The 227,981-nt window shown below is 53.0% G+C and carries 228 protein-coding genes, 2 tRNA genes, 1 other RNA gene, 3 pseudogenes and 1 other annotated feature (2 of these 235 cut by a window edge); of the genes and pseudogenes, 121 read left to right on the top strand and 113 right to left on the bottom strand.

The genetic code is table 11. The annotated features are described in order from the left end of the window. Both AC07RN_RS00565 and AC07RN_RS00570 read right to left on the bottom strand, forming a co-directional pair. Positions 1–749 carry the 5' portion of a sensor histidine kinase gene (locus tag AC07RN_RS00565; protein WP_478335309.1) on the bottom strand. 640 nt of this gene lie to the left of the window's left edge, so the window shows 749 of its 1,389 coding nt (coding positions 1–749); the start codon lies at positions 747–749; its stop codon lies beyond the left edge, outside the window. Further along, on the bottom strand, positions 749–1,426 hold the full coding sequence (locus tag AC07RN_RS00570; protein ID WP_012017253.1) for a response regulator: 678 nt from the start codon (positions 1,424–1,426) through the stop codon (positions 749–751). The genes AC07RN_RS00565 and AC07RN_RS00570 overlap by 1 nt, the downstream gene beginning before the upstream one ends. A 204-nt stretch (positions 1,427–1,630) precedes the next feature. On the opposite strand from AC07RN_RS00570, the gene AC07RN_RS00575 reads away from it, so the two are divergent. After that, on the top strand, positions 1,631–2,467 hold the full coding sequence (locus AC07RN_RS00575) for a MipA/OmpV family protein (RefSeq protein WP_478335310.1): 837 nt from the start codon (positions 1,631–1,633) through the stop codon (positions 2,465–2,467). Between the two features lie 335 nt (positions 2,468–2,802). On the opposite strand, the gene AC07RN_RS00580 is transcribed toward AC07RN_RS00575, so the two are convergent. Continuing rightward, the gene (locus tag AC07RN_RS00580; RefSeq protein ID WP_478335311.1) at positions 2,803–3,696 is read right to left on the bottom strand and encodes an aldo/keto reductase family oxidoreductase; all 894 of its coding nucleotides are present in this window, start codon (positions 3,694–3,696) and stop codon (positions 2,803–2,805) included. 172 nt (positions 3,697–3,868) lie between these two features. Between AC07RN_RS00580 and tcp the strand changes: the two genes are divergently transcribed. Beyond that, on the top strand, positions 3,869–5,527 hold the full coding sequence (tcp, locus tag AC07RN_RS00585; protein ID WP_407434813.1) for a methyl-accepting chemotaxis citrate transducer: 1,659 nt from the start codon (positions 3,869–3,871) through the stop codon (positions 5,525–5,527). A 69-nt stretch (positions 5,528–5,596) separates the two neighbouring features. On the opposite strand, the gene smrA is transcribed toward tcp, so the two are convergent. Both smrA and AC07RN_RS00595 read right to left on the bottom strand, forming a co-directional pair. Beyond that, positions 5,597–6,160 carry a DNA endonuclease SmrA gene (gene smrA / locus AC07RN_RS00590; protein ID WP_478335312.1) on the bottom strand — a complete coding sequence of 188 codons (564 nt, stop codon included), beginning with the start codon at positions 6,158–6,160 and terminating at the stop codon, positions 5,597–5,599. A gap of 357 nt (positions 6,161–6,517) precedes the next feature. Continuing rightward, positions 6,518–7,256: pseudogene (locus AC07RN_RS00595) on the bottom strand (LysR family transcriptional regulator); the annotation flags it as partial. A gap of 3 nt (positions 7,257–7,259) precedes the next feature. Between AC07RN_RS00595 and AC07RN_RS00600 the strand changes: the two are divergent. The 3 genes and pseudogenes from AC07RN_RS00600 to fnr all read left to right on the top strand — a co-directional run. Further along, positions 7,260–7,414: pseudogene (locus tag AC07RN_RS00600) on the top strand (AbgT family transporter); the annotation flags it as partial. Positions 7,415–7,424: 10 nt separating this feature from the next. Continuing rightward, a complete protein-coding gene (ogt, locus tag AC07RN_RS00605; RefSeq protein WP_012017247.1) occupies positions 7,425–7,937 on the top strand; it encodes a methylated-DNA--[protein]-cysteine S-methyltransferase in 513 nt (170 codons plus the stop codon). Positions 7,938–8,120: 183 nt separating this feature from the next. Further along, positions 8,121–8,873 carry a fumarate/nitrate reduction transcriptional regulator Fnr gene (fnr, locus tag AC07RN_RS00610; RefSeq protein WP_012017246.1) on the top strand — a complete coding sequence of 251 codons (753 nt, stop codon included), beginning with the start codon at positions 8,121–8,123 and terminating at the stop codon, positions 8,871–8,873. Positions 8,874–8,993: 120 nt separating this feature from the next. On the opposite strand, the gene AC07RN_RS00615 is transcribed toward fnr, so the two are convergent. After that, the gene (locus tag AC07RN_RS00615) at positions 8,994–9,296 is read right to left on the bottom strand and encodes a hypothetical protein (RefSeq protein ID WP_012017245.1); all 303 of its coding nucleotides are present in this window, start codon (positions 9,294–9,296) and stop codon (positions 8,994–8,996) included. Positions 9,297–9,432: 136 nt separating this feature from the next. Then, complete coding sequence (locus tag AC07RN_RS00620) at positions 9,433–9,630, bottom strand: hypothetical protein (RefSeq protein ID WP_041689389.1); 198 nt, start codon at positions 9,628–9,630, stop codon at positions 9,433–9,435. A gap of 288 nt (positions 9,631–9,918) precedes the next feature. Here AC07RN_RS00620 and uspE point away from each other — a divergent pair, with 288 nt between their 5' ends. Continuing rightward, on the top strand, positions 9,919–10,869 hold the full coding sequence (uspE, locus tag AC07RN_RS00625) for a universal stress protein UspE (RefSeq protein WP_012017244.1): 951 nt from the start codon (positions 9,919–9,921) through the stop codon (positions 10,867–10,869). Between the two features lie 61 nt (positions 10,870–10,930). Here the strand turns inward: uspE and pntB are convergent, their stop codons facing one another. Together pntB and pntA are read right to left on the bottom strand one after the other, a co-directional pair. Further along, positions 10,931–12,319, bottom strand: coding sequence for a Re/Si-specific NAD(P)(+) transhydrogenase subunit beta (gene pntB, locus AC07RN_RS00630; RefSeq protein WP_012017243.1), 1,389 nt, complete (start codon positions 12,317–12,319; stop codon positions 10,931–10,933). 10 nt (positions 12,320–12,329) lie between these two features. Beyond that, positions 12,330–13,859 (bottom strand): Re/Si-specific NAD(P)(+) transhydrogenase subunit alpha, encoded by a 1,530-nt coding sequence (pntA, locus tag AC07RN_RS00635; protein WP_478335313.1) that lies wholly within the window; start codon positions 13,857–13,859, stop codon positions 12,330–12,332. 534 nt (positions 13,860–14,393) lie between these two features. Between pntA and ydgH the strand changes: the two genes are divergently transcribed. The 3 genes from ydgH to folM all read left to right on the top strand — a co-directional run bounded on the left by ydgH (position 14,394) and on the right by folM (position 17,668). Continuing rightward, positions 14,394–15,338 (top strand): DUF1471 family protein YdgH, encoded by a 945-nt coding sequence (ydgH, locus tag AC07RN_RS00640; protein ID WP_478335314.1) that lies wholly within the window; start codon positions 14,394–14,396, stop codon positions 15,336–15,338. Between the two features lie 184 nt (positions 15,339–15,522). After that, positions 15,523–16,905 carry an amino acid permease gene (locus tag AC07RN_RS00645; protein ID WP_012017240.1) on the top strand — a complete coding sequence of 461 codons (1,383 nt, stop codon included), beginning with the start codon at positions 15,523–15,525 and terminating at the stop codon, positions 16,903–16,905. A gap of 40 nt (positions 16,906–16,945) precedes the next feature. Next, the gene (folM, locus tag AC07RN_RS00650) at positions 16,946–17,668 is read left to right on the top strand and encodes a dihydromonapterin reductase (protein WP_478335315.1); all 723 of its coding nucleotides are present in this window, start codon (positions 16,946–16,948) and stop codon (positions 17,666–17,668) included. Here folM and AC07RN_RS00655 read toward each other — a convergent pair. After that, the gene (locus AC07RN_RS00655; RefSeq protein WP_478335316.1) at positions 17,665–18,000 is read right to left on the bottom strand and encodes a GlpM family protein; all 336 of its coding nucleotides are present in this window, start codon (positions 17,998–18,000) and stop codon (positions 17,665–17,667) included. The genes folM and AC07RN_RS00655 overlap by 4 nt on opposite strands. Positions 18,001–18,126: 126 nt before the next feature. Here AC07RN_RS00655 and rstA point away from each other — a divergent pair, with 126 nt between their 5' ends. Continuing rightward, a complete protein-coding gene (gene rstA / locus AC07RN_RS00660) occupies positions 18,127–18,843 on the top strand; it encodes a two-component system response regulator RstA (protein ID WP_478335317.1) in 717 nt (238 codons plus the stop codon). 72 nt (positions 18,844–18,915) lie between these two features. Here rstA and AC07RN_RS00665 read toward each other — a convergent pair whose 3' ends face one another. Beyond that, complete coding sequence (locus AC07RN_RS00665; RefSeq protein ID WP_478335318.1) at positions 18,916–19,320, bottom strand: hypothetical protein; 405 nt, start codon at positions 19,318–19,320, stop codon at positions 18,916–18,918. A gap of 424 nt (positions 19,321–19,744) precedes the next feature. Here AC07RN_RS00665 and AC07RN_RS00670 point away from each other — a divergent pair, with 424 nt between their 5' ends. Further along, a complete protein-coding gene (locus tag AC07RN_RS00670; protein ID WP_478335319.1) occupies positions 19,745–20,230 on the top strand; it encodes a GNAT family N-acetyltransferase in 486 nt (161 codons plus the stop codon). Between the two features lie 164 nt (positions 20,231–20,394). On the opposite strand, the gene AC07RN_RS00675 is transcribed toward AC07RN_RS00670, so the two are convergent. Then, a complete protein-coding gene (locus AC07RN_RS00675; RefSeq protein ID WP_478335320.1) occupies positions 20,395–21,402 on the bottom strand; it encodes an NAD(P)-dependent oxidoreductase in 1,008 nt (335 codons plus the stop codon). Positions 21,403–21,503: 101 nt separating this feature from the next. Between AC07RN_RS00675 and AC07RN_RS00680 the strand changes: the two genes are divergently transcribed. Beyond that, positions 21,504–22,112, top strand: a complete 609-nt coding sequence (locus tag AC07RN_RS00680; RefSeq protein WP_478335321.1) for a TetR/AcrR family transcriptional regulator — start codon at positions 21,504–21,506, stop codon at positions 22,110–22,112. An 814-nt stretch (positions 22,113–22,926) separates the two neighbouring features. Here AC07RN_RS00680 and AC07RN_RS00685 read toward each other — a convergent pair. After that, on the bottom strand, positions 22,927–23,313 hold the full coding sequence (locus AC07RN_RS00685; RefSeq protein WP_478335322.1) for a SecDF P1 head subdomain-containing protein: 387 nt from the start codon (positions 23,311–23,313) through the stop codon (positions 22,927–22,929). Positions 23,314–23,840: 527 nt separating this feature from the next. Here AC07RN_RS00685 and rstB point away from each other — a divergent pair. Next, the gene (gene rstB, locus AC07RN_RS00690) at positions 23,841–25,139 is read left to right on the top strand and encodes a two-component system sensor histidine kinase RstB (RefSeq protein WP_478335323.1); all 1,299 of its coding nucleotides are present in this window, start codon (positions 23,841–23,843) and stop codon (positions 25,137–25,139) included. A gap of 6 nt (positions 25,140–25,145) precedes the next feature. Here the strand turns inward: rstB and nikR are convergent, their stop codons facing one another. The 6 genes from nikR to nikA are packed head-to-tail and all read right to left on the bottom strand — an operon-like array spanning position 25,146 to position 30,441. Next, a complete protein-coding gene (gene nikR / locus AC07RN_RS00695) occupies positions 25,146–25,547 on the bottom strand; it encodes a nickel-responsive transcriptional regulator NikR (protein WP_012017233.1) in 402 nt (133 codons plus the stop codon). After that, positions 25,529–26,335, bottom strand: coding sequence for a nickel import ATP-binding protein NikE (gene nikE, locus AC07RN_RS00700; RefSeq protein ID WP_478335324.1), 807 nt, complete (start codon positions 26,333–26,335; stop codon positions 25,529–25,531). Before nikE ends, nikR begins: the two co-directional genes overlap by 19 nt. Next, positions 26,332–27,096, bottom strand: a complete 765-nt coding sequence (gene nikD / locus AC07RN_RS00705; RefSeq protein WP_478335325.1) for a nickel import ATP-binding protein NikD — start codon at positions 27,094–27,096, stop codon at positions 26,332–26,334. The genes nikE and nikD overlap by 4 nt, the downstream gene beginning before the upstream one ends. After that, entirely contained in the window at positions 27,096–27,887 is a 792-nt protein-coding gene (gene nikC, locus AC07RN_RS00710; protein ID WP_478335784.1) for a nickel ABC transporter permease subunit NikC, read from the bottom strand. The genes nikD and nikC overlap by 1 nt, the downstream gene beginning before the upstream one ends. Before the next feature lie 38 nt (positions 27,888–27,925). Further along, the gene (nikB, locus tag AC07RN_RS00715) at positions 27,926–28,870 is read right to left on the bottom strand and encodes a nickel ABC transporter permease subunit NikB (RefSeq protein WP_012017229.1); all 945 of its coding nucleotides are present in this window, start codon (positions 28,868–28,870) and stop codon (positions 27,926–27,928) included. Beyond that, on the bottom strand, positions 28,870–30,441 hold the full coding sequence (gene nikA / locus AC07RN_RS00720) for a nickel ABC transporter substrate-binding protein (RefSeq protein ID WP_478335326.1): 1,572 nt from the start codon (positions 30,439–30,441) through the stop codon (positions 28,870–28,872). Before nikA ends, nikB begins: the two co-directional genes overlap by 1 nt. A gap of 240 nt (positions 30,442–30,681) precedes the next feature. On the opposite strand from nikA, the gene tus reads away from it, so the two are divergent. Beyond that, positions 30,682–31,611, top strand: a complete 930-nt coding sequence (tus, locus tag AC07RN_RS00725; RefSeq protein ID WP_478335327.1) for a DNA replication terminus site-binding protein — start codon at positions 30,682–30,684, stop codon at positions 31,609–31,611. Here the strand turns inward: tus and fumC are convergent, their stop codons facing one another. Continuing rightward, positions 31,612–33,006, bottom strand: coding sequence for a class II fumarate hydratase (gene fumC / locus AC07RN_RS00730; protein ID WP_235135456.1), 1,395 nt, complete (start codon positions 33,004–33,006; stop codon positions 31,612–31,614). A gap of 138 nt (positions 33,007–33,144) precedes the next feature. After that, a complete protein-coding gene (fumA, locus tag AC07RN_RS00735; protein WP_478335328.1) occupies positions 33,145–34,791 on the bottom strand; it encodes a class I fumarate hydratase FumA in 1,647 nt (548 codons plus the stop codon). A gap of 199 nt (positions 34,792–34,990) precedes the next feature. On the opposite strand from fumA, the gene manA reads away from it, so the two are divergent. Further along, a complete protein-coding gene (manA, locus tag AC07RN_RS00740; RefSeq protein WP_478335329.1) occupies positions 34,991–36,166 on the top strand; it encodes a mannose-6-phosphate isomerase in 1,176 nt (391 codons plus the stop codon). A 101-nt stretch (positions 36,167–36,267) separates the two neighbouring features. Continuing rightward, a complete protein-coding gene (locus tag AC07RN_RS00745) occupies positions 36,268–37,812 on the top strand; it encodes a YdgA family protein (protein WP_478335330.1) in 1,545 nt (514 codons plus the stop codon). A gap of 66 nt (positions 37,813–37,878) precedes the next feature. Here the strand turns inward: AC07RN_RS00745 and AC07RN_RS00750 are convergent, their stop codons facing one another. After that, a complete protein-coding gene (locus tag AC07RN_RS00750) occupies positions 37,879–38,907 on the bottom strand; it encodes a Mal regulon transcriptional regulator MalI (protein WP_012017222.1) in 1,029 nt (342 codons plus the stop codon). Positions 38,908–39,084: 177 nt separating this feature from the next. Here AC07RN_RS00750 and malX point away from each other — a divergent pair, with 177 nt between their 5' ends. From malX to add, 3 genes are all read left to right on the top strand, one after another. Next, positions 39,085–40,677: a maltose/glucose-specific PTS transporter subunit IIBC gene (gene malX / locus AC07RN_RS00755; RefSeq protein WP_478335331.1), complete on the top strand. Its 1,593-nt coding sequence runs from the start codon at positions 39,085–39,087 to the stop codon at positions 40,675–40,677. A gap of 49 nt (positions 40,678–40,726) precedes the next feature. Further along, positions 40,727–41,899, top strand: a complete 1,173-nt coding sequence (locus tag AC07RN_RS00760) for a MalY/PatB family protein (RefSeq protein WP_478335332.1) — start codon at positions 40,727–40,729, stop codon at positions 41,897–41,899. A 97-nt stretch (positions 41,900–41,996) separates the two neighbouring features. Then, a complete protein-coding gene (gene add, locus AC07RN_RS00765; RefSeq protein ID WP_235135450.1) occupies positions 41,997–42,995 on the top strand; it encodes an adenosine deaminase in 999 nt (332 codons plus the stop codon). A gap of 34 nt (positions 42,996–43,029) precedes the next feature. On the opposite strand, the gene AC07RN_RS00770 is transcribed toward add, so the two are convergent. Continuing rightward, positions 43,030–44,070, bottom strand: a complete 1,041-nt coding sequence (locus tag AC07RN_RS00770) for an oxidoreductase (RefSeq protein ID WP_235135449.1) — start codon at positions 44,068–44,070, stop codon at positions 43,030–43,032. Between the two features lie 246 nt (positions 44,071–44,316). Here AC07RN_RS00770 and blr point away from each other — a divergent pair, with 246 nt between their 5' ends. The 12 genes from blr (at position 44,317) to gstA (ending at position 54,805) form a co-directional block, all read left to right on the top strand. After that, positions 44,317–44,442 carry a division septum protein Blr gene (gene blr, locus AC07RN_RS00775; protein WP_169794899.1) on the top strand — a complete coding sequence of 42 codons (126 nt, stop codon included), beginning with the start codon at positions 44,317–44,319 and terminating at the stop codon, positions 44,440–44,442. Positions 44,443–44,676: 234 nt separating this feature from the next. After that, positions 44,677–44,892 carry a transcription modulator YdgT gene (gene ydgT, locus AC07RN_RS00780; protein ID WP_041689386.1) on the top strand — a complete coding sequence of 72 codons (216 nt, stop codon included), beginning with the start codon at positions 44,677–44,679 and terminating at the stop codon, positions 44,890–44,892. Between the two features lie 87 nt (positions 44,893–44,979). Beyond that, complete coding sequence (locus tag AC07RN_RS00785) at positions 44,980–45,420, top strand: DUF2569 domain-containing protein (protein ID WP_012017216.1); 441 nt, start codon at positions 44,980–44,982, stop codon at positions 45,418–45,420. A 76-nt stretch (positions 45,421–45,496) separates the two neighbouring features. Then, the gene (gene rsxA / locus AC07RN_RS00790) at positions 45,497–46,078 is read left to right on the top strand and encodes an electron transport complex subunit RsxA (protein WP_012017215.1); all 582 of its coding nucleotides are present in this window, start codon (positions 45,497–45,499) and stop codon (positions 46,076–46,078) included. Continuing rightward, positions 46,078–46,656, top strand: coding sequence for an electron transport complex subunit RsxB (gene rsxB, locus AC07RN_RS00795; protein ID WP_478335333.1), 579 nt, complete (start codon positions 46,078–46,080; stop codon positions 46,654–46,656). The genes rsxA and rsxB overlap by 1 nt, the downstream gene beginning before the upstream one ends. Further along, positions 46,649–48,958 carry an electron transport complex subunit RsxC gene (gene rsxC / locus AC07RN_RS00800; protein WP_478335334.1) on the top strand — a complete coding sequence of 770 codons (2,310 nt, stop codon included), beginning with the start codon at positions 46,649–46,651 and terminating at the stop codon, positions 48,956–48,958. Before rsxB ends, rsxC begins: the two co-directional genes overlap by 8 nt. Next, a complete protein-coding gene (gene rsxD / locus AC07RN_RS00805) occupies positions 48,959–50,011 on the top strand; it encodes an electron transport complex subunit RsxD (protein ID WP_235135447.1) in 1,053 nt (350 codons plus the stop codon). Positions 50,012–50,020: 9 nt separating this feature from the next. After that, positions 50,021–50,641 (top strand): electron transport complex subunit RsxG, encoded by a 621-nt coding sequence (gene rsxG / locus AC07RN_RS00810; RefSeq protein ID WP_478335335.1) that lies wholly within the window; start codon positions 50,021–50,023, stop codon positions 50,639–50,641. Positions 50,642–50,643: 2 nt separating this feature from the next. Beyond that, positions 50,644–51,330 (top strand): electron transport complex subunit E, encoded by a 687-nt coding sequence (locus tag AC07RN_RS00815; protein WP_478335336.1) that lies wholly within the window; start codon positions 50,644–50,646, stop codon positions 51,328–51,330. Next, positions 51,327–51,962, top strand: a complete 636-nt coding sequence (gene nth / locus AC07RN_RS00820) for an endonuclease III (protein WP_235135445.1) — start codon at positions 51,327–51,329, stop codon at positions 51,960–51,962. The genes AC07RN_RS00815 and nth overlap by 4 nt, the downstream gene beginning before the upstream one ends. A gap of 619 nt (positions 51,963–52,581) precedes the next feature. Continuing rightward, on the top strand, positions 52,582–54,090 hold the full coding sequence (gene dtpA / locus AC07RN_RS00825; RefSeq protein WP_235135444.1) for a dipeptide/tripeptide permease DtpA: 1,509 nt from the start codon (positions 52,582–52,584) through the stop codon (positions 54,088–54,090). 109 nt (positions 54,091–54,199) lie between these two features. Beyond that, entirely contained in the window at positions 54,200–54,805 is a 606-nt protein-coding gene (gene gstA / locus AC07RN_RS00830; protein ID WP_235135443.1) for a glutathione transferase GstA, read from the top strand. Positions 54,806–54,861: 56 nt separating this feature from the next. Here the strand turns inward: gstA and pdxY are convergent, their stop codons facing one another. The 5 genes from pdxY to anmK all read right to left on the bottom strand — a co-directional run bounded on the left by pdxY (position 54,862) and on the right by anmK (position 59,444). After that, the gene (gene pdxY / locus AC07RN_RS00835; RefSeq protein ID WP_478335337.1) at positions 54,862–55,722 is read right to left on the bottom strand and encodes a pyridoxal kinase PdxY; all 861 of its coding nucleotides are present in this window, start codon (positions 55,720–55,722) and stop codon (positions 54,862–54,864) included. Positions 55,723–55,785: 63 nt separating this feature from the next. Further along, positions 55,786–57,060 (bottom strand): tyrosine--tRNA ligase, encoded by a 1,275-nt coding sequence (gene tyrS / locus AC07RN_RS00840; RefSeq protein ID WP_478335338.1) that lies wholly within the window; start codon positions 57,058–57,060, stop codon positions 55,786–55,788. Positions 57,061–57,185: 125 nt separating this feature from the next. Continuing rightward, positions 57,186–57,842, bottom strand: a complete 657-nt coding sequence (gene pdxH / locus AC07RN_RS00845; protein WP_407434918.1) for a pyridoxamine 5'-phosphate oxidase — start codon at positions 57,840–57,842, stop codon at positions 57,186–57,188. A 57-nt stretch (positions 57,843–57,899) separates the two neighbouring features. After that, positions 57,900–58,223, bottom strand: coding sequence for a C-type lysozyme inhibitor (mliC, locus tag AC07RN_RS00850; RefSeq protein WP_478335339.1), 324 nt, complete (start codon positions 58,221–58,223; stop codon positions 57,900–57,902). A 96-nt stretch (positions 58,224–58,319) separates the two neighbouring features. Beyond that, the gene (gene anmK, locus AC07RN_RS00855; RefSeq protein WP_478335340.1) at positions 58,320–59,444 is read right to left on the bottom strand and encodes an anhydro-N-acetylmuramic acid kinase; all 1,125 of its coding nucleotides are present in this window, start codon (positions 59,442–59,444) and stop codon (positions 58,320–58,322) included. Positions 59,445–59,698: 254 nt separating this feature from the next. Here anmK and slyB point away from each other — a divergent pair, with 254 nt between their 5' ends. Together slyB and AC07RN_RS00865 are read left to right on the top strand one after the other, a co-directional pair. Then, the gene (slyB, locus tag AC07RN_RS00860; protein ID WP_012017201.1) at positions 59,699–60,166 is read left to right on the top strand and encodes an outer membrane lipoprotein SlyB; all 468 of its coding nucleotides are present in this window, start codon (positions 59,699–59,701) and stop codon (positions 60,164–60,166) included. A 198-nt stretch (positions 60,167–60,364) separates the two neighbouring features. After that, on the top strand, positions 60,365–61,786 hold the full coding sequence (locus AC07RN_RS00865; protein WP_478335341.1) for a sensor domain-containing diguanylate cyclase: 1,422 nt from the start codon (positions 60,365–60,367) through the stop codon (positions 61,784–61,786). Here the strand turns inward: AC07RN_RS00865 and slyA are convergent. Further along, positions 61,761–62,201, bottom strand: a complete 441-nt coding sequence (gene slyA / locus AC07RN_RS00870; protein WP_012017199.1) for a transcriptional regulator SlyA — start codon at positions 62,199–62,201, stop codon at positions 61,761–61,763. The genes AC07RN_RS00865 and slyA overlap by 26 nt on opposite strands. Positions 62,202–62,381: 180 nt before the next feature. Between slyA and AC07RN_RS00875 the strand changes: the two genes are divergently transcribed. The 3 genes from AC07RN_RS00875 to AC07RN_RS00885 are packed head-to-tail and all read left to right on the top strand — an operon-like array spanning position 62,382 to position 65,514. Continuing rightward, positions 62,382–62,618, top strand: a complete 237-nt coding sequence (locus AC07RN_RS00875; protein ID WP_449554278.1) for a DUF1656 domain-containing protein — start codon at positions 62,382–62,384, stop codon at positions 62,616–62,618. Positions 62,619–62,620: 2 nt separating this feature from the next. Beyond that, complete coding sequence (locus AC07RN_RS00880) at positions 62,621–63,481, top strand: efflux RND transporter periplasmic adaptor subunit (RefSeq protein ID WP_478335342.1); 861 nt, start codon at positions 62,621–62,623, stop codon at positions 63,479–63,481. Next, positions 63,481–65,514, top strand: coding sequence for an FUSC family protein (locus AC07RN_RS00885; protein ID WP_478335343.1), 2,034 nt, complete (start codon positions 63,481–63,483; stop codon positions 65,512–65,514). The genes AC07RN_RS00880 and AC07RN_RS00885 overlap by 1 nt, the downstream gene beginning before the upstream one ends. On the opposite strand, the gene sodC is transcribed toward AC07RN_RS00885, so the two are convergent. From sodC to AC07RN_RS00900, 3 genes are all read right to left on the bottom strand, one after another. After that, on the bottom strand, positions 65,493–66,011 hold the full coding sequence (gene sodC / locus AC07RN_RS00890; protein WP_478335344.1) for a superoxide dismutase [Cu-Zn] SodC: 519 nt from the start codon (positions 66,009–66,011) through the stop codon (positions 65,493–65,495). The two genes, AC07RN_RS00885 and sodC, sit on opposite strands and share 22 nt — an antisense overlap. Positions 66,012–66,092: 81 nt before the next feature. Further along, entirely contained in the window at positions 66,093–66,989 is an 897-nt protein-coding gene (locus AC07RN_RS00895; protein WP_478335345.1) for an aldo/keto reductase, read from the bottom strand. Positions 66,990–67,037: 48 nt separating this feature from the next. Then, complete coding sequence (locus AC07RN_RS00900; protein WP_041689384.1) at positions 67,038–67,277, bottom strand: DUF1289 domain-containing protein; 240 nt, start codon at positions 67,275–67,277, stop codon at positions 67,038–67,040. A 146-nt stretch (positions 67,278–67,423) separates the two neighbouring features. On the opposite strand from AC07RN_RS00900, the gene eptA reads away from it, so the two are divergent. From eptA to rnt, 5 genes are all read left to right on the top strand, one after another. Continuing rightward, positions 67,424–69,052 (top strand): phosphoethanolamine transferase EptA, encoded by a 1,629-nt coding sequence (gene eptA, locus AC07RN_RS00905; protein WP_478335785.1) that lies wholly within the window; start codon positions 67,424–67,426, stop codon positions 69,050–69,052. Positions 69,053–69,090: 38 nt separating this feature from the next. Beyond that, entirely contained in the window at positions 69,091–69,690 is a 600-nt protein-coding gene (locus AC07RN_RS00910) for a TetR/AcrR family transcriptional regulator (protein WP_012017191.1), read from the top strand. A 53-nt stretch (positions 69,691–69,743) separates the two neighbouring features. Continuing rightward, positions 69,744–70,841 (top strand): N-ethylmaleimide reductase, encoded by a 1,098-nt coding sequence (gene nemA / locus AC07RN_RS00915; RefSeq protein WP_478335346.1) that lies wholly within the window; start codon positions 69,744–69,746, stop codon positions 70,839–70,841. Between the two features lie 99 nt (positions 70,842–70,940). Then, on the top strand, positions 70,941–71,348 hold the full coding sequence (gene gloA / locus AC07RN_RS00920; protein WP_012017189.1) for a lactoylglutathione lyase: 408 nt from the start codon (positions 70,941–70,943) through the stop codon (positions 71,346–71,348). Between the two features lie 97 nt (positions 71,349–71,445). Then, the gene (gene rnt, locus AC07RN_RS00925; RefSeq protein ID WP_478335347.1) at positions 71,446–72,108 is read left to right on the top strand and encodes a ribonuclease T; all 663 of its coding nucleotides are present in this window, start codon (positions 71,446–71,448) and stop codon (positions 72,106–72,108) included. Positions 72,109–72,152: 44 nt separating this feature from the next. Here rnt and grxD read toward each other — a convergent pair whose 3' ends face one another. Continuing rightward, the gene (grxD, locus tag AC07RN_RS00930) at positions 72,153–72,500 is read right to left on the bottom strand and encodes a monothiol glutaredoxin 4 (protein WP_012017187.1); all 348 of its coding nucleotides are present in this window, start codon (positions 72,498–72,500) and stop codon (positions 72,153–72,155) included. Between the two features lie 338 nt (positions 72,501–72,838). On the opposite strand from grxD, the gene AC07RN_RS00935 reads away from it, so the two are divergent. Together AC07RN_RS00935 and sodB are read left to right on the top strand one after the other, a co-directional pair. Next, positions 72,839–73,609: a C40 family peptidase gene (locus AC07RN_RS00935; protein ID WP_012017186.1), complete on the top strand. Its 771-nt coding sequence runs from the start codon at positions 72,839–72,841 to the stop codon at positions 73,607–73,609. A gap of 122 nt (positions 73,610–73,731) precedes the next feature. Further along, positions 73,732–74,313, top strand: a complete 582-nt coding sequence (sodB, locus tag AC07RN_RS00940; protein WP_478335348.1) for a superoxide dismutase [Fe] — start codon at positions 73,732–73,734, stop codon at positions 74,311–74,313. Positions 74,314–74,349: 36 nt separating this feature from the next. Here the strand turns inward: sodB and AC07RN_RS00945 are convergent, their stop codons facing one another. Then, positions 74,350–75,516, bottom strand: coding sequence for an MFS transporter (locus AC07RN_RS00945; RefSeq protein ID WP_478335349.1), 1,167 nt, complete (start codon positions 75,514–75,516; stop codon positions 74,350–74,352). Between the two features lie 164 nt (positions 75,517–75,680). Further along, positions 75,681–75,770 (bottom strand): cytochrome bd-I oxidase subunit CydH, encoded by a 90-nt coding sequence (cydH, locus tag AC07RN_RS00950; RefSeq protein ID WP_040075924.1) that lies wholly within the window; start codon positions 75,768–75,770, stop codon positions 75,681–75,683. A 296-nt stretch (positions 75,771–76,066) separates the two neighbouring features. On the opposite strand from cydH, the gene purR reads away from it, so the two are divergent. After that, the gene (gene purR, locus AC07RN_RS00955) at positions 76,067–77,092 is read left to right on the top strand and encodes an HTH-type transcriptional repressor PurR (RefSeq protein ID WP_133632371.1); all 1,026 of its coding nucleotides are present in this window, start codon (positions 76,067–76,069) and stop codon (positions 77,090–77,092) included. 18 nt (positions 77,093–77,110) lie between these two features. Here purR and punR read toward each other — a convergent pair whose 3' ends face one another. Further along, positions 77,111–78,022 carry a DNA-binding transcriptional activator PunR gene (gene punR / locus AC07RN_RS00960; protein WP_478335350.1) on the bottom strand — a complete coding sequence of 304 codons (912 nt, stop codon included), beginning with the start codon at positions 78,020–78,022 and terminating at the stop codon, positions 77,111–77,113. 112 nt (positions 78,023–78,134) lie between these two features. On the opposite strand from punR, the gene punC reads away from it, so the two are divergent. Next, positions 78,135–79,334 carry a purine nucleoside transporter PunC gene (gene punC / locus AC07RN_RS00965; RefSeq protein ID WP_478335351.1) on the top strand — a complete coding sequence of 400 codons (1,200 nt, stop codon included), beginning with the start codon at positions 78,135–78,137 and terminating at the stop codon, positions 79,332–79,334. Positions 79,335–79,631: 297 nt separating this feature from the next. Beyond that, complete coding sequence (gene cfa / locus AC07RN_RS00970) at positions 79,632–80,780, top strand: cyclopropane fatty acyl phospholipid synthase (RefSeq protein WP_478335352.1); 1,149 nt, start codon at positions 79,632–79,634, stop codon at positions 80,778–80,780. Positions 80,781–80,923: 143 nt separating this feature from the next. Here cfa and AC07RN_RS00975 read toward each other — a convergent pair whose 3' ends face one another. Together AC07RN_RS00975 and AC07RN_RS00980 are read right to left on the bottom strand one after the other, a co-directional pair. After that, the gene (locus tag AC07RN_RS00975; RefSeq protein WP_012017179.1) at positions 80,924–82,201 is read right to left on the bottom strand and encodes a PTS ascorbate transporter subunit IIC; all 1,278 of its coding nucleotides are present in this window, start codon (positions 82,199–82,201) and stop codon (positions 80,924–80,926) included. 459 nt (positions 82,202–82,660) lie between these two features. Then, complete coding sequence (locus tag AC07RN_RS00980; protein ID WP_235135422.1) at positions 82,661–83,299, bottom strand: riboflavin synthase subunit alpha; 639 nt, start codon at positions 83,297–83,299, stop codon at positions 82,661–82,663. A 227-nt stretch (positions 83,300–83,526) separates the two neighbouring features. On the opposite strand from AC07RN_RS00980, the gene mdtK reads away from it, so the two are divergent. From mdtK to AC07RN_RS01000, 4 genes are all read left to right on the top strand, one after another. Next, positions 83,527–84,900, top strand: a complete 1,374-nt coding sequence (gene mdtK / locus AC07RN_RS00985; RefSeq protein ID WP_012017177.1) for an MdtK family multidrug efflux MATE transporter — start codon at positions 83,527–83,529, stop codon at positions 84,898–84,900. Between the two features lie 153 nt (positions 84,901–85,053). Further along, positions 85,054–85,130: transfer RNA gene (locus AC07RN_RS00990), tRNA-Val, on the top strand. A gap of 4 nt (positions 85,131–85,134) precedes the next feature. Continuing rightward, a tRNA-Val gene (locus tag AC07RN_RS00995) sits at positions 85,135–85,211 on the top strand. Positions 85,212–85,374: 163 nt separating this feature from the next. After that, a complete protein-coding gene (locus tag AC07RN_RS01000) occupies positions 85,375–86,985 on the top strand; it encodes an FAD-NAD(P)-binding protein (RefSeq protein ID WP_478335353.1) in 1,611 nt (536 codons plus the stop codon). Between the two features lie 135 nt (positions 86,986–87,120). Here the strand turns inward: AC07RN_RS01000 and AC07RN_RS01005 are convergent, their stop codons facing one another. Then, a complete protein-coding gene (locus tag AC07RN_RS01005; protein WP_012017175.1) occupies positions 87,121–87,756 on the bottom strand; it encodes a carbonic anhydrase in 636 nt (211 codons plus the stop codon). A 72-nt stretch (positions 87,757–87,828) separates the two neighbouring features. Then, on the bottom strand, positions 87,829–88,620 hold the full coding sequence (locus AC07RN_RS01010) for an MBL fold metallo-hydrolase (RefSeq protein ID WP_478335354.1): 792 nt from the start codon (positions 88,618–88,620) through the stop codon (positions 87,829–87,831). Between the two features lie 127 nt (positions 88,621–88,747). On the opposite strand from AC07RN_RS01010, the gene AC07RN_RS01015 reads away from it, so the two are divergent. The 5 genes from AC07RN_RS01015 (at position 88,748) to AC07RN_RS01035 (ending at position 92,628) form a co-directional block, all read left to right on the top strand. Next, complete coding sequence (locus tag AC07RN_RS01015) at positions 88,748–88,888, top strand: hypothetical protein (protein ID WP_072241814.1); 141 nt, start codon at positions 88,748–88,750, stop codon at positions 88,886–88,888. A gap of 633 nt (positions 88,889–89,521) precedes the next feature. After that, positions 89,522–90,352, top strand: a complete 831-nt coding sequence (locus AC07RN_RS01020) for an ABC transporter substrate-binding protein (RefSeq protein ID WP_478335355.1) — start codon at positions 89,522–89,524, stop codon at positions 90,350–90,352. Position 90,353: 1 nt separating this feature from the next. After that, the gene (locus AC07RN_RS01025) at positions 90,354–91,169 is read left to right on the top strand and encodes an amino acid ABC transporter ATP-binding protein (RefSeq protein WP_012017172.1); all 816 of its coding nucleotides are present in this window, start codon (positions 90,354–90,356) and stop codon (positions 91,167–91,169) included. Next, a complete protein-coding gene (locus AC07RN_RS01030) occupies positions 91,169–91,945 on the top strand; it encodes an amino acid ABC transporter permease (protein ID WP_478335356.1) in 777 nt (258 codons plus the stop codon). Before AC07RN_RS01025 ends, AC07RN_RS01030 begins: the two co-directional genes overlap by 1 nt. Continuing rightward, positions 91,942–92,628, top strand: coding sequence for an amino acid ABC transporter permease (locus tag AC07RN_RS01035; RefSeq protein ID WP_478335357.1), 687 nt, complete (start codon positions 91,942–91,944; stop codon positions 92,626–92,628). Before AC07RN_RS01030 ends, AC07RN_RS01035 begins: the two co-directional genes overlap by 4 nt. A gap of 12 nt (positions 92,629–92,640) precedes the next feature. On the opposite strand, the gene AC07RN_RS01040 is transcribed toward AC07RN_RS01035, so the two are convergent. From AC07RN_RS01040 to AC07RN_RS01060, 5 genes are all read right to left on the bottom strand, one after another. Next, positions 92,641–95,193: an autotransporter outer membrane beta-barrel domain-containing protein gene (locus AC07RN_RS01040; protein ID WP_478335358.1), complete on the bottom strand. Its 2,553-nt coding sequence runs from the start codon at positions 95,191–95,193 to the stop codon at positions 92,641–92,643. A gap of 260 nt (positions 95,194–95,453) precedes the next feature. Continuing rightward, the gene (gene fumD, locus AC07RN_RS01045) at positions 95,454–95,663 is read right to left on the bottom strand and encodes a fumarate hydratase FumD (RefSeq protein ID WP_012017168.1); all 210 of its coding nucleotides are present in this window, start codon (positions 95,661–95,663) and stop codon (positions 95,454–95,456) included. Positions 95,664–95,767: 104 nt separating this feature from the next. Next, a complete protein-coding gene (locus tag AC07RN_RS01050; protein ID WP_133632384.1) occupies positions 95,768–96,580 on the bottom strand; it encodes a MetQ/NlpA family ABC transporter substrate-binding protein in 813 nt (270 codons plus the stop codon). Between the two features lie 36 nt (positions 96,581–96,616). Then, positions 96,617–97,285: a methionine ABC transporter permease gene (locus AC07RN_RS01055; RefSeq protein ID WP_012017166.1), complete on the bottom strand. Its 669-nt coding sequence runs from the start codon at positions 97,283–97,285 to the stop codon at positions 96,617–96,619. Further along, complete coding sequence (locus tag AC07RN_RS01060; RefSeq protein WP_012017165.1) at positions 97,278–98,300, bottom strand: methionine ABC transporter ATP-binding protein; 1,023 nt, start codon at positions 98,298–98,300, stop codon at positions 97,278–97,280. The genes AC07RN_RS01055 and AC07RN_RS01060 overlap by 8 nt, the downstream gene beginning before the upstream one ends. A gap of 398 nt (positions 98,301–98,698) precedes the next feature. Between AC07RN_RS01060 and AC07RN_RS01065 the strand changes: the two genes are divergently transcribed. The 5 genes from AC07RN_RS01065 to AC07RN_RS01085 all read left to right on the top strand — a co-directional run bounded on the left by AC07RN_RS01065 (position 98,699) and on the right by AC07RN_RS01085 (position 103,569). Next, positions 98,699–100,069 (top strand): pyridoxal-phosphate dependent enzyme, encoded by a 1,371-nt coding sequence (locus AC07RN_RS01065; protein ID WP_449553375.1) that lies wholly within the window; start codon positions 98,699–98,701, stop codon positions 100,067–100,069. Positions 100,070–100,079: 10 nt separating this feature from the next. Beyond that, the gene (locus AC07RN_RS01070; RefSeq protein ID WP_478335359.1) at positions 100,080–101,225 is read left to right on the top strand and encodes a trans-sulfuration enzyme family protein; all 1,146 of its coding nucleotides are present in this window, start codon (positions 100,080–100,082) and stop codon (positions 101,223–101,225) included. 175 nt (positions 101,226–101,400) lie between these two features. Next, a complete protein-coding gene (gene ynhH / locus AC07RN_RS01075; protein ID WP_419720718.1) occupies positions 101,401–101,607 on the top strand; it encodes a protein YnhH in 207 nt (68 codons plus the stop codon). Continuing rightward, positions 101,604–103,025 carry a pyruvate kinase PykF gene (pykF, locus tag AC07RN_RS01080; RefSeq protein ID WP_012017162.1) on the top strand — a complete coding sequence of 474 codons (1,422 nt, stop codon included), beginning with the start codon at positions 101,604–101,606 and terminating at the stop codon, positions 103,023–103,025. Before ynhH ends, pykF begins: the two co-directional genes overlap by 4 nt. Positions 103,026–103,332: 307 nt before the next feature. Continuing rightward, positions 103,333–103,569, top strand: coding sequence for a major outer membrane lipoprotein (locus AC07RN_RS01085; protein WP_012017161.1), 237 nt, complete (start codon positions 103,333–103,335; stop codon positions 103,567–103,569). Positions 103,570–103,633: 64 nt separating this feature from the next. On the opposite strand, the gene ldtE is transcribed toward AC07RN_RS01085, so the two are convergent. The 7 genes from ldtE to sufA form a co-directional block, all read right to left on the bottom strand. Next, on the bottom strand, positions 103,634–104,647 hold the full coding sequence (ldtE, locus tag AC07RN_RS01090; protein ID WP_478335360.1) for a L,D-transpeptidase LdtE: 1,014 nt from the start codon (positions 104,645–104,647) through the stop codon (positions 103,634–103,636). A gap of 98 nt (positions 104,648–104,745) precedes the next feature. Continuing rightward, positions 104,746–105,162 carry a cysteine desulfuration protein SufE gene (gene sufE / locus AC07RN_RS01095; protein ID WP_478335361.1) on the bottom strand — a complete coding sequence of 139 codons (417 nt, stop codon included), beginning with the start codon at positions 105,160–105,162 and terminating at the stop codon, positions 104,746–104,748. Positions 105,163–105,176: 14 nt separating this feature from the next. Beyond that, positions 105,177–106,397, bottom strand: a complete 1,221-nt coding sequence (gene sufS / locus AC07RN_RS01100; RefSeq protein ID WP_478335362.1) for a cysteine desulfurase SufS — start codon at positions 106,395–106,397, stop codon at positions 105,177–105,179. Further along, positions 106,394–107,665, bottom strand: coding sequence for a Fe-S cluster assembly protein SufD (sufD, locus tag AC07RN_RS01105; protein ID WP_478335363.1), 1,272 nt, complete (start codon positions 107,663–107,665; stop codon positions 106,394–106,396). Before sufD ends, sufS begins: the two co-directional genes overlap by 4 nt. Next, entirely contained in the window at positions 107,640–108,386 is a 747-nt protein-coding gene (gene sufC / locus AC07RN_RS01110) for a Fe-S cluster assembly ATPase SufC (protein ID WP_449553381.1), read from the bottom strand. The genes sufD and sufC overlap by 26 nt, the downstream gene beginning before the upstream one ends. Positions 108,387–108,402: 16 nt before the next feature. Further along, entirely contained in the window at positions 108,403–109,890 is a 1,488-nt protein-coding gene (gene sufB, locus AC07RN_RS01115; RefSeq protein WP_478335364.1) for a Fe-S cluster assembly protein SufB, read from the bottom strand. Between the two features lie 8 nt (positions 109,891–109,898). After that, entirely contained in the window at positions 109,899–110,267 is a 369-nt protein-coding gene (gene sufA, locus AC07RN_RS01120) for a Fe-S cluster assembly scaffold SufA (RefSeq protein ID WP_478335365.1), read from the bottom strand. 371 nt (positions 110,268–110,638) lie between these two features. Here sufA and AC07RN_RS01125 point away from each other — a divergent pair, with 371 nt between their 5' ends. Next, positions 110,639–110,911, top strand: a complete 273-nt coding sequence (locus AC07RN_RS01125) for an ElaB/YgaM/YqjD family protein (RefSeq protein ID WP_449553383.1) — start codon at positions 110,639–110,641, stop codon at positions 110,909–110,911. Positions 110,912–110,941: 30 nt separating this feature from the next. Here the strand turns inward: AC07RN_RS01125 and AC07RN_RS01130 are convergent, their stop codons facing one another. Continuing rightward, complete coding sequence (locus AC07RN_RS01130) at positions 110,942–111,679, bottom strand: MerR family transcriptional regulator (protein ID WP_478335366.1); 738 nt, start codon at positions 111,677–111,679, stop codon at positions 110,942–110,944. 186 nt (positions 111,680–111,865) lie between these two features. Further along, entirely contained in the window at positions 111,866–113,086 is a 1,221-nt protein-coding gene (locus AC07RN_RS01135; RefSeq protein ID WP_478335367.1) for a diguanylate phosphodiesterase, read from the bottom strand. Between the two features lie 343 nt (positions 113,087–113,429). On the opposite strand from AC07RN_RS01135, the gene ycgZ reads away from it, so the two are divergent. From ycgZ to fdhF, 4 genes are all read left to right on the top strand, one after another. Next, positions 113,430–113,669: a regulatory protein YcgZ gene (ycgZ, locus tag AC07RN_RS01140; protein WP_059178158.1), complete on the top strand. Its 240-nt coding sequence runs from the start codon at positions 113,430–113,432 to the stop codon at positions 113,667–113,669. A 96-nt stretch (positions 113,670–113,765) separates the two neighbouring features. Beyond that, positions 113,766–114,086, top strand: coding sequence for a hypothetical protein (locus AC07RN_RS01145; RefSeq protein ID WP_478335368.1), 321 nt, complete (start codon positions 113,766–113,768; stop codon positions 114,084–114,086). Between the two features lie 35 nt (positions 114,087–114,121). Beyond that, complete coding sequence (locus AC07RN_RS01150; protein ID WP_133630429.1) at positions 114,122–114,400, top strand: biofilm/acid-resistance regulator YmgB/AriR; 279 nt, start codon at positions 114,122–114,124, stop codon at positions 114,398–114,400. A 203-nt stretch (positions 114,401–114,603) separates the two neighbouring features. Then, entirely contained in the window at positions 114,604–116,754 is a 2,151-nt protein-coding gene (fdhF, locus tag AC07RN_RS01155; protein WP_478335369.1) for a formate dehydrogenase subunit alpha, read from the top strand. Between the two features lie 61 nt (positions 116,755–116,815). On the opposite strand, the gene fdnI is transcribed toward fdhF, so the two are convergent. The 6 genes from fdnI to ydiJ all read right to left on the bottom strand — a co-directional run bounded on the left by fdnI (position 116,816) and on the right by ydiJ (position 125,312). Next, entirely contained in the window at positions 116,816–117,454 is a 639-nt protein-coding gene (gene fdnI / locus AC07RN_RS01160; RefSeq protein WP_059178162.1) for a formate dehydrogenase-N subunit gamma, read from the bottom strand. Continuing rightward, a complete protein-coding gene (gene fdxH / locus AC07RN_RS01165) occupies positions 117,447–118,334 on the bottom strand; it encodes a formate dehydrogenase subunit beta (RefSeq protein WP_478335370.1) in 888 nt (295 codons plus the stop codon). Before fdxH ends, fdnI begins: the two co-directional genes overlap by 8 nt. Before the next feature lie 12 nt (positions 118,335–118,346). Continuing rightward, positions 118,347–121,397, bottom strand: a complete 3,051-nt coding sequence (gene fdnG, locus AC07RN_RS01170; protein ID WP_478335371.1) for a formate dehydrogenase-N subunit alpha — start codon at positions 121,395–121,397, stop codon at positions 118,347–118,349. Between the two features lie 161 nt (positions 121,398–121,558). Next, the gene (locus AC07RN_RS01175; protein ID WP_012017143.1) at positions 121,559–121,753 is read right to left on the bottom strand and encodes a YdiH family protein; all 195 of its coding nucleotides are present in this window, start codon (positions 121,751–121,753) and stop codon (positions 121,559–121,561) included. A gap of 95 nt (positions 121,754–121,848) precedes the next feature. Beyond that, the gene (gene menI, locus AC07RN_RS01180) at positions 121,849–122,259 is read right to left on the bottom strand and encodes a 1,4-dihydroxy-2-naphthoyl-CoA hydrolase (protein WP_012017142.1); all 411 of its coding nucleotides are present in this window, start codon (positions 122,257–122,259) and stop codon (positions 121,849–121,851) included. Beyond that, entirely contained in the window at positions 122,256–125,312 is a 3,057-nt protein-coding gene (ydiJ, locus tag AC07RN_RS01185) for a D-2-hydroxyglutarate dehydrogenase YdiJ (protein WP_478335372.1), read from the bottom strand. The genes menI and ydiJ overlap by 4 nt, the downstream gene beginning before the upstream one ends. A gap of 323 nt (positions 125,313–125,635) precedes the next feature. Between ydiJ and ydiK the strand changes: the two genes are divergently transcribed. Beyond that, positions 125,636–126,751, top strand: a complete 1,116-nt coding sequence (ydiK, locus tag AC07RN_RS01190) for an AI-2E family transporter YdiK (RefSeq protein WP_478335373.1) — start codon at positions 125,636–125,638, stop codon at positions 126,749–126,751. Between the two features lie 184 nt (positions 126,752–126,935). After that, an RNA gene (rprA, locus tag AC07RN_RS01195) (antisense sRNA RprA) lies at positions 126,936–127,043 on the top strand. Positions 127,044–127,121: 78 nt separating this feature from the next. Here the strand turns inward: rprA and ppsA are convergent. Then, positions 127,122–129,500: a phosphoenolpyruvate synthase gene (gene ppsA, locus AC07RN_RS01200; protein ID WP_012017139.1), complete on the bottom strand. Its 2,379-nt coding sequence runs from the start codon at positions 129,498–129,500 to the stop codon at positions 127,122–127,124. A gap of 335 nt (positions 129,501–129,835) precedes the next feature. On the opposite strand from ppsA, the gene ppsR reads away from it, so the two are divergent. From ppsR to AC07RN_RS01240, 8 genes are all read left to right on the top strand, one after another. Then, positions 129,836–130,669: a posphoenolpyruvate synthetase regulatory kinase/phosphorylase PpsR gene (ppsR, locus tag AC07RN_RS01205; protein WP_012017138.1), complete on the top strand. Its 834-nt coding sequence runs from the start codon at positions 129,836–129,838 to the stop codon at positions 130,667–130,669. A 151-nt stretch (positions 130,670–130,820) separates the two neighbouring features. Continuing rightward, positions 130,821–131,867: a 3-deoxy-7-phosphoheptulonate synthase AroH gene (gene aroH, locus AC07RN_RS01210; RefSeq protein ID WP_478335374.1), complete on the top strand. Its 1,047-nt coding sequence runs from the start codon at positions 130,821–130,823 to the stop codon at positions 131,865–131,867. A gap of 170 nt (positions 131,868–132,037) precedes the next feature. Next, the gene (hemP, locus tag AC07RN_RS01215) at positions 132,038–132,226 is read left to right on the top strand and encodes a hemin uptake protein HemP (protein ID WP_012017136.1); all 189 of its coding nucleotides are present in this window, start codon (positions 132,038–132,040) and stop codon (positions 132,224–132,226) included. A gap of 78 nt (positions 132,227–132,304) precedes the next feature. Then, positions 132,305–134,290 (top strand): TonB-dependent hemoglobin/transferrin/lactoferrin family receptor, encoded by a 1,986-nt coding sequence (locus AC07RN_RS01220; RefSeq protein ID WP_478335375.1) that lies wholly within the window; start codon positions 132,305–132,307, stop codon positions 134,288–134,290. Positions 134,291–134,337: 47 nt separating this feature from the next. Further along, the gene (gene chuS / locus AC07RN_RS01225; protein ID WP_478335376.1) at positions 134,338–135,366 is read left to right on the top strand and encodes a hematinate-forming heme oxygenase ChuS; all 1,029 of its coding nucleotides are present in this window, start codon (positions 134,338–134,340) and stop codon (positions 135,364–135,366) included. Beyond that, positions 135,363–136,184 (top strand): heme/hemin ABC transporter substrate-binding protein, encoded by an 822-nt coding sequence (locus tag AC07RN_RS01230; protein WP_478335377.1) that lies wholly within the window; start codon positions 135,363–135,365, stop codon positions 136,182–136,184. The genes chuS and AC07RN_RS01230 overlap by 4 nt, the downstream gene beginning before the upstream one ends. Beyond that, positions 136,184–137,176, top strand: coding sequence for a FecCD family ABC transporter permease (locus tag AC07RN_RS01235; RefSeq protein WP_478335378.1), 993 nt, complete (start codon positions 136,184–136,186; stop codon positions 137,174–137,176). The genes AC07RN_RS01230 and AC07RN_RS01235 overlap by 1 nt, the downstream gene beginning before the upstream one ends. After that, the gene (locus AC07RN_RS01240; RefSeq protein ID WP_478335379.1) at positions 137,169–137,948 is read left to right on the top strand and encodes a heme ABC transporter ATP-binding protein; all 780 of its coding nucleotides are present in this window, start codon (positions 137,169–137,171) and stop codon (positions 137,946–137,948) included. Before AC07RN_RS01235 ends, AC07RN_RS01240 begins: the two co-directional genes overlap by 8 nt. Here AC07RN_RS01240 and selO read toward each other — a convergent pair. From selO to thrS, 14 genes are all read right to left on the bottom strand, one after another. Next, positions 137,945–139,387, bottom strand: coding sequence for a protein adenylyltransferase SelO (selO, locus tag AC07RN_RS01245; RefSeq protein ID WP_478335380.1), 1,443 nt, complete (start codon positions 139,385–139,387; stop codon positions 137,945–137,947). The two genes, AC07RN_RS01240 and selO, sit on opposite strands and share 4 nt — an antisense overlap. Positions 139,388–139,448: 61 nt before the next feature. Continuing rightward, positions 139,449–140,162 (bottom strand): EAL domain-containing protein, encoded by a 714-nt coding sequence (locus AC07RN_RS01250; RefSeq protein WP_478335381.1) that lies wholly within the window; start codon positions 140,160–140,162, stop codon positions 139,449–139,451. 285 nt (positions 140,163–140,447) lie between these two features. Further along, positions 140,448–140,912, bottom strand: a complete 465-nt coding sequence (locus tag AC07RN_RS01255) for a C40 family peptidase (RefSeq protein ID WP_012017128.1) — start codon at positions 140,910–140,912, stop codon at positions 140,448–140,450. A 72-nt stretch (positions 140,913–140,984) separates the two neighbouring features. Next, positions 140,985–141,740, bottom strand: coding sequence for a vitamin B12 ABC transporter ATP-binding protein BtuD (gene btuD, locus AC07RN_RS01260; protein WP_478335382.1), 756 nt, complete (start codon positions 141,738–141,740; stop codon positions 140,985–140,987). Beyond that, positions 141,740–142,291: a glutathione peroxidase gene (locus AC07RN_RS01265; protein WP_449553397.1), complete on the bottom strand. Its 552-nt coding sequence runs from the start codon at positions 142,289–142,291 to the stop codon at positions 141,740–141,742. The genes btuD and AC07RN_RS01265 overlap by 1 nt, the downstream gene beginning before the upstream one ends. Positions 142,292–142,323: 32 nt before the next feature. Next, positions 142,324–143,304, bottom strand: a complete 981-nt coding sequence (gene btuC / locus AC07RN_RS01270; RefSeq protein ID WP_478335786.1) for a vitamin B12 ABC transporter permease BtuC — start codon at positions 143,302–143,304, stop codon at positions 142,324–142,326. Between the two features lie 99 nt (positions 143,305–143,403). Further along, positions 143,404–143,703, bottom strand: a complete 300-nt coding sequence (gene ihfA / locus AC07RN_RS01275; RefSeq protein WP_003857805.1) for an integration host factor subunit alpha — start codon at positions 143,701–143,703, stop codon at positions 143,404–143,406. A gap of 4 nt (positions 143,704–143,707) precedes the next feature. After that, positions 143,708–146,095: a phenylalanine--tRNA ligase subunit beta gene (gene pheT / locus AC07RN_RS01280; RefSeq protein WP_478335383.1), complete on the bottom strand. Its 2,388-nt coding sequence runs from the start codon at positions 146,093–146,095 to the stop codon at positions 143,708–143,710. 14 nt (positions 146,096–146,109) lie between these two features. Further along, a complete protein-coding gene (pheS, locus tag AC07RN_RS01285; RefSeq protein WP_012017123.1) occupies positions 146,110–147,093 on the bottom strand; it encodes a phenylalanine--tRNA ligase subunit alpha in 984 nt (327 codons plus the stop codon). A 40-nt stretch (positions 147,094–147,133) separates the two neighbouring features. Next, positions 147,134–147,257 (bottom strand) — a sequence feature (Phe leader region). Then, entirely contained in the window at positions 147,208–147,252 is a 45-nt protein-coding gene (gene pheM, locus AC07RN_RS01290) for a pheST operon leader peptide PheM (RefSeq protein WP_001386830.1), read from the bottom strand. (Overlaps the previous feature by 45 nt.) A gap of 118 nt (positions 147,258–147,375) precedes the next feature. After that, positions 147,376–147,732, bottom strand: coding sequence for a 50S ribosomal protein L20 (gene rplT, locus AC07RN_RS01295; RefSeq protein WP_012017122.1), 357 nt, complete (start codon positions 147,730–147,732; stop codon positions 147,376–147,378). Positions 147,733–147,784: 52 nt separating this feature from the next. After that, entirely contained in the window at positions 147,785–147,982 is a 198-nt protein-coding gene (gene rpmI, locus AC07RN_RS01300) for a 50S ribosomal protein L35 (RefSeq protein WP_012017121.1), read from the bottom strand. A gap of 96 nt (positions 147,983–148,078) precedes the next feature. Next, the gene (gene infC, locus AC07RN_RS01305) at positions 148,079–148,621 is read right to left on the bottom strand and encodes a translation initiation factor IF-3 (protein ID WP_071818735.1); all 543 of its coding nucleotides are present in this window, start codon (positions 148,619–148,621) and stop codon (positions 148,079–148,081) included. Between the two features lie 3 nt (positions 148,622–148,624). After that, the gene (gene thrS, locus AC07RN_RS01310; protein ID WP_478335384.1) at positions 148,625–150,553 is read right to left on the bottom strand and encodes a threonine--tRNA ligase; all 1,929 of its coding nucleotides are present in this window, start codon (positions 150,551–150,553) and stop codon (positions 148,625–148,627) included. 326 nt (positions 150,554–150,879) lie between these two features. Here thrS and yncL point away from each other — a divergent pair, with 326 nt between their 5' ends. Further along, the gene (yncL, locus tag AC07RN_RS01315; protein ID WP_071818734.1) at positions 150,880–150,972 is read left to right on the top strand and encodes a stress response membrane protein YncL; all 93 of its coding nucleotides are present in this window, start codon (positions 150,880–150,882) and stop codon (positions 150,970–150,972) included. 66 nt (positions 150,973–151,038) lie between these two features. Then, on the top strand, positions 151,039–151,146 hold the full coding sequence (gene yniD / locus AC07RN_RS01320) for a small membrane protein YniD (protein WP_096759519.1): 108 nt from the start codon (positions 151,039–151,041) through the stop codon (positions 151,144–151,146). 210 nt (positions 151,147–151,356) lie between these two features. On the opposite strand, the gene AC07RN_RS01325 is transcribed toward yniD, so the two are convergent. Together AC07RN_RS01325 and AC07RN_RS01330 are read right to left on the bottom strand one after the other, a co-directional pair. Next, on the bottom strand, positions 151,357–151,590 hold the full coding sequence (locus AC07RN_RS01325) for a YdgH/BhsA/McbA family protein (protein ID WP_041689382.1): 234 nt from the start codon (positions 151,588–151,590) through the stop codon (positions 151,357–151,359). 262 nt (positions 151,591–151,852) lie between these two features. After that, on the bottom strand, positions 151,853–152,611 hold the full coding sequence (locus AC07RN_RS01330; protein WP_041689381.1) for a DUF481 domain-containing protein: 759 nt from the start codon (positions 152,609–152,611) through the stop codon (positions 151,853–151,855). A 294-nt stretch (positions 152,612–152,905) separates the two neighbouring features. Here AC07RN_RS01330 and pfkB point away from each other — a divergent pair, with 294 nt between their 5' ends. From pfkB to AC07RN_RS01345, 3 genes are all read left to right on the top strand, one after another. Next, a complete protein-coding gene (gene pfkB, locus AC07RN_RS01335; RefSeq protein WP_478335385.1) occupies positions 152,906–153,838 on the top strand; it encodes a 6-phosphofructokinase II in 933 nt (310 codons plus the stop codon). Positions 153,839–153,941: 103 nt separating this feature from the next. Further along, positions 153,942–154,232: a type V toxin-antitoxin system endoribonuclease antitoxin GhoS gene (gene ghoS, locus AC07RN_RS01340; protein ID WP_012017115.1), complete on the top strand. Its 291-nt coding sequence runs from the start codon at positions 153,942–153,944 to the stop codon at positions 154,230–154,232. Positions 154,233–154,337: 105 nt separating this feature from the next. Beyond that, entirely contained in the window at positions 154,338–155,198 is an 861-nt protein-coding gene (locus tag AC07RN_RS01345; RefSeq protein WP_478335386.1) for a fructosamine kinase family protein, read from the top strand. A 50-nt stretch (positions 155,199–155,248) separates the two neighbouring features. On the opposite strand, the gene AC07RN_RS01350 is transcribed toward AC07RN_RS01345, so the two are convergent. Continuing rightward, entirely contained in the window at positions 155,249–155,785 is a 537-nt protein-coding gene (locus AC07RN_RS01350) for a YniB family protein (RefSeq protein WP_478335387.1), read from the bottom strand. Positions 155,786–155,931: 146 nt separating this feature from the next. On the opposite strand from AC07RN_RS01350, the gene hxpB reads away from it, so the two are divergent. The 4 genes from hxpB (at position 155,932) to AC07RN_RS01370 (ending at position 159,714) form a co-directional block, all read left to right on the top strand. Then, complete coding sequence (hxpB, locus tag AC07RN_RS01355; protein WP_478335388.1) at positions 155,932–156,603, top strand: hexitol phosphatase HxpB; 672 nt, start codon at positions 155,932–155,934, stop codon at positions 156,601–156,603. A 145-nt stretch (positions 156,604–156,748) separates the two neighbouring features. Next, entirely contained in the window at positions 156,749–157,510 is a 762-nt protein-coding gene (kduD, locus tag AC07RN_RS01360; protein WP_478335389.1) for a 2-dehydro-3-deoxy-D-gluconate 5-dehydrogenase KduD, read from the top strand. Between the two features lie 94 nt (positions 157,511–157,604). Beyond that, the gene (locus AC07RN_RS01365; protein WP_012017110.1) at positions 157,605–158,195 is read left to right on the top strand and encodes a metal-dependent hydrolase; all 591 of its coding nucleotides are present in this window, start codon (positions 157,605–157,607) and stop codon (positions 158,193–158,195) included. 127 nt (positions 158,196–158,322) lie between these two features. Next, positions 158,323–159,714: an L-cystine transporter gene (locus tag AC07RN_RS01370; protein ID WP_012017109.1), complete on the top strand. Its 1,392-nt coding sequence runs from the start codon at positions 158,323–158,325 to the stop codon at positions 159,712–159,714. A 46-nt stretch (positions 159,715–159,760) separates the two neighbouring features. Here the strand turns inward: AC07RN_RS01370 and cedA are convergent, their stop codons facing one another. Further along, complete coding sequence (gene cedA / locus AC07RN_RS01375; protein ID WP_449553751.1) at positions 159,761–160,015, bottom strand: cell division activator CedA; 255 nt, start codon at positions 160,013–160,015, stop codon at positions 159,761–159,763. A 206-nt stretch (positions 160,016–160,221) separates the two neighbouring features. Between cedA and katE the strand changes: the two genes are divergently transcribed. After that, on the top strand, positions 160,222–162,480 hold the full coding sequence (gene katE, locus AC07RN_RS01380) for a catalase HPII (RefSeq protein ID WP_478335390.1): 2,259 nt from the start codon (positions 160,222–160,224) through the stop codon (positions 162,478–162,480). A gap of 39 nt (positions 162,481–162,519) precedes the next feature. On the opposite strand, the gene chbG is transcribed toward katE, so the two are convergent. The 7 genes from chbG to osmE form a co-directional block, all read right to left on the bottom strand. Then, positions 162,520–163,278, bottom strand: coding sequence for a chitin disaccharide deacetylase (chbG, locus tag AC07RN_RS01385; protein WP_478335391.1), 759 nt, complete (start codon positions 163,276–163,278; stop codon positions 162,520–162,522). Positions 163,279–163,288: 10 nt separating this feature from the next. Then, a complete protein-coding gene (locus tag AC07RN_RS01390; RefSeq protein ID WP_478335392.1) occupies positions 163,289–164,644 on the bottom strand; it encodes a 6-phospho-beta-glucosidase in 1,356 nt (451 codons plus the stop codon). A gap of 113 nt (positions 164,645–164,757) precedes the next feature. After that, positions 164,758–165,576, bottom strand: coding sequence for a transcriptional regulator ChbR (gene chbR, locus AC07RN_RS01395; protein ID WP_449553408.1), 819 nt, complete (start codon positions 165,574–165,576; stop codon positions 164,758–164,760). Positions 165,577–165,600: 24 nt separating this feature from the next. Beyond that, on the bottom strand, positions 165,601–165,948 hold the full coding sequence (gene chbA, locus AC07RN_RS01400) for a PTS N,N'-diacetylchitobiose transporter subunit IIA (RefSeq protein WP_478335393.1): 348 nt from the start codon (positions 165,946–165,948) through the stop codon (positions 165,601–165,603). Between the two features lie 46 nt (positions 165,949–165,994). Next, positions 165,995–167,353 (bottom strand): PTS N,N'-diacetylchitobiose transporter subunit IIC, encoded by a 1,359-nt coding sequence (gene chbC, locus AC07RN_RS01405; protein WP_012017102.1) that lies wholly within the window; start codon positions 167,351–167,353, stop codon positions 165,995–165,997. Positions 167,354–167,434: 81 nt separating this feature from the next. Continuing rightward, on the bottom strand, positions 167,435–167,755 hold the full coding sequence (locus AC07RN_RS01410) for a PTS sugar transporter subunit IIB (RefSeq protein ID WP_012017101.1): 321 nt from the start codon (positions 167,753–167,755) through the stop codon (positions 167,435–167,437). A gap of 260 nt (positions 167,756–168,015) precedes the next feature. Beyond that, positions 168,016–168,360 carry an osmotically-inducible lipoprotein OsmE gene (gene osmE, locus AC07RN_RS01415; RefSeq protein ID WP_012017100.1) on the bottom strand — a complete coding sequence of 115 codons (345 nt, stop codon included), beginning with the start codon at positions 168,358–168,360 and terminating at the stop codon, positions 168,016–168,018. Positions 168,361–168,606: 246 nt separating this feature from the next. Here osmE and nadE point away from each other — a divergent pair, with 246 nt between their 5' ends. Next, positions 168,607–169,434 (top strand): ammonia-dependent NAD(+) synthetase, encoded by an 828-nt coding sequence (gene nadE, locus AC07RN_RS01420; protein ID WP_478335394.1) that lies wholly within the window; start codon positions 168,607–168,609, stop codon positions 169,432–169,434. Positions 169,435–169,520: 86 nt separating this feature from the next. Continuing rightward, the gene (gene cho, locus AC07RN_RS01425; protein ID WP_012017098.1) at positions 169,521–170,399 is read left to right on the top strand and encodes an excinuclease Cho; all 879 of its coding nucleotides are present in this window, start codon (positions 169,521–169,523) and stop codon (positions 170,397–170,399) included. On the opposite strand, the gene ves is transcribed toward cho, so the two are convergent. From ves to astC, 7 genes are all read right to left on the bottom strand, one after another. Beyond that, positions 170,377–170,934 carry an environmental stress-induced protein Ves gene (ves, locus tag AC07RN_RS01430; RefSeq protein ID WP_012017097.1) on the bottom strand — a complete coding sequence of 186 codons (558 nt, stop codon included), beginning with the start codon at positions 170,932–170,934 and terminating at the stop codon, positions 170,377–170,379. The genes cho and ves overlap by 23 nt on opposite strands. Positions 170,935–171,232: 298 nt before the next feature. Then, positions 171,233–171,721 carry an ATP-independent periplasmic protein-refolding chaperone Spy gene (spy, locus tag AC07RN_RS01435; protein WP_059178221.1) on the bottom strand — a complete coding sequence of 163 codons (489 nt, stop codon included), beginning with the start codon at positions 171,719–171,721 and terminating at the stop codon, positions 171,233–171,235. Positions 171,722–172,058: 337 nt separating this feature from the next. Beyond that, complete coding sequence (gene astE, locus AC07RN_RS01440) at positions 172,059–173,024, bottom strand: succinylglutamate desuccinylase (protein WP_478335395.1); 966 nt, start codon at positions 173,022–173,024, stop codon at positions 172,059–172,061. A gap of 9 nt (positions 173,025–173,033) precedes the next feature. Further along, positions 173,034–174,359, bottom strand: a complete 1,326-nt coding sequence (gene astB / locus AC07RN_RS01445; RefSeq protein ID WP_478335396.1) for an N-succinylarginine dihydrolase — start codon at positions 174,357–174,359, stop codon at positions 173,034–173,036. Further along, positions 174,346–175,833 (bottom strand): succinylglutamate-semialdehyde dehydrogenase, encoded by a 1,488-nt coding sequence (gene astD / locus AC07RN_RS01450; protein ID WP_478335397.1) that lies wholly within the window; start codon positions 175,831–175,833, stop codon positions 174,346–174,348. Before astD ends, astB begins: the two co-directional genes overlap by 14 nt. Further along, complete coding sequence (gene astA / locus AC07RN_RS01455; protein WP_478335398.1) at positions 175,830–176,864, bottom strand: arginine N-succinyltransferase; 1,035 nt, start codon at positions 176,862–176,864, stop codon at positions 175,830–175,832. Before astA ends, astD begins: the two co-directional genes overlap by 4 nt. Further along, entirely contained in the window at positions 176,861–178,081 is a 1,221-nt protein-coding gene (gene astC / locus AC07RN_RS01460; protein WP_478335399.1) for a succinylornithine/acetylornithine transaminase, read from the bottom strand. The genes astA and astC overlap by 4 nt, the downstream gene beginning before the upstream one ends. Positions 178,082–178,514: 433 nt before the next feature. On the opposite strand from astC, the gene xthA reads away from it, so the two are divergent. The 6 genes from xthA to AC07RN_RS01490 all read left to right on the top strand — a co-directional run bounded on the left by xthA (position 178,515) and on the right by AC07RN_RS01490 (position 184,706). Beyond that, the gene (xthA, locus tag AC07RN_RS01465; protein WP_059178229.1) at positions 178,515–179,321 is read left to right on the top strand and encodes an exodeoxyribonuclease III; all 807 of its coding nucleotides are present in this window, start codon (positions 178,515–178,517) and stop codon (positions 179,319–179,321) included. Positions 179,322–179,363: 42 nt separating this feature from the next. Then, positions 179,364–180,008: a TVP38/TMEM64 family protein gene (locus tag AC07RN_RS01470; protein WP_478335400.1), complete on the top strand. Its 645-nt coding sequence runs from the start codon at positions 179,364–179,366 to the stop codon at positions 180,006–180,008. A gap of 12 nt (positions 180,009–180,020) precedes the next feature. Beyond that, entirely contained in the window at positions 180,021–181,193 is a 1,173-nt protein-coding gene (locus tag AC07RN_RS01475) for an ABC transporter substrate-binding protein (protein ID WP_478335401.1), read from the top strand. After that, the gene (locus AC07RN_RS01480) at positions 181,166–182,701 is read left to right on the top strand and encodes an ABC transporter permease family protein (protein ID WP_478335402.1); all 1,536 of its coding nucleotides are present in this window, start codon (positions 181,166–181,168) and stop codon (positions 182,699–182,701) included. Before AC07RN_RS01475 ends, AC07RN_RS01480 begins: the two co-directional genes overlap by 28 nt. Next, positions 182,701–183,321: an ATP-binding cassette domain-containing protein gene (locus tag AC07RN_RS01485; RefSeq protein WP_478335403.1), complete on the top strand. Its 621-nt coding sequence runs from the start codon at positions 182,701–182,703 to the stop codon at positions 183,319–183,321. The genes AC07RN_RS01480 and AC07RN_RS01485 overlap by 1 nt, the downstream gene beginning before the upstream one ends. Positions 183,322–183,398: 77 nt before the next feature. Next, the gene (locus tag AC07RN_RS01490) at positions 183,399–184,706 is read left to right on the top strand and encodes a sulfurtransferase (RefSeq protein ID WP_478335404.1); all 1,308 of its coding nucleotides are present in this window, start codon (positions 183,399–183,401) and stop codon (positions 184,704–184,706) included. Here AC07RN_RS01490 and AC07RN_RS01495 read toward each other — a convergent pair. Together AC07RN_RS01495 and AC07RN_RS01500 are read right to left on the bottom strand one after the other, a co-directional pair. Further along, entirely contained in the window at positions 184,703–185,320 is a 618-nt protein-coding gene (locus AC07RN_RS01495; protein WP_478335405.1) for a CDP-alcohol phosphatidyltransferase family protein, read from the bottom strand. The two genes, AC07RN_RS01490 and AC07RN_RS01495, sit on opposite strands and share 4 nt — an antisense overlap. Next, positions 185,313–185,882 (bottom strand): carboxymuconolactone decarboxylase family protein, encoded by a 570-nt coding sequence (locus AC07RN_RS01500; protein WP_478335406.1) that lies wholly within the window; start codon positions 185,880–185,882, stop codon positions 185,313–185,315. The genes AC07RN_RS01495 and AC07RN_RS01500 overlap by 8 nt, the downstream gene beginning before the upstream one ends. 75 nt (positions 185,883–185,957) lie before the next feature. On the opposite strand from AC07RN_RS01500, the pseudogene AC07RN_RS01505 reads away from it, so the two are divergent. Further along, positions 185,958–186,374, top strand: a pseudogene (locus AC07RN_RS01505) (pyrimidine (deoxy)nucleoside triphosphate diphosphatase). On the opposite strand, the gene AC07RN_RS01510 reads toward AC07RN_RS01505, so the two are convergent. Beyond that, positions 186,334–186,606, bottom strand: a complete 273-nt coding sequence (locus AC07RN_RS01510) for a YnjH family protein (protein WP_012017081.1) — start codon at positions 186,604–186,606, stop codon at positions 186,334–186,336. The pseudogene AC07RN_RS01505 and the gene AC07RN_RS01510 overlap by 41 nt on opposite strands. Before the next feature lie 234 nt (positions 186,607–186,840). On the opposite strand from AC07RN_RS01510, the gene gdhA reads away from it, so the two are divergent. Next, positions 186,841–188,184 (top strand): NADP-specific glutamate dehydrogenase, encoded by a 1,344-nt coding sequence (gene gdhA / locus AC07RN_RS01515; RefSeq protein ID WP_478335407.1) that lies wholly within the window; start codon positions 186,841–186,843, stop codon positions 188,182–188,184. Positions 188,185–188,619: 435 nt separating this feature from the next. On the opposite strand, the gene AC07RN_RS01520 is transcribed toward gdhA, so the two are convergent. The 3 genes from AC07RN_RS01520 to AC07RN_RS01530 all read right to left on the bottom strand — a co-directional run bounded on the left by AC07RN_RS01520 (position 188,620) and on the right by AC07RN_RS01530 (position 192,239). After that, positions 188,620–190,524 (bottom strand): DNA topoisomerase III, encoded by a 1,905-nt coding sequence (locus AC07RN_RS01520; RefSeq protein WP_449553423.1) that lies wholly within the window; start codon positions 190,522–190,524, stop codon positions 188,620–188,622. Positions 190,525–190,528: 4 nt separating this feature from the next. Continuing rightward, positions 190,529–191,572 (bottom strand): selenide, water dikinase SelD, encoded by a 1,044-nt coding sequence (selD, locus tag AC07RN_RS01525; RefSeq protein WP_478335408.1) that lies wholly within the window; start codon positions 191,570–191,572, stop codon positions 190,529–190,531. 115 nt (positions 191,573–191,687) lie between these two features. After that, positions 191,688–192,239 (bottom strand): NAD(P)H nitroreductase, encoded by a 552-nt coding sequence (locus tag AC07RN_RS01530; protein ID WP_012017077.1) that lies wholly within the window; start codon positions 192,237–192,239, stop codon positions 191,688–191,690. A 166-nt stretch (positions 192,240–192,405) separates the two neighbouring features. Between AC07RN_RS01530 and sppA the strand changes: the two genes are divergently transcribed. From sppA to yajD, 4 genes are all read left to right on the top strand, one after another. Then, entirely contained in the window at positions 192,406–194,262 is a 1,857-nt protein-coding gene (gene sppA / locus AC07RN_RS01535; protein ID WP_478335409.1) for a signal peptide peptidase SppA, read from the top strand. A gap of 59 nt (positions 194,263–194,321) precedes the next feature. After that, positions 194,322–195,338, top strand: coding sequence for an asparaginase (gene ansA / locus AC07RN_RS01540; protein ID WP_041689643.1), 1,017 nt, complete (start codon positions 194,322–194,324; stop codon positions 195,336–195,338). Between the two features lie 10 nt (positions 195,339–195,348). Further along, positions 195,349–195,990, top strand: a complete 642-nt coding sequence (gene pncA, locus AC07RN_RS01545) for a bifunctional nicotinamidase/pyrazinamidase (protein ID WP_478335410.1) — start codon at positions 195,349–195,351, stop codon at positions 195,988–195,990. Positions 195,991–196,051: 61 nt separating this feature from the next. Continuing rightward, entirely contained in the window at positions 196,052–196,396 is a 345-nt protein-coding gene (yajD, locus tag AC07RN_RS01550) for an HNH nuclease YajD (protein ID WP_012017073.1), read from the top strand. 71 nt (positions 196,397–196,467) lie between these two features. Here yajD and AC07RN_RS01555 read toward each other — a convergent pair whose 3' ends face one another. Together AC07RN_RS01555 and msrB are read right to left on the bottom strand one after the other, a co-directional pair. After that, complete coding sequence (locus tag AC07RN_RS01555; RefSeq protein WP_478335411.1) at positions 196,468–196,743, bottom strand: YeaC family protein; 276 nt, start codon at positions 196,741–196,743, stop codon at positions 196,468–196,470. Positions 196,744–196,784: 41 nt separating this feature from the next. Further along, entirely contained in the window at positions 196,785–197,198 is a 414-nt protein-coding gene (gene msrB, locus AC07RN_RS01560) for a peptide-methionine (R)-S-oxide reductase MsrB (RefSeq protein ID WP_012017071.1), read from the bottom strand. Between the two features lie 340 nt (positions 197,199–197,538). Between msrB and gapA the strand changes: the two genes are divergently transcribed. Together gapA and AC07RN_RS01570 are read left to right on the top strand one after the other, a co-directional pair. Further along, a complete protein-coding gene (gene gapA / locus AC07RN_RS01565; protein ID WP_012017070.1) occupies positions 197,539–198,534 on the top strand; it encodes a glyceraldehyde-3-phosphate dehydrogenase in 996 nt (331 codons plus the stop codon). Positions 198,535–198,613: 79 nt separating this feature from the next. Beyond that, positions 198,614–199,498: a D-hexose-6-phosphate mutarotase gene (locus AC07RN_RS01570; RefSeq protein ID WP_478335412.1), complete on the top strand. Its 885-nt coding sequence runs from the start codon at positions 198,614–198,616 to the stop codon at positions 199,496–199,498. A 41-nt stretch (positions 199,499–199,539) separates the two neighbouring features. Here AC07RN_RS01570 and AC07RN_RS01575 read toward each other — a convergent pair whose 3' ends face one another. Both AC07RN_RS01575 and AC07RN_RS01580 read right to left on the bottom strand, forming a co-directional pair. Beyond that, a complete protein-coding gene (locus tag AC07RN_RS01575; RefSeq protein WP_478335413.1) occupies positions 199,540–200,394 on the bottom strand; it encodes an aldo/keto reductase in 855 nt (284 codons plus the stop codon). Positions 200,395–200,484: 90 nt separating this feature from the next. Beyond that, positions 200,485–201,231 carry a MipA/OmpV family protein gene (locus AC07RN_RS01580; protein WP_012017067.1) on the bottom strand — a complete coding sequence of 249 codons (747 nt, stop codon included), beginning with the start codon at positions 201,229–201,231 and terminating at the stop codon, positions 200,485–200,487. Positions 201,232–201,662: 431 nt separating this feature from the next. Here AC07RN_RS01580 and yeaG point away from each other — a divergent pair, with 431 nt between their 5' ends. Both yeaG and AC07RN_RS01590 read left to right on the top strand, forming a co-directional pair. Next, positions 201,663–203,597, top strand: coding sequence for a protein kinase YeaG (yeaG, locus tag AC07RN_RS01585; RefSeq protein ID WP_012017066.1), 1,935 nt, complete (start codon positions 201,663–201,665; stop codon positions 203,595–203,597). 129 nt (positions 203,598–203,726) lie between these two features. Continuing rightward, positions 203,727–205,010 carry a YeaH/YhbH family protein gene (locus AC07RN_RS01590; protein ID WP_012017065.1) on the top strand — a complete coding sequence of 428 codons (1,284 nt, stop codon included), beginning with the start codon at positions 203,727–203,729 and terminating at the stop codon, positions 205,008–205,010. A gap of 33 nt (positions 205,011–205,043) precedes the next feature. Here the strand turns inward: AC07RN_RS01590 and AC07RN_RS01595 are convergent, their stop codons facing one another. Then, positions 205,044–205,940 (bottom strand): diguanylate cyclase, encoded by an 897-nt coding sequence (locus AC07RN_RS01595; RefSeq protein WP_478335414.1) that lies wholly within the window; start codon positions 205,938–205,940, stop codon positions 205,044–205,046. A 151-nt stretch (positions 205,941–206,091) separates the two neighbouring features. Here AC07RN_RS01595 and AC07RN_RS01600 point away from each other — a divergent pair, with 151 nt between their 5' ends. After that, on the top strand, positions 206,092–206,589 hold the full coding sequence (locus AC07RN_RS01600; protein ID WP_478335415.1) for a YbaK/prolyl-tRNA synthetase associated domain-containing protein: 498 nt from the start codon (positions 206,092–206,094) through the stop codon (positions 206,587–206,589). A 23-nt stretch (positions 206,590–206,612) separates the two neighbouring features. On the opposite strand, the gene yoaI is transcribed toward AC07RN_RS01600, so the two are convergent. Then, positions 206,613–206,717 (bottom strand): small membrane protein YoaI, encoded by a 105-nt coding sequence (yoaI, locus tag AC07RN_RS01605; protein ID WP_223297189.1) that lies wholly within the window; start codon positions 206,715–206,717, stop codon positions 206,613–206,615. A gap of 377 nt (positions 206,718–207,094) precedes the next feature. Here yoaI and AC07RN_RS01610 point away from each other — a divergent pair, with 377 nt between their 5' ends. Beyond that, the gene (locus AC07RN_RS01610) at positions 207,095–207,541 is read left to right on the top strand and encodes a DUF441 domain-containing protein (RefSeq protein ID WP_012017062.1); all 447 of its coding nucleotides are present in this window, start codon (positions 207,095–207,097) and stop codon (positions 207,539–207,541) included. On the opposite strand, the gene AC07RN_RS01615 is transcribed toward AC07RN_RS01610, so the two are convergent. After that, on the bottom strand, positions 207,525–208,316 hold the full coding sequence (locus AC07RN_RS01615) for an AraC family transcriptional regulator (protein ID WP_478335416.1): 792 nt from the start codon (positions 208,314–208,316) through the stop codon (positions 207,525–207,527). The two genes, AC07RN_RS01610 and AC07RN_RS01615, sit on opposite strands and share 17 nt — an antisense overlap. 99 nt (positions 208,317–208,415) lie before the next feature. Here AC07RN_RS01615 and AC07RN_RS01620 point away from each other — a divergent pair, with 99 nt between their 5' ends. Beyond that, positions 208,416–209,603, top strand: a complete 1,188-nt coding sequence (locus AC07RN_RS01620) for a CynX/NimT family MFS transporter (RefSeq protein WP_478335417.1) — start codon at positions 208,416–208,418, stop codon at positions 209,601–209,603. Between the two features lie 32 nt (positions 209,604–209,635). On the opposite strand, the gene AC07RN_RS01625 is transcribed toward AC07RN_RS01620, so the two are convergent. After that, complete coding sequence (locus tag AC07RN_RS01625) at positions 209,636–210,343, bottom strand: CTP synthase C-terminal region-related (seleno)protein (protein WP_186754040.1); 708 nt, start codon at positions 210,341–210,343, stop codon at positions 209,636–209,638. Positions 210,344–210,502: 159 nt separating this feature from the next. Between AC07RN_RS01625 and AC07RN_RS01630 the strand changes: the two genes are divergently transcribed. Both AC07RN_RS01630 and AC07RN_RS01635 read left to right on the top strand, forming a co-directional pair. After that, on the top strand, positions 210,503–211,006 hold the full coding sequence (locus AC07RN_RS01630; RefSeq protein WP_478335418.1) for a 2-thiouracil desulfurase family protein: 504 nt from the start codon (positions 210,503–210,505) through the stop codon (positions 211,004–211,006). Next, positions 210,993–211,337 carry a DUF488 domain-containing protein gene (locus AC07RN_RS01635; RefSeq protein WP_478335419.1) on the top strand — a complete coding sequence of 115 codons (345 nt, stop codon included), beginning with the start codon at positions 210,993–210,995 and terminating at the stop codon, positions 211,335–211,337. Before AC07RN_RS01630 ends, AC07RN_RS01635 begins: the two co-directional genes overlap by 14 nt. Before the next feature lies 1 nt (position 211,338). Here the strand turns inward: AC07RN_RS01635 and AC07RN_RS01640 are convergent, their stop codons facing one another. Together AC07RN_RS01640 and AC07RN_RS01645 are read right to left on the bottom strand one after the other, a co-directional pair. Next, positions 211,339–211,644: a hypothetical protein gene (locus tag AC07RN_RS01640; protein ID WP_478335420.1), complete on the bottom strand. Its 306-nt coding sequence runs from the start codon at positions 211,642–211,644 to the stop codon at positions 211,339–211,341. A gap of 76 nt (positions 211,645–211,720) precedes the next feature. Continuing rightward, positions 211,721–211,963, bottom strand: coding sequence for a putative hemolysin (locus AC07RN_RS01645; protein ID WP_478335421.1), 243 nt, complete (start codon positions 211,961–211,963; stop codon positions 211,721–211,723). 309 nt (positions 211,964–212,272) lie between these two features. Between AC07RN_RS01645 and AC07RN_RS01650 the strand changes: the two genes are divergently transcribed. Together AC07RN_RS01650 and AC07RN_RS01655 are read left to right on the top strand one after the other, a co-directional pair. Then, positions 212,273–213,301: a sensor domain-containing diguanylate cyclase gene (locus AC07RN_RS01650; protein WP_478335787.1), complete on the top strand. Its 1,029-nt coding sequence runs from the start codon at positions 212,273–212,275 to the stop codon at positions 213,299–213,301. 42 nt (positions 213,302–213,343) lie between these two features. Then, positions 213,344–213,442: a YoaK family small membrane protein gene (locus tag AC07RN_RS01655; RefSeq protein WP_041689378.1), complete on the top strand. Its 99-nt coding sequence runs from the start codon at positions 213,344–213,346 to the stop codon at positions 213,440–213,442. Between the two features lie 127 nt (positions 213,443–213,569). Here the strand turns inward: AC07RN_RS01655 and AC07RN_RS01660 are convergent, their stop codons facing one another. Continuing rightward, positions 213,570–213,818: a GlsB/YeaQ/YmgE family stress response membrane protein gene (locus tag AC07RN_RS01660; protein WP_012017053.1), complete on the bottom strand. Its 249-nt coding sequence runs from the start codon at positions 213,816–213,818 to the stop codon at positions 213,570–213,572. Positions 213,819–214,486: 668 nt separating this feature from the next. Between AC07RN_RS01660 and AC07RN_RS01665 the strand changes: the two genes are divergently transcribed. Beyond that, on the top strand, positions 214,487–216,055 hold the full coding sequence (locus AC07RN_RS01665) for a methyl-accepting chemotaxis protein (protein WP_235135350.1): 1,569 nt from the start codon (positions 214,487–214,489) through the stop codon (positions 216,053–216,055). Between the two features lie 83 nt (positions 216,056–216,138). Here the strand turns inward: AC07RN_RS01665 and AC07RN_RS01670 are convergent, their stop codons facing one another. Further along, entirely contained in the window at positions 216,139–216,351 is a 213-nt protein-coding gene (locus AC07RN_RS01670) for a hypothetical protein (RefSeq protein ID WP_041689377.1), read from the bottom strand. A 280-nt stretch (positions 216,352–216,631) separates the two neighbouring features. Here AC07RN_RS01670 and AC07RN_RS01675 point away from each other — a divergent pair, with 280 nt between their 5' ends. Next, positions 216,632–216,871, top strand: coding sequence for a DinI family protein (locus tag AC07RN_RS01675; protein WP_012017051.1), 240 nt, complete (start codon positions 216,632–216,634; stop codon positions 216,869–216,871). A 78-nt stretch (positions 216,872–216,949) separates the two neighbouring features. Here the strand turns inward: AC07RN_RS01675 and icd are convergent, their stop codons facing one another. Next, positions 216,950–218,200, bottom strand: coding sequence for an NADP-dependent isocitrate dehydrogenase (gene icd / locus AC07RN_RS01680; protein ID WP_012017044.1), 1,251 nt, complete (start codon positions 218,198–218,200; stop codon positions 216,950–216,952). A 117-nt stretch (positions 218,201–218,317) separates the two neighbouring features. Here icd and rluE point away from each other — a divergent pair, with 117 nt between their 5' ends. The 8 genes from rluE (at position 218,318) to AC07RN_RS01720 (ending at position 226,121) form a co-directional block, all read left to right on the top strand. After that, positions 218,318–218,971 (top strand): 23S rRNA pseudouridine(2457) synthase RluE, encoded by a 654-nt coding sequence (gene rluE, locus AC07RN_RS01685; protein WP_235135347.1) that lies wholly within the window; start codon positions 218,318–218,320, stop codon positions 218,969–218,971. A gap of 9 nt (positions 218,972–218,980) precedes the next feature. Beyond that, positions 218,981–219,454, top strand: coding sequence for an NUDIX hydrolase (locus AC07RN_RS01690; RefSeq protein ID WP_449553471.1), 474 nt, complete (start codon positions 218,981–218,983; stop codon positions 219,452–219,454). Positions 219,455–219,495: 41 nt separating this feature from the next. Beyond that, entirely contained in the window at positions 219,496–220,605 is a 1,110-nt protein-coding gene (gene mnmA / locus AC07RN_RS01695) for a tRNA 2-thiouridine(34) synthase MnmA (protein ID WP_166638638.1), read from the top strand. A gap of 24 nt (positions 220,606–220,629) precedes the next feature. Next, the gene (gene hflD, locus AC07RN_RS01700; RefSeq protein WP_012017040.1) at positions 220,630–221,259 is read left to right on the top strand and encodes a high frequency lysogenization protein HflD; all 630 of its coding nucleotides are present in this window, start codon (positions 220,630–220,632) and stop codon (positions 221,257–221,259) included. A gap of 19 nt (positions 221,260–221,278) precedes the next feature. Then, a complete protein-coding gene (gene purB, locus AC07RN_RS01705; RefSeq protein ID WP_407436740.1) occupies positions 221,279–222,649 on the top strand; it encodes an adenylosuccinate lyase in 1,371 nt (456 codons plus the stop codon). 123 nt (positions 222,650–222,772) lie between these two features. Then, complete coding sequence (phoP, locus tag AC07RN_RS01710; protein ID WP_041689375.1) at positions 222,773–223,444, top strand: two-component system response regulator PhoP; 672 nt, start codon at positions 222,773–222,775, stop codon at positions 223,442–223,444. Then, positions 223,445–224,908 carry a two-component system sensor histidine kinase PhoQ gene (gene phoQ, locus AC07RN_RS01715; RefSeq protein WP_478335422.1) on the top strand — a complete coding sequence of 488 codons (1,464 nt, stop codon included), beginning with the start codon at positions 223,445–223,447 and terminating at the stop codon, positions 224,906–224,908. 91 nt (positions 224,909–224,999) lie between these two features. After that, positions 225,000–226,121, top strand: a complete 1,122-nt coding sequence (locus AC07RN_RS01720; protein WP_012017036.1) for a ribosomal protein uL16 3-hydroxylase — start codon at positions 225,000–225,002, stop codon at positions 226,119–226,121. A gap of 43 nt (positions 226,122–226,164) precedes the next feature. On the opposite strand, the gene pepT is transcribed toward AC07RN_RS01720, so the two are convergent. After that, the gene (gene pepT, locus AC07RN_RS01725) at positions 226,165–227,391 is read right to left on the bottom strand and encodes a peptidase T (protein WP_041689374.1); all 1,227 of its coding nucleotides are present in this window, start codon (positions 227,389–227,391) and stop codon (positions 226,165–226,167) included. 286 nt (positions 227,392–227,677) lie between these two features. On the opposite strand from pepT, the gene potA reads away from it, so the two are divergent. After that, positions 227,678–227,981 carry the start of a spermidine/putrescine ABC transporter ATP-binding protein PotA gene (gene potA, locus AC07RN_RS01730; protein ID WP_478335788.1) on the top strand. The gene runs 797 nt beyond the window's last position, so only the first 304 of its 1,101 coding nucleotides appear in the window; it begins with the start codon at positions 227,678–227,680; its stop codon lies beyond the right edge, outside the window.

The raw sequence follows: 227,981 nt of genomic DNA on the forward strand, positions 1-227,981 counted from the left end.
GCATCGGCAATGAAAATCCTTTCCCTTTCAGTGCTTTCTCGCAGCCTCGCAAGAAATGCATTAATCGCGTCCACCATTTGGTGAAGCTCCATATGCTTTGGCACTGATTTTAAGGGAGACAAATCTTCCGGCGTGCGTAAGGCAATCTCATTGACCACTTTGTTCCAGGGCCGCATCGCAATGCGGATTGACAGCCACGCGGGAAACAATAGAAAAGGAATACAGACCAGTAACGGTAATATGTAGTAGCCACGCGAGTTCAGATAGATAAAGAAGTTCCAGCCTGCGGCAGGGGTAATCAGTGTGACCTCCACGTCGGAGTTCCCTGATTGCAGAGTACGGCTAGTCCAGGAGCGGCCTTCACTCTCTATTGTCTGGAGGCTCCCATATCGAGTGTTTGTCACCCCGGTCGGTGCGCCATCCGATGAATAAATTATGTGTTTATTTTTGCGAACAATTAAGCTGATCGACAGCGCAGGATCCTCACCTCCGCCATAACCTTCCCGCAACGCCTGGCTGAACGCGTCCAGTACCTCGGTTAGCGCCTGCGGACGATCATCCAAACGATCGACCAATTTTTGAATGGTTTCGTAAGTCTTACTGCCCGTTAGCATTGGAGGGCTTCGCAAGTCCTCCGACAAAATATAGGTCAGAAAAAAACACCAAAGCAGCGTAAGCAAGAGCATTTGGGCGATGATAATTCGCCGTACGAGCGAAGGGGTTCTCAGGTGCAACCAAAAATTTCGCATTAACCCGCTCCTTTCTGAACGGGGACGGTATCGATCACAAACCCGACTCCCCTCACCGTTCGCACATAGCCATCGCCGATTTTGCGACGCAAATTCCCCATATGCACATCCAGAGAATTACTCATATTCTCTTTTGCCCCGAATATTCTCTCTTCCAGAAACCGACGAGTAATGACGCGATCGGTGCGCAACAGTAAAGTCTCAAGCAGCGCGTATTCGCTCGCCGTCAACTCAATATTCCGCGTGCTCACTGTGACGCGACGAGTCGGAACGTGGAGAGATAACCCGCGAATTTCTATCATCTCATTCTCGAAACCGTAGCTGCGCCGCGCAAGGGCCCTCACTCTGGCCAACAGCTCGGCAAGCACAAAAGGTTTGACGAGATAGTCATCAGCGCCAGCATCCAGCCCACAAAGGCGGTCCTGCAGCGTGCCTCGTGCGGTCAGAATGATGACGGGGATCCCCTTCATCTGCTGGCGTAAATATGCCATCAGGCTCATGCCATCGCCGTCGGGCAGCCCGAGGTCGAGCAACACCAGTTCTGGCACGCAGGCATCAAGTTGATGCAGCGCATCCTCTTTGCGGCGAACCCATATGACATCTAATCCTTGATCTGCAAGGGCAATACGCACGCCGTTGCCGAGATCCAGGTCGTCTTCGATCAGGAGAATTTTCACAATAGTTACGTTATCAACAGTGAATGAAGAAAGTCTGAAGAAAAAAACGGTATCAGGAAATCTATCAGGTTTGCATCACCGGGACGTACTTCAGTATTTCTTCATTTTGAGCTCATAAGAACTTTAGGGTGTGTATTCACACTGAGCGTTCTGGCGTTTAAGCCGCTTGTATCGTAATCAGTTGAATCCCTAAGGACTTCTTTAATGAGAAATTTCGAACTGCGTCATCAGTTCCTCCCTTCACTTTCGGGGCGCACGCTAAAAAAAATATTGCCGGGCGCGCTGCTGGCGTTACTGGTCTCTCCAGTGCTGGCGGCAGAACCGCAGCAAGGTAGCGGCTTAACGTTGGGAGGCGGCGTGGATGTTACACCACGCTATTCTGGTTCGAATGAAAACCGTGTCACGACGGCCCTTGTGTTTGATTACTCGATGCGTAATGGATTCTTCGTGAGTACCACGCAGGGTATCGGTTACGGCAACAGTATCGGCAACCTGGATTACAGTACTGCGCTGAGTTATCGCGCAGGCCGTAAAGATCACGATGTTGACAGCGACTCATTGAACGACGGCAGTGACAACCTGCGCGGTATGGGCAATGTCAAAGGGTCGGCTCTGGGTGTGGTGGGTCTTGGCTATAAGGTGACCGACTGGCTTCATTTGCAATTCCAGGCCGAGGTGCCGTTTACTGAACGAGACAATGGTGCGGCCCTGCATTTCGGCATTCTTAGCCCACTGTATAGCGGCTCGAAAGATACGTTAACGATGGCGCTGACCAGCAGCTGGGGGACGAGTGACTATATGCAGACGTACTACGGGGTCAGTTCATCACAGTCAGCCGCATCAGGGTTTGCTCCCTATGATGTCGGAACGGGGATTTATGCCTGGTCAATGAATGTGGACTGGACGCACAAGTTCAACCAAGACTGGAGCGTGGTAGCCGCAACGGGTTTTACACAGTTGGTGGGTGATGCACGCAACAGCCCGATTGTGCAACGGAAAGCATCGCCCACCGGGAGCTTGAAAGTGACATACAGTTTCTGATTGTTGTCCGACATTTGCCTCTCGGCAGATTGTGGCTATCCACCGTCAATGCATACACATTCGATCCGCCCCGATTCAGATTATGGGGCGGTATTCGACTTGCAGAATGACTCGGAGCCTCTGGCGCACATCAGCGTTCCCGATCTCTGAACCATTCATCTTTTGATCGGGTCATCTTTTGATCGGTATTAGTGGTCCACGCACTTGAGGCCTTTCACCGCCATCGGCGTGACAGGAAAAAATCTGTATCGCCAAAGAGATTGAAAACGCCTCCACGCCGCGCAGAATTTTGTCCGACTTAGCCTGAGGGCGCGTCCTGTTTTGCTTTTAGTCGCTTAATGCTGCGCAGTATTCCTCTCTTCAGAAGACGCGAGCGCATTGAGCGTATCCATCGCCTCGTCGGACAGCACAAGCTCTGCGGCGGCAAGATTTTCATGCAGATGCGTAACCGACGAAGTGCCAGGAATAAGCAAAATATTAGGTGAACGCTTCAGCAACCATGCCAACGCCACCTGCATTGGCGTCGCCTTTACTGCCTCCGCGACGGCCTGGAGGCCGGAAGACTGCAAGGGAGTAAACCCACCGAGCGGGAAAAACGGCACATAAGCGATGCCCTGCTCCGCCAGAGAATCGATCAGCGCATCGTCGCCACGGTTAACAATGTTGTAAAGGTTTTGCACGCAAACTATCGAGGCGATGCTCTGCGCTTCGGCGACTTGCGCGGCGGTCACATTGCTCAAACCTATATGTCTCACCAGCCCCTGACGCTGCAATTCGACAAGCGTGGTCAACGGCTCAGCAATGGATCCTTCTGCGGGTCCGTGAGCACTGAACATAATGCGTAAATTCACCACATCCAGCGTATCCAGCTGCAGATTTCGCAGATTATCGTGTACCGCCTGAGTCAATTCCTGAGCAGAAAATGCAGGGAGCCACGACGCATCAGCGCCACGCCGCGCACCAATTTTGGTCACAATCGTCAGGTCGTCCTGGTACGGATGTAACGCCTCACGTATCAGTTGGTTGGTAACGTGAGGGCCATAAAAATCACTGGTATCAATATGATTAACCCCAGTTGACACTGCTTCCCGCAGCACATCCAGCGCCGCGTCCCGGTTTTTCGGCGAGCCAAACACGCCCGGGCCGGCGAGCTGCATCGCCCCATAACCCACTCTTTTCACGCTACGCGTGCCTAACGTAAACGTGCCGCTTTTCTCGATATTGATCATTTTTTGATTCCTGTTCGACGAACTGAAAGAAAATTAAATTTGATAAATAGTATTCAGGGGAACAATAGGTTACATGAAGAAAAAGTTAGTTTAGTCACTGTTAAGTTAAAGTTTAGAGATACTACGTCGATAGTAATGGTGCAACTTCTGCACAACAATCGGGCGTCTTTTTATGCTGAAAAATCTGCACGTAATTACTGGGATCATTTTTGCACTTACGCTGTTCTGCCTGCTCCAGGTCGTCACGGGTGGCTTGTTCTACTCCGCAGTCAGCAATGATCGTCAAAACTTCCAAAATTCAGGAAATCTCAACGCGCAACAAGAGAGCCTGAGCGACAGCGTGAACACGCTGGTTAAAACGCGCGTTACCGTCACTCGCGTTGCGATCCGTTACCTTAAAAATCAGCGCGATCCCGCTTCTCTGGCGGCGATCAACAAGCTGCTCGGTAACGCCAGCACGTCTCTGGGCAAAGCTGAAGCCTATTACAGCGCATGGCATGAGATGCCGCCGGTGAACGGGCAGAGCCAGGAATTAACTGCCGAGATGCAGAAAGCATACACCCAGATGCACGAAGTCATGCGACTGTCGATCGAATATCTGAGCGCTGATAACTATCAGGCGTACGGCGATCTGGATGCCCAAGAGGCTCAGGACAAGATGGAAGCCGTCTACACGCGCTGGCGTGCAGAAAACAACACCCTGCTGAAGGCGGCTGCTCTGGAAAACCAAAACAGCTTTACCAGCATGCAGTGGACGTTGGGCACCATTTTGCTGGTGGTCATCGGCGTACTGATTGTGTTCTGGATGGGTTTGCAGCATCTCCTGCTGAGACCACTGCGCAGCGTGATGAACCATATTCGCACCATCGCCAGCGGCGACCTGACGCACACCATTTCTATCGACAGTCGTAATGAAATGGGTCAACTGGCTGCGGGTCTGCATGAAATGCAGCAATCGCTGGTGACAACCGTCAGCGCGGTACGTGGCAGCACCGATTCCATCTACACCGGCGCGGGCGAAATCGCGACGGGCAGCAACGATTTGTCTGCACGTACTGAACAGCAAGCCTCTTCCCTGGAAGAGACCGCTGCAAGCATGGAAGAGCTGACCGCCACGGTCAAACAAAACTCCGACAACGCCCGCCAGGCGACTCTGCTGGCAAAAAATGCCTCAGAAACCGCCGATCGGGGTGGAATGGTGGTCGATAACGTCATTCGTACCATGACCGAGATTGCCGACAGTTCACAGCAAATTGCCCACATCACCAGCGTTATCGACAGCATCGCTTTCCAGACCAATATTCTGGCGCTGAACGCCGCTGTGGAAGCGGCTCGTGCCGGTGAGCAAGGCCGTGGATTTGCCGTCGTTGCCGGTGAAGTCCGCACGCTGGCAAGCCGCAGCGCGCAGGCCGCGAAAGAGATCAAAGGATTGATTGAAAACTCCGTCAGCCGCGTGAATACCGGCTCCGGGCAGGTCAGCGAAGCAGGCAAAACCATGAAAGAGATTGTTGCGGCGGTGACGCGCGTGACCGATATCATGGGCGAAATCGCGTCGGCATCCGATGAGCAGAGCCGCGGGATTGAGCAGGTCAGTCTGGCCGTTTCTCAGATGGACAGCGTGACGCAGCAGAACGCCGCGCTGGTGCAGGAATCCGCCACGGCGGCGGCGGCGCTGGAAGATCAGGCCGAGCAGTTGCGCCAGGCCGTTGCCGCGTTCCGCTTGAATGCACAAGCGCAAAACAGCGCGCCGCGACCGTCGAATCTTAAAACACCGCAGGTATTGCGTCCGGCTGCGGCCTCTGCCTCAGACGGAAACTGGGAAACCTTCTGACAGTCATCTTTTGAAATGCGGGTGAATTATCGCCCGCATTGCTTTTCTGGCACTAAAAGCAAAACCTGCTTATCGACTCCGTTTTGCGTGTCGTTCCCAGTTTTCCAGTTTAGCGGCTTCGGATTTTTGCAGCGCAACATAGCATGCGCCATCACCACCGTGATGCGGCAGCGCTACGCAGAAGGCCTGCACTTCATCAAATTGTGTTAACCAGCGAGCCAGATAACTGCGCACAATATTCGGATGCGAATTATCTTCCCGGCCCTTTCCGTGAACGATGATCAGGTTGCGCAAACCATCGTGATGCGCCTGCCGAATAAAGCTAAACAGCATCTGGCGACACGGCTCAATCGGCTGGCGTAAAAGATTCAGACTGGCCTGTCGGGGATATTTTCCGTGACGTAATTTTTCAATTACGCCCTGCTGGACACCCTCACGCTGAAACGCCAGCGGTTCGGCGAGAGGCACTACGTCGAGAAACCCCAGCGTCAAAAAGTTATCAAGCTGAGTAACATCAACATTCTGACGGGTGCGCGAGTTACGATTAGGCTGCCAGTTGACATCCGTGGCACGTTTCAGGGGCTGGACATCTTCCATGGCGTCAAGAAAAATTGATTTGTCGTCTGGCTTCATGGAAATTCTCCGGCTACATCTGAAGGGGTACTATACCCGCGCCGGACGGGGGTCTCAATGCTCCAGCCACATCACTTCAGAAGCGATGACGACACAATCAAAAGTAATAACCACATGAAAAGAATTAACATGGCTAATATGAATGATTAAATCAACCTTAACCACAATTTAACTGTTAATTAATTTACCAATTTGAGTTAAAAATATGTGAATTTCGAGGTGCCATCACTTTATTTTTAAGTGAAACCTGTTATAACTAAATAAACCTGCAGAACGGAATAATGAAGCGGGATTTGCAATAGGATGAACTGCTGTGTGTACTGTAGGGTCTGTCCGATGTCGGCAGACTCTATTTTTTTATTGTTCGTCGCCGCTTAATATTCCGCGGGTATGTCTTCTGAATTGCGTAATTAACGACAACGTCAGCGGCGTTTGTAGGGAATCACGTCTTTGAATTAAATCATAAGCGGCTTTGGGTAAGGTTTCTTCGATCGGCAACATCGCCAGATGGTGCATCAGGAGCGGATCACAGCCCAGTTCTTGCGGTAAGGTACTCAAGAAATCGCTTTGCGCAACAAGGCTGATACAGGATGAGAATGTTTCGCATACAACGTCAATGCGCGGTATTTTTGAGCGATATTTAAACATGTCCTCCAGCTGCTTATAATAACTCTCACGAGGCGTCAGCATGCTCCAGTTATAATGCAGAAGCGCATTGATGGATTTAGCCCCTACCCCGGATGCCCTTTCCGACAAAATACCGCAAACGGTTTTTCGAAGCGTTTTTCAACGGTAAATTCGTGGTCGAATGGTCCCTGCTAATAGGTATTTATCGTAAAATCAAGTTCGCCCTGACGTAATTCGTTAATCATCGATACCCGTTGCCCTTCCATAATTCGTACTTTCACCAGCGGGTGCTGTTCATGAAAGCGCGTAATCACCGCAGGCATTAACTTACGGGCGATACTTCCCCCGTGCCAATGTTAATTTGACCGCCCAGCAGACCTTGACGCTGATGGATATCGTCCTGCTCCGCACGCCGTTCTTCGAGAATCAAATTTGCATGTTGATAAAAGCTCTCGCCGCATTCTGTGAGCGCCTTCAGCGCTATAAACCGGATGCCAAACTGGGTACCTACTATTCGCTGGTCTTACGTATCCGCTTATCTTTTTAGGGGTATGGCTGGTGATGTTAGTGGCGTGGTATCTTGTCGGACTGCCAATTGGACCGGGGATTTACCCACGGCTGAATTAAGGGAAAAAGGATGCTGAGATTACTCGAAGATAAGATTGCCACGCCGCTGGGGCCCCTATGGGTGATCGCCGACGAGCAGTTCAATCTGCGCGCGGTGGAGTGGGAAGAATACAGCAATCGCATGGTTGAACTGCTGGATATTCATTACCGCACCGGTTATGAACGCATCGGTGCTACCAATCCGGGCGGTCTGAGCGAGAAGCTGGCAAACTACTTTGAAGGCGATCTCAGCATTATTGATACATTGCCTACCGCAACAGCGGGCACGCCCTTCCAGCGCGAGGTGTGGCAGGCATTGCGCGCCATTCCCTGCGGGCAAGTGATGCACTACGGTCAGCTTGCCGAACAGCTCGGACGCGCCGGAGCGGCTCGCGCGGTAGGTGCAGCGAACGGTTCCAATCCGGTGAGTATTGTGGTGCCCTGCCATCGCGTGATTGGTCGCAATGGAACGATGACGGGTTACGCGGGTGGTGTGCAACGAAAAGAGTGGCTTTTGCGTCATGAAGGCTATTTGTTGCTGTAGAAACCAGGCTTTTAGTGCTTAATTTTCTTCCAGTTAGCACCAAATCCCACAGTCAAGCTGTGGAATTTCAAGAAGATGGCGACACAATGTCGCCACTTGTCTGTATTGATGGTTTACCAGGCTTACGTCTCCACTAAAAAGATGTTAAAATTGACCAATATCAATTAAAGCTTGAGCAGACCTATGATCCCGGAAAAGCGAATTATACGACGCATTCAGTCTGGCGGTTGTGCTATCCATTGTCAGGATTGCAGCATTAGCCAGCTCTGTATCCCGTTTACCCTGAACGAGCATGAACTTGATCAGCTTGATAACATCATCGAGCGCAAGAAGCCTATTCAGAAAGGGCAGACGCTGTTCAAAGCGGGGGACGAACTGAAATCGCTCTATGCAATCCGTTCTGGCACCATCAAGAGCTATACCATCACCGAGCAAGGCGACGAGCAGATCACTGGCTTCCATCTTGCTGGCGATTTGGTCGGTTTTGACGCCATCGGGACAGCTCATCACCCGAGCTTTGCTCAGGCGCTTGAAACCTCAATGGTGTGCGAAATCCCATTCGAAACGCTGGATGATCTGTCAGGCAAAATGCCTAATCTGCGTCAGCAGATGATGCGTCTGATGAGCGGTGAGATCAAAGGCGATCAAGACATGATCCTGCTGCTTTCCAAAAAGAATGCTGAAGAGCGTCTGGCAGCCTTTATCTACAATCTGTCACGCCGTTTCGCGGAACGGGGCTTCTCTCCTCGCGAATTCCGTCTGACCATGACGCGTGGGGATATCGGTAACTATCTGGGTCTGACCGTTGAAACCATCAGTCGTCTGCTGGGTCGTTTCCAGAAAAGCGGCATGCTGGCGGTAAAAGGCAAATACATCACCATCGAGAATGGTGAAGCGCTGGCGGTTCTTGCGGGTCACTCGCGCAACGTCGCATAACGCACTTTTCTCTTTACCGGGTCAACGATTTTTTGGCCCGGTATTAAAACTCCCCCTTCTTCAACGCGTTAAATACTCATCCCACTCTTATTCGGCTTGCATGTGACTCCAGCACTTCAATTATTTAAAGAGTAATGAAGAAAGCCCGACAAACATAACCATGCCCATAATCACCTGGATTAAGGCAACAAAAAAAGCAAGAACACCAAGCACGGTGATTTTTCTACGAAGAATGAACGTGATACCTGACAGTACAGCACTAAACAGAATTGTTTTAACGATGTAACTCAGCGGCACTAGCATCGCATAACCTGTATGTATGCCAGCTAGCCCCATCAGACCGATCAATAACCCCCCGCAAAATCCCCATCCCCAGAACGTCATCGGCAAGCTTAACTGCCCTGTCACCAATTTTTTTACCACAATCGCCTTCTTTTATAATCCATGACTGCCAGGGTTGTGCGCATGTCTCTCGTCGCTGGCAAATATCAAATGAGCCATTCACGTTTCAGAACTCATTGCGTGTCTATGGCGTTAACCCGGTCACCGTGTCAGTTTCTCATACGCCTTTGCGCACAAGCGCCGCAGCCTGTAGAAAAACCTCATCCTCCACGCCATCACCCTTCTGCCTACCGAGTCTAACCAGTTCACCGACAACACTGTCCCGATTGATGGGTTTCTGCGCGGAGACCAGGCCAATCACTGCCGCGCCGATTGCCAGCCCCACCAACCCCGTCTGTTCATCTTTATTCTTCATCGATTTGCTCCTTTAAACCCTCAAAAAGAGTAGCACCACCCGGCAAACACTCAACATGTTCCGCCAGCAGACACTACGCTTCAGCGTCTCAAGCTGACAGGTGGCTTCCTGTGATGGCCAAAAGATCGGCTTAATCCTGGAAAAATTTACGGGAATCAACATATAAAGGCGTTCATCAATAAATTCTCACGATTTATTGATCTGGTAAAACTTCTCCCCTGTTTCATTCAACATATATAGGTTACTCTTTTAATTACAGACTGTGGTGACAGTAGTAAGGAGACCTGTATGGCAAAGTATCAAAACATGCTGGTGGCCATCGATCCTAATCAGGACGATCAACCCGCATTACGTCGAGCTGTCTATTTACATCAACGGATTGGTGGCAAAATCAAAGCGTTTTTGCCCATCTATGACTTCTCATACGAAATGACCACCCTTCTGTCGCCTGACGAACGCACGGCGATGCGTCAGGGAGTGATCAGCCAGCGTACCGCGTGGATCCGCGAGCAGGCAAAATATTACATCGATGCGGGCATTCCCATTGATATCAAAGTGGTGTGGCATAACCGTCCCTTTGAGGCCATCATCCAGGAAGTGATTGCCGAGAAACACGACCTGCTGCTCAAAATGGCCCATCAGCACGACAAACTGGAGTCGGTGATTTTCACCCCGACCGACTGGCACTTGCTGCGTAAATGTCCGTGTCCGGTGTGGATGGTCAAAGACCAGCCATGGCCAGAAGGCGGAAAAGCACTGGTCGCCGTGAACCTCGCCAGTGAAGAGGATTATCATAATTCTCTGAATGAAAAACTGGTCAAAGAGACGATACATCTCGCCGAGCAGGTCAATCATACCGAAGTGCATTTAATTGGTGCTTATCCGGTCACGCCGATTAATATTGCCATCGAACTGCCTGAATTTGATCCAAGCGTGTATAACGATGCGATTCGCGGTCAGCATCTGCTGGCAATGAAAGCCCTCCGCCAGAAATTTGGCATCGACGAGAAAATGACCCACGTTGAAAAAGGTCTGCCTGAAGAGGTGATTCCTGATTTATCGGAGCATTTGCAGGCAGGTATTGTGGTGCTGGGAACCGTCGGGCGAACCGGTATTTCCGCAGCCTTCCTGGGCAACACGGCTGAACAGGTCATTGACCATTTACGCTGCGACCTGTTGGTGATTAAACCGGATCAGTATCAAACGCCTGTGGAACTGGACGACGAAGAAGACGATTAAAACCGGCTTCACCGCCATAAAAAAAGCCGCCATCTCTGGCGGCTTTTTCACATTTTACGTCTTAAAGCGATTTCAGAATTGCATCCACGCTGGCTTTAGCATCGCCAAACAGCATGTGGGTGTTCTCTTTGAAGAACAGCGGGTTCTGTACGCCTGCATAGCCAGTGTTCATTGAGCGTTTGAAGACGATAACGTTCTGCGCCTTCCACACTTCCAGAACAGGCATACCGGCAATTGGGCTACCCGGATCGTCCTGCGCCGCAGGGTTAACCGTGTCGTTCGCGCCGATGACCAGAACCGTATCGGTGTCGGTGAAATCATCATTGATCTCATCCATCTCCAGCACGATATCGTATGGCACTTTCGCTTCTGCCAGCAGAACGTTCATGTGCCCCGGCAGACGACCCGCAACAGGGTGAATACCAAAACGCACTTTGATGCCGCGAGCACGCAATCTCTCGGTAATTTCTGCCACCGGATACTGCGCCTGCGCCACCGCCATGCCATAGCCTGGGGTGATGATTACCGTATGCGAGTTTTTCAGCATATCAGCGGTGTCTTCAGCAGTAATTTCGCGGTGCTCACCCACCTCTTCATCGCCCGTAGACGTGGCACCGTCGGTACCAAATCCACCTGCAATCACGCTAAAGAAGGAGCGGTTCATCGCCTTACACATAATGTAAGACAGGATTGCACCCGAAGAACCCACCAGCGCACCGGTGACGATCAGCAGGTCGTTGCTGAGCATAAAGCCCGCCGCCGCTGCCGCCCAGCCTGAGTAGGAGTTCAGCATCGACACCACAACCGGCATATCCGCACCGCCGATAGACGCCACCAGATGCCAGCCAAATGCCAGCGCGATAATGGTCATCACCAGCAGCGCCAGCACTTGCATGCCCACGCTTTCGGTACGCACAAACACGACCAGCAGCAGGAAAGAGACCACCAGCGCCGCAAGGTTCATCTTGTGGCGGTTTGGCAACATCAGCGGCTTAGAGGAGATCTTGCCGCGCAATTTTCCAAACGCAACGATAGAACCTGTGAATGTCACCGCACCGATGAAGATGCCAAGGAAGACTTCGGTCAGATGAATATTGACCAAAATCGGCTCCATACCCGGTTCGTGATACAGGTAGCTGTTAAAGCCAACCAGCACCGCCGCCAGACCCACAAAGCTGTGCAGAATCGCCACCAGCTCTGGCATCTCGGTCATTTCAACGCGTTTTGCCAGACGAATACCAATCGCGCCACCGATGATCATCGCCACCAGAATCCATGCCACGTTGCCGGTATCCGGCCCGAAGATCGTCGCGATCAGCGCGATCGCCATCCCGGCGATACCAAAGTTGTTACCCCGTTGCGACGTTTCGTGCTTGGAAAGTCCCGCCAGACTGCAAATAAACAGGATCGCAGCAACAATGTATGCAGCTGTAACTAATCCTCCAGACATATGCTACCCCTTAGCCTTTACGAAACATTTTCAGCATGCGCTGAGTCACGGTGAAACCACCGAAAATATTGATACTGGCGATAAGCACCGCGATAAAGCTCAGGAAGCTGATCCAGCCGCCATGCCCAATTTGCAGCAACGCCCCGACCACGATGATCCCGGAAATAGCGTTTGTCACCGACATCAGCGGCGTATGCAGTGCGTGAGAAACGTTCCACACCACGTAGTAACCGACGACACAGGAGAGCGCAAAGACGGTGAAGTGACCGAGGAACTCTTTCGGCGCGACGTCTGCCAGCCAACCGAACAGAATAATCACCAGCGCCATCAGCGCATATTTACGCCAAGGGGAAACCGGTTCAGCCGGTTCTTTCGGCGCAGGAGCCGCTTTTGGCGCGGCCTTAGGCTGAGCAGAAACCTGAATTGGCGGAGCGGGCCAGGTGACTTCGCCATCGCGAACCACGGTCACACCGCGTACGACGACATCATCAAAATCAACGGTCACGTTGCCGTCTTTTTCTTTGCACAGCAGCTTCAGCAAGTTGACGAGGTTCGTACCATACAGCTGAGAGGACTGTGTCGGCAGACGTCCCGGCAGGTCGGTATAACCAATGATCTTCACGCCGTTCGCCGTGGTGAAGATTTCGTTCGGAACGGTGTATTCGCAGTTACCGCCGTTTTGCGAAGCCAGGTCGACAACTACACTACCCGCTTTCATGGAATCAACCATTTCACGCGTGATCAGCTTCGGCGCCGGTTTGCCTGGGATCAGGGCGGTGGTCACGATGATGTCGACGTCTTTTGCCTGCGCGGCAAAGAGCGCCATCTCGGCCTTAATAAACGCCTCAGACATCACTTTCGCGTAACCGTCGCCGCTACCCGCTTCCTCTTCGAAATCCAGCTCAAGGAACTCGGCACCCATACTCTGCACCTGTTCTTTCACTTCCGGACGGGTATCAAATGCGCGAACAATTGCGCCGAGGCTGTTCGCCGCACCAATCGCTGCCAGACCGGCCACACCCGCACCGATCACCATCACCTTCGCAGGGGGCACTTTACCTGCAGCGGTAATCTGCCCGGTGAAGAAACGCCCAAATTCATGCGCCGCTTCAACAATGGCACGATAGCCCGCAATGTTAGCCATTGAACTCAACGCATCCAGCGACTGCGCGCGAGAAATACGTGGCACAGAATCCATTGCCATTACCGTGACACCGCGTGCGGCCAGCTTCTCGATGAGTTCTGGATTTTGCGCCGGCCAGATAAAGCTCACCAGCGTCGTGCCTGGATTCAGTAAAGAAATTTCGTTCTCTTCAGGTGCGTTCACCTTCAGAATCACCGGCGATTGCCAAATCTCAGCGCCGTCGACGATTTCGGCGCCAGCCTGAATAAATGCCTCGTCATCGAAGCTCGCCAGTTTGCCCGCGCCGCTTTCGACCGCGACGGTAAAACCCAGTTTAAGCAGCTGCTCGACCGTTTTCGGCGTTGCAGCTACGCGGGTTTCATTGGCAAACCGTTCTTTTGGTACCCCAATACGCATAGTTTTCCCTTCCATCGGTTCTTGATGATGGTTTGTCGATAAATGACCGCGGTTCGCATTTGCTGTCGCCCGATCACGACCTGACGAATGTATAACCACGGAAAATAAAACAGTAACAAACTTTCTATAACCTACTGAAAATAACGCTTGTGATCCACCGCAAGAAAACACTATTTCTGACTTTATCTGTGAAAAATAAGTGATCACGGTCTCTGACCGACATATTTACCTTATTTTCAGCGCCAGGCCCGATAAATAGGTCAAGCGAAGCGGTAAAAACATGATATAGCCCCACATTAGAACAACCCATTAACATTAAATTAACTCGTGAAAGTCATATGCCTAATCAGTTTTACTGTTCAAACGCCTGTTTATTCAACATATCACTAAATGTTATCGAACTTAATCCTGACCTCAGCACCGGCTGCGAAAAATGGCGCAGACAGCGACAGGTTTTAAATGCCATAATCGGCGACGATTTCAAATTAACAACAACACCAGCACCTGGTTTGCGCATGGCGAAGGATTATTTTTATGAAGCTTAAGAACACTCTCCTGGCGTCCGTACTTCTTTCTGCGACCGCCTTGTCCGCTAACGCGGCGACAGAATTAACGCCGGAGCAAGCATCAGCGTTAAAACCTTTCGATCAGACTTCCATTGTGGGTCGTTATAACACTATTAGCGAAGCCGTAGCTGCCGCATCAAAACTGGCCGATAAAGTCGGTGCAGACTCATTCTACGTGATTGATTCTTCCGATCATGGCAACAGCGGTAACCAACGCGTTACGGTCGCTCTTTATAAAAACGATGCACCCAAAGCTGACGCGCCAAAAAATCGTGTGATCAACGGCGTAACGGAACTGCCAAAAGACCAGGCGATTGCGCTTGAGCCTTTTGACACCGTCACCGTTCAGGGTTTCTATCGCAGCCAGCCAGAAGTGAACGACGCCATCACCAAAGCCGCGAAAGCGAAAGGGGCAGCCTCTTTCTATATCGTGCGCCAGGTGGATGCTAACCAGGGCGGCAATCAGCGTATCACTGCTTACATTTATAAAGCTGATGCGAAAAAACGTGTTCTGCAGAGCCCGGATGCGATTCCAGCGGATTCAGAAGCTGGACGTGCAGCGCTGGCGACCGGCGGCGCAGCGGCTAAGGCCGTTGAGATTCCAGGCGTGGCAACCTCTGCTGCACCAAGTTCTGATGTGGGCCGTTTCTTTGAAACGCAATCCTCTAAAGGGGGTCGCTATACCGTAACCCTGCCGGACGGCACTAAGATTGAAGAGCTGAACAAAACTGCCGCAGCGCAGATGGTTCCGTTCGACAGCGTGAAGTTCACCGGCAACTACGGCAACATGACGGAAATTTCGTACCAGGTCGCTAAACGCGCGCAGAAGAAAGGGGCTAAGTATTATCACATCACCCGCCAGTGGCAGGAACGTGGTAATAACATCACCATCAGCGCCGACCTGTACAAGTAACACCACGGGTCTAAAAAGGCGGCGCAATGCCGCCTTTTTTCTTAATTTGATCGAAATTCTGCCTCACATCATTGCATGCCAGCAAGACACTCCGTAAAATCCCGCGCCTTAGTGTGATCCACCATTTTTATGCGCCTGTGCGAAATAATTATTCTGGATTTGGACCTTTCATAACAGGAAGCCAATGGAAAAGAAACTTGGCCTGAGCGCATTAACTGCGCTTGTTTTAAGCTCCATGCTGGGCGCAGGCGTCTTCAGTTTGCCGCAGAATATGGCCGAAGTCGCCAGCCCGGCGGCATTGCTCATCGGTTGGGCCATCACCGGCGTGGGGATCCTCCTGCTGGCGTTTGCCATGTTATTGCTAACGCGTATCCGCCCGGATTTAGATGGCGGGATATTCACTTATGCGCGTGCAGGATTTGGCGAGTTAATCGGCTTCTGTTCCGCCTGGGGTTACTGGTTGTGCGCGGTGATCGCCAACGTCTCCTATCTGGTAATTGTGTTCTCCGCCTTGAGTTTCTTTACTGATACCCCTGAACTGCGCTTCTTCGGTGATGGCAACACCTGGCAATCTATTGTCGGCGCGTCGGTTCTGCTGTGGCTCGTCCATTTTCTGGTCCTGCGCGGCGTGCAGACGGCGGCAAGCATCAATCTGGTGGCGACGCTGGCAAAACTGGTCCCGCTGGGCCTGTTTATCGTCCTGGCATTTGTCGCGTTTCGTCTCGACGTCTTCACCCTTGATTTCAGCGGCGTGGCGCTGGGCGTCCCCGTCTGGGAACAAGTCAAAAACACCATGCTCATCACGCTGTGGGTGTTTATTGGGGTAGAAGGCGCAGTGGTGGTTTCGGCAAGGGCACGCAACAAACGCGATGTCGGCCGTGCCACGCTGCTGGCCGTTTTGGCTGCGTTAAGCGTCTATCTGCTGGTCACGTTGCTGTCTATTGGTGTGGTTGCCCGTCCAGAACTGGCGCAAATGCGTAACCCTTCTATGGCCGGCCTGATGGTCAAAATGATGGGTTCCTGGGGCGATGTGGTGATTGCTGCGGGGCTGATTGTTTCGGTTTGCGGTGCCTACCTGAGCTGGACGATTATGGCGGCAGAAGTACCCTTCCTTGCAGCCACGCACAAGGCGTTCCCGCGCTTGTTTGCGCGTCAGAATCAGAACAGCGCGCCCTCTGCGTCTCTGTGGCTGACCAACATCAGCGTGCAGGTATGTCTGGTGCTGATCTGGCTCACAGGTTCGGACTATAACACTCTGCTCACCATTGCCTCAGAGATGATTCTGGTACCCTATTTCCTTGTTGGCGCCTATTTGCTAAAAATAGCCACCCGTCCCGTGCATTACGTGGTGGGTGTCGGTGCTTGTCTCTATGGGTTATGGTTATTGTATGCTTCCGGCCCGATGCATCTCCTGCTTTCCGTGGTACTTTACGCGCCGGGTCTGCTGGTGTTTATTTATGCCCGCCGCACGCATCAGCTTAGCCATGCTCTGAAACGGCGCGAACTGGCATTGATTGGTCTGTTACTGGTTGCATCCGTACCGGCAACGTGGATGTTAATGGGATAAGCGCACACTTTCCCATTGTCGAACTGAAAAGGAGAAAACGATGGGAAACGCGCCACAACGCCCCATTCTGATTACGGGTGGAGGCCGACGTATCGGCCTCGCCCTTGCCCACCACTTTCTCACTCTCCGCCAGCCGGTTATCGTGAGCTATCGCAACGAATATCCCTCGATAGAAGGATTACGCCAGGCAGGTGCCACCTGCATTCAGGCCGATTTTTCTACTGACGAAGGGATTCTGAGATTTGCCGAAACGGTGAAGTCCAACACCCGCGGATTGCGCGCCATCATTCATAATGCCAGCGCATGGCAGGCTGAAAAACCTTGCACACCGCTCAGCGAAACGCTCGCCTGCATGATGCAGATCCACGTTCATGCGCCTTATCTGTTGAATCATGCGCTCGAAGAGTTGCTTCGCGGCCACGGCCATGCCGCTGGCGACATTATTCATTTTACCGATTACGTCGTCGAACGCGGCAGCGATAAGCACATTGCCTATGCGGCAAGCAAAGCGGCGCTGGACAACATGACTCGCTCTTTTGCGCGCAAGTTAGCGCCGGAGGTAAAGGTCAACGCCATCGCACCTTCGTTAATTCTGTTTAACGAAGAAGACGATGCGGAATACCGCCAGAAAGCGCTGAATAAATCGCTGATGAAAATTGTGCCGGGCGAAAAAGAAGTGATCGACCTGATCGATTATTTACTGACAAGTTGCTACGTCACGGGGCGTTCGTTTGGCGTCGACGGCGGTCGTCCACTGAATTAGTGAAAACGGCTCCAGAAGAAGATTAACACCCAGGCGCTGAGGCTCCAGCACACCACGGCCCCGCACAGCGCCAGCGGTAAACGCATCATCGCCGTGAAATACCACAGCGACAGCAGATAAATAAAATAGGGAATTATGGACCACATGCCAAACACGATGGTGGTCCGCAACGCTTCAATTCCACGCTCAGACGCCACAATGTAGTGAGCGATCAGCGCAAACGTCGGAAATAATGGAATCAGGCCCGCAATATAATAATTCTTCGTTTTCGCCAGCAGGCCAATCAATACCGCCACCAGCGCACCCAGCGCCGCCTTCAACAAAAGCGCCATCCTTTTCCCTTAACAATCAAATAACAATAACGGCCAGAATAGCGGAACTGATGATAATTATGAAAGATTAATGGAAGGTTAAGGTTACGCGGTGTATGTTGACATTTTTCGCGATACAGACGTTTTATGAATAAGATCGTTTTTGTTGAGGATGAACCCGAAGTTGGCCAGCTTATCGCCGCCTACCTCGGAAAACACGATATGGACGTTGTCGTTGAGCCTCGCGGTGACCGCGCTGAAGAGGTCGTGCTGCGTGAAAAACCCGATTTGGTCCTGCTGGATATCATGCTACCAGGCAAAGACGGTATGACCGTGTGTCGCGATTTGCGCGCGCATTGGGACGGCCCTATCGTTTTGCTCACCTCGCTTGATAGCGATATGAACCACATACTGTCACTGGAAATGGGGGCGAACGATTACATTCTTAAAACTACGCCGCCTGCTGTTCTGCTGGCACGTCTGCGTCTTCATTTACGCCAGCGTGTCGCCGCTGAAAACCAGACGCCGTCCCCGGCTCTTACGCCGTACAAAGCCATGCGCTTCGGCACGCTATCGATTGACCCGGTGAATCGACAGGTTCTACTGTCGGGCACGGATGTCGCCCTTTCGACTGCCGATTTCGACCTGCTGTGGGAACTGGCCACGCATGCCGGTCAGATTATGGATCGCGACGCGCTGCTGAAAAACCTGCGCGGCGTAAGCTACGATGGGATGGATCGCAGCGTTGACGTCGCTATTTCGCGGCTGCGTAAAAAATTGCTGGATAACGCCACCGAACCCTACCGCATCAAAACCGTGCGCAACAAAGGTTATCTGTTCGCTCCGCACGCCTGGGAAACCTGATACCTTCATCATGATATCCAAGCCTCAGACGGGGCTTGGACTTTTTTAGAGTGCTATCAACAACACCTTTATTTATCGAGCCGCCGCCAGCGTGACATTTGGTGCTTTAGGTTTGAGTGTGTACATGCCGCCGTTGAAAGGGTCCACAAGCAGGTAACCAATCAGTCCGCCAAATACTAGATTCCCACCAATGTACCAGCCATTCGCAGAGTGCCTCACAGGCAACGTATTCGGCGCGTATCCCTCTTTGGTGAAGGTAATCTGGTAATCTTTACCCCCAAAATAACTGCCGTCAGATTTATCCAGAACGACGCTCTGCGGCGTGGTACCGGAAGTCACGATCATGCCTTGTTCATCTTTAATTTCAAACTTAGCGCCCTGCGGATTACTATTAACCTGCACCGTTTGCGTACTGTCGCCCACAATGGTGGCACATCCGGTTAGCCCAAACGCCGCCAACATAACGCATAAAACCATCAACTTTTTCACAAACACCTACTGCCTTTATGATCCTTAGCCGAAATTGGCGGGTAGACATTATTTTTCGTTAATGTATACAGCAATGCGCGAGATCAAGGAAAGTTTGCGAAAGTGCTTTTCAGCGTGTTTTTTAGCACTATTTCAGAGCCGTTTTGCATCTTTTAGAGGGTGTGAGGCTAAAAAGGAGAGTTTTGTGGATAGGCAAAAAACGTTTATGCCGATCCCCTGAATGCATAACGGTGCACTTGCTGACGAATTTAACGTTCATTTTGTGCAGGAGCGGACATTTCTGAAAAAATGCTTGCTCTGCTACATCAATATTCGATTTGCATTCATGTTGAAATAATGACAATACATGTTCTTCATGTCGATAAATAACGTACCCCTTGCGTTGGTCGCTAATAGTTTTATGAGGTAATAAATGGATTTGTTATTAGAAAAGTTTTCTGAAATACATTTTTCGGACTATTTAAAACTCGTCAGCAATAGAGACGTTATGGCGATGATCACAGAGCGCACCATCCCCTGTGATGAGGCTGCCCGTGATTTCAAGCTCATACTCGACGACAATGCTCGCTATTCTGATTTGGGCTATTACAGAATCACGGGTGATAAGCAGGATAATTTTATCGGCCTCGCCAAGCTAGCCTCTGTGGCTGACCAACCAAACACCGCCGAAGTTGGCTATATGCTGCTGCCGGAGTATTGGGGGCTGGGTATTGCAAGCCAGGTTACCGCAATACTGATTGAGCAGGCCCGTACAAATCCTGAAATATCTTCGCTGATTGCGATTATCGATCCTGCCAATCTGCCATCAAAAAAGATCCTGACGAATAATAGTTTTATCACGCGGGAGTTTAGGGATTTTGAGGGTCTGCCCGGCGAAATCCTGCACCGGGCAGTATAAAGCCTCTCTAAGATTGTTGGCACCTTGAGAGACTTGCTCATTCTTAAGGTGAGATTTTCCTCTCTACTTTTGGGCAGAATGACACTGCGTTGTCAGCCCGCGGGTCAGTATCAAAGAAACTCGTACGCACTGGACGTTTGCCGGTTTTGATTTTCTGCGGATATTTACGACAGCGGGAGTGGCAGAAGTTGCCCTTCCTCCTCCGCAAGTCGCGTCAGGTAATGGTCCGCATCCAGAATCTGATAAGGAAAATAAAGTCCCGGTGCAACCGGTGGCTTTCCATCCAGCCCGATCAGTCGTTCAAGAAGCAGGGCAATTCCCATGCCCGTCAGGGGCGCTGTTCCACCGGGATGAACGACTCCGCTTCGGGTACGAAGAGTCTGTCCAGACTGGTCGAGACCCGAAATATCGATAATGATTTCGGTCGAGAACGTTTCGCCTGCACGTCGACTCGAACTAACACCCATACCCAGATCAAACTGCACGCTCTGCGCGCCTGTCGCAGTTGCCAGTCCAGCCACGTCGATCGACGAGAAGCCTGTGGCCTCGATTTCGGTACCGTCGAGCGCCTGGAATGTGGCCTTCGCGTCATTTCCTTCGCGCCATAGATAAACGCCATCGCGACGGGTGAGCGCTGCGGGCATCAGGTGATGCAGATACTCGAAATCAGCAGCGACCGCAGGACCGCCAACATCCTGCTCATCAACCAGAGCACCGATACGGATTTCATGTACCTCGCTAAATGACTTGCTAAGATGAAGCGCAGGCACTGTCGTGGCACCGACCAACCACTCATAGCCCAGTAGCACTGCCGACGCACCCGGGGCATTCATAAAGCTTGCGATTTCTTGAGCAATCTCGAATACACCGGAAGATATACTCAGATGGGGTACGCCTCGTGACTGAGCAAAGCGCAGTGCGGCAAGCGTATGGTCTTTATAGAGAACGACCACCGCACTGACTTTTCGATCGCCAAGCCCCAGGTCTGCGCAGGTAGTGTCGATCTCTACACCCTCCGCAATTCCCATTTTTGCCGCCGCGCTCTGCGCCCTGGATAAGTTACGCCCCCCTATCAGCAAAGGGAGATTGGGATACGTTGCACGAATTGCCCGGGCAGTCTGGCGACCAATAGCGCCGGTGCCACCCAGCAGTAAAACAGGATCAAATGACATAAGCATGATTCCTTATTAACGTGATAAGCTACCAAAAGTAGGAACAGTAGCATCGTATTTGACCGAAAGCTACTTTTAGTAGGTTTCGTAGGAAGGATATAATGAAAGAACACAATCCCCCGGCAGCCAGGTCGCCTGCCCGAAGACTGTCGAAAGCGGAAAGACGACAACAACTTCTCGACACTGCACTTCTGATCGTACGGGAGGAAAATGCGGATAAGCTGACCCTTGGACATCTGGCTGTACGTGCAGGCGTCTCAAAACCTGTGGTTTACGATCACTTCGAAACTCGTTCAGCGTTGCTGATTCAGCTGTATCGGTGGATCGATATGGAACGGGTCAGGACGTTTACTGATGCCATGAGCGCGGCCCCCCGAAGCCAACAGGAAACTGTACAGGTGCTGGCGAGCGCCTATATCCACTGCGCTGCGGATAAAACTGATGAATTTCACGCAGTAGGTGCGGCGCTGGCAGGCAGTGAAGAGAAGGCGATGGTTTTCCAGGAACTTCTGGATAATTGCGTCGCCATGTTTGTGTCCGTCTTAACGCCGCATGTAAATATGTCAGCACAGGCGTTACAGCAGTGCTGCATTGGCCTGGTCGGTGCAGGAGAAGCATTATCCGTGGCGCTTACTCGTGGGCGGCTGGAAGAAACAGAAGCCGTTACAGCCTTCGCCTCGCTGATCACAGGGCTGATGCAAACAAAATAAAGCAGAACGTTGGGCCTGAGTGCGGAGTGGTATCATTTCAGGCGCAGTAGCAGCGCGTTGCTACTGCGCCGAATGCTCTAAAGATTCTCGTCCACTTTAAAATGCATTGCTCTGCCCCCTTAGTTCCCCGATAACGGTGAGATACAGAACAGGATGCAGAAAGTTATTCATGGCGGTCAGCAGGACCATTAATGAAAATAAGCGGTTGTTAGATAGCCATCGCAGAGCATGACCGACATCTTTTTTGATAACGACAGGTTCTGCAACTTCCGTAAAAACCGTAAAAATACCAAACAGAAAAGAGAAAAGAGAAAAGAGAAAAGAGAAAAGAGATCGCCAGTATCGCGAGCAACCCGTAGTTATGAAGCAGATTCACTGAAAAAAATAAATAATACTGTGCAAATTATCCTACCAAACTCACTGACTTTAAGTGTCTGAATTTTGTTTCTTTTCTCGATAAAAGTTGAAGAAACAATTTTGATTAAAACAACCGGGCAGTAAAAGGCAAAAACGCACCAACTTATCTGTACAGGGTTCAACGCCTGGCTTAGTGCAATCAGAGGTAATGCAATATGATATATTTCGATCCCTAGCAGAGAAAACGCTGAGCTGGCGACAAAGAAATTGAAATTTTTATTCATAACCCCTCTATTCAGAAAGGAAAATCAGTTCTTTTCTTTCCTGTTAACTGTTTCCTCAGAGTGCATTACCATCAATAAGATGGCACTCACAATCTACATCCCGTATTAATCCCATAAGATGTAACAGTAAGAATATTATAAATACAAACGGCAACACCCCAGCTTGATTAGACTCATTCTTCACGAGCAGAATAATCATCAATGATCTGCTTAAGCACTATTGTTGGTGTATTATAGACAGGAATTTTCATACCACTCCTAAGTGGCTGAACAATATTTGCTATCGAAATAACATTACCTTTATAGGAAATTTCCATTAGTTTTCCGATATTTTCACGGGTGAGCGAAAAAAGGTTTTCTGCCCCCTTATCTGTGAAATTTAATGCAAGATGATTCTGCTCGTAATCCGTTTTACTTTTAATGTAGCTAATAGATTTAATACTCTCTGGGACGAACAATATCGACTTGCCATTCACGGAGAATTCAAAGTCTCCCTTATCCGCGAGGGCCATATTCGACAGTATAAGTGCAAAGGATAGTAAAATGGTTTTGATGTACATAACCCCTCCGTTTAAATAGGTATTTTATCATCTAATTCAGTCGGTTAGTGCTATCTTATTCACACTTCTCGATTATTCTGTAACACGGATGATAAACCATCTTCATACGCTCTTACTCCGCCCTGAGCCTACCTGAAGGCGTCCTTTAGTTCTGCGACCACGCAATTCAATGCAGACGTGATACGGCGAAGGTGCTCATAATGCACCTTATTGTGTGAGTTCGATTAACGCGATCTGGAACCTTGCCGTTCGTATACCGAACATCCGACGCCGCCGCCCTTATCAAACGCGTCATACGTTTGCATGTTGGTTGTTGTCAGCCGAGGCAAACCCTGCTTTCATAGCAATTCAAATGGCACATGAACACACGCAGAGGGTTTATACCCTTTACTCTGCCTGGATACATGCTCTGGACGGCGATAATACTGCGTTCCTCAACAAGCGCACAGACGAATACACCACTGCCCCCATGGTGCCTCCGGTCGTAAAGAAGTTTAGCTAACTCATTGTATTAATGGTGTGATTTCATGAAAAAGCTGTTTGTGCAGTTTTATCTTTTGCTGTTTGTCTGTTTTCTGGTGATGACCATGCTGGTCGGGCTGGTCTATAAATTCACCGCCGAGCGCGCAGGAAGACAGTCTCTGGATGACCTGATGAAAAGCTCGCTCTATTTGATGCGCAGCGAATTACGTGAAATCCCGCCGCACGACTGGGCGCGGACGCTGAAAGAGCTGGATCTGAATCTGTCGTTTAATATGCGCATCGAGCCGCTCAAAAACTACAGTCTGGATGCCCCCACCGCGCAGCGCTTGCGCGAAGGCGACATCGTGGCGCTGGACGACCAGTACACCTTTATCCAGCGAATCCCGCGCAGCCATTACGTGCTGGCTGTCGGCCCAGTTCCGTATCTCTATTTTTTACATCAGATGCGACTGCTGGACATGGCGCTGATGGCTTTTATCGCCATTTCGCTGGCCTTTCCGGTGTTTATCTGGATGCGTCCGCACTGGCAGGACATGCTGCGGCTGGAGGCTGCCGCGCAGCGCTTTGGCGAGGGGCATCTGACGGAACGTATACATTTCGACAGCGCCTCCAGCTTTGAACGGCTGGGCGTCGCCTTCAACCAGATGGCGGATAATATCAACGCCCTCATTGCCAGTAAAAAGGCGCTGATCGACGGCATCGCGCATGAGCTACGTACGCCGCTGGTGCGCCTGCGCTATCGTCTGGAGATGAGCGAAAACCTTACCGCTGCTGAGTTGGTGGCGCTTAATCGCGATATCGGCCAGCTCGAAGCGCTGATCGAAGAGCTACTGACCTACGCCCGTCTGGATCGTCCGCAAAATGAACTCAAACTCAGCACACCGGATTTTTCGGCGTGGATAAGCAGCTATGTTGAGGACGTGCAGAGCGTCAATCCGCAGCGTGAGCTGTTACTGGACAATCACACCGGCGATTATGGCGCGCTGGATATGCGCCTGATGGAACGCGTGCTGGACAATCTGGTGAATAACGCCCTGCGCTATAGCGAGAACCGACTGCGAATACGTTTACAGCTGAACGGCAGCGAGGCGAGTTTATCGGTCGAGGACGATGGACCCGGGATCGCGGCCGAAGAGCGCCATCGCGTATTTGAACCCTTCGTGCGTCTCGACCCGAGTCGTGACCGTGCCACTGGCGGCTGCGGGCTGGGTTTGGCGATTGTTCACTCGATCTCTCAGGCCATGGGCGGGCACGTTAGCTGCGAAGTCAGCGATCTGGGCGGCGCGAAATTCTGCTTTAACTGGCCGGTCTATCACCACATTGCTCTGCCTGCGGCGGTTTGATGCCGGCTATTCGTCGTCAGGCAGACACTGCAGGTGACCGTGGCGCACACCGCGCTGGGCGATAACATCATCAGCAAAATGCTGGATATCGCCCATATCGCCTTTTAACACCGCGATTTCCAGACAATCTTCATGACTGACGTGAACGTGCAGCGTCGCGACGGACAAATCGTGGTGGTGATGTTGGGTCGACACCAGACGCCGTGCCAAATCGCGCTTTTCATGTTCGTAGACGTAAGACAGCACCGCAAACCCTTGCGTGCCGTGTTGCTGAGCGGTTTCCTGCGCCAGCGCTCCGCGCAAAATATCGCGAATCGCTTCCGAGCGGTTGTTGTATCCGCGGCGCTGGCTCAGGCTATCCAGCGTCTCCAGGAGATCATCATCAAGCGTTATAGTGACACGTTGCATCGGGTTTCAGTCTCTTGAGGCGCGCGACGGCGCACGGGATAAGCGGGAAGCACCGCGTTCTGCAGCATTCTTCCCGCAACGGATGAAAACGTGAGTGCCTCACCCACGACTTGTGTTTCAACGATTTGCCCCTGATCCATGACCATCACGCGGTGACAAAAACGCTCCACTAGCCGTAAATCATGGGTAATAAACAGGCAGGCGGTGCCAAACTGCTGCTGGAGTTTTTTGAGCAGACTAATCACCCCCGCCTGAAGCACCAGATCGAGATTAGAAACGGCTTCATCAAGGATCAACAGTTTGGGTTCAACGGCGAGCACACGTGCCAGGCAAACGCGCTGCAACTGCCCCCCGCTGAGCTGCGGCGGGCGTTTAGACAACAGACTGTCGTCCAAATCCACCGCCTGTAACAGCGACCTGGCGCGCGCCAGTTGTTCGGCTTTAGATAACGTCAGAAGATGACGCATCGGTTCACGCAGAATGTCGCACACCGTTTTACGCGGATTCACGGCGCTGATTGAATCCTGGAAAACCATCTGCACATCGCGGCGAAAGGCTTTCTGTTGTGCCCGGCTGAGGCGCGCGAGGGACTCCCCTTGCCAGAACACTTCGCCCTGACGGGGTGATTCCAGCCCCACCAGTAAACGCGCCAGCGTGCTTTTCCCACATCCACTGCGCCCAAGCAACGCAACGGTTTCACCGGATGTCAGGCTCATCGACACGTCGCGTAATACCGTCTGTGACGGCGAATACGCGTGTGAAAGCGCGGAGACAGAAAGTAACGTCATGATGCCAACTCCATGCCATAAAGCGCCAGATGTGCGGCCACCAGATTACGCGTGACGCGATGCTGCGGCGTATGAAACACCGCCTCAACGTCGCCCTGCTCCACAATCACACCGTTGTCCATGACCGCGACGTCATCCGCCAGACGCGCCACAACGCCCATATCATGTGTGACTAGCAGCATTCCAGGGGCGCGCGTTTGCATGATTGAACCCAGCAAATCCAGGATCCGGGCCTGAGCGACGGCATCCAGATCGGTGGTCGGTTCATCAGCGACAATAAACGGGGCATCGCACAGCAAGGCCATCGCGATCATCATTCGCTGCAACATCCCGCCGCTCATTTCGAAAGGGTAAAGTTTTAAAACGCGATGCACCTCTTCCAGCCCGACCGCGCGTAAAGCGGCGAGAAGTGCGTTGTCATCAGCGGGCTGGCCGACTGCCAGACACGTCTCGCGCGCATGAGTCGCCATGGAATGCAGCGGATTAAACGCGCTGCGCGGATTTTGCATAATCGTGGCGACCGTTTTCCCTCTCAGCGATTGGGGGGAAATCCGTGAACCGTCAGCCAGCAGTTGTCCTGACGTCTGGCGAACGCCCGCAGGCAACACGCCGAGCGCGGCGGCGCAGGTCAGTGATTTACCGCAGCCGCTGCCGCCCACCAGCGCCAGCACGCGCCCTCGCGTAAGCGTGAGCGATACGCCCTTTACCAGCGGTTTGTCCGCATCAATTACTATATTGCGTAATTCGATCTGCTGCGGCATCAGTGGGCATGCTCCGTCTCAAGATGTGGATCAAGGTGATCGCGCAGAGCGTCACCCACCAGATTAAAGGCCATCACGCTGATGAACAGCGCCAGACCGGGCCAGAACATTTGCAGCGGCTGAGTCCAGATATACTGGCGCGCGTCGTTAATCATGACGCCCCATTCCGCGGTAGGCGCCGTCACGCCCAGCCCTAAAAACGACATCCCGGCGACGTGCAACATCATGTGTCCGATATCCAGCGTCGCCAGCACCAGCAGCGACGGCAGCGCAGCACCCGTCAGATGATCGATAAAGACGCGCACGTGCCCCGCCCCAGAAAGACGCGACGCCAGCACAAATTCCCGCTGCCGCAGTGAAATAACCAGACTGCGGACCATGCGCGCATACCAGGCCCAGTGCGACAGCGCGATAGCGATAATGACGTTGGTCAGACCCGTTCCCAGAACGCCCACCAGGAAGAACGACAGAATGGAGGTCGGAAAGGTCATAAACATATCGGCCACACGCATGGTCAACTGATCGACTCGCCCGCCCAACAGCCCTGCCGCGCCTCCTATCGTCAGACCCAACACCAGCACCAGCAACAGACAGGCCATCACCGATCCCAGCGATACGCGTGTTGCCGCGAGCAGACGGGAGAAAATGTCGCGCCCGAGATGATCGGTCCCCAGCCAGTGCTGGCTGTCGGGCGATAGCAAACGCGCGGGTAAATTAATGGCGAGCGGATCGTACGGCAACCACCACTGGCTGGTGAGTGCGATAGCCGCGAGCAACACGATGATGATCATCGCCAGACGAACCGGCCAGCGCGCCGTGCGCAAGAAACTCACGAGTGCGCTCCTTCATGACGACGAATACGCGGGTCAAGCGCCGCGTTAAGCACGTCCACCGTCAGATTACAGATGACAAACACCACCACCATGATCAACGTAAAGCACTGAATCACCGGATAGTCACGGTTAAAAATGGCCGACACGGCGTAGCGCCCCACACCCGGCCAGGCAAAAATATTCTCGATAATCATTGTTCCGCCAATCAGCTCGCCGATATGCATTCCGACCGCGGTAATCATCGGCAGCGAGGCATTGCGCAAAATGTGGCGGCGCTCGGTCTGTTTGTCGCTTAATCCGCGCAGACGTGCCCAGGTGACATGGCGCTGTCCAGCGATATCCAACATGCTGGCGCGCAGCAGACGGGCGTTAATCGCCAGCGACATAAACGCAATCGACACGGCAGGCAAAATCAGATGCTGCCAGTCGCCGTAGCCCATCGCGGGTAGCCATTTGAGATGCACTGAGAAGAACATCACCAGCAAAAAAGCGAGCCAGAAATTAGGCATCGACACGCCGAGAAACGAAATCGCACGTACGATGAAATCCGGCAAACGATCGCGATAACGCGCGGCCCAAATGCCTAGCGGCACGGACGTCAGCAGAATCAACACCAGCGCCGCACCCGCCAGCAGCAACGTTGCGGGCAGAAAATGTAGCACATCATCCAGCACCGGACGCTGGGTGGCATACGAGATGCCGAAATCCAGATGCAGTGCTTTCCAAAGCCAGGTGCCGTACTGGACGACGATTGGTTGATCCAGCCCCAGCATCACGCGAGTTGAAGCGACCATTTCCGGCGTCGGCGGTAAGTTCGACAGCCGTAGATAGTCCAGCGCCGGGTCGCCTGTTCCCAGGCGCAGCATCAGAAAGATAATGACCGAGGCCGCCAGCACCATCGGGATCAGCAGCACGATACGCCGCAAGATGTAACGGATCATCAGCGTTTCACCGGCTTTATGTGCTCGAAGGGAATCTCTGACGCAATTGGGGCGAACGGGATTACGCCCAATTCAGGTTTCGCCACCACCATCATCGACACATAGCTGATGGGCAGGTAGACGGCGTCATTGTGCAGCCGCGTGAGAATATCGCGGTACAGCGACTGGCGCTGTGTTTGGTCTGTGGTGGAAAGCACTTCGCCGATCTCTTTATCGATCACCGCTTTGTCCGCCAGGCCACGCTGAGCCTGATAATCGGCGTGCGACGGCACGCGCATAGAGCTCATAAAGGCATGAGGATCGTAAGGTGCGCCCCAGGTGCGGTTGAAAATCATGCCAAAACGCCCGTCACGCTGCCGCGCATAAATACTGCTCTCTTCTTCCCCAACCAGCGCCACATCGATGCCAACCTGACGCATATCGGCCTGAATAATTTCCGCCATCGATTTACTGAGCGCATCGGTGCCAATAAAGGCCAGCTCAATTCGGAGTGGTTTGCCGTTTTTCTCGCGGATTTGTTGGCCTTGAGGGACTGCCCAGCCCGCTTTGTCGAGCAACAATTTTGCCTGCTGCGGATCGTACTGACGCAGCTTAAGGCCGATATTGGCGTACGGAACCGTCGGGGCGAAGAGCGTGTCCGCTACCTGTTGCGAGCCGTACAGGGCATTTTCGATCAGTGATTTTTTATTCACCGCATAATTAAGTGCCTCACGCACGGCGAGTTCATCGGTCGGCGCGTGAGTGGAATTGAGCGCCAGCATCACCGTTTCAATAGGCTGCGAAAGCTGGGTGCGAATGGCCGGATTTTGGCTAAAGCGCGCGAAGGTATCGAGCGGAAGCAGCCCTTCGTTGCCATACAGCAGATCGATATCGCCCGTTTCAAAGGCCACGGCGCGCGTGGTGGGATCGGGAATCACGTTAACCGTCACCTGACGAATCTGTGGCTTTTCGCCCCAGTAATGCTCGTTACGCACCAGCACGTCGTACTGATTCAGTTTTGACGCTTTCAACACCCACGGCCCGGTTCCAATCGGCGCTTTTATTCCGTTCAGGGTTTCATTATTTCTAAACTGCGACGGAGCAATGAACCGGAAAGGGCGTGGCAGCGAGAGTTCTTGTAAGAAAGGGTAATAGGCGCTTTTTAACGTGATTTGCAGCTCATTCTGACTCAGGGCCTCAACGTCGGTGATTTGGTTGGTCAGCTCAAGCCAGGCGTGGCGCTTACGGTTGTCCAGCACGGCGCGAAAATTCTCCGCTGCGGCCTGCGCCGTAAACGCTTCACCGTTGGAAAATGTGACACCGTCACGCAGAGTGAATATCCATACCTTCCCATCCGCCGAGGTTTTCCAGCTTTTCGCCAGCCACGGCGTAACCGTTCCGTCAGCTTGGTACTTCACCAGCGGCTCATACACCATGCTTTGGGCAAACATCTGATTGGGCGTGTAAAGATGCGGATTGAGCGGTCCAACGTTGACGGGCCATGCCGTGGTAATTTCATCAGGTGCGGAGGCCTGCGAGAAGAAGGACGCACCTGCCAGCAGCGCACAGACGATTCGGCCAGGTCTGGACAAAATAGTTGCCTCTCATCACTAAGGAGTAGGAAAAACGTGTGACGATTCTAATAATTCATCATACTTTTAACCTGCTCTGGATCAACTGAGGGGCCGCACGTGTCGCTAAATATACAAAAACCGTATGATTCATCAGCAATCAATAAGCTTTTCCTTGCCCTGCTGGGCACCAACCGCACTTTTGCCTGACCCGGCGTGCTGTGCTATAAAAAAGTATGTTGTAACTAATGAGAGTGTCTTATGGCGACTTACGATCTTATCGAACGGTTGAATTCCACTTTTCGCCAGATTGAACTAGAGCTGGTCACACTTACTGAACGATTAAAGGGCTGTCGGCTGCTGGCCGCGCGCGTTTTTACATTGCCGGACGTTGCCAAAGGTGCAGAGCACGACGAGCTGAACACCATTGAAGTGGAACAGCATATCGGGCAAGAGGCCGTGGCGTTGACGCTTGCCCACTACCGTCATCTGTTTATCCACCAGCAGTCGGAGAAACGCAGCAGCAAAGCCGCCGTGCGTTTGCCGGGGGTGATTTGCCTGCAATGCGATGGCGCGTTGCGCGAGGAGATTGAAACTCAGATAGCGCATATTAATACGCTCAAGATGGCGTTTGAAAAAATCATCACCGAGGAGTCCGGCTTGCCTCCCGCCGCGCGTTTCGAATGGGTCCATCGCCAATTGCCAGGGCTTATCACGCTGAACGCCTATCGCTCGCTGACGGTGCTGCGTCAACCGGCAACCCTGCGATTTGGCTGGGCGAACAAACATATTATTAAGAATTTCACCCGCGACGACGTGCTTTCGCTGCTGGAAAAAAGCCTAAAATCGCCGCGCACCGTGACGCCATGGTCTCGCGAACAGTGGATTGAGCGGCTTGAGGAGGAGTACGAAAATATCGCCGCCCTACCGGCAGAAACCCGTCTCAAAATCAAACGCCCGGTGAAGGTCCAGCCGATCGCCCGCGTCTGGTATGCCGGTCAGCAAAAGCAGGTGCAGTATGCCTGCCCGACGCCAATGATTGCGCTGTTTGATGCGGAGCAAGGTGCGATGGTGCCCGATATTGGGGAACTGTTGAATTACGATGCTGATAATATTCAGCATCGTTATAAGCCTCAGGCGCAGCCGCTGCGGTTGATTATTCCGCGGCTGCACCTGTATGTGGCGGAGTGATTATTTCAGACTGCCGACCATCTCTTCAGGACGCACCCAGGCATCGAATTCTGCGTCGGTAAGATAGCCCAACGCCAGCGCAGACGCTTTTAGGGTCAGCCCCTCTTTATGCGCTTTCTTGGCAATTTCGGCTGCTTTATCGTAACCGATATGCGTATTCAACGCCGTCACCAGCATCAGCGATTCATTCAGCAGCTGACTGATTCGTTCACGATTTGGCTCAATGCCGACGGCGCAATGCGCAGTGAAACTCTCCATGCCATCCGCCAGCAGGCGTACCGACTGCAGGAAGTTATGGATCACCATCGGGCGATAAACGTTCAGCTCGAAGTTACCGGACGCCCCGCCCATATTCACCGCCACGTCGTTGCCCATCACCTGACAGCACAGCATGGTCAGCGCTTCGCACTGCGTTGGGTTCACTTTCCCCGGCATGATGGAGCTGCCAGGTTCGTTTTCAGGAATGCTGATTTCACCGATGCCGCAGCGCGGACCCGATGCCAGCCAGCGCACGTCATTGGCGATTTTCATCAAGGATGCCGCCAGCCCTTTCAGTGCGCCATGGGCGTGAACCAGGGCATCGCAGGTGCCGAGCGCTTCAAATTTGTTTGGCGCCGTGACAAACGGCTGATGGGTTATCTCCGCCAGCTCTTTGGCGACGCGCACAGCATACTCCGGATGGGTGTTTAGACCGGTGCCCACCGCCGTCCCGCCTAATGCCAGCTCGGCAAGATGCGGAAGACTGTTTTCGATGTGTCTGAGATTATGTTCCAGCATCGCCACCCAGCCGGAAATCTCCTGCCCGAGCGTCAGCGGTGTGGCGTCCTGCAGATGCGTACGGCCAATTTTGACGATATCGCTGAACGCCTGTGATTTATCGGCGAGCGTTTTTTTCAACACATTCAGCTGCGGAATAAGATGTTCGCGAAGGGCCACGATCGCCGCCACATGCATCGCCGTCGGGAACACGTCGTTGGAACTTTGGCTTTTGTTCACGTCGTCGTTCGGGTGAATTTTACGTTCCATACCGCGCACGCCGCCCAGCAGTTCGCTCGCGCGGTTTGCCAGCACTTCATTCATGTTCATGTTGCTTTGGGTGCCAGAGCCGGTTTGCCAGATAGCGAGCGGAAATTCGTCGACATGTTTATCGGCCAGCACTTCGTCAGCGGCACGAATAATCGCCGTCGCTTTTTCGACGGGAAGCAGGCCTAAATCCTGGTTAACTTTCGCCGCGGCGCGTTTGGTGAGCGCCAGCGCGTGGATCAGCGAGACGGGCATTTTCTCGGTCGAGATGCGGAAGTGCTCTAACGAACGCTGGGTTTGCGCGCCCCAGAGTTTGTCAGCGGGGACGTCGATAGCGCCCATGGAATCTTTCTCACTGCGATGCGTTGTCATTACTTTCTCCTTGATACCAATGAAGTTGGCGACATTGCTCACATGTCATTCAGGATAAGTATTGTTGGCTATCAATTTGCTGCATGGCGCTTTGTGCGCTCTTATCGATGCCCGGCGTGACCGGGCATCGCGATTAACTTACTTTACGCAGGCTGAGCACTGGGACGACTGGATCTGTTTGAAGAAGTCGTTGCCTTTATCATCCACCAGGATAAACGCCGGGAAGTCTTCTACTTCGATTTTCCAGATAGCTTCCATTCCCAGCTCCGGATACTCCACACACTCCAGGCTCTTGATACTTCCCTGCGCCAGAACCGCGGCAGGACCGCCGATACTGCCGAGGTAGAAGCCGCCGTGTTTGTGACAGGCGTCGGTCACCTGCTGGCTGCGGTTGCCTTTCGCCAGCATGATCATGCTGCCGCCGTTGGCCTGCAGCTGATCGACGTAGGAGTCCATGCGCCCTGCGGTGGTTGGCCCGAGTGAACCCGAGGCGTATCCTTCCGGCGTTTTGGCCGGTCCTGCGTAGTAAATCGGGTGGTCTTTCACATACTGCGGTAGTCCTTCGCCGTTTTCCAGACGCTCCTGCAGTTTTGCATGGGCAATATCACGCCCGACGATAATGGTGCCATTCAGCGAAAGACGCGTTGAAACCGGATACTGCGACAGCTGAGCCAGAATTTCTTTCATCGGACGGTTGAGATCGACATGAACCGCTTCGCCCTCACCTGCCTTGCGCAGTGCTTCAGGGATGTATCTCCCTGGGTTGTTTTCAAGCTTCTCGATCCAGATACCGTCGCGGTTGATTTTGGCTTTGATATTGCGATCGGCGGAGCAAGACACGCCCATGCCAACCGGGCACGATGCACCGTGACGCGGCAGGCGAATCACGCGGACATCGTGGGCAAAATATTTGCCGCCAAACTGCGCGCCAAGCCCAAGATTTTGCGCTTCGACTAGCAGTTCCTGTTCGAGCTGAATATCGCGGAACGCCTGACCGTGTTCGTTCCCTTCGGTCGGTAGCCCGTCGTAATATTTGGTCGAGGCCAGTTTGACCGTTTTCAGGGTGCTTTCAGCAGACGTTCCACCGATCACAAACGCAATGTGATACGGCGGACAAGCTGCCGTGCCAAGGGAACGCATTTTCTCAACCAGATAATTTTTGAGTTTACCCGGTGAAAGCAGCGCTTTGGTTTCCTGATACAAATAGGTTTTGTTCGCCGAACCGCCGCCTTTGGCGATACAGAGGAATTTGTACTCGTCGCCGTCCACGCTGTAGAGGTCGATTTGTGCAGGCAGGTTGGTGCCAGTATTGACCTCTTTATACATATCCAGCGCGGCGTTTTGTGAATAGCGCAGGTTATCTTCGATATAGGTGTTGTACACGCCGTGCGCCAGGGCCGCCTCATCACCGCCGCCCGTCCAGACGCGCTGGCCTTTTTTACCGGTGATGATGGCCGTGCCGGTGTCCTGACAGGTCGGCAAAATGCCTTTCGCGGCGATATCAGAGTTGCGCAGGAATTGCAGGGCCACATATTTGTCGTTTTCGCTGGCCTGCGGATCGCTCAGGATATCGGCGACCTGCTGTTGGTGCGCGGGGCGCAGCATAAATGAGGCATCATGAAACGCCTGCTGTGCCAGAAGCGTCAGCGCCTGTGGCTCAACTTTGAGGATCTCCTGCCCCTCAAATTCAGAGACAGAAACGTGGTCGCGGGTTAACAGATAGTATTCGGTCTGATCCTGACTTAACGGGAAAGGATTTTGGTAATGAAAGGGTTTGTTCGACATTTGGCTCTCACTGACGACATTGCACATTCTGATCCAGGCAGATCTTCGTCTACCCTGCTTAAAAACGCGTTGGCTTATCCTACACAAATTTTTAACAAAAACTGAGACTAGTACGACTTTTTGTGCGCACAGGTTACTTCTATGCGGTTTATTGCTTTAATACAGGCAGATAATTCCACATTTGAAACAGGGCTTGATAATGCAAAAACTCATCAACTCAGTGCAGAACTACGCCTGGGGAAGTCAAACTGCGTTAACGGATCTCTACGGGATCGCCAATCCAGATAATCTGCCGATGGCAGAACTGTGGATGGGCGCGCATCCGAAGAGCAGCTCAAAAATTGAAGATGCCAGCGGCAATGTGCGCTCGCTGCGCGATGTGATCGATGCGGATAAAAACGCGCTGCTGGGTAACGCGGTTGCTGACCGTTTCGGCGAACTGCCCTTCCTCTTTAAAGTGCTGTGCGCCGATCAGCCGCTGTCGATTCAGGTTCACCCGAACAAGAAGGCGTCTGAGCTGGGCTTTGCGAAAGAGAACGCAGCGGGCATTCCACTCGATGCAGCCGAACGTAATTACAAAGATCCGAACCATAAGCCGGAGCTGGTTTTCGCACTGACGCCCTTCCTGGCAATGAACGCCTTCCGCGAGTTTTCTGAGATTGTCTCTTTATTACAGCCGGTGGCCGGCGCGCATAAAGCGATCGCGCATTTCCTCGAAAATCCTGACGCTGCAAGCCTGAGTCAGCTTTTTGCCAGCCTGTTGAATATGCAGGGTGAAGAAAAATCCCACGCGCTGGCGATTTTAAAAACCGCCCTGGACAGCCAGCAAGGTGAACCCTGGCAGACTATCCGCGTGATTTCTGAATTTTATCCGGACGACAGCGGCCTGTTCTCCCCGCTGCTGTTAAACGTGGTGAAGCTCAATCCTGGCGAAGCCATGTTCCTGTTCGCCGAAACGCCACACGCCTATTTACAGGGCGTGGCGCTGGAAGTGATGGCGAACTCAGACAACGTACTGCGTGCGGGCCTGACGCCGAAATATATCGATATTCCTGAACTGGTCGCTAACGTCAAATTTGTGGCCAAACCGGCGGCAGAACTACTGACCCAGCCGGTGAAAAACGGCGCGGAACTGGATTTCCCGATCCCGGTCGAGGATTTCGCATTCGCCTTGCACGACCTCAGCCACACAGAAACGACCGTTGCTCAGGAGAGCGCAGCGATCCTATTCTGCGTCGACGGTGAAGCAGTGCTGAAAAAAGGTGAACAACGTCTGGTGCTTAAACCGGGCGAGTCAGCCTTTATTGCGGCGAATGAATCACCGATTGCGATAAGTGGCATAGGCCGTCTGGCCAGAGTTTTCAATAAGTTCTAGCAACTTACTGACGTTTTTAACAACTCTTGCTAAGCTAGACAGAGACTTCTTACATTGCCAGGCGGTTAACTCCGCCTGGTTTCATTTTAGGGATAATGACGATGAAAAAATCGGTTATAGCGGTTGGGGTTGTAGTGGCGCTAGGTGTGGTCTGGACAGGCGCGTCCTGGTTCACCGGTAAGCAACTGGAAAACCGTCTGGCAGAGATGGTGGCGCAGGCCAACAGCGAAATGAAACGCACCGCCCCGGAAGCCGGGCTGGAACTGAGCTATCAGGATTATCAGCGCGGCGTGTTTACCAGCCATATGCAACTGGTCGTGAAGCCCGTCGCCGGGACAGAAAATACCTGGCTGAAAGCTGGGCAAAGCGTTGTGCTGGATGAAATCATCGATCACGGTCCGTTCCCATTTGCACAGCTGAAGCATTTCAACCTGATCCCTTCCATGGCGTCGGTGAAAACCACGCTGGTGAACAACGAAGCGTCTAAGCCACTGTTCGATCTGGCGAAGAACGAGCCACCGTTTGTTATTGATACGCGTATTAGCTATGCCGGTGATACCCGCTCGGATATCGCCCTTAAAGCCCTGAACTACGAAAAAGGCGATGAGAAAGTGGCCTTCAGCGGCGGTAATTTCCAGCTTAATGCCGATCGCGAAGGTAACGAATTCTCACTGACGGGTAGCGCAGAAAGCGGACTGGTTAACGCGGTGAATGAATACGGCCAGAAGGTTCAGCTGACCTTTAATAATCTGAAAACTGACGGTAATAGCCGCCTCACCAGCTTTGACGAGCGTATTGGCGATCAGAAAATCTCCCTCGGTAAGCTGGCAATCGGCGTTGAAGGGAAAGAGATGGCCGTGCTGGAAGATATGGATCTCAACGGCAAATCTGAGATCTCTAAAGATGGCAAGAATATCGACAGCCAACTGGATTACACCCTGAAAAGCCTGAAGGTGCAGGGTCAGGATCTGGGTTCCGGCAAACTGACCGCGAAAGTGGGCAATATCGATGGCCAGGCGTGGCACCAGTTTAGCCAGCAGTATCGTGCACAGAGTCAGGCTTTGCTCGCGGATAAAGAGCTGATGACCAACAATCCTGAGCTGTACCAGCAGAAAGCGATGGATGCACTCGTCAGTAATTTGCCGATCCTGTTAAAAGGCGAACCGGTTATTACGATTGGGCCGCTGAGCTGGAAAAACAGCAAAGGCGAAACCAACTTTAACCTGTCGTTGTTCCTGAAAGATCCGGCGACCGCAACTGGCGAAGCTCAAACGCTGGCGCAGGAAGTGGATCGCAGCGTGAAATCGCTTGAAAGCAAGCTGACCATTCCTGTGGATATGGCGACTGAGTTCATGACGCAGATTGCGAAGCTGGAAGGGTATAACGAAGCGGACGCTGCAAAACTGGCGAGCCAGCAGGTGAAAGGCATGGCGGCTATGGGCCAGATGTTCCGTATCACTACGCTTGAAGACAACGTGATCGGGACCAGCCTGCAGTATGCCAATGGCCAGGTCACACTTAACGGTCAGAAAATGCCACTGGAAGATTTTGTCGGCATGTTCGGTATGCCGACCCTCGGCTTGCCGGGCCAGGCTGCACCTGCCGAACCGGCACCACCCGCAATGCCTGCCGTACCGCAGCAGTAATGTTAAAGCCCCTCTGTTGAGGGGCTTTTTATTTGCCCGAAACGCCCTTCGCTCAGAAACATCCCGCTATTTCACCGTCACCAACCGCGCCGATACAATCTGATGCCCAGCCTGCACTTCCGATTTATCAATCCGCTGCATAATGCGATCCGCCAGCGTATAGCCCATCTCGCGTGCTGGGGTCGTCGCCCAGACGATGGGTAAATCATCCAGCGCGTTTTCTCCCACGTCTGCGAATGCCCCCAGCGCCACCTGATGATCGAAGAACGCCTCAACCCCGCCCTCACCCGTCTGACGGCCCGCACGAATCAAACCGAACCATGCCCCCATCGCAATAATGTCGTTATAACAAATGACCGCGCTGATGGTTGGGTTGCTGCTGAGTAATGCCCCCATCGCTTCCGCCGCTTTCTTTTGACTGGACTCGCATTCGACAACCCATTCGCTGTGAAAAGGCAAACCGTATTTAATCAGCGTGGCGCAGTAACCGCCGACGCGCTCAGCGCGGGTCAGCGAAGAACTTTTTCCGCCTAGCCATGCAATACGCTGATGACCGCGACGAATAAGATGTTCGGTCAGCATTTGCGCCGCCTGCATGTTGTCGGGACGCAGCGTGTCGGCCTCATCGAGATAGCTGGCGCGTGAAGCAAACACCAGCGGAATGCCTTTGTCGGCGGCGCGTGCGCAAAGTTCGCTCCCCGCGCCAGAAGCACCGGCGATAATCACGCCGTCCACACCCTGAGTGAGCAACATATCAAGGCGAGAGAGAAGCTGTTCCGGCTCGCGGCCCCCGTGCATTAGAAAAACCATTCGCCCCTGCGCTTCCAGCGCTTCGGTCAGCCCCGCGGTCAGTTCTGCATAAAATGGGGACGTCAGGTCACGGACAATCAGGCCGATCACGCCACTTTGCCCCCCACGCAGTGATGCCGCCTGACGGTTACGCACAAACCCGAGTTGCTCAACCGCATCGTTGACGCGCTGGCCCGTGGCGGCAGAAATTCGCCCCTTTCCACTCAAGACAAGCGACACGGTGCTGACCGACACCCCTGCCGCCAGCGCAACGTCATTAATGGTGATTTTTTTCGCAACAGACATGTGAACGCATAGCTCCCTGATGTTCAGATCGGTAAAACGTTTTATCAATACGTTATCTTTATACTGCGAATTAAAGCATGAGAATGTGATTCAGAGCGCACTAAACTTTGGTAAAACGTTTTATCTTTCGCTGCAATGAAGACGTAACATTTATTTTAACAATAAAGGAGTCGTTTTATGACGGCGAAAGCAGCACAAAAAATATCGCTGTGGGAGTTTTTCCAGCAACTGGGTAAAACCTTTATGTTACCCGTGGCGCTCCTCTCTTTTTGCGGGATCATGCTGGGGATCGGCAGTTCACTGAGTAGCCACGATGTCGTGACGCTGATTCCGTTCCTGGGCAATCCCGTGCTGCAGGCGATCTTTGTCTGGATGAGCAAAGTTGGCTCCTTCGCGTTTAGCTTCCTGCCCGTGATGTTCTGTATCGCTATCCCGCTGGGTCTGGCGCGTGAGAACAAAGGCGTCGCGGCGTTTGCCGGTTTCGTCGGTTACGCCGTTATGAATCTGGCGGTGAACTTCTGGCTAACGGCGAAGGGGATTCTGCCCACCACTGACGCGGCGATTCTTAAAGCCAACAACATCCAGAACGTGATTGGTATTCAGTCGATCGACACCGGTATTCTCGGCGCGGTTATCGCCGGGGTGATTATTTGGATGCTGCATGAGCGTTTTCATAATATTCGTCTGCCGGATGCGTTGGCCTTCTTCGGCGGAACCCGTTTTGTGCCGATCATTACCACGGTGGTGATGGGCCTGTTTGGTCTGGTGATCCCGCTGGTCTGGCCGGTCTTTGCCCTGGGCATCACCGGTATTGGTCATATCATCAATAGCGCGGGCGATTTTGGGCCGATGATTTTTGGTACCGGTGAACGCCTGCTGCTGCCGTTTGGTTTGCAGCATATTCTGGTGGCGCTGATCCGCTTTACCGAAGCAGGCGGCACAATGGACGTCTGCGGCCACGATGTGAGCGGCGCGCTGACTATCTTCCAGGCACAGCTGAGCTGCCCAACCACGCATGGTTTCTCCGAGAGCGCTACGCGCTTCCTGTCACAAGGTAAAATGCCAGCCTTCCTGGGCGGTTTACCGGGTGCGGCGCTGGCGATGTACCACTGTGCCCGCCCTGAAAACCGTCATAAGATTAAGGGTCTGCTGATCTCTGGCGTGATCGCGTGCGTCGTCGGCGGAACGACGGAGCCGATCGAGTTCCTGTTCCTGTTCGTGGCCCCGGTTCTGTATCTCATTCACGCCGTGCTGACGGGTCTGGGCTTTACCACCATGGCAGTTCTGGGTGTCACCATCGGCAACACCGACGGTAACGTGATCGATTTCGTGGTGTTTGGCATTCTGCATGGCCTGTCAACCAAGTGGTATCTGGTGCCGGTGGTCGCGGCAATTTGGTTCGCTGTGTACTACGGGATCTTCCGCTTCGCGATCACGCGCTTTAACCTAAAAACTCCGGGCCGCGATACGGATACCGCCAGCAGCGTTGAAACGGCTATCGTGGGCACGGTAGGGAAATCAGGCTATAACACCCCGGCTATTCTGGCGGCACTCGGTGGCGCGGATAATATTACCTCGCTGGATAACTGCATCACCCGTTTACGTCTGTCAGTTAGCGATATGTCGAAAGTCGATACCAACGCGCTGAAAGCCAATCGCGCCATCGGCGTGGTCCAGCTCAATCAGCATAATCTGCAGGTGGTCATTGGCCCGCAGGTGCAATCGGTTAAAGATGAGCTATCAACCCTGATGAGAACGGTAGAAGCCTGACGTCTCGCCCCCTTCGCTGAAGGGGGTTTTTACTTAAAGGACGAGAAATATGTTTGATTTTTCAACGGTGGTCGATCGGCACGGCACCTGGTGTACGCAATGGGATTATGTGGCCGACCGTTTTGGTGCTGCCGACCTGCTGCCGTTTACCATCTCCGATATGGATTTCGCCACCGCGCCCTGTATCACAGAGGCATTGCACCAGCGTATCAACCACGGCGTATTAGGTTACAGCCGCTGGAAAAATGACGAATTTCTGGCCGCCGTCGCGCACTGGTTCCAGCAACGCTTTAACAGTCGCATCGATACCAACACGATGGTGTATGGGCCGTCTGTTATCTACATGGTTTCCGAACTGATCCGCCTCTGGTCAACACCCGGTGAAGGAATCGTGGTTCACACGCCCGCTTATGATGCCTTTTACAAGGCTATTGAAGGCAATGAGCGTCATGTGGTGCCCGTGGCGATGGAAAAGCAGGCTTCAGGCTGGCAATGCGATATGGCCAAACTCGAAGCGGCGCTCTCTCAGCCTTCAAACACAATCTTATTGCTTTGCAGTCCGCAAAACCCGACCGGTAAAGTCTGGACGCGCGACGAGCTTCAGACGATGGCTGAACTGTGCGAACGCTATGACGTTGCGGTCATCAGCGATGAAATTCACATGGATATGGTCTGGAGAAATCATCGTCATACGCCGTGGAATGAAGTGGCGCGCAGCAAATGGGCGCTCCTGACCTCGGGGTCGAAAAGTTTTAATATTCCGGCGCTGACCGGCGCGTATGGTTTGATTGGCGATGACGCAAGCCGTAACGCCTATCTGAGTGCATTAAAGGGGCGCGATGGACTTTCTTCCCCTTCTGTTCTGGCACTGACGGCACATATCGCGGCGTATCAGCAAGGCGAGCCGTGGCTGGATGCGCTGCGAGACTATCTGGCAAGTAATCTTCGCTATATCGCTGAAAAATTAAACAGCACTTTTCCGAATCTTCACTGGCAGCCGCCAGAAGCCACCTATCTGGCGTGGATCGATCTTCGTCCATTAAACATTGATGATAACGCGCTGCAAAAAGTACTGATCGCGCAGCAAAAAGTCGCCATCATGCCCGGATTTACTTACGGTGCGGAAGGGAACGGATTTTTACGCCTGAATGCGGGTTGCCCGCGCAGCAAGCTTGAGCTAGGTGTCCAACGACTCATTGCTGGGATCAACGCCCTGCTGTAATCACATTGCGCAATAGAATATTCCGTTGCGCAAATAGCTTTTTACCCCGTTTTGTTTTTATAATGAGCCGCACTTTAACCAGAAAAAGAGTGCGACCATGATCGATACACGCCTACCTTTAACGGACATTCACCGTCATCTTGACGGCAACATTCGCGCCCAGACTATTCTCGACCTTGGCCGCCAGTTTAATTTGTCACTTCCCGCAGCAACTCTTGAGTCATTAATTCCCCATGTACAGGTGACCGCTAACGAACCGGACCTCGTGAGTTTTCTGAGTAAACTCGACTGGGGTGTGAAAGTGCTGGCGTCTCTGGATGCCTGTCGCCGTGTGGCGTTTGAGAATATCGAAGACGCCGCGCGTAACGGCCTGCATTACGTCGAATTACGTTTTTCCCCAGGCTATATGGCCATGACTCACAACCTGCCGGTAGAAGGCGTTGTCGAAGCAGTGATCGAAGGCGTTCGCGAAGGCTGCAAAGCCTTTAACGTTCAGGCGCGTTTAATCGGAATAATGAGCCGCACCTTCGGTGAGTCGGCATGTCTGCAGGAGCTGGAGGGTTTGCTGGCCCATCGTGACCATATTACGGCTGTCGATCTGGCTGGCGATGAGCTGGGCTTCCCGGGCAGTCTGTTCCTCTCTCACTTCAACCGTGCACGCGACGCAGGCTGGCATATTACGGTTCATGCCGGGGAAGCGGCGGGCCCGGAAAGCATCTGGCAGGCTATTCGGGAGCTGGGCGCAGAGCGTATCGGCCATGGTGTGAAAGCCGTTGAAGATCGCGCATTGATGGATTTCCTGGCGGAACAACGTATTGGCATTGAATCCTGCCTGACGTCCAATATCCAGACCAGCACCGTCGCTTCTCTGGCGCAACATCCGCTAAAAACGTTCCTCGAACATGGCGTTCTGGCCACGCTGAACACTGACGATCCGGCAGTACAGGGTGTCGATATTATTCACGAGTATAATGTTGCGGCACCGCAGGCGGGTCTGAGCCGTGAACAGATTCGTCAGGCGCAGATTAACGGGCTGGAAATTGCGTTCTTAACGCCATCGGAGAAACAAGCGCTGCGCGAATTAGTCGCAGGATGATTTAAAAAGGCCGGCATTACATCGGCCTTCTTTTTTATGCCAGGCAGAGCGTCGAGCGATGCTTGGCGGATTCAATCCCCAGTTCAATCAGCTCCATAATCTGAATGGCCTGACTAGCTGGCACCGGGTTTTCGCCCGTGCCGTTAAGCGCATCGCGGATACCCGCATAATAGGCCGGATAGTTGCCCGGTAGCGTCAGCCAGGTTTCCTGTACCTGCTCTTCGCCCTCCACGCGCGTCAACACGCCGTCGCGCATGTCATATCCCCAGTCTTCCTGCGGCAAACGCTCACCGTTTTTGAGTCGGTCTTCCTGCGGATCTAAACCAAACTTAACGTAACTGCCGCGCGTGCCGTGAACGATATAGCGCGCAGATTCTGCCGCAGCCAGCATGGTGCCGTGAAGTACCACGCGACGCTGCGGATAGCTCAGAATGGCGTGGAAATAGTCAGTGGCCTGGGCGCCTGGACGCAGTTGCGCCAGATCGACCGTCATGCTGACCGGCAAACCAAACAGATTTACCGCCTGGTCAAGCAGATGGGGAGCCAAATCGTACCAAATTCCGCTGCCCGGACCAGCCTGCTCACGCCAGCGGTTACGCACCTGAGGGCGGAAACGGTCAAAGTGGGATTCGAAGTAAGCCACCTCGCCCAATGTTCCTTCGCCGATTAGCGTTTTGACCGTGAGGAAATCACTGTCCCAGCGACGGTTATGGAAAACAGACAGCAAGCGCCCCAGGCTTTTTGCCAGCGCATCCAGCTCACGCGCCTGCGACAACGTTACCGTGAACGGTTTATCAACCACCACATGCTTGCCCGCTTCGAGCGCCGCTTTCGCCAGCGGGAAATGGGTATCATTTGGGGTAGGAATAACAATCAAGTCGATATTGGGATCGTCAAAGAGTTTTTTAGGTTCAGAAACTACGGCGACGGTTGGCCAGTCCGCATGCACTTTTGACGCATCGCTACTTGATACGACGGCCAATTCCATCCCGGGCGTACCCGCAATCAGCGGCGCATGAAAGGTCTTACTGGCGTATCCGTAACCAATTAATCCAACGCGAATTTTGTCACTCATGTCGTTGCCTCTTGTCTTGTCGTACGCGCATTTTCACACTATCAACAATGGCGTCACAATCATTTTGTAATGGATTACATAAACAAAAATAGCATGCTTCCACTCATGAGCCAGACTTATTCAGATAACTCACTGAATTGCTGGAGGTAAACCGTCTTCAAAATACTTGCGATGCAGAAAGTCACGCTGTAACATTCACGCTCTGTATTTATGGATAAATTACAAACTCGAATCATGGCGTCAATAATCAATCGAATCATTGAGTTAGCAGGATGGGTTGTCCTGGGTGTTTCCGTCGTTCTTCTCGGCGTAGCGAGTCATATTGATAACTACCAACCACCTGAACCCGTTGCAGCCTCGCAGGCGAAGTAACCTCCTCCGCCAAAAGAGTGACACATGTTGTCAGTTGCATATTGCCTGGGATGTTAATCAGGGTTAACCTTCTTTTCCAGGTGTCGTCCGACGCCTGTTTTCTCCAAAGAAAACTCCTAATTTAGCCTCAACATTTGAATGGGCCATTTACGCCTTTCTTTATCCGTTTATTATTCGTGCGAATTACCCTACAGGTATGCGGTACGACTTACTTTAAAATGGAAACTTATTAATATGACAGTTCAGGACTATTTATTAAAATTTCGTAAAATCAGTTCTCTCGAGAGCCTGGAAAAACTGTTTGACCATCTGAACTATACGCTGACCGACAATCAGGAAATCATCAATATGTACCGTGCAGCCGATCACCGTCGCGCAGAACTGGTTTCTGGCGGACGCCTGTTCAATGTCGGCGAGGTTCCGAAAACCGTTTGGCGCTACGTGCTCTAAGAAGATACCCATCCGCGCGAAATGTTATATACTCACGCCCCGGCAAATTTGCAGGGTTTCATTTCGCGCAGAATTTTGGGAGATAACATGGCCACATTGCCTGGAGAGAAAATCGGAGGCTGGTTATTCGCTCCGCTTGCCTGGTTGCTGGTTGCATTATTAAGCGCCTCGCTGGCGTTGCTGCTTTATTCCACCGCGCTCGTTACACCCTACGCACTCAAAAATTTAACCTCACAAAGCACAATGAATATCGCCATGTGGTTTATTTCTTTCGGCTTTGCGATTGCGATGTGGTACTACACCCTCTGGCTGACCATTGCTTTCTTTAAGCGACGTCAGAAAGTGCCTAAACACTATATTATCTGGCTGCTGATTTCTGTGCTGCTGGCGTTAAAAGCCTTTGCCTTTTCGCCTGTTTCAGACGGATTAGCGGTGCGCCAATTGCTGTTTCCGCTGCTGGCAGCCTCACTGTTTGCCCCTTACTTCAGGCGCTCTGCTCGCGTGAAGAAGACCTTTGTGAATCCGTAATAACCTTACAGTTATCCTGTTGTCGCCTGGTGTGGTTTATCCGATAATAGGCGGCTTTTTTATTTCAGGCTGAATAATGACAGATTACTTACTGCTCTTCGTCGGAACGGTGCTGGTTAACAACTTCGTGCTGGTGAAGTTCCTTGGCCTGTGTCCGTTTATGGGGGTTTCCAAAAAGCTGGAAACCGCTATGGGAATGGGCCTGGCAACCACCTTTGTGATGACGCTGGCCTCTATTTGCGCCTGGTGGATTGATACCTGGATATTGATCCCGCTGGGCTTGATCTATTTGAGAACGCTCGCGTTTATTCTGGTTATCGCATTTGTGGTGCAATTTACCGAAATGGTGGTACGTAAAACCAGCCCTGCGCTGTACCGTCTGCTCGGTATCTTCTTGCCGCTGATCACGACAAACTGCGCCGTTCTCGGCGTTGCACTTCTGAACATCAACCTTGGGCATAATTTCCTGCAATCCGCGTTATACGGTTTTTCCGCCGCGGTCGGATTTTCCTTGGTGATGGTGCTGTTTGCCTCCATTCGCGAACGGATGGCCGCCGCCGATATTCCGGCTCCTTTTAAAGGTAACGCCATCGCACTCGTGACTGCCGGTTTGATGTCTCTGGCCTTTATGGGCTTTAGTGGTTTGGTGAAGTTGTAATGAACGCTATCTGGATTGCCGTCATCGCCATCAGCATTCTGGGGCTATTTTTTGGCATCATTTTGGGTTACGCGTCGCGCCGTTTTGCGGTCGAGGGAGATCCGGTCGTCGAAAAAATCGATGAACTGTTACCGCAAAGCCAGTGTGGGCAATGCGGTTACCCTGGCTGTCGCCCCTACGCTGAGGCGGTGGGCAGTCAGGGCGAAAAAATTAACCGTTGTGCGCCGGGTGGCGAAGCCGTGATGCTGAAAATAGCCACGCTGCTTAATGTTGACCCTCAGCCTGTTGATGGCGATGAAAGCGCACAAGAGCCAGCACGTCTGCTGGCCGTTATTGACGAAGCCAACTGTATTGGCTGTACGAAGTGCATCCAGGCCTGCCCTGTTGATGCGATCGTCGGCGCAACGCGCGCTATGCACACCGTTATCGCGGATTTGTGTACGGGCTGTAACCTCTGCGTTGCCCCCTGCCCGACGCAATGTATTGACCTGCGTCCGGTCGAAACGACTACCGAAAGCTGGAAGTGGGATCTTCAAACCATTCCAGTTCGCATAATTCCTGTGGAACACCATGCTTAAGTTATTTTCTGCTTTCAGAAAAGAGAAGATTTGGGATTTTGATGGCGGCGTTCATCCGCCAGAGATGAAATCCCAGTCCAGCGGCGCACCGCTGCGCCAGATTCCGCTGGCGAACCGTTTTGTTATGCCGCTAAAACAGCACATCGGCGCTGAGGGAGAACTGTGCGTCAACGTGGGCGATACTGTTCTCCGTGGTCAACAGCTTACCTTTGGTCGCGGACGCATGCTCCCGGTTCACGCCCCAACGTCCGGAACGGTGGTGGCGATCGCGCCCCATACGGTGGCTCACCCTTCTGCACTGGCGGAATTGAGCGTCATGATTGAGCCTGACGGCGAAGACCGTTGGATCGATCGTGAAGGCTGGAATGATTATCGCGCGCCAAGCCGCGAGGCGTTGATTGAACGCATTCATCAGTTTGGCGTTGCGGGTTTGGGCGGTGCTGGCTTCCCGACCGGAACAAAGCTGCGCGGCGGTGGCGACAAGATCCAGACGCTCATTATCAATGCCGCAGAATGTGAGCCTTATATTACCGCCGACGACCGTCTGATGCAGGATTGCGCAGCACAGGTCGTAGAAGGCATCCGCATTCTCGCGCATATTTTGCAACCCCGCGAAGTACTGATCGGTATTGAAGATAACAAACCGCAAGCCATTTCCATGCTCCGTGCAGTGCTGGCTGGCAGTCACGATATTGGCCTGCGCGTCATTCCAACCAAATACCCGTCGGGCGGTGCGAAACAGCTCACACAAATCTTGACCGGAAAACAGGTTCCGCATGGCGGACGCTCCTCCGATATTGGCGTGCTGATGCAAAACGTCGGTACGGCGTATGCGGTAAAACGCGCGATTATCGACGGTGAACCTCTAACCGAACGCGTGGTGACGCTCACCGGTGAGGCTGTTTCTCAGCCCGGTAACGTCTGGGCACGCCTGGGTACACCGGTTCGCCATCTGCTGGAAAACGCAGGATTCTCGCCGGGCAGCGAGCAAATGGTCATTATGGGCGGTCCGCTGATGGGCTTTACCCTGCCGTGGCTGGACGTTCCGGTGGTTAAAATTACCAACTGTCTGCTGGCTCCATCGGCCAGCGAGATGGGCGAAGAGCAGGAAGAAAAAGGCTGTATTCGTTGCAGCGCGTGCGCAGATGCCTGCCCGGCGGATTTACTGCCGCAGCAGTTGTACTGGTTCAGCAAAGGTCAGCTCCACGATAAAGCAAAGGCCCACAACCTGGCCGACTGCATCGAGTGTGGCGCTTGCGCGTGGGTGTGTCCGAGCAGCATTCCGCTGGTGCAATACTTCCGTCAGGAAAAGGCCGAGATCTACGCCATTTCGCTGGAAGATAAACGCGCAGCCGAAGCAAAAGCACGCTTTGAAGCGCGCCAGGCACGCCTTGAACGCGACAAAATCGCCCGTCAGGAACGTCACAAGAAAGCGGCCGTTCAGCCTGCCGAGAAAGATCAGGAAGCGATTAACGCCGCGCTGGCCCGTGTTCGTGAGAAAAAAGCGACCGCCGCAGAGGTTGTGGTTATTCCTGCTGGTGAGAAACCGGACAACCGTGAAGTGATCGCCGCACGTGAAGCACGTAAAGCACAGGCGCGAGCGCATCAGGCAGAAAAAGCACAAACTTTAGCGACGGATGCAAATGTCGATCCGCGTAAAGCTGCGGTTGAAGCGGCTATCGCGCGTGCTAAAGCACGTAAAGCTGGCGCATCCGAAGAGTCAGCCGCGCAAGACACGCCTGTCGATCCGCGTAAAGCTGCGGTTGAAGCGGCTATTGCACGTGCTAAAGCACGTAAAGCTGGCGCATCCGAAGAGTCAGTCGCGCAAGACACGCCTGTCGATCCGCGTAAAGCTGCGGTTGAAGCGGCTATCGCGCGTGCCAAAGCACGTAAAGCTGGCGCATCCGAAGAGTCAGTCGCGCAAGACACGCCTGTCGATCCGCGTAAAGCTGCGGTTGAAGCGGCTATTGCACGTGCTAAAGCACGTAAAGCTGACGCACCAGAAGAATCAGACGTGAAAGACGCGCCTGTCGATCCGCGCAAAGCTGCGGTTGAAGCCGCTATTGCGCGCGCCAAAGCGCGTAAAGCTGGCGCACCAGAAAAATCAGACGTGAAAGACGCGCCTGTCGATCCGCGCAAAGCTGCGGTTGAAGCGGCTATCGCACGTGCTAAAGCGCGTAAAGCTGCGGCACAAGAAGCGGAACCCGCAGCAAATGACGACCCACGCAAAGCCGCAGTCGCCGCCGCGATTGCACGCGTTCAGGCTAAGAAAGCCGCACAGCAGGCAGTAAACGAGGATTAAATGGTTTTCAGAATCGCAAGCTCCCCCTACACCCATAACCAGCGCCAGACATCACGCATCATGATGCTGGTCTGCCTGGCCGCATTGCCAGGCATTGCCGTTCAGTTCTGGTTTTTTGGCTGGGGGACGCTGTTTCAAATTATCCTCGGTTGTGTCAGTGCACTTGGGGCGGAAGCGCTTGTTCTGAAGCTGCGCAAAATGCCGGTTTCGCGCATTCTTGCGGACAACTCAGCATTGCTGACTGGCCTGTTGCTGGCGATCAGCATTCCGCCCTTCGCACCGTGGTGGATGGTGGTCCTGGGTACGGTCTTTGCCGTCATCATCGCAAAACAGTTGTACGGTGGTCTTGGGCATAACCCGTTCAACCCTGCCATGATCGGGTATGTGGTGCTACTTATCTCTTTCCCGGTGCAAATGACCAGTTGGTTACCGCCGCAGGAGATTGCCGCGACCGTGCCTGGCTTGATGGATGCGCTGCAGGTGATCTTTACCGGGCACACCGCCACGGGGGGTGACATGGCCACGCTGAGAATGGGCGTAGACGGTATCAGCCAGGCCACGCCGCTCGACACCTTTAAAACGTCGCTGCATGCCGGTCACAGCGTCGATCAGATCATGCAATACCCTATCTATAGCGGCGTTCTAGCCGGAGCGGGCTGGCAGTGGGTCAACCTGGCGTATCTGCTCGGCGGGGTATTCCTCCTGTGGAACAAAGCGATTCGCTGGCATATTCCGGTGAGCTTCCTGGCGACACTGGCGTTCTGCTCAACGCTGGGTTGGCTCTTTTCGCCTGAATCAATGGCAAGCCCGGAGATTCATCTGCTCTCTGGTGCGACGATGCTGGGCGCATTCTTTATTTTGACCGACCCTGTCACCGCCTCCACCACTAACCGTGGGCGTCTCATCTTTGGCGTGCTGGCGGGCCTGCTGGTCTGGTTGATTCGCAGTTTCGGGGGGTATCCGGATGGCGTTGCGTTTGCTGTTTTGCTGGCCAACATTACCGTGCCGTTAATCGATTACTACACGCGTCCTCGCGTGTACGGCCACCGTTAAGGAATTGCCATGCTGAAGACAATGCAAAAACACGGCATGACGCTGGCCATTTTCGCGGCAGTCCTGACCGGATTGACTGCCCTGGTCAACGAGCTGACTAAAACCACCATTGACGAACAGGCCGCGAAGCAGCAAAAAGCGTTATTCGATCAGGTGATTCCCTCTGATTTCTATGACAATAATTTGCAGGAAAGCTGTTTTATCGTTCAGGCTCCACAACTGGGCAAAGGTAACCATCGCGTGTTTATCGCCCGTAAAGGTGATAAAGCCGTAGGCGCGGTGATGGAAACCACTGCCCCAGATGGGTATTCCGGCGCGATCCAGCTGCTGGTGGGCACTGATTTTTCTGGTACGGTTCTGGGTACGCGCGTGACAGAGCATCACGAAACGCCGGGCCTGGGTGATAAAATCGAAGTGCGTTTAAGTGACTGGATTTTGCACTTTGCCGGGAAAATCATTCACGGCGAAAATGACGCTGCCTTTGCGGTGAAAAAGGATGGCGGTGAGTTTGATCAGTTTACCGGTGCCACGATCACTCCACGTGCAGTCGTGAACGCCGTGAAGCGCGCCGGACTGTATGCCGAGACGCTCCCGTCGCAACTCAATCAACTTCCAGCGTGTGAGGAATAACAATGAGCCAGGTTAAAGACGTTATCGTCCAGGGTCTTTGGAAGAACAATTCCGCGCTGGTCCAGCTACTGGGAATGTGCCCGCTGCTGGCCGTGACGTCCACCGCCACCAATGCCCTTGGGCTGGGCCTGGCGACGACGCTGGTGCTGACGCTCACCAACTTATCAATATCGGCGCTGCGTCGTTGGACGCCGTCGGAAATTCGTATCCCGATTTACGTCATGATCATCGCGTCTGTCGTCAGCATCGTGCAGATGCTGATTAACGCCTACGCGTTTGGCCTGTACCAGTCGCTGGGAATTTTTATCCCGCTCATCGTCACCAACTGTATCGTGGTGGGCCGTGCCGAAGCCTTCGCAGTCAAAAACGATCCGCTGATCTCTGCTCTCGACGGTTTCGCGATTGGGATGGGCGCGACCTGCGCGATGTTCGTCCTCGGATCGATGCGTGAAATTTTGGGGAACGGAACGCTGTTTGATGGCGCGGACGCGCTGTTGGGCAGCTGGGCAAAATCACTGCGTATCGAAGTGTTCCATACCGACACACCGTTCCTGTTAGCAATGCTGCCGCCCGGTGCCTTTATTGGCCTTGGCATGATGCTGGCGTTAAAATACCTGATCGATGAAAAACGTAAACGCCGCGCCGCTGAACGTAGCGTGCAGGAAGGGATGCCAGAGAAAGCGTCATGAATAAAGAGAAACGCCTCACGATTTTGACGCGTCTGCGCAATGAGAACCCTCATCCGACGACAGAACTGAACTTCAACTCACCTTTCGAGCTGCTGATTTCAGTCCTTCTTTCCGCGCAGGCGACCGACGTCAGCGTCAATAAAGCGACGGCGAAGCTTTATCCCGTTGCTAACACGCCACAGGCCATTCTTGAGCTGGGCGTCGAGGGCGTGAAATCCTATATCAAAACCATCGGCCTGTTTAACAGCAAGGCGGAGAACGTCATCAAGACGTGTCGTATCTTACTGGAACAGCATGGAGGCGAAGTTCCCGAAGACAGGGCTGCACTGGAAGCCCTGCCAGGCGTGGGGCGTAAAACCGCGAACGTGGTGCTCAACACCGCGTTTGGCTGGCCGACAATTGCCGTCGACACCCATATCTTCCGCGTCTGCAATCGCACAAATTTTGCGCCGGGGAAAAACGTCGAACAGGTTGAAGAGAAGTTGCTTAAGGTCGTTCCTGCTGAATTTAAAGTCGACTGCCACCACTGGCTGATTCTGCATGGGCGTTACACCTGTATTGCGCGGAAACCGCGCTGCGGCAGCTGCATTATTGAAGATTTGTGCGAGTTCAAAGAGAAAGTCTATTCCTGATAGAGAAGGCGCGGGCCTGATTTTGCTGTCTGCGCTTTCTTACGTAGGCCAGGCCTAACCGCATTCCCCTCATTTTCCGAACAATTATCCGCCGCCCTGCCTTCTTAACCTGTCAATGATCCGGTTCATTAACACTCATGCAGGTTAATTGTTTTTTCGTGAGCGAAAATTTCTATACATTTGTGATCGCGATCACCCTGATAACGCGATGTTGAAATTTTGTTTAAAAATGCGCCCCAAGCCTTTGTCCAGACAGGCCCCAGCCCTTCATTAACAAAAGATTAAACCATTCATTTTTCAGATTATGGGCTATATCACTGGATGAATAGCTTATCAGCAGAACATATCGCCTTACCGCATCATCACCGGGGATTTAGTAGTGAAAAAAACCGTCATTTCAGATGATGAAAGATTTAACGCTGAATAACATTTACCTGACCACTGCATTATGCCGCCATCGTTATATGTAACAGAATATTGCAAATGTATTGCCAGACGCGCCAAGATAGTGAACATTACCCGCCGTTTCCCCCTCCCAATATAACTATAAGGCGAATGAACTTCGGTCATTACGCCGTGAACACCCCCGTTAATATGGGATGTAAAAAAAGAGGTATAAGTGTCTACTGCAAACAATAAACCAACAGATGAAAGCGTTAGCTTAAACGCCTTCAAACAACCTAAAGCGTTTTATCTCATCTTCTCTATCGAATTATGGGAACGTTTTGGTTTTTACGGCCTGCAAGGGATTATGGCTGTCTACCTGGTCAAACAACTGGGTATGTCCGAAGCGGATTCGATCACACTGTTCTCTTCTTTTAGTGCGTTGGTCTACGGTCTGGTTGCCGTTGGCGGCTGGTTGGGCGATAAAGTCCTCGGCACCAAACGCGTTATCATGCTGGGCGCCGTTGTTCTGGCGATCGGTTATGGTCTGGTTGCGTGGTCTGGTCACGATGCAGCAGTGGTCTACATGGGTATGGCGACTATCGCCGTCGGTAACGGCCTGTTCAAGGCCAACCCGTCTTCCCTGCTCTCTACCTGCTACAACAAAGATGACCCACGTCTGGACGGTGCATTCACCATGTACTACATGTCCATCAACATCGGGTCATTCTTCTCAATGCTGGCAACCCCATGGCTCGCGGCTAAATTCGGCTGGAGTGTGGCATTTGCGCTGAGCTTTGTGGGTATGCTGATCACCGTGGTGAACTTCCTGTTCTGCCGCAGCTGGGTGAAAGACTACGGTTCAAAACCCGATTTCGAACCGGTTCATATCGGTAAACTGCTGGCAACAATAGTCGGTGTAGTCATTCTGGCAACGATTGCTACCTGGCTGCTGCATAACCAGGGCGTGGCGCGTGCGGTACTGGGCGTGGTGGCACTGGGTATTATCTGCATCTTTGCTAAAGAAGCATTCGCCATGCAGGGCGCTGCACGTCGTAAGATGATTGTGGCCTTCATCCTGATGCTGCAGGCGGTTGTATTCTTCGTGCTTTACAGCCAGATGCCAACGTCTTTGAACTTCTTCGCGATTCGTAACGTTGAACACTCGATTCTGAGTATCGCGTTCGAACCGGAACAGTTCCAGGCACTGAACCCATTCTGGATCATGATTGGTAGCCCGATTCTGGCCGCTATCTATAACAAAATGGGCGATCGTCTGCCAATGCCACACAAATTTGCGATCGGTATGGTGCTGTGTTCAGGTGCATTCCTCGTGCTGCCGCTGGGCACCAAATTTGCGACTGACGCAGGTATCGTGTCTGTGAACTGGCTGATTCTGAGCTATGCGCTGCAGTCTATTGGTGAGCTGATGATTTCAGGTCTGGGTCTGGCGATGGTTGCACAGCTGGTTCCGCAGCGTCTGATGGGCTTCATCATGGGTAGCTGGTTCCTGACGACCGCCGGTGCCGCACTGATTGCAGGTAAAATCGCGAACCTGATGGCCGTTCCAGAAAACGTGACTGACCCTCTGGTCTCACTGGAAGTCTACGGTCGCGTATTCATGCAGATCGGTATTGCGACAGCGGTTATTGCTGTTCTGATGCTGTTGACTGCACCGAAGCTGAATCGTATGACGCTGGAAGACGACAAGGCTGCAAAAGCGACAGATACCGCGACTGCATAATTGCCATCGGGAAACGACTGAAGAGAAGCCGCTAACTGTGCGTTAGCGGCTTTTTTTTTATTCTACCTGGCGTTAACATCATTATAACCTCAGCAAAAAGGAGTTACCGATGAAACTGTTCTATAAACCGGGCGCCTGCTCTCTTGCCTGCCATATAACCCTGCGCGAGAGCGGGAAAGATTTTACGCTTGATAGCGTAGACCTGATGAAAAAGCGTCTGGAAAATGGCGAAGACTTTTTCGCAATCAACCCGAAGGGACAGGTTCCGGCTCTTGTTCTGGACGACGGTACGCTGCTCACTGAGGGTGTGGCTATCATGCAGTACCTGGCAGACACGGTTCCCGACCGCCAGTTGCTGGCACAGACCGGCAGCGCATCACGCTATAAAACGCTGGAATGGTTGAATTACATCGCTACAGAACTGCACAAAGGCTTCACGCCGCTGTTCCGCCCAGATACGCCAGAAGAGTACAAACCTACCGTACGCGCTTTGCTTGAGAAAAAGCTGCAATACATTAACGAGTCGCTGAAGGATGATCAGTGGATCAGCGGCCAGCGCTTTACCATCGCAGATGCGTATCTGTTTACGGTCTTGCGTTGGGCGCGTGCCGTGAAGCTCAATATGGAAGGATTGAATCATATTGATAGCTATATGGCGCGTGTTGCAGAGCGTCCTGCGGTATCCGCAGCGCTGAAAGCTGAAGGGTTGAATTGATTTAACGTTTATTGCTGTGCCGGGTAAGGGTTACGCCTTACCCGGCCAGTCAAAATTTACAACTCAGTGACGCTGAAATAATGCTCTGGCTTTGCGATCCGATCCTGTGCCGCCACAACCTGCAATTCATACTCCTGCATATTTTTCGTGGCGATCATGATTTCATAAACCGCTGCGGTGACATGTTCTAGCGCCTCACGCAGCGCTGCGCCTTGCAGCAGTTTCACCAACAGCAAACCGCTGGTCACATCTCCCACACCCACCGGCTGACGAAATCCAAAATCCACCAGCGGTCGACTGATATGCCAGGCCTCTTCTTTTGTCACCAGCAGCATTTCAAACCGATCCACGCTCAAACCAGCGCGAGCCAGGTGTTTAACCAACACAATCTCGGGTCCCTGCGCAATGAGTTCGCGTGATGCGGCGACCGCGTCTTCAACGTTATTGACGGGATGTTCACAGAGGATTTCGAGTTCTAACAGGTTGGGCGCAATAATGTCGCTCGCGGGAAGCGCATGACGAACATGAAATTCAGCGACGCCCGGCGCAACGATGCACCCTTTTTCAGGATGCCCCATCACCGGATCGCAAAAATACTTCGCCGAGGGGTTCGCAGCTTTTACCTGACGAACGATGCCAAGAATATGCTCACCCTGCTCCGCAGACCCCAAATACCCGCTTAACACGGCGTCGCAGCGCTTGAGCTTACCGATATCCGCAATCCCCTGCACAATGTCAGTCAAATGCGCTGGCGGCATGACACAGCCCGTCCATTTGCCATATTGCGTATGGTTAGAAAACTGTACGGTATTAAGCGGCCAGACGTTGGCCCCAAGACGGCGCATCGGGAATTCCGCGGCGCTGTTGCCGGCATGTCCAAAAACAACGTGGGACTGAATGGCGAGGATGTTATTCATTTTTGTTATTACAACCCTAAAAATAAAGGGGCGTGGTTTCCCACGCCCCTTATGTCCTGACAATTACTTCCAGCAAATCAGGCAGTAATTTTTCTTGCCGCGACGCAGCAGCGTGTAACGACCATACAGGCGGTCGCCATCGACGAACGTGTATTCCGGGTCCGCCTGCTTCTCGCCATTAATGGTGATGGCATTAGAGGCAATAGTTTTACGCGCCTGTCCGCGCGACGGTTGCAGCTCGGAATCCACCAGCGCCTGCATCAGGTCCGCGCCCTTTTCCATCTCAACCATTGGCACGCCATCTTGCGCCAGCTGTTCAAAATCCGCTTCGCTCAGATCGCTCAGAGTTCCGTTAAACAGGCTTGCAGTGATGCGTTTTGCTCCCGCCAGACCGTCTTCACCGTGAACAAGGCGGGTGACCAGATCGGCCAGCACATACTGTGCACGTGGGGCTTTACCGCTGTTTTTATCTTCTTCTTCAAGCGCATTAATCTCTTCAATGTCCATGAAGGTGAAGAATTTCAGGAAGCGATAAACGTCCGCATCTGCGGTGTTAATCCAGAACTGGTAGAATTTGTACGGGCTGGTCTTTTTAGGATCAAGCCATACCGCGCCACCTTCAGTTTTACCAAATTTCGTGCCATCCGCTTTGGTAATCAGCGGAACGGTCAGGCCGAACACCTGGTTCTGATGCAGACGACGGGTCAGGTCAATACCAGAGGTGATATTACCCCACTGATCGGAGCCGCCGATCTGCAGCGCAACGCCATGCAGCTCATTCAGACAGGCAAAGTCATAACCCTGCAACAGGTTGTAAGAGAATTCGGTAAAGGAGATGCCCTGATCGTCGCGGTTCAGACGCTGTTTGACCGCTTCTTTGTTGATCATCTGATTGACGGAGAAGTGCTTGCCGATGTCACGCAGGAAGGTCAGCACGTTCATGTTGCCAAACCAGTCATAGTTATTCGCGGCAATCGCTGAGTTTTCACCGCAATCGAAGTCGAGGAACGGCGCAACCTGCTTGCGAATTTTGTCCACCCACTCCTGTACGGTGTCTTCCGTATTCAGTTTACGCTCGGCGGCTTTAAAGCTCGGGTCACCAATCAGACCGGTTGCGCCACCGACCAGTGCAACAGGCTTATGGCCCATCTCCTGGAAGCGTTTCAGGCATAACAATGGAACAAGATGCCCCAAATGCAAGCTGTCAGCGGTGGGATCGAAGCCGCAATAGAGCGCGATCGGGCCTTGCGCCAGTCGCTCTGCTAACGCTTCTTCGTCCGTCACCTGAGCCACGAGGCCCCGCTCTTGCAATTGTTTAATCAAGTTACTGCTTGCCATCAAATTCTCCATGTATAAACGACTGCACCTCTGTCGGTACACGACTTTTCGCCTGGTGCGAAAGGTACATAGAATAAAGCGCTGACACCTGTAGCGCCAGCGCTTAACACAACAAATTTCGGGGATTACGGGGCCAGACGGTCGATTTTCCACGCGGCGTTGTCGCGCTGGTATAAAAAGCGGTCATGAAGACGATGTTCACCGCCCTGCCAGAACTCCATCTGCTCGACAGAAACACGGAACCCGCCCCAGAAGCTCGGCAAAGGGACTTCGCCCTGCTGAAACTTCTGCTTCAGCTCAAGGAATTTGCTCTCCAGCACGCCACGAGCAGAAATGCGGCTCGACTGTTTTGACACCCAGGCACCAATTTGGCTGTCGCGCGGACGACTGTGGAAATACTTCAGCACTTCCAGCGTAGAGAGTCGTTCCGCTTTGCCCGTCACCATGACTTGACGCTCCAGCATGTGCCACGGGAACAGCAGGCTGATACGAGGATTATTCTCAAGATGATGCGCTTTACGGCTACCGAGATTGGTGTAAAACACCAGCCCTTTTTCGTCGTAATGTTTAAGCAGGACGATGCGCTGATACGGTTGACCGTTTTCATCGACCGTTGCCACCACCATGGCCGTAGGATCGGCCAGTTTGGCTTCGCAGGCTTGTTTCAGCCAGCGCTCAAACAAGTCCAGAGGCTCAGCGGGAAGATCCTGACGACGGAGACCGCCTTTAGTGTACTCACGGCGCAAATGCGCAATTTGCTGCAATTCATCGTTATCGGACATGGCGTTAGCTGAAATGAGAATTAGGTGGCGCTATTGTGCGCCGCCCCTGGAAAAATCTCAACGCTTCGGATTTTGAAGCTCGCAGTTGTTCAGTACTACGCGGTCACGTTTGTAGACTGTCGCGCTGTCGCCTTTAGACCAGAACACATAGATTCCATCGGTGTAACGCGTGCCAGACGCTGACATGCCTTGCTTTAAGTTCAGCAACGTATTGTCGTAAACAAAACTGGCTTCCTGGCGCGTATTGTTCAGCTTGACGCTCAACGGTTTTTCGTCGCAGCGGTATTCCAGAGAATCGGTGTGCATACGTTCGACAAACTGGTTGTAGTAGCTACAACTGGCCAGTAAAAGAGGGGCAAAAGCAACGAGCAGTTTTTTCATGGGCGGGTTCCGAAGACTATCCAGGTCTATGGAGGGCGAATTCACCCTCCTGTATTCCTCTCTATTTTACCGCCAACGGTGCGTGCTGAAATTAAGTTAACTCTGATTATGACGAGGATTTGCCGGATAAATGGCCCCCAATACGCTGGCTTCACGTGCGCCCGTCACGGACGGTAAATTGCCCGGCAGCCCAGCTACCGTGCGCCAGGCAAGCCAGGCAAACGCCAGCGCCTCCATGTCATCCCCGCTGATACCGGCTTCATCAGTCGTGGTGACTTCTGTCCCTGGCAACAGTCCGGCGAGGCGCGCCATGACCAGCGGATTTCGGCTTCCGCCGCCGCAGACAAGCAGTCGTTCACAGCCACCGCTCAACAGCACCTGTTCAGAAATCGATACCGCCGTGAGTTCAACCAGCGTGGCCTGAACATCCTGCGCAGCGAGGCCGGGGAATTGTGCCAACTGACGCTCGAGCCAGCCGTAATTGAAATACTCACGCCCGGTGCTTTTTGGCGCAGGGGCAGCAAAATAGGGTTCGCTTAAAAACATTTGCAGCAGCGGGATAATGACTTTCCCTTCACGCGCCCATTGTGCGTCTTTATCGTAAGCCTTACGGCACTGACGCCAGATCCAGGCATCCATTAACATATTCCCGGGGCCCGTATCGTAACCGCGCACCGGTTGGCCCGGAATGAGCATGGATAAATTAGCAATCCCGCCAATATTCAACACCATACGGCGTTCAACCGGGTGTGCCAGCAACGCCTCATGAAAAGCAGGAACCAATGGCGCGCCCTGTCCACCCAGCGCAATATCACGGCGGCGGAAATCCCCAACAACGGTCACACCGGTTTTCGCCACGATCTGATTATTGTCGCCAATTTGCAGCGAATGCGGCGCATCCCCCGTCGGCTCATGCCACACGGTTTGTCCATGACACCCAATCGCTACGATATCCTGAGGATGCAGATTTTCCTGATGCATGAGCGCAAGCACCGCTTCGCCAAACAGTGCCCCGAGCTTGACGTCCAACTGCCCCAGTTGCGAAAGCGTGAGTTGTTGCCCCTGGCAAATGCTCAGAATCGCTTCTTTTAACGCAACGGGAATCGGCCAGGTCAGGCTGGCCTGCTGCGCCACCATATTTTCATCAATTGCGGCAAGGACAACATCGACACCGTCCAGGCTCGTGCCCGACATAACGCCTATATAGCGACCCGATTTCATGCGCTTTCCTTAAATTGCGTGGGCTAATTGCCTCACTCCACCATAAACAGATGGGCATTTCTACGACGGGTTAATATTTTTTAACAATGTCAGAGGCAGAGCAGCGGCCGCGCTTCGTTTATGTCTCGTTAAGTCAAATTCAAGTACAATTTTCCTATTGTTAGTGCAAAGATATGATCTATGGCTCCCAATGCCATATAATTTAGCCATAACGGATGCTCAATTTGAGCGTTTTGGGTGAACAGGAGATTCAAATGATTTTACGTGTACTGGGCGTTTCGCTGATTGGATTAACTCTTGCAGGTTGTGTAAACAACGACTCGCTTTCTGGCGATGTTTATACCGCTTCTGAAGCTAAACAAGTTCAAAACGTGACTTACGGTACTGTTGTAAACGTTCGCCCGGTTCAGATTCAGGGTGGCGATGACAATAACGTTATTGGCGCAATCGGTGGTGCAGTGCTGGGTGGATTCCTGGGTAACACCGTGGGTGGCGGTACCGGACGTTCACTGGCAACCGCTGCGGGTGCTGTTGCGGGTGGCGTCGCAGGCCAGGGCGTTCAAGGCTCAATGAACAAAACGCAGGGTGTTGAACTGGAAATCCGTAAAGATGACGGCAACACCATTATGGTGGTTCAGAAACAAGGCAAAACTCAGTTTGCCAACGGCCAGCGTGTCGTGCTGGCAAGCAATGGCGGCCAGGTGACTGTTTCTCCACGCTAATATCATCAGAATGTGGTCTTCGGACCACATTCTCTAATATCTATTATTCATTCGTTACATAATATTAAGCATGCAAAATGTTTAATTTACGCACCTCCTTTTATATTGTCCCAGCGCAAAGTAATTCCGTCGAAAACCGATACTCTCTTTTTTTACTCTTTCTGCATTAAACTGATTTCTCACACTTAAGAAACACCTATGATTATGAAAAGTCCACGACTGAGAAACAGATATGTTGCCTTTACCTTTTTCTGTTTGTTTTTCTTTGTGGCATTACACTTTCTTGCCATAAAACTGCTGAACTTCGCACCCGCCTTCTCGCCGTTACTCTTTCCGCTATTAACCAGTTTCCTGGCGGTTTTTCATTTATTCATTGCCTGTTTTATGGTGATGAAATATTGGTGTGACAAAAAGCGCATTTATCATCTCGCGATCGCGTTCGCCTTTACAGGCTCAACCGTACTGTTACTCGCTACACTCACGTGTTTTCCCGTCTGGCTGATGCAACCCGGCATGCCACACGTCAATTACAGCGGCGCGATGATTTTCTTCATGATGCGCAACGTTATGATGGCCGTTTTGTTTACGCTTGCCGGCGTGCTGTTTATTTTCCGCCACTCCCCTCTAACACGCCTGATGCGTCACCTGATCTTTGCTGGGTTATTGGTTTTTACGCTGACGATGGTGACCGTGGCATGGTTTTATTCAGGTCATAGCGAGCTGTTCCCGCTCGATCTTATCAACAATACGACTCGACAATTCACGGCGTTATGGAAGCAGATAATTAATGGGGCGTTGATTATATTATGGCTTATTGCGCTCACGACGCTGTTAATCATTACCCGATTGCGCAATCTATTCTGGGCAAGTGGGACGTTCTTATGTACTTGCTACGTGATTATATTAATCACCTTATTGCCCTCCGATTTCATTGGGGGTTCCGTCTGGTATAGCGCGCGTTTGTTTGAAACCACCGCGTCATTGCTGATCATTTTAACCCTACTGCATGATGTCTTCAGTCTTTATCGAAATTCCCACATCAAATACCAGCAGTCTTATCAGAATTCAATTCGAGATGCGCTAACGCGACTCTACAATCGCAGTTACTTTTACGAGAGCCTGAATCAGGCGCTCGGTAAGATAACGGACAGTCATCCGGTTTCCGTTATTGTGTGCGATCTCGACTATTTCAAACGGATTAACGACAACTATGGCCATCTGCAAGGCGATAAAGTGCTGCAGTTCGTCGCTAATTTGTTGATGGATTCAGTACGTCCGCAAGATATTACCGCACGCATTGGGGGAGAAGAGTTTGTGTTGTTGCTGAGTAACACACATTCCGAGGCCGCCAGGCTCGTAGCAGAGCGTATTCGCCTCAGCTTAAGCAGCTTTGATCGGATCACAACGGAAGGAATGCTGCCGGAATCGGTTACCATCAGTATGGGAATTTACACCGCAACCACGTTACCGGTTACCGCTGAGGAGTGTGTAGAGCGTGCGGATAAGGCGATGTATGAGGCAAAAGAGACGGGTCGAAATCGAGTGGTGGTATATCAGGAAAATAAAGCCTTGCGAGGCAAGGCTTTTCATGACGTTAGTCGCGGGTTTGCAACTCGTTAATGTTTTGCTCAAGACGAGCAATCATTCCGATGAGTTGTTCCAGTTCCGCAGGCGAAATACCCGACAGAATTTCCCCACGTGTTTTACTGATGACGGCTTCCATCTCGGTGATGATAGGTGCCGCTTTGTCAGTCAGTTTGATACGTTTGGCACGACGATCGCTGGCGCAGGTTTGCCGGGAAATTAACCCCTTCTCCTCCAGTTGATCGAGCGTTCGCACCAGAGACGGCTGTTCAATTCCTATCGCTTTTGCCAGTTGAATTTGCGACTGCTCAGGCGGCAACTGATGGATGTTATGCAGCGTAACCCAATGCGTCTGCGTCAATTCCAGAGGTTTCAGGCGATGGTCAATCAGAGCACGCCAGATGCGTACCAACCTGGCCAGATCAGAACCTAATGGCGATTCCAATTTCATCTCCTTATAATTAGCTTGCTAAGTTATTATACTGATTTTAGAATAGTGTGCAGCAATTATATTGCCAAAACAAATGCAATACTGCATTCCTCCACTTTGGACATATAATTTAACCTTAATGAAGGCTGTTCATCGTGTTAAGTCCCTCAGGCCACTTTCCACTGCAAAGGATCTCTGCTTGTGAAGTTCTCATTTAGCTCTGCGGGATTACCCCTACAGGACCTGATTGTTGGTGCTTCTGTCTATTTTCCTCCCCTTTTTAAAGCGGTGATGCTGGGCTTTCTTATCTGGCTTATCGCGCACAGAGTGCTTCGTGACTGGATGTATTCCGGCGAGATCTGGCATCCGATGCTCATGGATCTTTCGCTCTTCGCCCTTTCCGTCTCTCTGGGTCTGGCTTTACTGATTGCGTGGTGAATATGTCTCTGAAAACGCTAAAATACTTTTCTACTCTCCTTGTTCTTGCGCTGGCACTCGTTGCGGGTTGGTGGCTGTGGAATTTTTACATGCAGTCACCCTGGACGCGCGATGGAAAAATTCGTGCCGAGCAGGTCAGCATTACGCCTCAAGTTTCCGGCAGTATCACCACGCTTCTCATTAAAGATAATCAGTACGTAAAACAAGGTGACGTTTTATTTCGAATTGATGAGACACCGTTCCATATCGCGGTGCTGAACGCCGAGGCACAGCTTACAAAAGCGCAATCAGATCTGGCTAAAGCCAATAACGAAGCCAGTCGCCGCCGTCATCTTTCACAGAATTACATCTCCGCTGAAGATCTCGATACAGCGAATATTAACGTCAAGGCGATGCAGGCGAGTGTGCAAGTGGCTGAAGCGACGCTGAAGCAAGCCCAATGGCAACTGACGCAAACCGTGGTCAAAGCGCCGGTCGATGGATGGATAACGAATCTATCAACCCGTGTGGGCGATTATGCCACACAGGGCAAACCGGTATTTGCGCTGGTGGACAGCCACTCGTTTTACGTTATCGGGTATTTCGAGGAGACCAAACTCCGCCACATCCGCGAAGGCGCTCCGGCGCAAATCACATTATACAGTAGCGCCTTGACGTTACAGGGTCACGTAGCCAGCGTAGGCCGCGCGATCTACGATCAAAGCGTTGAGACCGATTCGGGTTTGGTTCCCGATATCAAACCTAACGTGCCATGGGTACGCCTCGCCCAGCGCGTTCCAGTTCGCGTTGAATTCACTGCTCTCCCCAAAGACGTGACGCTGGTGTCCGGGACGACGTGTACCGTGTCCATCAGGAAGCATTAATGAAACTGGCCGCGCTCTCATGGCGTCATTTGCCATGGTTCAACGCCACGCGCCCGCAGTGGCGATACGCACTGCGCAACGGCATTGCCATGTGCCTTGCGCTTTCCGTTGCCTATTATCTGAATCTTGATGAACCTTACTGGGCAATGACGTCTGCGGCGGTCGTCAGCTTTCCGACCGTAGGCGGCGTGATAAGCAAAAGTCTGGGTCGTGTGGCGGGCAGTTTATTGGGTGCCACGGCGGCACTGATGATTGCCGGGCATACGCTTAACGATCCCTGGCTCTTTTTACTGAGCATGGCTGCCTGGCTGGGGCTGTGTACCTGGGCCTGCGCGCATTTCACCAATAATGTTGCCTACGCATTCCAGCTTGCGGGATACACGGCGGCCATTATTGCTTTCCCGGTCGTTAATATTCTGGACACGACCGAACTGTGGGATATCGCCCAGGCTCGCGTGTGTGAAGTCATCATCGGTATTCTGTGTGGCGGCGTCATGATGATGATTCTGCCGAGTACCTCTGATGGTACGACGCTTATCTCCGCGCTAAAAACCCTGCACACGCGGCTGCTCGAACACGCGAGTTTGCTCTGGCAACCCGACACCAACGACACCATCCGGCTTGCTCATGAAAAAGTCATCGGACAGATCCTGACCATGAATCTGCTGCGCATTCAGGCTTTCTGGAGTCACTACCGCTTCCGACGTCAGAACAGGTTACTGAATTATTTGCTCCACCAGCAGCTCAGAATGACCAGCGCCATTTCCAGCTTGCGCAGAATGCTGTTGAATTGGCCCAATCCGCCAGAAAATACGCGTCAAATCATTGAACATGTTTTAATGGCGCTGGCTCATCCCAATGCCGATATGTACACAGTGGCACGCATTATTGCGCCACTCGCGCCAGTCGATGAGTATGATTATCGACACCGCGCTTTCTGGTCGCGGCTTCAGTATTTTTGTCGCCTTTATTTACGCAGCAGTCGCTGGATAAAAACCCTTGAAGACGCGACGCCCGTGACTGAATTTTCCGTTCCCGCTAGCCCCTCGCTGACAAGACATACCGACAATCTTGAGGCACTCTGGAGCGGTTTTCGCACTTTCTGCGCGCTTATGTTGGTGGGTAGCTGGAGTATCGCCACCCAGTGGGAATCGGGTAGCGCTGCACTGACGCTGGCGGCGATCAGTTGCGTGCTTTACTCCGTCGCCGCCTCCCCCTTTAACTCTCTCACCCTGCTGCTACGCACGCTGGTGTTGCTTTCGCTCTTCAGCTTTGTGGTGAAATTTGGCTTGATGGTGCAGATAACTGACCTATGGCAGTTTCTGTTATTCCTGTTTCCGCTGCTCACCACAATGCAACTCCTGAAGCTGCAGATGCCGAAATTTGCAGGATTATGGGGACAGCTGATCGTTTTTATGGGGTCATTTATCGCAGTGACGAACCCGCCAGTCTATGACTTTGCAGATTTTCTGAATGATAATCTGGCGAAAATTCTGGGTGTTGGGCTGGCATGGCTGGCGTTTGCGGTACTGCGACCAGGCTCTGATGCGCGTAAAAGTCGACGACATATCCGTGAATTACGACGGGGTTTTGTTGACCAACTCAGCCGCAAGCCGCATCTTCGCGAAAATGAATATGAATCATTGGTTTACCATCACGTTAGCCAGTTAAACAGCAGTCAGGATGAATTATCTCGGCGCTGGCTACTGCGCTGGGGCGTCGTGCTGCTGAATTGCTCACATGTGGTGTGGCAGTTGCGCTCATGGGAAACGCGTTCAGACCCGCTTTCGCAGGTGCGTGATGTGTGCATTGCATTGCTGCGGGATGTCATGAGTGAACGCGGTGTTCAGCAGCGTCCGCTGGCGGTGACGCTTAACGAATTACAGCGAATTTGCGAGACTCTCGCGCGCCACCATCAGCCGGCAGCGCGCGATCTGGCGTCAATTATCTGGCGGTTACACTGCTCGCTTTCACAGCTGGAACAAGCACCGCCGCCCGGCACCATTGCTGATCAAATCACGCCGCACGCATAACGCGCCCCGCCGCCGCCCAGGGGTTTAGGCTGTTCTGACATGTTATCGCCGCCCACGTGGATCATCAGCGCTTTGCCTTTTACGTCATCGAGTTTTTTCAGCCGCGGCGCAACAACAGACTCTGTCGCTTTACCGTCATTATTAACCACTAATACCGGGAGATCGCCGGTATGACCCATGCCTTCTGGCCCTTCGTGTTTAGCGGTTTGGTGAGGATCTAAATGGCCACCAGCCGCTTCAGCCGCAGACGCTTTTCCGTCTTTAAGAGCAGGCTGACAGCTGCCTTTGGCATGAACATGAAAACCATGTTCACCGGGAGGGAGGGCTTTAAGATCGGGGGTAAATTTCAGCCCTTTGTCGGTTTCAGTAATGTTCACTGTCCCGATCGACTGGCCTATCCCCTGAGAGGTGACGAGATTTATTTCAACTTTATCGCTGGCTGCCTGCGCGCCTGCACACACAACCAGCGCGATCGCTGCCAGAGCAAAATGCTTCATGAGACCTCCACGGGTTATTTTTTGCCCCTTAAGTTTATATCAGGGGCAGCATTTTCACCGGAAAGTCGCCAATAAACGTTATTAAGGGACGTCGTAACCCAGCGCAGCTTTACGAATTCGGAACCATTGCTGACGCGTCATCTGCAGTTCTTCAGCTGCAATTGCCGAACGCACGCGCTCAATTTTGCCCGAGCCGATAATCGGCAGCGGCTGCGAAGGTAAGCGCATTATCCAGGCGTACACGACTTGCTCGATACTTTCGGCATTGAGTTCACGTGCAACGGTTTGGAGTTCATCACGTAGCGGCTGGAAAGCGTCGTCATTGAACAGACGTCCACCGCCGAGACAAGACCATGCCATAGGACGAATACGCAGCTGTTGCAGTTGATCGAGCGTGCCATCGAGCAGCAGCGGCTGGTGTACCGGGGAGATTTCAACCTGGTTGGTCGCAAGCGTAAACGGCAGACGGGACTGAAGCAGCGAGAATTGCGCAGGGGTAAAGTTCGATACGCCAAAGTGACGCACTTTACCGCTCTGGTGCAGGTTGAGGAACGCAGCGGCAACTTCATCCGCATCCATCAGCGGGTCCGGGCGGTGGATCAGCAGCAGATCAAGGCGGTCAGTCGCCAGATTCACCAGAGACTGCTCGGCACTTTTAATGATGTGATCGCTATCAGTGATGTAATGACCCAGCGCATGGTCAGGATTCGCCGTGGTGGCGATGCCGCATTTAGTGACAATCTCCATACGTTCACGTAGCGCAGGGGCTAACTTCATCGCCTCGCCAAATGCAGCCTCACAGAGATAACCGCCATAAATATCAGCATGATCGACGGTGGTGATCCCAAGGTCGAGATGCTCCTCAATGAAACTCACCAGCTGGCGCGGGGACATATTCCAGTCCATCAAACGCCAGTAACCCATAACAAAACGTGAAAATTCCGGGCCCTGCGGGGCAAGGGCAATACGCTGAACCATAACAATTTCCTCAAGGAAGTAATGTTATGAGTATACGCATTTGCGCCGCTAAAAAAGTGAAGGTTGCTGGGGTTCTTCGGTTTCGGAAGGTTTGTTTGCGCGTAATTTACGCAACAAACGCTGACGGCACAGGCGGATCACGTCCTGCTTCTGCGCATCGCTCATTGTTTGCCAGTTAAAACGCTCGTCACGGCTGCGCATGCAGCCTCGGCAAAAACCGCGCTCGTCTGACTGACAAATGCCCCGGCATGGGCTCTGGACGGGGAAAAACTCCAGTTGCTCTGCCACACACACCTCCTGAAACCATTCTCATCTACAGTGAAGCCGCTAAACGCCTCGTCCGCAAGAGATTTACGTAGAAATGTGGCATTAAGGTTTCACTAATCTTCATGCCTTATACTCGCCTCATCAATAAAACAGTCGGTTTCTCAATGATGTGGTCAGTGAAAAAGTTACAGTGTAGCGATTTAACCTTCACCCTGGGCAGTGCCCTATTTTTTACCCTTCTCAATGCGATGTTTATCAGCCGCAGTTGGAGCATTATCGCTCCTGCACATTTGCACGACCTGTTATTCGCGGCATCGGTGCCGCTGGTGCTGTTTTGCGGCTGGGTGATCGTTTTTAGCATGATAAGTCTCCCTTTTATCCGTAAGCCTTTGCTGATTTTGTTGACGCTGGGATGCGCCGGTTCGACCTACTTCATGCACACCTACGGTGCGGTTATCGATAAGAACATGATGGTGAATGTCTTCGAAACTAACTCGCAGGAAGCCACCGCGCTGGTGACACCGCAGATGCTGCTGTGGATTGCAGGCATTGGGCTACTCCCCTCCATCGCGTTACTGTTTATTCGTGTTCGCTCCGGTAAATGGTGGTACGCGCTACTGATGCGTTTTGCCGCGCTGCTTGGCGCATTAATGGTGATCTTTTTGGTGGCCTCCGTTTTTTATAAGGATTACGCCTCGCTGTTTCGCAACAACAAAAGCATTGTCAAAATGGTTACCCCTGCCAATTACGTCAGTGCAATGATGAAGTACAGCCAGGAACGCTGGTTTGCGGGCGACCAAACGCTGGTGCGCATCGGACAAGACGCCCATAAAGGCCCGGCAATCCTTGCCCAGAAGAAAAAGACCGTACTGATCCTGGTGGTTGGCGAAGCGTCTCGCGCAGCGAACTATTCCCTGAACGGATATGAACGCGAGACCAATCCACAACTGAAGCAACAAAACGTCATTAACTTTCCGCATGCCTCATCGTGCGGCACAGAAACGGCGGTTTCCGTTCCTTGTATGTTCTCGGGTATGCCGCGTAAGAAATATGATGCCGATTTGGCGCATCATCAGGAAGGATTACTGGACGTACTGGCACATGCTGGCGTCAATGTTCTCTGGCGTGAAAATGATGGCGGCTGCAAAGGCGCGTGTAATCGCGTGCCGCATACCGATATGACGCAGTGGAAACTGGATCAGTTTTGCAAAGACAAATCCTGCATTGACGACGTGAACTTCAATCGGCTCGATAACGTGTTGGACGGCCTTAAGCAGGACACCGTACTGGTGATCCACCTGATGGGTAGCCACGGACCCGCCTACTATCAGCGCTACCCGCAGGCTTACCGTCGCTTCACCCCGACCTGTGACACCAACCAAATCCAGGATTGCGATCACCAGGCGCTGATCAACACCTACGACAACACCATTCTTTATACGGATAGCGTGCTCGGGAAAGCGATTGATACCTTGAAAGCACGTCAGACGACGATGAACACCGCACTGATTTATCTGTCCGATCACGGTGAATCACTGGGTGAAAATGGCGTGTACCTGCACGGTACGCCGTATATGCTAGCGCCTGAGCAACAAACACATATTCCCTTTATGTTCTGGCTCTCCCCGGATTACGTTAAGAACTTTGGCGTCAATGAGACATGCCTGCGCGATCAGGCGGCAAAAGAGACCGTATCGCAGGATAATCTATTCTCGACGGCGCTGGGTATGATGAACATAAAATCATCGGTTTATCAGCCGCAGATGGACATTCTGACACCGTGCCGTACCTCATAACGCTTGCATTAGACCGAACGGTCTATTACAGTGGCGACATGAGCAGAAATACTGAACACGATACCCGCGAACATTTACTGGCAACCGGCGAGCAACTTTGTATGCATCGCGGGTTTACGGGTATGGGCCTTAGCGAGTTACTCAAAACCGCTGAGGTTCCTAAAGGTTCGTTTTATCACTACTTCCGCTCGAAAGAGGCGTTTGGCGTCGCGATGCTGGAACGGCACTATGCCTGTTACCATCAGCGACTCGCCACCCACTTTGCGAGTGGCGAAGGCAGCTATCGGGATCGTGTTCTTAACTATTATCAGGAAACACTGAGACAGTTTTGCCAGAAAGGCATTATCAGTGGTTGTCTGACCGTCAAACTGTCTGCCGAAGTGTGCGATCTTTCTGAAGATATGCGCACGGCGATGGACAAGGGTGCCAGCGGTGTTATCGCCCTGCTGGCCCAGGCGCTGGAAAAAGGTCGCGATGAAAAAACGCTGAACTTTACCGGCGACGCCCTGACCCAGGCTCAGGTGCTGTATGCCCTGTGGTTGGGCGCAAACCTGCAAGCTAAAATTTCCCGCAGCGCCGTGCCGCTCGAAAGCGCGCTGGCACATGTGGAAAACTGCATTACGACGCCTGTCGTTTAACAGGCGTTTTTATTTATTTAATCACTAGACGACCGGTCTACTCAGGAGTCACGATGTCAGCAGAAAAATTATTCACCCCACTGAAAGTGGGCGCGGTCACTGCGCCGAATCGCGTATTTATGGCCCCACTCACCCGTCTGCGCAGTATTGAGCCGGGTGATATTCCTACCCCGCTGATGGGTGAATATTATCGCCAGCGCGCCAGCTCCGGTCTGATCATCTCCGAAGCAACGCAGATCTCCGCACAAGCGAAAGGTTATGCCGGTGCTCCGGGTCTGCACAGCCCAGAGCAAATCGCAGCGTGGAAAAAAATCACCGCGGGCGTTCACGCTGAAGATGGCCGTATCGCCGTTCAGCTGTGGCACACCGGTCGTATCTCACATAGCAGCATTCAACCTGGCGGCGAAGCCCCTGTTTCAGCGTCCGCGCTAAACGCAGGCACGCGCACTTCTCTGCGTGATGAAAATGGCCAGGCCATTCGTGTCGATACCTCTACGCCGCGCGCACTTGAACTCGACGAAATCCCAGGCATCGTTAATGATTTCCGTCAGGCGGTGGCGAATGCGCGCGAAGCAGGCTTTGATTTAGTGGAACTGCACTCTGCGCACGGTTATCTGTTGCACCAGTTCCTGTCACCGTCATCTAACCAGCGTACCGATCAGTACGGCGGGAGCGTTGAAAACCGTGCTCGCCTGGTTCTTGAAGTGGTTGACGCCGTGTGTCAGGAATGGAACCCGGATCGCATCGGTATTCGTGTTTCTCCAATTGGTTCGTTCCAGAATGTGGATAATGGTCCAAACGAAGAAGCTGACGCGCTGTACCTGATTGAAGAGCTGGCGAAACGCGGGATCGCGTATCTGCATATGTCCGAGCCGGACTGGGCAGGCGGCGAACCGTACTCTGATGCCTTCCGTGAAAAAGTCCGCGCACGTTTCCACGGCGTGATTATCGGTGCTGGCGCTTATACGCCAGAGAAAGCAGAAGATTTGATTACCCAAGGGTTGATCGACGCGGTGGCCTTTGGTCGTGATTACATTGCAAACCCTGACCTGGTGGCACGTCTTGAGCGTAAAGTGGAATTGAACCCGCAGCGCCCTGAGAGCTTCTACGGTGGCGGCGCTGAAGGCTACACTGACTACCCTTCTTTATAATCCCTCTGCTGTCCATTGATAGCGGCGATGATTCGCCGCTATACTAAAACATCGTTTCTGTTCAAAAAGATAAGCCATTGAGTTGGTTAAGAGGAAATTATGCGCCTACTTCACACGATGTTGCGCGTTGGCAACCTGCAACGTTCTATCGATTTCTACACAAACGTTTTGGGTATGCAACTGCTGCGCACCAGCGAAAACCCGGAATATAAATATTCACTGGCGTTTGTGGGCTACGGCCCAGAAAGCGATGAAGCCGTTATTGAGCTGACCTATAACTGGGATGTCGACAGCTATGAGCTGGGCACCGCCTACGGTCATATCGCGCTGGAAGTGGATAACGCCGCTGAAGCCTGCGAACGCATCCGCAGCAACGGGGGTAACGTGACTCGCGAAGCCGGTCCGGTAAAAGGCGGCACCACCGTCATCGCCTTCGTTGAAGATCCAGACGGTTATAAAATCGAACTGATCGAAGCCAAAGACGCCGGTCGCGGTCTGGGCAATTAATCCCTCCGGGCGCGTTTTGCGCCCGTTGTTTTACTGCATCCCCTCTCAAAATTTGCCATAATACGCACTGCTTTTTTTCCCCTTGTAAGAGACCCTGATGTCCGATAACGCTCAACTTACCGGTCTGTGCGACCGTTTTCGTGGTTTTTATCCTGTTGTTATTGATGTTGAAACAGCTGGATTTAACGCTAAAACCGATGCGCTGCTCGAGATTGCTGCCATCACTCTGAAAATGGATGAACAGGGCTGGCTTACACCGGACACCACGCTGCATTTCCATGTTGATCCTTTCGAAGGCGCCAACCTTCAACCCGAAGCGCTGGCTTTTAATGGCATCGATCCGCATAACCCCTTGCGCGGCGCGGTAAGCGAATATGACGCGTTGCACGCCATCTATAAAATGGTGCGCAAAGGGATGAAGGACAGCAATTGCAATCGCGCGATCATGGTGGCGCATAACGCCACGTTCGATCACAGCTTTATGATGGCGGCCTCTGAACGCGCGTCATTGAAACGCAACCCGTTCCACCCGTTTGTGACCTTCGACACCGCCGCGCTGAGCGGCCTGGCATTGGGACAAACGGTGCTGTCTAAAGCCTGTATCACGGCGGGCATTGATTTTGACGGCACGCAGGCGCACTCCGCGCTGTACGATACGGAACGCACGGCGGAATTATTCTGTGAAATAGTGAACCGCTGGAAACGTCTTGGCGGCTGGCCGCTGCCGATGGCTGAAAGCGACAGCGATAGCGAGGAATAAAAAAAGCGACCGTAGGGTCGCTTTTTTATGCCTGATGCAAAAATTTACTCTGCGTCAGGTTCTTCGGTTTTGTACTTCGCCGCAGTTTCTTTAATCAACTGCTGCAGTTCGCCACGCTGATACATTTCGATCAGGATGTCGCAACCGCCAACCAGCTCACCATCAACCCACAGCTGCGGGAAGGTCGGCCAGTTAGCGTATTTCGGCATTTCAGCACGGATATCCGGGTTTTGCAGGATATCAACGTAAGCAAAACGCTCGCCACACGCTGAAAGCGCCTGTACCGCTTGCGCAGAGAAGCCGCAGCTTGGCAGCTTTGGAGAACCTTTCATGTACAGCAGGATCGGGTTTTCAGCGACCTGGCGCTGAATTTTTTCAATAGTTGTGGTCATTTCTTGCTTCCTTATACTTCTGTTACGGCAATCGTCTGACATTGTAGCGGTTCAGACCAATATCGGAAAATAACATTTTTGTCACGTTTATATATCTTAACGTGTGTCTGCAGAAGTTGCATTCGCAATATAGTTTACCCCTGCGTTGTCTGTGGCCTTGCTCATAGTGTGAGCAAAAGCGCTTCAGTTTGGCGAAAATATTTGCACTTGCTAGCGAAACGCGATTTTAGATCTAAAAAGAGACTTAACGAATTGGCTTTATATAGATTAGAATCGACGGGCTTTGTAAATCACACGCAGGTATTATTGATGACCTGCTATAACCAGGGGAATGCCCAGTGGCGCGGATAAATAAAATTTCGATCACGCTCTGTGCTTTACTGTTTACAACACTTTCATTCACGCCGATGGCTAACGCCTCTGAGCAGGCGCGGCATTCGGCCGTACAAAAAACGCATCTGGCGAAAAGCACAGAACGTAAGAAAAAAACCACTACCAAAAACGAAAAGAAAAAAACAGCGACTCACAAGCAGCAAACCGTTTCCAACAAGACCAGCAAGCCTGCCGCCAAGAAAACCCGCAAAACCTCCCGTACTGCCTCAACTCTCGTCACTGAAAAATGCACCGTGCGTAAAGGGCATAAATCAAACTGTCTGAAAGTGGGGAAAACGGCGAAACTGTCAGAAGTGCATAAAGTCCGTGTGCAGAAGGCACAAAAAACGGCCATGAATAAACTGATGGGACAAATCGGCAAGCCTTACCGTTGGGGTGGCACCTCGCCGCGTACCGGTTTTGATTGCAGCGGCCTGGTTTATTACGCCTACAAAGATTTAGTGAAATTCCGCATCCCACGTACCGCGAATGAGATGTACCACCTGCGTGATGCGGCATCCGTCAATCGTGGCGAACTGGAGAGCGGCGATTTGGTGTTCTTCCGCACTCAGGGTCGCGGTACCGCCGATCACGTTGGCGTTTATGTGGGCAACGGCAAATTCATTCAGTCCCCGCGCAGCGGCCAGGATATTCAGATAACCTCCCTTAGCGAAGACTATTGGGTCCGCCACTACGTTGGCGCACGCCGTGTCATGACGCCGAAAACCATACGCTAATCCCTGCCCTGCCGCGCTGTCGGCAGGGTAAGTTCCTCTTTTGCCGATCCCTTCAATTTGCTACTCTACCCTTACACTCAATAGGGTTATTGGGTGTGCATAAAATAATAAGGAGAGAAGCAATGTCGTTCGAATTACCTGCATTACCGTATGCAAAAGACGCCCTGGTCCCCCATATTTCCGTGGAAACCCTGGAGTACCATTACGGCAAACATCATCAGACCTATGTCACCAACCTGAACAATCTGATCAAAGATACGGCCTTTGAAGGGAAAACCCTGGAAGAGATCGTACGCAGCTCAGAGGGCGGTGTCTTCAACAACGCCGCGCAGGTCTGGAATCACACGTTCTACTGGAACTGTCTGGCGCCAAACGCAGGCGGAGAACCGACTGGCGAGCTGGCAACTGCCATCAATAACGCTTTCGGTGGCTTTGCAGACTTTAAAGCGAAGTTTACGGATGCGGCGGTTAAAAACTTTGGTGCAGGCTGGACCTGGCTGGTCAAAGAGGCGGATGGCAAACTGGCAATCGTGTCAACGTCAAACGCAGGAACACCGTTGACCACTGCTGCCACACCACTGATGACCGTCGATGTGTGGGAACACGCTTACTATATTGATTACCGTAACGCTCGCCCAAACTATCTGGAACATTTCTGGGCGCTGGTTAACTGGGAATTTGTTGCGAAGAACTTTGCGGCGTAAAAGACTCGCAGAAGGGGTAACCCTTCTGCGTTTTTATCACTCGGTTGCGCAAGCCGGTTGCGGTTGTTTGCGCCCGGACAACAGCACCAACAGCAGACCCAGCCCGGCAATGATCGCCCCCATAACCGGAACAAAGCTGTAACCCAGCCCCGCGGAGATCACCGCGCCCCCCGCCGCTGCGCCAAGCGCATTACCCAGGTTAAACGCCCCAATATTCACTGAAGACGAAAGCCCTGGTGCTTCGTGCGCCACGCGCATCACTCGCATCTGCAACGGCGGTACCACCGCAAACGTGGCTGCGCCCCAAACCACCATGGCGATAGCGGCTCCGAACTCATTACGTGCTAACCATGGAATGGCGACCATGATGACGATCAGCAAGGTTAAAAATCCTTTCAACGTGCCGCTCACCGAACGGTCGGCCAACTTGCCGCCAAGATAGTTGCCGATGGTGAAGCCCACACCAATCAACACCAACATTGCCGTCACAAAGAACGGTGTGGCATGCGTGATATCGTGCAGCACGGGCGAAATATAGGTATAGAGCGTAAACATGGCTCCAGCGCCCAGCACCGTCGTCAACAGCGCTGACAGCACCTGCGGGCGGAGCAGAACCGACAGCTCTTTGCGCACGTCCGGACGCTCGCCCGCCCCGCCTTTCGGCAACGAGAAGAACAGCGCGATCATCGCCACGACACCCAACATCGCTGTGGCGAGGAACGACATACGCCAGCCGATGACTTCACCCAGCCAGGTCGCCGCTGGCACGCCGCCAATATTCGCTATCGTGAGCCCCATAAACATCGTGGCGACCGCGCTGGCCTGCTTGTGCTTAGGTACTACGCTCGCGGCCACCACCGACCCCAGGCCAAAGAATGCGCCATGATTGAGGCTGGTCAAAATGCGCGACAACAGGAGGGTGGTGTAGTCCGGAGAGAGTGCCGAAAGCACATTTCCCACTGTGAAAATGGCCATCAGGAAAATAAGCGCATTTCGACGCGCACGATGCGAAAGCAGTAATGTCATCAAAGGCGCGCCGATCATCACGCCAATGGCATAAGCGCTGATCAGCATGCCCGCCGCAGGAATAGAAACATACACCCCTTTAGCGATAACCGGTAGCAGCCCCATGGGGGAGAACTCGGTGGTGCCGATCCCAAATGCGCCAATCGCGAGGGCCAGCAGTGGAAAATTGATTTTCATTCATTAACTCCGGGAACCGTGTCATTACGCGACACAGAAAAAATATGTCGAAAGCATGACAGCAATCACAAAAAATGAGAAGTTAACAAATTGGCAAAAGATTATTGTCGGGAGAGTAACAATAGAAGGAAGAAAACGAGGGAGAAGGCTCTCCCCCGCCTGAATCAGTGCAGAATAGCCGTAAAACTTGCCGCAACAATCAAACCCAGCACGATAATTGTGGTCGTTAACGAAAACTTAAGATCGGTATTCATCAATTTTTCTCCTTTTAATCCCCACATGAAAAGTGAGCTTGCTCATTTTTACACAGTTTCGCTCAAAAATCTTCCTGGATTTAGGCTCATAACCGTTTTTGCGCTTCCCCTTTTCATCAAGATAGGACAAAATTCCACGCTAAATTTATAAGCGTACCGGCCACTGACCCCCTCCTGACGTCCTGTGTCGTTTTCCCGGCGTATCGCAATTCAATTTGCGAGATTAGGGTGAGAGAAGGCAAACGTTTACCTCTCAATTTATCAGGAGCTTAGGATATGGTCTGGAGTGACAGCTAATGGCAACAATTAAAGATGTAGCGAAACGCGCAAACGTTTCCACTACAACTGTATCACATGTAATTAACAAAACCCGTTTCGTGGCGGAAGAGACGCGCAACGCCGTTTGGGCTGCAATCAAAGAATTGCACTACTCCCCTAGCGCCGTGGCTCGCAGCTTGAAAGTAAATCACACCAAGTCGATTGGTCTGCTGGCGACCAGCAGCGAAGCCGCCTATTTCGCCGAAATTATCGAGGCAGTAGAAAAAAACTGCTTCCAGAAAGGCTATACCCTGATTCTGGGAAATGCCTGGAACAGCCAGGAAAAACAGCGCGCTTACCTGTCGATGATGGCGCAAAAGCGCGTCGATGGCCTGTTGGTCATGTGTTCTGAATACCCGGAATCCGTGCTGTCGATGCTGGAAGAGTACCGTCATATCCCGATGGTGGTGATGGATTGGGGCGATACACGCGCTGATTTTACCGATTCTGTCAACGATAACGCCTTTGAAGGCGGTTACATGGCTGGCCGTTATCTGATTGAACGCGGTCATCGCGAGATTGGTGTCATCCCCGGTCCGCTCGAGCGTAATACCGGTGCAGGCCGCCTGGCGGGCTTTATGAAAGCCATGGAAGAAGCGCTGATTACCGTTCCGGAAAACTGGATTGTCCAGGGCGACTTTGAACCCGAATCAGGCTACCGCGCAATGCAGCAGATCGTTTCGCAGCCGCATCGTCCGACTGCCGTATTCTGTGGCGGTGATATTATGGCAATGGGCGCGCTTTGCGCAGCCGATGAGCTGGGTTTGCGCGTCCCGCAGGATATTTCCGTGATCGGGTATGATAACGTGCGCAACGCTCGCTACTTTACTCCCGCGCTGACGACGATTCATCAGCCGAAAGACTCTTTGGGTGAAACGGCATTCAACATGCTGATGGATCGTATCGTCAGCAAACGTGAAGAGTCTCAGTCAATTGAAGTCCATCCGCGCCTGATTGAACGTCGCTCCGTCGCTGACGGTCCGTTCCGCGATTACCGTCGTTAATCGTTTCTACGGGGCCGGTTATTCCGGCCCCCGTAGCCACTCTCTGTTCAGCGTTTCGCTATCACCCAAATAATCCAGCAGCCAGGCCAGCGCAGGCGACATATCGTTTTGCTGCCATGTCAGGCAGCAAGCCGCATCCGGGAACGGATTTTCAAGCTCAAGCGCCACCCATTCTCCGCGATCAATCCGTGGGCGTGCGAAATGCACGGGCACCATCCCCACACACAGCCCCGCCGACAAACAGGTTGCCGATGATTCCCAGTCTGGCGCGACGACCCGCCGCTGGTTATCAAGCAGCCAGGTGATGCGTTTTGGCAGCGAGCGCGACGTATCCTCCATCACCAGCGACGGCCAGTTGCGCAACACGTCGTCACTCAGCGGGCCGTCCATCGCAGCCAGAGGATGATCGCTTGCCACCACGCAACTCCAGCTCAGCGTTCCCATATCCCTAAAGGCGTAACGCCCCCCGACGGGAATGGCCTGCGTCGCGCCGATCGCCATCTCCACCCTGCCGTCCGATAGCGCATCCCATACGCCATTAAACACTTCCTGGGAGACGCGAAGTTCCACATCCGAGAAATGGCGGTAGAAATCAACCACCATCTGCCGCGTCCGTTCAGGTTTTACGATGTTATCCACCGCAATCGAAAGATGACCGCGCCAGCCATTGGCAATCTGCTGGCACTGTTCACGTGTGATCATCATTTTTTTGATAACAGATCGGCCTTCTTTCAAAAACCATACGCCAGCGGGGGTCAGAACGACGTCGCGATGACGGCGTTCGAACAGCGGTACCGCCAGCCACTCCTCCATCTGACGTACCGTATAGCTGACGGCAGAAGGTACGCGATGCAGTTCCTGCGCGGCTCCACTAAAGCTGCCATTCCGGGCGACAGCATCCACGACTTCTAAAGAATATTCAGACCACATTTTTTGCCTGCAAAATTTTTGAACGCAACCGCCAAATATTAGCGTTTCACAAGCCAGATTGCACTCCCTACACTCTGCGCCAATGTACACCTGCTTTCATTAGGAAATAACAATGCAACCCAACAAAGGATTCTTAGTCTGGCTCGGCGGTTTGAGCGTGCTGGGCTTTTTGGCTACCGACATGTATCTGCCGGCGTTTGCCGCGATGCAGCAAGATTTGCAGACACCTGCTGCCGCGATCAGCGCCAGCCTCAGCGTATTCCTGGCCGGTTTTGCGCTTGCACAACTGCTGTGGGGACCGCTCTCTGACCGTTATGGCCGCAAGCCTATTCTTCTTCTTGGCTTAACTATTTTTGCGCTGGGTTGTCTGGGCATGCTGTGGGTGCGCGATGCAACCTGGCTGCTGGTATTGCGCTTTGTGCAGGCGTTTGGCGTGTGTGCTGCCGCGGTGACCTGGCAGGCGCTGGTCACCGACTATTATCCCGCATCGCGCGTTAACCGTATTTTTGCGACCATCATGCCGCTCGTGGGGCTTTCGCCAGCCCTGGCTCCGCTGCTCGGGAGCTGGATTCTGGTGCATTTTGACTGGCAGGCGATCTTTGCCACGCTGTTTATCATCACCCTGGTTCTGATGCTGCCCGCTTTTGCGCTCAAACCCGCTCAAGCCAAACCAGTCGAGAACAATGCGGCTCGCGTCACCTTTATGTCACTGCTCCGTTCCCGCGCTTATCGCGGAAATGTGCTGATTTACGCGGCCTGTTCCGCCAGCTTCTTTGCCTGGCTCACCGGGTCACCGTTCATTTTGCACGACATGGGTTACACCCCTGCAGTGATTGGCCTGAGCTACGTGCCGCAGACCATCGCTTTCCTGGTCGGTGGTTATGGCTGTCGCGCAGCGCTACAAAAATGGCAGGGTCAACAGATGCTGCCCTGGCTGCTGGTGCTGTACGCCCTGAGCGTCATCGGCACCTGGGCTGTCGGGTTTATTCCAAACGTCGGCCTGGCTGAAATCTTAATCCCGTTCTGCGTAATGGCCGTCGCTAACGGCGCAATCTATCCGATCGTGGTTGCCCAGGCGTTGCGTCCGTTCCCTCATGCGACAGGTCGTGCTGCGGCGTTACAAAACACGCTGCAACTGGGTCTATGTTTCCTCTCAAGCCTGATTGTTTCGGCGTTGATTGCCACGCCGCTGATGACGACCACCAGCGTAATGCTGGTGACGGTCGCGCTTGCCGCACTCGGTTATCGCATGCAAGTTTCGGCAACTGAAAACACGCAAAATGGAACGCCGGTAGAATCGTCGCAAGCATAGTCGTGAACGTAATTATGTGATTTACGAGTGATTAGGCTGCTAACAACTTTCAGTTGAATGCGTGATTTTTGAAGCCTATACTAAATTTGGTTCATATAAATACGATAAATACTCTCTGTTAACGGGAGCCGGAGTGCTCCCGTTTTACCATGGAAGGCTTTTCGGCAAGGGTTATCTCCCTTCCTCTGTTCTACGTCGGATACTAGCCTTACGGATAATTCCGTGAGACTTCTCACAAACCATAAAAAGCGGCTACGCTGTTTGAAGGTTCTGATCACATCAGGTGATGGAGAAGCTATGAGTTCATCGTGCATAGAAGAAGTCAGCCTTCGGGACGACAATTGGTCCCGAATAGTCAGAGAGTTACTGAGTCGTGCGGGCATTACCGTCAACGGGCCCGCCCCTTCTGATATCCAGGTCAAACATCCCGATTTTTTTAAGCGCGTGTTACAGGAGGGCTCCCTCGGATTGGGCGAAAGCTTTATGGACGGCTGGTGGGAATGTGAGCGTCTGGATGTTTTTTTCAACAACATCCTGCGCGCCGGCCTTGATAATCAGCTCCCCCATCACCTGAGAGACACTTTACGCATCGCCTCCGCGCGCCTGTTTAATTTGCAAAATAAAAAGCGCGCGTGGATTGTCGGGAAGGAACATTACGACCTCGGCAATGACCTGTTCACGCGTATGCTGGACCCCTTGATGCAGTATTCTTGCGCTTACTGGAAAGACGCCTCAACGCTCGAGGAGGCTCAGTTGGCCAAACTCCACCTTATCTGCGAGAAATTACAGCTACAGCCTGGCATGCGCGTGCTGGATATTGGCTGCGGCTGGGGGGGACTGGCGTATTACATGGCCAAAAATTACGGTGTCAGCGTGGTGGGCGTGACCATTTCCGCCGAACAGCAAAAGATGGCTCAGGACCGCTGCGAGGGTCTGGATGTCACTATTTTGTTGCAAGATTACCGAGACCTCCACGACCAGTTTGATCGCATCGTCTCTGTTGGGATGTTTGAACACGTCGGACCCAAGAATTACGATACCTATTTCAGCGTCACCGATCGCAATCTCAAGCCAGACGGCGTTTTCCTACTCCACACAATCGGTTCCAAAAAAACAGACCATACAGTTGACCCATGGATCAATAAGTACATTTTCCCGAATGGCTGTCTCCCTTCGGTCCGCCAGATTGCGAAAGCCAGCGAGCCTTTTTACGTGATGGAAGACTGGCATAATTTTGGCGCAGATTACGATACCACCTTGATGGCCTGGCATACGCGTTTCCAGGCCTCGTGGCCTGACATTGCCGATAACTATTCAGAACGTTTTAAACGTATGTTTAGTTATTATCTGAACGCTTGTGCAGGGGCATTTCGCGCCCGCGATATCCAGCTGTGGCAGGTGGTATTTAGCAGAGGTGTGGAGCACGGCCTGCGCGTACCGCGATAGTTATTACGCGTCATAAAGCACAATAAAAAATCCGGAAACGATGACCATTTCCGGATTTTTTTTCGCCATATGAACGGTCAGATTATTGCCCCTCAGCCGTTCATACCGGCCAACAAGACTTTAACCGACCAGTCATAAAAGCATTAGCTGAAGAGGCGTAAAATATAATCCAAAATAAGGGATGGAATGGTGAAGTCCGGGTCAGCAAATGTGACACCGTGAGCGCCCAATTGAGAGAAAATCGGCAGTGTCAGCGCGGGCAAAACGCATAACAGCAAGCCGTTAATTCCGCTGGCAATCACTGCCCCTCGGAAACCACCAGTTGCGTTACCAAAGATAGCCGCCGCGCCCCCCGTAATAAAGCTTGCCATGATGCCTGGTACAATAATAGGAAGACCAATGACCGGGAAAATTAAGATACAAACCAGTTCAACAATAAAGCTTATCAGGAAACCGATTAACGTTGCGTTTGGCGCTTTGGTAAACAGCACCATGACATCAACGGCAGGCACAGCACCTGGGGCGAACACGCGAGCAAAGCCTTTAAAGGCGGGAACAATTTCGGCAGTAAACAGATTCACACCCGCTTTAGCCAGATAGAGACCGCAGGCAAAAATAGCGGATTGCTCAAGAATGAAAATAACAACGTTTTTATCGCCTGCGCCTGGGCCATAAACCATCGTCATTGCGTCTTTGACTTGAGGTTGGGTCGCAAATAAACAAGAGATAAGCAGTAAAACCAGCATGGTTAATAGCGTGGCGATATTCGGCTCACGAATAAAATCAAATTTATTACTGATTTTCAGATGTTCAGTATCAGTACTTTTATTACCAAACCATTTCCCCATGTATGAGCCAATAATATAAGATGAGATGGCCGCATGGGAAATGGCATACTCATCCGAACCGATAATTTCACGGCTAAAGCGGTTAAGGATAAAGGGTGACACCGCCATGTAAGTCCCGATCAGCCCTGAACATATAATTACCATTTGGTAATTACTAAATCCAAATTGCATTAATACTGCAGTGAGCGCGAAGGCCATAAATAAGACGAGATGAAGGGAAAGGTAAATAAACTTGAAGCGTGTAAACCGTGCCAAAATAATATTAAGAATCATCGAAAACAGAAGAATAAGCGCCGCTGTCGCCCCTAATTTATCAATTGTTGCGGCCATAATCGCTTCATTGCTCGGAACCACACCCACGATATCAAAAGCTTTTGAGAAAAGTGAACTGAACGCTGTGAGCACTTTCATTAAAATGCTGCCGCCCACTTTTATCATTGTAAAGCCAATAAAAGAAAGCGCCGTCCCGGTTATCAGTCTCGATACCGATGCCTTTTGGAATAACAAACCAAGAAATGCCACAATCGCTATTATTACGGCGGGCGTTTTCACTAACCCTAATAGTATATCCATTATTGTATCCCAGTCAGATATTTTATGCTCATGGCGAGCGTTTTATAAGAAACTCAAATCGCCAGCATACTAGCACTACTCCCAACGGGTTAACTGATAAGTAAATCACAAAAGAAACGCAGTTAACTTTAAATTAAAATAATGTTTCATTTTAATTGTTATGGATAAGTTTCCAAACCAAGGAATAGCGTTATGATTTTGTAACTGCCATTCTAGTCAAGCGAGATTGTGTTTTTTGTGGCGAAAGTTTTTTCAAAAAATAGATTTGATGCGCATGAGACGGATTAGGTTAAAAAAAGCGTTGAGACCACTCAGGCTGCGCTGATAAACGTTGAGGCAAAATGGAGCGTATCGCTGAGTTGCACGCATAAAAAATCCGGAAACGATGACCATTTCCGGATGAATCATGCAGGCGTCCCAAATAACTAAACGCCCGGCACTACAGATAAAAGTACTGAGTTATTCTTCTGCGCTGAATTGACTTGCCGCTTGTTTAGCTGCCAGCACGCGCTCGACGGTGTCGACTACCGCTTGAGTTTGCGGATCAATTTCGATATTGATGCGATGACCGAGCTTTTTGTTGCCAAGCGTGGTGCGCTGCAGTGTTTCTGGAATCAAATGCACACAGAAACGCGTTGGGGTAACTTCGCCAACCGTCAGGCTAATCCCATCTACGCCGATAAATCCCTTGTACAAAATGTATTTCATCAGAGTGGGATCCTGGAGCTTAAACCAGATCTGACGGTTGTTTTCAGAGGTGAGGATTTTTGAAATCTCAGCAGTGGTCATAATATGACCCGACATTAAATGACCGCCAATTTCATCGCTAAATTTTGCCGCGCGTTCAACATTTACCGTATCGCCCTCGACCAGTTCACCCAAATTGGTAATACGCAGCGTCTCTTTCATCAGATCAAAGCTAATACGATTACCGTTAATCTCCGTTACCGTCAGACAGCAACCGTTGTGCGCAACCGATGCCCCTGTTTCCAGCCCGTCGAGCATATGATCCGGCAGCTCCACAACATGGGTACGGAAATTGGGTTTCTCATCAATAGACACCAGTTTTGCTGTGCCCTGCACGATACCAGTAAACATGCTTATCACTCCTTTTTTATCCGCGCGGCTTTGACACCGTTTAATCGCATCACAATAACAGGTGGAAAAACAGGTTGCCAGCAGAGCGCATTTCCTGACGATTTTTTCACTAGATAAATGAATAAACCCCGCTACAATAGCTGGCATCCCCCCTGCATTTTCTTCTTGCTGCCAGTTATGGCGGGTTTTGTAGTCTTTCAAATAACAACAATATAAAAGGTGTTCACGTGCAGAAGTACATGCTTGAAGCGCGTCAGTTATTGGCACTGGCAATACCAGTGATCATCGCGCAAGTCGCTCAAACCTCAATGGGATTCGTGGATACGGTGATGGCCGGTGGGTACAGCGCCACCGACATGGCTGCCGTGGCGATCGGTACCTCTATCTGGCTCCCCGCGATTCTTTTTGGCCACGGACTGCTGCTCGCGCTGACGCCCGTTATTGCGCAGCTGAATGGTTCAGGACGTCGCGAGCGTATCGCGCATCAGGTGCGTCAAGGTTTCTGGCTCGCCGGTTTTGTCTCCATTCTGATCATGGTTGTGCTGTGGAATGCGGGCTATATCATTCGCTCCATGGATAACATCGATCCCGCGCTGGCGGATAAAGCCGTCGGCTACTTACGCGCCCTGCTCTGGGGTGCACCGGGCTATTTGTTCTTCCAGGTCGCGCGAAATCAGTGCGAAGGGTTGGCCAAAACCAAACCCGGTATGGTGATGGGTTTTATCGGCCTGCTGGTCAACATCCCCGTCAACTACATCTTTATCTATGGTCATTTCGGCATGCCAGAACTGGGCGGCGTGGGCTGCGGCGTGGCAACGGCTGCTGTTTACTGGGTTATGTTCTTCAGCATGATTTCCTATGTGAAGCGCGCGCGTTCCATGCGTGACATTCGTAATGAACAACGTTTCAGCAAACCAGATATGGATGTTCTGAAACGCCTGGCACAGTTGGGTTTACCTATCGCCCTGGCGCTCTTTTTCGAGGTGACGCTGTTTGCCGTGGTCGCTCTGCTGGTTTCACCGCTGGGAATTGTGGATGTTGCAGGCCACCAGATCGCACTGAATTTCAGCTCCCTGATGTTCGTTCTGCCCATGTCGCTGGCCGCTGCGGTGACTATTCGCGTGGGCTACCGCCTGGGACAAGGTTCAACGCTCGATGCCCAAACTGCCGCACGCACGGGGTTGGGTGTGGGGGTTTGTATGGCGTTCTGCACGGCGCTCTTTACCGTCACGCTGCGCGAGCAAATCGCCCTGCTCTATAATGACAATCCGGAAGTGATTACCCTTGCATCGCAGCTCATGCTGTTAGCTGCGATATATCAACTCTCTGATTCCATTCAGGTTATCGGTAGCGGCATCCTGCGTGGTTATAAAGATACGCGTTCGATCTTCTTTATTACATTCACTGCTTACTGGGTATTGGGCTTGCCAACCGGTTATATTCTGGCGCTCACGGATCTGGTCGTTGATCGCATGGGACCGGCCGGATTCTGGATGGGCTTTATCATTGGTTTGACGTCCGCTGCTATCCTGATGATGCTGCGGATGCGCTTCCTGCAACGCCAGCCGTCCAGCGTCATTTTGCAACGCGCGGCGCGCTGAATCACAGATGGCCGCCTGCGGGCGGCTACTTTCTCTTCACTTTGCGCGGTAATTCCGCAATCGCGTGAAATACGAAAGAAAATTGCGATTTCCCTCTTGCCTGATCTCCCCGGTGCCGCTAATATTCGTCCCCGTTGTCCCAGACAACACGTTGCGTTCATAGCTCAGTTGGTTAGAGCACCACCTTGACATGGTGGGGGTCGTTGGTTCGAGTCCAATTGAACGCACCATTTTGCGTCCGTAGCTCAGTTGGTTAGAGCACCACCTTGACATGGTGGGGGTCGGTGGTTCGAGTCCACTCGGACGCACCATTTCAACTCTGAAATGGTGCACATCTCCTCTTTTCAGTCCTAATTCATTCGTCTGCTAAATTCCTCCTGTCGCTTGATTTGCTCATTACCCGTTTTCTACCACAATTATTCTGCATGGCCGTTATTTCCCATGGAGTCGGTACAATAAAACAGGTAAGTCACGATGAAGAAAATTGCGATAATTGGAGCCGGGCCGACAGGTATCTACACGTTTTTCTCTCTGCTCAAACACAAGACGCCACATTCCGTGACGATCTACGAGCAAGCCGAAGAAGCCGGTGTCGGGATGCCGTACAGCGATGAAGATAATTCCCGGATGATGTTGGCGAATATCGCCAGCATAGAAATCCCACCCCTTTTCTCCACTTACATTGACTGGTTGCGGACCCAGGATACCGCGCATCTCGCCCGCTACGGCGTGGAGAAAGCGTCCCTTCATGTCCGGCAGTTCCTGCCGCGTATTTTGCTCGGCGAGTATTTCCGCGACCAGTTCCTGAAACTTGTTCAGCAGGCCCGGAAAAGTGGTTTTGAGGTCAATGTGATCGAGTCATGCCAGGTGACTGACCTGGAGGCGTTGCCAGACGGCGTCACAATTTGGGCTGAAAACCAATCCCGCCCTGAGGTTTTCGATCTCGCGGTTATCGCCACCGGACACGTCTGGCCCGAAGATGACACCGCTACGCGCGCCTTCTTTCCCAGCCCGTGGTCTGGACTGATGGCGGCGGATATTAGCCCCTGTAATGTCGGTATTTTAGGCACCTCGCTCAGTGGGCTCGATGCCGCGATGGCCGTCGTCATTCAGCATGGTACATTCACTGAAACGGATAATCAGTCTGTGACTTTCCGCCTGGATGAAGGGAGCGAGTCGCTTAACATCGTCCTGGCCTCTCGCTCAGGTATCCTGCCAGAAGCCGATTTCTACTGCCCTATCCCCTATGAGCCGTTAACCTTCGCGACCGAACAGGCCATTGAAAAGGAAATTGCAGCGGGCGCAGAAGGCCTCCTGGATCGTGTGTTTGCCCTTATGGTTAAGGAACTTGAACATGCCGATCCGCACTGGAGCCAAACCATCGCACTCAACACACTGAATGCCGACAGTTTCCACGATGCCTGGTTTGCCGAGCGGCACAGGCACGATCCGTTCCGCTGGGCTGCGTCCAACCTCGAAGAGGTCGAACGCAATAAACGCGACAAACGCACGGTGCCGTGGCGCTACACGATTCTAAGGCTGCATGAAGTTGTACAGGACATTGTCCCGCATCTGAACGAAAAGGACAGAAAGCGTTTTGACGCGGGTCTCGCACGCATTTTCATCGACAATTATGCGGCCATCCCGTCTGAGTCGATTCGAAGGCTGCTGGCGTTACGCGAGGCAGGTATCATCAGCGTTGTGGCGCTGGGCGCGGATTACGACATGGAGGTAAAAGAGAATCTGACGGTGATTCGGACAGAAGATAAAACGTATGAATTCGACGTATTTATCGATGCCCGTGGGCAAAAACCGCTGAAGACAAAAGATCTTCCGTTCCCGACGTTGCGCAAACAGATTCAGGCTACGGGCGATGCGATTCCTGACGTTGGCGATGATTACACGTTACTTGAGCCTGAATATGTTTGTGGGAAAATCGCGTTTGGCGCATTGCCCTATCTCATGCATGATCAGCCTTTCGTACAAGGCCTGGTGGTCAGTGCTGAAATCGGAGATGCCATCGCCAGGGCGGTCGATCGCCAGACATCAAAAACGCGAAAACGGCTGCCGTTTATTGAGATGTAAAGCGCTCTGATTTCAGTGAGGTCGTCCTGGAGTGCTTGTTTCAACACGCGTATATGGGTTGAGGCGACAACAGAACGCAGCGAAAGGGAATGAAACTCAGGGTGGGATAATTCCCCACCCTGAAACGACGCTCACTTACTCGAAGTAAACCTGCGGATTATCAGACAGCGACACAAAGCTTTTGCTGTCTTTATCCAGCGCACGAATATCGCCGCTTTCAATATCATAAACCCAGCCGTGCAGGCGGATGGCATTGTTACGCAAGCCAACAGCGACCGACGGGTGCGTTTTGACGTTATTCAGCTGAGCGATGACGTTTTCCTGAACCATTGCGTTCACTTTATCCGTTGGATTGTCCCAGGTTTTCTGGTCGACGACCGCTTTCGCGGCGTCGGAATAGCGCAACCAGTGGGAAACAGCCGGCATAGGATCAAGATTCGCGTTGTCAGCAATGGCTTTCATCGCACCGCAGTTGGAGTGACCACAAATCACGATGTCGGTCACACCCAGCGCCACGACGGCGTACTCAATAGTGGCTGACACGCCACCCGGCTCTGGCCCGAACGACGGTACGATATTTCCCGCATTACGAATGACAAAGAGCTGTCCGGGTTCCTGCTGGGTGACCAGTTCGGGAACCAGGCGGCTATCCGAGCAGGAGATGAAAAGCGCTTTGGGATTCTGGCTGGACGCTAAACTGCGGAAGAGTTCTTTACGTTGCGGGAAAACCTCTTTTTGAAAGCTGAGAAAACCTTCAATAATATGTTGCATAGCAATGTCTCTTTTATCTGTTTTAGTTTAGGCATGATCTGGATCACGCTCCTGAAGTTTACCCACCGCGCTTCACTTGAGACAAGAAATATATTTCTGACTCGAATGCATCACGATTTCATGTGCGTTCGCGTTGATGTTCTGGCCTTCAAACGCGCCGTACAGGCGGTCAAATTTGACGAGGCTCAGGCTGCGCGCGATATCCTCAACCACTGCGCCTGGCAGCGGCAGCATATTCGGATAGCTCCACATAAACGAGACACGATCCGCACCTGGCGTTACCTGCAAAATATCACCGGCGAGCAGCACGCCATCACCCTCGTGCCAGTGCAACACCGTCCCACCCGCAAAATGCCCTCCCAGCCGCATTAGCCTCACGGACGGCAGAATATCCAGAAAATCCCCGTCCCAGAAATGCAGTGCCGGGCTGTCTCGCATCACCCATTCGCGGTCGCTGGCGTGGAGATACACCGGCGCGTCGAACGCCGCGGCCCAGTCCTGCATGGTCGTGTAGTAATGAGGATGAGAAATTGCGATAGCGCTGATCCCACCAAGCGCGGTCATCAGCGTTTGGGTTGCGGCATCCAGGTTTGCAATGCAGTCCCACAGCACGTTGCCCTGCGGGGTTCTCAGCAGAAAAGCACGTTGATTAATCGCGAATTTGGGCACCGTTTTAAGGCTCAGAAGATGCGGTTCCAACTGCTGCCATTTATTGCTGTGCGTCGTCGCTACGGTGTCAAAATCGACCCAGGCCTGGCCGCTCACCGGAACATACTGGCGCTCGTCGTCACAAATTTTGCACTGCTCAACCGTCGCCTGTGATGCGTCATAAGACGTCCCACAGGTTTTGCAGAGAATAATCATGGGCTCTCCCGTTATGTCATCAGGGAAAGAGTATGGCAGGGATTGGCCTTACGTGCGGTGATGTACTTCATCGTCCATTTTTGCCTTATAATGTTCCAGGAACAAAAACGAACAAAGCAGGTAAATGATGGAAATTGATCTCGATAATCTGGTGTTTAACGGCCTGGATGAAGCTGAAGAGCGCAACGCTGAACGTCTGGAAGACGCGGACAAAAAAGCGCAGGCGGTTGTGGCTGACGATGATTGCGGCGACGCCTGCAAAATCTAATCTCTCAATATCAAAGCACCGGACAGGTTCCGGTGCTTTTTTTTGAACATTTATTCAGGCAATCGCTCGCAGGTTGCGCGCTGGCGAAACCCATCCCCCCTTCACACCCTCTTTCTCTTTCATCGGTAACCCATGCGGTTACGCCACAGCAGATGCGTTGATACGTTAAGGTAGCAGTTGCACAGCTCGTTCCAGTAAGTCACGCGCGTCTGGCGTAACTCAGCGTGATGTTTTGTCATGGAACCACTCCGGATCGATGTTCGCGACATCGACGCCGTAAAGACTGGCAATCGGAAGTACCGACTCGATAACACGTTGCGCACTGTTCTCCGCGCTCTCGGATGGGGTTGCAAAGAACCGCCGTAACGTATTCACCCAGTTTTGCATGATTCTGACTCCTCACCGTTTTGTCTGACCTCAGTTAAACACCCGTTTTCGCCGCAATGGAAATACCAATATCGGCAGACGATTTGCGCTATCTGCAAAAGCATTCATTTCCGCTACTTGTCGATAACACCTTGTTCACTAATGCCTTTTTGCATATAGCAAAGAACGATTTCTTATTTGGCGATAGCGAACGCTTATGGGAGCGTAACGGGACAAAACAAAAACAACGGGAAAGCAGAGGAATCTATGGCAACGCAGAAAAAACATTATCAGCAGATCGTGCTGGCACTTGGTTTATTGACGACAGGCGGCATTTTATCGACACAGGCTCAGGCCGATCAGCTCGCGGATATCAAAGCCGCAGGGGTGGTGAAAGTCGCCACTTTTGACGCGAATCCGCCGTTCGGCTCCATCGATGCGAAAACCCATGACATCGTCGGATATGACGTTGATTTTGCGAAAGCGCTCGCCAAAACCCTGGGCGTTAAGCTGGAATTGGTGGCGACGAATCCCGCCAACCGCATCCCTTTGCTGCAATCTGGCAAAGCCGATCTTATTGTCGCGGACATTACCATCACCCCGGAACGTGCTCAGGTCATTGATTTCTCAACGCCCTATTTCGTGACCGGTCAGCAATTCCTGGTTCCGGTAAAATCTGCGGATAAACTCGACGATTACAGCAAAGCGCGCATTGGCGCGGTCAAAGGCACCACTGGGGAACAGGCGTTGCATCAGCGTTTCCCGCAATCCCGCGTGCTTTCCTATGATGATATTCCGCTGGCGCTGACCGCGCTGCGTAACGGTAACGTCCAGGCGATTACGCAGGACAGCACCATTCTGGCGGGCTTACTTTCGCAGGCCCCCGATAAAGCCAACTTCAAAATTCTGCCGGACCTGCTCAGTAAAGAAGAGATCGGCGTCGGCGTGAAAAAAGGCGAAACCGCCCTGCTCAACGTCGTCAACACCGAGCTGGTTAACCTTGAGAAAAACGGTGAAGCGGCCAAAATCTATGACGTTTGGTTCGGGCCGCAAACCCAGTCACCGCAGCCCCGCGCCTTTAAAATAGAAGCCCAGTAAAATGCTCTCAGGTCTATTCTCACGCTCCGCGGCTCGTGCCGCGGATTTTTCACATCTGGAACATGCCAGCGTTGAGTTCCGAAATGTGGTCAAACGCTACGGCGATCATCAGGTGCTTAACGGGATAAATTTCACCGTCGCACCCGGCGAAGTGGTGGCCATCCTCGGCCCCTCGGGTTCCGGTAAATCCACCCTGATCCGTCTCATTAATCAGCTTGAGTCCCTGAACGGTGGCGAAATACTGATTGATAATAAACCCACCCGTGCGCTGACCGGCACGGCCCTTCGCCAACTCCGAAGCCGCGTGGGATTTGTGTTCCAGCAATTCAATCTGTACGCCCATCTCAGCGCCGCTCAGAACATCAGTCTGGCGCTTGAAAAAGTGCACGGCTGGACGCCGCCGCAGGCTCAGGCGCGCGCACTGGCCCTGCTCGAACAAGTCGGCATGGCGGAAAAAGCGCACCATTACCCGGCGGAACTTTCTGGTGGACAGCAGCAGCGCGTGGCAATTGCGCGCGCCCTGGCGTCATCACCTCAAATTATCCTGTTTGATGAGCCGACATCCGCGCTCGATCCCGAGATGATCGGCGAGGTATTGCAGGTCATGAAATCACTCGCCCACAGCGGGATCACCATGATTGTGGTGACGCATGAGATGCAGTTCGCGCGTGAGATTGCCGACCGGGTGGTGTTTATTGACGGCGGCGAGATCCTCGAAACCGCCCCACCGGCGCAATTTTTCCAGCATCCGGAACATCCTCGCACCCGCCGTTTCCTGCAAAAAGTGTTAAACCCGCTTCATCAGGAGCAGCCGTAATGCCCGCTCTCGACTGGCAAGGTGTGTTGACCGGACAACCTGCGCAGTGGCTTTTATCCGGCTTCCTGACCACGCTGTGGGTGACGTTGGCGGGGATGGTCATCGCCAACGTCCTGGCGATTCTGTTTCTGTTGTTGCGCACGGCGGGCGGTAAAACGGGCAGAGCCGTTGTTTCCGTCTGGGTTTCGCTGTTTCGCAATACGCCGTTACTGGTGCAACTTCTGTTCTGGTATTTTGCGGCGTGGAACTGGCTACCGTTTACGCTTCGCGATTACATCAATGGCGAACACACATGGACGATTTTGCCGGGGGACGTCTGGTGGTTCACACCTGAGTTTTTATGTTCCGCCTGGGGGCTTGGCGTATTCACCTCTGCGTTTCTGGTTGAAGAGATTGAATCCGGGTTACAGGCCGTCTCGCGCGGGCAGCGGCAGGCAGCGCTGGCGCAAGGATTTTCCTCATGGCAGCTCTTCCGCTTTATCTTGCTCCCACAAGGTCTGGCGCATGCGTGGCAGCCGGTTGTTGGCCAGTACCTGAACTTATTGAAACTCTCCTCGCTTGCCAGCGGCATTGGCTTTGCCGAGCTGACCTATCAGGTGCGGCAAATTGAAAGTTATAACGCGCATGCGCTGGAAGCCTTTACCGTCGGTACGGTGTTTTACCTGCTGACCGGCGTGTTGATGGGTCTGCTGCTGGGCAAACTCGGCTCCTCTCCCGCAAAACGTATTCAGCGCGCACAAAAAATCACGATTGCCACAGGGAGTGAAAACGCATGATCGCCGGACTGGCTGTGATAACCGATAACCTGGATTACTTGCTGTGGGGACGTCTGTCCGCAGGCCAGCCCGGCGGCGTGTTGTTGACGTTGCTGATGGCGTTGGGCGCAGCGGTTCTGGCTCTGCCTACGGGTATTATCCTGGCGAGCCTCGCCTGGCGTTTTCCCGGCATGGTGCGCAAGATGCTTTATGTATGGGCAGAAGTGATTCGCGGTATTACGCTTATTTTTGTGATTTTCTGGATGTGGTATTTGCTGCCGCTGTTAACCGGTGGAGATTTACCCGGTGCCGTCACTGTGACCCTGGCGCTGGCATGGTTTACCGCGGCGGCGGTGATGCACTCGGTGTTAGCGGGCCTTCGTGCCCTGCCGACGGGGCAGTACGAAGCGGCGCTAACACAAGGTTTTGGCACGCAGCAAACGCTGTGGCTGATCTTGCTCCCGCAGGTCTTACGCACCATTTTGCCGTCGCTTTTGGGGATATTTATCAGTCTGCTAAAGGACACGTCGCTGGCGTTTATTGTGAACGTTCCGGAGCTAACGACCGTGGCCGGACAGGTCAATAACCGGGTGCAGATTTACCCGGCAGCGATCTTTATCTTCACCGGCGTGGTGTATTACCTGCTTTGCTGCGCCCTGGAGCAGATAGCAAAACGCTGGCGGGTGACCCGACCAGCGTTTTGAGGATGTGCGTGATTAGAATGCGTAGCGCACTTTCATACTCACGCTCTGGCTGGTGAATTTCGTGCGCTGTTCGGCATCGTATTGCACGGTGCCGTCCAGCACGTCACTGAATTTCGCCGTCACACCCACACCGGCCATCGCGATCCACGGGCTTTCGTTCATGCCCTTGTACGTGAATGGTGTGGTTTGGCTGCCGATAAACGCTGCAGTGGTTTGCGTCGGATCGTTTTTCACGTCATAGCCAGCACCAAGATAGCCGTGCACATCCACAATTTCAGAGAGTTGCAGTCCCGCTTTGGCTTTGCCGGAGAAGACCCAGGCTTCTGTCGTTGCGCCGTCAACATCCAGACCCACATCGTCGGCTCCCGACTCTTTGTAACCTTTGTTTTTCACGCGGTAGTAGTCGCTGCGCAGGACAGGCGTCAGCGTCCAGTTTTCGGCCGGATGGAAGGTGCTTTGCAACCCCAGTCCCGCCTGGAAAGTATGGCTGTCATAGTCTGAATGCGCGGTGCCCCTGAACGCCGTGCTACCATCCGCTGGGTTTTCGATATTCAGGTAGCGATTGCCTTGGGTGGTGTTACGCCCAAAACCTGTTTGCCAGGTCAGGCTGGTATCCGGCGTGAAGTCGTACCCACCGTAAGCCAGCGCGTTCCAGCTTTCTACGCGGGCATCGTGGCGAATCTCGCTGGAAGTGTCATTCACGTCTGTGCGGCTCATACCGAGCGCCAGGCCGAGTCGCGTCTGATCGATGATCAATCCGTCAGCCCCGATCGCAATCCCGCGCGTGTCTGCGTTATAGCCGGTGTAATCACCGCGGCTCGACTGGTTATCCCAGCGGCCAACCGGGCGGATCCAAAGATATTTTTCCGGGTTAAACTCGCTGTCGTAGCCTTGTCCACGCACGGATTCCTGACGATCGCCCACAATGTTGCCAAATGCGCGCAGATTGTTCAGCTCAATATACGGCATGCTGCCATCCATCAGCGGCGAGAGCTGCACCACATTTTTATGCACCTGTGCGGCAGTGCTGGACGATGTGACCGCACAAACGGTGCTGGCGAGCGCGCCGTTACAGTTAAGCGTCGTCGGGGTGGTCGAAGGATTGTCAGGATTGTTAGGATTGTTAGGATTATTGTTGTTATTGGAAATGATGAGGGTGTCGATTGTCCCCCCCAGCGCGGTTAACGACGTATTATTACTGACTGTGCTGACCGCATTTGTCACCGTTGTCAGCTTGGTTTCGACAATTTTTAGCGAGTAGCTGGTGCTGGTTTGCTCTTGCACAAACTGATAGCGCAGGGAGTCATCAAGCACCGCGTAGGGTGTACCCGAAATATTGCTCGCGGTGACCACACCGCGCAGATAATCGCCCTCTTTAAAGTTGGTGCTGCCGTTAGTGACGACAATCGTACGCCCTTTAAGCGAAGCATCACCAGCCACCTGGAGTTTACCGTAATTGCTGGTGTCATCGGCCTGCAACGCCAGAACCCCCGAAGAGCTTTGCGCGTAGTTATTCACCGACGAGGGGGCATTATTATTGAGCAGATCAAAGATACCGCTGTTGCTCATATTACTGCCAGGCGCGTTGACGCGACCGATAATCACACCCTGGTTGTTAATACCGTTCGTGATATTAATGTTGTTTTCGGCGCGAATGGCATCGCCATTAATTGAACCGATTACACCGCGGTTAAGAAACAGATTGGTATTACTGTTATCAGCAAACACCACGCCCGCGCTGTTACCGACAATAAAACCACTGTTAATAATGCTGCCAACCTGCGCGGTGTCGCTCAGATAAAGACCGTTGTTCTCACCTTCGACAATACCGTTATTGGTGATACTAGTGACAGTGCTGTTGCCAGTGACCGAAATACCATTACCTGCAGTGGCGTTGATCACCCCGCCAGCCTGGTTTTCGATCCGGTAATCGTTCGCATATTGCCCAACGAAAATACCGCTGCTCCCGCTGCCGCTCACGGCAATGTTCCCGCTGTTGATCAGCGTATTGTTATGACTGTTATCAGCGGACATCCCGTGAGAACCCGCGCCAGTGGTCACGATCCTGCCCGCGTTGCTGACGGTGTTGCGCTGTGAACCTTCTGTGGCATTAACACCGTGGCTTCCGGTGCCGGAGGTCACCAGCAGCCCAGTGTTTTCCACGGTGCTTCCACCCAGTTCGCTGAGTTTCACCGCATGCGACCCATCGCCGGTCGTGGAAACGGTGCCGCTGTTTATCATTTTTCTGGCATCTATCGAGCGAACCAGCACGCCATGGGTGTTATTACCGAATGAACTCACGGTTCCGGCATTGGTCAGTAAACCTTGTTCACTTGAAAAGTCGATCGTCGATACCGTGTTATCAGCAGAAGTACTCACCTGAGCGCCGGACAGAATAGTAATGTTCTGCCCGGTTTCATTGAAGTGCTGTCCGCCCACCGTTGTCCCATTACACGTGATGGTGGTCCCTGCCGTCGTACAGGCCGCCAACGCGGCGGGAGAGGCAAGTATCCCGAACCCGCTCACCACACCGCCGATCATTAAAAAACTCGTTACCTTTTTCAAACCAACACTCCTTAATCAAATAAAGATCGCGCAAAACATAAAAAAAGCCAAAGTCGTGAATACGACTAAAGTATTAGATAATTTTTGGATTTCACAACGCTGTCGATTAAAACATTTTTGATTTGCTGAACTATGACTCGCGCATTTTATTTAAATGTAAACATTATGCGCGCTTCATTTTTAATGTTGATTTTCAGACGTGACATCTGAAAATAAATAACCCTGGGTATTATTATTGCAAACCAGAAACGCTGCCGGGATTATCCCGCCAGCGATTTGATGACGGTTTCCATCGCCTGAGTGGTTAACTCGCTGCGCTTAATGCGCTGGTTTGCCAGCGAAGTGCGCAATACGCCTGCAATAACAATGTGTTTTGGCTCCTGGCCTAAATCGCGCATTTCAAGAACCACTTTACCGACAACCCGGCACATCTCCTGATACAGCGCTTCGTCTTTGGTGATATTGCCCATTTTGCTCACTCCATTGGCCTTTTCGCCTAGCTTAAAGGATTCGCTGAATCTATACAAAGAAAAAGCCCGGCAGAATGTGCCGGGCTTTAATAAAAAATAAATGTTTAATTGTTTACAGGAATAACCGCGCCTTTATATTTGGTGCGGATCCAATCCTGAATTTCTTTTGAATGCAGTACGTTCACCAGCGCCACGATATCTTTCTTCTTCTCATCGCCACGATGCACCGTAATGATGTTGGCGTACGGGTTATTTTCACCGCTCTCTACGGCGATAGGATCGTGAACCGGGTCCAGACCCGCGTCGATGGCGTAGTTGGCGTTAATCACTACCGCATCACCTTCGTCATTGTTATACATCTGCGGCAGCAGAGCGGCTTCGACGTTCGGGGTGAATTTCAGTTTTTTCGGGTTTTCAACGATATCGCTGATGCGCGCCGTCACTTTATCGATGCCCGGTTTCAGCTTGATAACGCCTTCTTTCTCGAAGATGGAAAGAATACGGCCTTCTTCTGACACCGCATCACGCATGATGATTTTGCCGCCTTCCGGCAGGTCTTTCAGCGACTTGTATTTTTTCGAGTAAATGCCGATTGGCTCGATGTGGATCGCGCCCGCACTGACGAAATCGTAATCTTTATCGCCAGCATGATCTTTCAGCACGCTGTTCAGATAAGGAATGTGCTGGAAATAGTTCGCGTCGATGTCACGGCCCGCTAGCGCGGTGTTCGGCAGGATGTAGTCCTGGAATGGTTTAATTTCCAGATCGATACCCTGTTTTGCCAGAATCGGTTTGGCCTGCTCCAGAATTTCGGCGTGTGGCGTGTTGGATGCCCCTACGGTCAAGGTGTCCGCCCAGGACGCAAAGCTCAGGGCGCTCAGGGTTGCAGCGGCAATCAGTGTCAGTGTTTTTTTCATGATGTCGGTTCCTGTGTGTTTTTAGTATGTGTGTTTTCAGCGTTTATCGAGCAAAGAAGTCATGACATCGCCGCAATACTGGATAATGAAAACGATGATTAAAATGGTCACCGTTGCCACTAGCGTGACGTCACCGTGGTTGCGCTGGAATCCTTCCAGATAAGCCAGATTTCCCAAACCGCCAGCCCCAATCACCCCGGCCATGGCGCTGTAGCTCACCAGGGCAATCAGCGTCACCGTGATGCCGGATACCAGCGCAGGGGATGATTCCGGCAATAAAACCCGAAAAATTAAGGTACTCAGGCGTGCGCCCATCGAACGCGTCGCTTCGATAACCCCTTTGTCCACTTCACGCAGGGCGATCTCGACCAGACGCGCATAGAACGGGGCCGCGCCGACAATCAGTGCAGGCAGTGCGGCGTTCGCGCCAAGAATGGTGCCGACAATCGTTTTGGTGAAGGGAATCAACAAAACGATCAGGATGATGAACGGGATGGAGCGGAACACGTTCACCACAATCGAAATCACGCTATACAGAGTACGGTTCTGGAACAACCCGCCGCGCGCGGTTAAGAACAGTGCCAGACCCAGCGCAATGCCGAGCACAAAAGTCGCTACCCCAGACAGCGCGGTCATGTACAACGTTTCGAGCGTCGCCGCCCAGAGTTGATCCCATTTCAGGTGCGGGAAAAGAGTCTCAGCCATGCTTAATTACCTCACCGTCAATATCGCTGTGCTTCAGGTCGGCGAGGATATTGTTCAATTGTTCTTCTGTCGCCACCACGTGTAGCCAGAGCTGGCCAAACACACCGTGAGCGGTTTGCGTCATTTTGCCGTGCAGGATGTTAAACGGCAGGCCGTAACGCAGCGTTAGCTCACCGACAATCGGCTTGTGCGTGCTGTGCCCGGTGAACGTCAGCTTGATGACGGTGCCTTCAAGTTCATTTGCCAGTTCCGGGTTGAACGCGTCCTCCTCATGATACTGACTCACCTGACGAACGAACTGCTGGGTAATCGGTTTTTGCGGATGCGTGAAGACGCTCAGGACGTCGCCCTCTTCTACCACCTGACCGTTTTCCATCACCGCCACGCGGTCGCAGATTTTGCGCACAACGTGCATTTCGTGCGTAATCAGCACGATCGTCAGCTTGAAGCGACGGTTAATATCGAGCAGCAGGTCAAGGATCTGATCGGTCGTCTGCGGGTCGAGCGCAGAGGTTGCCTCATCGCACAGCAAAACATCGGGGTTATTGGCCAGCGCACGGGCAATGCCGACGCGCTGCTTTTGCCCACCGCTCAACTGGGACGGAAAGGCATTTTCGCGACCCGTCAGGCCCACCAGTTCCACCAGTTCCGCTACGCGCGCCGTAATTTTGTTTTTCGGTACGCCCGCGATTTGCATGGAAAAAGCAATGTTCTCGCTGACGGTTCGCGACCACAGCAGGTTAAAGTGCTGGAAAACCATGCTGATTTTCAGACGCGCCTGGCGCAATGCTTCTCCCTTCGCAGATGAGATGTCATGGCCGTTAATGGTCACGTTGCCAGACGTCGGTTTTTCCAGGCCGTTCAGCAGGCGAATCAGCGTACTTTTTCCGGCACCGCTATAGCCAATAATTCCGTAAATCTGTCCCTGCTCAACCGTCAAATTGACGTTATCAACAGCGGTGAGTGACACTTTCCCGTTGTCAAAAACCTTCGAAATATTCCTGAGAACAATCATTATTTTACTTATCCGTTACGCATATAGCGGTTTAGCAGTATGGATGTCCAAACGATAATAATCAGACGTTATCATGTTTTAAATGAACAAAATAGTCTTTCTTATAACCTACGGGAATATGTGGCGTGGCAACTGGGCGCAGAGGGATTAGCTTATTTTCAGCAATGATTATCTACCAGATGCATATATGACGGCGTGGCTGACGTAAAAATGCGCATTTTTGCAGCATTTTGCCCTTGGATAGACATCCTCCCATCCAGCCAGCTTAACGGCTTGCAGTCCTTACCGCCGAAAACGTCATTTATATTACTTTCCGTTCTAAAAGGCAGTGAAAGGTTCTTTATTGAGAAAATTTCATAGTCCTATCATCCAGCCATGTTCCCTTTCAGGAAAAGACCATGGCGATTTATCACTCCGTTACCGAACTGATTGGCCGCACGCCGATGATTCAGCTGCATAAGCTGAATACCGGACCGTGCTCACTCTTTTTGAAACTTGAAAACCAGAATCCAGGCGGTTCCATCAAAGACCGTGTGGCGCTGTCGATGATTAACGAAGCCGAGCGCAAAGGGCTGCTCACACCGGGCGGTACCATTATTGAAGCCACCGCCGGAAATACCGGGCTCGGGCTGGCGCTGATTGCCGCGCAAAAAGGTTATGCCTTGATTCTGGTGGTGCCCGACAAAATGAGCCGCGAGAAAATTTTCCATTTGCGGGCGCTGGGTGCGCAAGTTGTCCTGACGCGGTCTGATGTGAATAAAGGTCATCCAGCCTATTACCAGGATTACGCCCAGCGGCTGGCAGATGAGACGCCTGGCGCCTTTTATATTGACCAGTTCAATAACGAGGCAAATCCGCTGGCCCATCGCACGTCCACCGCGCCGGAGCTGTTTGAACAGCTTGACGGCAAAATCGACGCCATTGTCGTTGGCGTGGGATCGGGTGGAACGCTGGGCGGATTGCAGGCGTGGTTTGCCGAACACTCGCCACACACTGAATTTGTCCTCGCCGACCCGGCCGGTTCGGTGTTGGCCGACCAGGTGGAGTCGGGTCGTTATCAGGAGGCGGGTTCGTGGCTGGTGGAAGGCATCGGCGAAGATTTTATTCCGCCGCTGGCTCACATCGAAGGGGTGCAACAGGCATATCGCGTAACCGACCGGGAAGCCTTTGCCACCGCGCGCGAACTGCTCAAAACCGAAGGTATTCTGGCCGGTTCGTCGAGCGGCACGCTGCTGGCGGCCGCGCTGCGCTATTGCCAGGCACAAACCACGCCCAAACGCGTCGTGACGTTTGCCTGCGACAGCGGCAACAAATACCTCTCAAAAATGTTTAATGACGACTGGATGCGCCAGCAAGGGCTGATCGCGCGCCCACGATCGGGCGATTTGTCTGACTACATTGCGCTGCGTCATGACGAAGGTGCCACCGTGACCGCCGCGCCGGATGACACGCTCGCCACCGTTCTGGCGCGAATGCGCCTGTATGACATTTCACAACTGCCGGTGCTGGAGAACGGCAAGGTCGTCGGCATCGTCGACGAATGGGATCTGGTCAGCCATATCGCGGGCGATGAAGCGCGTTTCGCCCTGCCCGTCACGCAGGCCATGACCCGTCACGTTGAAGTACTGGATAAACATGCGCCAGAGAGCGAGCTGAAACCGATTTTCGATCGCGGCCTAGTGGCAGTCATTCATGACAGCGACCGTTTTCTCGGCCTGATTACGCGCAGCGATGTCCTCACCGTCTGGCGCAACCGTCTACAACAATAAGGAGAACACCATGAAAACACTGGCCACGTTAAGCGTCCACAGCGGCGAGTTTCACGATCAGCACGGCGCGGTGATGCCGCCGATTTATGCCACCTCGACGTTTGCGCAACCCTCGCCCGGCGAGCATACCGGATACGAATATTCCCGCAGCGGTAATCCGACTCGTCATGCGCTGGAAACCGCCATCGCTGAACTGGAGAGCGGTACACGCGGATTTGCGTTTGCATCAGGACTGGCGGCCATCGCCACCGTGCTGGAGCTGCTGGATAAAGACAGCCATATCGTCGCGATTGACGACATATACGGCGGAACGTATCGCCTGATCGAAAATGTGCGCAAACGCAGTACAGGGTTACAGGTGAGCTGGGTGAAGCCCGGCGATCTTGCCGCGCTGGACGCGGCCATCCGCCCCGAGACCAAAATGATTTGGGTGGAAACGCCGACCAACCCCCTGCTGAAACTGGCCGACCTCGCGGGGATCGCTGCTCTCGCCCGTCGCCATAACATTATTAGCGTCGCGGATAACACCTTTGCTTCGCCGGTTATTCATCGTCCGCTGGAGTTTGGTTTTGATATCGTGGTGCATTCCGCGACGAAATACCTCAACGGCCACTCGGACGTAGTCGCAGGGCTGGCGGTGGTCGGCAGTAATAGCGGCCTGGCAGAAAAGCTGGGCTATTTGCAAAACGCGATTGGCGGCGTCCTCGATCCGTTCAGCAGTTTCCTGACCTTACGCGGGATTCGTACTCTCGCGTTGCGCGTGGAAAAGCACAGTGCGAATGCGCTGGCGATTGCGCAACGACTGGAGCAGCATCCACAAATTGAAAAAGTCTGGTTCCCGTGGCTGGAATCTCATCCCCATTATCAGCTGGCCCGCACCCAGATGGCGCTGCCCGGCGGGATGATTTCGGTGGTGGTGAAAGGCAATGCGCAACGGGCAACGGACATCATCCGCAAGCTGAAGCTGTTTACGCTAGCCGAAAGCCTGGGCGGCGTAGAAAGCCTTGTTAGCCAGCCTTACAGCATGACGCACGCGTCCATTCCCCTCGAACAGCGGCTGGCAAACGGTATTGTTCCGCAACTGATTCGCCTGTCTGTCGGAATAGAGGATGCGAGCGACCTGATTGCCGACCTGGAGCAGGCGCTGACAATTTAAGCATTTCGCGGCAGAACGCTAATCTGCCGCAACAACCTGCTCTTGCACCTTAACGCGTTGATAACAATCTTATGTGAATCTGCACAGATTATTTTTGAAACGCCGTTTCCATTTTCCTTTTGTCTGAAAATCAGCGTATAATGCGCGCCTAATCCCTGGTGAATGGTTTCAGCCCTTGGAATACAAAAAACAACGTAAAATTTCTCCTCTCCTTCGTTGGGCTGATACTCAGGCACACTTTCTTCTGCACGCTCATTTGATGTCACCTATCCTTAGTGCGTGCCATTTAAAATTTCGCAACACAGGTTTGACTCCGCGGCAGTGCGCCCCCGGAGCGAGATTCCCATATCCTTCCCAACTTAAAAGACTAAGACTGTCATGAAAAAGACGAAAATTGTTTGCACCATCGGCCCGAAAACCGAATCTGAAGAGATGCTGAGCAAAATGCTGGACGCCGGCATGAACGTAATGCGTCTGAACTTCTCTCACGGCGACTATGCTGAACACGGTCAGCGTATTCAGAACTTGCGCAACGTGATGAGCAAGTCTGGTAAAAAAGCAGCCATCCTGCTGGATACCAAAGGTCCAGAAATCCGTACCATCAAACTGGAAGGCGGCAACGACGTCTCCCTGAAAGCTGGCCAGACCTTCACTTTCACCACGGATAAAACCGTTGTGGGTAACAGCGACATCGTGGCTGTGACTTACGAAGGCTTCACCAGCGATCTGTCTGTTGGCAACACCGTACTGGTAGACGATGGTCTGATCGGTATGGAAGTTACCGCGATCGAAGGCAAAAACGTTGTTTGTAAAGTGCTGAACAACGGCGACCTGGGCGAAAACAAAGGCGTTAACCTGCCAGGCGTTTCTATCGCTCTGCCAGCGCTGGCTGAAAAAGACAAACAGGACCTGATCTTTGGTTGCGAACAAGGCGTTGACTTTGTTGCGGCTTCCTTCATCCGTAAGCGTTCTGACGTTGTCGAAATCCGTGAACACCTGAAAGCCCACGGTGGCGAGAACATCCAGATCATCTCCAAGATTGAAAACCAGGAAGGCCTGAACAACTTCGACGAAATCCTCGAAGCGTCAGACGGCATCATGGTTGCACGTGGCGACCTGGGCGTTGAGATCCCGGTTGAAGAAGTTATCTTTGCGCAGAAGATGATGATCGAGAAATGTGTTCGTGCGCGTAAAGTGGTTATCACCGCGACACAGATGCTTGATTCTATGATCAAAAACCCGCGTCCTACCCGTGCTGAAGCCGGCGATGTCGCAAACGCCATCATCGATGGTACCGACGCAGTAATGCTGTCCGGTGAATCCGCGAAGGGTAAATACCCGCTGGAAGCTGTGACCATCATGGCAACCATCTGCGAGCGTACTGACCGCGTAATGACCAGCCGTCTGGACAGCAATAACGACAGCCGTAAGATGCGCATCACCGAAGCCGTTTGCCGTGGCGCTGTAGAAACTGCTGAAAAACTGGACGCTCCACTGATCGTTGTGGCGACCCAGGGCGGTAAATCTGCGAAAGCCGTGCGTAAATACTTCCCAAGCGCGACCATCCTGGCGCTGACCACCAACGAAACCACTGCGCGTCAGCTGGTTCTGAGCAAAGGCGTGATTCCACACCTGGTGAAAGAGATCGCGTCTACCGACGATTTCTACCGTCTGGGTAAAGAAGTTGCTCTGCAGTTAGTTGATCGTGGTCTGGCACGTAAAGGCGACGTTGTTGTGATGGTTTCTGGTGCACTGGTTCCAAGCGGCACCACCAATACGGCATCTGTTCACGTGCTGTAATCATTAACAAACGAATCGTTTTCGCAAAAAGCGCCCCTCGGGGCGCTTTTTTATTTGTGGCAATAACATAATTATTTAAAAAGCAAATCGGGTTTTTCTATTTAAGAGCGATTTATCTAAGATGAATCCGATGAAAATTCTCTTTTTTTACATAGCTTTTTTAAAGAATTGCCCAGATTCGTTGCTTCTTTGAGCGAACGATCAAAAATAGGTGTATTCCCATCAAAAAAATATTCTCAACCTAAAAAACTTTGTGTAATACTTGTAACGCTACATGGAGATTAACTCAATCTAGAGGGTATTAATAATGAATCGTACTAAACTGGTACTGGGCGCGGTAATCCTGGCTTCTACTATGCTGGCTGGTTGTTCTAGCAATGCTAAAATCGACCAACTGTCTTCTGACGTTCAGACTCTGAACGCTAAAGTTGACCAGCTGAGCAACGACGTGAACGCAATGCGTTCTGACGTTCAGGCTGCTAAAGACGACGCAGCACGCGCTAACCAGCGTCTGGACAACCAGGCTACTAAATACCGTAAGTAATAGTACCTGTTAATAAAATGGCGCACATTGTGCGCCATTTTTTTTGCCTGTTATCCGCAAACACCTACTGCATCACCACGTCCTGCTCGCCTTCAGTGACTGCCGCTGAAACACGATTGTTCTGTACCGACAACACCGCACTGTTCGCAGAAGGGCCATTACCGGCCGACACCGCGACCGGGATCCCCGCGCGACGCGTTAACGCTTTGTCGATCAGCGCCTTGTCATTCCCTTCCTGAGACGCAAACGACGCAAAGTCCGCGTTGTGGATGATTGGCGTGGTTTGCGGGTTCTCGCCCTCAATCTGAGCCAGAGGACGGTGCACCTCAATGTAATGTCTGCCATCAGGTTCTACCGAGAACTTCACGGGTTCATTGATGATCTGCACGCGCGTCCCCACGCGAGCCTGTGCAAACAGCGCTTTAATATCAGGCGCGTTCATTCGCATACACCCGGAACTGACACGCAGCCCGACGCTATCCGGCGCACTGGTGCCGTGGATAAGATATTCCCCATTACCTATCCCCAGACGCAACGCAAAGCGCCCTAACGGGTTATTAGGCCCTGCCGGTACTACCGGCGGCAATTTGATGCCCTGAGCCAGTGAGCGCGCTCTGATGCCCGCTGTAGGCGTCCACGTAGGATTAGGGATCTTCTGGCTAACGCGCGTGGTGCTGACCGGCGTCTCCAGCCCTAATTGCCCTATCCCTAGCGGATAGACCTGGACGATATTTTCACCCGGCGGGAAATAATAGAGCCGCAGTTCCGCCAGGTTCACCACAATGCCCTCGCGTGGCGTATCGGGCAGCAGCATTTGCGATGGGATAGTAATCACCGTCCCCGGCGCTGGATAAACTGGCGCAATCGTATTATTGGTTTCGAGGATCAGCTGCGCCGCCGTATTAAATCGTCGGGCAATGGCCTGCAAGTTTTTGTCCCCTTCCTGGATGGAATAGGTTTGATTTTGACCAATAAGACGGCTTCCCGCTGGCGGCAACGGGTAATCCATCGCGCTGGCAGAATGAAGGCCACCGAAAGAGCTAATCAGTAAAAGAGTAATAAGAGATGCGCGCTTCATGCTGAGATTCCTTATTCACTGACAGGACGCCAGAAAGCTGAAAAACCCGCGAGATGGGAACCACCTCGCGAAACATGAATGAATGCTGTTTTGTTAGTTTAGCTAATGTTAGCGGCTTTGGAGCGGATTGCGCGGATCATCGCTTCCAGCCCCTGAGAACGGGAGGGGGTTAAATGCTGGGTCAGGGCTATTTGTTCGAACCACGGGCGAATATCGAAGGCGACAATATCCTGCGCGGACATCTGGTGATACAGAATGAAAACGACGGCCACCAGCCCTTTGACAATCGCCGCATCGCTATCGCCCTGCAGTTCGATCACGCCATCGTCGTTCTGGCGCATCACAATCCATACCTGGCTCTGGCAGCCCTGAATAATATTCTCCGGGTTATGCGCCTCTTCGCTGAGAACCGGCAGTCGCTGGCCCAGCTCAATAATGTACAGGTACTTTTCTTCCCAGTTGGCGCAACGGGTAAAGTTACGCAACAGCTTATCTCTGTCCGGCAACGCGGCCATGTCTTGCCTCTCTCTTATCCCAGGAGATGATGGATGCGTTTGAGCCCCGTCACCAGCCTGTCGACCTCTTCCGTCGTGTTATACATCACCAGCGACGCGCGGCACATTGCCGGGACCTGGTAAAACGCCATCAGCGGCATTGCGCAGTGGTGACCCGTTCGTACCGCCACGCCATAATTATCAAGGAAACTGCCCACGTCGTAAGCATGATGTTTGCCCAGATTAAAGGCAATAACGCCTTTACGCGCGTCAGGGCCGTACAGCGTGAGATCCGGGACGCTGGCCAGTTCCGCCAGCGCATAGCGCATCAGCGACGCTTCATACTCGGCGATAGCATCCAAACCGAGTGTGGAAACGTAGTCGATTGCCGCACCCAGCCCGATGATCCCGCCCGTATTCGGTGTACCCGCTTCAAAGCGCCACGGGGCTTTGGCGTAGGTCGTGCCTTGCGTCAGGCTGACGGTCGCAATCATCGATCCGCCCCCTTCCCACGGCGGCATCGCCTGCAAAATATCTTCTTTCACATACAGCACACCGATTCCGGTTGGGCCATACAGCTTGTGACCGGAAAACACGTAAAAATCACAGTCCAGCGCCTGCACGTCAATCGTGTGATGCATAACGGCCTGTGCGCCATCCACCAGCACTTTTGCGCCAGCCTGATGCGCTTTCGCAATGATTTCTGCGACCGGATTCGCGGTGCCAAGAACGTTAGAGATCTGCGTAATCGCCACCAGTCTCGTACGCGCGTCAAGCAACGCGTCGAGCTGTTCCAGCTGTAACGTGCCGTCCACGTTAAGTGGGATGACGCGCAACTGTGCGCCTGAGCGCTCACAGAGCATCTGCCACGGCACGATATTGGCGTGGTGCTCCATCTGGGTGATCACGATATTATCGCCCGCATGCACCTGCGCATTGCCCCAGCTATTGGCGACCAGATTGATCCCCTCGGTTGTGCCGCGCACAAACACCAGCTCTTCCGGCGAATGAGCGTTCAGGAATGCCGCTACCTGCGTGCGGACATTTTCCATGCGCTGAGTGGCTTCTGCGCTCAGGGTATGGATCCCGCGATGCACGGCTGCATAACCGTGGCGGTAAAATTCCATCTCGGCGTCAATCACCTGATTCGGCTTTTGCGCGCTGGCGGCGCTGTCGAGATAGGCAAGCGGCAAACCGTTGACTTCACGGGTCAGGACAGGGAAATCCGCCCGCACTTTCTCTACCGGGAAACTCATGCTTTGCCTCCAGGCAGACGCTGACCAATACGCGCCAACACCTGCTGTTTGAGTTCTTCATCGCCGAGCGCTTCCGTCAGCTCCGCGGCAAACGCGTAGATGATCATTTTCTGCGCGGCCTGTTTATCGATCCCACGCGAACGGAGATAGAACATCTGTTCGTCGTCGATACGACCGACCGTCGCGCCATGGCTGCACTTCACGTCATCGGCGTAAATTTCCAGCTGCGGCTTGGTATCCACCTCAGACAAACGCCCCAGCAGCAAATTGTTGTTGGTCATCTGCCCATCAGTTTTGATGGCGTGTTGCGCAACGTTGATCATGCCGTTAAACACCGCACGGCCTTTATCGTTGACGATAATTTTGTGCATCTGACGGCTGTTGCAGTAGCCCTTGTTGTGCTCAACCCAGGTACGCGTATCGCACACTTCAGATTTCACCGGCATCGCCAGGCTGTTAATGCGCAGCGTCGTATTTTCGCCGTTGAGCTGAGTGCTGGTGTTATGACGCAGCACCGACCCGCCAAGCAGGAAGCTGTGGCTAAACGCCGCCGCATCGGCCGCCATAAACAGATCGTTATGGGCAAAGTGATGACACGCCGGGTTTTCGAACGCCAGCTTGATGTGATGCAGTTGCGCATTCGCCGCCACGTTCATCGTCACTCGCGCCCCGGTGAAATGTGCGGTCTCATTAAGGCTAACGTAATGCTCAATAACCGTCGCGTCGGCCCCTTCGGCCAATTCAACGTGGTGACGGTAATGCGCGGTGTTGACCTCGTCGCCCTCAAGCCCTTGCGTGATATGCAGCAACAGCAACGGTTTTGCCGGACGCTGATTACGCTTGATGCGAATGTGCGTCACGCTCTGAGAAAGGCTTTCGGTCAGATGCAGGAACACATCCGGCTGCACGGGTGCGGGCAAGGCCTGACGATTGTCGTTAATCTCGACGTCAAAACCGCTGTCTTCGATGCTGTCGCTGAGATCGGCGTTATAGCGTCCATCGACAAACACCAGACGCACGGCGTCAATGTTCAGCGCCAGCGCATCGCGCTGAGCCGGGCTGACATCCGCCAGCCGCGTGACAAACTGGCTGTTCAGCAAGCCGTCCAGCGGGGTGTATTTCCAGTTTTCGTGTTTACGCGTCGGCAGGCCCAGACGCAGCATATGTTGCAGATGCTGCTGCGCATATTCAGAGCGCGTGTCGCCCTGCTCTTCAAACAGGCGATGCCACTGTTGCAGCGCGTTATTGCTGTTCGGTAAGCCAGCCATAGCCCTGCTCCTCCAGTTGTTTGACCAGAGTAAAATCACCGGATTTCACAATACGCCCCTGGTACAGCACATGGACGTGATCCGGTTGGATATAGTCCAGAATGCGCTGGTAGTGGGTGACGATAATGAACGAGCGTTTGCCGTCGCGCAGCGAATTCACGCCGTCAGCGACAATTTTTAGCGCATCAATGTCCAGCCCGGAGTCGGTTTCATCCAGAATGCACAGCTCAGGTTCAAGCACCGCCATCTGCAGGATATCGTTACGTTTTTTCTCACCGCCGGAGAAACCGACGTTCACTGAGCGGGTCAACAGATCTTCCGGCATTTTCAGCAGTTTGATCTTCTCTTCCATCAGATCCTGAAAATCAAAACGATCCAGTTCTTCTTCGCCGCGGTATTTTCGCACCGCATTAAGAGAGGTTTGCAGGAAGAACTGGTTGCTGACGCCAGGGATTTCAACCGGGTACTGGAAAGCCATAAAAATGCCTTCGCCTGCGCGGTCTTCCGGTGACAGCTCCAGCAAGTCTTTGCCTTTGAATTCAACCGTTCCGCCGACGACTTCATAGTCTTCACGTCCGGCCAGCGTGGCCGACAGCGTGCTTTTACCGGAACCATTCGGGCCCATAATGGCATGCACTTCTCCTGGGCGAACCTCGATATTCAGCCCGCGCAGGATAGCTTTATCTTCCACACTGACCTGTAAATCTTTAATGCTTAACATGTGCTTTCCTTAATCCTTAACCGACGCTGTGTTCGAGGCTGATTGCCAACAGTTTTTGGGCTTCCACGGCGAACTCCAGCGGCAGTTCAGAGAACACGTCCTTACAGAAGCCGTTCACAATCATCGAAATGGCGTCTTCTTCGCTGATCCCACGTTGCAGGCAGTAAAAGAGCTGATCTTCCCCGATGCGCGAGGTGGTGGCTTCATGTTCAAGCTGAGCCGTATTGTTCCGGCATTCCACATACGGGAAGGTGTGCGCGCCGCAGTCGGTGCCAATCAGCATCGAGTCGCATTGTGTGAAATTGCGTGCGTTGGTGGCCGTCGGCATAATTTTCACCAGGCCGCGATAGCTGTTCTGGCTGTGCCCGGCGGAGATCCCTTTAGAGATGATCGTCGATTTGGTGTTTTTGCCGATGTGAATCATCTTGGTGCCAGTGTCGGCCTGCTGATGGCCGCTGGTCAGCGCCACGGAGTAGAACTCGCCGATGGAGTTATCGCCGCGCAAAATGCAGCTCGGGTATTTCCAGGTAATGGCTGAGCCGGTTTCCGACTGCGTCCAGGACATCTTGCTGTTTTCACCTTCGCACAGGGCGCGTTTGGTGACGAAATTCAAAATACCGCCGGTATTGCCATCGCCAGGGAACCAGTTCTGCACGGTCGAATATTTTACTTCCGCATCTTTATGGATGATCACTTCTACGACGGCTGCGTGCAGCTGGTAGCTGTCGCGCACGGGCGCAGAACACCCTTCGATGTAACTGACATAACTGCCTTCGTCGGCCACCAGAATGGTACGTTCGAACTGTCCAGTTTTTTCGGCGTTAATACGGAAATAGGTCGACAACTCCATTGGGCAACGCACGCCTTTCGGGATGTAAATAAACGTCCCGTCAGAGGCCACGGCGGCATTAAGCGCGGCAAAGAAATTATCGTTACTCGGCACAACGGTGCCGATGTACTTTTTCACCAGATCCGGGTGATCGTGGATCGCTTCGCCGAATGAACAGAAGATGATGCCCTGTTCCGCCAGCTTGCCGCGATAGGTGGTGGCGACAGACACCGAGTCAAAAATCGCATCGACCGCCACTTCACGTCCTTCGCGGACCGGCACGCCGAGCTGTTCGAACGCCTCTTCCACCTCTTTACTCAGATAGCTGTTTTCCCCGGTCTGCTGCACAGCGCCTGGCTGCGAGGCGCAGGTATCATCACAGCTCCCGCAGGACGGTGCGGAGTAATAGCTGTAATCCTGATAGTCCAGATGTTTATAGTGCGCCTTCAGCCAGTGCGGCTCTTCCATCTCCAGCCATGCGCGAAATGCGTTCAGGCGAAACTCGAGCATCCACTCTGGCTCGTTACGCTTTGCCGAGATCGCCCGCACGACATCTTCGTTAATGCCTTTTGCGAGCTCATCAGTTTGTAGCTGAGTGAAGAACCCCTCTTTGTAATTGAGGTGCCCGCCGCTCCAGGTGTTAACATCGTCAGTTGCTTCAGTATTACGAGACATAGTACCGCCTATACCCCAAAGCTTTCGCCGCAGCCGCATTCGTTCTGGGCTTTCGGGTTATTAAATTTGAATAACTGGTTTAAGCCTTCGCGCACGTAATCGACTTCTGTTCCGTCGATAAACGGCATGGCCTGGAGGGCGACAAACAGCTTCGCGCCGTCCGTTTCGAACACCAGATCGTCTTTCTCAGGCTCGGTGACCGTCCCTAGCACGTAGCCAAAGCCCGCGCAGCCGGTCTGTTTCACGCCTAAACGCAAACCCACTATTTCCGGTTTTTTATCGATTAATTCGTGAATCTGCGCCGCTGCTGTTGGCGTCAGCGTCAATCCACGCCAGGCGAAATCAGCAGGGTTAAAGGTTTCTGAATGCAGTTCCATAGGTCCACCTCATCTATTGAGCCACTACGGGCATAACACCATGTTAGTGATAACGATTATCACTTCAACCCCCTGACAGCAGGGGCTTTCGGCTTAATCGCCCTTTTTGGCTACTTTACTTAAGCATAGACCCTGCCGCGCCAGGCAGGAGCGTTGGTTAAAATAATCCAATACATTGATAAATAATGGATTAGCAAAAGCTAATCGGTGCAACGGGTTACGCCGTAGAAGATGTATAGATAATGCCTATTTTTAAAATAGACAGCGCAGAATTTCCAGGAAAATACTGAAACAGGGCGAAAATGGCGCGCTGCGCGAGCGAATTGGCCGTCAGACGCTAGACTTTAGGAGACACCAAAAGGAGATTACCTATGTCATCACATGATTTTGAGAATGAAGCCGATCGCTTGGCGAATAAAGCCTTTAACAAAGCTGACGAACTTGCTGGAGAAGCACAATCCCAGTTTGGCGCTGCGGTTGACTCACCTAAACATCAGCTTAAAGGTGCAGCACGAAAATATGCCGCCAAAGCGTCGGATGTTGCAGATGATGTGTCTGAAAGAGTGCGTGATAATCCGTTGACCGGATTGATGGCCGCAGGTGCCATTGGCCTGATTATTGGCCTGTTGGTGGGGCGTAAATAAGACATTCACTCTGGCCCGCAAGGGCCTTTTTTACAATCCTGCTTCGTGGAACGACACCGCAAAACCCTGCTCTCGCCAGTGATCCAGCTGCTCCTGCTGACGTGCTGTAGCGGCTTTACCCGTCCAGACAAAAATCTTTTGCCCCGGGAACAGTTCCGGACGTGGGGAATCAATCGGCTCTGCTAACACGTCAATATGCCAGCCCTTATGAGAAAGCCGGGCAGCCTCAAGCCACAAACGCGTGCGGTCTTCACATTCCCAACCGATTAACAGCGCGTCTTTTCCTGACTTTTTACGTGATTCCGCCAGGGAAGCCGCCGCAACCTCAATGAGCACACCGTCTAACAGACTTGCCATGTGGCGAACCGTATTTTGATCGTGGCTCATGCGTTGGCGGACGGGAACAAGAATATTATCGATAAGGGCTTCAACGGAATGTTCGCGACGGAAGTCAGTGAGTTTGGCGCGCAATTTTGCCGGGCTGGCGTAGCGTAAAACCAGCATCATCTCTTCCTGATATGCCGTCCAGCTACTCTCAGTGACCAGTTCCTGCGCACCCAAAAGGGCTTTGACCTTACCAACCGAAACGCCGCTTTTCATCAGGCGTTTGATTTCTTCGATGCGCAGAATATCTTCTTCATCGAACTGGCGATGGCCGCCTTCGCTGCGCTGGGGTTTCAACAAACCATAGCGACGCTGCCATGCGCGCAGCGTTACTGGGTTGATTCCGCATCGTTCGGCGACTTCACCGATACTGTAATAGGCCATTAGCTCCCTCACGCTCAATACTTCCATACTAAAACTAACTAACCTTATCAGATTGTACAAATGAAATGTATAACTAAGAATCCGGTTAGCAGCAAGTGCTTGTCAAGCCTACCAGAATTAGGTTTACGCATTGTTGTACAAACTTTACGACTCGTATCATTCAGCGTGAGAGAGGTTTACCGCACATTAGATATCGAATTTCTTTTCTGGCCAGGCAATCGGCGGAATGCCTCCCAGTTTCGGACTGGCAAAAAGATGCCCCTGAAACTCGGAAATCCCAGCGGATTCAAGCCACATCCACTCCTCCGCCTTCTCAACACCCACGGCGCAAAACTGAATTTCCAGTGAGGCACAGCATTTGATAATGGCCTGAACAATCGCCTGGCGCGGACCGCTTTTATGCACATCCGCAACCAGCTCGCGATTGATTTTGATTCGGTCAGGCTGGAATTGCGCCAGCAGCAGCAAACCCGCGAAGCCGGCACCAAAGTGATCGATCGCCACGCTGATCCCGGCGCTCTTGAGCTGCCGGACCGCCCCTTTGAATTCGGTGAGTCGCGAAATGACTTCACTTTCGGTGAATTCGATAATGATTTGCTCGGGCACCAGACCATTGGCGGCGATTTCTTTCAGCAGGAAATCGACAGCATCAGGCACATTGACCAGCGTCATCGGCAGCAAATTCAGGGATAATGTCTGCCCTTCAAGGCCCAGCGCACTCGCCATCGACAGCGCGACCTGCTTACTTTTGAGATCCGACTCGTAAATCGCATTCCCGGTCAGCGACTCAAAATAGACGGCCGGTGAACCACCAGACGGCGTACGCAGCAGCGCTTCCCAGGAGACAACCTGTTGCGTCAGCGGATCAACAATGGGCTGAAACGCAAAGCTACAGTCTGCCCCTTTGGCAATCACCGGGGGCTGGCGCGATAAAGCATCCTCTTCGGGGATAAATTCCCAGGTATCGCCCGGTGGGATTTCGAAATAGTTTTCTTTTTCAGTGGCTTCGACAAAGGTGCGGAAAAACTGTAGCGCACGATCGTTGTACGTGAGCTGATAGCGAGTTGTCCCTTTATTCAGCACCTGCTGAAGCACTTCTTCCCTGTCGTAGCGCCGCAGATCAAAGAGTTCCATGCCTGCATGACCAAATCGCCTTGACGGGCCGTAGTCATAAAGCAACTCCACCAGATTGTAGTGCCGGGGGTCGTTGCAAATATGCTCGTAGATACGCTTGACGCTCTCTTCCGGCCCTTCGAGCAGCTGGAAAAAGTGCATTCCGTTGAATAATAAAATCCCTGTGACGTCCGAGTGCCGATTCTTATCGGCGGCTGCTTCGACCATTTTTTCCAGAGATTTAACTGGAACGTTCGCGCAGAGATGACTGCGGTAAATAATGGTTGTGAGCATGTTTTTCCAGGGTGTTTATCGGGTGGGCCGCACATGCAAATCATGTGGCTATTGCGTGTTATACCACATTAATTGCTTAACAAATAATTTACAGCTCAAGGATTTAGCGGTTTTTTTTCTCGTGATTTTTAGCCTGTACAACTTTGTTCCGCAATACACGTTGTACAATATATCCTTTGCATAACTCTGCAATGTTGACATTCATAACTTATTGATTTTTTTATAATCTGTAACTAAAAGTGAAAAATTATGAAAAATCTGTACATTTTTAATGTACAGATTTAAGAAAAGTGTATACCTTATTTGTAACGTTACTGATTACTCATTTTTACAGGATCGAAACATGCGCCAGAACGGATATCAACCCGATGCCGCCACTGCCATTGCACAGTACTTTGACAAGGCCGCCCTGCCTACCCAGCAGGAGACACTCGGACAGGTGGTTGTCGAAATCCTGCGTGACGGGCGTAGCCTGAATCGTAAAACGCTGTGTGCCAAGCTGCTATGCCGTCTTGAAGATGCATCGGATTTGGAAGAAGAAAAACATTATCAAACCCTTATCGGATTACTGTTTGATCGCTGAAGTTCGCAAAACAATTAACAGATTTCCTGGTTTGTCAGTCATCGGGATGAGGGAGCGCTGAAGGCTAACAAAGACCAGGCGATCAGAGATGCTGTTATGAATAGACGTCATGTAGACAAAATGGTTGACGAGCTTATTGGTGAAGCCGTTCTTTCGCTGTTAAAGGAGAACGGCCCCATCAATACGCATGCATTAACGCAAAGATTACGGAGCATGAAAGCTCATGAAAAGGATCCTGAGCGGCGGGAAGCCATAGCAGAGGTTATTGCGGAAATAAGCGGCAGTGATGTGGCGTTTAAACATTACAAAGCCGTGCAAAACCAAGCGAATCGAGAGGGATCTCAAAGGATCAATAATAACAATGTTGTTCCTTTATTTAGCAATGGAAAGCCTGCTGATCCAAAGAAAATACATTGACTGCCAACCGCCACTTAACCATACGGTGAGAATAAATGAGACAGAATATTCAGGTTCAGCCCGAATTTACGACAGCAAGCTTCGACAGTGCAGTTGCAGAATATTTTCGTACCGCAGGCGATCGGTTTGCCGATGAGGCTGCTGTTTTTTCCGCTGCGGTGCGTGGCGTTCTTGCCAGTGATGGGCATGTCACTAACAAAGGACTCATTTTATGGCTGATTCATGCGCTCGAATCGACCAGCGATGTGGTCCGCGCCGATGTGATTCGCAAAACGCTGGAAATCGTTGTTGGCTACACCATGGATGATATTTAAGGCCCGCAACTTACTCCCTGTTAACGTGTCATCGTCATATGTGTCGAGCATCATGACGATGACACGCTATTGTTAGCAACAAACCCATCAATAAACCCTGATATATCAAAGCAATGAATAGATGGCATGGATTCTGCTTATGTCCTGCTTTCGAGAGTGTGTCCTGGTGAACCTCTCTTCATTTCTTAACAGGTCTGTTATTGATGAAAAAAGTCGCAAGCGTCTGCCCTTACTGCGGTGCAGGCTGTAAATTAAATCTCGTTGTCGAAAACAATCGTATTATCCGCGCCGAAGCCGCCGATGGCGTCACTAACCAGGGTACGCTGTGCCTGAAAGGTTTTTACGGCTGGGATTTCCTCAACGATACCCGACTCCTTACCCCCCGCCTGACCCAACCGATGATCCGCTACAACAAAGGTGACGCCTTTACGCCTGTCACCTGGGAAGAGGCGATTCGTTACACCGCCAGCAAACTCAAAACGATCAAAGAACAACACGGCCCACGATCTATTATGACCACCGGTTCGTCGCGCGGAACGGGTAACGAAACCAACTATGTGATGCAGAAATTTGCTCGCGCCGTACTGAACACCAACAATGTGGATTGCTGCGCGCGAGTATGTCACGGCCCGTCTGTTGCCGGTTTGCAGCAAACGCTCGGTAACGGGGCGATGAGCAACTCCATTAACGATATCGAGAACTCAAAATGCCTGCTGGTGTTTGGCTATAACTGTGCAGATTCTCACCCTATCGTGGCGCGCCGCGTGCTGAAAGCGCGCCAGAACGGCGCGAAAATCATCGTTTGCGATCCGCGTCGCATCGAAACCGCCCGCATCGCCGATCAACATTTACCGCTTAAAAACGGCAGCAATATGGCGCTGGTCAATGCGTTCGGCTACGTGCTACTGGAAGAGGAGTTGTACGACAAAACCTACGTCGCACGCTTTGCTGAGGGTCTCGATGCCTATCGTGAGACCGTCAAAGATTATGCTCCTGAAAAGGTTGAGCATCTGACCGGCATTCCCGCGCGGGACGTACGTCAGGCGATGCGCACCTTTGCGGCTGCACCGTCAGCCACGGTGATGTGGGGCATGGGCGTGACGCAGTTTGGACAAGCGGTGGATGTGGTAAAAGGGCTTTCCAGCCTGGCGCTGCTGACCGGAAATCTCGGTCGCCCTGCCGTTGGCGTCGGCCCGGTTCGCGGCCAAAACAACGTGCAGGGTGCGTGTGATATGGGCGTGCTGCCCAACATGTTCCCGGGCTATCAGGATGTCACCGATCCCGAAATGCGGCAGAAATTTGCTGACGCGTGGGGAATCGACGCCAACAAAATGGACGATCAGGTAGGCGTGCGCATCACCGAAGTCCCGCATCTGGCGCTGGAAGGCAAAGTGAAAGCCTATTACATCATGGGTGAAGATCCGCTCCAGACCGAAGCCGATTTGGGCCTGGTGCGCAGCGGGTTCGAGGCCCTCGATTTCGTTGTGGTGCAAGATATCTTCATGACCAAAACGGCGGAAGTGGCGGACGTGCTGCTGCCTGCGACGTCCTGGGGTGAGCACGGCGGGGTATTCACCTGCGCCGACCGCGGATTCCAGCGTTTTGGCAAAGCGATCGATGCCACTGGCAACGTCAAACGCGACTGGGAGATCATCAGCCTGCTGGCCAGCGAAATGGGCTATCCGATGCACTACGATTCCAACCAGCAAATCTGGGACGAAATGCGTGAGCTGTGCCCGCTGTTTTACGGCGTCACCTACGAAAAAATGGGCGAGATGGGGCATATTCAGTGGCCGTGCCCGACGCTGGATCACCCGGGTACGCCGTACCTGTACAAAGATAATCAGTTCGATACGCCGAGCGGCAAAGGTCAGCTGTTCGCAGCCCCGTGGCGTGCGCCTGCCGAAGTGCCGGACCCGGATTATCCGCTGGTACTCTGCACCGTGCGTGAAGTCGGTCATTACTCCTGCCGTTCGATGACCGGTAACTGCGCGGCGTTGCAAAGTCTCGCCGATGAGCCGGGGCGCGTGCAGATTCACCCGGCGGATGCAGACGCGTTGGGCATTGCGGATGGACAACTGGTGTGGGTGCGTTCGCGTCGTGGGAAAGTGATTACCCGTGCCAGTGTCAGCGAGCGTATCAACGCCGGTGCGGTCTACATGACCTATCAGTGGTGGATTGGGGCGTGCAATGAACTGACCCAGGATAATCTCGATCCGATTTCCAAAACGCCCGAAACCAAATACTGTGCGGTTAAACTTGAGGCGATCGACGATCAGCGTTGGGCGGAAGATTATGCCGCGTCGGCCTATCAATCGATGAAATCTCGGTTAATCAGTGCGGTAAACGTTTAGCAGAGAATTCACGGGAATGAACAGCAAAGAGGCTCGCCAGTGCGAGCCTCTTTTTTATCGCTTACTCTTTGTTTTGCTCTTTCGCTTCAACTTCGCGATACCAGCGCGGATGGTGTTTCTTCGCCCAACGACGACTCACCTTCCCTTCAATCATCCCCTTGACCGACCCTTTCACCCAGAACGCCATATACATATGGATAAGGATGGCATGGATCAAAATAATCGCCGCCGTGGCGTGGATTAACAAACTCCAGCGTACCACCGTCATTGGGAAGTAATGGGCAAAATAGGGACGCCAGATAATCACGCCCGTCGCCAGCAGCACAAAAATCATGCTCATAATGCTCCAGAACATCATTTTCTGCCCGGCGTTATATTTGCCGACGTCCGCCACTTTGTGTTCGTTGCCTTTCAGCACTTCAACAATCCCTTTGATCCAGGGCAGATCCTGTTTATCCGGGATGTTGTGGTGCACGAAACGCACAAACATAAACATCAGCGCGAAGAAAATCAGCACGCCAAAAAACGGGTGCAGAATACGCCCCATTTGCGGTGTGCCGAAGGTCTGAGTGAGCCACTGGAGCGTCGGGAAAAAGAGTGCAATCCCAGAGAGCGAGACCAGGAAGAAGCAGATCACCACCGTCCAGTGACAGGCGCGATCGATAAACTTGGTGCGCAGGATCATTTTGCTCTTACTCATGATCGTTCTCCTCTTCATCGTCGTCCGTCTCTTTGTTTGGCCCCACACCGATATAGTGGTAAATCAGCCCGGCAAACGTAGCGACAAATCCGGCTGCGGAGAGCGGCTTGAGAATGCCTTTCCACAGGTTGACCGGGACGTCGATTTTCGGATCGTTGGGCAGATTGTGATACAGCTCCGGCTGGTCGGCATGGTGCAGAACGTACATTACATGCGTACCGCCGACGCCCTGCGGGTTATAGACACCCGCATTCGTATAGCCGCGCTTTTTGAGCTGCGCCACGCGCGTCTCCCCCATCTCCAGCATCTCTTTTTTGGTGCCGAAATGAATCGCGCCTGTCGGACAGGTTTTGACGCATGCCGGTTCCTGGCCGACGCTCACGCGATCCACGCACAGCGTACATTTGTAGACGCGGTTATCGTCAGGATTCAGACGGGGAATGTTGAACGGACACCCGGCGATGCAGTATCCGCACCCGATGCAGTGATCGGACTGAAAATCCACGATCCCGTTGGCGTACTGGATAATCGCTCCGGCAGACGGGCAGGCCTTAAGACAGCCTGGGTCCGCGCAGTGCATGCAGCCGTCCTTGCGGATCAGCCACTCCAGCTTGTTGTTTTGCGTGGTTTCGCTAAACCGCATCACCGTCCAGGATTTGGCGGTCAAATCCATTGGGTTGTCGTAGACGCCTTCGCACACCCCCACTTCGTCGCGAATATCGTTCCATTCGGAACAGGCGACCTGACAGCCTTTACAGCCGATGCAGGTCGACACATCGATAAGCTTCGCGACTTCGGTTTTGAAGTCCCGCGCCTGAGGCGGAGGCGTGAAGGCGTTAGTGGCCGAGCGCTTGATAATATCTTGTGATTGCATGGACATACGTGGCCTCCCTTACGCCTTCTCGATGTCGACTAAAAACGCCTTGTACTCCGGCGTCTGCGAGTTGGCGTCGCCCACGGATGGCGTCAACGTATTGGCCAGGAACCCTTTACGCGTTGCCCCCTCAAAGCCCCAGTGACACGGAATGCCCACGGTGTTGACCTTACGACCGTCAATGGTCAGGGTTTGCAGGCGTTTAGTGACCACCGCTTTTGCTTTGATAAAGCCTCGTTTCGACATCACTTTCACTTCATCCCCGGCAACAATGCCCTTCTCTTGCGCCAGCGCTTCGCCAATTTCGACAAACTGATCCGGCTGTGCAATTGCGTTGAGCCGCGCATGCTTAGTCCAGTGACGGAACAGCTCGGTGATCGAATAGGTCGTGGCGACATACGGGAAGTCATCCGCTTTGCCCATATTCGGCAGGTCTTCTTTGAAGATGCGCGCAACGGGGCTGGAGATGACATTCGGATGCAGCGGGTTGGTGCCAATCGGCGATTCAATCGGTTCGTAATGTTCCGGGAACGGGCCGTCGTTCATCTTGTCGATGGAGAACAGGCGCGCCACCCCTTCTGGATTCATGATAAACGGCCCGACGTTGCTACCCGGTGCCGAGGCGTTGTAATCCGCCACGTCCTGACCGGTCCATTTTTTGCCATCCCAGTGCAGCAAGGCACGTTTGGCGTCCCAGGGTTTCCCGGCCGCATCGGCAGAGGCGCGGTTGTACAGAATGCGACGGTTCGCCGGCCACGACCACGCCCAGCCTGGCGTACAGCCCAGCCCGTACGGATCGCTGTTATCGCGGTTCGCCATCTGATTGCCCTGCTCGGTCCAGCTTCCGCAGTACACCCAGCAGAAGCTGCTGGTGGTGCCGTCATCGCGTAACTGCGCAAAACTGCTGAGCTGCTGGCCTTTTTTCGCCACCAGTTGGCCTTTGTCATCAAACAAATCCACCAGCGCCATGCCGTTGGCTTCGCGGGCAATCTCTTCCGGATGCGGATCGCGGGGATTTTTGTAATCCCAGGACATGTTCAGCACCGGCGCCGGGTTTGCCCCGCCTTCGACCTGATAGAGTTCACGCAGGCGCGTAAACAGACGGCCAAGGATTTTGCCGTCGTGCATCGCTTCACCCGGTGGCTCAGCGGCCGCCCAGTGCCATTGCAGCCAGCGGCCAGAGTTGGCAATCGAGCCGTCTTCTTCCGCAAAACAGGACGATGGCAGGCGGAAGACTTCGGTCTGAATATCTGCCGGATTCACGTCGTTCATCTCACCGTGATGCTGCCAGAAGGTCGACGACTCGGTGACCAGCGGATCGATAACCACCATGTATTTGAGCTTCGAGAGCGCGCGGGACGATTTGTTTTTATCCGGGAACGCCGCCAGCGGGTTAAAGCCCTGAACGATGTAACCGTTGATTTTGCCGTCGAGCATCAGCTTGGCCTGGGTCATCACGTCATACAAACGATCCCATTTCGGGAGCCAGTCGTAGCCCCAGTTGTTGTCCGCCGTGGCATGCTCGCCCCAGAAGCTTTTCATCATGCTGATAAAGAACTTCGGCGTGTTTTGCCAGTAGTTCACTTCGTTCAGCCCCAGCGACGGCGGCGTGATCTGCGAGATATAGGTCTGATAATCCGGCTGTTTTTCGGACGGCAGCGGCATGTAGCCCGGCAGATTGGTTGAGAGCAACCCCAGATCGGTGTAGCCCTGAATATTGGAGTGACCGCGCAGGGCGTTGACGCCGCCGCCTGCCATACCGATATTGCCCAGCAGCAGTTGCAACATTCCCGCCGCACGTATTATCTGTGCGCCCGCCGAGTGGTGCGTCCAGCCCAGTGCGTACAAGATTGTCGCGGTACGGTCCGGTACGCTGGTGCTGGCGAGGATCGCGCAAATGCGGTTGAAATCATCAATCGACGTGCCGCACAAGCGGTTCACCATCTCCGGCGTATAGCGATCGACGTGCGCTTTAAGCAGATTCCAGACGCAGCGCGGGTGGCTGAGCGTATCGTCACGCTGCACGTGGCCCTGCTCGTCCAGTTGATAGAACCAGCTCGATTTATCGTACTGACGCTTTTCGGCGTCGTAGCCGCTGAACAGACCGTCATCGAACGCATAGTCGTCGCGGATAATCAGGCTGGCGTTAGTGTAGGCGCGGACGTATTCGTGCTGGATGGCGTCATGCGCGATCAAATAGCGAATGGCCCCCAGCAGAAACGCAGTGTCAGACCCGGCGCGAATCGGCGCATACAGATCGGCCACCGCCGCGCTGCGGTTAAAGCGCGGATCGACCACCACCACCGTGGCGTCGTTTTTGGTCTGCGCTTCAACAACCCATTTAAAGCCGACCGGATGGGCTTCCGCCGCGTTGCCGCCCATGATCAACACCACGTTGGCGTTTTTAATATCAACCCAGTTATTGGTCATCGCCCCGCGCCCGAAGGTCGGTGCCAGCGCAGCAACGGTTGGACCGTGGCACAAACGCGCCTGACAGTCGATCGCCACCATGCCCAGCGCGCGGGCAAATTTTCCGTCGAGAATACCGGTTTCATTGCTGGCCGCCGACGAGCAGAGCATGCCCGTAGTCGTCCAGCGGTTGACCGTCAGCCCTTGGGCGTTCTTCTCGATAAAATTGGCATCACGATCCGCTTTCATCAGGCGGGCGATACGCTCAATGGCGTCATCCCATGAAATACGCTGCCATTTATCAGACCCCGGCGCGCGGTATTCGGGATACAGCAGGCGAGTATCACTGTGAATGTAATCCAGTACCCCTGCCCCTTTCGGGCAAAGCGACCCACGGCTGACCGGGTGATCCGAGTCGCCTTCGACGTGATAGATACTTTCTTTGACGTTTTTGGCATCGTCGCCGAGGCTATACATGATCATGCCGCAGCCCACTGAGCAGTATGTACAGTTATTACGCGTCTCTTTTGCTTTTAAGAGTTTGTATTGACGTGTTTCCGCGATCGCGGAAAAAGATGATAAAAATCCGAGAGATGCAACAGTTGTTCCTGCCATACCGCCCGCGCAGATCTTAAAGAACTGCCTCCGGCTAAACTCCATGTATCCTCCAGCTTAAAACTTAAGACGGGAAAAGGGACGGAGATTATAGGGTTATTAAGCTGGATAAACCATTATCCATTTGTGGTTATAAGAGGTGAGATCACATAGGAGTAAAAAACAAAAAAGGCCGCCTCAGCGACCTTTTTATCAGGTATCGAACATTAATGGACGTGAACGCCCAACCGCCAGGCAAAATAGATCTCTTCTTTTAATTCATTCGAAGAGAGCGCGAGCAAGTCGGCAAATTCCAGTTCAAGCTGTTTGAGCTTTTTCAGGTACTGTGCCGGAGACAAGTTGCTCTTATCGCGACGTAAAAATTCTACTGCCAGTATGGCTGGGTTCAATTCGGTATCCATAACATCCTCTCTTGTGTACAAAACCTGACCAGTATAACACTTTTCACTGCCCACTTTTTGACCAGAGACAATTTGTTGCAGATGTTTACCGTTACTTAAACCACGGTGGTCGTCAGTCGTGAAGAGCAGCACAGACGATCCTGCTCATCGAAGATGTCAATTTGCCACACCTGATGACGGCCTCCCGCATGCAAAGCCCGGCACACACCCCGCACGCGTCCACTGCGCACAGACCGGATGTGATTGGCGTTCACCTCAAGCCCGACGGCTTTTTGCTCGCCCTCGGTACAGAGATATCCCGCAACCGAACCCAGCGTTTCGGCGAGGACCACTGACGCCCCGCCGTGCAGCAAACCAAATGGCTGATGCGTGCGGTGATCCACGGGCATAGTGGCCTCAATGTCGTTTGCGCCGATACGCGTAAACTGAATATCGAGCAGCCCGACCATGTTGCCTTCACCCATGGCGTTGAGCGCGTGTAGCGTGACTTCGCGTTTCCAGATCATCCCATAATCTCCAGTAAAGCCTGCAACGGATGGCGAACCCCGCTACCTTCGACGCGTTTCACCTGGCTGCGACAGGAATATCCCGTCGCCAGACAGCGGTTACGCGGCAAACGCTGCATCGCCTGATGCCACGACAATTCGTAAATCCCGAGGGAATTGGCGTGATTTTTCACTTCATGCCCATACGTCCCGGCCATGCCGCAGCAGCCAACGCTGACGTTTTCCAGCTTCGCCCCAAAGCGGGCGAAGATAGACGCCCACTGCGCAGGCGCAGCAGGCAGCGCGGTCACTTCGGTACAGTGGCCAAACAGGTACCAGGATTCGCCGCTGGTCTCCTGCGTCGCAACATGTTGCAGCGCTGCTGGCAGCCATTCGTGTACCAGCATGACGTTAAAATCGCCGCGCTTATCGCCGAGCGTTTGTTTGTATTCATCGCGATAACACAGCACCAGCGCCGGATCGACGCCCACCATCGGCATCCCAAGCTGCGCAACGCGATTCAGGAAGTCAGACGTTTTCTGCGCCGTTTTGGCAAACCGATTCAGGAAACCCTTAATATGCTGCGCTTTGCCATTCGGTGAGAACGGCAGGACCACCGGCTGATAACCCACGCGTTCCACTAAGCGCACAAAATCGGCGACCACCTGTGCATCGTAATAGCTGGTAAATGGATCCTGCACCACCAGCACGGTTTTGGCTTTTTGCTCGCCGCTCAGGGTTTCCAGCTGTTCCAGCGTCATATTGGCCGAACGGTGTCCGACCAGCTCGCGTTGCAGAGACGGCGTGGAGAGCAGCGGCAGATCAACCATGCCGATGTGCTTTTCGGACAGCTTGCGCACCAGCGGCTGATTGATAAAGAAGTTGAAGGTTTTCGGCGCGCGCGCCATCAGCGGAGCGTAGATTTCAACCGTCGCCACCAGATGATCGCGCATCGGGCGCAAATAGCGGGAGTAATAAAGCTGCAGGAAGCGCGAGCGGAACTCCGGCACATCAATTTTGATCGGGCATTGCGTCGAGCAGGCTTTACAGGCCAGACAACCGGACATCGCCTCTTTCACTTCGTGCGAGAAATCGTACTCACCTTTACTGGCATGCCAGCTATTTCGGGAACGCTCAATCAGCGTGCGCAGGCTGGCGCGTTTTTCCGGCAGCGCGTTTTCGAGCTTTAGCGGATCGACACCGCGATCCGCCAGCAGACGCAGCCACTCACGCACCAGCGTCGCGCGCCCTTTCGGGGAGTGAATGCGGTTGCTGGTGATTTTCATCGACGGGCACATCGGGCTTTTCACATCGAAGTTAAAGCACAAACCGTTGCCGTTACACTCCATCGCGCCGCGCCAGGATGAACGCACCGCAATCGGGATCTGACGGTCGAAGGTGCCGCGCTTCACGGCGTCAACCTGCATCATCGGATCGTCAACGCCCGCAGGCGGGCAAATCTTGCCCGGATTGAGGCGGTTATCCGGGTCAAACGCCGCTTTCACTTTGCGCAGTTCACCATACAGTTGCTCGCCGAAAAACGCCGGACTGTACTCTGCGCGGAACCCTTTACCGTGCTCACCCCACAGCAGACCACCGTATTTCGCCGTGAGCGCGACGACCTCGTCAGAGATGCGCTTCATCAGCATCTCCTGCTGAGGATCACACATATCCAGCGCCGGACGGACGTGCAGCACGCCCGCATCCACATGGCCAAACATGCCGTAGCTCAGGCCATGGCCGTCGAGCAGCGCGCGAAACTCAACGATGTAATCCGCCAAATGCTCCGGCGGTACACAGGTGTCTTCCGCAAACGGAATCGGCTTGGCCGCCCCTTTGGCGTTGCCCAGCAGACCGACCGCTTTTTTACGCATCGCGTAGATGCGCTCGATGCCCGAGAGATCGTTGCACAGCTGCCAGCCAATCACGCCGCCTTCGCCCGTGGCGATCAGCTCATCAAGACGGTTGCATAGCGTCGATACCTGACTTTCAATCAGATCCGCGTCATCGCCCGCAAATTCAACGATGTTCAGCCCGAGCATCTCTTTATCCGGCACGTCGGTAATCAGCTCGCTGACCGAATGCCAGACAATATCTTCCCGCGCCAGGTTGAGCACTTTAGAGTCAACGGTTTCCACCGACAGTGCACGCGCATCGACCATAAACGGCGCATTGCGCAGTGCGGAATCGAAAGAGTTATATTTGACGTTGACCAGACGGCGCACCTTCGGCAGCCGGGTGATGTCCAGACGCGCTTCAGTGATAAACGCCAGCGTGCCTTCGGACCCGGTCAGAATGCGGGTTAAATCGAATTCACTGAGATCGTCATTGAAGACATGACGCAGATCGTAACCGGTCAGGAAGCGGTTGAGTTTCGGGAATTTATCGATAATAAGCTGACGGTTATCGCGACAGCTATCCAGCACGGTACGGTAAATTCGCCCGACCGCGGTGTTGTCTTTCCCGAGCGTTTCAGCCAGTTCAACCGGCATCGCCTGGGTATCGAGAATATCGCCGCCCAGCAGCACCGCACGGACGCCCAGAATGTGATCGGATGTTTTCCCGTAAACCAGCGACCCCTGCCCGGAGGCATCAGTGTTAATCATGCCGCCAATGGTGGCGCGGTTGCTGGTCGAAAGCTCCGGCGCAAAGAAAAAACCGTAAGGTTTCAGGAACTGGTTGAGCTGGTCTTTTATCACGCCCGCTTCAACACGCACCCAACCCTCTTCGGGATTGATCTCAATAATACGGTTCATGTAGCGCGACATATCAATGATGATGCCCTGATTCAGAGCCTGACCATTGGTGCCGGTTCCGCCGCCGCGTGGGGTAAAGACCAGCGACGCGAAACGTTCCTGCGCTGCCAGACGCGAAATCAGCGCCACATCTGCGGTAGAACGAGGAAAAACGACGGCATCGGGAAGTAACTGATAGATACTGTTGTCAGTCGCCATCGTTAGCCTGTCGGCGTAACTCGTGGCGGTATCACCTGTAAAACCCTGTTGCTCCAGTGCTTGCAAATAATTCAGTACCAGCTGAACGACGCCGGGTGCCTGAGAAATCAATGGGATCATTACTGTCGACCCTAATTATTAAGTGGTGAACTCCCTGGATAGTTCGCACTGATTGCGGCTGGTAACGGCGTGGACCCTGGCGTAGAGCTAATGCTTTAACGGGGATAAACGCACCCAACCAACGCATCTACAGCATGAAATATGACGGGAGATAATCGTTTGCGTTGTGTCTGAATGGTTGTATCACATTTTTTTCTTATACGCTCAGCAGAATTACGGGCAGAATCCGACTGTCAAAAACCGCTGAAATCACTAATGATTAGAGTGACGCGTTTTATGTTTCCGCCAGCGCGGCTGGTGTTCATTAAAGGTAAATTTTATATATGGTCAATCTTCGTCAGCCCAGGGACGTTGCGCAAATTCTGCTGTCGGTGCTGTTTTTAGCCATCATCATTATTGCGTGCCTATGGATTGTACGCCCGTTTGTGCTGGGTTTTGCGTGGGCCGGAACGGTCGTTATCGCCACCTGGCCCCTGTTTATTCGTCTGCAAAAACTGCTGTTTGGTCGTCGCTCACTGGCGGTTGTGGTGATGACGCTGTTTGTTTTCCTGGTGTTCATTATTCCGATTGCGCTGCTGGTCAACAGTCTGGTCGATACCAGCGGGCCGGTGATTCGCTCGGTGACCAGCGGTGAAATGACCATTCCGGATCTCGCCTGGCTGAACAGTGTGCCGGTGATTGGCGCCAAGCTTTACAGCGGCTGGCATAGCCTGCTGGAGATGGGCGGCAGCGCGATCATGACCAAGGTCCGGCCTTATATCGGCACCACAACCACCTGGTTTGTGGGTCAGGCGGCGCATGTTGGGCGCTTCGTGATGCATTGCGCACTGATGCTGGTCTTCAGCGCCCTGCTTTACTGGCGTGGCGAACAGGTGGCACTCGGCGTGCGTCATTTCGCCACGCGTCTGGCAGGACAGCGCGGTGATGCGGCCGTGTTACTGGCAGGGCAGGCGGTACGCGCCGTGGCGCTGGGTGTGGTAGTGACTGCGCTGGTGCAAGCGGTTCTCGGTGGCATTGGTCTGGCGATTTCGGGCGTTCCTTATGCGACCATTTTCACGGTCATCATGATCCTCACCTGTCTGGTGCAGCTTGGGCCTCTGCTGGTGCTGATCCCCTGCATTATCTGGCTTTACTGGAGCGGCGATACCACCTGGGGCACGGTGCTTCTGGTGTGGAGTTGCGTGGTCGGCACGATGGATAACGTTATCCGACCGATGCTGATTCGCATGGGTGCCGATCTGCCGCTGATTCTGATTCTTTCCGGCGTGATTGGTGGTTTGATTGCTTTCGGCATGATTGGTCTGTTTATCGGTCCGGTTCTGCTGGCCGTGACCTGGCGTTTGTTCTCCGCATGGGTGCATGAAATTCCGCCGCCGGCCACCGACCCGGATGTGGTGCTGCACGAACTCGAAACGCTGGAAGATAAAAACAAGCAGTAATTCTCTACAGGCGGGGCAACCCGCCTGACACATAAGCCAAACTAATCAATTTTGATACACAAAACGAGTCTGACCCGCTGCGTCACGCCTAACTGCGTCATTCCCCTCGCAAAATCTTCACGCCTCTTAAACTATTGAGACGAATCTGATCGACGCAAAAACGTAGCATGCCTACTATTAGCTCACGGTTATAAATCAACACCTTGATTTATAAGCATGGAAATCCCCTGAGTGAAACAACGAATTGCTGTGTGTAGTCTTTGCCCATCTCCCACGATGGGCTTTTTTTTATGCTTTTTTTGGCGAGTGCGCGCCAGGACATAAAAAAAGCCCGGCAAGCATGACGCCGCCGGGCTTATTCAGGATGAGATTACTTTTTCAGTTCAGCCAGACTCAGCCAGGTTTGCACCACCGTATCTGGGTTCAGGGACAGACTATCGATCCCCTCCTCCATCAGCCATGCGGCAAAATCTTCGTGATCGGAAGGACCCTGACCACAAATCCCGACGTATTTGCCCTGTTTCTTCGCCGCGCGAATCGCCATCGACAGCAACGCTTTCACCGCGTCATTGCGCTCGTCGAACAGTTCTGACACCACGCCAGAATCGCGGTCCAGACCCAGCGCCAGCTGCGTCATATCGTTGGAGCCGATTGAGAAGCCGTCGAAATGTTCCAGGAATTGCTCTGCCAGCAGGGCATTGGACGGAATTTCGCACATCATGATGATCTTCAGCCCGTTCTCGCCGCGCTTGAGTCCCTGACGCGCTAACTCTTCCACTACCGCTTTCGCCTGCTCTACGGTACGCACAAACGGCACCATGATTTCGACGTTGGTGAGACCCATTTCATTACGCACGCGTTTTACCGCGTCGCATTCCAGGGCAAAACAGTCGCGGAAACTGTCAGACACGTAACGGCCAGCGCCACGGAAGCCCAGCATTGGGTTCTCTTCTTCTGGTTCGTAGCGTTCACCGCCAACCAGATTAGCGTATTCGTTAGACTTAAAGTCTGACAGACGCACAATCACCCGCTTCGGATAGAACGCCGCCCCGAGTGTGGCGATCCCTTCGGTCAGACGGCCTACATAGAACTCTTTTGGTGAGTCGTAGCCTTTCATCATCTCGCGAATTTCGTTTTGCAGCGCGGCGTCCTGGTCGTCAAACTCCAGCAGCGCGCGCGGATGCACCCCGATCATGCGGTTGATAATAAATTCCAGACGCGCCAGGCCCACGCCTTCGTTGGGCAGACAGGCAAAATCAAAGGCACGATCGGGGTTACCGACGTTCATCATGATTTTTAGCGGCAGATCCGGCATGGTATCGACGCTTGAGCTTTTCACGCTGAAGTCCAGAATATCGGCATACACGTAGCCGGTATCGCCTTCGGCGCAGGAGACGGTGACTTTTTCGTCATCTTTCATGCGCTCGGTGGCGTCACCACAGCCCACGACGGCCGGGATGCCCAGCTCACGCGCGATGATTGCGGCGTGACAGGTGCGCCCCCCCCGGTTGGTGACGATAGCCGCGGCTTTTTTCATGATCGGTTCCCAGTCCGGGTCGGTCATGTCCGTCACCAGCACATCGCCGGGCTGAACCAGGTGCATTTCGCTGATATCGTGAATCACTTTGACCGGGCCTGCGCCAATGCGGTGGCCAATCGCACGCCCTTCAGCGACGATTTTACCCTGTGCATGCAGCGTGTAACGCTCCATGACCTGGCCGCGAGAACGCACGGTTTCTGGACGCGCCTGCACGATAAACAGCTTGCCGGTGTGCCCGTCTTTCGCCCATTCGATATCCATCGGACGGCCATAGTGCTTCTCAATTTGCACCGCTTGTTTCGCCAACTCCTGCACGTCGTCATCGGTCAGAGAGAAACGGTCACGCTGCTCCTGTGGTACGTCTTCAATCTCAACCTGTTTACCATGTTCAAGATTCGGGGCATAAATCATGCGGATCTTTTTGGAACCCATCGTACGACGAACGATAGACGGACGATTCGCAGCCAGCGTCGGTTTGTGGACGTAGAATTCGTCAGGGTTAACCGCGCCCTGCACCACCATCTCACCCAGTCCCCAGGCGGAAGTGATAAAGACCACCTGATCGAAACCGGATTCAGTATCGATCGAGAACATCACGCCGGAAGAGCCAACATCGGAGCGCACCATGCGTTGCACGCCCGCAGAGAGCGCGACGCCACGGTGGTCGTAGCCCTGATGCACGCGATAGGAGATGGCGCGGTCATTAAACAGCGAAGCAAAAACGTGTTTCACCGCGACCAGCACGGCATCATACCCCTGCACGTTGAGGAACGTTTCCTGCTGACCGGCAAATGAGGCGTCTGGCATATCTTCTGCGGTGGCAGAGGAGCGCACGGCAAACGAGGCCTGCGCGTCGTCAGCAGACAATTGGTTATATGCCTCATGAATGGCGTGTTCCAGTTCAGGCTGGAAAGGTGTGTCGATGATCCACTGGCGGATTTGTGAACCTGCTTTAGAAAGCTCGGTCACATCATCAATATCCGTTTTGTCCAGCAGGTCGTAAATGCGCTGGTTTACACCGCTCTGATCGAGAAAATAGTTAAACGCATCGGCGGTAGTCGCAAAGCCATTCGGTACGGAAACACCCATACCGGACAGGTTTGTAATCATTTCACCCAGGGAGGCATTTTTGCCTCCAACTCTGTCTACATCATTCATGCCGAGTTGGTTATACCAAAGCACCAGCGGTGACGAGCCATTGTTGGACATCGAAACAATCCTTTTGTGATATTTAAGCGGAGTAAGAAACGTCTGACTTCGTATTTATACTTACATATTTATCCCCGACAAAAAAACGGTGAATCGTGTAAGCACTTTTATTTTTCTCTTTTTCGGATACTTTCCCATCAATGCCTAACTTTATGATTCCTAAAGATTCATCCAAAGACCATGAAACTAAGACGCCTATTTGAAAAATGAAATCCACTTTTCATTAAAATTAAAAACACCATTTCATTTATAATTTAAAAACGTTCTTTGCTGTGTATTTTACTTTTTTAATTTATGCTTTCAGTCAATTAGGTTCGCTATTCTGGGTGAGTAAAATGGATAATGCTGTCGATCGCCACGTTTTTTATATTTCTGATGGTACGGCCATCACCGCCGAGGTCTTGGGCCATGCGGTGATGTCACAATTCCCGGTGGCTATCAACAGCATCACGCTGCCGTTTGTCGAAAATGAAAGCCGCGCCAAAGCGGTGAAAGAGCAAATCGATGCGATTTTCCAGCAAACTGGCACTCGGCCGTTAGTGTTTTACTCCATTGTTATTCCCGAAATTCGCGACATTATTCTGCAAAGTGAAGGTTTTTGTCAGGATATTGTTCAGGCACTGGTCGCGCCATTACAAGGTGAGTTAAAGCTCGACCCGACGCCAATTGCCCATCGTACCCACGGCCTCAATCCAGGTAACCTGATCAAATATGACGCGCGTATCGCCGCGATTGATTACACCCTGGCGCACGACGACGGGATCTCGATGCGTAATCTCGATCAGGCGCAGGTCATTTTGCTTGGCGTGTCGCGCTGTGGCAAAACCCCCACCAGCCTGTATCTGGCGATGCAGTTTGGCATTCGTGCCGCGAATTACCCTTTTATTGCTGACGATATGGATAACCTGGTGCTGCCTCCTGCGCTGAAACCGCTGCAGCATAAGCTTTTTGGTCTGACCATTAATCCAGAACGCCTTGCTGCGATCCGCGAAGAACGCCGTGAGAACAGCCGTTACGCGTCGATGCGTCAATGCCGCATGGAAGTGTCAGAAGTCGAAGCGCTGTACCGTAAAAACCAGATCCCATGGCTGAACAGCACCAACTATTCGGTAGAAGAAATAGCCACAAAAATCCTCGACATCATGGGTCTGAATCGCCGCATGTACTAATATACTAGTGCATTATTTTCATTTCAGTTATGATCGCTTTCACTCTCGGGGCCGTAATGCCCCGAACTTGAAATCAGCAGGGATTGGTTTAAGGTGATGCCCATCACTTCCCGGTAGTCTGCCGATGAAGCAAATATTTCTGAGACATTCCATGAATAAAACCGACGAACTTCGCACAGCGCGTATTGAAAGTCTGGTGACGCCCGCAGAACTGGCACAGCGCCACCCCGTTTCCGCAAGCGTTGCGGAACATGTTACTGCGTCGCGCCGACGCATCGAAAAAATACTGAACGGTGAAGATCGCCGTTTGCTGGTGGTTATTGGTCCTTGCTCGATTCACGATCTTGATGCGGCACTGGATTATGCCAAGCGCCTGAAAGTGCTGCGCGATAAGCACCAGGATCGCCTTGAAGTCGTGATGCGCACCTATTTTGAGAAACCGCGTACCGTGGTGGGCTGGAAAGGGTTGATTTCCGATCCGGATCTGAACGGTAGCTATCGCGTCAATCACGGTATCGAACTGGCGCGTAAATTACTGCTCCAGGTGAATGAACTCGGCGTGCCGACAGCCACTGAATTTCTCGATATGGTGATCGGACAGTTTATCGCCGACTTGATTAGCTGGGGCGCGATTGGCGCGCGTACCACCGAAAGCCAGATCCATCGCGAGATGGCCTCCGCGCTTTCTTGCCCGGTGGGCTTTAAAAACGGTACGGATGGGAATACGCACATCGCGGTCGATGCGATCCGCGCCTCGCGTGCCAGCCATATGTTCCTCTCGCCGGACAAAAACGGTCAGATGACCATTTACCAGACCAGCGGTAACCCGTACGGCCACATCATTATGCGTGGGGGCAAAAAGCCCAACTACCATGCAGAAGATATCGCCGCGGCGTGCGACACGCTGCACGAGTTTGATCTCCCGGAACATCTGGTGGTCGATTTCAGCCATGGCAACTGCCAGAAGCAACATCGTCGTCAACTGGAAGTGTGCGATGAAATTTGTCAGCAAATCCGCAGCGGTTCTACCGCCATCGCCGGCATCATGGCGGAAAGTTTCCTGAAGGAAGGCACGCAAAAGGTCGTGGCAGGACAACCGATTACCTATGGTCAGTCGATCACCGATCCGTGTCTGGGCTGGGAAGACAGCGAACTGTTGCTGGAAAAATTAGCCTCCGCCGTCGATAGCCGTTTTTAATTACCTACCCCCGCCGCCCTGGCGGGGTTTTTATTTATAATCCGTCACTTTTCAAACCCTTCGCAGCAAAATTGATCCAGTCACATTTTTTTCACAAAAAGGCTTGCCGTGAAATTTCACTTTGTTGATAATGATTATCATTGTTACTTTGATTATTATTTTTAAACATTATGTCACGTACGGATAACACGGCAGCCACACACGCGAAAGATCGCACACAGCCTACACCCGCTTCCCCGGAGCGTCGGATAGACAGTAAAAGTCTGCTTGGCGATGAAGGACGGGTGATTATTGAGCATGACGGCCAGCACTATCTGCTGCGCCAGACCCATGCCGGAAAACTGATTCTCACTAAATAAACCTAGACATACTATTCGCCAGCCACCCAGGTGATCCCCAGGCAGCCAGCGCTTTCGATTTCCTAATGGAGAGTTGCTATGCCATACCTGAATTCCGCGTCGTTGCGCCCATCGCTGCTGGCGCTGGCCGTTTTCAGTGCCCTTCCGGGCGCTGCTTTTGCGGCCTCTGATGAGATGACCGTCACCGCGACGGGTAACGCCCGCAGCACTTTTGAAGCGCCAATGATGGTGAGCGTTATCGACGCCACTGCCCCTGAAAATCAAACCGCCAGTTCTGCCGCCGATCTGCTGCGCACCGTGCCGGGAATCACTTTGGACGGCACGGGCCGTACCAACGGTCAGGACGTGAATCTGCGCGGTTACGACAGACGCGGCGTGCTGATTTTAGTCGACGGCGTGCGTCAGGGAACGGATACCGGACACCTCAACAGCACGTTTCTCGATCCGGCGCTGATCAAGCGAATCGAAGTGGTGCGGGGTCCTTCTGCCCTGCTGTACGGCAGCGGCGCGATGGGCGGCGTGATTTCCTATGACACGGTAGAGGCAAAAGACTTGCTGGACGCCGGGAAAAACAGCGGCTTCCGCGTGTTTGGGACCGGTGCAACGGGCGATCACAGTATCGGGATGGGTGCCAGCGCGTTTGGTCGTACCGACGTGCTGGATGGCGTTGTTGCATGGTCCAGCCGCGATCGCGGCGATTTACGCCAAAGCGACGGCACCACCGCGCCAAACGATGAGTCCATCAATAATATGCTGGCGAAAGGCAGCTGGAAAATCGACAGCGCTCAGACGCTGGGCGGCTCGCTGCGTTATTACAACAATGCAGCGCAGGAGCCAAAAAATCCGCAAACGATTGAGCCGTCGGAGAGCAGCAACCCGATGACCGATCGATCCACGATTCAGCGTGACGCGCAAGTGACCTACAACCTTGCGCCAGACGGCAACGACTGGCTGAACGCCCAGGCAAAGGTGTACTGGTCTGAAGCGCGGATCAATGCGCAAAACGTCGACAGCACTGCTGAATTCCGCAAACAAACCACCAAAGGCGGAAAAGTGGAGAACCGTACGCATCTGTTTACCGACTCCTTCGCCTCACACCTGCTCACCTACGGCGGTGAATATTATCGTCAGGAGCAAAATCCAGGCGGCTCAACCAGCGGTTTCCCGGAGGCAAAAATCGACTTTAGCTCCGGCTGGTTGCAGGACGAAATCACCCTGCGCGACCTGCCGGTCACGCTGTTAGGCGGCACACGCTATGATAACTACCGTGGCAGCAGCGAGGGGTATGACGATGTCGATGCGGATAAGTGGTCATCCCGCGCGGGTATCACCGTTACGCCCGCCGACTGGCTGATGCTGTTCGGCTCCTACGCGCAGGCATTCCGCTCGCCAATGATGGGTGAGATGTATAACGATTCTAAACACTTCTCCATCGGCAATTTCTACACTAACTACTGGGTGCCAAACCCGAATCTGCGCCCGGAAACCAACGAAACGCAAGAGTACGGCTTTGGTCTACGCTTTGACGACCTGATGCTGGCCAATGATGAGCTGGAGTTCAAAGCCAGCTACTTCGACACCAACGCGAAAGACTATATCTCTACTGCCGTCGATTTTGCTGCCGCCACCACGATGTCCTATAACGTCCCAAACGCCAAAATCTGGGGCTGGGACGTGATGGCGAAATACACGGCGGACCTGTTCAGCCTTGATGTGGCGTATAACCGCACGCGCGGGAAAGACACCGATACGGGCGAATACATCTCGACGATTAACCCGGACACCGTGACCAGTAAACTGAACGTTCCGGTGGCACAAAGCGGCTTCTCGGTTGGCTGGATTGGCACCTTTACCGATCGCTCAACGCACGTTAGCAGTGAATACAGCCAACAGCCGGGCTACGCGGTGAATGACTTTTACGTGAGCTATCAGGGGCAACAGGCACTCAAAGGCGTGACCACTACGCTGGTGCTGGGCAACGCCTTCGACAAAGAGTACTGGTCACCGCAGGGCATTCCGCAGGATGGACGCAACGGTAAAATTTTCGTCAGTTATCAGTGGTAATCCCCCTTGCCCCGGTTCGCCGGGGCCTTATCCGAAAGGAAGAGACAATGAATCACTACACCCGCTGGCTTGAGCTAAAAGAAGAAAACCCAGGAAAATACGCGCGTGACATCGCCGGGCTGATGAACATCAGCGAAGCCGAACTGACGTTCGCCCGCGTGGGCCACGATGCCCGGCGTTTGCATGAAGACATCCGTGCCATCCTCGGCGCACTGGAAACCGTCGGTGAAACAAAATGCATCTGCCGCAACGAATACGCCGTACACGAACAAGTCGGCACATTCACCCATCAACACCTTAACGGTCATGCCGGGCTGGTGCTGAACCCGCGCGCGCTGGATCTGCGCCTGTTCCTGAGCCAATGGGCAAGCGTGTTTCACATCAACGAAGCCACCGCACGCGGTGAACGCCAGAGCATTCAATTCTTTGACCATCAGGGCGATGCGCTGCTCAAGGTTTATACCACCGATAACACCGACGCTGGTGCATGGGGCGATGTTTTGACCCGTTTTATCATTGCCGATAATCCTCCGCTGGAACTGAAAGCGGCCGATGAGCCGGTCAACAGCACGTCGCCCGATGCTGAAAAAGTGGATGCAGAATGGCGATCCATGACCGACGTGCATCAGTTTTTTAGCCTCCTGAAGCGCCACAGTCTGAGCCGTCAGCAGGCGTTCCGTCTGGTGGGTGATGACCTGGCTTGCAAAGTGGACAATACCGCGTTGGCGCAACTGCTGGATGCGGCGCATCAAAGCGGAAACGAAATTATGGTCTTCGTGGGCAACCGTGGCTGCGTGCAGATCTTTACCGGCGCAGTGGAAAAAGTGGTGCCGGTGAAGGGCTGGCTGAACATTTTCAATCCGACGTTTGCCCTGCACTTACTGGAAGAGACGATCGCGGAAACGTGGATTACGCGTAAACCAACCACCGACGGCCACGTCACCAGCCTCGAACTGTTCGCCGCAGACGGCACGCAGATTGCGCAACTCTATGGCCAACGTACCGAAGGCGAACCGGAGCAAACGCAGTGGCGCGCGCAGATCGACGCCCTGACACCAAAAGGGCTCGCTGCATGAAAAAATGGTTTGCCCTGATTGTCACGCTCCCGCTGGCGGCTTTCGCTGCGCCGCAGGAGAAAATTGTCGCGCTTGGCGGGGACGTCACGGAGATTATCTATGCGCTGGGCGCCGAATCTTCTCTCGTGGCACGCGACAGCACCAGCCAGTGGCCGCAGCAGGTCACGTCGTTGCCGGATGTCGGTTATCTGCGCCAGCTTAACGCCGAAGGCATTCTGGCGATGCGCACGACGCTGGTGCTGGCGAGTGCGCAGGCGCAGCCTTCGTTAGCGCTTAAACAGGTCGAGCAAAGCAACGTGAACGTGGTGACGGTGCCGGGCGGTAACAATTTGAGCGCGATCGATGAGAAGATCCGCGTGATTGCGCAAGCAACCCATCGCGTCGTGCAGGGAGATGCTCTGCGCAAAACCGTGCAACAGGAACTGGCCGCGTTACCGACATCACCACTCAATAAACGTGTGCTGTTTATTCTCAGTCACGGCGGGATGAGCGCGATGGCCGCCGGGCAACAAACCGCGGCGGATACGGCGATTCGCGCCGCTGGTTTGCATAATGCCATGCAGGGATTTTCTCGCTACCAGCCCCTGTCACAGGAAGGCGTGATCGCCAGCCAGCCCGATCTGGTGGTGATTTCGCAGGCCGGCGTACAGGCCATCGGCGGGGAAGCAAATCTGTGGAAGCTGCCAGGTCTGTCGCAAACGCCTGCGGGACGGAACAAACAGATCCTGCAGATAGACGACATGGCGCTGCTCGGGTTTAGCGTCCGCACGCCGCACGCCATTCAGCAACTGCGCGACAAAGCGGAGCAGTTACCCTGATGGCTCGCCGCATCGTGCTGTCACTATGGATGCTGGCGTTTTCGCTGGCGTTAATGACGCTGCTGGCGACCGGTTTTGGCGCGTTGCGCCTGCCGGTCACTCTGCTATGGAGCGGTCACGATGAAGCCCTGCGCCAGATCTGGCTGACTATTCGCCTCCCGCGCGTATTGCTGGCGGTGGTGATTGGCGGTTCGCTGGCGCTGGCGGGCTGCGTCATGCAGGGTCTGTTTCGCAATCCGCTGGCCGATCCTGGATTACTAGGAATCAGCAGCGGCGCAGCCTGCGCCGTCGCGCTGTGGGTGGTGTTGCCCTTTTCACTCCCGGCATTGCTGATGCTCTATGCGCCGATGCTGGCGGCTTTCGTTGGCGCTCTGGCAGCCACACTGGTGATTTTCTTGCTTAGCCAACAGCGGGACAGCTCCCTGTCGCGCCTGCTGCTGGTGGGAATTGCGATAAATGCGCTGTGCGGTGCGATTGTGGGGGTGATGTCATGGGTCAGCAATGACGCGCAACTGCGTCAGCTTTCGCTGTGGGGCATGGGCAGTCTTGGGTCTGCACAGTGGTCAACATTATTGGCCGCTGCCTCACTGATGATCCCCACCGTAATGATTATCTGGCGCTTGTCCGGTGCACTGAATCTGCTGCAGTTGGGTGATGAAGAGGCGCATTATCTGGGTGTCGACGTCCGCGCCGTGCAGCGTGTTTTACTGCTGTGCAGCGCGTTGCTGGTGGCGTCCGCGGTGGCGGTGAGCGGTGTGATTGGCTTTATCGGTTTAGTGGTTCCGCATTTAATGCGGATGTGGCTGGGCGCGGATCACCGGGCAGTTATCCCAGGCTCAGTGCTGGCGGGCGCTGTTTTGCTATTGATCGCCGATACCCTCGCGCGCACCGTCGTCGCACCCGCAGAAATGCCCGTGGGATTGCTGACCAGTCTGCTCGGCGCGCCATGGTTTTTGTGGCTCATTTTCCGTCGAGGAGGACACATTGGCTGAACAATTTCTGGCCCAGGCTCTGACCTACCGTATCGCGGATAAAACCGTGCTTCACGACGTCTCGCTTTCGCTGAATCAAGGGGAAATGATGGCGCTGATCGGTCCCAACGGTGCGGGTAAATCCACGCTGTTGCGCCTGTTAACGGGCTATCTTTCACCGACGTCTGGCAGCTGTCATCTGGCTGGAAAACCGCTGGAAAGGTGGAGCACGCAGACGCTGTCGCGTCATCGCGCAGTGATGCGCCAGCAGACACAGCTCGGATTTGACTGGCCCATTGAGGCCGTTATTGGAATGGGCAGATCGCCGTGGACCCCGCAACCGGAAGATGCCGTTATTGCACATGTGATGCAGATAACGGGCTGTACGCCGCTGGCAGGACGAAAATATGCGGCCTTGTCGGGGGGCGAACAGCAGCGCGTTCAGCTTGCCCGGGCTCTGGCTCAACTCTGGTGCGACGGGGCACCGCGCGGCTGGCTATTCCTTGATGAACCGACGTCGGCGTTAGATCTTTACCACCAGCAACATCTGCTGCGGCTGTTGAAATCCTTAACCGTAAAAGGAAATCTACACATTTGTGTGGTGCTGCACGATCTCAATCTGGCCGCGCTGTGGGCCGATCGGATCGTGCTGCTGCATGAAGGGAAAATCGTCTCGCAAGGCGCGTCCAACGTGGTTTTACAGGCCGACGACCTGGCGCGCTGGTATGGCGCCCAGGTTCACGTTGGCCTGCATCCGACCAGCGCCACTCCGCAGGTCTTTCTCGCACCCTAGCTGGAACAGCTGACTTCCAGCCGTTTGCCCCAGTCCGGCGGGCGGCTGACGTAGTCATCATCTCTGTCGTTAAACGACGTGCGTAAGGCGTCGTGCAATCGATGCAACTCAGCATAATCGCCCTGCTCGGCCTGATCTATCGCCCTCTGCGCCAGCCAGTTGCGCAAGACCATAGCCGGGTTGACCGCATTCATGTGCGCGTTGCGGGCGTCATCTGGCGTTTCCTCACGCTGCAGACGCTCGCGATAGGTCGCAAACCAGCTGTCAAAGCCCTGACGATCGATAAACTCATCGCGTAATGGCGAAGCGGCGCTGTGCTTTTCGGTCTGCCCGAGCATGCGGAACGTGCGTGTATAATCGCTGCCTTCACGCGCCATGAGCGCAAACAACGCGTTGAGGATATCGTTATCCCCTTTCTCCTGCGTCATCAGCCCCAACTTGCGGCGCATGAGTTTGCCGTATTCCTGCATCAGCACTTCCTGATACCGATCCAGCGCCTCATTCAGGGCCTCGACAGCAATAAAGGGCGAAAGAGATTGTGCCAGACGCTGTAAGTTCCACAGCCCAACCGCAGGCTGATTTTCAAAACTGTAGCGCCCCTGATAATCAGAGTGGTTGCAGATGAAATCGGGCTGATAGTCATCGAGGAAGCCGTACGGGCCGTAGTCAATGGTCAGCCCGAGAATAGACATGTTGTCGGTGTTCATCACCCCGTGCGCGAAGCCCACGGTTTGCCAGCAGGCCATCAGCGATGCCGTACGCGCCACTACATCCTGGAACCAAAGAACATATTTATCAGCGTCGTTCTGCCATTGCGGCCAGTGATGCTCAATGACAAAGTCAGCGAGCTGGCAGACCTTTTCTGGTTCCCGGCGATAGTAAAAATGTTCAAAATGGCCGAATCGAACGTGGCTTTGTGCAATACGCATTAGCATTGCGCCCTGCTCCATCGATTCGCGGGCAACCTGCGTATCGCTGGTGACAATGGATAACGCGCGCGAGGTGGGGATTCCCAGGGCATGCATCGCTTCTGACGCCAGGCTTTCGCGGATGGTTGAGCGAAGCACTGCGCGTCCGTCGCCCATACGCGAATACGGCGTCAAGCCAGCGCCTTTCAGATGCCAGTCGACGGTGTGTCCGTTCTCGAGCTGTTGTTCGCCCAGCAAGATGCCACGCCCATCCCCGAGCTGTCCTGCCCACACGCCAAACTGGTGGCCGCTGTAGACCTGTGCCAGCGGATGCATGCCGGGAAGCAGCGTTTCTCCGCCCCATACTCCGGCGCCGGTCTCAGGCTGGAATAATGATGCAGGAACGCCTAAATCATTCGCCAGACTGGCGTTGTGCCAGATCAAACGGGCATTCTTCAGCGGAGTGGGATTGAGCGCAGTGTAAAAGCCGGGTAGTTCGTCATGCCAGTGAGCAGTAAAAGACAGGGTCATAGGTCCTCCTGCCTTAAGTGTAGAGGGTTTACCCGCACTTAAACACGGGCGAAATGAAGGGTTATCGTTGAACGAGGGTCGTGACTTGCTCAGCAGTCACCGCTGACCACAAATTGCCTTGCATGGCGCTGAAGTTGAACGGCAGCATACGTCGCAAGATGTCTTCATCGTCAACGCCCGCGGCGATCACGCCCTGGCAATAGGGCGTAATTTGCGCCAGAATCGCCCGCATAAAGGGTTCAAACGAAAACTCGGCAACACGCGCATGGATAAATCCTTTATCCAGTGCAATCCGTTTAAACAATCCATCAAAAACGGCTTTGTTAGATGCGGTTCCCGCCCCAAAGTCAGCTAACACCATCGGGAAATGGATTGCCATTCTCGCAAGCACAGGATCGTCTTTTCCATTATTTAAACCGGGAAAACTCTCATTAACCGTAAACTCGAGAAATGGATAGCGTTCTAATATTGTTGTGGCATTCCCGTCTGCCAATAGATACTCAACAATAGCCGGTGTTATATTTATCCAGGCAATAAGGTGATGCTGAATAAAAAACAGTTTACAGGAATCCAGCAATTCCAGCTTTTCGTGAAACAGCGCTAACTCGTCTACCGCACTGAGATGCGGGGTGACCAGTTCCGTTGGAATACGGACGTCAGTTCCCACGCCAACAAAGTGAGCAAAGATTTCTAAACCTTTTAGCTCCCCCGCGCAATTGCGAGCAGGAAGTAATAATAGTTCAGAGTGATAAGGATTATTCAGGGTGACAATCATTGCGCCGGCCCCGCGTTTAAGTAGATAACGAGCATCCTGGAGCAATTGCTAAAATAATTCAACTTTATTGATTTTAAAAAGATTAATTTCATTGTTTCCTTTTTATTTTTAAGATTTTTCCTTCAATCTAAAATAATTTTATCCTGGTTATGGTGTAATAGCCAGTTTTAGCGAAAACAGCCACTTATCGACATAATTAATTACATATAGATTTAACTCAAACTGGATAACTTAAAAATGCGCGCGGTTCAGATGACCGCGCCAGAAGGAAACAGAAACGACCTGCTATATACGTCGAGCCTGCCAGAAGTTTTTCCGCCAGTAGACATTATCCAGAGATGATCGCATCACACCGCGACTGGTTGAGGCATGAATAAACTGGTTGTCGGTATCATAAATGCCAACATGGAGGCCACTTTCACCTGAGCCCGTTTTAAAAAACACCAGATCGCCCGGCAATAAATCGTCTTTATCTATTTTTGTACCGATTTCAGCCTGCATTCGCGTTTCGCGTGGGAGTTGCAGATCGAACTTGTCGCGGAAAGTCATAAGCACGAAGCCTGAACAATCCACGCCACCCCGGCTCATTCCACCATAGCGATACGGTGCCCCGCGCCAGTGTTGCAACTGGTCGTTAAGGTTAGCGATCACGGTAATAGAGTCCGATAACCGCGGATTAGGGGGGGGTGCACGATGACTGCTGCATCCTGCAAGTAATAACATGCCCACAATGATTAACCAGAATCGCATTTCCAGACGAATCCTCTGCTTTTTTATCCTTTCCGTAATTTAGCCTGTGATTACGGAACCTTGCAAGAAACGCTATTCCTGAACGGTCGAAATAAGCATTCTGTGCCCTTCAATATCCAGGCGACGAAAAGGCATACCGTAAGCCCGCGCAAGATTGGGCGGCGTCAGTACACTGTCGCGCGCGCCGCTGGCTAACAACGTCCCGCGCGCTAATAGCCACACCCGGTGGGCGTGGCGCAGCGTGTGATTCAAATCGTGACTGCTCATCACGATGGCGATGCCTTTGCCAGAAAGCAGACTTAATAACTTGTCCAGCGCGGCCTGCTGAGCCACGTCCAGACCGCTCATCGGCTCATCCAATAACAATACGTTCCCGTGGGGATTCCCCGCCGGATGGATTTGCAGGATCGCGGCAGCCAAGCGCACGCGCTGCCACTCGCCACCGGAGAGTTGGCTGGCGTTGCGTGCGAGTTTATCTTCCAACCCTAGAGCGCCTGTGACATCCTCAAGCAATGCGGAATGGGTTTTATCATGCTGATGCAGTGCCAGATAGTGCCAGACGGGCATGGCAAAAGGTGGCATCTGTTGCTGGATAAGGTAGCTGCGTCGATGAGCCAGCGAGACGGGAGACCACTCGCGAAGTGAGCGTCCCAGCAATGTGATTTCTCCCTCACCCATGGTCAGCCCAGCCATACGGGCCAGCAACGTACTTTTACCAGCACCGTTGGGACCCACAAGATGCACGATCTCGCCCGAGCGAACCTCCGCGTTTATCGGCTCTAGCCTTCCCTTCTGCGCCACGCCAGACAACTGCATCAGCACGGTCATTACTTCGCCAGCGCCAGCTTAATAGATTCCATCACAATAGGATCTTCTGGCGTCATATCCGGGGAAAAGCGTTGTACAACCTGCCCGTCCCGGCCAATCAGGAATTTTTCGAAATTCCATAAAATATCATCCGGGTATAGCGGCGCACGTCCTTTGCTCGCCATACGTTCGTAGAATCCGCTTTGTTCTGGCGCGACGGCTGTTGGAGCGGCGGCGATCAGCTTTTGATAGAGGGGATGGCGATTTTCACCGTTCACATCAATTTTGCTGAACATCGGGAACGTGATGCCATAGGTGGTGCTGCAAAACGTTTTGATCTCCTCTTCGCTACCCGGCTCCTGACCCAGGAACTGATTGCACGGGAAACCGAGAACCACCAGCCCATCCTTCTCCCAGGCTTTCTGGATGTTTTCCAACTGTTCATACTGCGGCGTCAAACCGCATTTCGACGCAACGTTCACGATTAACAACACTTTACCTTTGTAGCCTTCCAGCGTTGTTGTTTCGCCATCAATGGTTGTAACTTCGGTGTTCAGAATGTCGTGCTGCATAGCGTCCCCTTAGTTGGTTTACAATGTCGGATCTAACGTCCGGCCTTTAATAGTAGCCAGATAAACACAGGTGCGCCCAGCGTAGCTGTCACGACGCCGATGGGTAACTCTGCCGCGGTGAGGGCCAGACGGGCAACAATGTCGGCGATGAGCAGCGTCGCGGCACCGGCAACAGCGGATGCGGGCAATAATGTACGGTGATCGGTCATTCCGCCGAGGCGCAGCATATGCGGGATGACAAGGCCGATAAATCCAATCGCCCCCGCGAGAGCGACGCTCACGCCTACCATCCAGCCAATCGCGACGACAAGTATTTTGCGCCATATGTCGATCGACAAACCGAGTTGGCGGGCCGAGGTTTCGCCTAAGGCCAGCATGTTCAGTGGCGCTGACTGACAGGAGGCCCAGATAATGATGGGAACCAGCAGCAGCATTAACCAGCCCTGACGCCAGTCTACGCCACCGAATCCTCCCATCATCCAGTACATCAGTTGGCGCAGATCAAATGATGTTGAGAAATACACCGCCCATGTCATCAGGGCGCTACAGATAATCCCTAGCGCCACACCGGCCAGTAACAATCGGCTGGTTGATAGATTCCGTCTGGCAAAGCGAAGCAAAATCACCGTGATCAGCAATGCCCCAGCGATAGCACAGACGCTGACGCTCCAGCCTGACAGCGCCCCTTGGCCTAACATCACGGCCGCGATAAGCCCAACGCCTGCGCCATTCGAGACGCCAAGCAAACCTGGCTCTGCCAGTGGGTTCTCAAATAACGCCTGCATCATCGTCCCGCACAAGGCGAGCGCGGCGCCCACCAGTATCACCGCCACTGTGCGCGGCAAACGGATTTGCCACACAAAGAGCTGGCCCTGATCGCTCAGCCAGTTTTCTGGCCCAATCCACTGGTCGCCCGCACACAGACTGACCGTCACCGCGACGACAAGTAATACCACCAGCACGAGCAACCCGCGCAGATCGGAGCGATGTTGACGATAGGCATAATCATGCATAGGTTTTGTTTTCATGTGGGAGATGTCATTGATTTTACGGCGGGTACACGAGAGAGCAAAGAAAAAAGGCCGCATGAGCGGCCTTTTTAGTTAGTTCAATTACTCTGCTTTGGGCGTTGCGTTTTCGACACGGCTTTTTAACTTCTGTCCGGGTCTGAAGGTCACCACGCGGCGGGCTGTAATGGGAATATCTTCCCCCGTCTTCGGGTTACGGCCCGGACGTTGGTTTTTGTCTCGCAAATCAAAATTGCCAAAACCGGACAGTTTAACCTGCTCACCGTTTTCCAGAGCACGACGGATCTCTTCGAAAAACAGCTCTACCAGTTCTTTGGCATCCCGTTTGCTAAGCCCAAGCTTATCAAACAGATATTCTGACATTTCAGCTTTTGTAAGCGCCATAGGTTCAATCCCTCAATGATGCCTGGAATCGCTCTTTTAATGCCTCTACACATTTGGCGACGGTAGCGGCAATCTCCTCTTCTTCGAGTGTACGGCTGGTATCCTGAAGGATAAGGCTAATAGCGAGGCTCTTAAAACCTTCTGCTACGCCCTTGCCGCGGTACACGTCAAATAAGTTTACGCCAACTACCTGATTTACGCCAACTTTCTTACATTCGGCCAAAATATCTGCTGCGGGCACATTTTCAGCCACCACAACGGCGATATCACGACGGTTCGCCGGGAAGCGAGAAACGTCCTGAGCCTGAGGAATGACGCGGTCTGCGACCTTGTTCCACTCCAGCTCAAACACCATCGTACGGCCATTGAGATCCAGTTTGCGCTCAAGCTCTGGGTGAACAACACCAATGAAACCAATGCGTTCATCGTGTAAATAAATGGCAGCACTTTGACCCGGATGCAGGCCCTGGCAGGCTTCAGCACGGAATTCGATTTCAGATAATTTACCGGTCAGATCGAGAACAGATTCCAGATCGCCTTTCACATCGTAGAAATCAACGCTGTTTTTCGTCAGATCCCAATGCTCTTCGTAGCGATTGCCACAGATGGCACCTGCCAGCATCAGATCCTGGCGAATGCCCAGGTTAGCCTGCGTATCAGGAACAAAACGCAGACCGGTTTCGAAGATACGGACGCGGCTCTGCTGACGGTTCTGGTTATAAACGATGGTGCCGAGCAGACCAGTCAACAGGGAAAGACGCATTGCAGACATTTCGCTGGAGATCGGGTTCGGCAGAATCAGGGCTTCGTGACCCGGATGCACCAGCTGCTGCAGTTTTGGATCAACGAAGCTGTAGGTAATCACTTCCTGATAACCTTTGTCATTAAGCATGGTTTTCACACGCTTTAACGACAGATCGGCTTCGCGGTGCGTGCCCATGATCAGACCTGCTTGTACCGGCTCATCGGGAATATTGTTGTAGCCGTATACACGCGCCACTTCTTCCACCAGATCTTCTTCGATTTCCATATCAAAACGCCAGCTCGGCGCAATGGCCTGCCACTGATCCTGACCGTCAGTGACTTCACAGCCCAGGCGACGCAGAATGTCGCTGACCTGCGCATCGGCAATATGATGGCCAATCAGACGATCAAGTTTAGAGCGGCGCAGCGTGATGGTTGCACGTTTTGGCAGCGTTGCTTCGTTGGTCACATCAATGACAGGACCTGCTTCACCGCCGCAAATGTCGATCAGCAGGCGAGTCGCACGCTCCATCGCTATATGCTGAAGCGCTGGATCAACACCGCGCTCATAACGGTGAGATGCATCGGTATGCAAACCATGACGACGTGCGCGACCGGTGATAGACAGCGGGCTGAAGAATGCGCATTCCAGCAGAACGTTCTGGGTTTCGTCATTCACGCCTGAATGTTCACCACCAAAGATGCCGCCCATAGCCAGCACTTTGTTGTGATCAGCAATAACTAAGGTGTCTGCGTTGAGTTTCGCTTCGCTACCGTCGAGCAGAACCAGGGTTTCACCCTCTTTCGCCATACGCACCACAATGCCGCCGTCGATACGATCTTTATCGAAAGCATGCATCGGCTGGCCCAGTTCGAGCAGCACGAAGTTGGTCACGTCAACAACCGCGTCGATAGAACGAATGCCACAGCGACGCAGTTTCTCTTTCATCCACAGCGGCGTTGGCGCCTTAACGTTGATGCCTTTCACTACGCGACCCAGATAACGCGGGCACGCATCAGCGGCCTCAACCTGAATCGGCAGCGTGTCGGTAATAGTTGCCGCCACTGGCGCGATTTCTGGCGCGTTCAGATCGGTTTGATTCAGTACGGCCACATCGCGAGCCACGCCGATAATGCCTAAGCAGTCGGCACGGTTCGGGGTGACGCTGATTTCAATCGTGTTGTCATCGAGCTTAAGGAATTCGCGAATATCGCTGCCAATCGGCGCATCGACAGGAAGTTCGATGATGCCGTTATGGTCGTCGGAAATCCCGAGCTCAGAGAAGGAGCACAGCATCCCTTCTGACGGCTCGCCACGCAGTTTGGCGGCTTTGATTTTGAAATCGCCCGGCAGAACCGCGCCCACAGTAGCCACGGCTACTTTCAGTCCTTTACGGCAATTTGGCGCGCCACAGACGATATCCAACAGGCGTTCGCCGCCAACGTTCACTTTTGTCACACGCAGCTTGTCAGCATTTGGGTGCTGGCCGCATTCGACCACTTCACCGACAACTACGCCGTTAAAAGCGCCGGAAACCGGCTCAACGCCATCCACTTCCAGACCGGCCATGGTGATTTGATTAGAAAGCGCTTCGCTGTCAAGAGTCATGTTTACCCATTCGCGTAACCACAGTTCACTGAATTTCATTGTTCTGTCCTGTCTTATTTAAACTGTTTGAGGAAACGCAGATCGTTTTCGAAGAATGCGCGCAAATCGGTTACGCCATAACGCAGCATCGTCAGACGCTCCATGCCCATACCGAAGGCAAAGCCGGAATAGATTTCCGGATCAATACCCACGTTGCGCAGAACATTAGGGTGAACCATGCCGCAGCCCAGAACTTCGAGCCATTTGCCGTTTTTACCCATCACATCAACTTCCGCAGACGGTTCAGTGAACGGGAAATAGGATGGACGAAAACGAACCTGCAGATCTTCTTCAAAGAAGTTGTTCAGGAAGTCGTGAAGTGTGCCTTTCAAGTTGGTAAAGCTGATGTTTTTATCGACAATCAAGCCTTCCATCTGATGGAACATTGGCGTGTGGGTCTGATCGTAGTCGTTACGATATACGCGACCCGGCGCGATAATACGGATCGGCGGTGCTTGTTCCTTCATGGTACGGATCTGCACGCCAGAGGTCTGGGTACGCAGCAAACGCGTAGCATCAAACCAGAAAGTGTCGTGGTCAGCGCGTGCCGGATGATGGCCAGGAATATTCAGTGCATCGAAGTTATGGTAGTCGTCTTCGATTTCCGGGCCTGTCGCCACGGTAAAGCCGAGCTCACCGAAGAAACTTTCAATGCGATCGATGGTACGAGTCACCGGATGCAGGCCGCCATTCTCGATACGACGCCCCGGCAAGGAAACATCAATCGTTTCTTCAGCCAGACGCGCGTTCAATGCGGCGCTTTCCAGGTCAGATTTACGCGCGTTTAACGCTTGCTGAACCTGTTCTTTAGCTTCGTTGATGACCGCACCTGCAGCCGGGCGCTCTTCAGGCGGCAGCTCCCGCAGCGTGGTCATTTGAAGGGTCAAATGCCCTTTTTTACCCAGATATTCGACGCGGACATTGTCTAATGCGGCAACATCTGAGGCTTGATTAATGGCGGCCGTTGCATTGGCAACCAGCTCTGCGAGATGTGACATGTTTTTCCTCGTTATGTGGCGATATTCATCAGCAGTAGAAACAAAAAAAGCCTCCATCAGGAGGCTTTCTGGCGCTGTTTTTCGTTTCATCTTTCATGCGCTAGCCTCCTGAAATCAGGTGCTAAAGTAAAAGAAGAAGCGGAAAATAGCAGCATTCATGCTTGCGTTACCTTATGTGGTACATGCCGTAAGGCCTTATTGGAAAGGCTAGACGGGGAATTGTCAATTACTTGATGGCCCTGTGAAACAAAAGAGGGAGCAAAGCCCCCTCTTTCAACTGGCTTATGCCAGTGCTGCTTTCGCTTTTTCGACCAGAGCGGTGAACGCTAATTTGTCGAATACTGCGATGTCAGCCAGAATCTTACGATCGATTTCAACAGAGGCTTTTTTCAGGCCGTTGATGAATTTGCTGTAAGAAATACCGTTCTGACGTGCTGCTGCGTTGATACGCGCAATCCACAGTTGACGGAACTGACGCTTACGTTGACGACGGTCACGGTAAGCATACTGACCAGCTTTGATAACAGCCTGGAAGGCAACGCGGTATACGCGTGAACGCGCACCGTAGTAGCCTTTGGCTTGTTTCAAAATTTTCTTGTGACGTGCACGGGCAACTACACCACGTTTTACGCGAGCCATATGTGCTCTCCTGTATCTATTCTAATTAAAAAGTTAAAAAAACGTTAACGACTTATGCGTACGGCAGGCACGCGATAACCAGACCCAAATCGCCTTTAGAAACCATGGCTTTTGGACGCAGGTGACGTTTACGCTTGGTAGCTTTTTTAGTCAGAATGTGACGCAGGTTAGCACGCTTGTGTTTAAATCCACCTTTACCGGTTTTTTTAAAACGCTTAGCAGCACCGCGTACGGTCTTAATTTTTGGCATTTTAATAACTTCCACTTCGCATTGTTAATAAACGAAACATAGGCGAACAAAGCCTGTGAAGCCCGTAGGCTCCACAGATCTTGCTACTTGAAGGCCTTACTGTTTCTTCTTAGGAGCGAGCACCATGATCATCTGGCGGCCTTCGATCTTCGATGGGAAGGATTCGACCACTGCCAGTTCACTCAGATCGTCACGGACGCGATTAAGCACTTCCATACCGATCTGCTGGTGAGCCATCTCACGACCGCGGAAACGCAGTGTGATCTTAGCTTTATCACCCTCTTCCAGAAAGCGTACCAGGCTGCGGAGTTTTACCTGGTAATCGCCATCGTCGGTGCCAGGTCGGAATTTGATTTCCTTAACCTGAATAACTTTTTGCTTTTTCTTCTGTTCCTTAGAAGACTTGCTCTTTTCATAGAGGAACTTGCCGTAATCCATGATACGACAAACTGGCGGCTCGGCGTTAGGGCTGATTTCGACTAAGTCTACTCCGGACTCTTCTGCTTTTTCCAGAGCTTCTCTCAGACTCACAATACCAAGCTGCTCGCCTTCCAGACCTGTTAAGCGAACTTCTTGCGCGCGAATTTCGCTATTAATACGATTCGGGCGCGCCGTTTGAACTCGTTTTCCGCCTTTAATACCTTATACCTCCAGTTGTTGAAGACTGCGGCTGCGAATCTCTAGTCGCAGCTTCTCAATCACTTCATTTACGTCCAAGCTGCCCAAGTCTTTACCACGGCGGGTGCGAACGGCAACTTTGCCTGATTCCACCTCTTTATCACCGCAGACCAACATGTATGGGACACGACGTAATGTGTGCTCACGGATTTTAAAGCCAATCTTCTCATTTCTCAAGTCCGCTTTTACGCGAATGCCCGCATTTTGTAGTTTTTGCGTCAATTCTTTAACGTAATCAGCCTGAGAATCGGTAATGTTCATCACTACAACCTGCACTGGCGCAAGCCAGGTTGGGAAGAAGCCCGCGAATTCTTCGGTAAGAATACCGATAAAGCGTTCAATAGAACCCAGAATCGCACGGTGAATCATAACCGGAATCTGACGCTCGTTGTCTTCACCTACATAAGAGGCGCTTAAACGCTGCGGCAGAGAGAAGTCCAGCTGAACCGTACCGCACTGCCAGGCGCGGTCGAGACAGTCATACAGTGTAAATTCAATTTTCGGACCGTAGAATGCGCCTTCACCCAGTTGATATTCAAACGGAATGTTGTTTTCTTCAAGCGCAACTGCCAGATCCGCCTCAGCACGATCCCAGGTCTCGTCACTGCCGATACGTTTTTCCGGACGAGTTGAGAGTTTGACCACGATTTTCTCGAAGCCAAAAGTGCTATACATATCGTAGACCATACGAATACAGGCGTTAACTTCATCACGCACCTGCCCTTCAGTACAGAAGATATGCGCGTCATCCTGAGTAAAGCCGCGTACACGCATCAGACCATGCAACGCACCTGATGGTTCATTACGATGACAGCTACCGAACTCCGCCATACGCAGCGGCAGGTCACGGTAAGATTTCAGACCCTGGTTGAAGATCTGAACGTGGCCAGGACAGTTCATCGGCTTGATGCAGTATTCACGGTTCTCTGAAGACGTCGTAAACATTGCATCTTTATAGTTGTCCCAGTGGCCGGTTTTTTCCCACAGCACACGGTCCATCATGAACGGGCCTTTCACTTCCTGATACTGATATTCTTTCAGCTTAGAGCGTACGAAAGTTTCCAGTTCGCGGAAGATAGTCCAGCCGTCGTTATGCCAGAAGACCATACCCGGCGCTTCTTCCTGCATATGATACAGGTCGAGTTGTTTACCGATTTTACGGTGGTCACGCTTTGCCGCTTCTTCCAGACGAACCAGATAAGCAGTCAGGGCTTTTTTATCTGCCCAAGCGGTACCATAAATACGCTGCAACATCTTATTGTTGCTGTCGCCACGCCAGTACGCACCAGCAATTTTCATCAATTTGAAGTGATGACAGAAACGCATGTTCGGTACGTGCGGTCCACGACACATGTCGACATATTCTTCGTGATGATACAAGCCAGGCTTGTCATCATGCGAGATGTTCTCGTCAAGAATAGAAACTTTATAGTTTTCGCCACGCTTCACAAAGGTTTCACGCGCTTCATGCCAGCTGACATTCTTCTTGATGACATCGTAGTTCGTTTCGGCGAGCTCGTGCATACGTTTTTCGAGCGCGTCGATGTCTTCCTGAGTCAGCGTATGGTCAAGATCAACGTCATAGTAGAAGCCGTTATCAATAACCGGGCCAATCGCCATTTTGGTATTCGGCCACAGCTGCTTAATAGCATGGCCCAACAGGTGCGCGCAGGAGTGACGAATGATCTCAAGACCTTCGGCATCCTTGGCGGTAATGATGGAAAGCTGTGCGTCGTTTTCAATCAGATCGGAAGCATCAACCAACTCACCGTTTACACGCCCAGCGATGGTGGCTTTTGCCAGGCCAGGACCAATGTCCAGGGCTACGTCCATCGGGCTTACGGCACGGTCAAACTGGCGTTGACTGCCATCAGGAAGAGTAATTACAGGCATTTTATATCCTTATTTGCAGTGATGCCCCACACATAAGAGCATATACAAAGAAAATAATCGTGTTTTGACAATGGATTACGACACCATCTGACCAACAATCGTCAAATTGGCTCGCCATCCGACACATAACCGTAATCAGACAAACCCTGATTTACGATCAGTCCTCAGATGGTAACACTAACAAAAGGGGGAATGCACTCCCTGCACTGAGATTACTGCATCTACAACTTACGTATGAGTTGAGTAAGTTTTGCATTGCGGCGCTCGCGATCTTCTTTTGCTGGGCTACGCTGTTACAAGGTCTTAAAACAAAGGCAGGGCATACTATGAATGTTTCCAGCAGAACGGTTGTTGTACTGAATATTCTCTCTGCCGCGGGACTAGTCATGCTACTCGCGAGCAAGTTTAACTGGTTTTGACTCTGCGGGTAGGCTATACATCCTGTATATTCATAAAGAGATGTAAGCAAATCACAAGGAAGAACTATGCCATCAAAACGCTTTGCGAAAAAACACTGGAAAATGGTGGTGGTATTAATCGCTATCTGCGCAGCGATGTTATTATTACGCTGGGCGGCAATGTTATGGGGCTAGAGAAACACTTTAACATTACGTGCTTTAATACAAAATGTATTAGGTATAATACAAACAGGTGATTTAACTCTTACACAGCTAATACACTGACTCGTAAATCTTTGAATAAATTTACATCTAATCCCATGTTAAAAACCGGTACGTCAGAATCCGGTTTTTACAGGGGTAAATGATTCCAATAATATTACGCAATAGAATCACCCATTAAGGTTAAGACCATTCACCCGCCACAAGTTTGTGCACATCAAATGCATCATTCATTGACTGCCCTGTGGACTGTGAGCCCGGTGCGATGTTTGAACCCGCTTCAACATCAGAAGCGCGAGTAATACCGATTTGGGTTGAGGCGTCACTGGCAGACTGTGTAGCAGAATCAGCAGCAAATACGCCAAATGAAAGTGCTGAAAGCACCATTGCTGCTGCAGCGGTTTTGAATTTATTCATAATGTTTTTCTCTTTCTCAATTAATGCAGAACAATTTGAGGCTAATAAATGCCTGTGTTGATAGTGTAGATCTGGATCACACTTTTGCATAGTCAATTTATTTATCAAAAGGTGTCAAATAATCTGAAGTTTTATCAAGAGAGACAATTATGAAGAAATTATGGAGATAGAGAATTAATACATTATTTAAAACGCTGTTTACGTTTTAATAGCACGCTTTGTTAAAATAAAAATGGGCCGATAATATTTCGGCCCGAGAGAATTACATTTTGTAACCTAAGGAAATCGTGGTTCTGCGGTCTGTGTGTTCCGGAGCAGAAGCCGGTGGTTCAGAGTTCCAGGTAACGTTGTAAGCAACCTTCAAACCAAAGTGTGCGTTAATCGCCACATTCAGCGCAGTCTCTGAGTTCAGTGTCGTATCATCCGCACCAAATACGGAGACACCCTGCGTGAATTTGGCGTTATCAGTGAACTGCCACGCATAGGTGCCAGACGCATAACCCAGCGGCTGTGTTTTGGTTTCGCCATCTGTGTATTCGTCATAACGTACACCAGGACCGAATTCGAAACGGAAACTGTGTACCGGTCCGTTCAGGAACTGACGACCATAACCCGCAGTGAACACATCACGCTGACGGTAGCCGTTATAGCGGTCTGTTAACCAGCTTGCCTGTCCGAAGAGATAATCCGTGTCGGTCATGTTATAACGGCTACGACCACCTACCGCATACTTCTCAGAAGAACGCTCGTCGTTAGAGGAAGTATTACTCGCATTACCCCACAGTGACCAGGCTGTACTTTCGCCATACCAGGTCATGGTGGTATCAGCCGTCAGGGAAGAGCTTTTAGTGTTACCCGATTGCGCCAGATAACCAGCGTTAAGGTTGCCTTCAAACGGTTTCTGCGCAGTGGAAGGGTCATCCATGACAGTAAAAACGGTGTCATCAGCGGCTGCATACATCGAGGCAAACACGCCTCCCGCCAGCATCATTGCAGCGGGTACTGTCTTCAAAAGCTTCATTTTTAAGGGAGTCCGTACAACAAAAAAAGAGACCATCACGGTCTCGGAAACTTTCTTGAGGATCAATGAGAAGGCATCCGTAGAAAGGTAACAAATTATAAAAAGGCTCATATAACATAGCAATGATTTCTTATTTCATTTTTTGAATAAGAGCGATCTTAAACCGACTTTTATTTCATAATAAAAAGCCGCTATTGCCTTAGACATTTATATTAAAAATCATACTGTTATTTACTTTCTTTTCTGCCCAATGGGTGCCAGGCTTAACGAAGCCCATGCTAAAAGGAGGTCACAATGGTACATATTTACACTTTGACGCTCTCCCCTTCTCTCGACAGTGCCACCCTAACACCTCAGATCTACCCTGAGGGCAAACTCCGCTGCAGCGCTCCCGTCTTTGAACCCGGCGGCGGAGGCATCAACGTCGCACGCGCGATTACTCAGCTTGGCGGTCAAGCCACTGCCATATTTCCAGCCGGAGGCGCAACCGGTGAGCATCTGGTCGCGTTGCTGGCAGACGAACGAGTGGCCGTAGACACCGTTCAGGCCAAAGACTGGACGCGGCAGAATTTGCACGTTCACGTCGAATCCAGCGGTGAGCAGTATCGTTTCGTGATGCCCGGCGCCATGCTGACGGACGATGAATTTCGTCAGCTGGAAGAAAAGGTTATGGCGATTGAAAGCGGGTCCCTACTGGTGATCAGCGGTAGTCTGCCGCCAGGCGTCAAAACCGAAAAACTCACGCAATTGATCCACGCGGCTCAAAAACAGGGCCTGCGCTGCGTCGTGGATAGCTCCGGGGATGCACTGACGGCAGCGCTGGAATCCGGCAATCTGGAGCTCATTAAGCCAAACCAAAAAGAGTTGAGTGCGCTGGTGAATCGCGCATTAACGCAGCCAGACGATGTGCGTGACGCAGCTCAGGAACTGGTACGCAGCGGGAAATCACGCCGCGTGGTGGTTTCACTTGGGCCGCAGGGGGCGCTCGCCGTTGACGAGTCAGGATACGTTCAGGTCGTTCCCCCACCGATGAAAAGCCAGAGCACCGTGGGTGCGGGCGACAGCATGGTCGGCGCGATGACGCTAAAACTTGCACAAGGTGCATCCTTGCTGGAGATGACGCGTCATGGCGTCGCGGCTGGTAGCGCCGCCACTATCAATAAAGGGACACGGCTCTGTTCCCTCGCTGATACGCAGAAAATCGTCAACTATCTCACTCAACAGTAACCCCAGCTTCCCCCCTTATCCCAGGGGGAAGTGTGCATAAAGTCGCCAAAATGGCGCAATCGACTATGCTAAAAAAACTTTCATGATAACAACGAGGTGAAATATGAGCAGTGGTGATATCACCCGCTACGTGGTAATCGTAAAAATTCATGAAGATTCGCTGACCGAGCTCAACGAAATCACTAATCATCTTTCGCGAAGCGGTTTTTTGCTCACGATGACGGATGAGGAAGGAAACATTCACGACCTGGGCATCAATACCTTTGGCCTGATCAGCGCCCTCAGCGCCGATGAAGTGAAAACGCTGGCCAGTGGCTTGGTCCAAAGCGCGACAGGCAAAGAAGCCGCCATTCAGGTAAATACCTGGGAAGAGTGGCAAAAAAGCGAACAATAAGTGCCCTGTATACATCCAAACGGCTCAGGTGTGCGTTAGCTCGTATTATTTAACGGCGGTTCTGCGCTAACTTTATGATCTGGCGGACAACATGGGAGAATCATCATGTGGCAGGCTATCAGTCATCTGTTAAATGAACAGCTGGGCGAAGGGGACATTGAACTGCGTAACGAGTTGCCGGGCGGAGAGATCCACGCCGCATGGCACCTGCGGTTTGCGGGACGCGATCTCTTCGTGAAATGTGATGAGCGGGAGCTTCTCCCTATCTTCACCGCCGAAGCCGATCAGCTTGAGTTATTGTCGCGTAGCCAAACCGTCTCAGTGCCAAAAGTCTGGGCGCTGGGTAGCGATCGTGACTACAGTTTCCTGGTGATGGATTATCTCCCTGCCCGTCCACTGGACGCACACAACGCCTTTTTGTTGGGCCAGCAGATCGCTCGCCTGCATCAGTGGAGCGATCAACCGCAGTTTGGTTTGGATTTTGATAACGATCTTTCGACCACACCGCAGCCCAACGCCTGGCAGCGCCGCTGGTCCACCTTCTTTGCGGAACAACGCATCGGCTGGCAGTTAGAGCTCGCTGCGGAAAAAGGTCTCGCGTTTGGCAACATCGATGCGATCGTAGACCACGTTCATCAGCGACTCGCATCGCACCAGCCGCAACCGTCGTTACTTCACGGTGATTTGTGGTCTGAAAACTGTGCGTTAGGTCCAAACGGACCGTATATTTTTGACCCTGCCTGCTATTGGGGCGACCGGGAATGCGACCTGGCGATGCTACCACTGCATCCTGAACAGCCGCCGCAAATCTATGACGGCTATCAGGCCGTTTCACCACTGTCCCCCGATTTTCTTGACCGACAACCGATCTATCAGCTCTACACGCTGTTTAACCGGGCGATTTTGTTTGGAGGGGAGCATTTGGTGAATGCCCAACGCGCGTTGGACAGGGTTTTAGCGGCATAGGCGTGGGAAAATAGATATGAAAACGGGTGGTCAAAACCACCCGTTTTGCTTTACAGAAAACCCAGCAATGAAAAGAAGAAATATCCACCGACGATAATAATCACCGGCAAAACGTACAGCGGGAATATCTGCAGGAAAATGGTGTGATGCGGCACCACAATGCGTGATTCAATCTGCTCGCGCGTTAAGCCATCCACACCCTTCGCTTGTTCGAGAATCAGTTGATCTTCAACGCCTTCGCGCAGAAAACGGGTCTGGCGACTCATGCGTGCGCCCGACGCTTGCAGCGCTAGCGCGATAAAGATCAGCGCAAAGATTATCCAGAACACAATGTTCAGTTGGTGCTGAAAATCAGGCGTGGGAGAGTTGTACCAGAAGAAATTCAAAAAAGGCGTATTAAAGCGCATCATCTCAATCATAACATGTGCAAAATCAAGCATAACCGCATTAATACCCGCCTGTTTTTCGCTGTGGTCATACATGAATTTCAGCACGGAAATCAGCGTAGAAATCACCGCTGGGATGAAAATTACCCATCCGGCCACGCGTTTTAACACTGCTATGCGTCCAGCTTGTTGATACGTCATCAGTTCCCCTTGATAAAGACGCTCTGTTTGAGCCTAAGTTTACCCTCAGGTGGCGAATTTCGCCTGATCTTTAAAAGCGATATGGTAAATTGCTCTGAGTACCTGATTAAACCTTCCGCTGTATCCCTACGAAAGGAGATGTTGTCATGTCGACCCCGCACCAAATTGTTGCTGCCATTTTCGATATGGATGGATTACTGATCGATTCTGAACCTCTGTGGGATCGGGCTGAACTGGATGTGATGGCAAGCCTCGGGGTGGACATCAGCCGCCGCGGAGAGCTTCCCGATACGCTAGGCCTGCGCATTGATATGGTCGTCGAGCTTTGGTTTGCGCATCAACCGTGGAGCGGTCCGAGCCGTGAGGAGGTCACCGCCCGCGTGATTAGCCGAGCCATCGCCCTCGTCGAAGAAAAACGTCCGCTATTGCCTGGCGCCCGCGAAGCCATTGCGCTGTGCAAAGCTCAGGGGTTAAAAGTCGGTCTGGCCTCCGCCTCGCCGCTGCATATGCTGGAAAAAGTGCTGGAGATGTTTGGTCTGCGCGACAGCTTTGACGGTTTGGCCTCGGCAGAAAAGCTGCCGTACAGCAAGCCGCATCCACAGGTGTATATGGACTGTGCCGCGAAACTGGGTGTTGATCCACTCGCCTGTGTGGCGCTGGAAGATTCCGTGAACGGCATGGTCGCATCTAAAGCGGCACGCATGCGTTCGATTGTCGTTCCCGCCGAAGAAGGCCAGCACGATCCTCGCTTTGCGCTGGCAAATGCCAAACTGACGTCACTCGTCGATTTAACATCCGCTCATCTTTTCGGCCAGTAAATCGCTTTTCGGGCAACGTGCGGTTGCCCGAAAACATGACCGCCATAATATTTTTAAAACATCATTTCATTTTAATTTGTATTTCCCCTCAACGGCTTCTATTCTTACCTCCAGAACGACAATAACCCTACACTCTGAGGTACATATGATACTGGATGCCTTTAATCTTTCGGGAAAAGTCGCCATCGTGACGGGATGCGACACAGGCTTAGGCCAGGGAATGACGCTTGGGCTCGCGCAAGCGGGATGCGATATTGTGGGTGTAAACCGCAAAATCCCCGAAGAGACGGCAGCCAAAGTCATCGCCTTAGGCCGACGTTTTATGGCGATACAGGCAGATCTCAGCAAGCAAGACGCTATTGATGACATCGTGCGCAAAACCGTCGCTGAGATGGGTCGTGTCGATATTCTGGTGAATAACGCAGGTACTATTCGCCGGGAAGACGCGCTGACCTTCAGTGAAAAAAACTGGGATGACGTGATGAACCTGAATCTCAAATCAGTTTTCTTCCTGTCCCAGGCCGTGGCGCGCCAGTTCATTGCGCAAGGCGAAGGCGGCAAAATCATTAATATCGCCTCAATGCTCTCCTTCCAGGGCGGGATTCGCGTGCCCTCCTATACGGCGTCCAAAAGCGGTGTATTAGGTATCACGCGCCTGCTGGCGAACGAGTGGGCAACGCACAAGATTAACGTCAACGCCATTGCGCCCGGTTATATGGCGACTAACAACACCCAGCAGTTGCGCGATGACGAGCAGCGCAGTAAAGAGATTCTGGACCGCATCCCGGCCGCACGTTGGGGTACGCCTGACGATCTGCAAGGCCCAGTCGTGTTCCTCGCTTCAGCCGCGTCGGATTATATCAGCGGCTATACCCTTGCCGTTGATGGGGGTTGGCTGGCGCGATAGCGTCGTTTTGTGACAAAGAGTTACACCGTAACCTCTTCCGCCTACTGTACAAAAACCCTATACTGTATGAATTGACAGTTTAGTGGGTTTTATCATGACGGCGGAAGGCCACCTCCTTTTTTCAATTGCCTGCGCAGTGTTTGCCAAAAACGCTGAGCTGACCCCTGTACTGGCGCAGGGCGACTGGTGGCATATCGTTCCGTCTGCGGTTCTCACCTGCTTGCTACCGGATATTGATCATCCGAAGTCATTTTTGGGGCAACGGTTAAAATGGATAGCCAAGCCTATCGCCCGTGCCTTTGGTCATCGCGGATTCACGCACAGCCTGCTGGCGGTATTTATTCTGCTGACCTGCTTTTACCTTAAAATTCCCGAAACCTGGATTGTCCCTGCAGATGCTATTCAGGGAATGGTGCTCGGCTATTTAAGCCATATCCTTGCTGATATGCTCACGCCCGCCGGTGTCCCGCTGCTCTGGCCGTGTCGCTGGCGTTTCCGCTTTCCTATTCTGGCCCCGCAAAAAGGCAACCAGTTGGAACGCGTGTTGTGCATGGCGCTGTTCGCTTACGCCGTCTGGATGCCACAGACCCTGCCCGAAAATGGTGCAGTACGCTGGTCGTCGCAAATGATCAATACGCTGCAATTTCAATTCAATCGTTTTATTAACCATCAGATTGAACATTAAACCAACAAAATAATCACATTTGTCATAACCCATTCCATTTGGATATAAGCGCCACATCACACTTCTGATAATCTTGCGCCAACATGATCGGAATATACCGATCGGATTATAAATCAGGAGAACGGGGATGAATTTTCCACTAATCGCGAACATCGTGGTGTTCGTTGTCTTGCTATTGCTGCTGGCGCAGACGCGTCACAAGCAGTGGAGCCTGGCGAAAAAGGTACTCGTAGGTCTGGTCATGGGTGTGGTATTTGGTCTGGCATTGCAGGCGATTTACGGCTCCGATAACCCAGTTCTGAAAGATTCCATTCAGTGGTTTAACGTTGTCGGTAACGGCTACGTCCAACTGCTGCAAATGATCGTCATGCCGCTGGTCTTCGCCTCTATTCTGAGCGCCGTGGCCCGTCTGCATAACGCTTCACAGCTCGGTAAAATCAGCTTCCTGACCATTGGCACTCTGCTTTTCACCACGCTGATCTCGGCGCTGGTCGGTGTGCTGGTGACCAATGTGTTTGGCCTGACCGCTGAAGGTCTGGTCCAGGGCACCGCGGAAACCGCGCGTCTGACCGCGATCGAAACCAACTATGCAGGCAAAGTGGCGGACCTGAGCGTCCCACAGTTGCTGCTCTCATTCGTGCCGAAAAATCCGTTTGCCGATCTGACTGGCGCAAACCCAACGTCTATTATTAGCGTGGTAATTTTTGCGGCCTTCCTGGGTGTCGCGGCTCTGAAACTGCTGAAAGACGATGCGCCGAAAGGCCAGCGCGTTCTGACAGCCATCGACACGTTGCAAAGCTGGGTGATGAAACTGGTTCGTCTGGTCATGCAATTGACGCCATACGGCGTTCTGGCACTGATGACCAAGGTCGTCGCGGGTTCTAACCTGCAGGACATCATCAAGCTGGGCAGCTTCGTGATTGCCTCTTACCTCGGTCTGGGCATCATGTTTGTTGTTCACGGCATCCTGCTGGGTGTGAACGGCGTCAGCCCGCTGAAATACTTCCGTAAGGTCTGGCCGGTGCTGACGTTCGCGTTCACCAGCCGCTCCAGCGCGGCGTCTATTCCTTTGAACGTTGAAGCGCAAACCCGTCGTCTGGGTGTGCCGGAATCCATCGCCAGCTTCTCAGCCTCTTTCGGTGCAACCATCGGTCAGAACGGCTGTGCGGGTCTGTATCCGGCCATGTTGGCGGTTATGGTTGCGCCAACCGTCGGCATCAACCCGCTTGATCCAGTATGGATCGCGACGCTGGTCGGCATCGTGACCGTCAGCTCCGCCGGTGTTGCAGGTGTGGGTGGCGGTGCGACGTTTGCAGCGCTGATCGTACTGCCTGCGATGGGTCTTCCGGTAACGCTGGTTGCACTGCTGATTTCCGTTGAGCCGCTGATCGACATGGGTCGTACCGCGCTGAACGTCAGCGGTTCCATGACCGCCGGGACGCTGACCAGCCAGTGGCTGAAGCAGACCGACAAAGAAATACTGGATAGCGAAGAAAACGCCGAACTGGCGCACCGTTAATCCTGCCAAAACAAAAAACCGCCCTCGGGCGGTTTTTTTATGTCTGTTAGTCCTGAATATCTTCATCCTGACGGATTTGCATCGCCCAACGCTGGGCTGCTTCCGGCTCACTAAAAGCGGGAGAACGGCGGAAATGTTCACTCATCAGGACAAACGCCACATATTTTCCCCGTAACTGCCAGACATCGCGAAAGCCATCCACCTTCAGGGCGTGAGCGGGCGGCGCGGGTTCGACGCGAGGCACGTAGCTAATGACAGGACGGTTTTGTTGACGAAATGATTTCATAAGCAGCTGGTTCACTAAAACAAATTCTGGAAACAGGAAATTCCTATCATAGCCGATTCCCACCCCGTGCGTCGCGCCCGGCATGCGCCGCATGCCTCCTTTCGCTAAACGCCCAGTCTGAAAAATCTCAGTTTGCCCGTCAACAAACCACATTGTTCTATAGTTAACAGGGTTTTTCGCAACAACGACCCACTTCAGCAATGAAAAAGGAGACGAGTGCAATGTCGAATAATGATAAGACACATCAACCTCAACCATCGCCCATCCACGGGACAGAAGAGTCAAAACCGGGCATGGATTCGCTGGCGCCTGAAGACGGTTCGCATAAACCGACGCCTGAACCTTCAGCCCCTGGCGAGCAACCGACCGCACCGGGCAGCGTGAAATCACCGGATACCGGCAACGATAAACTTCAGTCGCTGGAACCTCACCGCAAGGGTGGCGAAAATTATGCGCTGACGACCAATCAAGGCGTGCGCATCGCCGACGACCAGAATTCGCTTCGCGCCGGGAATCGTGGCCCGACGCTGCTTGAAGACTTTATTCTGCGCGAAAAAATTACCCATTTTGACCACGAGCGCATTCCGGAACGGATCGTTCATGCGCGCGGTTCTGCCGCACACGGTTATTTCCAGCCGTATAAAAATCTCAGCGACATTACCAAAGCCGACTTCCTTTCCGACCCCGACAAAATCACGCCCGTATTCGTGCGTTTTTCTACCGTTCAGGGCGGCGCAGGCTCTGCTGACACCGTGCGTGATATCCGTGGTTTTGCCACCAAGTTCTACACCGATGAAGGGATTTTTGATCTCGTCGGCAATAACACACCGGTATTCTTTATTCAGGATGCGCATAAATTCCCTGACTTTGTCCATGCCGTCAAACCGGAGCCGCACTGGGCAATTCCGCAGGGACAAAGCGCACACGACACCTTCTGGGACTATATTTCTCTCCAGCCAGAGACGCTGCATAACGTCATCTGGGCCATGTCCGATCGCGGCATTCCTCGCAGCTACCGTACGATGGAAGGGTTTGGTATTCACACGTTCCGCATGATCAATGCGCAAGGGAAAGCAACGTTCGTCCGCTTCCACTGGAAACCGGTGGCGGGTAAAGCCTCGCTGGTGTGGGATGAAGCGCAAAAGCTGACCGGACGCGACCCTGATTTCCATCGTCGTGAGCTATGGGAGGCGATCGAGGCGGGCGATTATCCGGAATACGAGCTTGGGTTGCAGCTGGTTGCGCAGGAGGATGAGTTCAAATTTGATTTTGACCTGCTCGATCCCACCAAGCTCATCCCTGAAGAGCTGGTCCCGGTACAGCTGGTTGGCAAAATGGTACTCAACCGCAACCCCGATAATTTTTTTGCCGAAAACGAACAGGTGGCGTTCCATCCGGGTCATATTGTTCCGGGGCTGGACTTCACCAACGATCCGCTACTGCAGGGGCGTCTGTTCTCCTATACCGATACGCAAATCAGCCGTCTCGGCGGGCCAAACTTCCACGAAATCCCGATCAATCGCCCAACCTGTCCGTACCATAATTTCCAGCGCGACGGGATGCACAGACAGGATATTGACACCAATCCGGCGAATTATGAGCCCAACTCCATCAACGACAACTGGCCGCGTGAAACGCCGCCTGCCGCTAAACGTGGGGGATTTGAGTCCTATCAGGAGCGGGTCGAAGGGACAAAAATCCGCGAGCGTAGCCCGTCGTTCGGCGAATATTACGCCCACCCTCGCCTGTTCTGGCAAAGCCAGACGCCGGTTGAGCAGCAGCATATTATTGGTGCCTTCAGCTTTGAATTAAGCAAAGTGGTACGCACCTACATTCGCGAGCGCGTCGTTGATCAGCTGGCGCATATCGACATCCAGCTGGCGCAAGGCGTTGCCGATAATCTGGGCATTACGCTCACCGACGAGCAGCGTCATCTTGCGCCGCCAAAAGACGTTAACGGACTGAAAAAAGACGCGTCGCTGAGCCTTTACGCTGTGCCTGGCGGCACGATAAAAGGTCGTGTTGTCGCGGTACTGTTGAATGATAAAACCCGCTCCAGCGACGTACTGGCGATCCTGCAGGCGCTCAAAACCAAGGGCGTACACGCCAAATTGCTCTATTCCCGAATGGGCGAAGTGACGACCGATGACGGCTCCATTCTGCCGATTGCAGGGACATTCGCCGGTGCGCCGTCGCTGACTGTTGATGCCGTTATTGTGCCGTGCGGTGATATTCAAAGCCTGCTCGGCAACGGTGACGCCGCCTATTATCTGCTTGAGGCGTACAAACACCTAAAACCGATCGCACTGGCGGGTGAGGCGCGACAGTTCAAGTCGCTGTTGAAAGTGGCCGATCAGGGCGAGGAAGGCATTGTGGAAGGTGACGGTGCTGACGGTCAGTTTATGGATCAGCTGTTCGACCAAATGGCCGCACACCGTGTGTGGTCCAGGAGCAGTAAAATCGCCAGTATTCCGGCGTAAACACATCGCCGGGTACACACTACCCGGCGATATTTTAGGTCATAAATCCAGGAACGACCCCAGACGATACCCACGTTCTGCAATCGCGTATTTCAGCGAGGGCGACGTCAGCACGTCCAGTTCCGCCAGGCGCGGCCAGCAATAGGCACTTTTACGCACCGTATTATCGACAAAAGCGGGATGGGCCATCATCTCAAACGACTGTTCGCCGCGCGCAGCAGACGCATCCAGCACCTGCAAGAACAGCGTTTCGCTGATCTCATCGCCATAAAAATCGCTGCTGTATCCCTGGGTGGTTGGCGCACGACTCAGCGTCAAATCGTGAGAGGCTTGCACCTGACGGTCCACACGCATCGCGACACCCTTTCGCGCCGCAAACTCGGCAACCAGCGGGAAAATAGCCGGGATCATATGCACATGATGGTGGCTGTCGATATGCGTCGGTTCGCGCCCGAAGAGATCGACAAAACGATTAAACTGACAATCCAGTTCACGCGCAATTTCATCGAGCGGTAGCGTCCCCTGCTCCGCCATCTGCCAAATCCACTTCCCCAGTTGCCCGGTGCGCGTCAGTCCGGGCATCGGCGATAGCGGTATCCCGAGCGTTAATACAAAATGCATCCCCACGCCCAGGCCCGGCAACTCACGACTTAGCGCGGCGGCATGTTCGACCGCTTCGCCATTGACCATCGCGGTGGTGGACGTCACCACCCCGTGGCGACAGGCTTCAACGATGCCGTAGTTTTGCCCCTTCGACAGACCAAAATCATCGGCGTTTACGATCAGCAGCTTGTCCATTTTTGCCCTCTTAACGTTGTTCGCGTTTGAGTTTCTCTATCGTCGCCGCAAAATTAGGCAGCCATTTTTCATGCGCCAGGATCATTTCGCGTGCCAGCAATTCCGCATCCCGGTCAGAATGCACCAGCGGACTCAGATTCAGCGCCAACAGGACATCATTGAACTCGCCGCTCAGCGCCGCATGGCTGGCCGCTACTTCGAAACCTTTGATGGTGTGGATCAAGCCCATCACTTTCTCGTCAAAATGGGTGATACGCGCGTGTGGCGTCGCGCCGTCGCGTCCCAGAATACAGGTCATTTCAACCGCCCAGTCTGCCGGGATATTGTCGATATGGCCGTGATGCGGCACGTTCACGTAGTGTTCAACTTGCTTATCATTGTAAATCGCGTTGATCACTTCGCAGGCCGCGTCGGAATAGTACGCCCCACCGCGCAGCTCAAGCTCTTTAGGTTTGATGTTCAACTCTGGATCTTTATACAAATCAAACAGCTGTTTTTCGACCTTCTGCACCACCTGCGCACGCGCGCCGCCTTTGTAGTACTCACCCATTTCAATCGCCAGCATCTCTTTCTGCTTGAAGTAATAGAGCAAGTAAGAGCACGGCAGCAGATTCAGAGAACGAATCAGCCCTTCACTGAACGGCAGATCGAAGATATTTTTCACTGAACCGGCCGTCAGACGACCCGATGCAACGCCGTCCAGCAGCTCAGCGAAGCGCGACTCACCGTTGACCAGCACGTCTTTGATAAACACCATGTGGTTGAGACCAAACAGCTCGATGGAAAGATCGTCACTGTCGGACAGCACCAGCACATCGCGAATAAACATTTTCATGCCGATCGGAATGTTGCACACGCCGATAAAACGTTTAAAACCGGTATGGCGATACACCGCTTCCGTCACCATCCCGGCTGGGTTGGTAAAGTTAATGACCCACGCCTGCGGGCAAATCTCTTCCACATCTTTAATGATGTCGAAAATCACCGGAATGGTGCGCAGACCTTTAAACAGACCGCCCGCGCCGTTGGTTTCCTGACCTAAGTAACCGTGACTCAGCGGGATACGCTCGTCGAGTTCACGCGCTTTAAGCTGACCAACGCGCAGCTGGGTTGTGACAAAATCAGCATCTTTTAATGCCAGGCGGCGATCGAGTGTTTTATGCACGGTTAACGGAACGCCGGCTTTTTTCACCATGCGCTGGCACAGGTCGAAAATAATATCGAGTTTCTCCTGCCCTTCTTCAACGTCCACCAGCCATAATTCACTCACAGGCAACTCGTGATAACGTTTCAGAAAACCTTCGAGCAATTCTGGGGTATAACTGCTGCCGCCGCCAATCGTTACGACTTTTAATTTCTGTTGCATAATATCTCCCTTAGCGTAATCAGGATAACTGCCTGCAAAGTATAGCGTGGCATTTCCGCTATTATGTGGGCAAGCAATTACGTCAATATCGATGGCGGATAACACCGCCAAAATTAATTTATGACCGTTAGACTTTTACGATAACTGCTCGGTGTAAAAGAGGTGAATTTTTTAAAGGTTTTAATAAACAGGCTCGGGCTGCTATATCCCGACTCGTAAGCGATATCGGTGATGGAATAGTTGGTAATTTCGAGCTGTTTTTTAGCAAAATTAATGCGGATGCCGTTAATAATTTGCACCGGTGTTTTTTGATAATAACGCTGCGTGGCGCGCGTAAGATACTCTTGCGATTTACCCGACAGCGCAATCATATTTTCCAGCGCGTTATCGCCAAATTGCATTTTGTCATGCATTGATTCAACGGTACCGCGAAGCCACAGTGGAATATCATCGATAATCTGCTGCTCGTCGCGATGATGGCGCAATCGGTTCATCACATAAAAGGTCACCGTCTCGATAAATTCATCAAATTCGTTGTCACGAAAATTCAGTGATGCAATCACCGTTTCGATCCAGGTCAGGAATTCATTTTTGATGCGATAAACCTGCGATGCCACAAAACAGAATGGCACCAGCGGTAAATAATGTTTTTCGAAGAAGCGTCGGCTCACGCCCACGTTGAGAATACGCGTGGCCCCAAACTCATAAAAACTCTGGTGATACGATCCCATCGGCAGGAAAACAAAGTCCCCCCGCTCCAGCAGAACCCGCTTGCCGTTGATTTCCTGATAGTAGCGACCGGTCAGGACAATGGTGAATTCGTAGTAATCGTGCTGGTGCAGGCCGCTGACGCTTTCCGTTTTATTGTAGATAACCACGTGAAAATTCTTGCCATTAAACAACTGCTGCTCAAGTGCGGTTTTAATTTCCATCGTGTTTACCTCCTGCGGACAGACTTAGTGGATCTTCTCGTGAAGCTCGATCAACTCTGCGACAAGCTCGCGTGCCAGCATCGAAGTCATGAGGTGATCCTGGGCGTGAACTAACACCAGACTGACCTTCATTTTACCTTCACCCTGGTCGCTTTCAATCAGCTTAGTTTGTACCAGATGAGCTTCGTTCAGCGCGGTGCGGGACTGCGCCATCATGGTTTTCGCGGCCTCGAAATCGCCCTGTTTCGCCTGCTTAAGCGCACCGTAAGCCAGGCTGCGTGCTTGTCCAGAATTGATGATGAGCCCCATCACCACTTCTTCGAGATCGTTTTCGGCGGCGTCTTCCGCCACGATAGTATCCAAATCAAACATCTTCATCTCCTTTTACTGCCGCGGGTTGCCCCGCGGCCTGACAATCTTAGAATTTCAGTGCGAGGGCGATATCTTCTTCGCTCTCTTCTTCATCTATAGTGGTTTGCGCTTTGTTGGCGATCGCCACGAAAGGCATGTAGAGCAGCGTTGCAACACCTAAGTTGAATATCGCCAGTAAGAAAGCGGCCACGCTACCGTTGGTGTTGAAGAATGCGCCCAGACCCGCCGGCATCGTCCAGGGTGCAATGTTGGTGATTGGCGGGATAATGCCCAGGTAATACGCGGTCAACGTAATCGCGGCCAGCAGGGGCTGAATAAGGATGAACGGGATAAACAGCACCGGGTTCATGATGATTGGCAAACCAAACAGGATCGGCTCGTTAATCTGGAAGATGCCTGACGGCAGCGCCAGCTTTGCCACCTGACGATGGTCGGCGCGACGCGAAGTGATAAAGATGGCAATGATCAGACCCAGCGTTGCCCCCGTACCGCCCAGGAAGATGTACGAATCCAGCATTGGTTTCGCCCACACATGGAAGGTTTTACCTGCTGCCAGAGCCGCATCGACCGAACCGTACTGCTGATACAACTGCACGTTTTCCAGCGCCCACGGCGTCATGATTCCGCTGTCCAGCGCAGCCAGCGCCAGAGAACCGTGTACCCCAAAGAACCACAGTAGCGAGGTGAAAATCACGTACGCCCAGCCTACCACGCCACCCATCGACGCCAGCGGCGTAGAAATGGTGTCCATAATAATCTGGTGGAAGTTGGTGCCCCAGTGAGTCAGTGCCCAGGCAATAATTCCCATGATGGAGAGAATAATAAAGCCAGGAATTAACGCGGAGAATGAACGCGATACGGATTCTGGCACGCTATCCGGTAAACGAATCACCCAGTTTCGGCGAACGATAAAAGTAAACATTTCCGCCACGACCAATCCGATAACAATACCGGAAATAATATTTGCGCCCCCTAGCCAATTTGCACCCACGGCATAGGCTTCGCCCACGCTATAAGGTGTGACGGTCATAAAGGCAGCGACGGATAATAAACCTGCCGCCAGAGGATCGACTTTTCGTTCTTCAGCCAGCGCCATCCCAATGAAAAAAGGTGCCATCAGCGACATAATACCCAACGTACCGTTGTATACGTTGCCGCCGATGGCTTTAAAGCCATTGAGGGTTTCAATGGTTGAAGCGTCTAAGCGAATACCCAATGAATAGAAGAAAGAACCTTCACCGAAACTCAGAAAAACGTTATTAATTAAAACGAACATGGCCCCAGCCAACGTCAACGGCATAACTTTAATAAAACCGTTTTTGATGGCATTTACATGCGGCTGCTTTCCTATTTTAACAGCAAAAGGAAGGAGAACCTTTTCAAGTGAATTGATGACTCTACTCATAGGAAATGACCCTTAAATGCCGCAACGAATATTGCGGCGTAAGTGTGTGAAATAACTCTTTGACGGGAAAAATAAAATATTCTAATTAGCGGCAGCTTTTTTAATCGATGCAACTGCAGCTTTAAGCACACCCAAACCATCGATTTTGCCGTACAGCGCAGAATCGATCACTTCAACCGGTTTATTCGGCAATAGACGCTGAATTTCTGGCAGCATGTAGGCAATTTGTGGTCCCAGTAATACGACATCCGCCGCCGGGCCTTTTTCACCTGCCAGCGTTTCAGGAAACGCTTCAATCACCACAGGCACGTCGTACTTTTCCGCTTGTGCGCGCATTTTTGACACCAGTAACGACGTTGACATGCCCGCAGAGCAAAACAGATAGATATGTTTCTTTTCCATAGCCACTTCCCTCTAGTATGACCACCCACTATCACCAGATTGACGCCTGCGGGTGTTACACTTGTTTGTCATTGAAATCGAGTATACGGCAAGGCGGGATGAGGTGATAATTCGCGGTTAATCAAAATTGTCTCTCCTTGACCTGTCGTTTTGACTGCCCTCACAGTTTATGTAAATAATTCGCGCAAATAAATAAGATTCGTCAATGCATAAAAAAACCGGCCAGTTGGCCGGTTTGTTCAGGTGCTCAGGCAAAAACGTTATTTAACTTTCGGTGCCTGTGGGTCGGTATCATACTCAGCACAGGTCTGATAACCCGAGTTGATCACGTGTCCTGTATCGTCCAACGCGACAAAATAGGTTTCTGCTTTACCGTCTCGTTGACCCAGAATGTAAGTCTGGCAAGTCCCACGAGCATGGATCATAGTCACTTCTGAAGAAGGTTTACCCGCTACCTGCAACACTTGCGCGCGGCTCATGCCTTTCTTCACATCTTTAACTACCGGCTGCGTAAACTGATCGGAGGTACGATCATAAGCTGTACAACCCGCCAGCATAGTCAATACCGCCGCTGCACCTAAAATTCCCGCTACATTCTTGTTCATATTCCTTCCTCTTGTTTATCAGCGCTTGTTAATCAGCGTGTTATCTAAGCATGGGATAAAAATGTCTATTCATCAACTTTAAGGGCGAAGCAGCAGGTTTTTCGGAAAATTCTAATAAAACAACGATAAGCGACTAAATCGTCTTAATTTGCCCGTCTCGAAACTGTGATCCTTGTCGTTTTCCGCCCAAAGGGTTAGTTTTAACACATCACACATTGTGCTTTGTTTTTGCTAATGGAGGGCGTAATGGCTCTGCAACAAGAGATTATTCAGGCGCTTGGCGTCAAGCCATCCATCGATGCCAACGAGGAAATTCGTCGCAGCATTGATTTTTTGAAATCCTATTTAAAAACAAACTCGTTTCTGAAAACGCTGGTGTTAGGCATCAGCGGCGGTCAGGACTCTACGCTTGCCGGTAAACTTTGCCAGCAGGCAATCTCGGAATTGCGCCAGGAAACGGGTGATGAGTCGCTGCAGTTTATCGCCGTGCGACTGCCTTACGGTGTCCAGGCCGATGAGCAGGACTGTCAGGACGCCATTGCTTTTATTCAGCCGGATCGCGTGCTGACCGTGAACATTAAAGGTTCCGTGCTGGCCAGCGAACAAGCGCTGCGCGAGGCGGGTCTTGAACTCAGCGATTTTGTGCGCGGCAATGAAAAAGCGCGCGAGCGTATGAAAGCGCAATACAGCATCGCCGGGATGACCAACGGTGTGGTGGTCGGTACCGATCATGCCGCGGAAGCCGTGACAGGATTCTTCACCAAGTATGGCGACGGCGGCACCGACATCAACCCGCTTTTCCGCCTCAATAAGCGCCAGGGAAAACAGTTACTGGCCGCTCTGGGCTGCCCGGAACACCTGTACCTGAAAGCACCAACCGCCGATCTGGAAGACGATCGCCCTTCTCTTCCGGATGAAGCCGCGCTGGGTGTCACTTACGAAAATATCGATGATTATCTGGAAGGGAAAACGTTGGATGACACCATCGCCCGCACCATTGAAGGCTGGTATCTGAAAACTGAGCATAAGCGTCGCCCGCCGATTACGGTATTCGACGACTTCTGGAAACGCTAAACGCGTAAGGGGCGGTCATTACCGCCTCTTTTTTAACCATTCGCAACCTGCTACACTGTATACCTGAACAGTATACGGAGTTTTTTGTGAGCAGGCGTCAATCTGCCCCGCGTCTTGAATTTGAAGCGGCGGCCATCTACGAATACCCAGAACATCTTCGCCCCTGGCTTGAGGCGCTTCCAAAACAGCCCGGTGTCTATTTCTTTCATGGCGAGAGTGACGCCATGCCGTTGTATATCGGCAAAAGTGTCAATATCCGCAGTCGGGTGTTATCGCATCTGCGTACGCCTGACGAGGCCGCCATGCTGCGCCAGTCGCGGCGGATTACCTGGATGCAAACCGCTGGCGAACTGGGTGCATTGTTACTTGAAGCGCGTCTGATTAAAGAGCAGCAGCCGCTGTTCAATAAACGCCTTCGTCGCAATCGTCAGCTGTGTTCCTTGCAAATCACTGGTGGAAAACCGCAGGTAGTTTATGCCCGAGACGTTGATTTCTCGCACGCACCGGGCCTGCACGGTCTGTTTGCCAATCGCCGTGCGGCGTTGCAAGCCCTGCAAACGCTCGCCGATGCGCAGCAACTTTGCTATGGCGTGCTGGGGCTGGAATCACTCACCCGCGGACGCGCCTGTTTCCGCTTTGCACTAAAGCGATGTGCAGGTGCGTGCTGCGGTAAAGAAAGCATTGAAGAACATGATGCGAGATTAAAAGAAGGTCTGGCGGCGCTGAGCGTCACCTGCTGGCCATGGCAAGGCGCCATTGCGTTAAAAGAAACCCGCGACGAAATGACGCATTATCACATCATTCATAACTGGTTCTGGCTGGGTGCCGTCGATACGCTAGACGATGCGACGGCACTCCTGCGCGCGCCAGCCGGTTTTGATCACGACGGTTATAAAATTCTGTGCAAACCGTTGCTCGCCGGTGGGTATGAAATTATTGAGCTCAGTGTCCCGGAAGCCAGGTAATTTCACTGAACAACAGCGTTCCTTCAGATTCCAGTAAACGTAGCGTGTGCGTTCCGTCATGCCAGCTTGCGCCCTGATCGGCGGTCAGGAGTTTGTCCCCTAACTGCCACGCGCCACTCAGCACAAACGCCACACCCCCGCGTGAGGCAAACGTGGTAAAGGTGCGATCGGCCACGCGCACTTTTGCCCGGCAACAGTCGCGCTTCGTCATAATATTGAAATCCATCGACATACGCCCTTCGGTGAGATTCGCCTTCACCGGATGGTCACCCGCAAAACTAAACGGCTGATGTCGTTTTAGGGTATGGCAGAACGCATGCCCCGCATCCAGCGTCACTTCGCCACCCTCAAGAAGGGTGATAACCCGATCGACACCTGGAAAAAGAGAGAATTCGCCGTTGCTGGCGATAGAAGCAATACTGGCACGCCAGTGAAAATCACGCGTCGCAGAAGGAAAACAGCAAATCTCGCGCGTCTCGCCAGCCCCGTTTCGCCAGAGATTAACCGGCATTTTGCGGATATCAAAAAAATCCATCACCACTCCTGAAAGGCGCAACTCGCACCAGGGCGACACTGAATCAGTGTTGCTATCTTGATTGTTATCGTTGGGTCATTACAGATGCATTATCGGCAGCAATGCAATAAGGCCTTAGTATGGCGTTGAAAAAAACACTAACGCCCTGACTCTCTTAACATTATCTGAACCGCTTACAGGAGCATACCGTGCTGGTGGCGCGTGACAAGAGGGTGAGAAAGAAAAAACCGCCGGACCTGTCCACCGCGATTACGCTTTTGTGAACAGGATTCCGGCGGTCTTATATGTGTTGAGCTGATTATTCAGCTGGCGGAGCCATTTTACCTTCTGGCGCAGGACGTTCTGTCAGACGCTTCTCAAAATTGGCATTGAATTGTTTTTTCTGTTCCGGAGTCAGAATGTTGTAAATCTTATTCTGCGTTTCCATGCGGGCCAGCATGCCGGCTTTGTGCTGCTCAGCCATCTTATCGATTTGCGCTTCCGCTTTGGCCTTATCAAACGTATTGCTGGCAATGATATCGTGCATTGCGCGGCGCTCTTCCAGCGGAGGACGTTTCATCTGGTCACGCTGGCTTTTCATGATCTCGCGAACCTGCTGTTTCTGCGCATCCGTCAGGTTCAGGTCTTTAAACATCATGTCATGATGCATACCCGGCTTGCCTTTATGGTGCATCATCTTGCTATCAGCGGGCGCGGCAGTTGTTGTCGCGGTATCTGCGGCGAACGCCATGCTGGTAGCGCCCAGAGCCAGGGTAGAAGCAACAAACAGTGCAGTTAATTTACGCATAATTTTTTGTCCTTTCTTTCAGTTATTCTTCGGCGCTATGCCGTGTTGACGAGATTAACTTTACGGGGTTTATCGTCAATAAGTCAGAGCAACGGTAAAACAATGAAAGTGTAAAAAACAATTTATAGCCAAATGTGGAGGAATTAAGGAAAAAACGTGGAGAGTTGAAACAAAAATAGGCAAATAGCTGAATTTAAAGAGATTATGAAGAAGTATACCGCTCTGTGGATTAATAATAAAGCAATACACCAGGATAAATCTGCAAATAACGGCAAACGCCTTAATCGATAAGAAAATAAAATTGATATTCCTCTCTCCTCAAAGAGAGGAAATAGCATCAGGTTAATTTCTCAAGCATCAATCCCGCCCGCAAACCAAAGGCAACCGAGGGATTGGGGAACAACACGTATTCTGTCGTTTTCTGCACTTCGTAGCGTTCGTCGCCGTCTTGCGCCAACACCACACCATGCCGGAAAGGGGTGAAGTTCAACGTATGCGCCGCCATGTGTAGCTGGAATGCCTCGCTGCGGCGGGTGATCTGCTGCACGACCCGATAGCGCTCAACGGTTCCTGAATAATGTTCAGGCTTGTTTCCGGATAACAGCGCACGCAGCGCAAGATGCGTCGGGGTAAAGCGTGAAAGATCGTTCTGCCCGAACGGCAACGCTTTGCCCAGCTCAAGCGTACAGGCCAGCGCACCAAAATTCTCGCAGGTAAAATGGGTAAATGTCCCGCCAGGTGACTGATGGAAAACCAGCGCCTCAAGGCCCGCATCCCCGAGCCAGCCAAGGAAAGACTCATCCCACGGCTGGTTGCGCTGCGGCATGACGCCAAAACGCACGTGGTAAGACGCACGAATGGCGGTATGCAGATCGAGATGCCAGCGGTCAGGCCCCGCCGTGGCAAAAAACTCGCGCACGCTGTTTTCAAGCTGGAGTGCCCGCGCGGTCTCGTCGCCCTGCGGAAACTGCGCCCCGCGTCCGCCAAACATCCGGTTGATATCGCTTTCCAGATAGCGCTTGTTTTGCGCCAGCGCCGGAGGATTCCCCAGCACCACCAGCACACGGCAGCGCAAAGATATGTCACCGGTAAACAGTGCCTTGAGCAGTAAATCGACAATTTCAACCGGTGCGGTTTCATTGCCGTGAATACCCGCGGAAAGCACCAGAGACCGTTCACTGGTCTCAAAAGGGATCAGTTCAAGTAACCCGCGCCCGGACCATTTCCAGTGAAACGTCGGCCCCTCGCCTTGCCGCGCAGCTGGCTTTTCATCCGCCAGCGTCAGCGCCAATAAATTCTGCATAACCTCTCCTTAGCGCTGGAACGGGTAAACCGATCCCAGATGCAGGATCTTCGTTAAGGCATCCAGCGCCTCGCGCCCTTCTCGCAGCAGTTGCGGATCGACCAAATCAGCCTGGGTTAAGCGATCGCGATAATAACGATCGACCCAATCGTTGAGCGTATTAAACAACGCATCGTTCATCAGTACCGCCGGATTGACGGCGCGGATTTCGTCCTGCGTCAGCACCACCCGCAGGCGCAAACACGCCGGCCCCCCGCCGTTCGCCATGCTTTCGCGCAGATCGAACACCTTCAGTTCGCTGATGGGGTTATCGCCCTTGACCAGTTCGCTGAGATAGCGCCACACGCCCTGATGATTTTGCGACTCCTGCGGGAGGACCAGCAGCATGCTGCCATCCTCGCGGCTCAGCAACTGGCTGTTAAACAGATAGGTTTGCACCGCGTCCTGCACGCTGACGGCACGTGTCGGCACCTGAATCGGCATAAAACCCGGCACGCGCTCGGCCAGGGTTGCCAGTAATTTCTCCTGCTGGGCAAACGCCTGCTCATGGCAAAACAGCACCTGACGATTAGAAACCGCAATCACGTCGTTATGAAACACGCCCTGATCGATAACCTGTGGGTTTTGCTGCGCAAACACCACCTGTCCCGGATTGACCTGATTCAGGCGCGCAACGGCCTGACTCGCGGCAAGCGTCTGGCGCGCCGGATAACGGGACGGCGCGACGTGTCCACTGTCATCGCGGCCATAAATGAACAGCTGCGTGGAGGGATCACCGTAATCACCGCCCAGACGGTTATGGTTCGCTGCCCCTTCATCACCAAACATCGCCACCTGCGGCAGCGCTTCGTGCACGCTAAACCGCGCATCATCTTTAAAGATGGCGCGCAGCACGCGCTCGGTGGTGACCGCTTCAGTCGCGCGATGGAATTTATTGTTGAGGTTCGCCACGGTCAGATGCACTTTTCCGTCGAGCGTATCGGCCGATGGCGCGACGGTGGCGGCATTGGCCACCCACATTGACGATGCCGAACTGGCTGCCGAAAGCAGATGCGGTGCTTGGGTTCCGGCTTTTTCGACGACCAGCTCATCGCTGCCGCTAAAGCCGAGCTGGCGCAACACGTCAACGTTTGGACGCTCCTGCGGCGGGATCACTGCCTGCACAAAACCAGCATCCGCCAGCGCTTTCATTTTCTGCAGCCCCTGCTTGGCCGCCAGCTTTGGATTCGAGACCTGGAATCGGTGTTTCGTCGACGCTTCGTTGCCAAACGACAATCCAGCGTAATGGTGGGTCAGCCCCACCAGCCCGTCAAAGTTGACTTCACGCGCTTTCATGACCATTCCCCTGGGTAAAGTCGAGTCCTGGGTTGAGCGCCTCCGGCAACGTCAGAGCGGGCGTTTCCAGACTGGCCATCGGCCACGCACAGTAATCGGCGGCATACCACGCGCTGGCACGATGATTACCGGATGCACCCACACCACCAAACGGCGCGGTGCTCGCCGCTCCAGTTAGCGGTTTGTTCCAGTTCACGATGCCCGCACGTGCTTCAATCAGCAGCTGATCAAACTTCTCGCGATCGGGTGAAATCAGCCCGCTCGACAGGCCATAGCGGGTATTGTTGGCCATCGCGATCGCGCTGTCGAAATCATCGTAACGCCAAACGCACAGCAGCGGCCCAAAGACCTCTTCATCCGGGATGTCCCGTGCATCCGACATATCAATGATGCCCGGCGTTAACAGTGACGTTCCTGGCTGCACAAGCTTTGGCTCCAGCAGCGTTTTTGCGCCCCGCGCCACGTGTTCGCGCCAGGCATGAATGACGTGATTCGCAGCCTGTTCGGAAATCAGCCCGCCGATAAACGGTTGCGGCTCGGCGTCCCATGCATCAGGCACCAGACGCGCGGTCACCTCAATGAGACGCGCTAAAAATGCATCGCCCTGTGCGCCGTTTTTCACCAGCAGACGACGTGCGCAGGTGCAGCGCTGTCCGGCGGTGACAAACGCCGACTGGATCGCCAGATGCACAGCGGCGTCAATATCATCAGGATCTTCAACAATCAGGGGATTATTGCCGCCCATTTCCAGCGCCAGAATTTTCTCCGGCTGACCTGCCAGCTGACGATGCAGCTGATATCCCGTTCCGGCACTGCCGGTAAACAGCAGGCCGTCGAGACAGCTTAACGCGCTCAGCGCCTGACCGGTTTCACGCCCGCCCTGAACCAGATTCAGCACGCCCGGCGGCAAACCTGCCTGTTCCCAGAGTTTCACAACCGCTTCACCGCTCCACGGCGTCAGCTCGCTTGGCTTGAAAATCACCGTATTCCCTGCCAGCAGCGCAGGCACAATATGGCCGTTAGGCAGATGTCCCGGGAAATTGTACGGCCCGAATACTGCCAGCACGCCGTGTGGACGGTGGCGCAGCGTCGCCGCACCGTCCGCCATAGCGGTATGCTGTTCGCCGGTGCGGGTATGATAGGCCTTAACCGAAATGGTGATTTTATTGATCATCGCTGTAATTTCGGTCGTCGCTTCCCAGCGCGGCTTGCCGGTTTCGCGGGCGATAACGCGGGTCAGTTCTGCTTTATTGGCTTCGAGCAGCGTCGCAAATTTTTCGACAATCGCCTGACGGGCCGTAAACGGCAGTTTTGCCCACGCCGGAAAGGCTTTTCTGGCCGCCTGGCACGCCTGCTCGACCTGAGCCGGACTGGCATCAAAACCCTGCCAGAGCGCCTCGTTGCCGACCGGATTGGTCTTCACGCGTCGTTCGCCTTCGCCCGTGACCCAGTAACCATTGATCCATAAACTCATGCTGTTTTCTCCTCGGGGCAAAGTCGCACCAGACGAACGGTATCGCCTGCGTTACATTTCAGGACATCCAGTTGGGCTGCGGTCAGCACCAGACGTTCACAGGTGGGGTTGGTGTGGATAAGCATCGCGCGAAACTGGTCGTACTGCTCGTTCGCCACCAGACAAGCGGGCCATTCACCCGGCGCTGGCTGGCCGTCTGCCACCGTCACCAGACGGCTTTTACGGATGGCTCGCACGCGGTCGACGTCGCACTCCAGCGTCGGGCCGCCGTCAAAAATATCGACATAGTTATGGTAGCGGAAACCTTCTTTCTCCAGCACCGCGCGAGCGGGAGCGGTCTGCGGATGAACCTGGCCAATTACCGCCTGCGCTTGCGGACTTAAAAAGTCGGTGTAGATGGGATGTTTCGGCATCAATTCGGCGATAAACGCTTTCTGCCCTGTCCCGCACAAATAGTCGGCGCGGCTAAATTCCATCGAGAAGAAGCGTTCACCCAGGCTTTCCCAGAACGGGGAGTAGCCCGTTTCATCGATAACGCCGCGCATTTCCGCCACCACTTTTTCGTTAAAGCGATCGCGAAATGCGGCCATAAACATAAAGCGGGATTTCGAGAGCAGATAGCCGTTGCCCTCTTTGCGCCAGTCGGGGTCAAGAAATAAAGTGCAGAGTTCGCTGCTGCCGGTGTGATCGTTGCTGAGGAAAAGCGTCGGCAGCGCGTTATAGACATTCAGCTCTTTCGATGCGTGAACCAGCGTACCAACGCGGTAGTTGTACCACGGGTCATTAAGGCCCACCGCCACCTCGATGGCGCAGATCCCTACCACGGTCCCGGTGTCAGACTCCTCCAGAACAAAGACGTAGCCTTGTTCACTTTTTGGCAGCGTCCCTTGCCAGGTTTGCAGGGCGCGGTCGATGCGAGACGACAGCGTTTTTTCATCGGCAGGAAGCGAGGTCAGCCCGCCCCCCGTCTTACCGGCAAGCTGCATGAGTCCGGCGAGATCGCCGCGCTCAACGGGACGGATGACCATCATGATGACACCCCTGATTTCACCTGTTCACAGGCCAGCGCAAAACGGTCTAAACCGGTGGCGACCTCTTCTTCGCTGACGATTAACGCCGGTGCAAAACGCACTACGTTAGCCCCCGCGATCAGCACCATCACGCCCGCTTTTGCCGCTTCCTGTGAAATAAGTTTAGCTTTTCCGGCAAATTCAGCCGTCAGTTCGCAGCCAATTAGCAACCCCAGACCACGAATTTCTTTGAACATACCGGTTTTGCTGTTAATGGCGTTAAGACGCTCCACAAACCAGTCGTGGCGCTGCTTCACGCCCTTTAACACCTCTGGCGTATTGATAATATCCAGTACCTGTCCTGCCACCGCCGACGCCAACGGGTTACCGCCGTAAGTCGTGCCGTGCGTGCCCACAACCATCACGCTGGCACATTTGTTGGTCGTCAGAATGGCACCGATTGGGAATCCACCGCCGAGGGCTTTGGCCGTCGATAGCACATCCGGCGTCACGCCGTAGTGCATGTACGCATACAGCTCGCCGGTACGGCCAACGCCGGTCTGGACTTCATCAAAAATCAGCAGCGCGTTGTGGCGATCGCACAGTTCGCGCAGTCCTTGCAGGAACGCTTTATCGGCAGGCACCACGCCGCCCTCGCCTTGCATCGGCTCGACGATCACCGCGCAGGTATCGTCATTAATCAGCGCGGCGGCGGATTGCAGATCGTTATAGATGGCGTGACGAATGTCCGGCGGCAGCGGAGCAAAATCTTGTGAATAGGCGGGCTGACCGCCCGCGCTCACGGTAAACAGGGTGCGGCCGTGGAAGGCGTTTTTGAACGCCACAATTCCGCTTTTTTGCGCACCAAAATGATCGTGGGCGTATTTACGTGCCAGCTTGAGTGCCGCTTCGTTGGCCTCTGCGCCGGAGTTACAGAAAAAGATTTTTTCGGCAAAGGTCGCGTCGATCAATTTTTTAGCCAGGCGCAGCGCAGGCTCGTTGGTATAGCCGTTGCCGGTATGCCAGAATTTCGCCGCCTGATCGTTCAACGCCTGCCGCAGCGCCGGATGCGCGTGGCCCAGGGCATTTACCGCAATCCCGCCCGCAAAGTCGATGTACTCTTTTCCCTGCTGGTCCCACAGGCGTGAGCCTTCACCCCTTACCGGAATAAAAGCCGCCGGGGCGTAAACCGGCATCATCCATTCATCGAAATTTTCACGCGTAATTGACAGAGACATAGCGACCTCATCCGGTAAATTAAAAGTTATTCAAATGTTAAATAATTGAGTGTTTGCACTGTGAATGTAGATTGCAGAGTTCGTGCCAGCCAGCGATAAAATTGCATAAACGGCTTAGGAGGACGGAATATCAATAGGTTACGCCCTACCGCTATTCACTGTTAATGCATAATAAGTGAATATTTTTACAGCAAGCGGCGGTTTGCCGCAGGAAAAACAGAAATATTATTCACAGGCCAAATATAATTCTGGATTTGTGATCGCTCGCGAAATTTACTGGCCGTTTACGCCCTGTTTGAGGGCAAGGCGCGTCGAAATGGTGCAAATATTGCACCGTCGGGATTTTCTGTTGCAGTTATTGGCTGAACCCGATAACAGGCGGCGCAAATTCTGCTAACATCCATGCACTATTCACCTTGCATTGGCAGCGACTATGAAATTTGTCTCTTTTAATATCAACGGCCTGCGCGCCCGTCCTCACCAGCTGGAAGCCATCGTTGAGCAACATCAGCCAGACGTGATCGGCCTGCAGGAGACAAAAGTTCACGACGACATGTTCCCCCTCGAAGACGTCGCAAAACTCGGCTACAACGTCTTTTATCACGGGCAGAAAGGCCACTATGGCGTGGCGCTGCTGACCAAACAGACGCCGGTTTCCGTTCGTCGTGGCTTCCCTGGCGACGACGGTGAAGCGCAGCGCCGCATTATCATGGCGGAAATTCCGTCTCCACTTGGAAACATCACCGTCATCAATGGGTATTTCCCGCAGGGCGAAAGCCGCGACCACCCGACCAAATTCCCGGCCAAAGCCAAGTTCTATCAGGATCTGCAGGATTATCTGACGACGGAACTGAACAAAGAGAATCCGGTACTGATCATGGGTGATGTGAACATCAGCCCAACGGATCTGGATATCGGCATCGGCGAAGACAGCCGCAAGCGCTGGCTGCGAACCGGGAAATGCTCATTCCTGCCGGAAGAACGCGAGTGGATGCAGCGTCTGCAAAGTTGGGGTCTGGTGGATACCTTCCGTGCCGCAAACCCGGATACGCAGGACCGTTTCTCGTGGTTTGACTACCGCTCAAAAGGCTTTGATGACAACCGTGGCCTGCGCATCGACCTGCTGCTGGCCAGCGCACCGCTGGCGGAACGCTGCATCGAAACCGGTATCGATTACGATATTCGCGGCATGGAAAAGCCGTCCGACCACGCGCCAGTCTGGGCTAAGTTCAAACTGTAATCGCCGGTGAAACTGCAAAAAATTCTGTTGATATGCGCCCTCATGGGCGCATTTTTCATGATTCGTACCCTGCTGCCCCCCGATTTTCTGTCGCTCGAATCCCTCAAAACGCATCAACGCGCGCTCCAGGAATATGTGCAGCAGGCCCCCACAGGTAGTGCCGCACTCTATTTTGCGGTTTACGTGGTGATCTCTGCCCTGTCGATTCCAGGGGCGGCATTGTTCACCCTGCTCGGCGGCACGCTGTTCCCGCTTTGGCAGGGCGTCCTGCTGGTGTCGTTTGCCTCAACGCTTGGCGCGACGCTCGCGATGCTTACCAGCCGTTATATTTTGCGCGACGGGATCCAGCGCCGGTTCAGCCGCCAACTGAAAACGGTGAATGAGGGGATAGACAGCAACGGCGCATTTTATCTTTTCGCCCTGCGCCTGATGCCGCTTTTTCCGTTCTTTCTGGTCAATTTACTCGCCGGATTAACCGCCCTTGGCGTGCGTCGTTACTGGTGGATTAGCCAGCTGGCGATGCTGCCTGCCACGGTGATTTTCCTGAATGCCGGACGCGAACTGGGCAAGCTGACATCGCTGCGCGATATTCTGTCGCCGGGCATGCTTTTCGCCCTTACACTCTTAGGGTTATTGCCGCTGGTGACGCGCTGGCTGTTTTCTCGCTATTTCCATTCTTCTCATTAACAGGGAGGCATTATGCGCCGTGTGCGTGGCTGCGTATTTCTGACCGGACTGCTGCTGGCAGCCCCCGCAATGGCTGATGCCAATTGGCAAACCGTGCAAAACGACGCCAAAGGCCAGACCGTCTGGTTTAATGCCTGGGGCGGCGATCAGGCCGTCAATCGCTATCTCGACTGGGTAAGCGGCGAGATGAAAACCCATTACGCGATCACCCTCAAAATCGTACATCTGGCGGACGCTGCCGATGCGGTCAAACGCATCCAGACAGAATCCGCCGCCGGTCGAAAAACCCACGGTTCTGTCGATTTACTGTGGGTCAACGGGGAGAATTTCCGCACGCTGAAAGAAGCCGGTTTGCTGCAAACCGGCTGGGCGCAAACGCTGCCGAACTGGCGCTATGTCGATACCGATAAACCGGTCAACGACGATTTTGCCATTCCAACCGACGGCGCAGAATCCCCGTGGGGCGGCGCACAATTGACGTTTATTGCCCGCAAACAGAGCCTGCCAGTTCCGCTCTCCGATCCCGAAGCACTGCTCAGCTATGCGCAAAAAAATCCCGGTAAAATCACTTATCCGCGTCCGCCGGATTTCACCGGCACGGCGTGGCTGGAACAGCTGCTGCTGACGCTGACGGCAAATTCTGATGCGCTGAAAGTCCCGCCTGATTCACACACGTTCAACGCAGTGACGGCTCCGCTGTGGGATTATCTCGATAAACTGCACCCGCTGCTCTGGCGAGAAGGAAAAGACTTTCCGCCCAGCCCTGCACGAATGGATGCCCTGCTCGCCAGCGGCAATCTGAATATGTCTGTCACCCTTAACCCGGCGCACGCGCAGCAAAAAGTGGCCAGCGGCGAACTGCCCGCCGACAGCTACAGTTTTGGCTTTCACGACGGGATGATTGGCAATGTGCATTTCGTGGCGATCCCGGCGAACAGCAGCGCCAGCGCGGGTGCCAAAGTAGTTGCCAATTTCCTGCTGTCGCCCGAGGCGCAAATTCACAAAGCCGACCCTAAAATTTGGGGCGATCCGAGCGTGTTAACCCCGCAAAAACTGCCGTCGAAACAGACCGCGCAACTTAAAAAATTCATCCCTGACGGGTTACCGAAAACCTTGCCGGAACCGCATGCGGCGTGGGTTAACGCGCTGGAGCAAGAATGGTTGCGTCGCTACGGCACCCGCTAGGCTGGCTGGTCTGGATAGCGGTAGCCGTCATCTATGCGCCGCTGATCCCTGCCGCAGGGATGTTGATGGCTCCGGCCTTGTCGCTTGCCGGATGGCAGGCGTTGTTGAGCGATCCGCAGCTGCCGCAGGCGTTTACCGCCACGCTGGTTTCAACGCTTATCGCCACCGCAGGTTCGCTTTTGATTGCCCTTTGCGTGGTCGCGGCGCTGTGGCCCGGCGACCGCTGGCGGCGTTTACATACCCGACTGCCGTGGCTGCTGGCCGTACCGCATGTCGCCTTTGCCACCAGCGTGCTGCTGATGTTTGCAGAAGGCGGCGCGTTTTATCAATGGTGCAGCGCCTGTTCTCCCCTGATCGATCGCTACGGCATTGGCCTGGGGCTGACGCTGGCGGTGAAAGAGAGCGCGTTTGTGCTGTGGGCGATGTATGCGGTTCTGCCCGAAAAGACGCTGGCGCAACAGATGGTGGTGCTGCGAACGCTCGGTTATTCGCGCGTTCAAGGACTTTTCTGGCTGGTGCTGCCCGCCATCTCGCCTGCGCTCGGCGCGGTGATGCTGGCGGTGGTCGCCTGGTCGCTGTCGGTGGTGGATGTCGCGATTATCCTTGGTCCTGGTAATCCGCCGACGCTGGCGGTGTTGGCGTGGCAGTGGTTGAGTCAGGGCGATGCTCAGCAGCAGACCAAAGGGACCTTGCTGTGTCTGATGTTACTTCTGCTGCTGGCGCTGTTTGCCGCCGTCGGTTTTATCATCTGGAGACGCTGGCACCGCCCGGTTCCCGCCGCGTCTGGCGTTCGGCAGCATTTGGGCGCGCCCGTGATTGGCACAACGCTGGGAGGGCTACTGCCGCTTTGCGGAGTTATGTGTGCAGCTGCGCTGATTTTGCTGGCAGGCGAAGACAGTTTTGATTTGGTGCCGTTTCGCGTCAGTCTCTCGTTGGCGCTGTTTTCTGGCCTGATCGCCCTGGCGATTATTTTACTCTGGCTTGAATGGGGGCCGTCTCGCGGAACGCTCTGGATCTGGCTTCCGCTGGCACTTCCCGCCCTGCCGCTGGTCGCCGGGCAGTACCGTTTCGCGCTCTTCACGGGCATCGACGGATCGTATCTCGCCGTCCTGTGGGGGCATCTGCTGTGGGTGTTGCCGTGGATGCTGCTGGTGCTGCAACCCGCGTGGCGCAGGCTGGATCCGCGCGCAATATTAATCGCGAGAACGCTCGGCATGCGGCGCAGCAAAATATTCTGGCTGATCAAATGTCCGTTGCTGATCCGCCCTCTGCTTACCGCGTTTGCCACGGGCTTTTCCGTCAGCATGGCGCAATACTTGCCGACGCTGTGGCTCGGCGCGGGACGATTTCCGACCCTGACCACCGAGGCGGTCGCGCTCAGCAGCGGCGGCAGCACGGCCATTCTTGCGGGTCGCGCGCTGTGGTTGCTGGCGCTGACGGCTGCTGCTTTTGGTCTCGCCGCCGGTTTATCACGGCTAGTGGGCCGCTACCGACAAGGACTGCGTTAATGCTGATCGTCAAAAATCTTACGCTTGAGCCGCTTTTCCGCCACGTGAACTTCAGCGTGAATAAGGGCGAAATCGTCACGCTGATGGGCCCGTCCGGCAGCGGAAAATCTACGCTGTTCGCTTGGATGGTGGGTGCACTCCCTACGGATTTTAAAGCGTGCGGCGAGCTGTGGCTGAACGACAGACAATGCGACGCGCTGCCCGTCGAGAAACGTGAGATCGGTATTTTGTTCCAGGACGCGCTGCTGTTCGACCACTTTAGCGTGGGGCAAAATCTGCTGCTGGCGCTCCCTGAGCACATAAAAGGACCCTCGCGTCGTGATCAGGTTGAGCATGCGCTAAAAAGTGCGGGGCTTGATGGGTTTTACGCAAGCGATCCGGCCACGCTCTCCGGCGGAGAGCGTGCCAGAGTCAGCCTGCTGCGCGCGCTTTTGGCGCAGCCTCACGCGCTGCTGCTGGATGAACCGTTTAGTCGTCTGGACAAGGCGTTGCGCGTCTCGTTCCGGGAATGGGTGTTCGCGCAGGTTCGCGCACTCAATATTCCCGTGGTGCTGGTCACACATGATGAAGACGATATTCCGGCACAGGGTCGCGTGCTTCAGCTGTCCATGTGGCAATAATCTATGTGCTAACGCAAAGAACTCTGGCGAGTGGGAGACGAAAATGACGCACCTTTTACCTGATATCAGACTTTTCGATGAAACGTGTTTCTCACCTGTCCACGCTCGCCATGATCCTGGGTCTTGCCTCTTTTTCCTCCGTTGCCGCTGATATGGCGCAATCACTTACGCTTGCGCAATTGCAACAGCAGCAGGGTACGGTTATCGACACCCGCGCCAGCGCGTTTTATAACGGCTGGCCGCAGACGCTGTCTGGCCCGTCCGGGCATGAGCCTGCCGCGCTGAATCTCTCCGCCAACTGGCTTAACGCGATGAGTGACGAACAGCTCGCAGGCTGGGCAAAACAGCACAACCTAACGCCTGCCTCCGTGATTGCCCTGTACGGCAGCGACGCCGACAATCAGGCCGTCAACGCGCGCTTAAAAAAAGCCGGATATTCAACGGTTTCAACCTTAGGCGACGCGCTGCAAACCCCTACCCGCCTGCAACGTCTGCCTCATTTTGAGCAACTGGTTTATCCGCAGTGGATCCATCAGCTGCAGCAAGGCAAAAAAGTGGCGGCTGCGCCGACGGGTGATTTTAAAATTATCGAAGCCGCCTGGGGTGCGCCCAAATTTTACCTGCTAAATCACATTCCCGGCGCGGATTACATTGATACCAATGAAGTCGAAAGCGAACCACTGTGGAATAAAGTGTCAGATGACAAACTGAAAGCCATGCTGGCGAAGCACGGCATTCGTCACGACACCACCGTAATTTTGTATGGCCGCGACGTGTATGCTGCGGCACGCGTGGCGCAAATCATGCTGTACGCCGGTGTGAAGGACTTACGCATTCTGGACGGTGGCTGGAAGGCCTGGTCCGACGCGAATCTGCCGGTCGGGCGCGGAACACCCGCAAAAGTCAAACCGGCGAACGATTTCGGCGCCCCCATTCCCGGGCAGCCGCAGCTGATGGTGGATATGGAACAGGCGCGCGAACTGCTGCATCGCAAGGATGCCTCGCTGGTCAGCATTCGCTCGTGGCCAGAATTTATCGGTGAAACCAGCGGGTACACCTACATCAAACCCAAAGGCGAAATCGCCGGGGCCCGCTGGGGTCACGCGGGCAGCGACGCCACCCATATGGAAGACTTCCACAATCCCGATGGCACCATGCGCAGCGCTGATGATATCGCCGCGATGTGGAAACAGTGGCATATTCTGCCCGATCAGCAGGTGGCGTTTTATTGCGGCACAGGCTGGCGCGCGTCAGAAACCTTTATGTACGCACGGGCGATGGGCTGGCAAAACGTCGCCGTGTACGACGGCGGCTGGTACGAATGGAGCGCTCACCCGCAAAACCCTTTCACGACCGGGCCGCTGACGCCTGAAAGTACGCTTTAACGGGCGAGTGCTTTAAGCGTTTGATATCCGCTCCAGATGCGCGTTGTGGTGGTAAGCCAGCACAACGCGCCAAAGATCCAGGCGAACAGCGCAAAGTGCATCGGGAACAAACAGCACAGCGCGAACAAGAGAATCGTTTCCGTCCCTTCCGTCAATCCCCCCAAATAATAAAACGACTTGTGCGCGTAGCCAGGGTTATCAATATCGTGTTTTGCTGCCAGCGCTGCAAACGCCAGAAAACTGCTTCCCGTACCCATAAATGCAAACAGCAACCACGCCGCCGCCAGCGCGTTTTCAGCCGGAGCGGCGAGCGCAAAGCCGAACGGCACCAGAGCGTAGAACAGGAAATCGAGCGCAATATCGAGAAAGCCACCGGCATCGGTTATGCCGCGCCGCCGCGCCAGCGCGCCGTCCAGCCCATCGAGCAAACGGTTCAACACGATGGCCGTCAGCGCCGCCAGATACCAGCCCAGCGCCAGAAAAGGCAACGCCAGCACACCGATGGCAAATCCCAGAAGCGTTAAGCCATCGGCGGTGATAGTCGGCTTATCAAGCTTTTCTACCAGACGGTTAAGTGCCGGTTTCAGGCGTGGATGCACATGTCTGTCAAGCATGCGGTTTTCCTTTGAAGGCGTCGCAGAGCCCCTGCGCCGGGATGTCGAGTGCAGCGTTAAAACGCGCCGAGAGATTCTGAAACGCAATCAGCGCCGTCATTTCTGTTATCGCAGCGTCGCTGTAAAAGCGCTTTAGCTCTGTTTTTACGTCGTCACCGATCTGCGGCGGCGTGGCCGTTGTCGCCTCGGCATAGGCCAGCGCGGCACGTTCATCCGCGCTGAATAACGTCGAATCGCGCCAATGGCTGACGGCCTGCACTTTATCCAGCGCGCCGCAGCGCTCGGCCAGACGCAGGCTGTTGGCATCGATACAAAACGCGCAGTGGCAAAGCTGCGAGACGCGGGTCATCAGCAGCGATCGCAGCGTCGGACTGAGAAGCGCATGACGGCGCTCAAGAAAACCGACAAACAGCGCCACCAGCCAGAACAACCGTGGCATTCGCCCCCAACAGCGGGTTGGATTGAGCACCGTGCCGAAATGCTTTTTCTGCATCGCCGCGATGGGTTTTAGGCTGATGGGAATGGATTTGACGGGGTGTACCCAGGCGGTAGTTTCTTTCACCGAACTCTCCTGATGGCTGGACTCTTTGAAAGGCGACGATAATATGTCGTTTTTCACCTTCAATTATTGATGACCATGCTGAAAACTCTCGATGTCGTTGCCGCGATCCTGGAACAGGACGGCAAAATTTTACTGGCGCAGCGCCCACCTCATGCCGATCAGCCCGGAATGTGGGAGTTTGCCGGAGGGAAAGTCGAAGCAGGCGAAACGCAGCCCGACGCGCTGATTCGTGAGCTGCGTGAGGAGCTGGGCATTGAGGCGTAGCCTGCGCAGTATGTCGCCAGCCATCAGCGCGAAGTGTCGCAGCGGCTCATCGCGCTGCACGCGTGGCACGTCCCGACATTCAGCGGCGAGCTGACGGCTCATTATCACAGCGAGCTGGTGTGGTGTACGCCCGAAGAGGCGCTAACCTATACGCTAGCGCCTGCCGATATCCCCTTGCTGGAAGCGTTTATTCTTTTACGCGCCGCCAGACCAGCGGGTTCGTGCTGATGGTGCGTTCATCACGCTGACACTGCAACAGCACGCCGTCGGCTTTCACGACCGCCCCTTCCGAATAGTTCTGATCCTGATAGATGCAGCATTGATTGCACGGCTGTGCACGCTGACCGCCGGAGCTAAAGACTTCTGCCGGCACGTTGACGTCAACATCCGGGCGAAAGCGGTCGGCCTGAGCGCCTGCCGATAAGAGCGCAAACAGCGCGGGAATAAGGTAACGGTTCATAGACGTCGGTTCCTGTTGTGTCCTTGTAATGACTATAACGGTTATTCGTGGTCGAACCTTTAATTTGTCAGCCATCGTTTTTCGTTATGACTCGCGCCCAATAATTAATTTCCCTTTCGTCACGAATTTTCGCTTGCCTCGCAAAGCGGTACGGGTGGTATAGTCGAAAACGACCAAAAATCACCCGCACAACACACAAAATATAAAAAATCATCATAAGAGGTTCTTATATCAATGGATCAGACACGCACTCTGGAATCGTTTCTTACCCATGTTCAAAGCCGCGACCCGCATCAGAGCGAGTTCGCGCAGGCCGTTCGCGAAGTCATGACCACGTTGTGGCCGTTTCTTGAAGAAAACCCGCGTTATCGTCAGATGTCCTTGCTTGAGCGTCTGGTTGAGCCGGAGCGTGTCATTCAGTTCCGCGTGGTGTGGGTTGACGATCGTAATCAGGTGCAGGTTAACCGCGCATGGCGCGTCCAGTTTAACTCCGCTATCGGCCCGTTTAAGGGCGGGATGCGTTTCCACCCTTCCGTGAATTTATCGATTCTGAAGTTCCTGGGCTTTGAACAGACGTTCAAAAATGCGCTCACCACCTTGCCGATGGGCGGCGGGAAAGGCGGCAGCGATTTTGATCCGAAAGGCAAAAGCGAAGGTGAAGTGATGCGTTTCTGTCAGGCGCTGATGACCGAACTGTATCGCCACCTTGGGCCTGATACCGACGTGCCTGCGGGCGATATCGGCGTGGGCGGGCGTGAAGTTGGCTTTATGGCCGGGATGATGAAGAAGCTGTCTAACAACAGCGCCTGCGTGTTCACTGGCAAAGGACTCTCTTTCGGCGGGAGTTTGATCCGTCCAGAAGCGACAGGCTATGGTCTGGTCTATTTCACCGAGGCGATGTTAAAACGCCACGGTTTGGGCTTTGAAGGCATGCGCGTAGCGGTTTCCGGGTCCGGAAACGTGGCGCAGTACGCGATTGAAAAAGCGATGCAGTTTGGCGCACGCGTGATTACCGCCTCTGACTCCAGCGGTACGGTGGTGGATGAAGCCGGTTTCACCACGGAGAAACTGGCGCGTCTGTGTGAAATCAAAGCCAGCCGTGACGGCCGCGTGGCCGATTATGCGCGTGAGTTTGGCCTGACCTATCTGGAAGGCAAACAGCCGTGGTCGGTGCCGGTGGATATCGCCCTGCCGTGCGCAACGCAAAACGAGCTGGACGTCGACGCGGCGCAGCAACTGATCGCGAATGGCGTGAAAGCTGTAGCTGAAGGCGCGAACATGCCGACGACCATCGAAGCGACCGACCTGTTCATGCAAGCGGGCGTGCTGTTTGCGCCAGGCAAAGCGGCAAACGCGGGTGGCGTGGCGACTTCAGGTCTGGAAATGGCGCAGAACGCGGCGCGTATGGGCTGGAAAGCCGAGAAAGTGGATGCGCGCCTGCATCACATCATGCTGGATATTCACCACGCCTGCGTCGAGTATGGTGGTGAAGATAAGCAGACCAACTATGTGCGCGGCGCGAATATCGCCGGCTTCGTGAAAGTCGCCGATGCGATGATTGGGCAAGGTGTGATTTAAGATGTTTAGGGTACTGTCTGGTGCCCTCACCCCAACCCTCTCCCACGGGAGAGGGAGCAAATACTAAAAACGGCAGCCGAGGTTGCCGTTTTGCTTTTGTCTTGTGCGGTCTGGTGCCCTCACCCCAACCCTCTCCCACGGGAGAGGGAGCAAATACTAAAAACGGCAGCCGAGGTTGCCGTTTTACTTTTGTCTTGTGCGGTCTGGTGCACTCACCCCCAACCCTCTTCCACGAGGAAAGGGAGCAAACACTAAAAACGGCAACCGAGGTTGCCGTTTTGCTTTTGTCTTATGCGGTCTGAAGCCTTCACCCCAAGCCTCCCACAGGGAGAGGAGCAAACACTCAAAATGGCAACCGAAGTTGCCGTTTTACTTATGCCTTGTGCTTGCTCTCGCTCAGCGGTCACCCACAGAGATTGCGCTGTAACAGCGACATCAGGCTGCGCTCTTTTTCTTTTTGAACGGTTTTTTCGCGCCGCCTGGCGCAACCATTCCTCTGAAATTTTTCACTGGCGTCGTTCGCGCCTGATTAATCAGATCAAATAATGTTCCCACCAGCGGCTGCATGAAGTCCTGGTAGCGGCACTCTTTTTCACTGATTTTTGTCAGGATCGATTCCCAGTGCGCGGTCATATCCGGTCGTGCGGCCAGTTCCGGCAGGGAGTGAATCAGCGCGCGGCCCGGATCCGTTGACTGGATGTAGCGGCCTTTTTTGATAAGAAAACCGCGCTTAAACAGCAGTTCGATAATCCCAGCGCGTGTGGCCTCAGTGCCCAATCCGTCCGTCGCGCGCAGGATCTTTTTCAAATCTTTATCCTGCACAAAACGGGCGATCCCGGTCATGGCAGAGAGCAACGTGGCATCGGTGAAGTGTCGCGGCGGCTGCGTCTGACGCTCAATTACTTCGCCTTTCTCGCACAGGAGTTCGTCGTTTTTCGCGACCACCGGTAGCGGTGTGCCGTCGTTTTCTTCGTCGCGCTCTTTATTGCCCAGCAGCGTACGCCAGCCAGCTTCGGCCAGGAAACGCGCTTTCGCGACAAACTTCGCTTTGGCAATCTCCAGTTCGATAACGCATTTGCGGAACATCGCGTCAGCGCAGAACTGCATCAGATATTGACGAGCCACCAGCTGATAAACCTTCGACTCATTTTCGGTCAAATTAACGTTGCTGGCGCGCGCCGTCGGAATAATCGCATGGTGGGCATCGACTTTTTTATCATCCCAGCAGCGGTTGCGCGTCTCCAGATTGACGGCAGGCTGCGGGAGCAGATCCGGCGCGTGGACGCCAATCGCATTCAGCACCGCATGACGCCCGGCAAAATGTTCTTCCGGCAAATAACGGCTATCCGAACGCGGATAGGTAATCAGCTTGTGCGTTTCATAAAGCTTCTGGCAAATATCCAGGACGTTTTGCGCGCTCATGCCGTAGCGTTTGCCCGCTTCAATCTGTAATGCCGACAGCGAAAACGGCAGCGGCGCGGGTTCTGATTCCCGTTTATCGTTATAGCTGGTGACGATGGCCGGTTGACCGGCAATGCGGTTAACGACGTGCTCCGCCAGCGGACGATGCAATAAACGCCCTTCTTCATCCTGATATGGCTCGCAGGCTTCGCTGGGTTGCCAGACGGCGACGAAACGCTCGTCCTTCGGCGTTACGATATGCGCCTTCACCTCAAAGAAGTCTTTCGCTACGAAGTTCTCGATCTCTTCGTCACGGCGTACCACCAGCCCTAAAACAGGCGTTTGCACCCGTCCAACGGAGAGCACACCCTGATAGCCCGCGTTGCGCCCTAAAATCGTATACGCGCGGGTCATGTTGATGCCGTACAGCCAGTCGGCACGCGCACGCGCCAGCGCGGAGACGCACAGCGGGATAAATTCGTTGTTAGAGCGCAGACGAGAAATCGCCCGCTCAACGGCCTGCGGGTTGAGATCGTTTATCAGACAGCGCTGCACCTGTTTGCGTTTTTCTGGCGCCAGCTCAAGATAATCGAGCACTTCGTCCACCAGCAGTTGCCCTTCGCGATCCGGGTCACCCGCATGGACGATTTCAGCCGCGTCGTGCAGGAAACGCTTAATCACGTTGAGCTGTTTTGTGACCGACGGTCGCGGCTGCAAACGCCACTTTTCCGGCACAATAGGCAGGTCGTTCAGGTTCCAGCGGGCGTAGCGGCTGTCATAGACGTCCGGCTGCGCCTGCTCAAGCAGGTGCCCGATACACCAGGTGACCACCTGCCCGTTTCCGCACTCAATAAAGCCGTCGCCCTTGCGATGTGGCTTTGGCAGCACATCTGCAATGGCTCGGGCCAGGCTTGGCTTTTCCGCAATATACAGCCGCATCGAATTAACGAATCTCAATCATCGGTCGGCCGCTGCGGGCGGTGACCAGCTCACCGATGGCGGTCAGGGTGATACCGAATTCAGCGGCCGTGGCTTTGACTTCGGTTTCCGACTCTGGCGTCACCGCCAGCAGAAGGCCGCCGGACGTTTGCGGGTCGCACAGCAGATCGCGCCATTCGACAGGCATTTCGCCCATCAGATGTCCGTAGCTGGCAAAGTTACGCTGCGTGCCGCCAGGGACCGCGCCTTGCGCGATGTACTCTTCAACGCCCGGCAGTTTTGGAATCTCCTGATACACGATTTGCGCCTGCACACCTGCGCCCTGACAGACTTCGCTCAGGTGACCGAGCAGCCCAAAACCGGTGACGTCGGTCATCGCTTTCACGCCGTCAATATTCGCGAACGCGGCACCCGCGAGGTTCATCTGGCACATGACTTCTGTCGCAAGGCCAATGTGTTCTGGTTTGAGCAGCGATTTTTTCTCGGCGGTGGTGAGCACGCCAATACCGAGCGGTTTAGTCAGGAACAGTTTGCAACCCGGCTGCGCGGTGCTGTTACGCTTGACGCGTTCCGTCGGGACGATGCCGGTGACGGCCAGACCAAAAATCGGCTCCGGCGCGTCGATAGAATGGCCCCCCGCCAGCGCGATCCCCGCCTGTTGACAGGCAAAGCGCCCGCCCTCAATGACTTCGCGGGCAATTTCCGGCGCAAGGGTGTTAATTGGCCAGCCGAGAATGGCAATCGCCATAATCGGTTTACCGCCCATCGCGAAAATATCGCTGATCGCATTGGTGGCCGCGATGCGTCCAAAATCAAACGGATTATCGACGATAGGCATAAAGAAATCGGTGGTGCTGATAACGCTGGTCCCGTTGCCTAAATCATAAACCGCCGCATCGTCACGCGTTTCATTACCGACAAGCAGGTTCGGGTCGACAAACTTCGCCTGTTCGCTGTGCAGAATGGTCTCCAGCACCTTAGGGGAAATTTTACAACCGCAACCTGCTCCGTGGCTGTATTGCGTTAGACGAATGGTTTGCTCGCTCATGGACATCTCCTGTCATTGCTGTGGCGCTATGGTAGCGCTCATTCCTTAAAGAGGTAAGTCTGACTGTCTGAATTCTGGCGCGGATGCGCAGAATCCAGACAGTTTAGTGTGCTTATCAGAAATGGGTAACGAACGGCGTGGCGTCGGGCACGGAAACGGTAGTGGACGCTTTCAGTTGTGGCGTTCCGAGATAGAGGAAACCGACGATTTTATCGTGTTCGCCGCAGGATAATCCCTCGCGAACAACCGGGCTGTCGGTCAACGGGCCGGTGCGCCAGATGCCATTAAAGCCCTGCGCGACCGCCGCCATTTGCATGGCCATGACTGCGCAACCCGCTGACATCTCTTGTTCCCAAACGGGCACTTTATGCCCGGCCTGGCATTTTGCCACCACGGCGATAATCATTGGCGCTCGGAACGGCGCGCTGCGGGCTTTATCGATAGCCTTGTCGTCCTGACTCGCGGCGATCGCCCCTTTCTCCAGTAAAGCGCTGAAGCGCTCACGCCCTTCACCTTCGATAATAAAGAAATGCCACGGCTGCAGCGTACCGTGGTCCGGCGCGCGCATCCCGGCCTGCAAAATGCTGTCCAGTTGCTGACCCGCAGGGGCGGGTTCGGCCAGGCGTGAAGCGCTACGACGGTTAACAAGCAGTTCTAGTGCGTCCATTGGTTAACTCCTGTCTTCAAAATTGCTCACAAAATTAACACGACAGCAGATTTTGTTACAGCGTAGTGGGCGATTCCTGCTGACAAGTGGCGGTTGGGTCATTACGATAAGCCCACATTGCCGTCCAGTCGCGACGGAACAGTCATTTTCTGGTTAGGGAGTACACATGCGAACCCTTTGGCGAATTTTTGCCGGTTTCTTTAAATGGACGTGGCGGCTGCTCAATTTTGTCCGCGAACTGGTGATGAACGTGTTTTTCATCTTCCTGATTCTGGTCTGTGTGGGCGTCTGGATGCACATCAGCAGCAGCAACCAAGCACAGAATTCCGGGCGTGGCGCGCTGTTGCTGGATATCACCGGCGTAATTGTCGACAAACCGTCCGCCAGTAATCGCCTGGGGGTGATTGGCCGCCAGCTGTTTGGCGCGACGTCCGATCGCCTGCAGGAAAACTCCCTGTTTGATATCGTTGAGGCGATTCGTCAGGCCAAAGACGATCGCAACATCACCGGGATCGTTCTGGATCTGAAAAACTTTGCCGGTGCCGACCAGCCCTCGATGCAATACATCGGTAAAGCCCTGCGCGAATTCCGCGACAGCGGTAAACCGGTGATTGCTGTGGGCGATAGCTACAGCCAGGGGCAATATTATCTGGCGAGCTTTGCCAACAAAATTTGGCTTTCCCCACAGGGTACGGTTGATCTGCACGGGTTTGCGACGAACGGCCTGTATTACAAATCGCTGCTCGAGAAGCTGAAAGTGACCACGCATGTCTTCCGCGTCGGGACCTATAAATCCGCCGTTGAACCGTTTATTCGCGACGATATGTCTCCTGCCGCGCGTGAAGCCGACAGCCGCTGGATTGGCGAGCTGTGGAATAACTATCTGACCACCGTTGCCGCTAACCGTCAGGTCACCCCTGAGCAAATCTTCCCGGGCGCGCAAGCGATGCTGGATGGACTGCAAAAGGTGGATGGCGATACGGCAAAATATGCTCTGGACAACAAACTGGTCGATACGCTCGGATCCAGCGCGGATATCGAAAAAGCGCTGACCAAGCAATTTGGCTGGAGCAAAGAAGAGAAGAATTACAGCGCGGTGAGTCTGTATGACTACACCACGAAGAAACCGAGTGAAACAGGTGATAGCGTCGCCGTGGTCTTCGCCAATGGCGCGATCATGGACGGTGAAGAGACGCCGGGCAACGTGGGGGGTGACACGACGGCATCGCAAATCCGCGACGCGCGTCTCGACCCGAAAGTGAAAGCGATTGTCCTGCGCGTCAACAGCCCTGGCGGCAGCGTGAGTGCATCTGAAGTGATTCGCGCTGAGCTTGCGGCAGCGCGTGCAGCGGGCAAACCGGTCGTGGTCTCGATGGGCGGTATGGCGGCATCCGGCGGATACTGGATCTCCACGCCAGCCAACTATATTGTGGCAAACCCAAGCACGCTGACCGGTTCTATCGGCATCTTCGGGGTGATCAACACCGTAGAAAACAGCCTGGATTATCTGGGGGTGCATACGGATGGCGTTGCGACGTCACCACTGGCCGATGTGTCCGTGACCAAATCGCTGCCGCCGGAAGTGTCGCAGATGATGCAGTTGACCATCGAGAACGGCTACAAGCGCTTTATCACGCTGGTGGCGGAATCACGTAAGTCAACGCCAGAGCAGATCGATAAAATTGCTCAGGGCCACGTCTGGACCGGTCAGGATGCGAAGAACAACGGTCTGGTCGACAGCCTGGGTGATTTTGATGACGCCGTCGCGAAGGCCGCCGAACTGGCGAAGCTGAAACAGTGGCACATTGCGTATTATCAGGATGAACCCACGTTTATTGATATGGTCATGAACGGGATGTCCGTCTCCGTACGCGCCATGCTCCCAGCCGCCATTCAGGCGTATCTGCCAGCGCCCGTGGCGACGGCTGCGAGCGTTGTGAAAGGTGAAAGCGATAAACTCGCCGCCTTTAACGATCCGCAAAACCGTTACGCATTTTGCCTGACCTGCGCGAACGTACGCTAACCTCGTCCCCTCTTCTCGCGAAGGGGGGATTTTTCTTTGAAGCCTAAGAACACAAAATGATGCAGAAGAAATCGATTTATGTGGCGTATACCGGCGGTACAATCGGTATGCAGCGCTCAGAAAATGGCTATATCCCTGTTTCCGGTCACCTCCAGCGCCAGCTCGCGCTGATGCCAGAGTTCCATCGCCCGGAGATGCCTGACTTCACCATCCACGAATACGATCCGCTAATGGACTCATCCGATATGACGCCAGAAGACTGGCAGCATATTGCGGACGATATCAAAGCGCATTATGACGATTACGACGGTTTCGTGATTCTGCATGGCACCGACACCATGGCGTTTACCGCGTCCGCGCTCTCCTTCATGCTGGAGAATTTGGGCAAACCGGTGATCGTCACGGGGTCACAAATCCCGCTGGCAGAACTGCGCTCCGACGGGCAGATCAACTTGCTGAACTCCCTGTACGTGGCGGCAAATTATCCGATTAACGAAGTGACGCTGTTTTTCAACAATCGTCTGTATCGCGGGAATCGCACCACCAAAGCCCACGCCGACGGGTTCGATGCGTTTGCTTCACCAAATCTGCAACCGCTGCTGGAAGCAGGCATTCATATTCGTCGTCTTGGCACCCCGCCTGCCCCACACACTGCGGGCGAGCTGATTGTCCACCCGATCACACCGCAGCCGATTGGCGTGGTGACGATTTATCCTGGAATTTCAGCTGACGTGGTGCGCAACTTCCTGCGCCAGCCGGTTAAAGCGCTGATCCTGCGCTCCTACGGTGTGGGCAATGCGCCGCAGAACGGTGAATTCCTGAAAGAGCTTCAGGAAGCGAGCGCGCGCGGCATCCTGGTGATTAACCTGACGCAATGTATGTCTGGCAAGGTCAATATGGGCGGTTACGCCACTGGCAACGCGCTGGCTCAGGCCGGTGTCATTAGCGGCTTCGATATGACGGTAGAAGCCACGCTGACTAAACTTCACTATTTACTCAGTCAGGATCTGGACGTGGATGCGATGCGCAACGCCATGATGCAAAACCTGCGTGGCGAACTGACGCCGGACGAATAAGGAGTTTTTGATGAAACAACGAGCTCTGCTGCTGGTCGATCTGCAAAATGATTTTTGCGCGGGCGGCGCACTGGCGGTTGCGGAAGGCGACAGTACCGTTGATGTGGCTAACGCGCTGATCGCCTGGTGTAAAGCGCGCGGTGAAGCGGTGGTTGCAAGCCAGGACTGGCATCCTGCGGATCACGGCAGTTTCGCCAGTCAGCACAATGCGGAACCCTTTTCTCAAGGCGAACTCGACGGGCTAGCGCAGACGCTCTGGCCGGATCATTGCGTTCAGCAAACGGAAGGCGCACAGCTACACCCGCTGCTCAATCAGCACGCCATTGATGCGGTGTTTCATAAAGGTGAAAATCCCTTAATCGACAGCTACAGCGCCTTTTTTGATAACGAACATCGCCAGCAAACTGCGCTGGACGAATGGCTGCGTCATCATGAGATTCACGAGCTGATTGTGATGGGGCTGGCGACGGATTACTGTGTGAAATATACCGTGCTGGATGCGCTTAAGCTGGGTTACCAGGTGAGCGTCATTACCGATGGCTGTCGTGGCGTGAATCTCGATGCGCACGATAGTGCGCTGGCGTTTATGGAGATGTCCACGGCAGGCGCGACGCTCTATACGCTGGCAGACTGGGAAGAGGCCCTGGCTTAACGCTTAATCAGCGGTGTCGCATTGAGACACCGCTATTTCATTTTTAGATGAGGTACGTCGTATGGCTTTTATCCCAAAAAATTACGCCCGGCTGGAAGTCGGTTATCGGGAAAAGGCGCTAAAACTCTTTCCGTGGGTCTGTGGGCGCTGTTCACGCGAATTCGTCTATTCAAATTTGCGCGAGTTGACCGTGCATCATATCGATCACGATCACAGCAATAACCCGGAAGATGGCAGCAACTGGGAGATGTTGTGCCTGTACTGTCACGATCATGAGCACTCGAAATACACCGAAGTGGATTTGTACGGTTCAACGGTCGTGGCGGGAGAAGATGCGCAGAAGGACGTGGGTGAAGCGAAATACAATCCCTTTGCCAATCTTAAAGCGATGATCGACAAGAAATAACGCAGACTGTCCATCCCTCCTGTTATGTGTCGAAAACCATTCAGGAGGGATTGCTGCGCTTGTTCGACAGATTAGGATTTAAATGTCACAATCGGCTTGGGCGTAATGCCAAAATCTTCTTTCAGCTCGCGTTTGCTTTTCATCACCATCTGACCTTGCGTGTCGATCGTCATGTGCTGAGCGTCAGTGTTGTTGCGCGCCTGCCATAACATCACCAGCTGCAAACTGTTCTCTTTTTGCTCTGGCGTGAGCGCCACACCGTCTGGCCATTTTCCTAATTCAACTGCTGTCACCAGACGCTGATAAACCTCTGGCGTCATCGTGTTGATCATGTCATCGATATTCATGAAAAATCCGCTCTGAAGGAATAATTTGCTGAATCGTTTCTTTAGCCCTTTGTCTGGTCGCCATTCTCATCATCCGAGAAGCTCATCGAAGCCGAATTGACGCAGAAACGTTCGCCCGTTGGCTGCGGGCCATCCGGGAACACATGCCCGAGATGCGCATCACAGTTCCCACAGCGGATTTCAGTGCGTTGCATACCGTGGCTGGCGTCGGTAAGGTAACGGATTGCTTCATCGCTCACAGGCTCGTAAAAGCTTGGCCATCCGCAGCCAGAATCGTATTTTGTTTGCGAGTTAAACAGCGGCGCATCACACACCAGACAGTGATACACACCATCCCGTTTATTGTGCAGCAAACGCCCGGTAAATGGGGGCTCGGTTCCGTGATTCTGCGTGACGTAGAACTGCATTTCCGTCAGATTTTTTTTCAGGTCATCAGGGTTATGTTGATTCGACATAAGCTCATATCTCGCTGTTGAAACAGACACGTTTTACCGAGAATTCTAACAAAACATTAACACTGAAGTGTGAACTTTTGTTCTAAACTTATGCGTTGCGGTTTAGCAGTCAGCCAATTGTGATCTTTCTCACATATTTATCCTGATGGCCCTTTAAAATCCCGCGCGCAGCCCCCATGTGGTTGCTAGCTCAAAAGGAAAGTGAGGCGGTCAGTCGCACAAAGGTTATGCGCAGGATTGATTTGTCGCAATGATTGACACGATTCCGCTTGACGCTGCGTAAGGTTTTTGTAATTTTACAGGCAACCTTTTATTCACTAACAAATAGCTGGTGGAATATATGACTATCAAAGTAGGTATCAACGGTTTTGGCCGTATCGGCCGTATTGTTTTCCGTGCTGCTCAGGAACGTTCTGACATCGAGATCGTTGCAATCAACGACCTGTTAGACGCTGAATACATGGCTTACATGCTGAAATACGACTCAACTCATGGTCGTTTTAACGGCACTGTAGAAGTCAAAGACGGCCACCTGGTTGTTAACGGCAAAACTATCCGTGTTACCGCAGAACGTGACCCGGCTAACCTGAAGTGGAACGAAGTTAACGTTGACGTTGTTGCTGAAGCGACTGGTCTGTTCCTTACCGACGAAACAGCGCGTAAACACATCACCGCGGGTGCGAAGAAAGTTGTTCTGACTGGTCCTTCCAAAGACAACACCCCGATGTTCGTTAAAGGCGCAAACTTCGAGAAATATGCTGGCCAGGATATCGTTTCTAACGCATCTTGCACCACCAACTGCCTGGCTCCACTGGCTAAAGTTATCAACGACAACTTCGGTATCGTTGAAGGCCTGATGACCACTGTTCACGCAACTACCGCTACTCAGAAAACGGTTGATGGCCCGTCTCACAAAGACTGGCGCGGCGGCCGCGGCGCAGCTCAGAACATCATCCCTTCTTCTACCGGTGCTGCTAAAGCTGTAGGCGTTGTACTGCCAGAGCTGAACGGTAAAATCACTGGTATGGCGTTCCGCGTTCCAACTCCAAACGTGTCTGTTGTTGACCTGACCGTTCGTCTGGAAAAAGCAGCGTCTTACGAAGAAATCAAGAAAGCAATCAAAGCGGCTGCTGAAGGCCCAATGAAAGGCGTTCTGGGTTACACCGAAGACGACGTTGTATCTACCGATTTCAACGGCGAAGTTTGCACTTCCGTGTTCGATGCTAAAGCGGGTATCGCACTGAACGACAACTTCGTGAAACTGGTTTCCTGGTACGACAACGAAACTGGTTACTCTAACAAAGTACTGGACCTGATCGCTCACATCTCTAAATAAGTTGAGATGAGAATCTGATCCAAAAAGGCGACTTCGGTCGCCTTTTTTTATTTCTGCAGATAAGACAGAGGATTGCGTAATGATTCACAAAATTTTTGCTCTTCCGGTAGTCGAACAACTTACCCCTGTACTTTCCCGCCGCCAAATTGATGAAGCGGATATCATTGTTGTCGACCACCCGCGCGTTAAGGCATCTGTCGCGCTCAACGGTGCGCATTTGCTCTCCTGGAAACCGGAAGGCGAAGAAGAAGGCCTGTGGCTGAGCGCGGCGACATCCTTCAAAAAAGGCGCGGCAATTCGCGGTGGCGTACCGATTTGCTGGCCGTGGTTTGGTCCTGCAGCTCAACCGGGTCTGCCCGCTCACGGTTTTGCCCGTAACCAGCAATGGACGCTGAAAGCGCATAATGAAGATGATAACGGCGCCGTTCTGACGTTTGAACTGCAAAGTAACGACGAGACCCGTGCGCTATGGCCGCATGACTTCACGCTGTTTGCTCGCTTCAAGCTGGGCAATACCTGCGAAATCGAACTGGAAGCTCACGGTGAGTTTGAAACCGCCTCTGCTCTGCACACCTATTTCAACGTCGGCAACATTGCCGATGTCAAAGTCAGCGGCCTTGGCGATACCTATATCGACAAAGTGGATAACGCGAAAGAAGGTAAACTGAGCGATGGCGTCCAGACCTTCCCGGATCGTACTGACCGCGTTTATCTGAATCCAGAAGCGTGCAGCGTGATCCACGATGCGAAGCTAAACCGCGCAATTGAAGTGATTCACCAGCATCACAGCAACGTGGTGGGCTGGAACCCTGGTCCAGCGCTGTCTGTCAGCATGGCGGACGTGCCGGATGATGGCTACAAAACGTTTGTGTGCGTCGAAACCGCATGTGTGACTGCACCGCAGAAAGCGAGTGCCGACAAACCGTCTCGTCTTGGTCAGACGATTAAGATCGTGAAACGTTAATACGATCGCTCCCCCTCGCCCGCAAAGTGAGGGGGAAACTCTTACACCACGTCTAACGCAGTCTTGTTGTCTGGCGCTGGAAATGCATTATCCAGCTTGAGCAACTCTTGTGCTGAAAGCGCAATCGCCAACGCTCCCGCATTTTCCGTCACATGTTCAATGGTTGCCGCTTTCGGAATCGCCATGACGCCTTTATGGCTTACCACCCATGCCAGCAAAATTTGCGCAGCGCTTACCTGATGGATGCGAGCAATATCGTTCACGACCGGATGATTCATCAGGCCCGAACGTAAGCGCCCGGCCTGAGCAAGCGGGCAATATGCCATCACCGGCATGTTCTGCTGCTGGCACCACGGAAGCAGATCGTATTCAATGCCGCGTGAGGCCAGATGATAAAGCACCTGGTTTGTTGCGCAGGCCATACCGCCCTTCACGCCCCACAATTCCTGCATGTCGTCGTAATCCAGATTCGAGACACCCCAGCGGCCAATTTTGCCCTGCTGCTGCAATGTCTCCATCAGCTCGACGGTTTCATCAAGTCCAATATTCCCACGCCAGTGCAGCAGGTACAGGTCAATATGATCTGTTCCGAGACGACGAAGGCTGGCATTGCAGGCGGCGATCCCTTTTTGGCCGCTCGCATTCCACGGATACACCTTAGACACCAGATACACTTTCTCACGCTGGCCTTTGATTGCCTCGCCCACCACCTCTTCCGCAGCGCCATCCGCGTACATCTCAGCGGTATCAATCAGCGTCAGACCAAGGTCAATGCCCGCTCGCAGTGCATCAACTTCGTTGCGACGCTGACTGGCGTTTTCTCCCATGTACCAGGTTCCCTGCCCAATCGCGGGGACGGTCAAGCCTTCGGTAAAGGTCACGGTTTTTTCACTCATTGGTCTCTCCTGTTTTGCTGCACCACCGTAAAACAAACGGGGCGCAAGCGCCCCGTTATGATGCATAGAATGCACTGTGTCAGTGCGCAATCAGAAACTGTAAGTCACACCGGTTGAGAAAATACCGGCCCAGGATCTGTCGACCATCGGGCTGTCTTTCACTTCATCGCTCAGGCGCAGATAGCGGCCAGTTGCGTAGACGCTCCAGTCGGCTGCAAACTTGTAGTTTGCCGTCAATTCCAGGTACGGGTTCCAGCCATCGTCAGCCTGATACTGCTTCAGACCGCTACGACGCGACTCATTACGTGATACACCGTAATAGTAGTCGTTGTAGTTTTCACTTTTGTAATCCACACCGATACCCGGCGTCAGCGTCAGGCCGCCGTTGGTGTAACGGTAGAGCCACGCCACATCACCGACGAAACCATTGCTGTTGTCCAGAGTATCGCCTGCCAGCGCAGCGCGCAGGTAGCCGTATTGCGTGTTATGCACGTAAGAAAGACCCGCCATCAGGGTGCCTTTACGCTTATCCAGCTGGCGCATCTGGTGGCTGTCACTGTCGCCCGGTTTAAAGTGCGTCGGATCGTAGTAAGCCATAATCGAGAGCTTATCGGCTTCATCGTTCCACAAATAGTAACCGCCACCCAGACCACGGAACCAGAAGTTATCCCCTTCATAGGTGACAACGGGAACCGGATAGATCTCACGGTCATACTGCTTGTATGGGCTATTGATCACACCAACACCCGCACCAAGAGAGAATTTATCCTCTGCATGTACGGTGTTTACTGCCGTGGCGGCAAGGATGCCCAATGCCAGAAGTTTGAGTTTGGTCACAATCCATTCTTTCCTGTAGTCAAATAATCAGCGTTTGAAGTGTAACCGCCCTTGCTAAACATCCCAAAATTTTTTGCCTGCTAATGAGTTTGATTAACCGATTATTTTCATCGTTTAAGATGGCTGACTGCTTTCAATTCTGTGACGCCTGGATGAAACCTGACATTTTATGCTTATTTCATCGGCTAATTATTCGGATGAGTTATTGATATGTCATTGAAATTAGTTTTTGCAGGCATGCAAGTTTTGCAAATGCCATCTACGCTTAATTTTAAGAAGATGAATGCCTGAACACCCTGCGGTTATGAGCGTCAGACCTGGCACACGGGTTGCTGCTTAGACAGTGAGATGCGACGGTTCCTCTTCCAGGAGCCTCCACTATTCATACGAACGGCTCTTTTCCTGTGCTAAAAACGAAAGGACGGCATGCCATGAATATATTCGATCACTATCGCCAGCGCTATGAAGCTGCCAAGGACGAAGAGTTCACACTGCAGGAGTTTCTTACCATTTGTCGGCAAGATCGCAGTGCCTATGCTAATGCGGCAGAAAGGCTATTGATGGCTATTGGTGAGCCTAACATGGTCGACACGGCGCTCGAACCACGGCTCTCCCGTCTCTTTTCGAATCGTGTGGTTGCGCGCTATCCCGCGTTTGAAGAATTTTACGGCATGGAAGATGCCATCGAGCAGATTGTTTCTTACCTGAAACACGCCGCTCAAGGCCTTGAAGAGAAGAAACAGATCCTTTATTTACTGGGTCCGGTGGGCGGCGGTAAATCGTCCCTGGCGGAACGACTGAAAGCGCTGATGCAGCGCGTGCCGATTTATGTGTTGAGCGCCAACGGCGAACGCAGCCCGGTCAACGATCACCCGCTATGCCTGTTCAATCCGCAAGAAGATGCGCAGATTCTGGATAAAGAATTTGGCGTTCCGCGCCGCTATTTGGGCACCATCATGTCGCCATGGGCGGCAAAACGTCTGCACGAATTCGGCGGTGATATCACTAAGTTCCGCGTGGTGAAAGTCTGGCCTTCGATTCTGGAACAGATTGCGATTGCAAAAACGGAGCCTGGTGATGAAAACAATCAGGACATCTCCGCGCTGGTCGGTAAAGTCGATATTCGTAAACTGGAACACCACGCGCAGAACGACCCAGATGCCTATGGCTATTCCGGCGCGTTGTGCCGGGCAAACCAGGGCGTGATGGAGTTCGTCGAGATGTTCAAAGCGCCGATTAAGGTGCTGCACCCGCTGCTGACCGCCACGCAGGAAGGGAACTACAACGGGACAGAAGGTATCTCCGCCCTGCCGTTCAACGGGATCATTCTGGCGCACTCGAACGAATCAGAATGGGTGACCTTCAGAAACAACAAGAACAACGAGGCGTTCCTTGACCGTGTTTACATCGTCAAAGTGCCTTATTGCCTGCGCATCTCCGAAGAGATCAAGATTTACGAAAAACTGCTCAACCACAGCGAGTTGGTGCATGCACCTTGTGCGCCTGGCACACTGGAAACCCTGTCGCGGTTCTCGATTCTGTCGCGTCTGAAAGAGCCAGAAAACTCCAGCATTTATTCAAAAATGCGCGTCTATGACGGTGAAAGTCTGAAAGACACCGATCCGAAAGCGAAGTCCTACCAGGAATATCGCGACTACGCAGGTGTCGACGAAGGGATGAACGGACTGTCCACGCGTTTCGCGTTTAAAATCCTCTCCCGCGTGTTCAACTTCGATCACGCTGAAGTCGCGGCCAACCCAGTGCATCTGTTCTACGTGCTCGAACAGCAAATAGAACGTGAGCAGTTCCCGCAAGAGCTGGCGGAACGCTATCTGGAGTTCCTCAAAGGCTATCTGATCCCGAAATACGCCGAGTTCATCGGCAAAGAGATCCAGACCGCCTATCTGGAATCCTATTCCGAATACGGGCAGAACATATTCGACCGTTACGTCACCTATGCGGATTTCTGGATTCAGGATCAGGAGTATCGCGATCCGGACACCGGCCAGCTGTTTGACCGCGAATCCCTGAACGCAGAGCTGGAAAAAATTGAGAAGCCTGCCGGGATCAGCAATCCGAAAGACTTCCGTAACGAAATCGTCAACTTTGTTCTGCGTGCCAGAGCGCATAACAGCGGACGTAATCCGAACTGGACCAGCTACGAAAAACTGCGCACGGTTATCGAGAAGAAAATGTTCTCCAATACCGAAGAGCTGTTGCCGGTCATTTCCTTTAATGCCAAAACGTCAACCGACGAGCAGAAAAAGCACGACGATTTTGTCGACCGCATGATGGAGAAAGGCTATACCCGCAAACAAGTGCGCTTGCTGTGCGAATGGTATCTGCGCGTGCGTAAATCGTCATAACAGACCAGAAAATCGCCCGGCAGCCCTGCTGTCGGGTGAACAAAATAGGTGAACCGTAAGCCGGATAAACACCGTTTTTCCGGCCTTACGGGACCCGCATAAAGTTGGCAAATGCAGTACGGGGGGCTTATGACCTGGTTTATTGACCGGCGTCTTAACGGTAAAAACAAGAGCACGGTGAACCGCCAGCGCTTCTTGCGCCGTTATAAATCGCAAATTAAACAGTCGATCTCCGAGGCCATCAACAAACGTTCAGTCACCGATGTTGATAGCGGCGAGTCCGTCTCAATCCCGACGGACGATATTAGCGAACCGATGTTCCATCAGGGGCGTGGCGGCCTGCGCCATCGCGTCCATCCGGGTAACGATCACTTCGTGCAAAACGACCGCATCGAGCGCCCACAGGGTGGCGGTGGCGGGTCCGGAAGCGGTCAGGGGCAAGCGGGTCAGGACGGCGAAGGCCAGGACGAGTTTGTCTTCCAGATCTCAAAAGATGAGTATCTCGACCTGCTGTTCGAAGATTTGGCGCTGCCAAACCTGAAAAAAAACCAGCATCGTCAGTTAAACGAGTACAAAACCCACCGCGCGGGATATACCGCCAACGGTGTGCCGGCGAATATTAGCGTGGTGCGTTCGCTGCAAAACTCGCTGGCCCGACGCACAGCGATGACGGCAGGGAAACGTCGTGAGCTGAACGAGCTGGAAGTCACGCTAAAAACGGTCGAGAACAGTGAACCTGCGCAACTGCTCGAAGAAGAACGGCTGCGCAAAGAGATCGCTGAACTGCGCGCAAAAATCGAACGCGTGCCGTTTATTGACACGTTCGACCTGCGTTACAAGAACTATGAGAAACGTGCGGAACCCTCCAGCCAGGCGGTGATGTTTTGTCTGATGGACGTTTCGGGTTCAATGGATCAGGCCACCAAAGACATGGCGAAGCGTTTTTATATTCTGCTCTATCTGTTCCTGAGTCGAACCTATAAGAACGTTGATGTTGTGTATATTCGCCACCACACGCAGGCTAAAGAAGTCGATGAGCATGAGTTTTTCTACTCGCAGGAAACGGGCGGGACGATTGTCTCCAGCGCGCTGAAGCTGATGGATGAAGTGGTTAAAGAGCGCTACGACCCTGCGCAGTGGAATATCTATGCTGCGCAAGCGTCCGATGGAGATAACTGGGCAGACGATTCGCCGCTGTGCCACGAAATCCTCGCGAAGAAAATTCTGCCGGTGGTGCGTTATTACAGCTATATCGAAATCACCCGCCGCGCGCATCAAACGCTGTGGCGTGAGTATGAACATCTGCAAACCATGTTTGATAACTTTGCCATGCAGCATATCCGCGATCAGGATGATATTTACCCGGTCTTCCGCGAACTGTTCCATAAACAATCGAGTACCAGCAACGCATAACGCAACAGCCAGCATTCATTGCTGGCTGTTTTCTTAATAAGTCACATTAATACAATCGAGACTTTTATTAATCAGGATGGTGCAATTTCTTCCACTCTGTTTGCCTTTATAAAGTGCCACATCCGCTCTTTCCAGAACTTCTCGCAGTGTTTCACCGCGATGGACGCGCGTCAGCCCTGAACTAAAAGTGATTTTCACTCGGTGATCTCCGGATACAGTCTCTGACGTCTCTATTACCCGGCGTAAACGTTCTGCGGCTTCAGTGGCCTCTCTGTCACTGTGGGCCTGGAGCAGAATAATAAACTCTTCGCCGCCATAGCGATAAACAGATTCTGCACGCCGAATATTATTTTCCAGATTAAGGGCCAATGACCGTAAAACGGCATCCCCGATTAAATGTCCGTAGTTATCATTAATCTTTTTAAAATGATCGACATCCAGCAGAAGCAAATATAATCCCTCATCGCCCAATGCTTTATTCATGCTGTCATATGACTCATCCAGGATTCGCCGCAAGGGCAGCCCTGTCAACGCATCATAGCTGGTACGTAGTTGTAGCAAGTGCGCTTTATAGCGAGACACTGATGCCGTAAATGCCAGGAGCGCCGTCTCGAAATCATCGAAAGGTGCATTGTTACACTCGTCGTGCTCAATGGCTTTTATAAGCTCGCGACACATCTTATGGACGTGAATATGTTTATCCTTTATATCAAGAAGATAATTCCTGCCCGCTATGTCATCTTGTAATTGCCTATTTAACCAATGGCCAAAATCACAAAAATTATGCGCATCATCGCAAGTCAGGTCCGGGAGTAAAACATCACGACTGGCAACAAACCGCAGTATATTTATCAGCCATTTGAAATGTGCATCCGTCGAATGATTCAAATCACGAACGGTAGCATCAATTTTTTTGAATTTACTGTTCATTACTCCTCCAGCAACAAATTAATTACCGGCCAAATAGTAACGAGATATATTTTTAGTTTTGTCAAAACAGGTATATTTATTATGGGTTTTTTTATGAATAGGATGTGCTACCGTATGAGCCCTGTATTCAAATATCACAGGCAATACAGCCATGTCGGAAAAGATTAAAGGCACAACAACCCACCAGCAACTGATCGCACTGTTAACTGAGCAGGGTGCACAATATCGGGTTGTGGAGCACGAATCCGTGGGGAAATGCGAAGCGGTGAGTGAAATTCGCGGTACCGATCTCGGTCAGGGAGCAAAAGCGCTGGTCTGCAAAGTAAAAGGCCATGGTGTAAACAGACACGTTCTGGCGATTCTGGCTGCCGATCAGCAGGCCGATCTGAGTCAACTCGCCAGCCATTTTGGTGGGAGTAAAGCCTCGCTCGCCAGCCCAGCAGAAGTAGACGACCTCACCGCTTGCGTCTTCGGTGCAATTCCACCGTTCAGCTTTCATCCGCAGTTGACGCTGGTTGCCGATCCGTTGCTGTTTGAACGTTTCGACGAAATTGCGTTTAATGCGGGGCTGCTCGAAAAATCAGTGATTATGAACACCGCCGATTATCTGCGAATTGCTCAACCTGAGCTGGTGACTTTTCGTCGATAATCTTGCAACGGCTGGCACATGGGTCAGTCGTGTTTCTCAAGAAACATCACGGATGCCACAATAATCATCGCAATGGTAAAAAATGAGGACGATATAATCAGCGTCTCAATAAACATTTGATCGTGCATATTGATTCCCCCCTTTCTTGATATGTATATCCTTTTTACTGTCCCTTAATGACAGCGGCATGACACTATCAGGTCATTCTGATGAAAAATATGGTCGCTGTTACAGTTTGGGAAAAAACCTTTTCACCGCTACCTCAACGGTTATCCCCTTTTTTACGCTTGCTTCGCGACAACGCGTTCCCGAGCGCTGATGCCCACATCGAAACTGTTATTACTCTTTTTTAATTCAAGCCCCGGGAAGTGCGCTGGCGAAAAGTTGAATCACTCCTCTTCTGGCAGTTGCATAAATAAAACGGATTTTTTGATAAAAGCCTGTTTAATCACGCCTTTGCGGGTAAAGTAAGCAGGCTTACTTTTTTTTTGGCAAGGAAATCCTCATGTTTGACCCTACCCTGCTGATTCTGCTGGCTCTGGCAGCGCTCGGCTTTATCAGCCATAACACCACGGTCGCGATTTCAATCCTGGTGTTGATTATCGTGCGCGTGACACCGCTGAATACCTTCTTCCCATGGATAGAGAAACAAGGCCTCACTATTGGGATAATTATCCTGACCATCGGCGTAATGGCCCCTATCGCCAGCGGCACATTACCGGCCTCCACACTTTTGCACTCCTTTGTGAACTGGAAATCGCTGATCGCCATCGCCGTGGGCGTATTCGTCTCATGGCTCGGCGGGCGCGGTGTGACGTTAATGAGTTCCCAGCCGTCGCTGGTAGCGGGTTTACTGGTCGGGACCGTTCTGGGCGTGGCGCTGTTCCGCGGTGTCCCTGTGGGCCCGCTGATTGCCGCCGGACTGGTTTCGCTGTTTATCGGGAAGTCGTAGACAGGCTGGCGATATAGCGCCCCGGCGTTTGCCCCAACCCTTTCCTGAACATCGTGATAAACGCGGTGGTGGAGTCATATCCGAGTGACTGCGCCACCTGCTGGACCGATTTGCCGCCAATCAGCAATTGTAACGCCACGATCAGCTGTAGCTGATGCCGCCAGCGGCGAAAGCTCAGCCCTGTCTCTTTCACCACCAGCCGCGCAAGATTGCGCTCGCTCATCGCAAAGTGGCTGGCCCACTGCGCCAGCGTCTGCCATTCGGCGGGCTGCTCTGCCATAGTGTTGCTCATCATGCGGATTTTGGGATGCGGTGAGACAGGCAGTTGCAGCTGTTCCTGCGGCTGCTGTGGGATTTCATCAAAAAGCACATCCGTCAGCCTGGACGTCGCGGCGAGCGATAGCTGATCGTCCGTTTTGCTTGCCAGCGTCAGGATTAATTCGCGCACCAGCGGAGAGATTTTGAGCGTGCAGCAGCGATCCGGCAGCGTCACCGCACCGGGTTCGATAAACAGGAAACAGAGCTGTGCCCCCGGCGTCGCCTTATTGCTGTGCGGGATCTGGCCGGGTATCCACACCGCGTATTGCGGCGGTACCATCCACATGGCGTTGTCCACTTCACAGGTGACCGCCCCTCGCAGAGCGAGGATCAGCTGCCCCTTACGATGCTGATGCCGCGGAATGCGTTGCTCGTCTTCCACGACGCGAATATGAAACGCCATTGCCGCATGATGCTGGCTGTCCGGATCGTAGCCGTCGAGTCCAAGACCTAACATAATGTTGTCCGATATGAGCGATAAACTGTCATTTTAGCTTGATTCAAACAGCACTGAAAACGAGTAATGTGTGCGCTCGTTAAGAGGTAAGAGAAAACAATGACTACTGCCATCCCTTCCACCGGTAAAGATCGCCTGCTGCTGATCGCCGGTATGCTGATGATCGCCACGACGTTGCGCGTGACATTTACCGGTGCGGCTCCGCTGCTGGACACCATCCGTCACGACTATGGCCTGACCACTGCCCAGACAGGCCTGCTCACCACTCTGCCGCTGCTGGCTTTTGCCCTCATTTCGCCTCTGGCCGCAGGCGTTGCGCGTCGTATTGGTATGGAGCGCAGCCTGTTTATCGCCCTGCTGCTGATCTGCGCAGGCATTGGTATTCGCTCTCTACCCTCGTCCACGCTGTTGTTTGCCGGAACGGCGGTGATCGGCTGCGGGATTGCACTCGGAAACGTCCTGCTGCCCGGCCTGATTAAGCGCGATTTTCCGGGTCAGGTGGCAAAGATCACGGGCGCGTATTCCCTGACGATGGGCGCGTCAGCCGCGTTGGGGTCGGCGATGATTGTGCCGCTGGCACTGAGCGGCGCGGGCTGGCATGGCGCGCTACTGTCGCTGATGGTTTTTCCGCTTCTCGCGCTGATTCTGTGGCTGCCGCAGTGGCGTCAGAAACACACCGCTTCGTTAAGCGGCGCGCGTGCGCTGCATAACCGTGGGATCTGGCGTTCGCCCCTGGCCTGGCAGGTGACGTTATTTCTGGGGATTAACTCGCTGATTTATTATGTGATTATCGGCTGGCTTCCGGCGATTTTACTCAGCCATGGCTACAGCGAAACGCAGGCAGGTTCCATGCATGGTTTGTTGCAACTGGCGACAGCTGCGCCCGGGCTTGCCGTTCCGCTGGTGTTGCACCGGCTCAAAGACCAGCGCGGCATCGCTGGATTCTCGGCCTTACTGTGCGCGGTTAGCGCAGCGGGGTTCTGGTTTGTTCCGGGTCAGGCGGTTCTCTGGACGCTTATTTTTGGATTTGGATCAGGGGCCACGATGATTTTGGGTCTCACCTTTATCGGCCTTCGCGCCGGGTCAGCACATCAGGCGGCGGCGCTGTCCGGAATGGCGCAATCGGTCGGGTATCTTCTGGCCGCATGCGGGCCACCGTTGATGGGTAAAATTCACGATACGGCGGGAGACTGGCGCATTCCGCTTATTGCTTGCGCACTGGCGGCAGTCGTGATGGCTATTTGTGGGGTGCTTGCCGGACGCGACGGAGAGATCGCGCCCGACTAAACACAATGAAGGCAGACTGAACAGTCTGCCTTTTATCCGCGAGCGGCGTAAAGCATTGCCTGAACGAGAGGCACAGGTCGACCGGCCAGCGCACCGCGTTCGTGCTGGAACAGCGTTGCCACAAAGAATGGATGCGTGACCAGCTCTACCGCACGAATTTCACCCTGTTCATCCCAGCCCGTCACGCGCATATCGCCGCTTTCAAGCTCTTTAGCGAACTCAGGGGATACACCGTAATTGCAGTGATACCCTTCTTCAATCTCTTGTCTGCCATAAGCCTTCGCAATCAGCGTATTCGCACGCAGTTCAATGGTGTCCGTTTGTTCGACCAGCGAACAGGCAAGCGGCGCGATCACCATTCTGCCTTCACTGTCCGTTTCAGCATGTGCCGCATCATCCCAACCCAGGGCATTGCGCGCATATTCAATTAACGCGTGCTGGAATCCACCGCAGGTCCCCAGGAAGGGAATGCTGTTTTCACGGGCATAACGCGCCGCGATAAAGGCGCCATCAACGTTCTTATAGGGGCTTGCAGGAACCAACCAGATTGCGTCATAGCCGACTAAATCTTCAGGACTGAGCAGCTCGGTGGTGGCGATCCAGTCGTAATCCGCTGTTATTTCCAGCACAGCGGCGGCATCGTCAATGGCCAGGGGAATTGCCTGATGAGCAATAACATCGTGGTTATAATCGCCAACAAGTGCAATGCGAAGCGTATCTTTTAGCGGAGAGAGTTCCATAAGAGGTTCCATATGCCAGAAAAATATTCAGATAACATAAGGAACCTCAGCCTACCGATCTTTTGCCCGTATCACAATACCTTAAATTGGAGGGGGAAAAATGTGGTGTTATAGTGTGTTAGCGTATTTTCACCCCTTCTTTGGACCGACTTAAACGCCATGAAAACCAAAATTCTGGTGAGCGCATGCCTGATGGGCCACAAGGTTCGCTATAACGGCAGCGAAAAGGCGCAGATTTCCGAAACGCTCCAGCGCTGGCAGCGGGAAAACCGGCTGGTAACGCACTGCCCGGAGCTGGCCGCAGGGCTGTCGATTCCGCGTTTACCCGCCGAAATTGTGGCAGGCAGTGGAAAAGATGTCATGGCGGGGCACGCGTCTATCCTGGAAAGTGATGGCACTGACGTCACCGGGCATTATCAACTGGCCGCCTGGCTGGCGTTGCGCGCCGCACTGGCGTCAGATTGCAGCGCGGCGTTGCTGACGGACGGCAGCCCCACATGTGGCAGCGAGTTGATTTACGACGGTAGTTTTACCGGGCAGAAGCGCGCCGGAATGGGCGTCGCCGCAGCACTCTTACGCGAGCACGGTATTCAGGTATTTTCCGATAACCAACTCATGGAGCTTATCGCCTGGGTTGAGGAGAGAGAAAATGATTCAGTGTAAACGCGTCTATGACGCCGCGAACGAAGATGACGGATATCGGATTCTGGTCGACCGACTCTGGCCGCGAGGGATTAAAAAATCTGACTTAGCCTTTGACGAGTGGTGCAAAACGCTTGCGCCTTCCAACACATTGCGCAAAGCGTTTCACAGCGAGACGATTGATTTCACCTCTTTCAGCCAAGCCTATCAGCAAGAGTTGGCCCAGCATGAGGACGAAGGTCAACGCCTCGCCGCGCTGGCGAAAAACCAGACCGTGACGCTGATTTACGCAGCCAAAAATACTGAGCAAAACCACGCATTAGTGTTGGCCGACTGGCTGCGGCGCAGGTAATTTAATTGAGCATGAGTTCGTCGAGGATTTGCGGGGCTTCGTCAGGCGTCAGCGGCATCAGATGTTCAGGGCGGATAAACGCAAAACCGTGTTGCTTATCGAAGGCATAAACATCACCGGTCACCAGCCAAAGTGCACGGTCCGCCGTAGCAGGCAGTTCCGTCATCACACCGTTGACGGGATTCAGGAAGCGCAAACCCGGCTGACAAAGTTCAAAAAGCTCAACGGATTTGCCGATATTACAACGCCCTGCGGACGTGCGGGCGCCAATAATCATAGCCAGACTACCCGGTTTTAACTGAAACATTCTTCTCTCGCGATGTGCTAGCCCGCAGGCTAAGATAATTCCTAAAGAGAATTGTATCGCAGTCAAACCTTGGCTGTCACCTGGCAGGCGTCGGGTGATCGCGTCGGAACAGATCCCACTCATCGATCACTTCACCGCCAGGCAGTTTACATTCGGTGCGTATGCCCTGCAGACTTTGCACCGGAACTCGCTCTCCGCCTTTCTTCACGCAGTAAACGGCCGCTGGATTTGCCATGCCAATTTGCGGCGGTTTAGGGGCTTCTGGGGGCGTGGAACAGGCGGCTAATGGCAGCGCCATTGCCAGCAACAGATATCGCATAACGGTGTCCTTTTGATAAACAGAGGCCTAAGCGTAACGACTGAGCACAGTTTTCTCCATGATTTCTCCATCAATTCTGCACTTTTTCGCCCTACAGTGAGCGCGTTCTCCTTGACCAGAGAACATCATTCCGTAATCAAGATGTCTTTGCCCCGCCTCAACCGCGGGGCCTTTTTCCCACCAAAAATAGCAGGCACTTCTGCTGATATATTAAATTCTCTGTATTCGTGTTTTACTACGCCCCACAGTCGAAAAATTCAGCATAGCATGCAGATACTGACGTCTTCTGCATGGGAGTCTACCCACGTCATGTCGGATATTATTCTTGCCCGTGTTTCAGAAACTCTCGCAACCGAACAATCACTCGAAAGCCTGGTACGTCAACTGCTGGAAATGCTTGAGATTGTCACCGAAATGGAATCGACCTATCTCACGAAAGTCGATATCAACGCGCGTTTGCAGCACATTCTTTATGCCCGCAACAGCAAACAAATGCAGATCCCCGAAGGGCTGAGCGTTCCCTGGGGTGAGACGTTATGCAAACGTGCTATTGAGAGCCGTTGTTTTTACAGTGATGATGTTGCGAAACACTGGGCGGATTGTGATGCAGCCAAAACGCTGGGCATCACCACCTACATGAGTATTCCCATTCATCTGGCGGATGGTTCGCTGTACGGTACGCTGTGCGCTACCAGCACGGAAAAGAAAACGTTGAGCCATCGCGGTGAGCAGGTGCTACAGCTGTTTGCCGGTCTTATCGCGCATTACATTCAAAAAGAGTCACTGGTCATGCAGTTGCGCGAAGCAAACGCAGCGCTGATCGCCCATTCGTATACCGATGCGTTAACCGGGCTACCGAATCGCCGCGCGATTTTTGAAAACCTCACCACCCTGTTCTCGCTCGCACGCCATCTCAAGCGCAATGCGATCATCGCCTATATCGATCTGGATGATTTCAAACTGATCAATGACCGTTATGGCCATGAGACCGGCGATCAATTTTTGGTTGAGGTCGGTAAGCGGTTAACCACGGGGCAAACGGAGGACGATATTGTCGGCCGATTAGGCGGTGATGAGTTCCTAGTGGCGTGCCTGAGTAAAGGCAACAGTGACGCTGATAACGCACAAATTACTATTCTCAGAAAGCAGGTTAGCGCCTGTATCGCGGGAGAATATGTGTTGGGAAATGTGCATATTGTCTACCCTGGTGCCAGTTTAGGCGTGGTATCTGTCGACCCTTCACACATTGATGCTGACGGTGCATTACGCGCCGCAGATGCGGCGATGTACCGCGATAAAAAAGAGAAAAGCAAAACGCGCTTTCTCGCACTGGATTAACCCCGTAAACTCTGGCTGCAAATAAACCCATAAGGTAATGTCATGCGGATTGGAATTGTTTTCCCGGTCGTTATTTTTATAACGGCAGTGGTGTTTTTAACGTGGTTTTTTGTTGGCGGCTACGCCGCTCCGGGGGCATAAGTGAGAAAGACAACCATCATTATGTTAATCATCGCCGTCGTGGCTGTCGCGGGCAGCCAACTCGGCTGGTGGTGATCCAAACGGAAAAAGGCCGCCAGACGGCAGCCTTTTTTGACGATTTCAGTGCTTAGCTTTTGATTTTTCTGTAGATAAACAGAACGACCAACGCACCAATGACTGCGACGGCAAAGCTGCCGAAGTTGAAGCCATCGACCTTACCAAAACCGAACAAGGTGCTGATCCAGCCACCGACCACGGCACCAATGACACCCAGAATTACGGTGACGAAGAACCCACCGCCGTCTTTGCCCGGCATGATCCACTTCGCCAGAATCCCCGCAATAAGACCAAAAATAATCCAGGATAAAATTCCCATAGCTAGCTTCCCTCTCTGTTTGGTTTTTGTTACTAAATCAACAACACAAAAAAGGATAGCACAGGATCTCAGAAAGGAAATTTGTGATAGGTATCACAGTGTTTAGTTGCGCATTTTATCGACAACAAAAAAATAACCTGCCACACAAAAGATGGGGTTGCATCTTTTGATGAGAAGAATTATCTTTCTCATTACTGAATAGTTGAGTAAAACGCTCAGGTATTTAGTACGACATTGCTCACATTGCTTCCAGTATTTCTTGCCCACTTTTTAGTGGGCTTTTTTTTGCCTAATGTGGCCGGCGTATCACGCGACGGCCATCAACTCGATGCGTGCGTATTGCTCTACAAACCCTGACTAAACGCGCGTGTTTCGGTCTCGAACAGGATCGTAAAGATTGCCAGGGCGTTCTGATCGCCCTGATATACACTCATGGAATTATACTATTCTTTTGAATTGCATAGAAAAAACAAAAAATTCATCACCCTCCATTTATACGCGTTCGGATCATCAACTTTTCATCTCGATAAGAAACCAGAATAAGACATTAAACTTCATATTTTGGATTTAGGTTTATTTAGTGGTCTATCCGAATCAAGCCTCCCGCACCGCTGCCGATAATCACGTCAACTCACGTTTACTCGGCAAAGGTTATAAAGGAGTGTATTTTGAAAAATATTAAAATCAGGGTGGGACTGTTAATTGTTCTGGCATCTTTCACATTGATGCTATTTCTCTCAAGCGGTCTTGGGCTCTATTTCCTGTCACACAGCAACAGCGACATTCAAACCTTAAACTACAATGCCGCAGAACAAAAAGCGCTTAATTCTGCGCGCGATGCAATTTTGCGGGCACGTATTATCATCGATACGGCGACGCAGGCAAAAATACATGGCGAGGATATCGACGAACCTGCTGTAAAAGCCAGTATCGAGAAAGAAATGCAATCTGCCGATATACAGTATCAGCAATTTGTTAAAATCCCGGGTCTCTCCACCACCCAGCCAGAGCTGGGTGAAAGAATGAAAGATAGCTACGATCAACAAGTTAGCGTAATTAATCACAATACCAACACTGTTATTAATACAACAGGTGCGGAGGATCTTAAGCCAGCCTATGCCGCAAACCGTAGCGCAACGCTTAAGGCACGGCAGGCATGGGACAGCGAATACCAGTCCTATATTGATGCTACTCAGCATAATCTGACAAACGTTATTGATTACAGCAACCGATCTTATCATTTTGCAATGATTATAATGGTCAGCCTACTTGCCATCGCTATCGTATTATTCATTTCCATCAATTTGTGGATGCGAAATGCATTGATTCGCCCTCTCAGTGAAGTTGCTCAACATTTCGAACATATTGGTAAAGGGAATTTAACAGCGGATATTCATGTTACCAGTACTAATGAAATTGGCTTGTTATTCGCGTCATTAGAAACCATGCAGGCAGAGCTTAACTCTACCGTTGTCACTATTCGTCAGGGCGTGGAATCTATTAATATTGGTACACAAGAAATTTCTGCAGGAAATAGCGATCTGTCACGTCGTACTGAAGAACAAGCCGCAGCCGTTGTAGAAACCGCAGCCAGCATGGAGCAGATCACCTCGACGGTGAAAATGAACACCGACAACGCGCTTCAGGCTTCGCATATGGTGCAAAGCGCGGCTGGTATTGCGACCGCGGGCGAAGAACAAATGCAGAACATGATGCAAAAAATGGATGCCATCAGCCAGAGCGCACAGAAGATGGTCGATATTATCAGCGTCATTGATAGCATTGCCTTCCAGACCAACATCCTGGCCCTGAATGCAGCGGTTGAGGCTGCGCGAGCTGGTCAATCTGGCCGTGGATTTGCAGTGGTCGCCGGTGAAGTCAGAAACCTGGCGCGTCGTTGTACCGATTCTGCAAAAGAGATCACCGGTCTTATCAACGAATCCACGCTGTATATTCAGGAAGGTGCGGAGCTTGCAAACAAAACCAGCAAGACCATGCTGGATATCAGCAGTGCAGTCAGTAAAGTGAACGTGATGATGGACAACATTGCTTTAGCGTCGCAAGAGCAAAGTCGTGGAGTGGAGCAGATTCGCGTGGCGATCACCCAGATGGATCACGTAACTCAGCAAAACGCCGCGTTAGTTGAGGAAGTGGCAACGACGGCATCAGGTGTGAATAGCCAGGCAAACTTACTGACGCAATCTGTGTCGATCTTTAAAGTCAAACAGACGTTCTGATGACGCTGTAAGCGAATCAACAATGTGTCCGGGAGCGAGCATGCTCCCGGATTCTTGTCACAAAAGCGGTTAGACGAAGAGACTCAATGCTGAGTGATCTCTCCGGCGCTGTGTTTGGGTCCTAACCGCCCTGCTTCAATTAAGATTTCTTCGATCAACTCTTCAAGACATTCTCTTCCGTGGTGGTCGCAAATAAGATGCACCTGCCGAGAAATCTCATCCGTTTTCATGCCGTCACACAACGCTGATTTCAACATTATGGACGCCCATCGTTTCGCTTCAGAATGAGTCAGCATAAGCCCTCCCGCTGGTTGTTACCTCTCTAAGCGTAGCTGCCCGCAAAGGGTTTGGTGAATTTTTATACCGCCTAAGTGTGACACTTCTTTTCAAGCGGAACGCATTTCTAATTGGGTGCCGCAGCTGTGAAATGAGCTAATTTTTAGCTCGCTTTGAATTAAGATGAAATCAGACGCATTTATCAGAATGATTTTTAAGCCTCATTTATCTGAAGCATTCTTGACTCTTTCCGCGTGACCAGTGAAAATGCTGTATATAAAAACAGTTATTGAGGTAAGTATGTTTGTTGAACTCGTCTATGACAAGCGCAACGTTCAGGGTCTGGTCGGTGCGAATGACATCATTCTGAATGAGTTAACCAAGCGCGTGCATCGCATTTTCCCTGATGCGGTTGTAAAGGTTAAACCCATGCAGGCAAACGGCTTGAACAGCGATGCCAGCAAAAGCGATCGTGAAAAATTGAACCGCATGCTTGAAGAGATGTTCGACGAGGCCGATGCCTGGATGGTAATGGAATAGAAATGACGTTTTGGGGAATTCTGTCGAAAAAAAACGGGAACCATCCGGCTCCCGTTCTAACATACCCCAGAAACTTGATTACATGTTCGCGATAATCGCGTCGCCAAACTCTGAACATTTCAGCAGCTTAGCGTCGTCCATCAGACGTTCAAAATCGTAAGTCACGGTTTTCGCGTTAATCGCGCCTTCCATGCCTTTCACGATAAGGTCTGCGGCTTCGAACCATTCCATATGGCGCAGCATCATTTCAGCGGACAGGATGATTGAACCTGGGTTCACTTTATCCTGGCCTGCGTACTTCGGTGCCGTACCGTGGGTAGCTTCGAACAGTGCGCATTCGTCACCGATGTTTGCACCAGGCGCGATACCGATACCGCCAACCTGCGCCGCCAGGGCGTCAGAGATGTAGTCACCGTTCAGGTTCATACACGCGATCACGTCGTATTCAGCTGGACGCAAAAGGATCTGCTGCAGGAACGCATCGGCGATAACATCTTTAATGATGATCTCTTTGCCGGTGTTTGGGTTCTTAATTTTCTGCCACGGACCGCCGTCGATCAGTTCGCCGCCGAATTCTTCAGTCGCCAACTGGTAACCCCAGTCTTTGAATGCGCCTTCGGTGAACTTCATGATGTTGCCTTTGTGAACAATAGTCACAGAGTCGCGATCGTTGGTGATTGCGTATTCGATGGCTGCGCGCACCAGACGTTTAGTACCGTCTTCGGAGCACGGCTTGATGCCGATACCGCAATGCTCAGGGAAGCGAATTTTCTTCACGCCCATCTCTTCGCGCAGGAATTTAATCACTTTTTCTGCGTCAGCAGAGTCCGCTTTCCATTCGATACCCGCGTAGATGTCTTCTGAGTTTTCACGGAAGATAACCATGTCGGTCAGGTCCGGACGTTTTACCGGGCTCGGTGTACCCTGGTAGTAACGCACTGGGCGCAGACAAACATACAGATCGAGTTCCTGACGCAGAGCAACGTTCAGGGAACGGATACCGCCGCCGACCGGGGTGGTCAGTGGGCCTTTAATCGCCACGCGGTATTCGCGAATCAGGTCCAGCGTCTCTGCTGGCAGCCAAACGTCCTGGCCGTAAACTTGGGTCGATTTTTCACCGGTGTAAATTTCCATCCAGGAAATTTTACGCTCGCCTTTGTAGGCTTTCTCAACAGCGGCATCAACCACTTTCAGCATTGCAGGAGTAACGTCTACACCGATTCCATCACCTTCAATGAAGGGAATAATCGGGTTGTGTGGAACGTTAATTTTGCCGTTTTGCAGGGTGATCTTTTTACCTTCCGCCGGAACAACTACTTTGCTTTCCATTAACCTCTCCTTCGAGCGCTTCTGGTTGTTACTGATCTTATGTTAATAATTTGTAATGAGCCGTCCGATAGTACCTGAATGTCCGGCGCCATGAAAGGCATTCGTTATTAGGCTATAATGCGGCAATTGACCGACGCTGAAAATACCATGAAGAAAACTTCTTTTAGAAATCACCGGGTTGAGCGATTCAGCTCACAACAAGCCACCAGAAGAACAGCCGTAAACCCGCCAAAACGGGTCATTTTGTTCAATAAACCCTACGATGTTTTGCCGCAGTTCACGGACGAAGCCGGGCGCAGCACCCTGAAAGATTTTATTCCTGTTCAGGGCGTATACGCCGCGGGGCGTTTGGACCGCGATAGCGAAGGTTTGCTGGTGTTAACCAACGATGGGGCATTGCAGGCAAGCCTGACCCAGCCGGGTAAACGCACCGGAAAAATCTATTACGTTCAGGTTGAGGGTGAACCAACGGACGAAACGCTGGCTGCACTGCGTCACGGCGTGGCGTTAAACGACGGCCCAACGCTGCCTGCTGGCGTTGAGCGGGTCAGCGAACCGGAGTGGCTGTGGCCGCGTAATCCACCGATTCGCGAGCGTAAATCCATTCCCACCGCCTGGCTGAAAATCACCCTGTATGAAGGTCGCAATCGGCAGGTTCGCCGGATGACGGCCCACGTTGGTTACCCTACCCTGCGGCTTATCCGCTATGCCATGGGTCATTACACGCTGGATTCCCTTGCCAACGGGGAATGGCGCGACGCGACGGAATAAGGAGAAATCATGTTCAAGCCTCATGTTACGGTTGCCACACTGGTTCACGCGCAGGACAAATTTTTAGTCGTTGAAGAGACAATCAACGGCAAAGCGCTGTGGAATCAGCCCGCCGGGCATCTGGAAGCGGACGAAACGCTGGTCCAGGCCGCCAAACGCGAGCTATGGGAAGAGACCGGTATAGATGCGCAGCCACAGCATTTCATCCGTCTGCATCAGTGGATTGCACCCGACCGCACGCCGTTCCTGCGCTTTTTATTCGTCATCGAACTTAACGAAATGTGCGCCACTGAGCCGCATGATGACGATATTGATCGCTGCCTGTGGGTCACTGCCGAGGAAATCCTTAACGCGCCAAACCTGCGCTCGCCGCTGGTTGCCGAAAGCATTCGTTGCTATCAGACGGGCAGCCGCTTGCCGCTTGACGTTATCAGCGAATTTAACTGGCCGTTTACAGAGGGTGTCAACGGTGGGGGCGCGTGATAGAATATGCCGCCTTTAAGTTCAATGTCGTGAGTATTCCTATGTCAGCAAGCCCAAAAAAAGTGATCGTCGGCATGTCCGGCGGTGTCGACTCCTCCGTTTCTGCCTGGCTGTTGCAACAACAGGGCTATCAGGTCGAAGGCCTGTTCATGAAGAACTGGGAAGAAGATGACGGCGAGGAATACTGTACAGCAGCTGCGGATCTCGCAGATGCGCAGGCCGTGTGCGATAAGCTCGGCATTGAACTGCACACCGTCAACTTTGCGGCGGAATACTGGGACAACGTCTTTGAACTGTTCCTGGAAGAGTACAAAGCGGGTCGCACGCCGAACCCGGATATTCTGTGCAACAAAGAGATCAAATTTAAAGCCTTCCTTGAGTTCGCCGCGGAAGATCTGGGCGCTGACTTTATCGCGACCGGTCACTACGTGCGTCGTGCAGACGTTGATGGCAAAAGCCAACTCCTGCGCGGCCTCGACGGCAACAAAGATCAGAGTTACTTCCTTTATACGCTCGGCCATGACCAAATTGCGCAAAGCCTGTTCCCGGTCGGTGAACTTGAAAAACCTGAAGTCCGCAAAATCGCCGAAGACCTTGATCTGATTACCGCGAAGAAAAAAGACTCAACCGGCATCTGCTTTATTGGTGAGCGCAAATTCCGCGAATTCCTGGGGCGTTACCTGCCGGCTCAACCGGGCAAAATCATCACCGTTGATGGCGATGATGTGGGCGAACACCAGGGCCTGATGTATCACACGCTCGGACAGCGCAAAGGTTTAGGTATTGGCGGTACAAAAGAAGGCAGCGAAGAGCCATGGTACGTTGTCGACAAAGACGTTGAGAACAATATTCTCGTCGTTGCCCAGGGTCACGAACATCCGCGCCTCATGTCTGTCGGTCTTATCGCCCAGCAGTTGCACTGGGTGGATCGCGAGCCGTTTACCGGTACGCTGCGTTGCACAGTCAAAACCCGTTATCGCCAGACCGATATTCCCTGCACCGTGACGGCACTGGATGAAGAACGCGTTGAGGTTCGTTTCGACGAGCCGGTTTCTGCCGTGACGCCAGGCCAGTCAGCCGTTTTCTATAGCGGTGAAATCTGTCTGGGCGGCGGTATCATTGAACAGCGCCTGCCTCTGGCAGCGGTGTAAACGAGCACACTAAAAGGAGCCCGTGTGGCGAAGAATTATTATGACATCACCCTGGCACTGGCAGGAATTTGCCAGTCTGCTCGTCTGGTGCAACAGCTGGCGCATCAGGGGCATTGCGATGCTGACGCGCTGCACGTTTCGCTTAACAGCGTTATCGACCTCAATCCTGGCTCAACGCTGGGCGTGTTCGGTGGCAGCGAAACAAATCTTCGTCTCGGTCTCGAAACGCTGCTCGGCGTGCTGAATGCAAGCAATCGTCAGGGGTTGAACGCGGAATTAACGCGCTATACGCTCAGCCTGATGGTGCTGGAGCGTAAGCTGAACAGTGCAAAAGGCGCGATGGATACGCTCGGCGATCGCATCGCGGGATTACAGCGTCAGCTCGATCACTTCGATCTGCAGTCTGAAACGCTAATGAGCGCGATGGCCGCCATTTACGTCGACGTCATCAGCCCGCTGGGTCCACGTATTCAGGTGACCGGCTCCCCTGCCGTGCTGCAAAGCTCGCAGGTGCAGGCGAAGGTCCGCGCCTCGCTTCTGGCTGGCATCCGTGCCGCCGTTTTGTGGCATCAGGTTGGCGGTGGCCGACTGCAATTAATGTTTTCTCGTAATCGCCTGACCGCTCAGGCAAAACAAATTCTTGCTCATTGTTAACCTCCCGGAGTTGCGAATTATGGAATTATCCTCACTGACCGCCGTTTCCCCTGTTGATGGACGTTACGGCGATAAAGTCAGCGCGCTGCGCGGGATTTTCAGCGAATATGGTCTGCTGAAATTCCGTGTACAAGTTGAAGTACGCTGGCTGCAAAAACTGGCCGCGCACGCAGCAATCAAGGAAGTTCCTGCTTTTGCTGCCGAGGCAAACGATTACCTCGATAAAGTGGTGGCAGAATTCAATGAAGAAGATGCCGCACGTATCAAAACGATCGAGCGCACCACCAACCACGACGTGAAAGCGGTTGAATACTTCCTGAAAGAGAAAGTGGAAAGCATCCCTGCGCTGCACGCGGTGTCTGAATTTATCCACTTCGCGTGTACTTCCGAAGATATCAACAACCTCTCTCACGCGCTGATGCTCTCTACCGCCCGTCAGGAAGTGATTCTGCCTTACTGGCGCAAAATCATCGATGCGGTCAAAGACCTGTCCGTTCAGTATCGCGACATTCCGCTTCTTTCTCGCACCCATGGTCAGCCAGCGACTCCATCGACCATGGGCAAAGAGATGGCGAACGTGGCGTACCGTATGGAGCGCCAGTTCCGCCAGCTGGAACAGGTTGAAATTCTGGGCAAAATCAACGGTGCGGTCGGCAACTATAATGCGCACATTGCCGCCTATCCGGAAGTTGACTGGCACCAGTTCAGCGAAGAGTTCGTGACTTCTCTGGGCATCCAGTGGAACCCGTACACCACGCAGATCGAGCCGCACGACTATATTGCTGAGCTGTTTGACTGCATCGCCCGTTTTAACACCATCCTGATCGACTTTGATCGTGACGTGTGGGGCTATGTTGCGCTGAACCACTTCAAGCAAAAAACCATCGCTGGCGAAATTGGCTCGTCCACCATGCCGCATAAAGTGAACCCGATTGACTTTGAAAACTCCGAAGGCAACCTGGGCCTGGCGAATGCTCTACTGCAGCACATGGCGAGCAAACTGCCTGTTTCCCGCTGGCAGCGCGATCTAACCGACTCCACCGTTCTGCGCAACCTGGGCGTGGGTATTGGCTACGCGCTGATTGCTTACCAGTCCACTCTGAAAGGCGTGAGCAAGCTGGAAGTGAACCGTGACCGTCTGCTGGACGAGCTGGACCACAACTGGGAAGTGCTGGCCGAGCCGATTCAGACGGTGATGCGTCGCTATGGCATCGAAAAGCCGTATGAAAAACTGAAAGAGCTGACGCGCGGCAAGCGTGTTGATGCTGAAGGCATGAAACACTTTATCGATAGCCTGGAACTGCCGGAAGACGAAAAAACGCGTCTGAAAGAGATGACGCCAGCCAATTATATTGGCCGTGCTATCACCATGGTTGATGAATTGAAATAAGGCCCCCGCCCTCTTTCCGCCCGGAAAGAGGGTTCCTTCCACAGCGTTTACTCAATGTTTATCCCCACAGCCACATAATCAGCGTTAAACTATTCATACCATTAATGTTAGGGAGAAGAGATGATGCGCGTATTGGTTGTTGAAGATAATGCTTTGCTACGTCATCACCTGAAAGTTCAGCTTCAGGAAATGGGTCATCAGGTTGATGACGCAGAAGATGCAAAAGAAGCCGATTATTATCTCAATGAACATCTGCCCGATATCGCCATCGTCGATTTGGGCTTGCCGGATGAAGACGGCCTGTCGCTGATCCGCCGCTGGCGCAGCCATGACGTTTCTCTCCCCGTACTGGTTTTGACTGCTCGCGAAGGCTGGCAGGACAAAGTCGAAGTGCTCAGCGCGGGCGCAGATGATTACGTCACCAAACCGTTCCACATCGAAGAAGTCGCGGCCCGTATTCAGGCCCTGATGCGCCGCAACAGCGGTCTGGCCTCTCAGGTCATCTCGCTACCACCATTCCAGGTCGATCTGTCTCGTCGTGAATTTTCTATCAACGATGAAGTCATCAAACTGACGGCGTTTGAATACACCATTATGGAAACGCTGATCCGCAACAGCGGCAAAGTGGTGAGCAAAGATTCATTAATGCTTCAGCTTTACCCGGATGCCGAACTGCGCGAGAGCCATACGATTGATGTGCTGATGGGACGTTTGCGCAAAAAAATCCAGGCGCAGCATCCGCATGACGTCATCACGACGGTGAGGGGTCAGGGATACCTGTTTGAATTACGCTAAATGAAAAGACTTCTTCGTCATATTTTGCCCCTTTCACTGCGGGTCCGTTTTTTGCTGGCCACCGCAGCGGTGGTGCTGATCCTCTCGCTCGCCTACGGCATGGTGGCGCTCGTGGGTTACAGCGTTAGCTTTGATAAAACGACCTTTCGTCTGCTGCGCGGGGAGAGCAATCTGTTCTACACGCTGGCAAAATGGGAAAACAACCACATCAGCGTCGACATGCCCGAGAATCTGGATCGGCAAAGTCCGACGATGGCGCTGATTTATGACGAGAAAGGCAAGCTGCTCTGGGCACAACGCCATGTTCCGTGGCTGGAAAAAAGTATTCGCCCGGAATGGCTCAAAACGAATGGTTTTCATGAAATTGAAGCTGACGTGAATGCCACCAGCAGGTTGCTCGACAATGATGCGTCCATGCAGCGTAAACTCGCCGAAATCCGGGACGATGACGACGACACTGAGATGACGCACTCGGTAGCCATCAATCTTTATCCCGCCACGATAGATATGCCCCAGCTAACGATTGTGGTCATCGACACGATTCCCGTTGAGTTAAAACGCTCCTATATGGTCTGGAGCTGGTTCGTGTATGTGCTGGCTGCAAACCTGCTGCTGGTGATCCCGCTACTGTGGATCGCGGCCTGGTGGAGCCTGAGACCTATCGAATCGCTGGCCAAAGAGGTGCGCGAGCTTGAAGAACACAATCGCGAAAAACTCAATCCAGAAACCACGCGAGAACTGACAAGTCTGGTGCGAAACCTCAATCGGTTGCTCAAAAGCGAACGCGATCGCTATGATAAATACCGCACCACGCTGACCGATCTGACGCACAGTCTTAAAACTCCGCTCGCGGTAATGCAAAGTACGCTGCGTTCGATGCGCGGTTCCAAACTGAGCGTGGATGATGCCGAGCCGGTAATGCTGGAGCAGATCAGTCGTATCTCGCAGCAAATTGGTTACTACCTGCACCGCGCCAGCATGCGCTCGGGCAGCCCACTGTTAAGCCGCGAGTTGCATCCCGTCGCACCGCTGCTCGACAGTTTGACCTCCGCATTGAATAAAGTGTATCAACGCAAAGGCGTGAATATTAGTCTCGATATTTCGCCTGAAATCAGTTTTGTCGGCGAGAAAAATGATTTTGTCGAAGTAATGGGAAACCTGCTGGATAACGCCTGCAAATATTGCCTGGAATTTGTGGAAGTGTCCGCGCAGCAGACGGATGACGCGTTGCACATCATCATTGAAGATGACGGGCCTGGGATCCCAAAAAACAAACGCGATGTCGTTTTCGATCGTGGCCAACGCGCAGACACGCTGCGCCCTGGACAGGGCGTCGGGCTTTCCGTTGCCCAGGAGATTGTCGAGCAGTACAACGGCAAAATTGAAACCGGCGATAGCCTGCTGGGTGGCGCGCGGATGGTGGCCATTTTTGGCCGCCAACATCCCTCTTCCGACGATAGTTAGCGCGGAATGTGAAAAAAGCGAGATTCACGCACGCAGCCTTGTGAGCTTCCGTTATAATCCGACTCAATAAGAGCCTGCGGAAATAAATAATATGGAATATCACTTAACGCTAAACTGGCCCGATTTTATCGAACGTTACTGGCAGAAACGCCCGGTCGTTCTGAAACGCGGCATCAGCAATTTTGTTGACCCCATCTCGCCAGACGAACTGGCGGGACTGGCGATGGAAAACGAAGTGGATAGCCGACTGGTGAGTCATCAGGACGGTAAATGGCAGGTGAGCCACGGGCCTTTCGAAAGCTACGATCATCTGGGTGAAAACAACTGGTCATTACTGGTTCAGGCCGTCAACCACTGGCATGAACCTACCGCAGCCTTGATGCATCCGTTCCGTGCCCTGCCCGACTGGCGCATGGACGATCTGATGATCTCCTTCTCTGTGCCCGGTGGCGGCGTTGGCCCCCATCTGGATCAATATGATGTGTTTATCATTCAGGGTACGGGCCGCCGTCGCTGGCGTGTGGGCGAGAAAGTGCCGATGAAACAGCACTGTCCACATCCCGATCTGCTTCAGGTCGATCCGTTTGAAGGCATTATCGACGAAGAGCTTGAGCCAGGCGATATTCTGTATATCCCGCCGGGATTCCCGCACGAAGGCTATTCGCTGGAGAACTCGCTGAACTATTCCGTGGGATTCCGCGCGCCAAGCGGGCGTGAGATGATCAGCGGATTTGCCGATTACGTGCTGCAGCGTGAGCTGGGCAGTCATCGCTACAGCGACCCTGATGTGCCTGCGCGTGAACACCCGGCCGACGTTCTGCCGCAAGAGTTAGATAAGCTGCGAGAGATGATGCTGGGCCTGATTAACGAGCCGGAACATTTCAAGCAGTGGTTTGGCGAATTTATCAGCCAGTCCCGTCATGAACTGGACGTTGCGCCTGCAGAGCCGCCGTATCAGCCGGATGAAATTTACGATGCGTTGCAGCAGGGAGATTCCTTGGTGCGTCTGGGTGGCTTACGTGTACTGCGTATTGGCGATGACATTTTCGTTAACGGCGAAAAACTCGATTCACCGCACCGTCCAGCACTCGAAGCTCTGGCAAGCCATATGGTCTTGAACGCTGAAACCTTTGGTGACGCGCTGGAAGATCCCTCGTTCCTGGCAATGTTAGCCGCGCTGGTCAACAGCGGATACTGGTTCTTCGAAGACTAAGAGAGATAAAGCCCGGCAGCTATTTCGCTGACCGGGCAGTATTTTACGCCTGCTTTGCTGTTATCTCGGCAATACGCACAATCACTTTCACCGCTTTTTCCATCCCTTCCAGCGTCACAAACTCATGCTTGCCGTGGTAGTTATAGCCGCCGGTAAACAGATTCGGGCAAGGCAGTCCCATAAAGGAGAGCTGCGAGCCGTCAGTGCCACCGCGGATCGGTTTCAGCTGCGGTTCGATATCGCAATCGCGCATCGCCTGCTGAGCGATATCCAGAATATGCGGATGCTCGACTACTTTCTCGCGCATGTTGTAATAGCTGTCCTCAATGATCAGCTCAATGTAGCAATCCGGGTGCAGCCCTTTGCCCACTTTTTTGGCGATCTCCATCATCTTACGCTTACGCGCTTCAAAGGCTTTACGGTCGAAATCACGCACGATGTAATGCATCTGCGCGCTATCGACCGTGCCTTTAATACTGGTGAGATGATAAAAACCTTCATAACCTTCGGTCTGTTCAGGGCTCTCTTGTGCCGGTACTTCCGCGTGAATGCGCGACGCCAGCGACAGTGCGTTCACCATCACCCCTTTCGCCGAGCCAGGATGAACGTTGTTGCCAACGATCTTGATGGTAATCGACGCCGCGTTAAAGTTTTCGAACTCCAGTTCACCCACACCACCGCCATCGACGGTGTAAGCCCACTTCGCGTTAAACGCAGCGACGTCAAAATGTTTTGCACCCTTGCCGACTTCTTCATCCGGCGTAAAGGCCACGCGAATATCGCCATGCGGCACGTTTTTGCCTTTCAGCACGGCCAGCGCAGTCATGATCTCGGCCACGCCCGCTTTGTCATCCGCGCCCAACAAGGTTTTGCCGTCAGTGGTGATCAGCGTTTGTCCCAGCAGCTGATGCAGCACCGGGAACATGACCGGGGACAAGACTTCGTCGCCGATGCCCAGCGCGATATCGCCGCCACGGTAATTTTCGACTATTTGCGGGTTGACGTTCTTACCGCTGAAATCGGGTGAAGTATCAACGTGGGAAATGAATCCAATGGCCGGAATGTCACCCTGGACATTCGCTGGCAGCGTCCCCATCACCGTACCTTTCTCGCTTAACGTCACATTGACCAGGCCAAGCTCTTCCAGCTGTTCCTTCAGCAGGTTTAACAGCTTCCATTGACCCTCAGTGCTCGGCACCTGCCTGACACCCGCTTTAGATTGGGTATCCAGCGATACGTACTGTAAAAAACGCTCAAGTAATTTATCCATGCAGTCACCCTCACTTTTTGTGACAACATTATCATTAAGCATCAAAACCCAAATATTGCGTCAGGTCACTTTTATCCCGTAAACGAGAATATATTCGTTTATGTCGTTATTGGTTAATAAATATAGTTTATCAATCAGTCACAAGGATTGGTGATTTCAATGCTTTGCCGTAGAATGGCCGCCCTCATTGCGAGTCACCAGGGTGGTTGAACACAAATCCCGCTAACGAAAACCCATTCGTAGCGCTTATAGGGGACAGAGCCAAAAATTGAATACACAACTGGGTATGGTGTCGCCGCTGGTGCTTTTATCGGGGATCAGCAAAAGTTTCGACGGTAAAATCGTCATCAACGATCTTAACCTGAGCATTAATAACGGTGAGTTTCTTACGCTGCTTGGCCCCTCCGGCTGTGGCAAAACGACCGTGTTGCGCCTTATCGCAGGATTAGAAAGCGTCGATAACGGCCAAATTCATCTTGAAAATCAGGACATCACCGATGTGCCTGCTGAAAACCGTCACGTTAACACCGTCTTCCAGAGCTATGCCCTTTTCCCGCACATGACCGTGTTCGAAAACGTGGCGTTCGGCC

Source organism: Lelliottia sp. GFLA7, assembly GCF_056490165.1.

Bases quoted from the DNA above. Each gene is read 5' to 3' on its own strand.
- AC07RN_RS00575 (WP_478335310.1), top strand. From the start codon at position 1,631: ATGAGAAATTTCGAACTGCGTCATCAGTTCCTCCCTTCACTTTCGGGG.
- AC07RN_RS00580 (WP_478335311.1), bottom strand. From the start codon at position 3,696: ATGATCAATATCGAGAAAAGCGGCACGTTTACGTTAGGCACGCGTAGC.
- tcp (WP_407434813.1), top strand. From the start codon at position 3,869: ATGCTGAAAAATCTGCACGTAATTACTGGGATCATTTTTGCACTTACG.
- smrA (WP_478335312.1), bottom strand. From the start codon at position 6,160: ATGAAGCCAGACGACAAATCAATTTTTCTTGACGCCATGGAAGATGTC.
- ogt (WP_012017247.1), top strand. From the start codon at position 7,425: ATGCTGAGATTACTCGAAGATAAGATTGCCACGCCGCTGGGGCCCCTA.
- fnr (WP_012017246.1), top strand. From the start codon at position 8,121: ATGATCCCGGAAAAGCGAATTATACGACGCATTCAGTCTGGCGGTTGT.
- AC07RN_RS00620 (WP_041689389.1), bottom strand. From the start codon at position 9,630: ATGAAGAATAAAGATGAACAGACGGGGTTGGTGGGGCTGGCAATCGGC.
- uspE (WP_012017244.1), top strand. From the start codon at position 9,919: ATGGCAAAGTATCAAAACATGCTGGTGGCCATCGATCCTAATCAGGAC.
- pntB (WP_012017243.1), bottom strand. From the start codon at position 12,319: ATGTCTGGAGGATTAGTTACAGCTGCATACATTGTTGCTGCGATCCTG.
- pntA (WP_478335313.1), bottom strand. From the start codon at position 13,859: ATGCGTATTGGGGTACCAAAAGAACGGTTTGCCAATGAAACCCGCGTA.
- ydgH (WP_478335314.1), top strand. From the start codon at position 14,394: ATGAAGCTTAAGAACACTCTCCTGGCGTCCGTACTTCTTTCTGCGACC.
- AC07RN_RS00645 (WP_012017240.1), top strand. From the start codon at position 15,523: ATGGAAAAGAAACTTGGCCTGAGCGCATTAACTGCGCTTGTTTTAAGC.
- folM (WP_478335315.1), top strand. From the start codon at position 16,946: ATGGGAAACGCGCCACAACGCCCCATTCTGATTACGGGTGGAGGCCGA.
- AC07RN_RS00655 (WP_478335316.1), bottom strand. From the start codon at position 18,000: ATGGCGCTTTTGTTGAAGGCGGCGCTGGGTGCGCTGGTGGCGGTATTG.
- rstA (WP_478335317.1), top strand. From the start codon at position 18,127: ATGAATAAGATCGTTTTTGTTGAGGATGAACCCGAAGTTGGCCAGCTT.
- AC07RN_RS00665 (WP_478335318.1), bottom strand. From the start codon at position 19,320: ATGGTTTTATGCGTTATGTTGGCGGCGTTTGGGCTAACCGGATGTGCC.
- AC07RN_RS00670 (WP_478335319.1), top strand. From the start codon at position 19,745: ATGGATTTGTTATTAGAAAAGTTTTCTGAAATACATTTTTCGGACTAT.
- AC07RN_RS00675 (WP_478335320.1), bottom strand. From the start codon at position 21,402: ATGTCATTTGATCCTGTTTTACTGCTGGGTGGCACCGGCGCTATTGGT.
- AC07RN_RS00680 (WP_478335321.1), top strand. From the start codon at position 21,504: ATGAAAGAACACAATCCCCCGGCAGCCAGGTCGCCTGCCCGAAGACTG.
- AC07RN_RS00685 (WP_478335322.1), bottom strand. From the start codon at position 23,313: ATGTACATCAAAACCATTTTACTATCCTTTGCACTTATACTGTCGAAT.
- rstB (WP_478335323.1), top strand. From the start codon at position 23,841: ATGAAAAAGCTGTTTGTGCAGTTTTATCTTTTGCTGTTTGTCTGTTTT.
- nikR (WP_012017233.1), bottom strand. From the start codon at position 25,547: ATGCAACGTGTCACTATAACGCTTGATGATGATCTCCTGGAGACGCTG.
- nikE (WP_478335324.1), bottom strand. From the start codon at position 26,335: ATGACGTTACTTTCTGTCTCCGCGCTTTCACACGCGTATTCGCCGTCA.
- nikD (WP_478335325.1), bottom strand. From the start codon at position 27,096: ATGCCGCAGCAGATCGAATTACGCAATATAGTAATTGATGCGGACAAA.
- nikC (WP_478335784.1), bottom strand. From the start codon at position 27,887: ATGATCATCATCGTGTTGCTCGCGGCTATCGCACTCACCAGCCAGTGG.
- nikB (WP_012017229.1), bottom strand. From the start codon at position 28,870: ATGATCCGTTACATCTTGCGGCGTATCGTGCTGCTGATCCCGATGGTG.
- tus (WP_478335327.1), top strand. From the start codon at position 30,682: ATGGCGACTTACGATCTTATCGAACGGTTGAATTCCACTTTTCGCCAG.
- fumC (WP_235135456.1), bottom strand. From the start codon at position 33,006: ATGACAACGCATCGCAGTGAGAAAGATTCCATGGGCGCTATCGACGTC.
- fumA (WP_478335328.1), bottom strand. From the start codon at position 34,791: ATGTCGAACAAACCCTTTCATTACCAAAATCCTTTCCCGTTAAGTCAG.
- manA (WP_478335329.1), top strand. From the start codon at position 34,991: ATGCAAAAACTCATCAACTCAGTGCAGAACTACGCCTGGGGAAGTCAA.
- AC07RN_RS00745 (WP_478335330.1), top strand. From the start codon at position 36,268: ATGAAAAAATCGGTTATAGCGGTTGGGGTTGTAGTGGCGCTAGGTGTG.
- AC07RN_RS00750 (WP_012017222.1), bottom strand. From the start codon at position 38,907: ATGTCTGTTGCGAAAAAAATCACCATTAATGACGTTGCGCTGGCGGCA.
- malX (WP_478335331.1), top strand. From the start codon at position 39,085: ATGACGGCGAAAGCAGCACAAAAAATATCGCTGTGGGAGTTTTTCCAG.
- AC07RN_RS00760 (WP_478335332.1), top strand. From the start codon at position 40,727: ATGTTTGATTTTTCAACGGTGGTCGATCGGCACGGCACCTGGTGTACG.
- add (WP_235135450.1), top strand. From the start codon at position 41,997: ATGATCGATACACGCCTACCTTTAACGGACATTCACCGTCATCTTGAC.
- AC07RN_RS00770 (WP_235135449.1), bottom strand. From the start codon at position 44,070: ATGAGTGACAAAATTCGCGTTGGATTAATTGGTTACGGATACGCCAGT.
- ydgT (WP_041689386.1), top strand. From the start codon at position 44,677: ATGACAGTTCAGGACTATTTATTAAAATTTCGTAAAATCAGTTCTCTC.
- AC07RN_RS00785 (WP_012017216.1), top strand. From the start codon at position 44,980: ATGGCCACATTGCCTGGAGAGAAAATCGGAGGCTGGTTATTCGCTCCG.
- rsxA (WP_012017215.1), top strand. From the start codon at position 45,497: ATGACAGATTACTTACTGCTCTTCGTCGGAACGGTGCTGGTTAACAAC.
- rsxB (WP_478335333.1), top strand. From the start codon at position 46,078: ATGAACGCTATCTGGATTGCCGTCATCGCCATCAGCATTCTGGGGCTA.
- rsxC (WP_478335334.1), top strand. From the start codon at position 46,649: ATGCTTAAGTTATTTTCTGCTTTCAGAAAAGAGAAGATTTGGGATTTT.
- rsxD (WP_235135447.1), top strand. From the start codon at position 48,959: ATGGTTTTCAGAATCGCAAGCTCCCCCTACACCCATAACCAGCGCCAG.
- rsxG (WP_478335335.1), top strand. From the start codon at position 50,021: ATGCTGAAGACAATGCAAAAACACGGCATGACGCTGGCCATTTTCGCG.
- AC07RN_RS00815 (WP_478335336.1), top strand. From the start codon at position 50,644: ATGAGCCAGGTTAAAGACGTTATCGTCCAGGGTCTTTGGAAGAACAAT.
- nth (WP_235135445.1), top strand. From the start codon at position 51,327: ATGAATAAAGAGAAACGCCTCACGATTTTGACGCGTCTGCGCAATGAG.
- gstA (WP_235135443.1), top strand. From the start codon at position 54,200: ATGAAACTGTTCTATAAACCGGGCGCCTGCTCTCTTGCCTGCCATATA.
- pdxY (WP_478335337.1), bottom strand. From the start codon at position 55,722: ATGAATAACATCCTCGCCATTCAGTCCCACGTTGTTTTTGGACATGCC.
- tyrS (WP_478335338.1), bottom strand. From the start codon at position 57,060: ATGGCAAGCAGTAACTTGATTAAACAATTGCAAGAGCGGGGCCTCGTG.
- pdxH (WP_407434918.1), bottom strand. From the start codon at position 57,842: ATGTCCGATAACGATGAATTGCAGCAAATTGCGCATTTGCGCCGTGAG.
- mliC (WP_478335339.1), bottom strand. From the start codon at position 58,223: ATGAAAAAACTGCTCGTTGCTTTTGCCCCTCTTTTACTGGCCAGTTGT.
- anmK (WP_478335340.1), bottom strand. From the start codon at position 59,444: ATGAAATCGGGTCGCTATATAGGCGTTATGTCGGGCACGAGCCTGGAC.
- slyB (WP_012017201.1), top strand. From the start codon at position 59,699: ATGATTTTACGTGTACTGGGCGTTTCGCTGATTGGATTAACTCTTGCA.
- AC07RN_RS00865 (WP_478335341.1), top strand. From the start codon at position 60,365: ATGATTATGAAAAGTCCACGACTGAGAAACAGATATGTTGCCTTTACC.
- slyA (WP_012017199.1), bottom strand. From the start codon at position 62,201: ATGAAATTGGAATCGCCATTAGGTTCTGATCTGGCCAGGTTGGTACGC.
- AC07RN_RS00880 (WP_478335342.1), top strand. From the start codon at position 62,621: ATGTCTCTGAAAACGCTAAAATACTTTTCTACTCTCCTTGTTCTTGCG.
- AC07RN_RS00885 (WP_478335343.1), top strand. From the start codon at position 63,481: ATGAAACTGGCCGCGCTCTCATGGCGTCATTTGCCATGGTTCAACGCC.
- sodC (WP_478335344.1), bottom strand. From the start codon at position 66,011: ATGAAGCATTTTGCTCTGGCAGCGATCGCGCTGGTTGTGTGTGCAGGC.
- AC07RN_RS00895 (WP_478335345.1), bottom strand. From the start codon at position 66,989: ATGGTTCAGCGTATTGCCCTTGCCCCGCAGGGCCCGGAATTTTCACGT.
- eptA (WP_478335785.1), top strand. From the start codon at position 67,424: ATGTGGTCAGTGAAAAAGTTACAGTGTAGCGATTTAACCTTCACCCTG.
- AC07RN_RS00910 (WP_012017191.1), top strand. From the start codon at position 69,091: ATGAGCAGAAATACTGAACACGATACCCGCGAACATTTACTGGCAACC.
- nemA (WP_478335346.1), top strand. From the start codon at position 69,744: ATGTCAGCAGAAAAATTATTCACCCCACTGAAAGTGGGCGCGGTCACT.
- gloA (WP_012017189.1), top strand. From the start codon at position 70,941: ATGCGCCTACTTCACACGATGTTGCGCGTTGGCAACCTGCAACGTTCT.
- rnt (WP_478335347.1), top strand. From the start codon at position 71,446: ATGTCCGATAACGCTCAACTTACCGGTCTGTGCGACCGTTTTCGTGGT.
- grxD (WP_012017187.1), bottom strand. From the start codon at position 72,500: ATGACCACAACTATTGAAAAAATTCAGCGCCAGGTCGCTGAAAACCCG.
- sodB (WP_478335348.1), top strand. From the start codon at position 73,732: ATGTCGTTCGAATTACCTGCATTACCGTATGCAAAAGACGCCCTGGTC.
- AC07RN_RS00945 (WP_478335349.1), bottom strand. From the start codon at position 75,516: ATGAAAATCAATTTTCCACTGCTGGCCCTCGCGATTGGCGCATTTGGG.
- cydH (WP_040075924.1), bottom strand. From the start codon at position 75,770: ATGAATACCGATCTTAAGTTTTCGTTAACGACCACAATTATCGTGCTG.
- purR (WP_133632371.1), top strand. From the start codon at position 76,067: ATGGCAACAATTAAAGATGTAGCGAAACGCGCAAACGTTTCCACTACA.
- punR (WP_478335350.1), bottom strand. From the start codon at position 78,022: ATGTGGTCTGAATATTCTTTAGAAGTCGTGGATGCTGTCGCCCGGAAT.
- punC (WP_478335351.1), top strand. From the start codon at position 78,135: ATGCAACCCAACAAAGGATTCTTAGTCTGGCTCGGCGGTTTGAGCGTG.
- cfa (WP_478335352.1), top strand. From the start codon at position 79,632: ATGAGTTCATCGTGCATAGAAGAAGTCAGCCTTCGGGACGACAATTGG.
- AC07RN_RS00975 (WP_012017179.1), bottom strand. From the start codon at position 82,201: ATGGATATACTATTAGGGTTAGTGAAAACGCCCGCCGTAATAATAGCG.
- AC07RN_RS00980 (WP_235135422.1), bottom strand. From the start codon at position 83,299: ATGTTTACTGGTATCGTGCAGGGCACAGCAAAACTGGTGTCTATTGAT.
- AC07RN_RS01000 (WP_478335353.1), top strand. From the start codon at position 85,375: ATGAAGAAAATTGCGATAATTGGAGCCGGGCCGACAGGTATCTACACG.
- AC07RN_RS01005 (WP_012017175.1), bottom strand. From the start codon at position 87,756: ATGCAACATATTATTGAAGGTTTTCTCAGCTTTCAAAAAGAGGTTTTC.
- AC07RN_RS01010 (WP_478335354.1), bottom strand. From the start codon at position 88,620: ATGATTATTCTCTGCAAAACCTGTGGGACGTCTTATGACGCATCACAG.
- AC07RN_RS01015 (WP_072241814.1), top strand. From the start codon at position 88,748: ATGGAAATTGATCTCGATAATCTGGTGTTTAACGGCCTGGATGAAGCT.
- AC07RN_RS01020 (WP_478335355.1), top strand. From the start codon at position 89,522: ATGGCAACGCAGAAAAAACATTATCAGCAGATCGTGCTGGCACTTGGT.
- AC07RN_RS01025 (WP_012017172.1), top strand. From the start codon at position 90,354: ATGCTCTCAGGTCTATTCTCACGCTCCGCGGCTCGTGCCGCGGATTTT.
- AC07RN_RS01030 (WP_478335356.1), top strand. From the start codon at position 91,169: ATGCCCGCTCTCGACTGGCAAGGTGTGTTGACCGGACAACCTGCGCAG.
- AC07RN_RS01035 (WP_478335357.1), top strand. From the start codon at position 91,942: ATGATCGCCGGACTGGCTGTGATAACCGATAACCTGGATTACTTGCTG.
- fumD (WP_012017168.1), bottom strand. From the start codon at position 95,663: ATGGGCAATATCACCAAAGACGAAGCGCTGTATCAGGAGATGTGCCGG.
- AC07RN_RS01050 (WP_133632384.1), bottom strand. From the start codon at position 96,580: ATGAAAAAAACACTGACACTGATTGCCGCTGCAACCCTGAGCGCCCTG.
- AC07RN_RS01055 (WP_012017166.1), bottom strand. From the start codon at position 97,285: ATGGCTGAGACTCTTTTCCCGCACCTGAAATGGGATCAACTCTGGGCG.
- AC07RN_RS01060 (WP_012017165.1), bottom strand. From the start codon at position 98,300: ATGATTGTTCTCAGGAATATTTCGAAGGTTTTTGACAACGGGAAAGTG.
- AC07RN_RS01065 (WP_449553375.1), top strand. From the start codon at position 98,699: ATGGCGATTTATCACTCCGTTACCGAACTGATTGGCCGCACGCCGATG.
- AC07RN_RS01070 (WP_478335359.1), top strand. From the start codon at position 100,080: ATGAAAACACTGGCCACGTTAAGCGTCCACAGCGGCGAGTTTCACGAT.
- pykF (WP_012017162.1), top strand. From the start codon at position 101,604: ATGAAAAAGACGAAAATTGTTTGCACCATCGGCCCGAAAACCGAATCT.
- AC07RN_RS01085 (WP_012017161.1), top strand. From the start codon at position 103,333: ATGAATCGTACTAAACTGGTACTGGGCGCGGTAATCCTGGCTTCTACT.
- ldtE (WP_478335360.1), bottom strand. From the start codon at position 104,647: ATGAAGCGCGCATCTCTTATTACTCTTTTACTGATTAGCTCTTTCGGT.
- sufE (WP_478335361.1), bottom strand. From the start codon at position 105,162: ATGGCCGCGTTGCCGGACAGAGATAAGCTGTTGCGTAACTTTACCCGT.
- sufS (WP_478335362.1), bottom strand. From the start codon at position 106,397: ATGAGTTTCCCGGTAGAGAAAGTGCGGGCGGATTTCCCTGTCCTGACC.
- sufD (WP_478335363.1), bottom strand. From the start codon at position 107,665: ATGGCTGGCTTACCGAACAGCAATAACGCGCTGCAACAGTGGCATCGC.
- sufC (WP_449553381.1), bottom strand. From the start codon at position 108,386: ATGTTAAGCATTAAAGATTTACAGGTCAGTGTGGAAGATAAAGCTATC.
- sufB (WP_478335364.1), bottom strand. From the start codon at position 109,890: ATGTCTCGTAATACTGAAGCAACTGACGATGTTAACACCTGGAGCGGC.
- sufA (WP_478335365.1), bottom strand. From the start codon at position 110,267: ATGGAACTGCATTCAGAAACCTTTAACCCTGCTGATTTCGCCTGGCGT.
- AC07RN_RS01125 (WP_449553383.1), top strand. From the start codon at position 110,639: ATGTCATCACATGATTTTGAGAATGAAGCCGATCGCTTGGCGAATAAA.
- AC07RN_RS01130 (WP_478335366.1), bottom strand. From the start codon at position 111,679: ATGGCCTATTACAGTATCGGTGAAGTCGCCGAACGATGCGGAATCAAC.
- AC07RN_RS01135 (WP_478335367.1), bottom strand. From the start codon at position 113,086: ATGCTCACAACCATTATTTACCGCAGTCATCTCTGCGCGAACGTTCCA.
- ycgZ (WP_059178158.1), top strand. From the start codon at position 113,430: ATGCGCCAGAACGGATATCAACCCGATGCCGCCACTGCCATTGCACAG.
- AC07RN_RS01145 (WP_478335368.1), top strand. From the start codon at position 113,766: ATGAATAGACGTCATGTAGACAAAATGGTTGACGAGCTTATTGGTGAA.
- AC07RN_RS01150 (WP_133630429.1), top strand. From the start codon at position 114,122: ATGAGACAGAATATTCAGGTTCAGCCCGAATTTACGACAGCAAGCTTC.
- fdhF (WP_478335369.1), top strand. From the start codon at position 114,604: ATGAAAAAAGTCGCAAGCGTCTGCCCTTACTGCGGTGCAGGCTGTAAA.
- fdnI (WP_059178162.1), bottom strand. From the start codon at position 117,454: ATGAGTAAGAGCAAAATGATCCTGCGCACCAAGTTTATCGATCGCGCC.
- fdxH (WP_478335370.1), bottom strand. From the start codon at position 118,334: ATGTCCATGCAATCACAAGATATTATCAAGCGCTCGGCCACTAACGCC.
- fdnG (WP_478335371.1), bottom strand. From the start codon at position 121,397: ATGGAGTTTAGCCGGAGGCAGTTCTTTAAGATCTGCGCGGGCGGTATG.
- AC07RN_RS01175 (WP_012017143.1), bottom strand. From the start codon at position 121,753: ATGGATACCGAATTGAACCCAGCCATACTGGCAGTAGAATTTTTACGT.
- menI (WP_012017142.1), bottom strand. From the start codon at position 122,259: ATGATCTGGAAACGCGAAGTCACGCTACACGCGCTCAACGCCATGGGT.
- ydiJ (WP_478335372.1), bottom strand. From the start codon at position 125,312: ATGATCCCATTGATTTCTCAGGCACCCGGCGTCGTTCAGCTGGTACTG.
- ydiK (WP_478335373.1), top strand. From the start codon at position 125,636: ATGGTCAATCTTCGTCAGCCCAGGGACGTTGCGCAAATTCTGCTGTCG.
- ppsA (WP_012017139.1), bottom strand. From the start codon at position 129,500: ATGTCCAACAATGGCTCGTCACCGCTGGTGCTTTGGTATAACCAACTC.
- ppsR (WP_012017138.1), top strand. From the start codon at position 129,836: ATGGATAATGCTGTCGATCGCCACGTTTTTTATATTTCTGATGGTACG.
- aroH (WP_478335374.1), top strand. From the start codon at position 130,821: ATGAATAAAACCGACGAACTTCGCACAGCGCGTATTGAAAGTCTGGTG.
- hemP (WP_012017136.1), top strand. From the start codon at position 132,038: ATGTCACGTACGGATAACACGGCAGCCACACACGCGAAAGATCGCACA.
- AC07RN_RS01220 (WP_478335375.1), top strand. From the start codon at position 132,305: ATGCCATACCTGAATTCCGCGTCGTTGCGCCCATCGCTGCTGGCGCTG.
- chuS (WP_478335376.1), top strand. From the start codon at position 134,338: ATGAATCACTACACCCGCTGGCTTGAGCTAAAAGAAGAAAACCCAGGA.
- AC07RN_RS01230 (WP_478335377.1), top strand. From the start codon at position 135,363: ATGAAAAAATGGTTTGCCCTGATTGTCACGCTCCCGCTGGCGGCTTTC.
- AC07RN_RS01235 (WP_478335378.1), top strand. From the start codon at position 136,184: ATGGCTCGCCGCATCGTGCTGTCACTATGGATGCTGGCGTTTTCGCTG.
- selO (WP_478335380.1), bottom strand. From the start codon at position 139,387: ATGACCCTGTCTTTTACTGCTCACTGGCATGACGAACTACCCGGCTTT.
- AC07RN_RS01250 (WP_478335381.1), bottom strand. From the start codon at position 140,162: ATGATTGTCACCCTGAATAATCCTTATCACTCTGAACTATTATTACTT.
- AC07RN_RS01255 (WP_012017128.1), bottom strand. From the start codon at position 140,912: ATGCGATTCTGGTTAATCATTGTGGGCATGTTATTACTTGCAGGATGC.
- btuD (WP_478335382.1), bottom strand. From the start codon at position 141,740: ATGACCGTGCTGATGCAGTTGTCTGGCGTGGCGCAGAAGGGAAGGCTA.
- AC07RN_RS01265 (WP_449553397.1), bottom strand. From the start codon at position 142,291: ATGCAGCACGACATTCTGAACACCGAAGTTACAACCATTGATGGCGAA.
- btuC (WP_478335786.1), bottom strand. From the start codon at position 143,304: ATGCATGATTATGCCTATCGTCAACATCGCTCCGATCTGCGCGGGTTG.
- ihfA (WP_003857805.1), bottom strand. From the start codon at position 143,703: ATGGCGCTTACAAAAGCTGAAATGTCAGAATATCTGTTTGATAAGCTT.
- pheT (WP_478335383.1), bottom strand. From the start codon at position 146,095: ATGAAATTCAGTGAACTGTGGTTACGCGAATGGGTAAACATGACTCTT.
- pheS (WP_012017123.1), bottom strand. From the start codon at position 147,093: ATGTCACATCTCGCAGAGCTGGTTGCCAATGCAACGGCCGCCATTAAT.
- rplT (WP_012017122.1), bottom strand. From the start codon at position 147,732: ATGGCTCGCGTAAAACGTGGTGTAGTTGCCCGTGCACGTCACAAGAAA.
- rpmI (WP_012017121.1), bottom strand. From the start codon at position 147,982: ATGCCAAAAATTAAGACCGTACGCGGTGCTGCTAAGCGTTTTAAAAAA.
- thrS (WP_478335384.1), bottom strand. From the start codon at position 150,553: ATGCCTGTAATTACTCTTCCTGATGGCAGTCAACGCCAGTTTGACCGT.
- yncL (WP_071818734.1), top strand. From the start codon at position 150,880: ATGAATGTTTCCAGCAGAACGGTTGTTGTACTGAATATTCTCTCTGCC.
- yniD (WP_096759519.1), top strand. From the start codon at position 151,039: ATGCCATCAAAACGCTTTGCGAAAAAACACTGGAAAATGGTGGTGGTA.
- AC07RN_RS01325 (WP_041689382.1), bottom strand. From the start codon at position 151,590: ATGAATAAATTCAAAACCGCTGCAGCAGCAATGGTGCTTTCAGCACTT.
- AC07RN_RS01330 (WP_041689381.1), bottom strand. From the start codon at position 152,611: ATGAAGCTTTTGAAGACAGTACCCGCTGCAATGATGCTGGCGGGAGGC.
- pfkB (WP_478335385.1), top strand. From the start codon at position 152,906: ATGGTACATATTTACACTTTGACGCTCTCCCCTTCTCTCGACAGTGCC.
- ghoS (WP_012017115.1), top strand. From the start codon at position 153,942: ATGAGCAGTGGTGATATCACCCGCTACGTGGTAATCGTAAAAATTCAT.
- AC07RN_RS01345 (WP_478335386.1), top strand. From the start codon at position 154,338: ATGTGGCAGGCTATCAGTCATCTGTTAAATGAACAGCTGGGCGAAGGG.
- AC07RN_RS01350 (WP_478335387.1), bottom strand. From the start codon at position 155,785: ATGACGTATCAACAAGCTGGACGCATAGCAGTGTTAAAACGCGTGGCC.
- hxpB (WP_478335388.1), top strand. From the start codon at position 155,932: ATGTCGACCCCGCACCAAATTGTTGCTGCCATTTTCGATATGGATGGA.
- kduD (WP_478335389.1), top strand. From the start codon at position 156,749: ATGATACTGGATGCCTTTAATCTTTCGGGAAAAGTCGCCATCGTGACG.
- AC07RN_RS01365 (WP_012017110.1), top strand. From the start codon at position 157,605: ATGACGGCGGAAGGCCACCTCCTTTTTTCAATTGCCTGCGCAGTGTTT.
- AC07RN_RS01370 (WP_012017109.1), top strand. From the start codon at position 158,323: ATGAATTTTCCACTAATCGCGAACATCGTGGTGTTCGTTGTCTTGCTA.
- katE (WP_478335390.1), top strand. From the start codon at position 160,222: ATGTCGAATAATGATAAGACACATCAACCTCAACCATCGCCCATCCAC.
- chbG (WP_478335391.1), bottom strand. From the start codon at position 163,278: ATGGACAAGCTGCTGATCGTAAACGCCGATGATTTTGGTCTGTCGAAG.
- AC07RN_RS01390 (WP_478335392.1), bottom strand. From the start codon at position 164,644: ATGCAACAGAAATTAAAAGTCGTAACGATTGGCGGCGGCAGCAGTTAT.
- chbR (WP_449553408.1), bottom strand. From the start codon at position 165,576: ATGGAAATTAAAACCGCACTTGAGCAGCAGTTGTTTAATGGCAAGAAT.
- chbA (WP_478335393.1), bottom strand. From the start codon at position 165,948: ATGTTTGATTTGGATACTATCGTGGCGGAAGACGCCGCCGAAAACGAT.
- chbC (WP_012017102.1), bottom strand. From the start codon at position 167,353: ATGAGTAGAGTCATCAATTCACTTGAAAAGGTTCTCCTTCCTTTTGCT.
- AC07RN_RS01410 (WP_012017101.1), bottom strand. From the start codon at position 167,755: ATGGAAAAGAAACATATCTATCTGTTTTGCTCTGCGGGCATGTCAACG.
- osmE (WP_012017100.1), bottom strand. From the start codon at position 168,360: ATGAACAAGAATGTAGCGGGAATTTTAGGTGCAGCGGCGGTATTGACT.
- nadE (WP_478335394.1), top strand. From the start codon at position 168,607: ATGGCTCTGCAACAAGAGATTATTCAGGCGCTTGGCGTCAAGCCATCC.
- ves (WP_012017097.1), bottom strand. From the start codon at position 170,934: ATGGATTTTTTTGATATCCGCAAAATGCCGGTTAATCTCTGGCGAAAC.
- spy (WP_059178221.1), bottom strand. From the start codon at position 171,721: ATGCGTAAATTAACTGCACTGTTTGTTGCTTCTACCCTGGCTCTGGGC.
- astE (WP_478335395.1), bottom strand. From the start codon at position 173,024: ATGCAGAATTTATTGGCGCTGACGCTGGCGGATGAAAAGCCAGCTGCG.
- astB (WP_478335396.1), bottom strand. From the start codon at position 174,359: ATGAAAGCGCGTGAAGTCAACTTTGACGGGCTGGTGGGGCTGACCCAC.
- astD (WP_478335397.1), bottom strand. From the start codon at position 175,833: ATGAGTTTATGGATCAATGGTTACTGGGTCACGGGCGAAGGCGAACGA.
- astA (WP_478335398.1), bottom strand. From the start codon at position 176,864: ATGATGGTCATCCGTCCCGTTGAGCGCGGCGATCTCGCCGGACTCATG.
- astC (WP_478335399.1), bottom strand. From the start codon at position 178,081: ATGTCTCTGTCAATTACGCGTGAAAATTTCGATGAATGGATGATGCCG.
- xthA (WP_059178229.1), top strand. From the start codon at position 178,515: ATGAAATTTGTCTCTTTTAATATCAACGGCCTGCGCGCCCGTCCTCAC.
- AC07RN_RS01470 (WP_478335400.1), top strand. From the start codon at position 179,364: ATGGGCGCATTTTTCATGATTCGTACCCTGCTGCCCCCCGATTTTCTG.
- AC07RN_RS01475 (WP_478335401.1), top strand. From the start codon at position 180,021: ATGCGCCGTGTGCGTGGCTGCGTATTTCTGACCGGACTGCTGCTGGCA.
- AC07RN_RS01480 (WP_478335402.1), top strand. From the start codon at position 181,166: ATGGTTGCGTCGCTACGGCACCCGCTAGGCTGGCTGGTCTGGATAGCG.
- AC07RN_RS01485 (WP_478335403.1), top strand. From the start codon at position 182,701: ATGCTGATCGTCAAAAATCTTACGCTTGAGCCGCTTTTCCGCCACGTG.
- AC07RN_RS01490 (WP_478335404.1), top strand. From the start codon at position 183,399: ATGAAACGTGTTTCTCACCTGTCCACGCTCGCCATGATCCTGGGTCTT.
- AC07RN_RS01495 (WP_478335405.1), bottom strand. From the start codon at position 185,320: ATGCTTGACAGACATGTGCATCCACGCCTGAAACCGGCACTTAACCGT.
- AC07RN_RS01510 (WP_012017081.1), bottom strand. From the start codon at position 186,606: ATGAACCGTTACCTTATTCCCGCGCTGTTTGCGCTCTTATCGGCAGGC.
- gdhA (WP_478335407.1), top strand. From the start codon at position 186,841: ATGGATCAGACACGCACTCTGGAATCGTTTCTTACCCATGTTCAAAGC.
- AC07RN_RS01520 (WP_449553423.1), bottom strand. From the start codon at position 190,524: ATGCGGCTGTATATTGCGGAAAAGCCAAGCCTGGCCCGAGCCATTGCA.
- selD (WP_478335408.1), bottom strand. From the start codon at position 191,572: ATGAGCGAGCAAACCATTCGTCTAACGCAATACAGCCACGGAGCAGGT.
- AC07RN_RS01530 (WP_012017077.1), bottom strand. From the start codon at position 192,239: ATGGACGCACTAGAACTGCTTGTTAACCGTCGTAGCGCTTCACGCCTG.
- sppA (WP_478335409.1), top strand. From the start codon at position 192,406: ATGCGAACCCTTTGGCGAATTTTTGCCGGTTTCTTTAAATGGACGTGG.
- ansA (WP_041689643.1), top strand. From the start codon at position 194,322: ATGCAGAAGAAATCGATTTATGTGGCGTATACCGGCGGTACAATCGGT.
- pncA (WP_478335410.1), top strand. From the start codon at position 195,349: ATGAAACAACGAGCTCTGCTGCTGGTCGATCTGCAAAATGATTTTTGC.
- yajD (WP_012017073.1), top strand. From the start codon at position 196,052: ATGGCTTTTATCCCAAAAAATTACGCCCGGCTGGAAGTCGGTTATCGG.
- AC07RN_RS01555 (WP_478335411.1), bottom strand. From the start codon at position 196,743: ATGAATATCGATGACATGATCAACACGATGACGCCAGAGGTTTATCAG.
- msrB (WP_012017071.1), bottom strand. From the start codon at position 197,198: ATGTCGAATCAACATAACCCTGATGACCTGAAAAAAAATCTGACGGAA.
- gapA (WP_012017070.1), top strand. From the start codon at position 197,539: ATGACTATCAAAGTAGGTATCAACGGTTTTGGCCGTATCGGCCGTATT.
- AC07RN_RS01570 (WP_478335412.1), top strand. From the start codon at position 198,614: ATGATTCACAAAATTTTTGCTCTTCCGGTAGTCGAACAACTTACCCCT.
- AC07RN_RS01575 (WP_478335413.1), bottom strand. From the start codon at position 200,394: ATGAGTGAAAAAACCGTGACCTTTACCGAAGGCTTGACCGTCCCCGCG.
- yeaG (WP_012017066.1), top strand. From the start codon at position 201,663: ATGAATATATTCGATCACTATCGCCAGCGCTATGAAGCTGCCAAGGAC.
- AC07RN_RS01590 (WP_012017065.1), top strand. From the start codon at position 203,727: ATGACCTGGTTTATTGACCGGCGTCTTAACGGTAAAAACAAGAGCACG.
- AC07RN_RS01595 (WP_478335414.1), bottom strand. From the start codon at position 205,940: ATGAACAGTAAATTCAAAAAAATTGATGCTACCGTTCGTGATTTGAAT.
- AC07RN_RS01600 (WP_478335415.1), top strand. From the start codon at position 206,092: ATGTCGGAAAAGATTAAAGGCACAACAACCCACCAGCAACTGATCGCA.
- yoaI (WP_223297189.1), bottom strand. From the start codon at position 206,717: ATGCACGATCAAATGTTTATTGAGACGCTGATTATATCGTCCTCATTT.
- AC07RN_RS01610 (WP_012017062.1), top strand. From the start codon at position 207,095: ATGTTTGACCCTACCCTGCTGATTCTGCTGGCTCTGGCAGCGCTCGGC.
- AC07RN_RS01615 (WP_478335416.1), bottom strand. From the start codon at position 208,316: ATGTTAGGTCTTGGACTCGACGGCTACGATCCGGACAGCCAGCATCAT.
- AC07RN_RS01620 (WP_478335417.1), top strand. From the start codon at position 208,416: ATGACTACTGCCATCCCTTCCACCGGTAAAGATCGCCTGCTGCTGATC.
- AC07RN_RS01625 (WP_186754040.1), bottom strand. From the start codon at position 210,343: ATGGAACTCTCTCCGCTAAAAGATACGCTTCGCATTGCACTTGTTGGC.
- AC07RN_RS01630 (WP_478335418.1), top strand. From the start codon at position 210,503: ATGAAAACCAAAATTCTGGTGAGCGCATGCCTGATGGGCCACAAGGTT.
- AC07RN_RS01635 (WP_478335419.1), top strand. From the start codon at position 210,993: ATGATTCAGTGTAAACGCGTCTATGACGCCGCGAACGAAGATGACGGA.
- AC07RN_RS01640 (WP_478335420.1), bottom strand. From the start codon at position 211,644: ATGTTTCAGTTAAAACCGGGTAGTCTGGCTATGATTATTGGCGCCCGC.
- AC07RN_RS01645 (WP_478335421.1), bottom strand. From the start codon at position 211,963: ATGCGATATCTGTTGCTGGCAATGGCGCTGCCATTAGCCGCCTGTTCC.
- AC07RN_RS01650 (WP_478335787.1), top strand. From the start codon at position 212,273: ATGTCGGATATTATTCTTGCCCGTGTTTCAGAAACTCTCGCAACCGAA.
- AC07RN_RS01655 (WP_041689378.1), top strand. From the start codon at position 213,344: ATGCGGATTGGAATTGTTTTCCCGGTCGTTATTTTTATAACGGCAGTG.
- AC07RN_RS01660 (WP_012017053.1), bottom strand. From the start codon at position 213,818: ATGGGAATTTTATCCTGGATTATTTTTGGTCTTATTGCGGGGATTCTG.
- AC07RN_RS01670 (WP_041689377.1), bottom strand. From the start codon at position 216,351: ATGCTGACTCATTCTGAAGCGAAACGATGGGCGTCCATAATGTTGAAA.
- AC07RN_RS01675 (WP_012017051.1), top strand. From the start codon at position 216,632: ATGTTTGTTGAACTCGTCTATGACAAGCGCAACGTTCAGGGTCTGGTC.
- icd (WP_012017044.1), bottom strand. From the start codon at position 218,200: ATGGAAAGCAAAGTAGTTGTTCCGGCGGAAGGTAAAAAGATCACCCTG.
- rluE (WP_235135347.1), top strand. From the start codon at position 218,318: ATGCGGCAATTGACCGACGCTGAAAATACCATGAAGAAAACTTCTTTT.
- AC07RN_RS01690 (WP_449553471.1), top strand. From the start codon at position 218,981: ATGTTCAAGCCTCATGTTACGGTTGCCACACTGGTTCACGCGCAGGAC.
- mnmA (WP_166638638.1), top strand. From the start codon at position 219,496: ATGTCAGCAAGCCCAAAAAAAGTGATCGTCGGCATGTCCGGCGGTGTC.
- purB (WP_407436740.1), top strand. From the start codon at position 221,279: ATGGAATTATCCTCACTGACCGCCGTTTCCCCTGTTGATGGACGTTAC.
- phoP (WP_041689375.1), top strand. From the start codon at position 222,773: ATGCGCGTATTGGTTGTTGAAGATAATGCTTTGCTACGTCATCACCTG.
- phoQ (WP_478335422.1), top strand. From the start codon at position 223,445: ATGAAAAGACTTCTTCGTCATATTTTGCCCCTTTCACTGCGGGTCCGT.
- AC07RN_RS01720 (WP_012017036.1), top strand. From the start codon at position 225,000: ATGGAATATCACTTAACGCTAAACTGGCCCGATTTTATCGAACGTTAC.
- pepT (WP_041689374.1), bottom strand. From the start codon at position 227,391: ATGGATAAATTACTTGAGCGTTTTTTACAGTACGTATCGCTGGATACC.